The organism is Pseudomonas sp. Fl4BN1, assembly GCF_009908285.1.
Classification (GTDB): domain Bacteria; phylum Pseudomonadota; class Gammaproteobacteria; order Pseudomonadales; family Pseudomonadaceae; genus Aquipseudomonas.
Genome location: NZ_JAAARM010000010.1, coordinates 1 through 224,355, shown reverse-complemented (window position 1 = coordinate 224,355; position 224,355 = coordinate 1). Strand labels below are relative to the sequence as shown.

Below are 224,355 nucleotides of genomic sequence, written 5' to 3'. Positions count from 1 at the left end.
CGCCTGCCTGCCCTTTCGTCCCCCCCTGCACAGGCTCAACACATTCGCCCCAATAGCCGCGAAAGGTTTCCTATCCTCTTCACAGCTACCTGACCCTGAATTCCAGCTCATCTCGACTGACCCGTACCCCCTGCGTGCCGCTGCAACACGTCCCTGCCTGGTCGGAGAGGCGTGCGGCGCGACCTGTCCGTCTGCTAGACCACTACCCCGATGGCCGGGCTTTGCCCTAATCCGGACCCGTATATCTGCTGAGACAAAGGAGATGTCAATGCACCGCAATAACGATGATTACCTCGACGAAATCTGCTTCTGGCAATGCGCCCACAGCCGTCTTTTGCAGCATACGGCCCTGCTTCGGAAGCAGGCCCTACACGCACCCGGGTTTTCCAGGGAACCACTGGATGAGCTGTTGCGCAGATGTGGTCTGGAGGGGCTGTGTCATTGCCCCGGCGATCCTCGACTAACCAGGCCCCAGTCCACTGGGGATTTGCCACGCCCACCCCTGCGCCCCAAGGACTGAATGATTCCATGGCGCCCCCTGGCTAGGCCGCTCCATGGGCTCTGGCCTCGGTGGGAGTCTGCTGATAACGCGCCTTGAACGCCCGGGCAAAATGCGCCTGACTGACAAAACCATGGCGATAGGCGACCTCGCTGATATCCAACCCCGCCCCCTGGCTGCTGCACAGCAGCTGGCGGGCCTGTTGCAGGCGCCGTTCCAGAATGAAGCGGCTCGGCACCAGGCCCTCCAGGGCAAACAGCCGGGCCAGGTGCCGGGTGGAAATGCCCGTCTGGGCCGCCACCCGCTCGCAACTCAGGGCGGGGTCGGCCAACTGGTCATGGATGCATTGCTTGGCCGCCAGCAGGTAAGACGCACTCAGGGCATTGATCGGCCGTTCACCGACATGCCCGGCAATGATGCTGGCGAGAAGCTCGAAAGCCTGTTCCTGGTAGGCATCGGCCTCTTCACAGAAGGGGTGCAGGAAAAACGCCCGGGTACGCTCCCCCAAGGTGCGCAACAACAGACGCTGGACCCCGCTTTCGGCGCTGACCCGCAATGGCCGGTCAAAACGCTTCAGGCAACGTTCGGCGAACTGCTCCTGGGGAATATCGAAGATGAACTGGCGCATCGCCCCGGAAAAGCCGAACAGGTAGGGCTTGTCGGTGCGATAGACCACCAGCTCCCCCGGCTCCAGCACCTGGCAGGCGCCGTCCTGATAGAAGAACGAACCGCTGCCGGTAACCAGGGACACGAAGATCGACTCCTTGGGCACACCGCGGATCATCGAACTGTCGCGCTCCACCACATGCTCATTGCCGACGATGCGGGCCAGGCGCATGGCGCTCAATTGCAGGTTGTCCTGGCTGGCGGCGAACCCATCCTCGGCGTAGGAGTTGCATTTAAGCCCCACCAGGGTGCTGGCGTTGTAGTCCTCCCAAAACGTCAGCCGTTGATCCAGGTCGATGGCCTGGGTGCTGGCGTGCCGGGTTTCGAGCAAGGCGCATGGAGACATTGTTGTTCTTCTCATGGGCGGCTGGATGTTCCCCGGACGGCAAGGCAGTGTCCGGGCACCTGGGGCCGCATGCTCTGCGGCCTGCGGCCATTCATTAACATCTGAAGTATATAGCCTGTCAACTTCAAACGCAGTGGGACCCGGTCGCCTGAACGTCCTCACGACATCGCTATTTAAAGTAGGAAAAACGCCGTCCGAAACGGACAACAAACCGGTCCGATTCGATCAAACCGGCGCCGGCCTGCGCGCCTAGAGTCGTCTCAGTTATCGCCGTAGCTCCCCCTAATAAGAACCATTGAGGTCGACCATGCCTGAAGCAGCCACCCGTGAATTCTGGAAAGACCTGCAGCCTATCGCCAATTGTTTCAAGCCCGACGCCAAGCCGGAGGTCTACCTGCCCAACGCCGCCAGCGACGACCTGAGTCTGTACGTGCCCTTCACCGAAACCGTGTCCTCGCGACCGCTGTGGATCTCCCCCAGTGAAAACCGCTGGTGCGACATTCTGATGGCCAGCAGTGCCGGGCTGGTCAACCGCCACTATCACCCCCACGAAGTCTTTGCCTACACCCTGTCCGGCAAGTGGGGCTACCTGGAACACGAATGGACCGCCAGCGCAGGCGACTTCGTCTACGAGACCCCGGGCGAGGGTCACACCCTGGTGGCCTACGAACATGAACAGCCGATGCGTGTGTTCTTCATCGTCAAGGGCCCGCTGATCTGGCTCGACGAACAGGGCGAGCCCGACGGCTACTTCGATGTGCACTCCTACATCGCGATGTGCCGCGAGCACTACGAAAAGATCGGCCTGGGCGCGGCCCACATCGACACCCTGTTTCGCTGATCGCGATTTCTGACGCCTCCTCGGAGAACCACCATGGCTTATAAAAACAACAAGGCCGGTTACGAGAACACCTTGCTGGGGGTGCTGTTCCTGACCTTCGGCTTCGTCTTTTTCGATCGTCTGGCGCTGTCCTTCCTGTTCCCCTTCATGGCGGACGAACTGCAACTGAGCAACAGCCACCTGGGCATGCTGTCCTCGGTACTGGCCCTGGCCTGGGCGGTGTCGGGGGCTCTGGTGGGCGCCTGGTCGGACCGCCGTGGCATACGCAAGCCGCTGCTGATCATCGCGGTGATCCTGTTTTCCCTGTGCTCGGCGCTGTCCGGGCTGGTCACCGGGTTCCTCAGCCTGCTGCTGTTTCGCGGGATCATGGGGCTGGCCGAAGGGCCGATCCTGCCATTGTCGCAATCCTTGATGGTGGAGGCCTCGTCGCCCCATCGCCGAGGCTTGAACATGGGCCTGCTGCAAGGTTCGGCAGCCGGCTTGCTGGGGGCAGTGATCGGCCCGCCGGTGCTGGTCGCCCTGGCCGAGGCTTATGGCTGGCGCCATGCGTTCATCATCTCGCTGGTCCCCGGATTGCTGATTGCCCTGCTGATCTGGCGCTACGTGCTCCCGGACCGTCCACGGGGCGAGCCACGAGCGGATGCCGCAACGAACCACGGCGGCGGGCATCGGCTGGCCCTGCTCAAGAGCCGCAATATCGTGCTCTGCACCCTGATCAGCTGTTTCTTCCTGACCTGGTTCATCGTGCTGATCTCCTTTACCCCGACCTTCCTGATCAAGGTCCGCGACTACAGCCCGGCCAGCATGGGCATGGTCATGAGCTGCCTGGGCGGCGCCTGGGTGTTGTGGGGCTTTGGCGTTCCGGCGATTTCCGATCGCATTGGCCGCCGCCCGACCCTGGTGCTGTTCTCGCTGATCGCCGCCTGCTGCCCCATGGCCCTGCTCTTCGCGCCATCGCCAATGATCCTTGGCGTGCTGATGCTGCTGACCTATACCGGCCTGGGCTGTTTCACCCTGTTCATGGCAACCATTCCGGCGGAGACCGTACCCCGGGAAGTCATGGCCACGGCCCTCGGGATGATCATGGGCATCGGTGAGCTGGTGGGCGGTTTCGTCGCCCCGACCATTGCCGGCTTCGCCGCCGACCGCTTCGGCCTGTCCATCGTCATGTGGATGTCCTGCGGCGGCGCCCTGCTGGCCGCAGTGCTGGCGCTGTTCCTCAAGGAAACCGCACCGGCGGTGCTGGCCCGTCAACAGCGCCGGCAAGCCGACGCCACCACTGCCGCTGCTACTCCAACCCTGCAAGGAAACCAGCCATGAAAGCACTGCGTTGGCACGCCGCCCGGGACCTGCGCCTGAGCCAGGTGCAACTGCGCCAGCCCGGTGCTGGGGAAGTCCTGCTGCAAGTCGCCTACTGCGGCATCTGCGGCAGCGACCTGCATGAATACGCCGATGGTCCCCATTCGATTCCCCAGGAAGTGGCCCATCCACTGTCCGGCTGCCGGGCCCCCTTGACCCTTGGCCATGAGTTCTGCGGTGAAGTGGTGGGCCTGGGCCCGGGCGTCGACCCTCGCTTGCTGGGCCAGCGGGTAGCAGTGGAGCCGGAGTACCGCTGCGGTGATTGCCAGTACTGCCGCATAGGCCAGTACAACCTGTGCCAATCCATGGGTTTCATCGGCCTGATGGGCGATGGCGGTTTCGCCGAACAGGCCCTGGTGCCCGCCTACATGCTGCACCTGCTGCCGGAAAACGTGAGCTTCAAGCAGGCGGCCGTGCTCGAACCTGCGGCCGTGGCCTTTCACGCCTTGAACCAGAGCAGCCTGATGGCCGGTGACAGCTGTGCGGTGTTTGGCCTGGGTCCGATCGGCCTGCTGCTGATCCTGCTGGCGCGGCTGCGCGGTGTGGAGCGGATCTATGCCGTGGACCTGGACCCCGAGCGCCGGCGCCTGGCCCTGGAATTCGGTGCTTCGGCGGCCCTTGACGGCCGTGACCCAAGTCTGCAGGAGCAGCTAAGGCAATTGAGCGACGGCGGTATCGACAGTGCCTTTGAAGCCGCCGGTACCCAGCAGACCCTGACTCATGCCCTGCACTGCCTGCGCAAGGGTGGCGAAGCGGTCATGGTCGGCCTGATGGGCGAGGTGCAATTCGACGCCTTCCACTTGGTGAACAACGAACTGCGCCTGCTCAGCAGCGTCGGTTATCGCCATGTCTATCCCGAACTGATCGAACTGCTGGCCAGCGGGCGCCTGGACCTGTCCCGGGCAGTCACCCGCTGCCTGGCCCTGGAGCAGGCGGTGCAACTGGGCTTTGAATCGCTGCTGCAAGACAAAAGCCAGATCAAGGTTCTGGTCAACCCGACACCGACCCTGGCCGAGGCCTGAACCCGCAATTCCAACACTCAAGACAAAAACAACAATAAACGAGTACCCGACATGAATGCTTCCTATGCGCTGTGCCCGCTGCTGGCAGCCCTGCTGCTGCCCCTTGAATGCCTCGCCGATGCTCCGGCTGCGCCGCGTAGCGGCCCGCTGTCCGGCCTGGGCGACTACCTGGCCGACCAGGGCATCACGCCCCATGTGCAGTTTCTCAGCCTGGCAATGAAGAACCTCGACACCGGCCCTAGGCCCCACAGTTTCGGCAACAGCGGCGACCTGTTCGTCGGTGCCGACGTCAACCTTGAGACCTTTGCCGGTCTCGAGGGCGCAGCCTTTCACTTCGAGCAGACGCTGTTCATCCTCGACCACGAGACCGGCGTGCCCACCTCGCGCAACTGGCAAGGTGCCGCCGGCAGCTACTTTGCCGGGGCACCGATCCACAATGACCTCACCAGCAACCAGCTGAGCCTCTTGACCTACCAGCAGACCTGGCTCGACGGCCGTATGGACCTGAGCCTGGGCCGCACCAACGCCCGGCGCTATTTCTACATCTACAACTGCGAAAGCACGGTCACCTGCAACGACCCGATCATCGACTCTTCAACTGGGGTCCTGCCGCCGCCCTACGGCAGTTGGGGCGGCTACCTGAAATACCAGATGACGCCCGAGTGGTATGTGCATGGCGGCGCCTTCGAGTCCAACCCCGTGGACTACCTGAAACAGCGCAAGGGCCTGGATTTCAGCACCGACGACGCCAGCGGCACCAGCCTGCTGCTGGGTATCGGCAGCCAGAACCGCAATGCCTACAGCTCCCATTACGAGCTCAACGGCTACTACAACACTTCCAAGCAGGTTGATCCGCTGACCGGGGCCATGGATTTCGGCAGCGCTGGTGCGTTCTTCAAGTTCCAGCAATCGCTGTGGCGCGCCGACGCCGGCCAGGGCACCGCGCCCCAGGCCCTGCTGCTGTTCGGCTCACTGTCGGCGGCGGCCGATGACAAGCAACCCTTCAGCCGTTTCGTCGAAGCCGGCCTGACCTACCTGGCGCCCTTCGACCGGCCCCAGGACAAGCTCAACCTCAAGGCCAGCTACCTGCGCCTCAACGACCATCAGTTGCGCTTCCAGCAACAGGCGCGGATCGCCAACCGCGGCGACTCGCGCCTGGGCGAACCCAATGTCTACGCACTGGAAGCCAACGCCCATATCGCCCTGACCCGGCAACTGGCCCTGGAGCCCAGCGTCCAGTACCTGATCAACCCGGACAACTTCTACAACCCCGAAGCCCGCGAGCTGAGCGGCAACGGCTTTGTCGTCGGCCTGCAAGTGACCCTCGACGTCGGCTCGCTGCTGGGGCTCTGAGATGGACTTCTGTGACTGCCCAAGAGGTATCCCCCATGAGTGAAAGCACCACGCACACCTTCGACTACATCGTGGTCGGCGCCGGCTCCGCCGGTTGCGTGCTGGCCAACCGCCTGTCCGCCGACCCCAAGGTCCAGGTGTGCCTGATCGAGGCCGGGCCCAGCGACCGCACGTTGCTGCCCGCGGCCTATGTGCGCACCCCGGCGGGGATCATCCGCCTGATCGCCAACCCGCGCTGGAACTGGATGCACCAGTTCAGCCCCCAGGCCAGCAGCGGCGACGTGCCGATCCCCTGCCCCCGAGGCCGGGTCTGGGGTGGCTCCAGCGCGATCAACGGGATGATCTATATCCGCGGCCATCGCCTGGATTTCGACCGCTGGGTCGCCGCCGGCAACCAGGGCTGGAGCCATGACGAACTGCTGCCCTACTTCAAGCGCTCGGAGCATTTCGAACCGGGCGCCTCGCCCTGGCACGGCCAGCACGGCGAGCTCAACGTCGCCGAACAGCGCAGCCCAAGCCCGGTCAATTCGGTGTTCTACCAGGCCGCCACCGAGCTGGGCTGGAACTACAACCCGGACTTCAACAGCGCGGAACAGGAAGGCTTCGGGCCGTTCCATGTCACCCAGATCAACGGCGAACGCTGCAGCGCCGCCCGGGCCTTCCTGCACCCGATCCTGCATCGGCAGAACCTGACGGTACTGAGCAGCACCCTGACCCACCGGGTATTGCTGCAAGGCACCCGCGCCAGCGGCGTGGAAATCAGCCAGGACGGCCGGGTGTGGCAATTGCAGGCGCGCCGGGAGGTGATCCTCAGCGCCGGGGCGATCAACTCTCCGCAACTGCTGTTGCTGTCCGGCATCGGCCCGGCCGAGGAGCTGGAGCGCCACGGGATCGTTTCCCGCCATCCGCTGCCGGGGGTCGGGCTCAACCTGCAGGATCACCAGGACATCGTGCTGATGTACCGCAGCGACCCCGAGCTGGGCTACGGCATTTCCGCCAAGGGCCTGCTGCCCCTGGCCCGCTCGCCCTGGCAGTACCTGACCCGGCGCCAGGGCCCGCTGACCTCCAACACCGTCGAGTCCGGGGCCTTCCTGCGCCTGACACCCGAGGACCCGGTGCCGGAACTGGGGCTGATCGTCGCCCCGGCCCTAAAGAACCAGCCCCAGCGCCTGATCCCCGTGGGCCACGGCATCAGCCTGCATGTGGCGGTGATGCACCCGCAGAGCCGTGGTCGGGTGCGCCTGAACTCCGCCGACCCGCACGACAAGCCGCTGATCGACGCCAACTTCCTCAGCCACCCGGAAGACCTGCGCAAGCTGGTGGCCGGGTTGCGTCTGGTGCGCCAGCTGGCGGCGACTCGAGCCTTCTCCCAGCGCTTGCGCGGCGAGCTGGTGCCCGGGCCGCAGGTGCAGAGCCAGGAACAGATCGAGCAATGGATCCGCCAGCACCTGGGCACGGTGTTTCACCCGGTGGGCAGTTGCAAGATGGGCCACGACGAACTGGCGGTGGTAGACGACCAACTTCGGGTCCACGGCCTCCAGGGCCTGCGGGTGGCGGATGCCTCGATCATGCCGAGCCTGATCACCGGCAACACCAACGCGGCGGCGATCATGATCGGGGAAAAGGCTGCGGACCTGCTACTGGGAGCAGCCCAGGCGCAACCCTGCACTGCGCCCCGCAACGAGGCTTGCGTCTGATGCCTGGGCTCAGGGGCGCTTCGGCGCCTCGGCGCTCCAGAGCACTGGCCAGTCTTCGTAGCCCAAGCCGCTGCAACTGGGCATGCGCCGGTAGTCGGTGAGCTGGAACGCCTGGCCGTCGAAGTGCCAGCTGGCCATTTCACCACAGTCGCCAACCCCGCGGCCCAGCAGGAAACTGCTGAGTACGCCGGTCTCGGGGTAATAGTTGATGCCGCCGGCATTATCGACGCTTCCGGCCGGCAATGCCTGCAGCTGCAGGCTTTGCACCCCATAGGGCGCAGTGCGCGAGCGGCTGCTGATATCGAACAGGCAGATGTAGGCACCGCAGTCGGAGAACTCGAACACCAGCACCTGCTGCGCAGTCAGGGGATAGACCTCGATCCTCGGCGGCATGACGTAGTCGTCGTCTTCTTCGGACTTTGGCGGCGGCAAGGTTTTTTGCACCGCCGCCAGTAGCCCGGCGCGCTCCCGGGCGCTGAGGGGCTTCACCCCCGGATAGGGGCGCAACGCCTGGGCCGGCTGGACCCTGGGCACCGCGCTGTTCGGTTGCTCGCCGGGCGCCGCCAGGGCGCTGACCGTGCCCTGGCGCTGCTGCGCCTGGTCCACCCCTTGCAGCAACTCCGGCAGCCCCTTGAGCAGCACCTGGGCCGGTTCCTCGCCGGGCAACTCCAGCACCTGCCCGGCCCGCAGGCGCGCCAGCCATTGTCGGACCAGGGGCTGATCATCAACCCGGTAGTACTGTTGTTCACGGGTGCTGTCGGGGGCTTCCACTTCCTGGACCAGGGCCGCCAGCAAGCCCGGCTCCAGCGGCTGGCCATCCAGGCGCAGCGCGCCGAGTTCGAATGGCGCGCCCTGGTGCTCCAGTTGCAGTTGCACCCGGCCCTCGGGACCGGCCTGGCTGCGGATTTTCAAGGTCAGGTGGTTGACCTGCGCGGCAAAGGCAATGTTCGGCGCGTAGAGCAGTTGGCAGTCGCGGCGGTTGTCGCACGCGCTGATCCAGCCCTCCTGCTGCAACCACAGCGGCGTCTGTTCCGGCAGCTCCCGGGCCTGGCACGGCAAGGCACCCAGCACCAGCAGGGACAACACAACAGTACGCAGCATGAAGACGCTCCTTGTCGGGCAAAGGCGCGGATTCTGCCACGCCCGCCAGACGGCGAATACAGCCAGCGCCAACTGCCTGTGCAAGGCCCCGTGGTATCAGCCCTGCCCGGGCTCTCAGGCGCCCGGCGCAGCTGCAGAAGGTGCAATCACCTGCCCCTGGCGCAAGCGGTACTCGCCCGGCGCGGTCTTGGCGTAACGCTGGAAAAACCGGCTGAAATAGGCCGGGTCCTTGAAGCCCAGCTGGTAACAGATCTCGTTGATCGAACTGCCGGTGAACAGCAGCAGGCGCTTGGATTCCTGCATCAGCCGTTCGTACACCAGGCGTTTGGATGGCAAGTCGGCAATGCGCCGGCAGACATCGTTGAGCCGCGCCTCGGTAACCCCGAGCGTGCTGGCGTAGCGACTCAGGGGCCAATGCTCCAGGTAGCGGACCTCGATCAGCTCGTTGAAGCGATGGAAGATCTGCAGGTCTTCATGGCGCGCCGGACGCGCCTTCAGGGAGTTGGCCGAGAGCCGCAGCAGGCTGATCATCAGCAGCCGGGTCAGGGCTTCGAGCGCCGATTCGCGGCCGGCCCCCTGCCCCGCGATCTCCTGCTGCAGTTCATCGAACAGGTACTCCAGGCGCCGCACTTCGCTGGCGAACTCCGCTCCCAGGCGCGCCAGGGCCACGCACACCGGCGGCACCTGGGGCATCGGGGCCAGTGCCGGATCGGCGCCGATCAACTCCCACACCAGCTGCTGGCGCACGGTGAGCACATGGCCTTCGCTGTCGGCCTCGGTGACGAAGGCGTGGGGAATGGTCGGCGGGGTCAGGAAGAACATCGGCCCCGACTCCAGGTACTGCTGGTCGTCGAGGTAGACCCGCACCGCGCCGCTCTGCACGTAGTGCACCTGGAAGAAACGGTCGTGGCGATGCACCGGCATATTGCGGCCGAAGAAGTCGGCCAGGTTGCTGAGCTTGTCGTAGTGCACCTGGGCATCGGCGTAACGCTGGTCGTAGACCTGGCCGATGTTGATGTTGGGGATAGGTTGGCGTGGGTTCATGGCGCCCTTCTGTTTTTATTTTGATCCACGCGGACCCTGCGCATCCTGCGTGATTCGCGGCTTGCCCGCCAGTCCGGGATGGGAGCTGCAAGCGCGTCGCTTGACGATCGTTAACATATTAAATATAACGTTAACACATTAACGAAACCGACCCGCCAGCGGCAAGCCGCTACGGGAACGGACACCAGGAGAGCCCGATGAGCCGTGCACTGAACGATCACGCCGGCGGCACCTTGTTCGGCGTTGCGCTGAACTACCAGGGGTTGCTGCAGAGCCATCTGCAGAGCTTCACCCAGCCGCCCTACCAGAAGCCGCCGGTGAAGCCGGTGCTGTTCATCAAGACCCCCAACACCCGCAACAGCCATGAGGCGCCGGTGGTGTTTCCCCAGGGTGTGGAACGCCTGCAGCCGGGCCCGGCCCTGGGCGTGGTGATCGGCAAGCGCGCCAGCCGGGTGCGCCTGGAGGATGCCCTGGAGCATGTCGCCGGCTACACCATCGTCAACGAATTCAGCCTGCCGGAAGACAGCTACTACCGCCCCGCGGTCAAGGCCAAGTGCCGGGACGGCTTCTGCGCCCTGGGCCCGGAACTGGTGCCGGCCGCCGAGGTCAGCGACCCCCACAACCTCAGCCTGGAACTGTTCGTCAACGGCGAGCGGGTACAGCACAACAGCACCGCCAACCTGGTGCGCAGCATTCCCCAGCTGATTGCCGAGATCAGCGAGTTCATGACCCTGCACCCCGGTGACGTGCTGATCACCGGCACCCCGGAAGGTCGGGTCGATGTCCGCCCGGGCGATCGGGTCGAAGTGCAGATCAGCGGCCTGGGCCGCCTCGCCAACACCATCGTGGCCGAATAAGGAGCCGACATGAAACATGCACGCATCCGTTATCAGGGTCAGGTCCACCAGGCCCTGGTCACCGGCCCCAACACCCTGCAACTGGAAGACGGCCGGGTTCTTGCCGAAGACCAGGTGCAGTGGCTGCCGCCGGCCACCGGGACCATGTTCGCCCTGGGCCTGAACTACGCCGACCACGCCGCCGAACTGGCCTTCACGCCGCCCACCGAGCCCCTGGTGTTCATCAAGTCGCCGGGCACCTACACCGGCCACAACCAGGTGACCTGGCGTCCGGACAACGTCGCCTACATGCACTACGAGTGCGAGCTGGTGGCGGTGATCGGCAAGACCGCGCGCAACGTCAAGCGCGAGGACGCCCTGGACTACCTGGCCGGCTACACCCTGTGCAACGACTACGCGATCCGCGACTACCTGGAGAACTACTACCGGCCCAACCTGCGGGTGAAGAACCGCGACGCCACCACCCCGGTGGGCCCGTGGATCATCGACGCGGCCCTGGTACCCGAACCCAACAACCTGACCCTGCGCACCTGGGTCAACGGCGAGCTGCGCCAGCAAGGCAGCACCGCCGACATGATCTTCGACATCCCCTACCTGATCGAATACCTGTCCGGCTTCATGACCCTGCAACCGGGCGACATGATCGCCACCGGCACCCCCGAAGGCCTGTCCGACGTGGTGCCCGGCGATGAGGTGGTGGTGGAAATCGAAGGCATCGGCCGGCTGGTCAACCGCATCGTCAGCGAAAGCGAATTCTTCACCCATCACGCCCCCACCGCGGTGGCCAAGGAGCACGCATAAATGATCAAGCACTGGATCAACGGTCGCGAAGTCGAAAGCCGCGAAGTGTTCACCAACTACAACCCCGCCACGGGCGAAGCCATCGGTGAAGTGGCCAGCGGCGGCGCCGAGGAAATCGCCCAGGCGGTAGCGGCGGCCAAAGAAGCCTTTCCGAAATGGGCCAACACCCCGGCCAAGGAACGCGCGCGGCTGATGCGTCGCCTGGGGGCATTGATCGAAGAGAACGTACCGCACCTGGCGGAGCTGGAAACCCTGGACACCGGCCTGCCGATCCACCAGACCAAGAACGTGTTGATCCCCCGCGCCTCGCATAACTTCGACTTTTTCGCCGAAGTCTGCACCCGCATGGATGGCCACAGCTATCCGGTGGACGACCAGATGCTCAACTACACCCTGTACCAGCCGGTGGGGGTCTGCGCCCTGGTGTCGCCATGGAACGTGCCGTTCATGACCGCCACCTGGAAGACCGCTCCCTGCCTGGCCCTGGGCAACACCGCGGTGCTGAAGATGAGCGAGCTGTCGCCACTGACCGCCAATGAGCTGGGCAGGCTGGCGGTGGAAGCCGGGATTCCCGCCGGGGTGCTGAACATCGTCCAGGGCTACGGCGCCACTGCCGGCGACGCCCTGGTACGCCACCCGGACGTGCGGGCAATCTCCTTCACCGGCGGCACCGCCACCGGCAAGAAGATCATGCAGACCGCCGGCCTGAAGAAGTACTCCATGGAACTGGGCGGCAAGTCGCCGGTGCTGATCTTCGAGGACGCCGACCTCGAACGCGCCCTGGACGCCGCGCTGTTCACCATCTTCTCGCTGAACGGCGAACGCTGCACCGCCGGCAGCCGGATCTTCATCCAGGAAAGCGTCTACCCGCAATTCGTCAAGGAATTCGCCGCCCGGGCCAAGCGGCTGATCGTCGGTGACCCGCAGGACCCCAAGACCCAGGTTGGCTCGATGATCACCCAGGCCCACTACGACAAGGTCACGGGTTATATCCGCATTGGCATCGAGGAAGGCGCGACCTTGCTCGCCGGTGGCCTGGAGCGCCCGGCCAACCTGCCGGCGCACCTGGCTCGGGGGCAGTTCATCCAGCCCACGGTATTTGCCGATGTCGACAACAAGATGCGCATTGCCCAGGAAGAGATCTTCGGCCCAGTGGTGTGCCTGATCCCGTTCAAGGACGAGGCCCAAGCCCTGCAACTGGCCAACGACACCGAATACGGCCTGGCGTCCTACATCTGGACCCAGGACATCGGCAAGGCCCATCGCCTGGCCCGGGGCATCGAAGCCGGCATGGTGTTCATCAACAGCCAGAACGTGCGCGACCTGCGTCAGCCGTTCGGTGGGGTCAAGGGCTCCGGCACCGGCCGTGAGGGCGGCGAATACAGCTTCGAGGTGTTTGCCGAGATCAAGAACGTCTGCCTTTCCATGGGCAGCCACCACATCCCGCGCTGGGGCGTATAAGGTTCAGAAGCGTCACGCATCGCGCGAACAATAAGATGTTTCAGGAGAAGCACCATGGGCGAAGTCGTCATGGCCGCCAAGGTCTGTCACGTTCCATCAATGTACCTGTCCGAACTGCCGGGCAAACACCACGGCTGCCGTGAGGCGGCCATTGCCGGGCACAAGGAGATCGCCCGCCGCGCCCGCGAGCTGGGCGCCGACACCGCGGTGGTGTTCGATGTGCACTGGCTGGTCAACAGCGGTTACCACATCAATTGCGGTGAAGTGTTCAACGGCACCTACACCAGCAACGAGCTGCCGCACTTCATCAAGAACATGACCTACGACTACCAGGGCTGCCCGGAGCTGGGCCAACTGATCGCCGCCGAGGCCAACGCCGCCGACGTGCGCACCCTGGCCCACAACATCCCCAGCCTGGAGCTGGAGTACGGCACCCTGGTGCCCATGCGCTACATGCACATGGATGTACCCGCCGCCGAGCACTTCAAGGTGGTGTCCATTGCCGCCTGGTGCGCCTGGCACAAGCTCGAAGACAGCTTCACCTTCGGCGCCGCGGTGCGCCGGGCCATTGAGCAGAGTGATCGCAAGGTCCTAGTGCTGGCTTCCGGCTCCCTGTCCCACCGCTTCTCCGATGACCGCGAAGCCGAGGCCAACATCCACAAGTGGACCCGCGAGTTCGACAAGCAAGTGGATCAGCGGGTGGTGGAGCTGTGGCAGCAGGGTCGCTTCCGCGAGTTCTGCGCGATGCTCCCGGACTACGCCGAGCACTGCTACGGCGAGGGCAAGATGCATGACACGGCCATGCTCCTGGGCCTGCTCGGTGGCCCCGAGTACAACCGCCCGGCCGAGATCGTCACGCCACTGTTCGGCAGCTCCGGCACCGGCCAGATCAACGCGATCTTTGAAGTTTAAAAACCGCGGCCAGCGTTGAGCTAGAGGCTGCAAGACCACATCGACAGCAGCGGCAAGCCGCAAGCCTGCAGCCGTAAGAGAACCTTCTTGCCGCGTGTAGCTTGCCGCATGCTGTTGCCTGTGAAGGAGGCACCGTGCCCCATTTCATTGCTGAATACACCGACAACATCGAACAGGCCGCCAATCTGCCGGGGCTGTTCGAAAAGGTTCATGACTACCTGGGCGCCAGCGGGGTTTTCCCCCTGGGAGGCATTCGCAGCCGCGGGGTGCGCCTGGATACCTGGCGCATGGCCGACGGCAAGCACGACTACGCCTTTGTCCATATGCGCCTGCAAGTAGGCGCCGGACGCGACCTGGCGACCAGGCGACAAGTGGCCGAAGGCTTGTTCGAGATCATCCAGGCGCATTTTGCCGAGCTGCAGGCCCAGCGGCTGCTGGCCCTGTCGTTCGAGATGAGCGAGCTGGATGCCGAGCTGAACTTCAAGCACAACAACGTGCACGAGTTCCTGCGCGGGCAAGCCTGAAGCCTGCGCCGCCCCTTTCGCCGGCAAGCCGGCTCCTACAGCGCCCCCGTAGGAGCTGGCTTGCCAGCGAAGAGGCCCTCAAGCCTTGTGCCAGTCCTGGATCCGCCTTCGCCGGCAAGCCGGCTCCTACAAGAACAATAACGAGACCCTTGTCATGCCCCATGCCACCACCGCCGAGACCTCGCGCGCCGAGGTCAATGACTGTTATCGCAAGATCACCTGGCGGCTGATGCCGTTGCTGTTCGTCTGCTACATCTTCGCCCACCTGGACCGGATCAATATCGGCTTCGCCAAGCTGCAGATGACCCAGGACCTGGGCTTCAGCGACAGTGTCTACGGCCTCGGCGCCGGCCTGTTCTTCGTCGCCTACGCGCTGTTCGGGGTGCCCAGCAACCTGGCCCTGGATCGGGTCGGACCACGGCGCTGGATCGCCTTCCTGATGCTGGTCTGGGGCCTGTTGTCCAGCGCCCTGATGCTGGTGGACAGCGCCTGGAGCTTCTATGTCCTGCGCTTTCTGCTGGGGGTCGCCGAGGCCGGCTTCTTCCCCGGCATCCTGGTGTTGCTCAACCGCTGGTTCCCGGCCAGCCGCCGCGGCCAGGTGACCGCATTGTTCGCCATTGCCGTGCCCATGGCCGGGGTTGTCGGCGGGCCCTTGTCGGGATGGATTCTGGAAGGCTTCCACGATTTCGGCGGCCTGCGCGGCTGGCAGTGGATGTTCCTGATCGAAGGCCTGCCGGTGGTCCTGCTGGGGCTGGTGGTGCTCAAGGCCCTGCCGGAAAGCATCGAGCAGGTGGACTGGCTGACCCCGGCGCAGAAAACCCAGCTGTTGCAGGCGTTGCGCCAGGAAGAGCAGCACAAGTCCATCACCCGTCTCAGCGGCATCCTCAAGGACCGTCACGTCTGGTTGCTGGTGTGCATCTATTTCGCGGTGATGCTGGCGGTCAACACCATCGCCTTCTGGATGCCGACCCTGATCCATCACGCCGGTATCGCCCGAGACAGCAATGTCGGGATGCTCAGCGCCCTGCCCTACCTGGCCGGCTGCCTGTTCATGCTCGGCGTCGGCCGTTCCTCGGACCGCAGGCGTGAACGCCGCTGGCACCTGGGGGTGCCGCTGCTGATGTCCAGCCTCGGCCTGATCCTCACCGGCTTGGCCCCGGAAAACCCCTGGCTGGTGATGTTCGGCCTGCTGGTGGCGGGCATGGGCGCCAGCGCCGCGCTGCCGATGTTCTGGCAACTGCCACCAGCGTTTCTCGCCAGCAGCACCCAGGCCGCCGGCATTGCCATGATCAGTTCCTTCGGCAGCGTCGCGGCGTTCCTTGCACCGTATTTGATCGGCGTGGTGCGCGACGCCACCCAAAGCGCCAGCCTCGCCCTCTACGCCCTCGCCCTGCTGATCGCCGGCGGTGCCTGGCTGGTGCTGCGAGTGCCGGCCCATATCGTCAACCCTCGGGAGAAATAAACATGCTCAGCCCCTCGGATATCCAACAGGCCGCCGCACGGCTCAACGCCGCCGAACAGAGCCGCGAACAGATCGGCCAACTGTCCCTGCAATACCCGAACATCACGATCGAAGACGCCTATGCCATCCAGCGCAGTTGGGTGGAACAGAAGATCCGCGACGGCCGCAAGCTGGTGGGCCACAAGATCGGCCTGACGTCCCGGGCGATGCAGGTGTCGTCGAACATCACCGAACCGGACTTCGGCGCCCTGCTGGACGACATGCTGTTCGATGAAGGCAGTGATATTCCGTTCCAGCGCTTCATCGTGCCGCGGGTCGAGGTGGAGCTGGCGTTCATCCTCGGCAAACCCTTGAAAGGCCCCAACTGCACCCTGTTCGATGTGCTGGACGCCACCGACTGGGTGATCCCGGCGCTGGAGATCATTGATGCGCGGATCCAGCAGGTGGACCCGCAGAGCCAGGTCACGCGCAAGGTCTTCGACACTATTTCCGACAACGCCGCCAACGCCGGCGTGGTCATGGGCGGCCGCGCCGTGCGCCCGGGCGACGTGGACCTGCGCAAAGTACCGGCAGTGCTCTACCGTAATGGAGTGATCGAAGAGTCGGGGGTTTCCGCCGCGGTGCTCAACCACCCGGCCAAGGGTGTCGCCTGGCTGGCCAACAAGCTGGCAGCCTACGACGTCGGCCTGGAGGCCGGACAGATCATTCTCGGAGGCTCCTTTACCCGCCCGGTGGCGGCACGTCCGGGAGATGTCTTCCACGTGGATTACGACCAATTGGGCAGCATCGCCTGCCGTTTTGTCTGAGGAAACCGTCATGGACATGCCGTTAAACCTGTTCAAGCAACGCCTGCAACAGGGCGACCCACAGATCGGCCTGTGGCTCGGCCTGGCGGACGCCTACTGCGCCGAGCTGGCGGCCAACGCCGGTTTCGACTGGCTGCTGCTGGACGGCGAACACGCCCCCAATGACCTGCGCAGCCTGCTGGCCCAGTTGCAGGCCATCGCCCCGTATGCCGCCCAGGGCATTATCCGGCCGCCGATTGGCGACACCGCATTGATCAAGCAACTGCTGGATATCGGCGCCCAGACGCTGCTGATTCCCATGGTCGAAAGCGCCGAACAGGCACGCCAGCTGGTGCGGGCCATGCGCTATCCGCCGCTGGGTATTCGCGGGGTGGGCAGCGCTCTGGCCCGGGCATCACGCTGGAACAGCATTGGCGACTACCTGGATCAGGCGGATCAGCAGATGTGCCTGCTGGTGCAGATCGAGAACCTGGAGGGGCTGTGCAACCTCGACGAGATTCTCACGGTGGACGGTGTCGACGGTGTGTTCATCGGCCCCGCGGACCTGTCGGCGGCCATGGGCCACCGCGGCAACCCCGGGCATCCGCAGGTGATCGCCGCCATCGAGGACGCCATCGTACGGATTCGCCAGGCCGGCAAGGCGGCGGGCATTCTCAGCGCCGATCAGCGCCTGGCGCGGCGCTGCATCGAACTGGGGGCGAATTTCGTCGCAGTGGGTGTGGACACCACGGTGCTGATGAAGGGCCTGCAGAGCCTGGCCGGGCAGTACAAGGGCCTGGATACCCCCACCAGCGAGGGCGGGGTTTACTGACCGGCGGGTTGCCGGCGAAGGCGGCCTTATGGGCGCGGCAAGGCTTGAGGGCCCCTTCGCTGGCAAGCCAGCTCCTACACAAAGGGGGATTGCGCGAGGTTTTTCGTAGGAGCCGGCTTGCCGGCGAAGGCGGTCTTATGGGCGCGGCAAGGCTTGAGGGCCTCTTCGCTGGCAAGCCAGCTCCTACACAAAGGGGGATTGCGCGAGGTTTTTCGTAGGAGCCGGCTTGCCGGCGAAGGCGGCCTTATGGGCGTCGTAAGGCTTGAGGGCCTCTTCGCTGGCAAGCCAGCTCCTACACAAAGGGGGATTGCGCGAGGTTTTTCGTAGGAGCCGGCTTGCCGGCGAAGGCGGTCTTATGGGCGTCGCAAGGCTTGAGGGCCTCTTCGCTGGCAAGCCAGCTCCTACACAAAGGGGGATTGCGCGAGGTTTTTCGTAGGAGCCGGCTTGCCGGCGAAGGCGGTCTTATGGGCGTCGCAAGGCTTGAGGACCTCTTCGCTGGCAAGCCAGCTCCTACAGGGCGCTTATGCGGGGCAGCTGGCCAGGCGCCAGACCCGGGCGATGTCCGCCGCTCGTTCACGCAGCAGGCGCGGCGCTTCGCGGCAAGCCTGCTCCAGGGTCATGGGCCCGGAGGTCAGGGCAAACGCCGCATCCACGCCATGCTGGTACATCTGTTGGTAACCCTCGCCGAGGGTGCCGGCAATGACAATCACCGGAACCCCCTGTTCACGGGCAATCCGCGCCACGCCGAAAGGGGTCTTGCCGCGCAGGGTCTGGGCATCGAAACGCCCCTCGCCGGTTATCAGCAAGTCGGCGCCACGCACTGCCTGTTCCAGGCCCACCAGTTCCGCCACTACCTCCACGCCGGGACGAAATTGCGCGCCGAGAAATGCCTTGGCGGCAAACCCCAGCCCTCCGGCAGCACCGCTGCCGGGCTCATTGCGTACATCCCTGGGCAGCACCTGGGCGCACAGGTCGGCAAAGTGCCCCAGGGCCTGATCCAGTTGTTGCACGTGCTGGGGCGAGGCGCCCTTTTGCGGGCCGAATATGGCTGAGGCGCCGTGATCGCCACACAGGGGATTGTTGACGTCGGCGGCGATCTCAAAACGCACCTGGGCCAGGCGCGGGTCGAGGCTATCCAGCTCAATGCCGGCCAGATTGGCCAGGGCCAGGCCGCCGCGAGGCAATGCTTGGCCCTTGGGGTCCAGCAACTTCAGGCCCAGGGCTTGCAGGGCACCGGCGCCGCCATCGTTGGTAGCACTGCCGCCGATAGCCAGGATGATCCGCTGGGCACCGGCGTCCAGCGCCGCCTGAATCAGCTCCCCGGTGCCAAAGGTACTGCTGTTGCAAGCATCGCGCTGGCCCAGCGGCAGCAACTGCAGGCCGCTGGCTTCGGCCATCTCGATGATCGCCGTATGGCTCTGGGGCAACCAGCCCCAGTGGGCCTCGACCGCGGCCCCCAGCGGCCCCTGGACCCGAGTGCTGCGCAGTTGCCCTTCACAGGCGGCGAGAATCGACGCCACCGTCCCTTCCCCGCCGTCGGCCATCGGGCATTGCTGCACCTGGGCATCGGGCCAGACATCGGCCAGCCCCAGGGCAATCGCCTGGGCAACGTCTGCGGCACTCAGGCTGTCCTTGAAGGAGTCGGGGGCGATGATGATCTTCATGGGCTATCTCCGGTTCTTATGTCGCCATGCTGCCATCTGCCGAGCGCGCTGACGCCTGTCCGCTGCACAAGAGTGAAGGCGCTTTATTGTTCATTGTTACAACGGCGCCTGCCGGTTGAAGACACGAGCCCAGCAGTCGCTGCCGGAGGGTGCGGCCAGTGCCGGCGGCAAGCCGATCAAGACGCGGGGGCGCTGTGGCGTTCGGCGCCGGGAGGCAGCAGCTGTACGCCCAGATAGAGCGCCAGCATGCCGTCCAGGCGCAGAGGGTCGGCGCCGCTGAGTTCGGCGATGCGCTCCATGCGGTAGCGCAGGCTATTGCGATGGATGCCCAAGGCGTCGGCGCAGGCCTGGCTCTGGCCGTCGTGCTCGCACCAGCTGCGCAAGGTCGCCAGCAGTTGGCCGTTGCTGTCCTTGGCCAGGACTTTGCGCAGAGGGCTCAGCAACTCGTCCAGGGCATCGTCGTTGCGGTGACGCCAGAGCATCACCGGCAGGCGATAGCGATTGAGGGTCAGCAGGCGCGAGTCCGGCAGGATGTCGCGACCGTAAGCCAGCAGGTCGCCGACCCGACGGTAGCAACGGCGCAGCCCGGGCAAACCATCGGCCTGCCCGCCCACGGCCACGCGCAGGATGTTCCAGCCCTGGCCGTCGAGTTTTTCCAACAAGCGCGGGTTGTCCAGGCTCAGGCTTGCCGGGCGACACCAGAGCAGCGAGGTCTTGGACGAACTGACACACCAGCTGTCTGGATACCGCGACAGCAGCCAGGCGCTGAGGGCATCGACGCCCTGCCCCGAAGTCGGTTCCACGGCCAGTTCGAACAGATAGGGGGTGCGCGACAGGTGCGGCTTGAGGCCCATCTGCTGGGCTTCATCCACCAGCCGCGGCGAGTCGCCGCTGTCGCTCAGCAACAGCGCCAGCAGGTCATCGCAGCGCTGGCGCCGCCATTGCTGCTCAGCCTGTTGATGACGCTGGCCAACGAGCATTTCCGCGGTCATGCGCACCAGTTCGGCATAGGTGCGCAGCAAGGCCGGATCACCGGTGATGCCCAGCACGCCGATCAAGCGCTGGTCATGCAGCAGTGGCAGGTTGATCCCCGGCTGCACGCCCTTGAGCTGGCGCGCGGTGGGTTCGTCGATCTCCACCACGCGGCCGTTGGCCAGGACCAGTTGTGCGCCTTCGTGCCGGGTGTTGATCCGCTCCGGCTCACCGCTGCCAAGGATCAGGCCCTGGCTGTCCATGACGTTAACGTTGTAGGGCAGGATCGCCATCGTGCGGTCGACGATGTCCTGCGCCAGGTCATGCTCCAGCTCAAACATAGGGGGATGATCCTTTGGCGTTGTTCAGTGGCACAGGGCCCGCCGCCAATCGCTGTGCGCAGGCACAAAGACAGCGGCGCCTCGGTGACCGAGACTCTCAGGGCGGTCAACGTTACCCTTGCACCGCGAAAAATCATAATAAAGAGAGACACACCATGTCACAGAGCGCCGCTGCCCCACTGGCCCAGGCTGACGACAAGAACGCCGTCTACAAGCGCATCACCCTGCGCCTGATCCCCTTCATCTTTGTCTGCTACCTGTTCAACTACCTCGACCGGGTCAACGTCGGCTTTGCCAAGTTGCAGATGCTCGATGCCCTGAAGTTCAGTGAAACGATCTACGGCCTGGGTGCCGGGATCTTCTTTATCGGCTACGTGCTGTGCGGCGTGCCAAGCAACCTGGCACTGAACAAGTTCGGCCCACGACGCTGGATCGCGCTGATGATGATCACCTGGGGCACGTTGTCCACCTGCCTGCTGTTCGTCACCACGCCGACTCAGTTCTACACCCTGCGCCTGTTCACCGGCGCCGCCGAAGCCGGCTTTTTTCCCGGTGTGGTGCTGTACCTCTCGCAGTGGTTCCCGACCTTCCGCCGTGGCCGGATCATGGCCTTGTTCATGTCGGCGATCCCGGTGTCGGGCCTATTGGGCAGCCCGTTCTCTGGCTGGATCCTCAACCATTTCGCCGCGGGGCAAGGCGGTCTGGCCGGCTGGCAGTGGATGTTCCTGCTGCAAGGCATTCCTACCGTGATCCTCGGCGCATTGGCGTTCTTCTTGCTCAGCGACAGCTTTGCCCATGCCAAGTGACTGACTCCCGGTGAGCGTGCAGTGCTGGAGGCCGACCAGGCCACGGACGCGGCCAACCAGCCGAAAACTGCCAGCGATTCCCTGGCGGCGGTGTTCAAGAACCCAGCGATCTGGGCGTTCGGCCTGGTGTACTTTTGCATCCAGAGCGGGGTCTACGCGATCAACTTCTGGCTGCCGTCGATCATCAAGAACCTGGGCTTCAGCGACAACCTGGTCATCGGCTGGCTGAGCGCGATTCCCTACTTGCTGGCCGCGGTGTTCATGCTGCTGGTGGGGCGCTCGGCGGACCTGCGCAAAGAGCGGCGCTGGCACCTGGTGGTCCCCATGTTGATGGGCGCCGTGGGCCTGCTGATCGCAGTGAACTTCGCTGCCCACCCGGCCATTGCCATCCTCGGCCTGACCATCGCCACCATGGGCGCCCTCACCGGCCTGCCGATGTTCTGGCCGGTGCCTACTGCCCTGCTCAGCGCTGGCGCGGCGGCCGGCGGCCTGGCACTGATCAACTCCATGGGCCAGATGGCCGGGTTCCTCAGCCCCTACATCGTCGGCTGGGTCAAGGACAACACCGGCTCCACCGACGCCGCGCTGTACCTGCTGGCCGCGGTGATTGTCGCGGGCAGCTTGCTGGCCCTGCGCATGACCCGCACCCTGAATCGCTGAGTCCGGCAATAACCAAGCCCGTTCGAGTTGCTGCTCGAACGGGCTTTTTCATGGCCGCGTGCCAGTGACCGGGTTTGCCAGCGCAACGCTGTCGAACCCAGGCCCGTGACAGGCATTGCTCAACCGGGGCGTTCTGGTATTTGATGGTCGACTCAGAGCGCCGGAAACGGCCCCGCACCTCTCTAGCACAAGGATTTCGCCATGAGCTATCGCATCCTCGGCCACTCCGGCCTCAAGGTTTCCAGCCTGACCCTGGGCACCATGATGTTCGGCGAGCAGACCAGCACCGAAGACTCGCTGCGCATCATCGACAAGGCCTGGGACCAGGGGATCAACTTCATCGACACCGCCGACGTCTACACCCAGGGCCGCTCCGAGGAGATCGTCGGCGAGGCCATCGCCCGCCACCGGCAGGAGTGGGTACTGGCCTCCAAGGTCGGCTTTGGTCCCCTGGATGGTTTGCCCAATCGCAGCGGCTTGAGCCGCAAACACATTTTCAACGGCATCGACGCCAGTCTGACCCGGCTTGGCACCGATTACCTGGACATCTACTACCTGCACCGCGAAGACCAGGACACCCCACTGCAGGTGAGCATCTCGGCCATCGGCGACCTGTTGCGCCAGGGCAAGATCCGTTATTGGGGGTTGTCCAACTATCGCGGCTGGCGGATTGCCGAGGCGGTGCGCATTGCCGATCAACTGGGGGTCGACCGCCCGGTGATCAGCCAGCCGCTGTACAACATCGTCAACCGCCAGGCCGAGGGCGAGCAGATCACCGCCGCCAATGCCTATGGCCTGGGCGTGGTGCCCTATAGCCCCCTGGCCCGCGGTGTGCTCAGTGGCAAGTACGCCGCGGATGTGGTCCCGGACAGCAACAGCCGCGCCGGGCGCCAGGACAAGCGCATCCTGGAGACCGAATGGCGGGTCGAATCCTTGCGCATCGCCCAGCAGATCCAGGCCTACACCCAGAGTCGCGGGGTCGGCATCGTCGAGTTCGCCATCGCCTGGGTGCTGAACAACCAGGCGGTGAGCTCGGCCATCGTCGGGCCCCGTACCGAAGCCCAGTGGGACGCCTATACCCGGGCCCTGGAGGTGCAAATCAGCCCCGAGGACGAGGCCTTCATCGACTCCCTGGTAACCCCGGGGCACGCCTCGACCCCGGGTTTCAATGATGTCAGCCACTTCGTCTCGGGGCGTTTTCCGCGCATCGGTTGAAGGCCGCCGGTGGTGGCGCAAAGGCGCTCACCACCGGCCTCTGCGCCGGCAGGACTGCCCCTACGGCCGGCTTAAACGAGAAAATATCCCGCCGGGGGGTCGCAATCAGAGCAAAAAACTCGCGGCAAACCCTCTATATTGCCCCTCGCTTCTCTCCCCCCCTATTTCTATGCATCCCGAGCGTTCGGGTTTTACGAGGACAGTGTGTCTAAAGGTATTGCGTTATCGGTTCTGGCGTCGGTGCTGTTTGCCGTCATGTATTTCTACACTTCGCTGCTGGCGCCCCTGACCGGGGTGGAGATCTTCGGTTGGAGGATGTTGCTGACCCTGCCCTGCATGACCCTGTTCATGCTGTTCAGCGGAGAGTGGTATCGGGTCGGCGAAGTGCTGCGGCGGGTGCGCGTCAAACCGGTACTGTGCCTGGCGCTGCTGCTGTCCTCGGCCCTGGTGGGGGTGCAGCTCTGGCTGTTCATGTGGGCACCGCTGAACGGCCACAGCCTGGATGTGTCCCTGGGTTACTTCCTGCTGCCGCTGACCATGGTCCTGACCGGGCGCGTGGTGTATGGCGAGCGCCTGTCACGCTTGCAGAAAGTCGCTGCGGTGCTGGCCTGCCTCGGGGTGCTCAACGAGTTGTATCAAGTCGGCAGCTTTTCCTGGGCGACCCTGGTGGTGGCCGTGGGTTACCCGTTGTACTTCATCCTGCGCCGGCGCCTGAGGGCCGACCACCTGGGTGGCCTGTGGCTGGACATGGCCCTGCTGATACCCGTGGCGCTGTGGTTTGTGCAAGGCGGTGAACAAGGGTTTGGCGTGGTGGCGGCCCATCCCGGGTTGTACCTGCTGATTCCCCTGCTGGGGGTGATCAGTGCCTCGGCGCTGGTGTGCTACATCATTGCCAGCCGCTCGCTGGCCTTCAGCCTGTTCGGCCTGCTCAGTTATGTCGAGCCGGTACTGCTGTTGCTGGTGGCGCTGTTGCTGGGGGAAAGCATCAAGCCCGGGGAATGGCTGACCTATGTACCGATCTGGCTGGCGGTGCTGGTGCTGGTGCTTGAAGGCGTGCGCCATCTGCTGCGCCAGCAGCGCCGGCGCTGAAAATACCCGGGCGTGCTTCCAGCGGTGAAGCACGTTTTGCCAACCTGTGGCCTAGATCACCGGCCACCGACTGCACCACCGCAAGGGCTCAGGGCTTGATCTGTTTCAGTTCGTTGAGCAATGCGAGCAAGGCTTGCATCTTCTCTTCGCCAAACTGCTGCTGGATCTTCTGGTAGTTGATTTCCATGTCACCGCTCATGGACTCGAAACAGGCCTGACCCTTTTCGGTCAGGGTAATGAACAGGCGGCGCTGGTCCTCCGGGGACTTGCGCCGGCTGACGTACTCGTCTCGCTCAAGCCGGGTCAACACGCCCGTCATGCTCGGCGGTAGGATGCAGGCCATCTTCGCCAGTTGATGGCTCTCCAGTTCGCCGTTCTGGCGCAGGATGCGAATGACCCGCCATTGCTGTTCGGTCAGGTCGTGCTGGTTCAGCGATGGACGAAAAAAGGCCATGGCGGCCTCACGGGCCTGCAGCAAGGTCAAGGTCAGGGAAGGTCTGGGGGTTTTCATCGAGGCGTCGGTCAAGGGCTGGAAAATAAAGGCGAGAACATTAACACATTCACTATCGCCAACCGACAGGCAAAATAAAGCCCGATCAGGTTGCGCCTGATCGGGCCATGCGCTCAAGCGTGCCGGGGGTTACTCGGTGGCGAGTACACCACGACGCACCTGGTCGCGTTCGATCGATTCGAACAGTGCCTTGAAGTTGCCTTCACCGAAACCATCGTCGCCTTTACGCTGGATGAATTCGAAGAACACCGGCCCCATCAGGGTTTCCGAGAAGATCTGCAGCAGCAGGCGCTTGTCGCCGGCTTCCGACGAGCCATCCAGCAGGATGCCCCGGGACCGCAGTTCGTCGACCGGTTCGCCGTGGTTCGGCAGGCGGCCTTCGAGCATTTCGTAGTAGGTCTGGGGCGGTGCGGTCATGAAGCGCATGCCGATCTTCTTCAAGCGATCCCAGGTCTGGACCAGGTCGTCGGTGAGGAACGCCACGTGCTGGATGCCCTCGCCGTTGAACTGCATCAGGAACTCTTCGATCTGCCCGGCGCCCTTGGACGATTCCTCGTTCAGCGGGATGCGGATCATGCCGTCCGGAGCGGTCATGGCCTTGGAGGTCAGGCCGGTGTACTCGCCCTTGATGTCGAAGTAACGGATCTCGCGGAAGTTGAACAGTTTCTCGTAGAAGCCGGCCCAGTAGGCCATGCGCCCGCGATACACGTTGTGGGTCAGGTGGTCGATGATCTTCAGGCCGGCACCCGGAGGGTTGCGGTCCACGCCTTCGAGGTAGACGAAGTCGATGTCATAGATCGAGCTGCCTTCGCCGTAACGGTCGATCAGGTACAGCGGCGCGCCGCCGATGCCCTTGATCGCCGGCAGGTTCAGTTCCATCGGCCCGGTGGCGATATGAATCGGCTGGGCGCCCAGTTCCAGTGCGCGGGCGTAGGCTTGCTGGGCGTTCTTGACCCGGAACGCCATGCCGCATACGGACGGGCCGTGCTCGGCCGCAAAGTACGACGCGACGCTGTGAGGCTCGTTGTTGAGGATCAGGTTGATCTCGCCCTGACGATACAAGTGCACGTCTTTTGAACGATGGGTCGCGACTTTGGTGAAACCCATGATCTCGAAGATCGGTTCGAGGGTATTGGGGGTAGGCGATGCGAATTCGATGAATTCAAAGCCCATCAGGCCCATTGGGTTTTCGAAGATATCTGCCATGGTTGGCGCCTCATCATATTTTTAGAATTAACGGATCGTTAGTTGCTATCAATGCTGAGGAAAGAAGGGGGTGCGCAGGAAATGCCCCGCACGCTGCGGGCGAGGAAATCACCGTAGATCAGTTGAAACCCGAGAATCTTCATTTCGACCCTGTCTTGCTTACAGGCTGGGGGACGAGGCTTCTGCTGCCAGAAGACTTTATTATTGTATGCGTAACCGGATTCTACACAGCGTAAAAGCCTTTGTCCGCATTCTCTATAAAATCGCCTTTTTGCCGCCGCCCGCAAGCGGTTTGTTGCTCTGGTAGATGCCCCACAGGATCAACACCCCGCCCAGGCCCACCACCAGGCTCAACGGCTCCCCCAGCAACAGTGCGCCAAGGATCACCGCCGTCAGCGGATTGAGGGCGATGAACACTCCGGAACGGGTGGCGCCGATTCGCCGCAGACCGTCGTAGTACCAGATATAGGCCAGCGCCGAGCCCATCAGGCCCAGGTACAGCAGGCTCAGGCATTGGCCCAGGTTCAACCGGGCCAGCGCTTGCAGGTCGAACTCCCCCCGCGCCAGGGTCGCCGCGCACAGCATCAGGGTGCCCAGGAGGATCGAGTAAGTCACGGTCTGCAAGGGACCGAGGCTCTGATTGAGGCTTCTGGAAAACAGCGAATACACGCCCCAGCCCAGGACACAGCCGAGAATCAGCAGGTCACCGCGCCAGCCACCCGCCTGGTGGATCAGCGCCGCGGGATCACGACTGCAGATCACCAACGCAGAACCGCTCAGGCACAGCACGATGCCCAGCAGTTGGCGCCGGCTCAGGGGTTCCTTGAACAGCGCCCAGGACGCCAGGGCGATCACCACCGGATTCAACGCCACGATCAGTGACGCCCGTGAGGCGTTGATCTGTTGCAGGCCGAGGAAGAAACACAGGTTGTAGAAGAAGATCCCGAAGAACCCCAGCAGCGCCAGTTGGCCGAACTGCTTGAGGCTCGGACGAACCAGGGGAATCCGCGCCAGTGCCATGCAGCCGAGCAAGGCCAGGCTGGCGAGGAGAAAGCGCAGGCTGGCGGCCAATAGCGGTGAGAGTTCGCCGGCAAGGTAGCGTCCGGCAACGAAGGTGCCGCCCCAGATCATGCTGACTGCCGCCAGTTTGCCGTAGACCGCCAGGTCACTGTGCCGGGCCACCAAGGGGCCACGGATATTGATTTCACTCATGGTCATCACGCTCTGAGGCATTGGGTTTGTGCTGTGACGCTATTCTTTGTCTAATGCAAACTCATCGTAAAATGAGCTTTTACTCATGACCCTGACCCAATTAGAGATTTTTTCCCGAGTCGCCGAACTCCAGGGCTTCACCAGTGCGGCAACGCGCCTGGGGATCACTCAGTCAGCCGTCTCCCACGCCATCAAGTCCCTGGAGCAGGAGTTGGGGGTCGAGCTGTTTTTGCGCCATCAGGCTCCGATCGAACTCACGGATATCGGCCGGCAGCTGTTGTTGCGAGCCCGCGCCATGCTCGGCCTGGCGGCGACCCTGGAACAGGAAGCTGCGGATGCCCGGGGCATGAAGCGCGGCACCTTGCGCATCGGCTCGTTCGGGCCCACCGCCTCCATGCGCCTGTTGCCGCGAATCCTTGAGCAGTACCGTGGAGAGTTCCCCGGGATCGAGGTGCACATTGATGAGGGGCCGGATCGCCAGGTCCTGCAATGGCTTGAGGAACGGCGTATCGATCTGGGCTTCGTGGTGCTGCCCGAAGAGCGCTTCGATACCTTCGCGTTACTGCAAGACCAGTTGCTGGCGTTGATTCCCGCCAACCATGCCCTGGCCCGAGAGAAACACTTGAGTCTTGAGCAGCTGTGCCAAGACCCTTTCGTGCTCACCGAGGCCGGCTCGTCGGAGCTGGTCTCAAAGCTGTTCATCGGGGCCGGCTTGAGTCCCAACATTCGCTACCGCTGCTCACAACTGCTCAGCACCCTGGAAACCGTGGCCCGGGGCGACGCCCTGAGCATCGTTGCCGAGCTGTCGTTGCCCAAGGTCATGGACCCTCGTTATGTGAGCAAGGCGTTGTCGCCGGCGGTGCAGCGCCAGATAGGCATTGCCGTGCTGGACCAGCGCCAGTCATCGCCGGCGACCCTGGCCTTTATCCAGCACGCGCAACGTCTGTATCGTCTCGCAAAGCCGACTATCCTGCGATGATCGAGACAACGCCAGGAGGCGGCCGCTGCCACGGCGGCGACCAAACGTTGTCACGCCCCTCCCCCGTCACAGGTTCGTTCCATGCCCCTGACCGCCAAAGGTCCACTGAAGCGCTCTACCCGCACATTCTGGACACTCCTGGCGATACTGCTCCCCATCGGGCTGGGCAGCGTCATCCTCTACACCCAGGCAGAACGGGCGCTGACGCGCAGTAGCCTGGAAACCGCCGAGGAGGCGATTCGCCAGTTCGACCTGATGCTGGACAACACCGACATCGCCGCCAGGGCGCTGCTGCCCCAGGTGGGCCAGGACTGCGATGAGGTGCGACAACTGGCCCTACGCGATCAGGTTACCCGCCGGCCATTCGTGCGCTCGACCAATCTGGTGTGGCGTGACAGCAACTATTGCAGTTCATTGTTAGGTCGCTCCGCGTTCCCGCTCAATCCCGAGGACTATGTTGACGGCCGCCTCTGGCTGATGAACGGCAACCCGGTCACCCCAGACACTGCCTTGCTGGTCTACCGCTGGAGTGAAGGCGAGCGCGCAGCCCTGGCGACCATCGACGGCTATCACTTGACCAACGCCTTGCGCCTGATCAGCCGCTTCGCTCATTTGCAACTGCAGGTGGGCGAGCATTGGCTGTCCCGTGACGGCAAGGTCCGCGATGGCGCGCCTCCCCTGGCAGCGCTAGCCAGCCAGCACCTGAGTTCATCGCGCTATCCCTACAGCGTCAGTGCCGGGTTTCCCGATGGCGACGTCTGGAAATACATGAAAAGCCAGTACCCGGCACTGTTCAGCCTGCTGGTATTTCTAGGCGCCGGCGCTGGCGTTCTCGCCCACTGGCTGCAGAAACGCTCCGCCTCACCCAGCCATGAACTGCGCCGGGCGCTGGAAGCCCGGGAGTTCATTCCATATTTTCAGCCGGTGGTGCGCGGCGATACCCTGCAATGGGCTGGCATTGAAGTACTGATGCGCTGGCAACACCCGAAAGAGGGCCTGGTACGTCCGGACCTGTTCATCCCATTCGCCGAACACTCGGGGCTGATCGTGCCAATGACCCGCTCACTGATGCAGCAAACCATGCAAGCGCTGGCCCCTCACGCCAAGGACTTCATCGACGGCTTCCATATCGGCATCAATATCACCGCCAGCCACTGCCATGACCTGCAGTTGCTGGAAGATTGCCAAGAGTTTCTCGCAGCCTTCCCGCCCGGCAAGGTGATCCTGGTGCTGGAGCTGACCGAGCGCGAACTGATCGAACCCACGGCAATCACCCAGCAGCTGTTTGCCGCCCTGCACGAGATGGGGGTGATGGTCGCCCTGGATGACTTTGGCACTGGGCACTCCAGCCTGGGTTACCTGCGCAAGTTCAATGTCGACTACTTGAAGATCGATCAGAGCTTCGTTGCCATGATCGGTGCCGACGCACTGTCCCTGCATATACTCGACAGCATTATCGAACTCTCGGCCAAACTCGATCTGGGCATAGTCGCCGAAGGTATTGAAACTCCCGAACAGCGGGATTACCTGGCTGCCCAAGGTGTTGACTTCCTCCAGGGTTATTTATTTGGACGGCCTATGCCCAGCGTGGAATTTGTTGCGGCTCTAGCGCGCCATTAAATAGCCATACCAGAACAAAAAGTGCTCGAGACACAACTCGAGACATGCATCCATGTGCATCAAATGGCAAATACTGGCTCAAACAAGAACAACCTGATTTACTCTTGGCGCATTAACTACTACAATTTTTCATGCCTGTACAAGATTCACAGGTAGGCCACTTAATCGAACCTTAACCGGCTCATGGCTTATAGCTTTGTTTGTGGTTTGCATCAGCCAAAATAGACTATTGGAGTGAAGATATTGTCCAGACTTGCTGAATTTCGTGCTGCAGAGAAAGCACTTCAAGAACAGCTCGCACAGCTTGAATCCCTGAAGAACGACGCCGGACTCAAGAAAGAAATCGAGTTCGAAGAAAAACTTCAGGCCCTGATGAAGTCCTATGACAAAAGCCTGCGTGACATCATTGCAATCCTTGATCCAAACCTGGGTAAAACCGGCCTGCCACAGGCCAACGCACCTAAACAGCGCCGCGCGCGCGTGGTCAAGGTCTATCAGAACCCGCACACCGGTGAACTGATTGAAACCAAAGGCGGTAATCACCGCGGCCTGAAAGCCTGGAAAGAACAGTACGGCGCCGCCACTGTGGATTCCTGGCTGCGCGCTTGAACAAAGCCGCAACCGAAAAAGGCCCTGCATATGCAGGGCCTTTTACATTGATAAGAATATTCTTATTACGACTTGAATCTAAGGCAAGATTCGGTGCAAATCGCATGCTTCCTCTACCGTAGCGCTGTTGAAACAACGCCTCATGCCCCGACTTCAATAACCTCAGCCCTCTCGGCTGACTTCGAACCTAATGCCTTTTCGATAACGAACCGCAAATACGCGGAAAGCAAACCCACCACGTCAGAATTTTCCTCAAAGTTTAAGGCTATTTCGTACAGCGAGTACTTGATCCTTGCTGTCCGCATAAGCGGCCGCCTGACCTGCGTATGAAAGTACATAAGCCTTATCCCCATCCAGAGCTGCTACCAATGTTTGCGACAGCACATGTCGCCCATTCTGGGTAATGGTGCAAGTGGTCTCCAGAGCTTCGAGACGACTCAGTTGTGCAGCATGAATCTTGTTACAAACACTCTGATAGCCACCTTGGGCAAAGTCTTTCTGCACTGACTTGCGCATCTCCAGCAACACTCCCTGAAGATTGACCACATGTCCGCTATCGACCTGGGTCATGGTCAATTCCATGACCATCTGCGGATTGCCCGCAGCGTCATTCTTTACCGCGCGCTGCCGGGAAACCTTGGCGGCCTGATCTGCCTCCTGGGGCGGCACCGGTTCCACTGTCCAGCCCTCGGGCCAGGTCACTTGCGGATCGGCCTGCACAACACCAGCCAAGGCCATCAGGATCAGGGCCGCGACCCCGGTTTTAAACGACTTGATCATACTGCTGCACACTAAAGGAACGGGTCTTGAAGTCTGAGCCCCGCGCCAGGAATGGGCAATAGATCAGGAGCTTTGGGTTTGGCGCCATCCGGCCCACTTGCGTATCATTGGCCAATTCCAAGGATGTCCGAACCATTGCCGACCAAGGGCCCGCTCGTGCTTGCGAGCGGCCCTGGCGGCACTTTTTTCTGGAGGGGCCATGAGCCTTAACGAACTCAACACTTTCCCTGGCGTGACCGCCCAACCGGACGCCGCCACTGCCCGCTTCGTGTTCAACCACACCATGTTGCGCGTCAAGGACATCACTCGCTCCCTGGATTTCTATACCCGGGTACTGGGGTTTTCCCTGGTGGAAAAACGCGACTTTGCCGAAGCCGAATTCAGCCTGTACTTCCTGGCCCTAGTGGATAAGTCGCAGATCCCGGCAGATGCAGCAGCACGTACCGAATGGATGAAATCGATCCCCGGCATTCTCGAACTGACCCATAACCACGGCACCGAGAACGACCCGGACTTCGCCTACCACAACGGCAACAGCGACCCGCGTGGCTTCGGTCACATCTGCATCTCGGTTCCGGATATCGTTGCTGCCTGCGAACGCTTCGAAGCCTTGGGCTGCGACTTCCAGAAGCGCCTGAACGATGGTCGCATGAAGAGCCTGGCCTTCATCAAGGACCCGGATGGCTACTGGGTTGAAATCATCCAGCCGACTGCGCTGTAACAACCGGCTTGCTGTAGGGACCGCCCCTATAAGAGCGGCAATAAAAAACCCCATGAGCCAAGCTCATGGGGTTTTGTTTTTCCGCCAGGCAAATTACGCCGGGGCGGAGGTGCGGATCAAGTGATCAAAGGCGCTGAGAGAAGCCTTGGCGCCCTCGCCTACCGCAATCACGATCTGCTTGTATGGCACGGTGGTGACATCACCGGCGGCGAACACGCCCGGCAGCGAAGTCTCACCACGGGCATCGACAATGATCTCGCCGCGAGGCGACAGCTCGACCGAACCTTTGAGCCAGTCGGTGTTGGGCAACAGCCCGATCTGCACGAAGATGCCTTCGAGGTCGACCGTATGGAACTCACCTGAATCACGGTCCTTGTAGACCAGGCCAGTGACCTTCTGCCCATCGCCTTTCACTTCGCTGGTCAAGGCACTGGTAATCACCTTGACGTTGGGCAGGCTGTGCAACTTGCGTTGCAGTACAGCGTCGGCGCGCAGCTTGCTGTCGAACTCCAGCAAGGTCACATGGCTGACGATACCCGCCAGATCGATGGCCGCTTCGACGCCGGAGTTGCCGCCGCCAATCACTGCCACCCGCTTGCCCTTGAACAGCGGACCATCACAGTGCGGACAGAAGCACACACCCTTGGCCTTGTATTCCTGCTCACCCGGCACGCCCATCTCACGCCAGCGGGCACCGGTGGCCAGAATCACCGACCGGGCCTTGAGGCTGGCGCCGCTTTCGAAGCGGATCTCGTGCAGCCCGCCGACTTCCTTCGCCGGTATCAGCGCGCTGGCGCGCTGCAGGTTCATGATATCGACGTCGTACTGCTTGACATGGGCTTCCAGCGCCGCAGCCAGTTTCGGCCCCTCGGTCTCTTGCACCGAAACGAAGTTCTCGATGGCCATGGTGTCCAGCACCTGGCCGCCGAAGCGCTCGGCAGCAACACCGGTGCGAATGCCCTTGCGCGCAGCATAGATGGCCGCCGAAGCGCCGGCAGGGCCACCGCCGACCACCAACACGTCAAAAGCCTGTTTGGCATTGAGCTTCTGCGCCTGCTTCTCTATCGCACCGGTATCGAGCTTGGCCAGGATTTCTTCCAGGCCCATGCGCCCCTGACCGAAGTTCATGCCGTTGAGGTAGACGCTGGGCACAGCCATGACCTTGCGCTCGTCGACCTCGGCCTGGAACAACGCGCCGTCGATGGCCACGTGGCGGATATTCGGGTTGAGCACCGCCATCAGGTTCAGCGCCTGGACCACGTCCGGGCAGTTCTGGCAGGACAGCGAGAAGTAGGTTTCGAAGTTGAACTCGCCCTTGAGCGAGCGGATCTGCTCGATCACTTCAGCGCTGGCCTTGGATGGATGACCGCCGACTTGCAGCAGGGCCAGCACCAAGGAGGTAAATTCGTGGCCCATGGGGATACCAGCGAAACGCAGGCTGATATCACTGCCCGGGCGATTCAACGAGAACGAAGGCTTGCGCGCATCGGTGCCGTTGTCGAGCAAGGTAATCTGTGTGGAAAGGCTGACGATATCTTTGAGTAACGCGAGCATTTCCTGGGATTTCGCACCGTCGTCGAGAGAGGCGACGATCTCGATCGGCTGGGTGACCCGTTCCAGGTATGACTTCAACTGAGCTTTAAGATTGGCGTCCAACATACGGGCGATCTCCTGTTTTGATTCGGTAGAAAAAACAACGCCCGAGCGAATCTCGCCCGGGCGTTATTTGAGGGCGGTGCAGCTGACTTAAGTGCGGATGACCGCCCTTGGATAACTCACGGACTTAGATCTTGCCGACCAGGTCCAGGGACGGAGCCAGGGTGGCCTCGCCTTCTTTCCACTTGGCTGGGCAGACTTCGCCTGGGTGAGCAGCGACGTACTGAGCGGCCTTGATCTTGCGCAGCAGCTCGGAAGCGTCACGGCCTACACCGCCATCGTTGATTTCAACGATCTTGATCTGGCCTTCAGGGTTGATCACAAAGGTGCCACGGTCAGCCAGGCCAGCTTCTTCGATCAGCACGTCGAAGTTGCGGGAGATGGCCAGGGTCGGGTCGCCGATCATGGTGTACTGGATCTTGCCGATGGCTGGCGAAGTGTTGTGCCAGGCCGCGTGAGCAAAGTGGGTGTCGGTGGAAACGCTGTAGATCTCAACGCCCAGTTTCTGGAATTCGGCGTAGTTGTCGGCCAGGTCTTCCAGCTCGGTTGGGCAGACGAAGGTGAAGTCAGCCGGGTAGAAGAACACGACAGACCATTTGCCCTTCAGATCGGCGTCCGACACTTCGACGAATGCGCCGTTTTTGAATGCGGTAGCTTTGAATGGTTTAACTTGGCTGTTGATGATAGGCATCGTTGACTCTCCATCAGTGGTTGAAAATGTTGGGTGAAACTTGATGGGGAGAATCCTAGCCAATGACTCGCCGCTTGGCTCATTGGTAAAGCCGATGCCTTCGATAGGGTTTTGCTATCAGCCCACAGTATTAATAGAAGAAACCTGTATCTACTGCCGAACCGGCTTTTCGTCTATCCGCGCCATGCCCATGAATGGACTGGCTTCGACGTAACGCATTGCGGACTTCAGGTCCTTCCAGCCGACATAGCTCATCAGCGACTTCAAGTCCCAGCCGCTGCGATGAGCCCAGGTGGCAAAGCCACGACGCAGCGAGTGGCTGGTGTAGTGCTCGGCGGCGATCCCGGCGCGCTCCAGGGCCTGGCGCAGCAGCGGAATCACACTGTTGGCATGCAGCCCCTGCTCACTCAAGTGCCCCCAGCGGTCGATACCGCGAAACACCGGCCCACGGACCAGCGCCGCACTGTTGATCCACTCGATATAGGCCTGCACCGGACACAGGCGCTGCAAGGCCGGGGTGTGAAAGGTCCGACCAAGGTTTTCGCGATCACTCTTGCTGCGCGGTAAATAGAGGCTAATGCCGGAACCGGCGTTGGCCTGCACGTGTTCGATCTGCAGGCGGCACAGCTCATCACTGCGAAACCCGCGCCAGAATCCCAGCAGGATCAGCGCCCGGTCACGCCGGGCCCGCAGCCAGTCAGCCTGACGACCCTCGTCGCTGGCAGTCGCGGCCTCCCCATCGAGCCAGGCAATCACCTGCTCCAGGTGCTGCAGTTGCAACGGTTCGGCCTGCTTCTCCTGAACCGGGTGCACCGCACGAATACCCTTGAACACCTGCCGCACCACCGGGGCCTTGGTCGGATCGGCAAAGCCCTGGCTGTTGTGCCACTGGGCCAGGGCCGAGAGGCGCAACTTCAAGGTGTTGATCGACAACGTCCCGGCATAGGTTGCGAGATAGCGCGCCACGCTTTCCGCCGTCGCCGGCAGGAACCCGCCCCAATGCACCTCGAAATGCTCGATTGCCGCCCGATAGCTGCGACGGGTGTTGTCGCGGGTGGCGGCTTGCAGATAACGATCCAGCTCACTCATGGAGACTCGACTCAGGCAGGTACAGGGCGGGAATGGGCGAAAGTAGCCATTGAAGGCTATGACACGGGGTAATACCAGTATATCCCAGGTTATATTCTTGCTATCGAAAGCTCGAACCCTCCTGTACAATTATCAGTAATTACATACCACGTAACACAGTACTAAATCGTCGGAGGATGCATGGCTCGTGGAGGCATAAACAAGGCAGTAGTAAAGAAGGCGCGCCAAGCGATTCTTGCCCGCGGCGAACACCCCAGCATCGATGCCGTACGCATAGAAATGGGCAATACCGGCTCGAAAACCACCATCCACCGCTACCTGAAAGAACTCGACGACGGCACCTCCCGCCGCGACGCAGGGCCGGTAGCGCTGGACGAAGAATTGGGCGAGCTGGTGGGACGACTGGCCCAACGCCTGCAGGAGCAAGCCCAGGAGCCTCTGGAACAGGCCCTCGCCCACTTCGAAGAGCAGAAGCAGGCCCTGGAACAAGTGCTGAATGAAGCTCGGCGCAACGAAGATCAGCTGCAACGGCAACTGCAGATCCAGGCCAGCGCCCTGGCGGGTGAAAGCACGGCACTGCAAAACACCCGCTCCATGCTGCAGAGCGAGCAGACCCGCAACGCCGAAATCAACCAGGCACTCAAGGACTGCCACCTGCGCCTGGAAGACAAGGAGCAGCAGATCCGCTCCCTGGAGGAAAAGCACCTGCACGCCCGGGACGCCCTGGAACATTACCGCGCCGCCAGCAAGGAACAGCGCGAACAGGAACAGCGCCGTCACGAAGGGCAATTGCAGCAGGCGCAGATGGAGTTACGTCAGGCCCAGCAGAGCGCGCTGCTGCGCCAGGATGAAATCACCCAACTGCATCGCGACAACGAACGCCTGCTCAGCGAACAACGGGCCACCCATAAAGAGCTGAAACAAACCCAGGATGGTGCGAGCAAAAGCGCCGCCCAGCAGGCACGACTCAGCGAGCAGCTGGCTCGCCAGGACAGCGAGAACACCCTACTCCAGGAACGCTTGCGCGTAGCTTCAGAAGAGATTCAGACACTCAAGCAAAAGGCCGATCAACAGACCCGACTGAGCAAGGAGCTGGAGTTGCGCGCCACCAAGGCCGAGACCGGCCTTGAGGCGCTGCGCCTGGCCGCCATAAGCAACGCCCAGCCAGACGCAACAGCGGACTCGTGATCAGCCCGCGACAGGGGTGCGCATGGTGACGAACTCTTCGGCGGCCGTCGGATGCACACCGATGGTTTCGTCGAAGTCGCGCTTGGTCGCCCCTGCCTTCAGGGCAATCGCCAGGCCCTGAACGATTTCCCCGGCGTCCGGGCCGACCATATGGCAGCCCAGCACCTTGTCGCTGTCGGCATCCACCACCAGCTTCATCAGGGTACGCTCCTGGCAATCGGTCAGGGTCAGCTTCATCGGCCGGAAACGGCTTTCGAAAATCTGTACCCTGTGCCCCGCCTCACGCGCCTGTTCCTCGGTAAGGCCAACAGTGCCAATGTTCGGCAAACTGAAGACCGCCGTCGGGATCATCTGGTAATCCACTGGACGATACTGCTCGGGCTTGAACAGGCGTCGAGCAACCGCCATGCCTTCAGCCAGGGCTACAGGCGTCAGTTGCACGCGACCGATCACATCGCCAATCGCCAGGATCGACGGTTCGCTGCTCTGGTACTGGTCGTCCACCTCGACAAAACCACGCTTGTCGAGCTTGACCCCGGTGTTCTCCAGCCCCAGGTTGTCGAGCATCGGCCGGCGGCCGGTGGCGTAGAACACGCAATCCGCCAACAGCTTGCGGCCATCCTTGAGGGTGACTTCAAGGCTGCCATCAGCCTGCTTGTCGATGCGCTCGATATCAGCATTGAATTGCAGCCCCAGGCCACGCTTGGTCAGTTCTTCCTGCAAGTGCTTGCGTACCGCACTATCAAAGCCTCGCAGAAACAGATCACCGCGATACAGCAGCTGCGTCTTCGCACCCAGACCATGGAAAATCCCGGCAAACTCCACCGCGATATAACCACCACCCACCACCAGAACACGCCCAGGCAACTCTTTGAGGAAGAACGCCTCGTTGGAACTGATGGCATGCTCGCTCCCCGGAATATCCGGGATCTGCGGCCAGCCGCCGGTAGCAATCAGAATGTGCTTGGCGGTGTAACGCTGGCCATTGACCTCCACCTGATGCGGATCGATCAACCTGGCATGCCCCTCATGCAAGGTCACGCCGCTGTTGACCAGCAGATTGCGGTAGATGCCGTTGAGGCGATTGATTTCGCGATCCTTGTTGCCAATCAGGGTTGCCCAGTCAAAGTTCGCCTCACCCAGCGACCAGCCAAAACCCGAGGCCTGTTCGAAGTCCTCGGCAAAGTGGGCACCGTACACCAAGAGTTTTTTTGGCACGCAACCAACGTTGACACAGGTACCACCCAGATAGCGGCTTTCGGCAACCGCGACTTTCGCCCCGAAGCCTGCGGCGAATCGCGCGCAACGCACACCACCGGAACCGGCGCCAATTACATAAAGATCAAAATCGTAGGCCATTTCACTCTCCCAGGCAGGCTGACAAGCATAACCGCAGATGGCGATCGGGTCAGCGCAGAGGATGGACATAAGGGCGACAAATGAAAAAGCCACCCGAAGGTGGCTTTTCCCGACAAACCCGTGCAGCGACTATCAGTAAGCCTTGCCGGTCTTGTAGAAGTGCTCGAAACAGAAGTTGGTCGCTTCGATGTAGCCTTCGGCGCCACCGCAGTCGAAACGCTGACCCTTGAACTTGTAGGCAATCACGCAACCGTCCTGCGCCTGCTTCATCAGGGCGTCGGTAATCTGGATTTCACCACCCTTGCCTGGCTCGGTCTGCTCGATCAGGCTGAAGATGTCCGGCGTCAGAATGTAACGACCAATGATCGCCAGGTTCGACGGTGCATCTTCCGGCTTTGGCTTCTCGACCATGTTACGCACACGGTAAAGATCGTCGCCAATCAAGTCACCAGCGATCACGCCGTACTTGTTGGTTTCCTGCGGATCAACTTCCTGGATCGCAACGATGGTGCAGCGGTACTGCTTGTACAGCTTGACCATCTGGGTCAGGACGCCGTCGCCCTCCAGGTTCACACACAGGTCGTCAGCCAGGACTACCGCGAACGGTTCGTCACCGATCAGCGGACGACCGGTCAGGATCGCGTGACCCAGGCCTTTCATCTCGGTCTGACGGGTGTAGGAAAACGAGCACTCGTCCAACAGCTTGCGGATACCGACCAGGTATTTTTCCTTGTCGGTGCCCTTGATCTGGTTTTCCAGCTCGTAACTGATGTCGAAGTGGTCTTCGAGGGCGCGTTTGCCACGCCCGGTCACGATGGAGATTTCAGTCAATCCAGCGTCCAGCGCTTCTTCAACGCCGTACTGGATCAGTGGCTTGTTCACCACCGGCAGCATTTCTTTAGGCATGGCTTTAGTCGCTGGCAGGAAGCGAGTACCGTAACCGGCTGCTGGGAACAAGCATTTCTTGATCATATGAGTCCTTAAAAAGGCTGTGCGTACAAGTTTCGGCGCAGTCTAATCAGGCGGCGTGCACCTTACAATGCCCCCCGCTAGCTAACCGCTGCCATCATAGAGAAATAAAGCTCAAGATAGTTCCGCAGCATCCACCAGATAGCCTGCGGCGTAAACCTTCAAAACGCCGCAGCCCCCTTAAACCAGCGCCTGTACGCGCGCGCCAATGGCTCAAGGGCGCGCCTCGAAGAGGCTTGCAAAGTAGCCTTTCAAGTAGTTTTTCAGGCTATATCCCTGTTGCCACTGATGGCACTCCCCAGGGCACAAGGTGCGGCCAGAATGCCACCGACAAAGTGCCGCGCCGCCCGGGTCACGGCACTTTTCAGCAGTCACCGCTGACTAAGGTGATGCACTGTACCGAAATGGCCACTGGCTATAGCATCGCCAACTAGATGACAGACCCCAATGCTTCCTCCTCCAAGATGATGAAATCCCCCATGAACAGACTTCTCACTGTCACTGCGGTACTGGCCCTGAGCGGATGCGCTACCGCGTCCAATACCTACCTGGCCAACGGCGAGCCGGGCCTGAGCATCGATTGCTCCGGAGAAGCCGGCTCCTGGGCCAGTTGCTACGAAAAAGCCGAGGCATCCTGCGCCGGTACCGGCTATCGGATCGTCAGCACCCAAGGCACGCCCTCCCCCAAGGAGAGCGACAAAACCCTGGGAGTCGACGTTGGCAACTATAAAAGTCGTAGCGTGGTGGTGGTCTGCAAGTAGAGGGCGAACACCCGCTACATGTGAATTTCGGCGAACTTGATCCCCAGGCCACGAATGGTTTCGATCAGGTCGTCAAGACGGGAAAAGGATTCCACCTCGTCGCTCTCATCCACCAAGAAGTAGCTGCGCCCAGCGCTTTTCTTGAAGAACACGATCCATTCCCCCGAATTGGCCGGGTTCTGAATCACATGGGTGGCAGAGATCGAGCCCTCTGCATGCTTTTCCCTGACGTGTTCCCGCTTCATGCTTTCTCCAAAAAAGACGACGCCGCCAAAGCGCAAGCCTGGGCGGCATCGTTGACGATAGGCGACAGTTTATCGGATGCCCTGGCCTATCAGCACGCCTTCTACCGTCTGACCGTATAAATTCACCCCATCATTGGCGTGAAACTTGACGCGGGTCTTCTCGATCGAGCCTTCCACCAGGCGCGGATCCTGAGGTCGCTCATGGCTGTTGACGAAGGCCGCCACGTCCCATGCCTGCTGATCACTCAAGCTGCCCCCTTTGCCCAACGGCATGTTGTGCTTGATAAAGGACGCGGCGGTGTTGATCCGATGCATTCCCGCCCCCCAGTTGTAGGAATCCTTGCCCCAGAGTGGCGGCATCACGTAATCCGCTCCCACCTTCTGCCCCTGGCCTTGCTCGCCATGACAAACCGCGCACTGCGCCTGATACACCGCGCCACCCTGTTTCAGGTCGTAGCCCTTGGCAGGCTGCGCCACATCGGGATAACCGCGCCCAGGCAACTCCACGCCCAGCGGCGCCTTGCTCGCCAGCCAATAGGCATACACCGACAACGCAGTAATTTCCGGGCTGTCTGCCGCCGGCGGCTTACCGCCGTTCATGCTGAACTGGAAGCAGCCCTGCAGGCGCTCGGCAAAGGTGTTCACCCTGTCGTTTTTCTTGCGATATGCGGGGTACATCGGGTAGGCGCCCCAGAGCGGCGCGGAGTTGGCCAAACGCCCCTGATCAAGGTGGCAGTTACTGCAGTTGAGCCCGTTGCCCACGTACTGTGGCGCTCGGCGCTTGGTGTCGACAAACAACGCATGCCCCTCACGTACCAACTTGCCATAGGCGTTGTCCGGCAACTCGCTCTCGGCCGGCGGCTTGAAGTAGTCGGCATGCGCGGGAGCATTTGGCGCCGGAATCTGCGACTGATCTTCCATGACGATGGTGGCTGCCTGCACCTGAACCGCGAGCAACGCCATCAGCGCCCCTGCAATCAATGGTTTCATGGTCGCGCCTCCGGTTGATTCAAGCTCGCGAAGTAATCCGCCACTGCGGCAACTTCTTCGGCACTCAGGGATTTGGCGATATGCCCCATCAGGTCATTGGGGTCATTGTGCCGGCTGCCCTCGCGCCAGGCGTTCAACTGCGCCACCAGGTAAGTGGCAGGCTGGCCGGCCAGCGGCGGAAAGGCCTCGCCAACACCCACGCCGCCAGGGCCGTGGCAACTGACGCACTCGGGAATCTGCCGCTCCCAGGCACCGCGCAATGCCAAACGTTCACCGACGCCGGTGGCCGCCTGGCTGCGGCTGACCGTTGCGGTTTTCGGCCCGGGCATGGCTGCCAGGGCAGTGGTCACCGCAGTGATTTCGTCTTCACTCAAGGCTTTGGCCAGAGGTTGCATGACCGGGCTGGTGCGGGCACCGCTGCGAAAGTCGTGCAACTGCTTGCCGAGGTAGGCCGCCGGCAGCCCGGCAAGACGCGGAAAACCGGCGGGCGCCAGGCCCATGCCATCCGCACCATGGCAGGCCAGGCAGGCCGTCGCACCCGGCTGGGCGCCGCCCTGGGTGAAGATTTTCTGCCCGTCCACGGCATGGGCAGTTTGCACAAACAGCAGCATCAGGCCACTCAATAGCATTCGATCCAGTGGGATCATATGAACTCCATTATTCTAGTTATATGCTTAGACCTAGTTGATATAAGCACACAAATAGTAGGTCAATTGATCCACGGCGACAACGCGAAATTGGCGCTTTTACATTGAATGAAAGCCGTTGAATGCAATGTTTCTCCAGGGCAGCAAAAAGCCTGCTGACACACCCCCCATTCAAGATCGGTACGTCAGCAGGCTCGGGGCAGTGCTGTTGCTTCAGGACTCAACCAGAGATGCACGCCTCTGCGGCCTTGCGCACATCCTGAGGACGCAAAGGGTTGTTGGACATCTGCTCATGCAACTTGATGCTGCTGCCACTAGAGCGCCCTTCAATATAGAAGACCGCCGCCGGAGCTGGTGACAGGCTCTGCGGAACAATCACTCGATAGCCATCTTTATGCGGCTCGACTTGCAATGCGCCACGGCTGTCGGCGAGCTTCCCGGTCAAGCAGGTGACGTATTCCTGAGGCTTTTTGCCAGAAATGACACTCAGCGTCGGCGGCGTCTGGTCGATGTCCGAGACAGTCGCACAGCCACTGATTGCCAAGGCCAGAATCCATACCCACCGTTTCATATGAAATCTCCAATAAAGTCCTTCCGACAGCAAAGGCGCTGTTTTTCTCCGGAGGCCCGGCTTTATCGCCGATAAAAATCCAAATAACTGTTTTAAATTGTCAAAGCCCGACACCGGGTTCGAATAATAACCCTTTGGGCCTGATAAACTCCGCCATCGCCCACGCAAACGTTTTTTGCTTTTGTAGATATAGCCCTTCTGGAGGCGCCCATGAAATTCATCCACCAGCGCGAGCACCTGAACGAAGACGATATCGTCGTCATCGAATGCTCCCAGGTCTGCAACATTCGTCTGATGAACGATGCCAACTTCCGCAGCTTCAAGAACGGCGGCCGCCATACCTATCACGGCGGGGCTTTCGACCAGTTCCCGGCGAAGATCACGGCACCGAGCACCGGTTTCTGGAATATCACCATCGACACCGTCAACCGTCGTCCCATCAGCGTGACTCGCAAGCCGAACCTGACGCACTCGATCCGCATCATCCGGCGCTCCAGCTCGAAACTGCGCTAAGCCCCAGCCTCTTCGCGACAACAGGTATTCCCGTGCCCCACACCACCAAATACGTCATCAAATACAAACTCAACGGTGAGCGCCGCTTCGAATTCGCCCAACTCGAAACCGGCACCCAGGAAGAAGCCCTGGCCGCCCTCGAAGCGCTGCATGGCCAATCCGGCGATGTCATCAGCGACGTCAGCGTCAGCAAGGCCCTGTAAAGCGTCCGCCACTCGGGGCAGATTCAAGCGCAAGCAACGGAGTGTTCACCAGACACCTGGCACCTAGACTGGCCAGGATTGCTTCTTGTCCAGGACACCCGTGCCATGCCCGCACTCTCGCTACATGATCGCCTGCAACAGCTGGATTGGGGAGGCATCGAGCAGGCCCTCGACCAGGACGGCTGCGCCCGTCTCGAAGGCCTGCTGAGCGTGGATGAATGCCAGTCCATGAGCCAGCTGTATCAGCACCCCGAGCTGTTCCGTTCGAAAGTGATCATGGCCCGCCATGGTTTCGGTCGCGGCGAATATCAGTACTTTCGCTACCCGCTGCCGGACCTGGTGGCCGAGTTGCGCCAGTTGCTCTATCGGCGCCTGGTAAACCAGGCCAACCGCTGGAACCAGGCGATGCACATCGATATACGCTACCCGGCGCAACATCCGGCGTTCCTCCAGCGCTGCCATGCCGCCGGACAGCAACGCCCCACGCCACTGTTGCTGCAATACGGCGCCGAGGATTACAACTGCCTGCATCAGGACCTGTACGGCGAGCATGTGTTTCCCTTGCAGGCGGCCTTCTTGTTGTCGCAACCTGGGACGGATTTCACCGGCGGCGAACTGGTGCTCACCGAGCAACGCCCACGCATGCAATCACGGCCTCAGGTCATTGGTCTGAAGCAGGGTGATGGGCTGATATTCGCCGTGCATCATCGACCGGTCAGCGGTTCCCGCGGCCCCTATCGAGTGACCCTGCGCCATGGTGTCAGCCGCATACTCAGTGGCCGGCGCCACACCCTTGGAGTGATTTTTCACGATGCGTTGTAGCGATACCGAGCCTTCCAGCCTCGGACTGTTCAGCGAAAGCGACCTACAGCAGCCAGCACGCAGCGACGCGCTGGGGCCTCAGGCCTGGGTGCTGCGCGGGTTTGCCCTGCCCTGGATCGAGCGCCTGCTGCCAAGACTCGACGAGGTACTGGCGGCAGCGCCGTTTCGCCATATGGTGACGCCGGGCGGCTTCAGCATGTCGGTGGGGCTGAGCAGTTGCGGACAATGGGGCTGGACCACCGACCGCAGTGGTTATCGCTACAGCCGGATCGACCCACAGAGCCTGCGGCCCTGGCCGGCGATGCCCGAAGTGTTTCGGCAACTGGCCGAGGCCGCAGCGGATGCCGCAGGCTTCAGCCGGTTCACCCCCGACTCCTGCCTGATCAATTGCTACCGACCCGGCGCGAAGATGTCCCTGCACCAGGACAAGAACGAGCACGACTTCAACGCCCCCATCGTGTCCTTGTCCCTGGGCCTGCCGGCGATCTTTCTGTTCGGCGGCCAGCAGCGCAGCGACCAGAGCCAGCGCGTGCCGCTGCTGCACGGTGATGTGGTGGTCTGGGGTGGCGTGGATCGCCTGCGTTATCACGGGGTGCTGCCGCTCAAGGACGGCAATCATCCCCAACTGGGCCAGCAGCGGATCAACCTGACATTTCGCCTGGCTGGCTGAAACCTAGAGTTCAACCGCAAGGCCCGGAGTGCGAATCAGCCACCGCCAGCCTAAGCTGGCCACCCTTGCTTGCCGAGTAACAATCATGAATGCCCCGTCGCGCAAACACCGCATCGAACAGGATCCCCGCTGGCAAGCCGTGCTCAAGCGCGACGCCAGCGCCGACGGGACTTTTGTCTACGGCGTCAGGACCACCGGCGTGTACTGTCGCCCCAGCAGTCTGTCGCGCCTGCCGAAGGCACAAAACGTCGAGTTCTTCGACAATGCCGAACAGGCCGAGGCGGCAGGCTATCGCCCGAGCAAGCGCCAGGCCAGCGATCAGACCCAGGTCGCGGCACAACATGCGGCGCTAGTAGCAGCCGCTTGCCGACAGATCGAGAACGCCGAGACGCCCCCCAGCCTCGAGCAACTGGCGCAGCACGCCGGCATCAGCAGCTATCACTTCCACCGAGTGTTCAAGGCCGCCACCGGCCTGACTCCCCGGGGTTACGCCAACGCTCAGCGCTCACGCAAGGTCCGTTCGCACCTGGAGCGCGGCCACTCGGTAACCGACGCTTTGTACGATGCGGGTTTCAACTCCAACAGCCGCTTCTACGAATCGGCGGACCAGGTGCTGGGCATGAAGCCCAGCGACTACCGCGCCGGAGGTCATAACACCGACATCCGCTTTGCCGTGGGCCAGTGTTCATTGGGAGCGATCCTGGTGGCCCAGAGCGACCGAGGGGTCTGCGCCATCCTTCTGGGAGACGATCCAAACCAGCTGGTGGAACAACTGCAGGACAAATTCTCCCGGGGCAACCTGATCGGTGCCGATGCTGACTTCGAACGCTTGATCGCCCAGGTGGTGGGTTTTATCGAGGCCCCGGCGATTGGCCTGGACCTGCCCCTGGACCTGCGTGGCACGGCATTCCAGGAACGGGTATGGCAGGCCCTGAGGAGCATTCCCGCCGGCAGCACCGCCAGCTACGCCGAGATCGCCCAGCGCATCGGCGCGCCCAAGGCCATGCGTGCCGTAGCCCAGGCCTGTGCCGCCAACAGCCTGGCAGTGGCAATTCCCTGCCACCGCGTGGTACGCAGCGACGGTAACCTTTCGGGCTACCGCTGGGGTGTGGAACGCAAACGTCAGTTGCTGGAACGGGAAAGCGCGTCCGAGGGCTGAACGCCAATGTAGATCGCCACCGAATCGGCGCTGGTATAGACCTCGAAATCAGTGGCGAAGGCCCGGCGAACCTGCGGGTTGTCCTGGAAATAGGCCCAGATCAGGCCCCAGGTCTGGATCACGCAATCGGGCATTGCGCCCTTGGCGCTGAACATCAGGTAGTCGCCGCCCTGGATGTCGACATTCGGATAATCGGCGCAGGAACCCTCTACAGCCGCACCAGCGGTTACATCGAAGTACCCGGAGGCGTCGGATTCGTAATTCGAGTAGACGCCATAGACGAAGGAGTCCGCCTGCCTGGGCGCGATCTTGTCGTACAGGTCCTCGATATAGAAACGCTGCCACATCGGCCCGATCTTCGCGCTGTCCGCCTGTTGCTCTGCCGCATTGCGGGTACGCACTTGCAATCCTGCAACGCTGAAAGGCAGCACTTCGCGCAGTTTTACATCCATGGTCAGCCTTCCTTATGCAGCAATGAGTGAGAATATCCGCCGCAGTCTAGCGCTACACGGGGGCTGCCGACAGCTACCCTGCAACCCTTTCCGTCAATGGCAAACCGCCGTTCTTTTTAGCCTGGCCGGGCAAAGTCAGCTGGCCTTGAGCCGCCCTCTCCTGATAAAACCCTGCGCTGCACCGTCTCATTCTGCCGTCGGAGGGTAATTTCAAATGAGCCAATGGACTGATAGCCGCCTTCTCGATCTGCTGGGCATCGAACTGCCGATCATTCAAGCACCGATGGCCGGGGCCACCGGCTCCGCCATGGTGATCGGCGCCTCCCAAGCCGGCGCCCTGGGCTCCCTGCCCTGCGCCATGCTCAGCCCCGAGCAGATTCGCCAGGAAGTGCAGGCCATCCGTTCGGCCACCCACAACCCGCTGAACCTGAACTTCTTCTGTCACCAGCCGCAGCCCGTCGATAGCGAGCTGGAAACCCGCTGGAAGAACGCCCTGGAACCCTATTACCGCGAACTGGGAGCCGACTTCGACGCGCCGACCCCGGTCAGCGCCCGTGCGCCCTTCGATGAAAGCAGCTGTCTGTTGGTGGAGGAGCTGCGGCCCGAGGTGGTGAGCTTTCACTTCGGCCTGCCGGAACCGACGTTACTGGCCCGGGTCAAGGCCACCGGGGCCAAGATTCTGTCCTCGGCCAGCACCGTTGATGAAGCCCTGTGGCTGCAAGAGCGTGGTTGCGACGCGATCATCGCCATGGGCTACGAAGCCGGCGGCCACCGGGCGATCTTCCTCAGCGATGACCTCAACAGCCAGGTCGGCACCCTGGCCCTGGTGCCGCAGGTCGTCGATGCGGTGAACGTGCCGGTCATCGCCGCCGGCGGTATCGGCGATGCCCGGGGCATTGTCGCAGCGCTGGCCCTGGGCGCATCGGCAGCCCAACTGGGTACTGCCTACCTGTTCACTCCGGAAGCCAAAATCAGTGCCGCCCATCACCGGGCCCTGCGCAACGCCAAGGAAAGCGAGACCGCGCTGACCAACCTGTTCACCGGACGCCCGGCCCGGGGCATCATCAACCGGGTGATGCGCGAAATCGGCCCCATCAGCCCACTGGCTCCGGCCTTCCCCCGGGCCGGCGGCGCGCTGATGCCGCTGCGGGCCAAGGATGAGGCAGACTTTGCCAATCTGTGGTCCGGGCAAGCATTGCGCCTGGGGGTCGAACTGCCGAGCTACGAGCTGACCCTGCGCTTGGCCGAACAGGCCCTGGCACAACTGCGCAGACGCTGATTCAAGGTGGCCGCGAAGGCGCTCGCGGCCACCTGCAACGAAGGCCGGCAACAGAGTTCCGTTCATCGGCAATTCGCTATATATTCCGATATACAGCGATTCCCCCTCGCCTTGGTGCAGCCTCCTTCCAATAACTCACTGCCCAACGCTTCCTTTCCCCCATGGAGCTGTTTGATGAACCTTCGCGCCTCAGGTTTTGCCCCGACTTGCCTCGCTACCCTGCTTGCCCTATTCGCCTTCGGCTCGGCCCAGGCCGATGAAGTCCAAGTGGCGGTAGCCGCCAACTTCACGGCACCGATCCAGGCAATCGCCGCCGACTTCGAAAAAGACACCGGGCACAAGCTGGTGGCGGCCTACGGCGCTACCGGGCAGTTCTACACCCAGATCAAGAATGGCGCGCCGTTCGAAGTCTTCCTCTCCGCCGACGACAGCACCCCGCAAAAACTCGAAAGCGAAGGTGACATCGTCAAGGGCTCGCGCTTCACCTACGCCATCGGCACCCTGGCCCTGTGGTCGGCCAAGGACGGTTACGTCGACAGCCAAGGCCAGGTGCTCAAGGACAACCAGTACCAGCACCTGTCCATCGCCAACCCGAAAGCCGCGCCTTATGGCCTGGCCGCCACCCAGGTCCTGGCCAAGCTGGGCCTGACCGATAAGGTCAAGGACAAGATCGTTGAAGGCCAGAACATCACCCAGGCCTATCAGTTCGTCTCCACCGGCAACGCCGAACTGGGCTTTGTCGCCCTGTCGCAAATCTACAAGGACGGCAAAGTCAGCGGCGGCTCGGCCTGGATCGTCCCTGCCCAGATGCATGACCCGATCAAGCAGGACGCCGTGATCCTCAACAAGGGCAAGGACAATCCGGCCGCCAAGGCACTGGTTGACTACCTCAAGGGGCCAAAAGCCGCCGCGATCATCAAATCCTACGGCTACCAACTGTAAATGAGCCTGTCGAGTGCCGATTTTTCCGCCATCTGGCTGACCCTGAAACTGGCGTCCCTGACGACGTTGATCCTGCTGGTCATCGGCACTCCGATTGCCTTGTGGCTGTCGCGCACCCGCTCCTGGCTGCGCGGCCCGATCGGCGCCGTGGTGGCCTTGCCCTTGGTACTGCCACCCACGGTGATCGGTTTCTACTTGCTGCTGGCCCTCGGGCCCAACGGTTTCTTTGGCCAGCTCACCCAGTCCCTGGGGCTGGGCACCCTGACCTTCAGCTTCAGCGGCCTGGTGCTGGGTTCAGTGATCTACTCCATGCCGTTTGTGGTGCAACCGCTGCAGAACGCCTTTTCCGCCATTGGCAGCCGCCCGCTGGAAGTGGCCGCCACCTTGCGTGCCAATCCCTGGGACACCTTCTTCACGGTGATCCTGCCCCTGGCACGGCCGGGCTTCATCACCGCTTCGATCCTCGGTTTCGCCCACACCGTCGGCGAGTTCGGCGTGGTACTGATGATCGGCGGCAACATCCCCAACAAGACCCGGGTGGTCTCAGTGCAGATCTACGACCACGTCGAGGCCATGGAATACGCCCAGGCCCATTGGCTGGCCGGAGCCATGCTGGTGTTCTCGTTCCTGGTGCTGCTGGCGCTGTACTCCAGCCGCAAGACCAAAGCCGGCTGGAGCTGAATCGATGAGTATTCACGTCAAACTGCAGCTGGGCTACCACGACTTCGCCCTGGACCTCGATCTGCAACTGCCGGGGCGCGGCGTCACTGCGCTGTATGGCCACTCGGGCTCGGGCAAGACCACCTGCCTGCGCTGCATCGCCGGCCTGGAAAAAGCCGGACGCGGGCGGATCCAGGTCAACGACGAAGTCTGGCAAGACAGCCAGCGCAAGCTCTTCGTCCCGCCTCACAAGCGCTCCCTGGGTTATGTCTTCCAGGAAGCCAGCCTGTTTACGCATTTGTCCGTACAGGCCAACCTGGAATTCGGCCTGCGCCGCATCCCCAGGGCACGACGTCGGGTGGACATGGCCCAAGCCACCGAGCTGCTGGGAATCGGCCACTTGCTGCAACGCCATCCGCAACACCTTTCGGGCGGTGAACGCCAGCGCATCGGCATCGCCCGAGCCCTGCTCACCAGTCCGCGATTGCTGCTGATGGATGAGCCCCTGGCAGCCCTGGACTCAAAACGCAAAAGTGAAATCCTGCCCTATCTGGAACGCCTGCACGACGAACTGGACATCCCGGTGTTGTACGTCAGTCATTCCCAGGATGAGGTGGCGCGCCTGGCCGACCACATCGTCCTGCTCAGCGACGGCCGGGCGCTGGCCAGCGGCCCCATCGGCGAAACCCTGGCACGCCTGGACCTGCCTCTGGCCCTGGGTGATGACGCCGGCGTGGTGGTCGAGGGGCAGGTCAGCCACTACGACGAGGCCTACCAATTGCTGGCCCTGCAACTGCCTGGCAGCGAGCTGAACATACGCGTGGCCCATGGGCCCGTGGCGCTAGGCAAGTCCCTGCGCTTCAAGGTCCAGGCCCGGGACGTCAGCCTGAGCCTGCAAGCCAGTGAACACAGCAGCATCCTCAACCGCCTGCCAGTGACGGTCAGCGACGAGATCCCGGCGGACAACGCTGCCCATGTGCTGGTACGCCTGGACGCCGCCGGCACGCCATTGCTGGCGCGTATCACCCGCTACTCCCGGGACCAGCTCAAGCTGCATCCCGGCCAACGGCTCTGGGCCCAGATCAAGGCGGTGGCGGTCCTCGCGTAAACACATCGCCCCTTGTCAGGTACCGCATCCCGGCGTTAGGCTACGCGCCTTCTTTCCCGTCCCAGGATGATTGCCGACGTGAACAACTAAGCCTTCCAAAATGTATCCGCGACGAGCCCTGCAAGCGCTCGTTGGCCTGTCCCCACATTTTCCGGAGGTGCTGATGACTCACGTCACACGGCTGCCTGCGCTGGTTTCCCTGAACCAGCTGACTTACCAATTCGCCGATGGCGAAATCCTGATCAACACCCTGAACCTGAGTTTCGACCGCCAGCCCACGGCCATCGTCGGGCGTAACGGCATGGGCAAATCCCTGCTGTTGCGGCTGATTGCCGGCGAACTGCAACCTTCTTCCGGCAGCATCAACCGCAACGCGCGCCTGGCCTATGTGCCCCAGGACTCGTCGACGCATTCCGAGCAGAGTGTCGCCGAGCTCGCGGGCGTTGCCGCGACCTTGTGTGCCCTGGAACGCCTGGCCGCCGGCACGGCCAGCCTGGAGGATCTGCAGCAAGTGAATGAGCGCTGGGATCTGGCCGAACGCCTGCGCCAGTCACTGGATGCCGCCGGCCTGGAACAGCTGGAGCCGGACGATCCCGTCGCGCCCCTGAGCGGTGGGCAACGGGCCCGGGTGATACTGATCGGCGCCCTGCTCAGTGACGCCGACCTGTTATTGCTCGACGAACCCAGCAACCATCTGGATCGCGCCGGACGCCGCTGGCTGATGGAGCAATTGCGCCACTGGCACCGCGGCCTGATTCTGGTCAGCCATGACCGGCAGTTGCTGATGCAGGTGCAACGGATTGTCGAGCTTGGCCCTTTGGGTGCCCAGGTCTATGGCGGCAACTACACCCTGTTCCAGGCCCAGCGCCAGGCCCACAACGAAGCGGCGCAGGCCGCTCTGGAGCACGCCCGTAACCAGCGCAGTCGCGAACATCGGCGCCTGCAACAGGAGCACGACACCATCCAGCGCCACGCCGCCGCTTCGCGCAAATCGGCCAAGACCGCCAATGTCTCCGGTTTTGAGCGAGCCAAGCTACTGGGCGCTGCCAGGAACATCATGGGCCAGGTGCGCCACAGCCATCAGCTGCACAAGAGCGCACTCGACGACCAGGTACGCAACGCCTACGCTCGAGTCACCCCTGAGCAAGCGACCTTGCTCACCCTGCCTGCGACCACCCTGCACCCGGGCCAACCGGTGTTCAACCTGCTACAGGCGCAACTGCCCTGGCTGGACAGTCGGTCGCCGGCGTCCTACCTGACCTGCACCGTCACCGGCCCGGTACGCATTGCCTTGGTCGGTCCCAACGGCTGTGGCAAATCCACCTTGCTGAAGATGCTCGCCGGCCAGCTACAACCTCTGAGCGGAGCATCTCGGGTAATGGTGGCTTGCGCTTACCTGGATCAGCACCTGGTGCAACTGGACCCTGAACGTTCGTTGTTGGATCAACTGGGCACCACCGACACGCTGGAGGAAGGCGCTTTGCGCACCCGCCTGGCGCGCCTGCAGCTGGATGCACAGCGAGTGCAGCAACCCTGTGCGCTGTTGAGCGGCGGAGAACGCTTGAAAGCGGCCCTGGCGCTGGCGTTGTGGGGAGGCAATCCGGCTCGCTTGCTGCTGCTCGATGAGCCCACCAACCATCTGGATCTGGAGTCGGTGCAGGCCTTCGAACAGGCCCTGCGCGGCTTTCCCGGGGCGTTGCTGGTGGCATCCCACGACCAGGACTTTCTCCAGGCCCTGGAGCCGACCCACAGGCTGGAATGGTCGGCGCAGGGCTGGCACTTCGAGGAGTATCGACAATGAAACAAGGCCTTACAGCAAAGGCCTTCCCGAGCGACGAATGCATGCTAGATTTTCGCCCTCTTATCAATAGACAGGGAAGATCAACCCATGCGATTCGGCTATACCATCATCTATGTTCCCGAGGTCGAGAGCTCCTTGCGGTTCTTTGAGCAGGCCTTCGGTTTCAAGCGACGTTTTCTTCACGAGTCCGGCAGCTATGGCGAGCTGGAAACCGGCAGCACCACCCTGGCCTTCGCCGACCACGCCCTGGCGCAAATGAACTTCAAGACAGGGCACGTCGCCGCCCACTCCTCGCCGCAACCCTTGGGCATGGAGCTGGGACTGGTCACCGAAGACGTTCACGCCGCCCATGCCCGGGCGCTGCAACAGGGCGCCCGTGAGCTCGCCGCCCCCAACAGCAAACCCTGGGGGCAGACGGTGTCCTATGTACGTTGCCCGGACGGCACCCTGGTGGAACTGTGCACCCCGATGGGGAGCTGAACAGCAGTAGCGGGTTGAAGACTACTTGAGCTTGACTGCGGTACCGGTGACAAACACCACCACCATGCCGCCGCGCCCTGAAGGCATGCTGATCTCGAAGTCCAGGCCAACCACCGCATCGGCGTTGCACTGACGGGCGCGCGCCTTGATTTCATCGGTGGCCTGGATCCGGGCCTCCTTCAAGGCGCGCTCCAGGGTCTGGGAGCGACCACCGAAGAAATCGCGCATACCGGCGAACAGGTCGCGGACCACGTTGATCCCCTGCACAGACTCGGCGCTGACGATATCCAGGTAGGCAGCAATTTCCCGGCCTTCAATGTGGGCGGTGGTGGTGACAATCATGAATGTTTCCCTTGAATGGACAGACCGCCCCCACTTGCGGGGGCGAAAAAGCAGGCAATGGTAACAGAGCCGCCGCGATGCTCAGCCATCGCGACTGCCAGCACTCGTCACAAACGACAAGCCCCGCTCGGGAGCGGGGCTGTCGGTCAGGGCTTCAGGGGACGTTCTTCGTCGAGTTCCGACAGGCTCTTGCCATCGTCCGGATGTTTCCAGGTTTGCGGTGGCGGCTCCTCGTGCTCAACCTCGCACTGCGCCGTTTCATCGCTGCGTTCATGCTCATAAGGGCGTTGCTGTTGTGTTGCCATGCCCACCTCTCTTCCTGAAGGGATTTTGACTTGCCATTTCAGGTTAGAACAGATCCGACCCGGCTCGGGGTTTATCGACAAAACTCTGTCCAGGGGCTCTCACGGGCAACCTTTTGCCTGAGCCAACCCGCTGCCGGATAGCCTGAACAAAGCGGTATTGAATCGCGCCGAGGCACCTGGGTCGAAGATGAAAGTTCTTTCATCCAGGCGCCGATTCCAGCTGTGTATAGTCACTTTGCTCATTCAAGCAACTACGTTCGCCCGCTCTCTCCCGCGGGCTTTTTTTTGCCTGAAAGAAAGCGCGATGCGGGAGAGTTACTGAGGATCGATCTCTTTGCAGTCCTTGAGCAGCGTTTGTTCCTCGGCAGTGTGATCAGCCTCCATGAACGACAGCACGGCCATCTTGCCCTTGGTGTGCCAGCGAAAGCTGTGTTGCTCATCCTCTGCCACATACAGGGCGCCTGAAGCCGAACGGGCAATGTGCATGGGGATCAGCTGATCCTTGTAGTACAGCGTGGCGAACGAGGAGCCGTTGTCGATATTCAGGTAGGCCGCATCGATACGCACCTTGCCCTCGCACTGATAGCGCGCCACCTGGCTTTGATACGCCGGCTCTGCCACCGCGGCCTGGGTCGCAGCCCCAGCGAGAATCGGCAAGGTCAAGGCCAGAGCCGCGGCGCAGAGCGTTGCAAGACGAGTTTTCACAGTATTTCCTCAAGTCCGTAAATGATGCCCATGGGACTTTCAAGGCTATTTTTAGTTCAGGCATCGGCACCTGCATCTTGAGCATTGAGCACCTCGTGCCACGCCTTCCGGTCAGTACCCATGGCAGGCCCGGCACAGGGCCCTCACCCTGCCGGCCCTGGGAATAACCTCCAACTGACAGCGCCCACCAAGAACCAAGAACATCCAGGCGTCCATCTCAAGCGTGTTTCACTACAAGGATGACCGTCATGACTGTAGACATCAGCGCACTCGATATCGCCACCCCACTGCCCACTTCAACCACCAACCCGGTGGCCCTGGAATTGAACGGCAACGCGGCCCTGGTTCAGTGCCCAAGCGTGATCACCCGCCTGTCAGATGGCTCGATACAACTTTGCGCTCCCACCCGGGGAGCCTCGAGCAAGAGCACCCAGCGAACCCGCTGCGAATGGAAGGAGTCCGGATACTGGTCGCTGGGTAGCGCCTCGGATCATTGGAACCAGCAACAGATGAGCCTGACCAAGGTCAACTCCGCGAAAAAAGTGGTGATTGCACAAATGCATGTGCGCAATGACGTGAACCCGGCCGTCAAGGTGTTCTGGGACAAGGCTTCGTTGACCTTCGCCTTGCGCAAGAGCTTCAACGGGGCCGACCCGACCCCAGTCCTGCTGCTCAGTGGCGTAGCTCTCGGAGCCTTGTTCCTAGTGAGTATCCACAGCACCTCCAGTGGGCTCATCAGCGTCAGTGCCAGTTGCAACGGCAAGTCGGCAAGCTCTCCGCCACAGGCGCTGGATGCGTCCTGGAGCGGCCAGGTCTTCGACTTCCATGGCGGGATCTACAACCAGATCGACTTCAACACCAACACCCCGGCGGACGACGGCTCGATCTGCATCATCAGCCAGCTGTCGGTCACCCATCGCTGATCCACTGCTCGGCTCAACACCGCGATTGAGCCGGGCACCGCACAACGCGCTGAGCATTTGCGCACCTGAATACTGATGCCACACCCAAGGGATTTGCATTTGATTGTGGCTCCGACTTCCAGGCCGACCGGGGCTTTGTAAACCACTCCGTTGACAGCCACGCGGTTGCGCACGGTATTCGACTGAGTGGTACGGAGGGCAATACCCCCCCGTCCAGAGGCACGCATCTGGCCCACCAGCGGCCGGCGAACCAGAGCCCGGGGGTCCCAACATCCGGGACATTGGAGGTCGAGGCAATTGAGCGAGCCGGGGTGATGAGACACAATTTTACTGGCGATCAAAACATCCACGGCTCAACGCTGGCCCGAAGCCGACACAAGCAGATTGATTGGTTATCATCAGTCTCTGCCAACGTCGCCCAGACGGCACCATGCCGCCGGCCCGACCACACCTCCTACTGCGGATTTCAGCCGATGCCCAGCCCCTTGTCTTCACCCGGTTACCTGCGCTTGCTGGCTCTGCAGCAACGCATTCATGAGTTCACCAGAACTCAGGCAGGCGACAGGGGTGACAATCTCGACAACCCGACAGGGCCGCTGTGGATCAGTGACTACAACTACCTGGCCCTAGCCCCCATGCGCGACGGACTGCATGTGGAGTTTCACGGCGAACTATGGGATGAACCCTTTGCCTGGACCCTGGATTGCCTGGCGGAACAGGACGTGGCGAGTATCATCAGTTCCCTGGCTTTCTGCGGGCCGGATGAAGGTGCAAACGGCACCCGCGAATGGGAGTTCACTCCACTGCTGGACAGCCGCGTGACCTTCCCCAGGCTCAGGTCACTGTCGATTCGCCCGACCGAACCGCAGGACCACAATGTCTCGTTGATCCAAAAGGCCGGCAGCATCATGGAGGAGGCAGGAGAGATCGCTCGATTCGTGGCAAAGGCGCCTCACTTGGGCGAACTGACCCTGCCCAATGCTCCCGACTCAAGCTTCTTCCAGGTCGATCTGCCGCACCTTGCATTACTGCGTGTTGCAGGCGGCTCCGATACCCAAGGCTTCATCGATAACCTGGCCGTTTCGGACAATCTTCCAGGGCTGATCAGCCTGGATTTCACCGAGTCGAGCGAACTGCAGCAGACCTGGTCGAACAACCGCGAAACACAGGCCGTCACCCCCTTCGCGGCCTATGAAAAACTGTTCTCCAGCCCGGCCTGCGAGCTACTGCGGGTGCTGCGCTTGCGCAATACCTGCCTGAGCCTGGAACAGCTTGAAGCACTACAAGCCATTCGACCCGGGCTGCAGTTCATGGTCATTCAGGCCACTACCGGCGGATACGTACAACACTTCTCCCGGCAGATCTTCCCCTGGCGGCATCTGGTGCAGCCCGACCCGGGGCTACGCTGATCCTGCGCCCGGCAACAAAATCGATAGCATGCTCCAGGCACGACTCACTCCCGACCATCAAGCATCAGAACCTGACCTTAGGCATCCCTCTTTCTCTCTGGCTCATCCTGCGCTGGGCTGACCGCGCTGGCCGCCAACTGGCGCGGCCGCTCGGCCTCCAGATGGTTGCTGATCAGTTGCTCCTTGCCATTCATCAGCCTGCTGGCGGCCCTGCTCATGCGCCCACTGCCAAAGACCGGGGTAGATGCCCAGGCCCATGAAGACCTGCGCCCCTGTCCCGCGCGCAACAAAACCATTGCCGGGCCTATCACCCTCAAAGACCACAGTGGCTGGATCCTGCGCTTTCCCTACGCGAGTCAGGAAGGGGGTGGACTGGCCTGGCGCTCGATCAAGAGGTGACAGAGCGCCTTCAAACCCTCAACAGACTTTTCACGAATTGCTCACAAAGCAGAGCGCATATTGCCCAACGAAATGGATCGCTGCGTTCGCAACGCGGTCTGTGTTTAGCGACTCCAGCAACCTCTCCCCCCTCTCCTCGCTCATCTGAATCTCCCCGCCAGATCGCCTCGAAAAACTCAAAACCTTAATGCAAGTCATTGTTATATATGTGTTTTTTATAAAAACAGGCTAACTTTCCTCAAGCGCCAGCCGATGACCCTCTGAAGCAACCAGGGATAAATCGGAATGAGAAATAACCAGCCAGTTACCCAACGCGAGATCTCACTGGCACCTCAACAACAACTGATCTCGACCACCGATGCTCGTGGCGTCATCACCTACTGCAATGACGCCTTCGTCGAGATCAGTGGTTTTGATAGAGCCGATCTGATTGGCGCAGCGCAAAACATCGTCCGTCATCCCGATGTCCCCCCGGCCGTTTTTGCCCACATGTGGAGCGCACTCAAGCAAGGCCGACCATGGATGGGCATCGTCAAGAACCGCAGCAAAAATGGCGATCACTATTGGGTCAATGCCTACGTCACGCCAATATTCGATGGCCGCCAAGTGACGGGCTTTGAGTCGGTCAGGGTCAAACCGACAGCGAATCAGATACGCCGCGCGCAGTCCCTCTACAAGCGCATCAGCCAGGGCCAACCGGCCATTCCCCGCCGCGATAGCTGGCAGCCTGTGCTGCAAGACTGCCTGCCGTACCTGGCCATGGGCCTGGCAGGTACCCTGAGCAACGTGTTCTTTAGCACTCCAGTAGCAATGGCTGTAGCCGCAGGTGTATCTGTGCCGGTCGGCCTGCTCTCCTCGCGCTGGCACCAGCGCGGCACCCGACGCTTGTTGCAGAGCGCCGAGCCCTCAACCTCCGACGCCTTGATCGCACAGATGTACAGCGATCAGCGCGGGACCCAGGCCCGCCTGGACACCGCCTTCATCAGCCAGGCCGCGCGCCTGAAGACCTGCCTCACACGCCTGCAAGACACCGCCGAACAACTCAGCGCACTGGCCGGTCAATCCGACCTGTTGGCCACTGACAGCTCAAACAGCATTGATCGCCAGCGAGTCGAAACGGAACAGGTCTCGGCCGCAGTCAACCAGATGGCGGCAACCACGCAGGAGGTCGCCAGCCACGTCCAGCGCACCGCCGATGCCACCCAACAAGCCAACTTGCTGACCGGTCGCGGCCGCGATGTCGCCAGAGACACCCGCGAAGCCATCGAGCGTCTTTCCACCGTTGTCGGTGAGACAGGCCTGTCGGTGGCACAACTGGCCAGGGACAGTGATGAAATCGGAACCGTCGTTGATGTGATCCAAGGCATCGCCGATCAGACCAACCTGCTGGCACTCAATGCCGCCATTGAGGCCGCGCGCGCTGGTGACACGGGTCGGGGCTTCGCCGTGGTGGCCGATGAGGTTCGTCAATTGGCACAGCGCACTTCACAATCCACCACCCAGATCCATGACCTGATCACCAAGCTCCAGGCATCATCTGGCAACGCGGTGCAGACCATGGAGAGCGGCCAGCGCCAGGCCGAAGAAGGAGTGGCCTGGGTGCTTGAGGCAGACAAGGCCCTGATCGGCATCAGTGAAGCCGTGGCCCATATCACCGACATGACCACCCAGATAGCCGCTGCTACTGAAGAGCAAACCGCGGTGGCTGAGGAAATCAGTCGCAACATCACCACCATCGCGCAACTGGCCGATCAAACCTCGGAACAGGCGCACCAATCGACAGACCTGAGCAAAGAGCTGAGCAGAACCGCAGCGACCCAGTACTCGCTGGTCGAGCGGTTCAATCGATAATCAGTAGCGGTGGTTCACCAGAGCGCCCGGCCCGGTCAGTTGGATGGCGTCAGGGGCCGGCGGTAGCTTTCGAATTGCCGCATCTAGCTATTGGGTGATATGGATCAGGGAGGGAGCGTTTCCTTAGGGCGACTCGGTCTTGAGGATACTTGCCAGCAGTGCCCGCAAGGCCCGTTGCTGGGAGATAGAGAAAACCAGGGCCGTGACGATCACGCTCAGCCAGATCAAAAAGATCTTGAACGGATCGAACTCAAGCATCACCAGTGCCCAGGTCACCAGACCACCCCCCATCACCCCAACCACCCACCACGCGATAAGTATGGGCTGCACCACCCTGTGGCTCTCTCGATAGAGGAACAACCGGGCAGCACACATCAGCACAAAAACCACGCCCGTCCAGCCGAAAGCCGCCATCAACGGCAACGATGAACCCTGGCGCTGATACAGCAACGCCAGCCATTCGTGGAATGGGCCCAATGCAGCCATCTGCTGGAACGTCTCGCGGCTGGGCAACTGCCACTGCGCCCATTGCGCCGGATCAATAACCAGCAGCGCCAAGCTGAACAACCCTACCAAGGCGCTACCCCAACCGAGGGCACGCCACGCCGGGACGGCAATACGATGGTTGTTTACATTGCGCAGCCGTTCTACACCAAACACCGCACCGGCGTGCTCACCCCGGGCAATCACGGGTTTGCCGTTACGCCGCATCACTGTCCCGATCACCACCACCTCCAGGCCTTCGCTGAGCAGGAGTTCACCTTGCTGTTGGCCAGGACCTGCGGTGTAGCGGTAGTCGCCCAATTGCGGTACCTGGCCTGAGAACAGCTCAATACCTTCGGCGAGGATATCCACCGTGCCGTGAGCATCCTTCAGGGCAAAGTCACTGCATTGTGCGTCGGTAAACACCGTCCGCCATGCGTCCTTGTCCGCTCTATCACGGTAGCTCTCCTGGATCTGCAGCGAGTATCCCGCACAGGGCAAGCCATCCACCGGGGATAACCGCGGTTCCTTGAGCACCACAACGCCGCAGACTTTTACCAGGCCTTGGGCCAACGAATACGAAGGACTTAGGGGCAGGCGCTGATCCGCACGATAGAACCCTCTGTTCATGATGACGACATCCCTGGCTAGTTTTCCGCTGGCTCGCAGTCTAGCGCGATCCGTATTGCTGTACTCCAGAGGCGAAAAGGCCTCGACAAATACCGAGGTTCTGAACAGCTGCGCACGCCTCGGTTGCGTGGGCATCTCGGTCCAGGGAAATACCGGACCTCAAGCGTGTAAAATCGAAGGCGACTGCATTTATGCGCAAATGATCTCCGTTTGCGGTGTAGCGCCAACGTGGCTAGCTGAAGGTGTTGGCGACATGCTCAAAGGCAACCAAACCAGGTGTTAAACTTTCCTCCATTGAGACATGGAGCGAAATCACCCCATTCGATGACGGACGTTGCAGGAAGAGGTAGGCAATCAATCACAATGACCGGCTCCGTATGAAACAGGCTTACCGGCTACCCAACGGGATTCGCCTGCGCAGCTTTAACCGGGACCAATCCCCTTTCGGGTGAGTCTTCAAGCCCTGCAGAAGTGCTATTAAATGACCAAGAAACAGTCGGCGGATGCCAAGGCAGCGAGTGCTGCTGATATCGAGCGATCCATCCAGACCTTGAATAAGATGGCAGAACGTCTTTGGGGGGATGGTCGAGAAGCTGAGGCGCAAGCTCTCCTCAATGCCTTGGATGCCTTGAACCGGGCGCTTGATCGGATCAGGATTGGAGAGAGTCGCAGGATTACGACTCTCCACTAATGCAAGAGCCCGGCCCAGCGCCGGGCTTCTTGTTTCTGGCAAATACCCAGCCTGTTATCGTCGCCCTCCTCAACTGGCCTGCAAGGAAGCGGTGATCAATGGGCTCATGGAAAATTTTCTCGAGCGCCATCCTGGCGTCGCTGAGGGGAACACAAACCCCTTCGATAATGCATTGTTCATCACTACAGTTGGACCGAGCTTTCTCGCCGCAGGAACCTCAGTGCTGACAACAGAAGCCCCCATGCTTTTCAAACTCGCCAAGGCCAACGCACTCGCGTTTATCGGCTCGGATGGAGGGACCCGCGGCGCACAGTTTGAGCAGGCAGTTCGTCACTATCATGCGACCTACATCTCACCTCTGGTGACTGACGAACAATTGGCCCTGACAATCGCCAACGGCTTCTGAAGACCACACACTCGCCTCTTCCGCGCCACAACTGGTGGCTGTACAGCTGCGTTGAGAGGTAGCGCATATCAAGGTGTTACGATTACCGGCCGCCACCACCAGGATCTATTTACAGTGAGCCCGATCATCTGCGCCAATGAGTTCGACATCTGTATCTCAATGCCCGACTTCGTCACGTGGATAGAAGACGAGCACATCCCTAACGCAGATCTAGCAGCAGCTTTGAAAGCTATGGGAATCATGCTCAACATTACTGAGCTGTACGACGCCTACTTTGACGACACCCCCGTTGGCGCCGGCGACGTCCACATCTATCCATCCACTGAGAATGAAAGCTTCCTGGTTATCGATCTGTATCGAGACCCAACCGATCAACTGGACATCGTTACCGCCTCACTGAAAATTGAGCCCGCGGTACTCCATTTGACCCTGCCGCATCTGAGAGCATTTTTTGATGGTGCCGAGTGCCAGGTTGCGCTCAGGCAATCTAGTCATTCGCAGCAGTTGCGTTCTTTGATCGATGACAGCAGATACCCTGCACTAGTCGATGAAAGCGGGTATCAACAGCAGCTGATTGCCCATATTTGAAGCCCTTTCCCAAGCACTCTACACCGCCCTGAAGTCGGTCCCCTGCGAGTGGTTGATCGCCCAGGGCTGGGAGGAAGGAATGCTGGTGGCGGGCCATCCTATTTAGAGACCTGCTCCGTTTTGGCTACATCGACTATCGTTGGTAATCACCTCAAGAGCACGGGCTCTGGTGTTCGGATTACCATTGGCAGAGTGATAACTCCCCGGCTAAGTCGCAGCCAAGTCGGAGACTCCATAGTTCAGGTTGTCGACGATTCGAATCAACTGGCCAAACTCATTCTCGACCTCGCGATGAATGCCGCCTGGCGCGCACAACTGTCGATCTTGAATCTGGCCCTGACCCGGTTTAGCACAGGCAAAAAAAACCCGCTCGTGGCGGGCTTTTCACAAATGGAAATCCAGGTGCAATCCTTTAAGTTTTTATCCGTGTATCCCACATGCGTGGAGACACTGGGCTCATAGGCCGATACCCGTGGCAATTTAGTTAAGCGTCTAGATTGGCGACGCTTATTGCATCAAGGAAAATGCGGATATTTTCCTGGACCGCTCTATTTATGGACTCTTTGAGTCTCGTAACACCATAAAATGCGTACGTGCCAGATACAGTCCCAATATTTGAGACCTCCCTTTCATAAATGACCTTTCCTGTTTTCCTGTTTACGACTTGGTAGATGGCACTCGCTTTAGTGGTCATAGAAGCGCCGCCCCCGGGGATGTCCAATTCTGTGATTTTCACAAAAACGTTCACCTTCCGCGCTGAATCATCATCGAAGACTGCGATCCGGTTGACACCTTCTTTCAAGGAACTCTCCCACAGCCCAGGAACACCTTCTCCATTTGAAGGTATTTCTCCGCGAGTTTCGGAAGGTCCAGCAAACGAGACGGATATGGACTTTAAGTCTGCATCAATCTTTCTGGTGGAAGGTTCGAGCCCCTGAACGGAAAAATTCAACGGCGGGGGCGATGCGCACCCGGCCAAAAAAGCTATTGCCAATGCCCCTACAATAATTTTCATGCTGATCCCTCATCGTGATTTGGCGAGACTCTATCATCGGCTGATGGGATGCACCAAAAGCCGCGTGACCGGAAATCCCGGGGCCTCTCTCGACGGACTTCTAGGCCAGCCATTCGACCTAATTCTGCCGACAATCAACGGCCGGAAACTCGAAGGCAACTGCGACCGTTGCGTCCTAAAGGATGCCAAGCAGGTCTATTCGACTTCACGGACGATGGCGCCAGATTCCGCAGCGCCCGCCCCAGCTATCAGCAGATAGCTCGATTACTCCGCCCCCTAATTCGATATATTTGCCGATCACGACGAGGCTATTGCCTACTTTTGTGATGACTGAACCAATGCATGGGCTTTAAATTTTCGATGCACTAGTTTTTTCGGACGTTTTTTGAAGCAGTGCCTACTCACTGCGGAGTATCACACCGAGCACTTTAACTCGGTTGGCCGGATATACACCGTGAACACCGTGTTGGACTTCGCGTCCTGATATGAATGTTCCTGATAGATCTTGTGCTTACGCATATTACTGATCAATTCAGGATCACGGCAGGCCAAGGCTTCCAGTTTTTGCTGAAGCTCCTGTTGGCCGTGGGCCTTTTGCGCCGAGTCCAGGCTGTCAGTATCAAAGCTGACTCGGTAGCGATAGAACAGCGTGTCGCCGTACAAAAGCCGAATGCTTTCTAGAGTGGTGGCTGAGTCTACCTGCTTGGGAAGAGTGGTTCGGGTCAGAGTGTCAAAATAGGCGGTAAGTTGAGTAAGGTACTCCGCCTCTTTTTTCTGCGAGTTGAACGAGACAATACGGCCGATGATCACAATGACCACCACCACGCCTATCGACCAATAAAAATTTCGGGGGCTTTTCTTTTTCTTCGGGGCGAGTTTCATCAACATTGGATGGTTGGCTCCATTAACCAGGGGAATCAGAACTTAGCAGTACAATTGGCTCGACAGTGCGGCGCAGATGCTCATGTTTCATGATACCCGCAGGCCGCCTGACCCGCCCTCAACTTATTGTGTTGAACCCTACCGACTTCAGCCAATCACACTACCCTGGCGATACGAAGCCACGAGTATCACCTACGAAAGCATGTAGTGATGGCTGGTTCTACCTGTCGATCAATGACACAGATGACGGCCCTGCCTGCTGGTGGGTACGCCGCGAGGTGCAGCCATGATCCTCCGCCACGCTCTACCTCGCATGGAATATCTACAAGGGGCCAAGGCCATGAAGATGCTCGCCCAGCAATGTCAGCCTCGCCATCCGTGGACCGGTAAAGAGCGTTCACTGCTGAGCGAACGCAAAAATCATCCCATAGCGATGTACTGGAATCTTTGAGACCAATAAGAAAGTAGAGTCCGCCCGCGACTCCTTGCCAGGCGCGAACCGAACCAACTATGAAACAGTCCCACGGAGCAACGCCGGCGGTCAGTGCAGTTCACTATCACTAGAGTATAGGGAGCTAGCTTTGACTGCATGTGTAGGCTGCAGCCGCTAACTGTCTCTCATATCCTATCTGCTGCCAGCGCTGGGCCAGCAGCACCTTCACCTCTAGGCTATCTGTATTCTTCAGCCCGGCAGTGGCCCAGGCGGACACAGCCACATCTGGCCTGTCAGTACCAGATCACCCAGCTTTCGGCCCTGCTCTCCTGCCAGGGCTTCCAGATTGTCCCGGCCGACCTTGGCCGTGGCCAGGTTTCCCTGGGCAGTGTCGACCTTGCCATATCGTTGCGAGGGTTGTAGTCGATGTTGTATCTAGATCAAGGCCATTTTTTTCGCGCTTCCTTGACTTGATCCTCCTAACTCCTGATCTACACTCCCCCGGACCGGCAGTAGGCTCGTATCGGTGTTTTCCCAAGCACCCGGTTTCACAATGATAGGAGTAGGGATGCTCGGAAAACTTTTCAGGAAATGGATTCCGGAAACCATTGAATAAACGGGGCGAACTCCGAAAAGCCAGACGAGTAGGAATTTAAATATGGAGATTTAATTCATGACAGCTCAAGAGCATTTCGTTGGTGGATGGACCCCTTACCACCCACTGACTTCCGAAGACAAGAAGGTATTCGAGGAAGCGATAGCTGGAGTCATTGGTGTGAAATACACCCCTAAAGAAGTTTCGAGCCAAGTCGTAAATGGCACCAACTATCGTTATCAAACAGAAGCAACGCTACCGGGCTCGCCAGGATCCTGGAAAGCCATCGTAGAAATCTACGCACCGACTAAAGGCAAGCCGCACGTCACGCAGATTATCCGAGTTTAAACACCTGAAGCACTTCGGGTCCGCACCAGTTGCGAGACCCGAAGACCAGCCACCAAGTCCTCCCCCCTTGTCGCATCCAGTCTGAAGGGCGGCGCCTGACTGGAAACACCTCATGAGCCACAACTGCGCATACATCCGGCAGCACTATCAGGTGCCCGCCGAAGTAGGTCGCCACGTCATCGCCTACGCTAAGCCTGGCGTAATCCTGGTAGATCGCGGCCATTACATCGGCGTGGTACTGGACGAAGACTCGAAGAAGCGGATCAGCAACTACCACCCGACGCACGAAATGCAGTACGGCGAGCTGGCCGAGACTCGCCGCTGAAACAATGGCAGGTCATGACCGCCAATTACTACGACTGGTTCGACGTGACGCACGATATCGGAGACGCCAGACACCACGTTGAGAATGTATGGGTCGCAACCAGAAGCCAGGCGAAGTACCAGGCCTTTAAACGCCCGGAAGAGTATTTCGACAGCGCCAAGGCCATGCTTCTTTGAAGTTCGCCGAACCTGACCTGCCCTCACCCATTGCGCTGAAGGCTGATCACTAACGACCACAGCCATCAAGCGCCGCAGGCGACGAAAGAAATCAGCTGAGAAGCGATCTCAGATGCTTAAGCTCCTTCATTGCTTCCGCCTTATGAGTTGTCCCTGGTCCGTTGCTTCCCATGATGGAGCTTTCTGCTTTTTCAAAAATCGAGTCAGGCTCTATTCCATGCCGCTTTTTCCCTTCTCTTAGCAGCGCTACGACCAAGTGTTCTAGTGCGTCGATTTTCGCATTAACTGTCATTAGTTTCTCCTTGGATCCGGCTCTATACCTGACCTTAAGCATTAGCCCACAAACCCATATCACGCCACCCAGGCGAGGCCAGAGGCTGCACGGAGATAAACCATGAGCACCTTTGCAGTGTTTGGTATGACCCTCGATGTCGCCAAGACCGAGGCTCGCAAGAAAACGGCCAGCACCCGGAAGATCCCAGAAAAGCCCCTGGCGGAATCGAGCCAATCCCAGAGGCTGAATGACTGGAGCTGCTCGCAAAGCGCACCGGGAAGATCATGGGGCGGACGATTCGCCAGCTCTCGCCCATGTTCGACGCCCCGCAGTACGCCGAGCAGTTCATTGAGCTGGCCCGCAAGACCCTAAGGTTCCGCAACATGCACATCGGGGCGAAGTCAGTGATGGTCGACGCCAAAGGCGAGCCGATCATGAAACCGAAGACGAAGGCACCGAAGGTTGGGTTCTCGGAGTGGACTCCAGTGAAGGTTGAGCGAGTCGCATGACCGATATCGTCATAGCGATATCGCCTGACCCACCCTCACCTATTGCACTTACAACGCCATAACCCAGAATTTGAATCTGTCGTTTCGATCATCCGTATACACCCATGATGTTTGGCACACAGTGCATCGATAGTGCGTGATGATTATCTTCGGGTGTCCGCTGAAATTGACGGTTGAGCTATCGAGCTCAGTCAAATGCCAATGCGGATATGGGTAGCCCTCTGCGCCTGGCCCCTTGAGCGCCTCGCATTCATCGCAAGCCATATCACTCTCCCTATCGGAGCATGAAGTACGGCAAGAATCTGGGCCCGGCTATTGATGCCTGCATCGACGAGACGGCGCGCCTCAACCCTTAGATCCTTGCGTCCAGCCAATGATCATAAAAACGCACCCGGGTATCCAAAACCCAGCATTTGCAGTGCCAATGCCTACAGCAAGTAGCGTCATCCCCACTACAAACAATGGCTGCTTGAATGCGTTTTCCATAACACAAACCTTCTTTAAGAATTAATCCCATTTAATCATAACAGTCAGCCGCTATAGCAACCTGCACTTAGACCAGAAAGGGGTGTAGCTCCAACCGGCATTACGCTTCGGTGTCGGCTCGATTAATTACAGCCTCAACCCGATAACCGTCAGGATCGATCAAGAATGCTGCGTAATAATGCTCACCATAATGCGAGCGCAATCCCGGGGCTCCGTTGTCAGTACCTCCAGCGCTAAGAGCTCTTAGATGGAACGAGTCGACAGCACCTCTTGATAGAGCAGAGAACGCCAAATGGAAACCAGGACCTGGAGCCACCGCATTCGGACAGAGCTTTAAGCAAAGCTTATCTTTCCCGTCCTCGACACCATACCCTATAGCGGTTTCATCCTCGAAGACCCTACGGAACCCAAGTGCCTCCAAAGCTGCATCGTAAAACCGCCCGGATTTATCTAGATCTTTCACGCCAATTGAAAGGTGGTGGAGCATTGATGCGAACCTCTTGCGAGCAACAAGACTGTATATAAACACAGCAAATCACAACCTGCATTACTCGCGTAGCAATACTTGACCCCTCCCCCTTCAAGTCAGCCGCTACAGCGGCCAAGGATGCGTTCGCCCATGAAACCACATGCGCTGACACATGAAATGCTGCTCAAGAGAGTCAAATATCAAGGCCGCGTATCAGGAACGCCAGACGAGGATGGCTACACGTCCCAGCCCCCACCTGCTCCGGAATTAAAGGCAACAACGAGACGGGCCGGGACACCTTTGTCGAGGACGAACTGCTCCAGCGCGTGCATGACAAGGCCGACGCCGGGCTACGCGATGCGGTGGATTTGGCCTATTTGACAGGCCAGCGAGTGACAGACACTCAGCTCATGGATGAGCGAGACGTGCGTGATGGTCAGATCTGGGTGCTGCTGGGAAAAACGAAGGCCAAGCGGCGTATCGAGTTAACCGGTGAACTGAAGGTTTTGATTGATCGAATCAAGGCCCGGAAGTCCGGACACAAAGTCCGCTCGACGCGGCTGATCGCGGCAGAAGATGACACTCCGATGACGGAGGCGATGTTACGCAGAAGGTTTGATATGGCCAGAGAAGCTGCAGGAGTTGAAAAAATTGACTTCCAGATGCGTGATATGCGCGCCAAGGCTGAATCGAGTGGAGATATCATGCAAGCCAAAGATCAACTTGGGCAGGGCTTTCACCGCCTCGGCTGGCGTCCTCACTGCCATCCGGAAGGACCGCCCAAACTGTCGGAGTTGGCTATAGAGCAGGATCGTAGTCATGGGCTGATAATTGATGGCAAGTGCCGCCATTTTCTTTTCTCCGGGTAATAAAAGGCCCGCCGAAGCGAGCCCTGAACAATTTAATGTGCCGCTAAAGGCAGCCCTGTAACGCGGTCAGTCGTTAGCTGGCAATCCAGTTGCCAACCACTACGTAATACTTTGCCTCAGAGCCTGAGCTCTTTGGCTGGATATCAACGAAGTACTGAGAACCCTCAGTGAACACTGTGTATCCGGCGTCGCGTCCCGACTGAAGCGTCGCACCCGGCGTACCGCCGAAGATTGGTTGGTTTTGCCATTCGTATTGAACGCATTTAGCCAGCACGGCATCGGACTTTTTCGAGGTCAGCACCTTATAGGGCCCTTCCTTGCGAGCTTCGTTCATCGTCGGGGCCATGCACCCCGCCAGCAACGCCAAAGCCACCGCCCCTATCAAAACTCGCATAAATTCCGCTCCTTGTGAGATCGGCAGACGATAGCACCCAGGGGGCGGAAACGAAAAAGCCCAGCTCAGGGCTAGGTTTTGTGTTGCAAGAAATCTGATGTTAAATGGATACCTGCCCCTCCCCCGTAGACGCAAAGGACTTGCTGTCATGCCCCCACTGAGCCGAATAGCTCTTGCCCTCACCTTTCTGCTGACATCAACTGCCGGCGCTGCCAATGACGAAATCTCCCAGGAATGGGCACGTCTGATAAAAGCAGATTTCCAAGACGGCTGTGTGAGTCGATTGGACGAGTACCTATCCACCTTTGGAAGCAACGGCGTTCGCCTCGGCACATGGCTTGTGCAGACCTGTGAAGGCAACTTTGAGTATTTCGCGAATTATTATCCGCCAGGCGTTAAGCCTGAGAAGAAGCGGATCGACGTAAGCAGGACGCAGAAACTTCGTCCACTCACGCCGGCGCAGCTGAGGAAAATGTACTCGTTGAAAGGATGACGCAACAGGAAGGAAGAATGCCCAGCTGGATGCTGGTCTCTTTCTGGCGGCCGCGACAGGCAAAGAACGACTGATAGCCCCCAACTCTCTCCTGTCGCTGCCTGCTCATACAAAAAAGCCCAGCCCAGCGCGGGGCTGGGCTTCGAGCATGGCATCCTAATTGAAGTAGCCGGTTCTGCGCAGTTGATGACTGTAGAACCAGATGCCAATCAACAGGGCTGCTTTCAGAGCGGCCGGCAGTACGTACCAGGCAGCCTGCACATACATGCTTGCTGGGACCCATAAAATTTCCGGCATCATGCTCGGGATCAGCACGGGCCGACGCCATATCGGCAAGGCTCACCGCCTGACCATCAACTTGCGGGTAGTCCACCAGCAACCCGTGACGCCCCACCTCAAGCAGATGCCCAATCACTGACTGGGACTGCTGGTAAATGCTCACGCCCTGACCATCGACATCCTTGGCCACATAGTCGAGCGCACCCGGGACCGTCAGCGTCGGCCAGGTACGGAATACAGCGCCCACCAGGCTGTGCTTGGTCCGGCCGGTGGCGTTGTAGAACACCGCTCGCTTCTTGTAGGCGTCATAGCGCTCCTTGTTGTCCCGACTGGTGTCTGCCGCGTTTGGTCGCGGCAGATACCGATCGCCAGCTTCCTTGATGGTTTCCGAGCCCTTGCAGACGTCGCGCACCAAGCGCCAGCGGTTTCTCGCCGTGTCGTACTCGGGGCGAGTGAAAGTGACGTCGCTCATCAGCGTGCAAATCCCATTTTGATTTTGGTGGCCGGCTTCCTGGCGCTCTTCGCCACAGCGAAGTACCGGAATCCGTCGGAGCCGTGAGAGGTCCAGTTATGGAGCGGCTTGTCTTTCCAGCAGCCGCGCTTGTCGTCCCACTCCTTTCGGTAGTTTTCGAGACAGCCGATCCCTTCTTCACACTTGGCCTCGTCGAATACGCATCTCGGCAGGATCTCGCGAACCTGTTCAATGCCGTCGTTGATGCCAAGCTTTGGGACAACCTCGAAGGTCATGCTGTATTTCTCGCCGTCGATCTCGTAGCCCTCACGTGCCAGCTCTCGCCGGGTCTTGGCATCACTGCCGAACTCGCGGTTATCGATGTCGTGCGGGCCCCAGTGCTCCGAGTAGGTGTAGCCCTTATCCTTGAGCAGCCGTCGACTCGATGGTGACAAAGCACTCAGCGGCCACGGCCTCGAAAGCACCGGTGACGATCTCCCGCGCCTTGTGTGGGAACTTGGCGCAGATCTTCCCGAACTCGGACACATGCAGGTAGCGCAGCGTGCCGCCCCGGAAAGAGGTCGAGACATACAGCGACCCGCCCTTGCTGAACACCAGCTCGCCCGCGGCATCGTTGCGCGCCGGGTTAGCAGCGCGGACCTCTTTCGGCAGGTTGTCGTAGGCGTACTTCACCTTTTCCCGGAACAGGCGCTTGGCGTCGTTCAGGGTGTGGGCGATTAAGGCGCACTTGGCGGCCTCAAACAGCGCGGCATCCAGCTGGACGATACATACCAGCGTGGTGAAGCCCAACTGCCGGGCCTTGAGGATGATGTTCCGGGTGTGCATCCCCTGGAAGTAATCGACCTGCTCCTGCGTCATGCGGAAGCGGACCTTCTTGCCCTGCTTGTCCGTGATGAAGTAGAGGTTGTTCAGCCGCCAGAACCGACCCCGGAGCAATTTCAGGTGCTCGGGCTTCATGGGTCAGGCTTCCTTCGATAGTTCATCCATCAGCCTGGACAGTTCGTCCGCTTCGTCAGTCTTCTCCTTCTCGTCCAGGCCAAATGCCTGACGCTCGAGCACCTGGAGATTCTTCATAGCCGAGGACAGCTGGAAAAGAGTCTTGGCGTTGCTGGGCAGGGCCACGGCTGCAAACATCGAGCTACGACGAAAGCCACTCTCATCACCGGCAGTCTCTTCAGCGATGGCGTCCTCGATCTCCTCGCGGCGCTTGATCGTGGTGAGCAGGTCATCCATCAGAAGGTTCGCAATATTCGTGGCCTTGCGAATATCACGGCGGTGGCTGCGAACCACTTGCGCGCCTTCCTCCGCAGCCTCCTCGATGATTTCGGCGTCAAGTTCGCGGTTCGCGCCTTGGTCGTTGCGAACCTCTCCGCGAACCAACTTGCTGCGAACCTCTTTCCGCATCTGCTCAGAAAGGTCTCTCGCCCATCCCAGGGCCTTGGCCTTCTTCCTGATCGCGGTGTCGCTCACGCCTTGGCGCTCAGCGATGGTTCTGATGGAAAGCGCGCCGGCCCGGTAGGCTCGTTCGATCGCCTCCCAGTCGGGTTGCTTGGTTGTCATAAATTGTCTCAGGTAAGCCTAAAGGCGGGATTGAAATAGTGGCGCGTTGCCGGTATTTAGGTGCTTCCATTAACACAAGGAAGATCCTAATGACTCAAGTTGGCAATCCGGCACGCCTTATCGCGCATATCGAAATCTCCTATCCGAACGCTGAGAAAACATTCCCGGACACGATTGGGACCGCCAAATTCACATTCCCTGATAGGTTGATTTGCAACGTGTTCGCAAACGGGACGGTCAATTTCCAAGGCAGGAACAGCCCTGTCAAGGCCGAGATTGAAGCTCAGATCGAAATCATCAATCGCGCCTAATGTCGCGACAGGTTTTCGAAGTGTGCCGCACTCACCTGCGGCACACCTAGGCCTCCAAAGCTTCCAGCAGCCCGAAGTGTATCTACGAACTCCATTGGCGCTCATACGCCGCGACGTGCTCAGGAAAGATTTCGTCATAGTTGGGGTACTCGATTCCTAGAACGCTCAGCTCTATTGCGTCTTCCCCGCAATCAAACGAGTAGTCAGCTATGAAAGCGCCAGAAGCGCGAATTTCCTCGCCCCCAACAATCCGCACCGTAAAAACGCAATCGCCAGCATTACCAATTGCCGCGCCACGATTTAGTGCATTCAGAAACGTGGCGCGGGCTACTTGCTCCGGCGCTCAATACCACCCGGCGCCTTGTCACAGCGCAGGCAGTGCTCGCAGTTCAGAACCCGGCACAGCCAGACCTTCACCCGCCGCCAGTACGTGACCATGAAGACGTGCCGAACGCCGGCCAGGGCCAGGGAGGCGTACAAGGTCGCCTCTGCCACCGACTGGGACATGATCAGCCTGTCGTTGCGCACCAGTAGCGCGTAGCCGCTCAGCGCGATAGTCGCGTAGATCAACTTCCCCAACACCCCGTCGCGGACCTTCCCGCTCAAACAGCACCAGGTCGCCCATAGCGCGATCAAACCAGCAGACCACGTTGCAACGTGTTCCAGGATCATGTGCCACCTCCCCCGAACTTCGAACGAATGAACGCCCAAAGGTCAGCAGCTTTGATTGCCCGGGTAATGGCGGCGATCAACGAGCCGCCGAAGGTGCCGAGCAGAAAACCGATACCGGCAACGCTACGGGGCTCGACCACTCCCAGGTAAGCGCTTACCAGTCCGGTCAGGTAATGGGCGCATACAGCACCCGAGAAAATAAAGACGGCATACAGCACACACACTGACGCTCATAAACACCTCCATGTGAATGACGTCTCAACTATAGCTGAACACCTACCGCTCTCCACCGCCAGAGCCTGACCTGGATAGGACTCCCCATGCCCACAGAAACCCAACACCTGGAGCAGCGAGTAGCTGCCCTTCAGTTAGACCTGAACAAAAAGGACGAGCAGATCGACGCTCTCGCGTTCACAGACAACGACCGAGAGCTTTCGCGTAGGGATTGGTTCGAAGCCGCACAGGCAGCAGAGAAGCGGATCGAGGTGCTGCTTGAAGGCTTGACCTCAGCCAATGCGGACAAAGAAGCGTACGCACAGAACGCTACTGCACCCAGGTGGCCCCATGAAGGCGCTTTCCATTCGCCAGCCCTGGGCGTGGCTGATCATCCACGGCGGCAAGGACGTCGAGAACCGCAGCTGGCACACCAAGTACCGCGGACGGTTCCTGGTGCACGCGTCTAAGGGTATGACCCGCGGCGAGTACGACGAGGCGCTGGAGCTCGTGCAAGATATCGGTTCAATGGAGTTGTACCGCCGCTTCCCTTCATTCGAGGCGCTCCAGCGCGGCGGCATCACCGGCCCCGCTCGATGCGATCGAGCCTCAGCATGTCGTTCAGTATCTACGGCATCGAGGCAAAACCGCTCCGGTCAGGGCAAATCGCGAAAAAGCGCTCCTTAGTGCAATCTGGAACTTCTCAAGAAGTAGCGGCTTCACCGCGCTTGCCAATCCATGCGCAGGCGTCAAAGGTCACAAGGAAGCTGGAAGAGATCAGTACATCGAGGACGAAGTACTTGCGGCGGTTTATGAGCATGCAGTGCAGCCGCTGAAGGATGCTCTAGACCTCTTCTATTTGACTGGTCAACGGATCGCGGACACGTTGAAGATGGACGAGCGCGATATCCGGGATAACCGCCTGGCTGTTCACCAGGGCAAGACTGGCGCAAAAAGGAGGATCGAGATCACCGGTGAGTTGAAGGTGGTGATTGACCGAATACTGGCCAGGAAGGCCGGGATGGCCATTCGCACTAGCAGGCTGATTGTGATGGACAATGGCCAACCAATGACAGCCAGTATGCTGCGGGGAAGGTTTGATGCGGCGCGCGAGGCGGCAGGAGTTGAAAAAGCTGATTTTCAGATGCGAGATTTGCGAGCGAAGGCCGGCACCGACAAAGCGGAATCCAGTGGCGACATATTGCAAGCAAGAGATCAGCTTGGGCACACCACGGTGGTGATGACAGAGAACTACATCCGCAAACGGATAGGCAAAAAGGTCACGCCTACAAAGTGAATTGCGGAGCAGTATTTGAAATTGCGGAGCAGTTCAGGATAAGGCTCACTCAAAAAAACCGTGCAAGCCCTTGAAATAGATGGTGCCCGAAGCCGGAATCGAACCGGCACGCCCTTACGAGCGGGGGATTTTAAGTCCCATGCGTCTACCAGTTTCGCCATTCGGGCGGTAGCGCGATAACGCGACACTGGAACAATCCATCGGCATTCAGCCGTCCAGTGCTTGAAACAGGGTGTGGAATATATACATCCAACCCTTATGAAGCAAGGTCGAGTCCGGCAAAAATGCCTTCTTCCTCACTCAGGACCGAACGTAAAAAACATTGTAAATCATGGATCTACAATATCTGGATACTTCTCAGCGGTGTGAACTGCTCACCCTCGTAGCCACTGGGCAAGACGGCAAGCCTAACATGGTGATAATTAGCCAACCAACTGATTTTTAAAGACTTATCGTTTTGAGTCAACCTCGAATGAGGTTGACGCAATCACGTTCCATAAAACCTTCGATCTTGAGGGGCGGCCCATGAAGCTCAGGCTTCAGCGACAAAGCCCAGCGAAAGCTTGAGCGTCTCATCTTGAGGTTGGGCCTGTGCGGCGTCCAGATGGGCGGAGAAGTCCTTCTCTACTTCAGCTTCAACCTCGGCACCTTTGACTTGAGCAACCGTACGGTTTTGCTCCAGTACCTTTGATAGTTGGGCATAGGTGTAATTAGGGGGTGGCGTGCTTCCCAGGTACATGGGGATCCTCCTTGATTTCGAGTCGACTGCTAACACAGGTCGAGGCGTAAATAGCTAATTCAGGCATTAAAACCGATGGTGACACAGCCAGGGGATAGTACAGGCAGCGCCAGAATAACGCACAGCAACAGAAAAAGAGTTCGCCCAGCACACATGACCTCGCCATCCATGAACCGGTAAAGAGTCATGGATACCGGGCGAACAGCCCAACGCTATGCGCTCGGGATGACATGTTCAACTGTCAGCAATGATCGGATGACCACTCAACCGGCATAGTTGGTAAAACCACCGGCGAAGGCCCTGCGTCCGGCCCGAAGCTCGGTACGCAACTCGCCAATCAGATTGGAGATGTCCCGCACGCTGGTGAGATGGGCGGTCGATACGCCTGTCAGCAACAAATCGACTCGACCCGATTCGGCGTCGTAGATCTTGATGGTCAATGAACCATTGGGATTCGTGTTGCAAGTACAGGAAAGAGGGAGAAAGCCGGATTCCAGTATGTGGCATAGCTCGCGGGTGGAGAGCATGGCTTTCTCGCTTGTGAGGGATTTTGTGGATTTTTCCCTTTAAGAATAGGCCAGCTCTGTTCGCTGCGCGTCGAAAAAACTCAGGGGACTGTTAACTGCTCCACAGTTCTGCAGCGGAATCGGGACAGTAACTGGGTAGTACCTGCAGACAGAGCCAATCAACTCTTCTGCTGTTCATGCTGCTATGCTTTTTTCGGCGATCTGTGTAAGTTTCAAGCAATGAACCTGCCCTCGAAATCTCACTGCCCATCGATTATTAGCCACCTCATCGACCGGGTGGGATAGCGGCTGTTCAACCAGTCAGCACCCGCCTCAGAGGCGGAGATTCATGACCGCTCTTCTGAGGCCTCAAACCAAGGAGATGCAGCATGAACCCACCATCCGCCGCTGTTTTACACCTGCTGTGCGGCAAGATCGCCTCGGGCAAATCCACACTCGCCAAACAACTGTCACAGACTCCCGGCAGCGTATTGATCTGCGAGGATCAATGGTTGGCGCAGCTGTATCCAGACACCATCCATTCGATTGCGGACTACCTGCTGTATGCCCAGCGGCTTGGAAGTGTGTTGGAGCCTTTGGTGGTGGACACATTGCGCGCAGGAACCAGTGTCGTTCTGGACTTCCCAGCCAACACCCTCGCCCAGCGGGCATGGCTACGATCCTTGGCCGACCGGGCCGGGGTGCAACATCAGTTGCACCTGCTGAATGTCGATGAGGACACTTGCCGCAAGCGACTACACGAGCGCAATCGTCAGGGAGACCATCCCTTTTCCACCAGCGAAGAACAATTCGAACTGATCTGCCGCTACTTCGTACCCCCACAGGCAAGTGAAGAACTGCAAATCGTTGACGGTTGAAACGCGCTACCCGGTGAGCTTCGGGCAGCAGTGGCAGTGCTCTGCACTGCACTGCTGTCACACAGCAAAGATGGAAAAACCTATCAGCAAGAGACTCGAATCGTTCAATCAGCGAGAAAAACCAAACCTTCTGACATAGCTGTCTTCTAGATGGCGGCACTCGCCAACCGGGCCGTTAGGATCGCTCGCCGAGAGATGCGATGGCATGTTCTGCTGCCGGCAGCGCAGGATCTCATCCAATGCCTCGGCTCTTTCCCTATCGGTTTCAGCGTTGAACCGGACAATGTAGATCCCGAGAACCACTGCAATACCCACGATTGAGAGGACCAGCGTCCTGAATCCGCTCTCACTGTCATCCCTTTCGCCATCATGTTGGCTCATCAGCATCCCGCCGTGAATACACAAACTGCTGTCGCATCAAAGGTGCGTACTGTAACAGTTCTGTGGGTGCACACTGGAGCTCCCACTGAGCACCTTGCACGCGCAACAGGCGTATGCGGCAGGCCAGGTATTCGCGAGTGCTGTCAGAGCAGGAAAGTCATTCAAAGAGGGGCTACCTGGACAAATTCCAGGCAAAAAAAAGCCCAAGCAGCTGATGGATACTTGGGGCTAAAAATGCATAAACCGTGGTGGGTGAACGCAGGGGCATAGTAACGGAACAGTACATTCTGTAACAAGATATTTTGAGGAAAAAAGTGCAAATAAAATCACCTAAGTCATTAATTATCCACACTTTTTTTGAGGTATTGGCTTTTTCTAGGCAGCGTCTTCCAGCCTCAGTATCTGGATTCGCAACACAGTGCCTTGCTGCACCAAGCAACCTTTTGCGCCTTAAACGAAAGCGCACTGAAAATTCACACAATCGCAACAGACAGATACTGGGACTCACCTTAAATTGCCGGCACTTGCCTGAATGGAATGAGCTGGTATGAATGACTTTCTCGATACCCTGCCCTTGCTGCTCTGCGTGACCACCTTTGCCTGGTGCTGCTGGGGGTAAGGGCTCAAGCCTGCCTTCGAAGGTAAAGCTCCCTACGATCCCGACATATCTCTTCTTCCCTCCATCCTGCTAGATCGATCTCACGCTGGCTCGACGAGCCTGTTGCCACTCCAGAGCGCTTGCCCGATATCCCGCGCACGGCTCAGATGAGACGCCGCCTCCCCTGCCTCCGAGTCGCACAGCAGTTGCGAAGTCACGACACGAGCTCCGCAGTAATCGAAGATCCCATGATCGATCTGGGCCCTCATGGCTGCAAGATAACCGTGCCGCTCATAGGTACTGGCATCAGCCCCGGCAACACCCACGAGATGCACCTGAAGCCGTCCGAGCTTCTTCTCAAGCTTGGCGTCCGCTTGGAAATCAAAGGCCCAGCCATTGGAGAACACCCGGTCAATCCAGCCCTTGAGCAATGCCGGCATGGACCACCAGTACACCGGGTAGACCAGGACCAGGGTATCGGCACGATCAATTCGTGCCTGTTCCGCCACCACATCGGCAGGAGGCTGCGCCTGGGTGCGATGGACCACGATATCGGCGGCACCAAAACAAGGATCGAATCCTTCCGCCCAGAGATCGGCGATCTCGGAAGTGTTTCGAGGGTCGGCCACCTGCAGCCCCTCGGCAATCTGCCGCGCAAGTTGCTGAGTGAGGGACTGGGAATCGTGATGGGCGACAACAATAAGTGCATGCACGGCGAATACTCCTGCGAGCGGATTGCGCTGAATGATTGGGGACTTATATACTTTTAGTAAATTACGACCCATAAGTTACTTTTGGTACATAGCCATGTCAAGCAGCGAGAAAACCGCTTCTCATCCGGCACAACGACGCCGAATGTCCCGGGAACAGCGCCTGCAACAGCTGATGACTGTTGCCTGGCAGATTGTCCGTGAGCGCGGCACCGAGGCGCTGACCCTGGGCAACCTTGCCGAGCAGGCAGGCGTCACCAAGCCTGTTGTCTACGACCATTTCGCTACCCGAGCAGTACTCTTGGCGGCGCTGTATCAGGACTTCGATCAGCGCCAGACCGCCCGGATGGATCAGGCCCTGCAAAATAGCGAGCCGACCCTGGCCTCTCGCGCCACCGTGATCGCCAGCGCCTATGTCGACTGCGTGCTGCTCCAGGGGCGCGAAATACCCGGGGTCATCGCCGCCCTGGCAAGCTCGCCGGAGCTTGAGGCCATCAAGGGTGAGTATCAGAAGATCTTCCTGAAAAAATGCCGCGACACCCTGGAGCCTTTCGCTGCCGACCAGGTCATTGCAACCGCAGGACTGCGGGCGATGCTCGGTGCCGCCGAGGCTGTTTCCCATGCCGCAGCCCTGGAAGAAATCACTCCCGCCCAAGCCCAGGACGAACTGCGCGCAACCATCATGGCAATGGTCGAGAGGGCACGAGCAAATGCGTCCGCAGCCATCCCTATCGCCAACGATTCCCTCCCCGCCAATGGATCTTGAAGGACGCCCCCTGAAGCGCTCCGGCAAGGACGCTGACCCGGCCCTGGAAACCACTCTGTGAATCATGCACGCAAGACTCTGCATGGCGCCCTCCAGGCCTGGAGCGCGTAAGCTGCAGGCATTACATCTGTACAACGACCGAGATCATCATGTCGCTCCATCCGCATCAGCCAGAAGTTCCCGCTGCAGACACAGCTTCGCCGCCCTTGGTTGAACACGGTGAAACGCAATCGCTCAACCCGGGCTCCGACGCCCTCCAAGTGCTCTCGGTCTTTGACTTCGACGGCACCCTCACCCGACACGACAGCTTCGTGCCCTTTCTGCGGTTTGCATTTGGTCAGCGCGAGTTCAATCGGCGAATGCTCAGGTTGGCCTTGCCGAGCCTGGGGTTTCTGGCGCGCCGGGTTGACCGTGACCAGCTCAAGGCGCAGTTGATCGCGACCTTTCTCAAAGGCGTGGAGGTGACGTGGATCCAGCAGCAAGCGCAAGCGTTCTGTCAACAGTCCTGGACCCGGCTGATGCGTCCGAGCGGCCTGCAGGCAGTGGCCAGCGAGATCCAGTCCGGGGCCTTGGTGACCCTGTGCTCGGCCTCTCCTGCATTGGTCCTGCAGCCCTTCGCCACGCGTCTCGGCGTCAGACTGATCGGCACTGAGCTGGAAGTGATCGACGGTGTCCTGAGCGGGCGAATCCTCGGCCACAACTGTCGGTGTGAAAACAAGGTGCTGCGCCTGGAAAGCGTCTATGGCCCGCTGAGCCAATATCGCCTGCGCGCCTGGGGCGACACCCGGGGGGACCGAGAGTTGCTGGCCGCGGCACAAGATCCCCACTGGCGGCACTTTCACCCTGCCTGGCGCCGCAGCAAACCCTCCGGGCCTCGTCCTTAATCGGCAACGCCCGCCAGCCGTTCGCGCATGCTGGCGCTGGCGGCTGGCCCCGCCTGCACCGTGCACTCCTCCAACGGCACAAGCTGGCCATCGACGACAGCCACCATTACCGTCTGCACCGGCTGCCCGGTCGCGCGCTGGACAATCTGCACACTCTCGCCCTCAGGCGCGAAGTGGCGATTGCCCCAGGCCACGAAAGCCATGAGCACGACACGGAAATCCTCGCCCTTGGCAGTGGGCACATATTCATAGCGCAAAGGTCGCTGGCTGTAGGCCTGGCGTTCCAGCAACTCCGCCTCCACAAGGGAGTTCAGGCGCCGCGTCAACATATTCGGGGCGATCTCCAGGCTGCGGGAAAACTCATCGAAGCGCCTTAAGCCATGCAACGCATCGCGCATGATCAAAATACTCCACCACTCGCCCACTCGCTCCAGACCGCGAGCGATTGGACATTCGGCGTCAATCAGACTTTTTCGTTGCATGGCTGGCTCCCGCGCGGCACCTCAAATATTTATGGATTCGGATGTTACTTTCATGATGATAGTATCGTCCACGTTTCGTTGTGTTGTTCCCCACCCAAACAAGCTGAAGGAGCAGGACCTGCATGAGCAAACGCATCGTAGTCACCGGCATGGGCGCAATTACTCCACTGGGTTGTGGGGTCGAGCAGATATGGCAGCGCCTGCTGGCGGGACAGTCCGGCATCCGCCAGTTGCCGGAGGAGCTCATCGGCGAGCTGTCGACCACCATCGGCGGCCAGGTGCCTGACCTGGCCCAGGACCCGCAGGCCGGCTTCGATCCGGATCAACTGCTGGCGCCCAAGGAACAACGCAAGATGGACCGCTTCATCCTCTTCGCCCTGGCAGCGGCGGAAGAGGCCCTGGCCCAGGCCCAGTGGAAGCCGGATACCACCGAAGCCCAGGAGCGCACAGCCACCATCATTGCCACCGGCGTGGGAGGATTTCCGGCCATCGCCGAGGCCGTGCGAACCACCGACAGCAAGGGGCCACGACGCCTGTCGCCGTTCACCATTCCATCCTTCCTGAGCAACCTGGCCGCAGGTCACGTGTCGATTCGCCACGGCCTCAAGGGACCACTGGGAACACCGGTCACCGCTTGCGCCGCCGGGGTTCAAGCCATTGGTGATGCGGCACGGATGATTCGCGCGGGTGAAATCGACATCGCCGTCTGTGGCGGTGCAGAGGCGACGATTCACCGCGTCAGCCTGGGCGGCTTTGCCGCAGCAAGAGCCTTGTCCAGCGAGTACAACGACTCCCCGGAACGCGCCTCACGCCCCTTCGACCAGGCTCGGGATGGTTTTGTCATGGGTGAAGGTGCCGGCCTGCTGGTTATCGAGTACCTGGAACACGCCCTGGCCCGTGGCGCACAGCCCATCGCTGAACTGGTGGGTTATGGCACCAGCGCCGACGCCTATCACATGACTGCCGGCCCGGAAGACGGCGACGGCGCCCGCCGCGCCATGCAGCAAGCCTTGCGCCAGGCGGGTATCGAGGCCTCCCAGGTCCAGCACCTGAATGCCCACGCCACGTCCACTCCGGTGGGCGACAAAGGTGAGCTGGCGGCCATCAAGACCGTATTCGGCACCACTAGCGACCTGGCCATCAGCGCCACCAAGTCCGCCACCGGTCACCTGCTGGGAGCTGCGGGGGGGATCGAAGCGATCTTTACCATCCTCGCCCTACGCGACCAGATCGCTCCCGCCACGCTCAACCTGGAGAACCCGGATGCGGCCGCCGAGGGCCTGGATCTGGTTCGCGGCCAGGCACGTAAAGTGGCCATGCAATACGCACTGTCCAATGGCTTCGGGTTTGGTGGGGTCAACGCCAGCGTGCTGTTCAAACGCTGGGAATAAGCCGGCGGATTTTCGCCGTCGAACTCGGTTGAGGCTCCAGCCCAGACAAGCTGCAGTCTCAACCGGGCTCAATCGAAGCTCCCGGGTACCGCCGACTACGCGGGCTGATCCGACAGCATCCTCACAGTTTGCAGCTGTACTGGTACTCAAAGGGAAACATCAACGTGTCCACCGCGGCAGAGAATGGTGCATCCAGCGCCAGCAGCGGCCACAGCACCCCGTTGTTGTTTTCCGCCAGTGCCCAGTCCATTCGGACGCCAATGTAGGGACAGGTTTCGGGAGTCGTTCGTACAATCAGAGCCATGCAGCCACTCACACAAAACAGCGGCACCAGCAACAACAGGTTAAGCAACACGCAACATCCTTGTTACTTTCATTGGTGAGCGCCATAGGCACCGCGACACAACAGCAATCACTGGCACCAATCAACACTCAGCCATCAAGCCTTGTAATCGCAGTGAATCTGCAGGCTTTCCGTGTGATTGCGATGAATCTCGAAACCGCATTGCCTCAGCGTTTCCTTGACCTCATCCACGACAGCCGAATACCGAGCTTTTAACCGTTCTTGACAAACAAGCGAGGTAAATACGCCCAGGGGCAGAAAACGCAATCTCTTGCCATTGAGAACAATCGACACGTCGACATGAGAGCCGTCCACATCATGGCCATTGGAGCCGAAGATATCCTCCAGCTCGTGTTTGCGCTGCGGATAACACAGGCAGAACAACTTGATACCCAACCACCGTGACAAGCTTCTGAAAAAACCCAGGTAACTGCTTCTGTTCTCATAACCCCGAGTCACCAGCAGTTGCACCGAACGTGGCAATCGTGACTGGACCTCGACCAGTTGAAGAAATACTTCCCTCTCCATCAGCACCTTTGAAGAGGGCCAACGCGGCCCCACTCTCAGGCCCTGGTTGTCGCCCTTCGTCAGTCTCATCATGCAAATCGGCCTTGGTTATCTTCGCGGGTCAAAATGGTACACAGACTGAAGGCACTGCTGCTGAAAATTTCAGCCTGGAGCGCTTTCCAGGTGTGTGAGTGCAATTCCCGGATTGATCACTACTCTGCATTGAGGTCCCCCCCATTCCATTGATCTTTTTTCGATGACAGCGAGTAGGCAGTTTGGTTATCCTGATAATGGCTCATAGCCATTATTTATGTGAACAGTGACCACAGAGGCTGTATGTACGACTTAACGAACCTGCTCATTGCAGATAGCGGTTTTGGAATCAACGTCCTGCAAGTCACAGCCGAGCTGGTGGCGGGGGCGCTGAACGAGCTTCTGGCGAGCTCGGCAGATGGCGCCGACATCAGCCAAAAGCTGGATTACTCCATTTTGACGATCTACCAGGACAAGCTCGAAGCCGCCATCCGCGACATGAGCCTTCCACCACTGCCGGTACTTTCTCCAGCCAATGCCCTGTGCTGACTCAGTGACACTTTCGCCTATCGATCACCTCGCCCTGAAACTCGGTCCTGCACTCACTCCTTTCTAGACCCGACACCACCTGACTCGCGCTGCCTGTTGGGCGCAGCTTCTGTTCATCTGTCTTTTGCCGCGATCAACTATCCGTCGTGCTACGGGGCGCTCAACATGATGGATTACGTGGTGGAAGATTCGGGCCTCACCGGGCATGCAAGCAGCGCGCTTCATCAGAAGCAGCGCTTCTTGCTCAAACTATGCCCAGTAAAAACACCAGTCTCGTCATCAAAACCACAAAGCTTTCACCTTTATCTGACAAAGGCGCTACAACTGCGCGCCTACTCTAGTCCCCGTTATGGGTTGATCTAGGGAGGCAGATGAAACAGTCCTGAAAACAGGGACTCAGCGGGTAACGTTAACGTAATCGCAAAGACTAAGACGCATTGGTGCAACCTACTCAGTCAGGAGTTATCTATGTCCATCGGAGCAGTATCAGCTTCAAACCCTGTGACTATTAACGGACAAGGCTCTGCCCAGAACCCGCCCACGACGAAAGCCACTCAGGCCACGTCCACGGCCACCAGCAATGTTGAAGCAGCGCTGAAAGAGGCCACCGAGACGGCGGCGCAAACCGCTCAAGAGGCGGGACATGGCGATCGCCAGGCTCAACGCTTGATACAAAAGCACCACCACCAGACTGCAAGCACCGCAGCACCGGCTTCTGGAGTGGTAAATGGCAGCGGGCAAATAACCGGCGAGATCATAAACACTAAAGCTTAACCCCTTGATGTCATGCCAAAGGCTGGCGAGCCCTGCTCACGCAGGACTTTCCAGTTGCATTCAATGCACTGCCGCAGTACCGATTTTGCAACTCTACCTCCAGCGCTTCTCCCCTTCCCCTCCTATACTGTTGGTCGCTTCGAATTGCACTCAGCCGGCGAATTGACCGTCCCCCTGCAACATAAAGAACAGGCCGAATAGACGGTATTCCAAGACTCTCCCGTGGTTTTAGCTCCACCCGAGCGTGAGTGATGTGCCAAGCCGCGAGCAGAAATCATTGCAAATTCTGCCAGATCAATAGTGTCAGTTATCTCCACCTCGACTAGCCTGAGTCATCATCGCGGTCTATGGTGATTCAGAAATGCGTGCCGTAAACGGCAAGAGTAAAAGCAAGAGCCTGGATGCCCTTTGGGTTATTGGCGGGGCCCTCCAGGATACTGCCGGTGCCTCCTCTTACTATTGCCGATGTAACAAGCGTCATGGTCATGCTGTGAACATGGCTCGACAAAATCATCCTGCCACCTCTAGTAGTCCACGTTTGCGCTCGATCCGCTGTCCGCGCTCAGCCAAGAGCACCAACAACTCATAGCCATAGGAAAGGGCGTGATGCTACTAAAAAAAGCCTCCATTTTTTCCACCGAGTGGGCCGAGGCCAAGCTCAAGGTGGGCCATGTCATCCTGTTCGTGGCGGTGGTATGTATTTCATTAATTGCAATAAGCACCTGGGGAATTTTCAACTCCCTGGAGTACCACCTTCACGACAAAGAAACGGAGATGTCAAATCTCTCCAAGACTTTATCATCTAACATCGAGGCCACTTTAACCCAGGCTGACACAGTACTTTTAGTGATCAAGGAACGCCTGGAAGCCGAAGGCGGTAGTACGGAAGATTTGAAGAAACTGGAAGAATTGCTAAAAATACAACAACAACGCCTGCCTCAAATACATGGCTTTTTTATCTATGATGAGCAAGGTCGCTGGTTGCTCAACTCAAATGGAGTCATTCCAGCCGGAGCAAACAATTCAGATCGTGATTATTTTATTTACCACCGCGATCATTCCGACTCAGGACCTTATCTAGGCCCATCAATACGGAGCCGCTCAACAAACGAGTGGATCATGACGATATCCCGTCGAATCAATCACCCTGACGGGAGCTTTGCCGGGGTAACGATAGCTACAATTTACCTTAAGTATTTCCTCAGCCTGTATGACGGTGTAGACATGGGGGAAAATGGTCTGATCAATCTGGCGAGTACAAGCGGCCATATTGTAGTGCGTAAACCCTTCCGCGACTCAGATGTCGGCACCGACATATCAAAAGGTCAAGTATTCGCTTTACTGAAACCTGATGTAAGTTCAGGCACTGCAACCATAAGGTCTTATATCGATAACGTAGAGCGGGTCATTGGTTTTCGACGCATTAGTGGATACCCACTGGTCATTATCGCCGCCTTTGATAGGAACGAGATCCTCGCCGACTGGCGCAAAGAGTCTTTTGCCAGCCTGATCATGTCCTCCATACTGCTGATAATACTTAGCATAATAGGCTATCGACTGATCAGGCTGATGAGTCAGCAAATTCAGGCACAAAGAGAACTACAGGCGCAACAGAACAACTATATCGAAGTCAATAAATCCCTTGGCTTGATGGCTCTCGAAGACGCATTGACACAACTCGCCAATCGCCGTCATTTTGATTTTTTTCTAGATACAGAAGTTACTCGAACAAAACGCAAGCTAGACGGTACCGCGTTAATAATGATCGATGTCGACCTGTTCAAAAACTACAATGATCATTACGGGCATGTACAGGGTGACGAGTGCCTGAAAACGGTGGGCGCCATTATCAAGAAAAATGCCAACCGAATCGGTGATCTCGCCGCCCGGTACGGTGGCGAGGAGTTCGCCATCGTTCTTACCGACACAGATTACGTTGGAGCTTTCTTGCTAGCCGAAAGAATCCGTCTTGATTTGGAAAACAGCAAGATACCGCACAGCGAATCGCCACTTGGCGTGGTCACTATCAGCATTGGTATTAGCACACTTTCCGGAGCTGAATTTGAAACGCCCGCAGACCTGATAAACACAGCCGATAAAGCCTTGTACGTAGCCAAGTCCAGCGGAAGAAACAGGACCGTTATTTCAAGCTGACATCCAGTGCGCCTTACCTACTTGCCAGCGCTGATGAACGGCCTTCATTCAAATAAAAGCAGCAGATACCAAACAACAAAACCACCTAATACGATGCTATGAACAATCAATAGGTCGCGTATCCCTGTTGGCCGCCCTGAGACGATCCAGTAGGTAATGACCAGTGGATAGCACAGCAGGCATGTAAGCCCCAAGGCCATGATTGCCAGCATCATTCTGATACCAGAAACGAAGCCTGGAGGACTGGCCAGGCAACCAATGAAAGCGATACTGCCCAACGCAACGATAATGATCAGGAACGCAACGATAACGCGCTGCACGACAAACTGATTTTCCATAATTCTTTACTTGCAATCCTTTAGAAAATGACTGGCTTGAGGCCTTGGTAGCTGATTGAGCACACTTTAAATGCAGATCGAAACAGCTGCAAACAAGCAATGCATCTTCACACTGACGACAGCAGAGCCTGAAGAAGTTTACGGTGCCGGGGGCAGTCCACCCCCCCAAATCTTCCGACGCGCCCTAAGCACACGCCGATTGTACTCAGGTATTAACGCAAAAAAGCCCTACAGCCCCGAATAACAAGGGCTGTAGGGCATTCCGAAAAATCCAGACAGATCCTCGCATGGCATCAAATGGCATTGTTTGGCATATGGACTGCCTCATTTTTTCCCCACGACCTCGCCTCCCTAGCCAATAACCAGTTCGCCAAATGCAACCAGGATAGCGAGAATAGGGATTCGAACCCCTTCCTGAATCTGCACAGGCCGCTTTAGGCCGATTGCTGCTGCACGATAAGAGTAAAAGATGGAGCTGTATGATGATTGATAGCCTGGAGATTCAAGAGTTCGATTACCTTGAAAAGGCGTTACTTGAAGCGAGCGTGACTTTCGGTGAAATGACACGTCACTACGCTCGCTATTTGCTCAGTCTGATTGACCACGGTGTACTTGCTAGCGTTTCTGAGCCGAAGTTGAAAGTGCTGATTCCATATATCGAAGAAAGCATCCTGCGAGAACGTATAGAAAACGATGGAGATCTCCGGAGAAAGCTTGCGCTAGAGCTCTGGGAGGTAGAGAAACAGCACCGTAAATCAGATGAAAATTTTGCGAATCTCATACGCTGTGTACTTTTTTGTTTTGAAACAGAAGAGCGCTGGATAGATGAGGGGACGGGCGATGCAACACCTATCTATCTTTACTTTCTGATTCTAAAAAAAATACTACCTGACATAAGACGAGGTTTTATTAAAAGCTTTCAAGATTTTATTGCCGCCCACAGAAGAATGGGGGCCGCTAAGTTTTGATAGGTTTGGTGTAACGTCATCAGGTCGCCGTTGATGTCGTTGAGGACTTCAACTGGCGCAGACTGGGACCGCAGGAAGTTCAACTTGGCACTGTCGGCGAAGACTTCAACGTAGCACTCACAGGAAGGGAAGCTAGGAATAAGGCGCTCGGCCAGGCGGCACTTGCCATCCATCCAGGGAATGATAGGTGGGAGACCCTAAGAGCACGGCCTTTGCTGTCAGTAGAAACGGCGGCCGGGCTCGCCGCGCTTTGCGCACAGAGCAGGTGCCTTGGCTGGACTTACAGGAGCATTTCGCGGGGAAAGCGGCCGAGGCGGAACGCCTGGAAGAACCAACCTGGGCCCACTTGGAGCGCGGTGAAAGCGCCATACAGATCAAGTGGAGGCACTATGACCGACAATCACATCCTCGTAGGCGCACAGCGCCAAGCAGAACTGGAGGCAGCGAAGGCTGCCTTTTTCATGTCCGGCTTCACGTTCAAGAGCAAGCACGCTAACCAGGACCGGGATATGAAGCTGATCGAGCGACAATTAGTGGTTAGATGGACGTGCTTCGTTCATTTGTCCAGATTCAGTAGTTCGTGCATCCGTTCGCCTATTATTCCTCGCAACCACGCAGCATGAAACTCCATTTCTTCCAGAGAAGTACCCTCAGCCAATCGATACACGAACTCCTTGTCCCTCGGCCCCTGGCACACGACGCTAAAATGGCCATCGCGGTCATACGAAGCGAGCACGTAAGGGCTGATACAAATGATGTCGCTAAATGGCACATGCACCTCTTTGGGTTTACGGGCGCGACGGGTGACAGTGAGGGTAAGCAGTTGCTGATTTTCGTCAAACGTGAAGGCCAGCACTCTAGGCGCAGAGAAAATCCACGCAAAGACCAGCCCCTTGAGCACAACAAAACCAAGCAGGAACAGGATGAGCAACGACGTTGTGAAACTCGACCCATCGCTGCGCGGCACACCTTGCATCGCTTCGAGCCCGATAAGGAGAAATATCATCAACCCTAAGGCCGGTAAGAATATAAGCAACGTAAAGCAGAAACCCAAAATGGCCGCCCCAGTGCTGCCAAGGGTCAGTAAGTCCGGGTCGCGATGCCAAATAGGTGGGTGAGCGGCAGGGTTTTCAATGCTTGGTGCGGCTAGAGGCGTTGCGACGCGAAGAGGTGGACTTTGACGATTCATCTAGCAGGCTCCAGGGGTGCTGCGTAGACAGTACCACTACTGCCAGACAGTCTGGCCCAGGGGCATCGGGCTTTTTCCAGGCCTTTTCCAGTACCCACCGGCAAACGCCAGGCAATCTGGACGCTAACGAATAGACGCACACAGCGGTATCGAAGAGGTAGATCGCCCGACCATCTGGTGACTGATCGCACAGGCCCACTCGCTGGCTGCCGAGAAGTCCGCTTGTTTCCTCCAGATTCCGCGCCACGTAATCGACATAACTCAAAACGTAGCGCGCAAATTGCGGCAAGCGGGATTCACCGAATCACTCCAAATGAACGCCGAACACGACGGCGAAGAATAACCCGCCCTACTCGCAGCACCCGGAGCATTCACGAAGCTGAGTAAACCCTTTTGCCCAGGCTCAGACCTTTGTGGACTGAGTGAAAGCCCAGCCAAATGCGGCAGCTGCGATAGTGGGCCGAATCAGGTCTGTTGCTGGCGCCATACCGGTAAATATTTGCAGGCTGGCAAATACGAAGACGACAACTGCAGCAAGGATGCCCAGTACCGAAATCCAGCGAAAATATCGAGGAAACATCAAATCACTCCTTTGAGAAGGGCGCGATCATAATTGCAATAAGCCATCACATCAACGCTCGCTGCATCCGGATACAGAGGGCGGCGCCTATCCGATTAATGCTACGAACTCAGCAAAACTGCTGGCCGCCGTAAGCACGCTCCCACTTGGATCCACCTCGTCGAAGGTAACTATCGGCCATGGGCTAGCCCCTCGCAGATCGAACGCAAACAACTGCCCACCACCATCGCCGCCAAAAACAAACAAGCCAGATGCAATCTCTGCAAACAGGTCTATCTGTGAGGCGTCCGAGGCTGTTTCAGCTGGGTCGAGGCAGAAGTTGAAGAGTGGGTCGGGAAGTGGTCCCTCGCCGCCATTGCTGTATTCGAGCAATTGGTAGTACTCGGAAGGGAGATCTCGAGGCGCTGCAGAACGAAGAGCGTCCAAAGCTTCGACAGAGGCTCCCTCATTACCGATCCAATTAGAGTTGAGTTTCACAGATAGGCCTCCTTGATCCGGTCCATGCCAGTCGCCGGTAATACCCCAACCCAAACCAAATTGCCAAAGAGAACGAGGTTCTTAGGCTTTCTCGTCAGGAATCCATAGCGAACATGCTGAGGCGGCCTGGGCGATCAGCCAATCATGATCTCGCTTGGAAAACGGTCGCGGCATTTCAACTGAGACTCTGCTCGCTATGCTGTAAGCACCGCGGACTTCGTTTTCCGTGGGGGTCGCCTCCCCCATTTTGGTATTTTTTTTGAGCCCAGTGATGGATCCATGGAGAGCAAGCTCTTGCTGGAACCCATCCGCACTGCTCTCCAGGACAGTGACCGCGATAAATGCCGCATTCGAGCAGCGATCCATCTTTTCCCATTGCTTCATCTGATCTTCAGTTGCGAAAGCCGTTGCTGACACCGCAAGAGCCAAGCAGCCAACTAAAAAACGCATTGCTTGCATCCCTTCAAGATTGAGCCCGCTGCAATACCGCAACCCAAACCAAATTGCCACCACCGGCCACCGAGGGCAGTGCCTGGCTGGAGATAATCATGAGCCACAACCGCGCATACGTTCGGCAGCACTACCAGGTGCTCGCCGAGATCGGTCAGCATGCGCTACGCCAGGAACAACGGCAGGTGGCGGCATGAGGCGCATCTACCTCAGTCAGTGGCGATCCTTGCTGGTGGTAGAACGCCAGGCCCACTCTGTCTCGTCCAAGCAACTACAACGCTCAAGACTGGAGTAGCGCCCTCAGTTGCAAAGGAACCTCAATAACTTCTCTGGTAACCGGTGAGATGCAAACGTGTGTAAGGCTAGAAGTAAATGCCATAACATCTGGCGTTAGATTGCCCTCGACTAGAAATGTGAACGAGTGAAGCCCGACACTGGAAACACTTACCTTAATAGAAAGTTCGTCATCCCAAGTAACCGGATGAAGAAACTCTAGCGTGAAGGCCCTTGCTGGAGGCAGTAAATTAAAACCTAACAGGGTTCTTAATCCGGGACCGGACAACCAAACTGTAAGCGCATCATGAACGGCCTCAACAACAAAGTATGAAAACCTAGGTGTATAAACAACCCCCTCCGGATCACAGTCGCCGAACAATACCTTTCTCTTGATAATCACTGAGTTCGGCACAAGATCAATCCTTAATATTGAGTGACGGAGCTATAACAACCAAGTCGCAGCTGCTGCTTGCCCAAGGATACGATACTTTCCTCTCATCTCCACTGCATACACCAGGTGCTTGGCCAGCGACCTACTGCTGGTATCTCGCCGCGACAACAACGACATGTGGGGAATGGCTGAGCGCCTGGAATGGATCGCCGACTGCATCAGCGACGGCTACAAGAAGTGAAGAGTCCGCCCGGCCCGGGGAGCAGTCACCTTCTTCCCTGATGGCAAGGACGTAGACCGGGCGAACGCAGAAACAGTGCCACGGCGCAACACCGGCGGCGATCAGCACCATCTGAAACGCCCCACTCAACAATCGGAGCCTGCCGGCGATGGTGGGAGGAAGACACTCACGGGGGTTTGACCGACAGAGAGAACCCCTGCCAGGGCGTTCGCAAGAACAAGGAAACGCCGCACGACTATTCCGCAAACGACGTGGTGTGGAAGGCTGTCTACCAGAAAGGGGAGATCGAATTGCAGGAGGCGATGGACCTTGCCTACCTGACGGACCAGCGCCCAGCCGATGTCCGGCTAATCCGCGTTGATGATGTGGAGGGAGTGTATCTGCGCGTTGGCCAAGGCAAGACGTCCAAAAAGATCCGGATCCTTATGGAGGTCGATGCTCAGAAAAACAGCCTGAGCCTGCTCATCGAGAGAATCGTTGCCAGACCGAAAAAAATCAACTCTGGCTATTTGATCGTGAACAAGTCAGGAAAGAAGGTCTCCGAGCGCATGCTGTGCCAGAGATGGGACGACGCCAGGTCAAAAGCCGTGGCGGAGGCCATCGAGCGATGGCGACCAGGGCTTGGCCCAGAAAATTGCAGGTTTTCAGTTCCGGGATATCCGACCGAAGGCAGCATCTGAAATTCTCGATTTGGACGATGCAAGCCGGCTTCTCGGACACTCAAAACAGGAGATTACGAAGAAGATTTATGTTCGCGTCGGCGCCATCGCGAACCCGACGAAATAGGAAAGTTTTGCTACGCGAGCCTTAAAGTTTTGGTACGCCGGTACTTTCACGCAGGCAATAAAAAACTCGTAGACGTTAATCTACGGGGTTTTCAATAGTGGAGGCCGAGGTTGGAATCGAACCGGCGTATGCGGATTTTCAATCCAGATAAAATTTCATGAACTTCAGTTAGTTAGTGACAAATCCGTTCCGCAAGTGGCACAGCATAGAAAAGCTGTAGCCCACGACCTACGCGAGTTATGAATTTAATTGCAGAACTGATTTTGCTGACGTCTTTAGCAGATCAGTACCCTGTGATCACCACCATCTACAGACTTCTACCCCCTCCCACAACACTTAGTGCACACTTCAAACAATGCAGTATGCGGATCAATTCACTCCACACCACTCACAAATAAATTACCATAGCCTGAATCAACATACGTACCGCTCTGATTTTCGTAAACCGCTACCTTGCCTTGCTCAGCCAGAGAATATTCTCCAACTACATTCAACGATGGACGGCTAGCAAAAAGTATAATGGTCAAATGGCGATGATTGACGTTATCAAATAATTCAACAGCCAAGTCGCGAAGCATACTATTTTTATTATAAAAAACCTCATCCATCTCGCTACCTAGCAGCCCATCAAGCTGGATAGCCAAGCAACCAGGGCGCCCCCCTGACATCTGCTCTCGTATTGCGTACTTTGCGTCTTTTAGAATAGCTCTTTTCAGCCTAGTAGCCCGCGCATTTACTGCGCTGAACGCCATCCAACCCGCCCCCTCAGTCTGCTTCATTACAACGCAGCTAGACTTACCACTAACGCGCTCTAGGAACCTTCCTATTTCATCCGCTGAAAGCGACTGATTCGAGGAGACATCACTAACATCGTACACATCGAATCTAAGGTTGCAGAGCTCCCCTACAAAGGAGTCCCCAGCCCCAACAGCACTGATAATCTGTCGCGCAGCATCATTTAAAAAAGTCTCACTCCTAGATATCTTCCCCTTAAACTCGATCTGCAGAACACAAATGCATCCAGCGTGAAGTGTAGTGGTCAACTAATCCCGGACACTGCGTTAAGTTTTTCCTCGGCCACGGCGGGCGCAAGCCCGCTGTTGAATTGATGTGGCCGTTGCCAGTTGTACCTCTGCATCAAAAAACGACCGATATCCTGCTGTGCCAGCGATGCGCTCATGTAGCCCACGCTCGGTATCCATTCCGTTTTCAGACTGCGAAACAACCGTTCCATCGGTGCGTTGTCGTAGCAGTTTCCACGCCGGCTCATGCTTTGTGTGAAGCGATAACGCCACAGTCGTTGGCGAAAGCTTCGGCTGCCGTATTGGCTTCCTTGGTCGCTGTGAAACAGTACATTCTGGGGGTGGCCACGCTGTTCATACGCCATATCCAAAGCCTTGATCACCAGGTCGGCATCGGGCTTCGATGAAAATGCCCAGCCCACTACGCGGCGGGCGAAAAGATCAATCACAGCCGCCACATAGTGCCAGCGGCCTTGAGCCCAGATATAGGTGATGTCACCGCACCAGACCTTATTCGGCTTCTCTATAGCGAACTCCCGATCCAGCACGTTCGGGATATCTGGCCGCTCCACTGTCGCCTTTTTATAGGCATGTGAGCCGGGCTGCTTGCTGACCAGTTTCATCTCGCTCATCAGCTTGCGTACCTTGAATCGCCCAATTTTTATGCCGTTCTCTCGCATCATGCACATGATGCTTCGGCTGCCCGCCGCGCTGCGGCTTTGGGTGAACAGCTCGTTCACACGGCTGCGCAAGATCAGCCGCTCAACGTTCGGAGATCGACGCTTGCGGCAGTGTGCGTAATAGCAAGATCGGGTGACTTCAAATACCGAGCACAACAGATCAACAGGTTCTTCAGAGCGAAGCTGATCAATTAACGCGAACGCTCGTGTTCCTCGGCCATCAAGAGCGCGGTGGCCTTTTTTAGGATCGATTTTTCCCGTTCCAGCCGATTGATCCGGGCTTCCAGTTCCTGGATTTTTTGCTGCTCGGGTGTCAACGCTTTGCTTTGCGGAGTCACTCCATTGCGCTCTTGCTGAAGCTGGTTAACCCAGCGACGCAGCGCAGACTCGACAACTCCAAGTGAACGACAGGCTTCGATGTAGCTATAGCCTTGATCAAGTACGAGGCCTGCGGCCTCTCGTTTGAATTCAGCGGAAAAGGAACGACGTTGCTTGGTCATCAGACACCTCTATCTGGCGAGCATTCTCGCCTAAATGGGTGTCCGGTTTCATTAGACCACTACAAAGTGGCATTACTTCCTTAAGAACAGGAACAACCTTATCCAGTACTGCAAGCCTTTCCTCGACCGTATTTTCCTCCCCCTTATCGACCGAAAAAGATTTGCATTCTATTTCAAGCTCGGCCATAGAGCTTGGTGCCACCAACATATCATAAACCTTCGACCCTGAACTTTCATTCGTCCAGTTTATGGCGCAACCTTGCCTAAATAGATGAACTGCAACCTGCAACTCGAACAACAAGGCCCGCATATCATGGGACTTATTTAAAGCACCTCGAACCCTGGATAAAAAATTTCGCCCACCCCCTCCCTTATTCAGCTCTACGAGCTGCGCAACAAAAGACATACCAATCAACATTTCGTCACTTGGATTTTCTTGATTTTCCGTTTTAAACCGTTCTTCCCAAGCAGCTATACCAAAAACTACGGGCTGAGCTTTTCTGATCAACGCTGCTCGAAAAGGATTCTTAGCGCTCGCCTTAGGCCATGCATCCACACGCTTCGCCCATGGTCGCTCAGGAAACAACTTGATAAACTGCTGAAATACGTTTTCGAAACTCTCAACTTCTGTTTCAGTAAGCATAAACACCCCTTGCCCCACCTTATTACGCTCAAGATCGGCGATCTAGAGGCGCCGGGCTGGCCAAGCTAGGCTTGACGTTGCCTATTGCAGCCCCATTTCCGCCCTAATTTTCTCCTAAGGCGTCGCCTTTTTTAATCACACACGTAGACATTTCGCTTTCAGGCGTTGGGCCAAGAGTTTTTCGCTTTGGCCTCTTCGGCTTTCTACACCTGACTGTGATGTAGTTCCGTATAGACGCTAGCACTGCACACGCCGATTGTGCTCGGGTATTAACGCAAAAAAGCCCTATAGCTCCGAGGAACAAGGGCTATAGGGCTTTTTTTGACAAAGCTTGATAGATCGTCGCTTGGCATTGTTTGGCGTATGGATTGCCCCATTTTTGCCCCATGCACTCCATGAGAGCCTTTGCTCTGGAGTGCATGAGTCTCGACACATGAGGCTCAGTTTTATCGCCAGTTGCGTAGCCAAGAGCCTGGGATTAACATCAATACCCTTCCAAGGCGTAAGCCCGACAAACCTTATAAGGGTGCGTAAGGGCAGATCTTCATCTACCTCAGGCTGATCGCCTGATAACTTTGAATCCGCCGGGAACTCAACTTCAATTCTGAATATTGGGTACCGGCCAATGTTAAAGCACCTCGCTGCCTGCTTAAGAATCTTATCTATTTCGCCTCAGCTTCGGCTTTTCTTACTCCCCATATCACTTTCCATCCCCGTACTATCTATCGCCCTTCTGATATGGGTTTGCCACATATCTTAGTTAAGATGTTCGCCCCCCTCCTACGCTGGGCAAGAGGTGACCCAACGCGATCTGAATCGCTGCTCTGACCAGAGACCCAAGACATTACATAGCAACAAGGGTAATCACATAGTATCCAATTGAGGCTAATTCAAACGCAGTACAAAACCACGCAAGTGGGTCAGTGCAGCCATTTGAGGATCAAGACCACGAAGAGTAGTTGTCCGCTGGCTGCCATCAGGAAGATAAACGACCAAGTCGTCTCCATGAACAATGTAGTGGCTGGTATACGTCGTACCTTCGTACTCAAAACTAATTTCTTCTTCCATACACAACTCCCGAATTAAAGACCGTTCAAACGTGCGGTCAATAGTTGCCTATCTGCATCATCATCCAGCACATGCATTCTGCGGTGGCAGTTAGGGCAAAGCGCAGCAGTGTTCTCCACCGTATCGGCCCCGCCTTTTACAAGCCACACGATGTGGTGCGTCTCCAGAAAAGGGGACCCGTCCTTCTTTTTGAACGGTGCAACCTCTTGGCACAAGTCACATCGCCCCCTGGACCTGCGCTTAGCATGCTCCGCCACCCAAGCTGAACGTTGATGTTGGGTAACTTTGGCACTACGTTTCCCAACACTGACCCGCCCCTGGCGCCGAGCAAGCGCCTCCACCTCAGCATCACTCAATTTACGCGCTTGCTTCTCCTTCACCTGGTTTAGCTGTTGCAGCGTGGAATCTGGTATGGCCGGCAGAGCACCTGACTTGAGGCGTAGCGGGAATACCCACACAAAGCGCTCTTGCCCCTCAACGTCAGGCTGCCTCTCCTGATACGGCTCATCAGCCAGCGCCACCTCACCGATATAGGTATAGGTTTTAGCAGTGAATACTTCGAACAGATGCACAGATACGCCGTTGGCGCGGGACTCGTTCAGCGTTCTGTTTTGGTTAAACTCCAGAGATTGATCACCCTGCTGCCCCATGCCGGTGTAGTGCAGCACATCATTAACCCAACGATCGTCATAAATGGACGCCACATGGTTCGAAACGATGACGAGGGTGTTAGTACGATTTGAGCGGCGCATCCCACCTTGCGGACTGCATTGAAACAACTGCGTCAGATCGTCGTTATTGAGATTAGAGCCTGGGACTGGAGGAACAAAATTAACCATATGTTCGGATGATCTCTTCAGCAATTGGAACATCAGCAGGAGCAAGGTCGTATTGCAGTAACTCGTGAGGTCGCACCCACTCGATCAGGTCATGTACCTGCAGGACGAATTGGATGGATTGCAAAACGACGCTGACGGCGATCAGTTCGATCGTGCCGCCGGGATAGGTGTAAATCGAAGAAGTGAGAATCTCGCCGGCGACGGACTCAACACCCAGCTCTTCAAGTAGTTCGCGGGTGATGCAGTCCTGCGGTGTTTCGCCGTGCTCAAGTTTACCGCCCGGAAACTCCCACATGCCCGCTAGCTTCTGGCCTGGAGCTCTGCGTGTGATGAGAATTTTCCCGTCGAGATGTACGACTGCGGCAGCTACTGGTGCTTTCATAGCGCGATTCCTTATCGCCAAGTCAGAAAGATCCGTAGGAACGAAGGGAAAACATCTTAGCCGAGAACCATCGCCAGCCCGCACTCTGGGAAGGGAAAATCTCTTCAGTTCAGCGCTAAAAACAGGCTAATTGCGGAAGCGATCCAAAAATTTTCGGAAGTAATTGCCCAAATCCAAGGCAATAAAAAACCCCGTAGACGTTAATCTACGGGGTTTTCAATAGTGGAGGCCGAGGTCGGAATCGAACCGGCGTAGGCGGATTTGCAATCCGCTGCATAACCATTTTGCTACTCGGCCCCAAGTGTCCAGTGCCTGAAATACAACACTGCACACATACAAACTGGGACGGCTAACGAGATCCACTTAATCTCGTAACTCTTTGATTTCTAAAGAGTTTTTCCGTTTCCTCACTGAGGAATGGTCGCAATTATGGACGCGTTTTCCATTCCTGGCAACTCCTATTCGAGTTTTTTTCCAGCGGGCTGTTTCTACAGGTTTCAGGACTGAGCAAATCCACCGATTCATGAGCCTCGAAGCCTGCAACGGGCCGGATGATTACACAAACCGTGGGCGATAGCTCGCCCTCGCCTTCTTCCTCCTTCTAGCCCACCTACCCGTTCGGGTTATGGCACACGCCCGGGCGCTCGCGGACAGTAACAACAACGGCTCGACCCGGGCTCCTTCCATCACGTTCAAGGCGGAATTGAAGTATGCGTACAACTTTCCCTGCGATGTTTGGCGTGGTTCTGGCGGCAACGGCGGCATGGGCCCTGGCCGGGGAGCCCACGGACAAGACTCTGCGTCTGTACAACTGGTCGGACTACATCGGCGAGAACACCCTCGCCGGCTTCGAGAAGGCTACCGGAATCAAGGTGATCTACGACACCTTCGATTCCTACGAAACCGTCCAGGGCAAGCTGCTGCCCGGGCGCTCCGGCTACGACTTGGTAGTGCTCAATGCGGCGCTGGTGCCGCCCTTGATCAAGGCTGGGGTGTTCCAGCCGTTGAACAAGCAGTTGCTGCCCAGTTGGCAGAACCTCGACCCGCAGGTGCTCAAGAGCCTGGAAAGCTACGACCCGGGGGTGCAGTACTCGGCGCCCTATACCTGGGGCAGCAATGGTGTGACCTATAACGTCGACAAGGTCCGCGAGCGCATGCCGGATGCACCCATCGGTTCTCTGGCCATGCTCTTCGACCCCAAGGTGGTGTCGCGCTTCGCCGACTGCGGGGTGACGCTGCAGGATTCGCCCACCGACATTCTGCCGCTGGTGCTGGCCTACCTGGGGCGCAATCCCAACAGCGCCGCGCCCGAGGACTTGAAGGCAGCGCAGGACACCTTGATGGCGGTGCGCCCCTACATCCGCAAGTTCGACTCCACCAGCTACCTCAATGGCCTGGCCAACGGCGACCTGTGCGTCAGCGCCACCTGGTCCGGCGACTACGCCACCGCTCAGGCCCGGGCCAACGAGGCCGGGGCCCCGGTGAAGCTCGACTATTTCATTCCCCGGGAAGGCTCGCTGATCTGGTTCGACGACTTCTATATCCCCGCCGATGCGCCGAACGTGGCCAGCGCCCATGCCTTTATCCAGTACCTGTTGCAACCCCAGGTGATGGCCGAGGTCAGCGACTACATCCGCTACGCCAACGCCAACCTCAAGTCCACGCCGCTGCTGACCGCCGAGGTGCGGGACAACCCGGCGATCTACCCCGATGCCCAGACCCGCGAGCGGCTGTTCACCCAGAAGATCCAGTCTCCCGCCAGCACCCGGCTGATCACCCGTACCTGGAACATGGTGAAGATCGGCAAGTGAGCCGCACCCGCGAATTCCACAGACTTTCCACCCAATGCTTCGACCCGAGGTGAAGCCCATGGCTATCCAATCCAAATCGTTTTTCCAACAGTTCGATGACCCGAAACTGGTGGCCGCCGACCAGGCGCACTACATGCACGGCTTCCATATGTTCGACGAACACCGTGAGCAGGGCTCGCTGAACATTGCCGCCGGTGACGGCGCCTACATCTATGACACCGCCGGCAATCGTTACCTCGACGCAGTCGGTGGCATGTGGTGCACCAATATCGGCCTGGGCCGCGAGGAAATGGCTGAGGCGATTGCCAATCAAGTACGGCAACTGGCCTATTCCAACCCGTTCTGCGACATGGCCAACGTCAGCGCCATCGAACTCTGTGAGAAGCTCGCGAGCCTGGCCCCGGGGGATCTGAATCATGTGTTCCTCACCACCGGCGGCTCCACCGCAGTGGACACCGCCTACCGCCTGGTGCAGTTCTATCAGAACAGTCGCGGCAAGCATGAGAAGAAGCACGTGATCTCGCGGTTCAACGCGTACCACGGCTCGACGTTCCTGACCATGTCCATCGGCAACAAGGCTGCTGACCGGGCGCCCGAATTCGACTTCATGAGCGACCTGTTTCACCACATCTCCTGCCCTAACTACTACCGGGCTCCAGCCGGCATGAGCGAGGCAGAGTTCCTTGAATTCCTCGTGGCCGAGTTCGAGGACAAGATCCTGACCATCGGCGCCGACAAGGTCGCGGCCTTCTTCGCCGAACCGATCATGGGCTCCGGCGGAGTGATCATTCCTCCTGAGGGTTATCACCGGCGCATGTGGGAAATCTGCCAGCGCTACGACCTGCTATACGTCGCCGACGAAGTCGTGACTTCATTCGGCCGCCTGGGGACCTTCTTCGCCTCACAAGAGGTATTCGGCATGCAGCCGGACATCATCACCACCGCCAAGGGCCTGACCTCGGGCTACCTGCCCCTGGGTGCGTGCATTTTCTCCGAGCGTATCTGGCAGGTCATCAGCGAACCGGGCAAAGGCCGGTGCTTCACCCACGGCTTCACCTACAGCGGGCACCCGGTGAGTTGCGTCGCGGCGCTGAAGAACATCGAGATCATCGAGCGGGAAAACCTGCTGGCCCATGTCGAGGACGTAGGGACCTATATGGAGCAACGCCTACAGACCCTGGCCGAGCTGCCCCTGGTAGGCAATGTGCGTTGCAAGCGGCTAATGGCCTGCGTTGAGTTCGTCGCCGACAAACAGAGCAAGGCGCTGCTGCCGGAAGCCCTGAACATTGCCGAACGCATCCATTTGCGAGCACAGGCCAAAGGACTGCTGGTGCGCCCCATCGGCCACCTCAACGTCATGTCGCCGCCGTTGATCATCACCCGCCAACAGATCGACGAGATAGTCGACACCTTGCGTGAATGCATCCTCGAGGCTGCCGCCGAGTTGCGTCGTGACGGCCAGTACCAGGGCAGATGAGCCTGGGCCGGGGCACAGGAAACATCGCTTCGGGGTCTTACCCGGCCTGCGCCCGGCAGTTAAACTGCCGGGCATGAACCCACCGTCGAATCCCCTGGTCGCCCCCCTCACCCTCCAGAGCCTGCAGGCGTGGCATACCGGTCTGTCCAAGGCATTCAATACCGTGGACGACGGCATTTTCCTGCGTCACCTGGCGACAGCGCTGACAGCCCTGACGCCCATCGAGTCGATGATGATCAGCCTGGAACGCAAAGGCTTGCCGCCGCAGTTGCTGTTTGAGCAAGGCATAGTCGGCGAGTACCGCGACGAGATCATCAACCGCTACTTCTCCCGCGGCTACCTCCTCGATCCGTTCTGCCTGGCAGTGGAAAACGGTTTGGCCGAAGGTTTCTATCACCTCTCGGAAATCGCTCCCGACGACTTTTTCAGCAGTGAGTACTACAAGACCTACTACCTCAAGACCGGTGGCGCCGAGGACTGTTACTACATTGTCGACCTCGACCCGCAGAGCAAGATTTCCCTGTGCATGTTCCAGGGCCTGAGCGGCGAATGCTTCGCCTGCGACCCGCTGGCACTGCTGCGCGCCGTGGAGCCACTGGTGCGCGAGCTGATCCGCCGCTTCGGCACCGCCGACGGTTTGCAGCAGTTGTTCCGGCAAGCCACCCAGGGCACGCCGCTGGTCCTGGCGCCAGCCAACCTCAATCAGCAGATCGAAGCCGCCTTCATGAGCTTCGGCACCCCGCTGCTGACGGCCCGCGAGCGCGAAATCGCCCACTTGATCCTGCGTGGCCACTCGGTCAAGTCCACCGCCAAGGTGCTGGAAATCTCTCCGGAAACCGTGCGCATGCACCGCAAGAACCTTTATACCAAGCTGGAGATCAGCTCCCAGGCCGAGCTGTTTGCGCTGTTCATCGACTGGTTGACCCACAGTCGCTCACCAGCGGACGACTGATCCTGGCGACAGCCCGGCGCTCGCCAGGCCGCGCTCACCCGAGCCGTCAGCGTGCAGACCAGGCGTTGAAACGCTCCTCCAATTCATCGCCGTGATCGAGCCAGAAATCGCTGTCCACCTTCAATGCCTGGGCCAGGTTGGCCGGCGCCGTGGGAAAGTTGCCCTGCACCTCTGGCGAGATCAGGGCCAGGGTTTGCAGGCGAGTCGGGCCGTTGTGCATGATCTCGGCAAAATCCTTCTGCTGCTGTGCCTGACTGGCAAAGGCAATGAACTGCAAGGCACGTGCTTGCTGGCGACTGCCCTTGACGATGGCCCAGCTGTCCATGTCGTAGAGACTGCCCTTCCACACCAGGGGAAAGTCGTAGCCCTCCAGGTGCGCGCTGATTGCCCGGGCGGTATACACCGAGGTCATGCTGACGTCGCCGGAGGCCAGCCATTGCAACGGTTGAGCACCGGCCTCCCACCACTGGATCTGCGCCTTGATCTGGTCCAGCTTGGCAAACGCCCGGTCCACCCCGGCAGGGTCGCGCAGCTGCGCATACACCTGATCGGCAGGCACGCCATCGGCCATCAAGGCAATCTCCAGGGTCAGCTTGGCGCCCTTGCGCAAGGCGCGCTTGCCGGGAAAGTCCTTCAGGTTCCACAGGTCGGCCCACTGCTCAGGTGCCCGGGACAAGCGCTTGGGATCGTAGACCAGGGCGGTCGACCAGATGAAGATACCCACACCACAAGGGCTTACCGCGTCTTCGACGAAATCCTCCGGCTCAATGCCCGGTATCCGTGGCAAGCGCTCGAAGAGTCCGCCCTCGCAACCGCGCTGCAGCTCCGCATGATCCACTTCAACCACGTCCCAGGTCACACTCCCGGTGTCGACCATGGCCTTGACCTTGCCCATTTCACCGTTGTATTCACCGGCTCGCAGGGTGCCGCCGTACTGCTGGGTAAAAGGGTCGTAGAAAGCTTGCTGCTGAGCCTGTTTGTTCAGGCCGCCAACCGAGATCACCGTCAGCGCCTCGGCCCGGACTTGAGTGCAGAGCATTGTCAGCAACAGCGTGCCAACCAGGGACTTGAACATGGCCTGTTTTCCTTTTTATTGTGTTCAGCGGCAGGTGGCCGGCTGAAGAGGCTTGACTGACAATCGCTGCTCCGCGCTCATCAGCGTTGAACAGCACAACGATGCTAACCAACCGAACGCGCGGTGAAGTGGAATAAAGTGCGTACCCCGAGGGAAGTTTTTTCCCACGGCTCTGGTGCTCGCCCACAGCCGCAGCAGCCCGTAAGATTCCGCCATTGGCCGCCGTTGCGGCCGGGTTCGCTGCACAGGAGCGCCCCATGAAGGGTTTCAACGACTACCGTCTGCCGTCCCTGGATGCGTTGCTGGCATTCGACACTGCGGCACGCCTGAAGAGTTTCGAGCAGGCGGCGCAAGCCCTGTCACTGACCTGCAGCGCCCTGCGCAAACGGATCACCGGACTGGAGCAGTTGCTCGGGCTGAGCCTGTTCGAGCGCCAGGGCGGCAGCCTGCTCCTCACCGCCCATGGCGCGGCCTATCTGGAACAAGTGACACCGCTGCTGCAACAACTGGTGGCGATCCCCCAGCACCGCCGCACCGTCCAGCGCCAGCAACGCCTGACCCTTTGCAGCCCGCCGACCTTTGCCCGGCAGGTGTTGATACCGCGCCTGTGCGAACACAGCCAGGCGCACCCGGAAATCGACTTGCAGATTCAACTGTCAGCGCCCATGGCCCGCACCGGCAGTGGCCAGTGGGACCTCGAGATCTGCGGCGACAGCCCCGATGCCCCTCCCGCCCAACGCCTGCTGGATGAACGCCTGGTGCCCATGGCCGCGCCCGCCTTGCTGGCCCGCTTCGCCCCACTGCAGTTGCCCCGGGATTTTGCCCGCCTGCCCTTGCTGCGTTCGCCCCTGGAACCCTGGCAGCCGTGGTTGCAAGCGGCCGGGCTGGCCATGCCGGAACCCGACCAGGGACCGGCGCTGCTCGATCTGGGCATGCTGCTCGAGGCCGCCGCCAGCGCTCAGGGCGTAATACTCGCAAGGCCCTCCCTGGCCAGGAACTGGCTGGCGCACGGACAACTGCTGGCCCTGGGTGAGGTACGCAGCATGCCCTCCTTTCACTACACCCTGCATATGCCCAGCCCCTCAGCCGCCGCCCTGGAACTGGCCCGCTGGCTGCACCAGGTCTGTCGCGACGCGGTGCTTCAAGGCAATGCCCACACCTTGCCCTGACAGCACCTGCCCGTGCTAGCCGCCCTCGGTAGGCAGGCTTATCGCCAGCAGCGCTGCGCGTGAGAAAAAAACGCTCACGCCCGTGGAATTGTTTTCCGCAACGCGGTGCTGCCTGAGGATTAATCTGCTGCAGTCCATCAATCAGGAGCGGCCCATGCCCGTCATCACCTGTATCGAAGATCTGCGCCAACTGGCTCGACGCCGAGTACCGCGAATGTTCTACGACTATGTCGACGGCGGCTCCTGGAGCGAAAGCACCTACCACGACAACCAGGCCGATTTCGCCCGGATCAAGCTGCGCCAGCGGGTCGCCCGCAACATCGACAACCGCTCGTTGCAGGTCCGCCGCCTGGGCATCGACATGGCAATGCCCCTGGCCATCGCTCCCACGGGCCTGGCGGGCATGGTCCACGCCGATGGCGAGATCCTCGCGGCCCGTGCCGCGGCGGCGGCAGGTATCCGCTATACCTTGTCCACCGTGAGCATCTGCTCCTTGGAGGATGTTGCCCAAGCCACTGGCGCACCCTTCTGGTTCCAGCTCTATGTCATGCGTGATCGGGATTTTGTCGGCCGCCTGATCGACCGGGCCAAGGCCGCAGGCTGTGACGCCCTGGTGCTGACCCTCGACCTGCAACTGAGCGGGCAACGCCACAAGGACTTGAAGAACGGCCTCAGTACACCGCCGCGACTGACCCCGGCCAACCTGCTGAACCTGCTGAGCAAGCCGCGCTGGATCAGCGGCATGCTCGGCACCCGACGCCACCATTTCGGCAACATCATGGGCCACGTCAAAGGAGTGCACGACCTGCGCCAACTGGCTGAGTGGACCTATGAGCAGTTCGACCCTTGCCTGAGCTGGGACGACATCCAGTGGATCAAGCAACGCTGGGGCGGCACGTTGATCCTCAAGGGCATTCTGGATGTCGAGGATGCCCGCCTGGCGCTGGAAAGTGGCGCTGACGCGCTGATTGTCAGTAACCATGGCGGACGCCAACTCGACGGTGCGCCATCGAGCATCAGCATGCTGCCGGCGATCGTCGATGCCGTCGGTGGCAAAATCGAAGTCTGGCTCGACAGCGGCATCCGCAGCGGCCAGGACGTCATCAAGTCCCTGGCCCTGGGAGCCCAGGGCGCGATGATCGGACGCGCACACCTGTATGGACTCGGCGCCCTGGGTGAAGCGGGGGTTCGCCAGGCCTTGCAGATCATTGCCAAGGAGATGGACCTGACCCTGGCCTTGTGTGGCCATACCGACGTTAGCCAGATCGACCAGCGACTCCTGGTTCCCGGCAGCTATCCACTGCCCTGACTGCCCACCAGGACGGGCAACAGGGCCCGAGGGCCCGGTTGCCGAACGCTCAGCCCGTGCCGGCAACCCCGGCCATGGTCAGCGCGCCGCCCACGCGTTGAAGCGCTGCTCCAGTTCCTCGCCATGGTCGACCCAGAACGCGGCGTCCACAGCCCGGGCGCCCTTCAGGTTGGCGTCGAAGGTGGGCAACTGCTGCTGCACCGCCGCAGGTAACAGCCCCAGTGCCTGACGATGCACCGGGCCGTAGGGAATATTTTCCGAGAACACCTTCTGCGCCTGAGGCTGGCTGGCGAACAGGATGAAGTCCTCGGCCAAAGCCTTGTTCGGCGAGCCCTTGACCACCGCCCAGTACTCCGGATCGTAAAGACTCTGGGGCCAGAGAATACTCAGTTGCATCCCCTCCTTCTGCGCCATGGCAATGCGCCCGTTATAGGCTGCGCTCATCACCACATCCCCGGCTACCAGCCACTGCGGCGGCTGGGCACCGGCCTCCCACCACTGGATGTAGGGCTTGATCTGATCGAGCTTGGCAAACGCCCGGGTCACGCCTTCCGGGGTGTTGAGCACCTGATACAACTGCGCCGCCGGCACACCGTCCGCCAACAGGGCGATTTCCAGGGTGTACTTGGCACTCTTGCGCAAGCCGCGCTTGCCCGGGAAGTCCTTGAGGTTCCAGAAGTCGGCCCATGACTCCGGGGCCTTGGCCAGTTTCTGCGGGGCAAAGGCCATGACCATGGACCAGACATACGTGGCCACGCCGCATTCGCTCAGGGTGCCCGGCACGTACTGCGCGGGATCACCGAAACGGGCCAGGTCCAGGGGTTCGAACAGGCCCTCGTCGCAGCCCCGCAACAGCTCCGGGCTCTCCACTTCGACCACGTCCCAGCTGGTCTTGCCGACATCGACCATGGCCTTGATCTTCGACAGCTCGCCATTGTATTCACCGGCCACCACCCGGGCCGCCCCGCTCTGGTTGAACGGTTGGAAGTAGGCCTTTTCCTGAGCCTGCTTAGTGGCTCCGCCAAAAGAAATGACAGTGAGATTCTGCGGCTGGGCCGAAGCCCCGGCGCACAACAGAACCCACGACAACGCAACGCCGCAACGCAAGGTGTTGGACATGAAACCCATCCTCAAGAAAGTCGGCTCGCCCGCACGAACCGGCACAGCAAGAGCCTGGAAGCGACCGTATCCACGGGCGGTACAGCACCAGGCGCTACGAGTCTTGGTCAGCGATGTGCGGACTTGCGCAGCACAGGCCGCGTAGTCGGATCGTCATCGTTGCGGGCTCTGTGGCCCCGTTCGTTGGGTGTGTTGGCAACCTGTCCGGCGTTACCGGGCGAGGTCATGCTCGAATGGCGGTTCATCGCTTGCTCCCTGTTGTTTTTGTAGGAAGAACAAATCGATCGGCAGTGCATCGCTGGAGCGCTCGGGGCAGTCGAGCAGGCGTATGCAGGGGGTCATTGTTTCCATAACCCGGGGCATTGCGAAACGAGGTTTTTGTGAAGCACAGGCAAGGGAAAAGCTGCTTTGCGGGAAACGCTCATCCCTGCTCGATGAGCAGGCTGGCCCTGTTGCGAGTGCTTCAGGCCGAAAAGACCACACACCCCGAGATCATCCCCAGGCCCAGGAACGCCGAGAGCAGCATATTGCTGGAAACCTCTACCTCCCAGGTCGTGTCGCGCGAAACCCGGATGAAGACGTTAACCACCTCCGCCAGGGAGCGCTAGAATCAGCGCAACCTTTCCCATGCGACTCGACGAGACCCACTCATGAGCTTCGATTTCGACACCCTGCACCCGCGTCATGGCACCGGCAGCACCAAGTGGAGCCGTTACCCCGAAGATGTCCTGCCGATGTGGGTGGCAGACATGGACTTCGCCGTCGCGCCAGAGATTATCCAGGCCTTGCAACAACGCCTGGAGCACCCGTTGCTGGGCTACAGCGTGGCCCGGGATGAACTGCGCGACGCGGTGGTCGCCGACCTCTGGCACAAGTACGCCTGGCGTGTGCAGCCCGATGAGTTGATCTTCCTCCCCGGCGTCGAGCCCGGCTTCAACATGGCCCTGCACGCCTTCGTCCAGCCGCAGCAATCGGTGGTGGTGCAAACCCCCAACTACCGCCCGCTGCGCATGGCCGCGGACAACTGGCAGCTGCGCAAGGTCGAAGTGCCGTTCCAGCTCACCGACCAGGGCACCTACGTCACCCCCATGGACACTCTGCGCCAGGCCCTGCAAGGCGCCGGCGCCATGCTCCTGAGCAACCCGCACAACCCGCTGGGCAAGGTCTTCCCCCAGGAAGAACTGCTGGCGCTGGCCACTGCCTGCCTGGACCAGGGTGCACTGATCATCTCCGACGAAATCCATGCCGAACTGTGTTTCGACGGGCGTCGGCACATTCCCACCGCATCCCTGAGCCCGGAGATTGCCCGGCGCACCATTACCCTGATGTCGGCCAGCAAGGCCTACAACATCGCCGGGATGAAAACCTGTTTTGCAATCATCCAGGACCCGGCCACACGCCAGGCCTTCAACAATGCCCGCGCCGGCATGGTGGACAGCGTCAGCCCGCTGGGCCTGGAGGCGACCCAGGCCGCCCTGGCCCTGGGCGGCCCCTGGCTGCAGGCCCTGCTGGTCTATCTGCAGGACAACCGCGACTACCTGCTGCATGCCGTGCAGACCCGCCTGCCGGGCGTGCGCATGCATCTGCCACAAGCCACCTGCCTGGCCTGGCTCGACTGCAGCGGCCTGGGCCTGGAAGACCCCTATGGGTTCTTCCTTGAGCAGGCCAAGGTCGGCCTCAGCCCCGGGCTGGAGTTCGGCGATGACTGCAAGCAGTTCGTGCGGCTGAACTTCGGCTGCCCACGGGCCTTGCTGGAGGAAGGTATCCAGCGCCTCGAGAACAGCCTGCAGCAACGCTGAAGCGTTCACCTGACACCGCTGGCTGCCTGACCGGTTACGGCCAGGCAGCACGCCTTGCTGATCGCTGTTCCGAGGAGGAGAGCGACCAGTCCCTGCCAGGCCAGCCGAACGCCCACTAGCGCCTTCAGCAAGACCTTTCGAACCAGGCCAACGCCATCAACCTGCCGGAGCTACCACGGCAACGGCAATTCGCCTGCCCGCGCCACCTGCCCTTCCTCCGAGAACCGCGCATCGTCCTTCCCCCAGGCCGCACGGGATACGCTTTTCCAATCGACAAATGGATCCATTGTCAAAGCCAACACACGAACAATCCGATAATCGCACAATTTATTGGCGAATTTGTTGACCTCCCTATCACGCAGATCATTTAATGGATCCATTAAATAAAAACAAAATCTGCCTGGAGAGAGTCCATGTACCCCAAGAATGCCTGGTACGTTGCCTGCACCCCCGATGAGTTGCAGGGCAAGCCCCTTGGTCGCCAGATCTGTGGCGAACCGATGGTGTTCTATCGCGGCCCCGAGGATCGGGTAGTCGCCGTCGAGGACTTCTGTCCTCACCGTGGCGCCCCGCTGTCCCTGGGTTACCTCGAGAACGGCCACCTGGTATGCGGCTATCACGGCCTGGTGATGGGCAGCGACGGCAAGACCGTGGAGATGCCCGGGCAACGGGTCCGCGGTTTCCCCTGCAACAAGACCTTCGCCGTGGTCGAGCGCTATGGCTTCGTCTGGGTCTGGCCCGGCGAGCAGGCCCTGGCCGACCCGGCACTGATCCATCACCTGGAATGGGCGGACAACCCGCAATGGGCCTACGGCGGCGGGCTGTTCCATATCCAGTGCGACTACCGCCTGATGATCGACAACCTGATGGACCTGACTCACGAGACTTACGTCCACGCGTCCAGCATCGGCCAGAAGGAAATCGACGAAGCACCGCCAGTCACCACCGTCGAAGGCGACCAGGTGATCACCGCCCGGCACATGCACAACGTCATGCCGCCGCCGTTCTGGCGCCTGGCACTGCGCGGCAACCACCTGGCCGACGATGTGCCGGTGGACCGCTGGCAGATCTGCCGCTTCAGCCCGCCCAGCCATGTAATGATCGAAGTCGGCGTGGCCCATGCAGGCCAAGGCGGCTACGACGCGGCGCCTGAGGTCAAGGCCTCGAGCATCGTGGTCGACTTCATCACCCCCGAGAGCGACACCTCGATCTGGTACTTCTGGGGCATGGCACGCCACTTCAATCCGCAGGATGCAGCCCTCACCGCGAGCATTCGCGAAGGCCAGGGCAAGATCTTCAGCGAAGACCTGGAGATGCTCGAACGCCAGCAGCAGAACCTGCTGCGCCACCCCCAGCGCAACCTGCTCAAGCTCAATATCGACGCCGGCGGCGTGCAATCACGGCGCATCCTCGAGCGCTTGATCGCCGAGGAATGCCAACCCCCGGAAACGCTGATCGCCCGCGCTCAGTAATCCGCCCCCAGCCTTGCCGATAGAGCGCAGTGAACACTGCGCTGGCGACCTTCCGAGGACCGACGATGATCAACGTGCTGGTGGCTTCGCGCCACAACGAAGCCGAGGATATTTGCAGCTACGAACTGGTAGCGGTGGACGGCCACCCCTTGCCGGCCTTCAGCGCCGGCGCCCATATCGATGTGCATCTGGCAAACGGCCTGGTGCGCCAATATTCGCTGTTCAACCACCCCGAGGAGCGTCATCGCTACCTGATCGGGGTGCTCAAGGATCCCCACTCCCGGGGCGGCTCGCGCAGCCTCCACGAACAGATCGAGGTAGGTGAACAGTTGCGTATCAGCGAGCCGCGCAACCTGTTCCCTCTGGAACCGGGCGCCCGGCGCAGCCTGCTGTTCGCCGGCGGGATCGGCATCACGCCGATCCTCTGCATGGCCGAGCGCCTGGCCCACAGCGGCGCGGATTTCGAGCTGCACTATTGCGCTCGCTCCGCACCGCGCGCGGCCTTTGTCCAGCGCTTGCGCGACTCGGCATTCGCCGACCGGGTATTCCTGCATTTCGACGAGCAGCCCGCCAGCGCCCTCGATGCGGCCCAGGTCCTGGCCGGCCCCCGGGCCGACCAGCACCTTTATGTCTGCGGTCCCGGCGGCTTCATGCAGCACATTCTCGACAGCGCCAGGGAACAGGGCTGGCAGGAAGCCTGCCTACACCGCGAATACTTCAGCGCCGCGCCCAGCGACCACCGCGCCGACGGCAGCTTTGCCATCCAGATTGCCAGCAGCGGCCAGGTGTTGCAGGTCCCGGCGGATCGCAGCGTGGTCCAGGTGCTGCAGGATCAAGGCATCGAGGTGGCGATTTCCTGCGAGCAAGGTATCTGCGGCACCTGCCTGACCCGGGTCCTGGAGGGCGTGCCAGAGCATCGCGACCTGTACCTCACTGAGGATGAGCAGGCCCGCAACGACCAGTTCACCCCCTGCTGCTCGCGGGCGAAAACCCCGCTGCTGGTGCTGGACATCTGAAGCCCTAGGATGCTGGCAGGATCAGTTTCATGCGCTCATCGGCCAGCGCCGAACCGAAGGTCTCGGCGTAACGCAGGGTCGCGTTGGCATGCTCGCGCATCAGCGCTTCGGCCCGCGCGCCCTGGCCATTGACCAGGGCATCGAACACCGAGTGATGCTGCATGTGCGCGTAGTTGAAACGCCGGTACTCGCGGGCCAGGTCCTGGCGATCCACCGCCAGGGCGGTCACCGAGGCAAACGGCAAATGGTCGTTGCGCGCCAGGGCGTCGGCGATGGCCGGGTTGCCGCTGCCCGCGACGATCACCTGGTGAAAACGCATGTTCAGGTCGTGATAGACCTCAAGGTCCTCTTCGCTGACATAACCCTTGTCGAACAAACCGTCACCCTGCACCAGGCAACGCTCAAGGATCGCCCGTGCTTCACTGGACAGCCCGCGTTCGGCGGTCTGGCGCGCTGCCAGGCCTTCCAACACCCCGCGCACTTCCACCGCCCCGGCAATCTCTTCGGCGCTGACCGAACGCACCTGGAAGCCGCGCCCACCAAAGCGCACCAGCAGGCCTTCCTGCTCCAGGGTACGAAAGGCCATGCGCACCGGCATGCGCGAGACCCCGAACAACTCGGCGGTGGGCACTTCCATCAGTCGCTCGCCCGCCGCCAACTCGCCCGAGGCGATCATCTTGCGCAGCGCGACCAGCACCGTTTGACCGGGCTTACTCATCCAGGCAGCTTCCTGAAAACGTGGGCCGCCATAGTACCGCAAGGTCCGGCGCAACTGCAGCGGCGATGCCTCACGCGCTGCAAGGCAATGACCTTCTCCAGCCCTCATGCGCGGACCTGGCGCCGCCCGCAGCACCCGCTGCAGGCCGCCAACCAGGTCAGAACGACAGCGGGTAGCTGACGATCAGCCGCGTCTGGTCAAAGTCACGATTGAAACTGCGTCGGTTGGTGGCGTTGTTCAGCCGCAGGCTGAGGTTTTTCAGGCTGCCACTCTGCAAGGTGTAGCCAATCTCGGTATCGCGTTCCCATTCGGTGCCGCCGTTGCCGACCTTGGTGGTGGCATTGTCCCCGTGGCCATAGCGCACCATGGCCAGCAACCCGGGCACGCCGGCGGCGGCAAAATCGTAGTCGTAACGCAGTTGCCAGGAACGCTCGCCGGCGTTGCTGAAGTTGCCGTTGAACATGTCATTGCCCAGGGTCCGGCCACTGCTGCCATAGACCGACATCCACGGGCTGTCACCGCTGACTTTCTGTAAACCCAGGTACAGGGTGTGGCCGGCCGTGGAGGCGGAAAACAGGCCATAGGCAGTGTGACTGTCGACCCTGCCGATGCGCGCACTGCCATCGTCGCGGTCGATGAAGTAACCAAGGTTGCCCCCCAGCACCCAGTCCCCCACCGGCTGCTTGTGCTGCACGTTGAAGTAGCTCTGGCGGTAGATGTCTTCCAGCTGCGAGTGCCAGGCGCCCACCAGGGTGCGCTGCTGGTTGAAACGGTATTCGGCACCGGCATAGTTGAAACCGTCGGACTTCACCCCCGGTGCAGCCCAGGCCGACAGGTCCTGCATGTCCGATGAGTTGCGCAGGCTCACCGCGCGGTACTGCCCGGCCTGCAGTCCCAGTCCGGCGATCTCTCGCGAGACCAGCATCGTCCCGCGAAAGGTCTGCGGCAGCAGGCGCCCGTCGTCATAGCGCAGCACCGGCACATCCGGCAACAGCTCGCCGACCTTCAGCTCGGTCTGCGACAGGCGCATCTTCAACGCCGCGCCGGCCCGCCCGAAATTGTCCGCCGCGCTGCCATCGTCATGCACCGGCAACAACTCGGAGCCACTGACCCGGCGGCTGCTATCGAGCTTGATGCCGAACATGCCGATGGCATCCAGGCCAAAACCCACGATGCCCGGGGTATAGCCGGAGCTGAACTTGAGGGTGAAGCCCTGGGCCCACTCCGCGACCAGCCCCTTGGGCCCATCGTGGTCGCGAAAATCCCGGTTGAAGTAATAGTTGCGCAGCAGCAGGTCGGTCTTGGCGCCTTCAAGGAAGCCACCCTCGTCCGCCCAGGCCGAGGCACAGCCGACCAATGACAAGGAGGTGCCCAGCAGCGAGTGCGCAAGGAAGGAGTGACGGTTGCTCATTATTATTGTTCTCCGTTTTTTTAGGCGCAGCCGTTCCCCGACAGGCCATTCACGGCGCATCTGGCAACGGTTGCTCGAAAGCCCGGCCAGGGCGGCCGGGCGTGACTCAGGGGGCTACATCAGAAGGGATACTGACGCGGCTGATGTTGCAGGCTGATCCAGTGATCACGGGTGAACTCGTCGATCGCCCAGTCGCCATTGAAGCGTCCAAGGCCGGAGTTCTTCTCACCGCCAAACGGCGCATTGGCCTCATCGTTCACCGGTACGTCGTTGATGTGGGTCATGCCGGCACGCACCTGGCGGGCAAAATTCACCCCGCGCTCCAGGTTGCCGGTGAACACCGCGCTGGACAGGCCGAACTCGCTGTCATTGGCCAGCTCCAGGGCGTGGGCTTCATCCCGTGCGCGAATCAGCCCCACCAGCGGGCCGAAGATTTCGTTGCGCGCCAGGTCCATCTCGGCGCGCACTTCACCGTACACGTGGGGCGCCAGCAGGTTGCCCTGCAGGCCGCCCTCGTACAAAGGTTCCGCGCCTTCGCGGCGCGCCAGGGTAATTTTCTCCTGCAGGCCCTGCAACTGCTTGGCGTTGATCACCGGGCCAATCACCGTCTCGATCGATTGCGGATCACCCACCTTGAGCTGCTTGACCCGGGCCACAAAGCGCTCGGCGAAGGCGTCATAGACCTTGGCGTCGAGGATGATCCGGTTGATCGCCATGCAGATCTGCCCCTGGTGCAGGAACTTGCCGAACACTGCGGCGTTCACCGCCTGTTCGAGGTCGGCGTCATCCAGCACCACGAACGGGCTGTTGCCGCCCAGTTCCAGGGCCACGTGCTTGAGATGCTCGCCACCGCTGGCAATGCGGCCGATGCCACGTCCCACCGGGGTCGAGCCGGTAAAGGTGATCAGCGACGGAATCGGGTGCTCGACAAAGGCATCGCCGATCTCGCTGCCCGCGCCGACCACCACACTGAAGACCCCGGCCGGCAGCCCGGCTTCCTCGAAGATCCGCGCCAGCAGCAAGCCGCCGCAGACCGGCGTATCGCTGGCCGGCTTGACCACCACCGCATTGCCCAGCGCCAGGGCCGGGGCAATGGAACGCTGGGTCAGGTGCAGCGGGAAGTTCCACGGGCTGATCACCCCGACCACCCCCAGGGCACTGCGATAGACCCGGCTCTCCTTGCCCGGCACATCGGATTCGACAATGCGCCCATGAACCCGCGCCGGAAAGGACGCCGACTCCAGGGTGATCGCCCGCGCCGCGCCCCATTCAGCCAGGGCCTTGATCCGCGTACTGCCGGACTCGCGAATGATCCAGTCGACAATTTCATCCCGGCGCCGGTCGAAGATCGCCACCGCGGCATGCAGCACTTGCGCTCGCGCCGACGGCCCCAGGGCCGCCCACTGCGGCTGCACCGCGGCAGCCTGGCGATAGGCTGCGTCAAGGTCGGCGCGGTTGGCCTGGGCCACTTCCAGCAGCAATGCGCCATCGAACGGGTTGCTGACCGCCAGGGTCTTGCCGGCGGCGCCGGCACGCCACTGGCCGGCGATCGGTTGCAGGTGCAGATCGGTGTAGACAGCGTTGCAATCACTCATGACAAAACTCCTCGAAGAACGGGATTCATAAATCGCTAGCGCCGCAGTGCTGGCGAAGGCACCGGCTTGCGCCCTGGGCCTCAATCATCTTCTGACCGGCAAGCCTGAGCTCGGGTTCGACCCGCTCAGGAGCGCGGTGTACGGCACTACTCATCGGCACCTGCGGCGGCACGTGCCTCGATCAGGCGTAACAGCCCGAGCAGGGTTTCGGTATGCGGTACGGCGACACCCACCTCGCGCGCCCTGGCCACGACCTCGCCATTGATCGCACCGATTTCCGTGGGCCGGCCGGCCAATACGTCTTGCAGCATCGACGGTTTGTGCGCCCGATGATGAGCAATCGCATGGGACACACTCCCCAGGCAGCGCGGGGCATCGACCGCAATCCCCTGCGCCTGGGCCACGGCCAGCACCTCCAGGACCACCGCGCGCACCAGCGCCGGGCCTTCCGGCCTGGCGTCCAGTTGCCCCACCGTGCAACCCGTGGCGGCGCACAGGCTGTTCAAGGCCGCGTTGAATGCGACCTTCTCCCAGATGGTGGTCCAGATGTTCGGGTCCAATGCGCACTGCAAGCCCGCGGCATCCAGCACCGCTGCGACTTCGGCGTGGGCCGGACGCTCGACGCCGTCCACGCTGAAAGTGCGCACCACGCCCTCGCCATGGGAGTGCACGTGCCCGGGCCCGGCCATGTCGCCGGGCCAGGTGGTCATGCCGATCATCACCTGCTCCTTGGCGAGATGCCGGCACAGTGCCTCAGCGTTGCCCAGGCCGTTCTGCAAACTCAGCACCAGCGTGTGCTGGCCGATGTGCGTGGCAACGCTGCGCAGCGCCTGCTCGGTGTGTTGGGTCTTGGTGAACACCAGCAACAGGTCAGGCTGGCCGGTAGCCTGCTCCGGGCGGCAAACACTGAGCCCGGGCACTCGCCGGTCGCCGCTGTCGGTCTGCAGGCGCAAACCCTGGCTGCGGATCGCCTCAAGATGGGCCTCGTTGATATCCAGCAACGTGACCTGCTGGCCGCTCTCCGCCAGCCGCCCGCCAAACAGCGAGCCCATGGCGCCCGCCCCTAGAATACTGATGTTCATCGAGCCTCCTGGCTTGTTGCGTGAATGAAGTGAATCATCGCCCTGCCCTCCCAGCCTATGGCCGGATTCATCACAGGCCCGGCAGTCGCCGGGGAATATGTCGGCGCACCACGACCAGCGCAATCAGCGCCAGCAGCATCACCGAGCCCAGCAGTGTCAGGTAACTCTCGGCGCCCCCGCGGGTGATGATCGTGGCACCGGCAAAGGCACTGAGGATCGCCCCCAGGCGACCAAAGGCCAAGGCCGATGCGGTGCCGGTGGCCCGCACTCCAGTGGGATAGATAAACGCGCACAGCGCATACAAGGTTGATTGCACGGCATTGACGAACAACCCATGCACACCGAAACCGAAGATCAGCAGGTTGGTGTTCTGGTTGACGTCCAGCACCTGCATGGCAAAGGCGCTGGCGGCACCGCCGGCACAACAGATCAGCAACGGCCAGAACGAACCCCAGCGGGTCATGGCCACCGCGCAGACCAACGCACCGATCACCCCGCCCAGGTTATAGGCGGTCAGGCCGGAGCCGGCGACGGCCAGTGGCAAACCTTCGGCCTGGAGCATGGTCGGCAGCCAGCTGAAGGCGCTGTAGACGGCCGTCAGGCACATGAAAAACGCCACCCAGACCGCCACCGTGTCACGTCCGTAGCCCTTGGCGAACAGTGCCCGGAAGCCGCCTTGTTGCTCACTCGCCTGCTCCACGGCGTCGGTGTAGCGCGTGCCCTCGGGCATTGGCCGCCCCAGGCGCCCGAGCAGCGCGCTGAGTTCGTTCCAGCGCTGCGGTCGGCGCGCCAGGAAGCGTGGCGATTCCGGCAACGTCGCCAACAGCGCAAAACCCAGCACGATGGGCAGCGCACCGCCCATGAAGAACAGCGTGCGCCAGCCATACAACGGCAACACGTGGGAAGCGAAGAACCCCGCGAGCATTCCCCCCAGGGGCACGCAGACAATGGTCGCCGTGACTGCCAGGGTGCGCCGCCGCGCCGGGGTGAATTCTGCGGTCATGGTGGTGGCGCTGGGCAAGGCGCCGCCGATGCCCAGCCCGGCAATGAAGCGCAACGCCGCCACCGTCAGCGCATCCGGCGCCAGGCCGATGGCGCAGGTCGCGGTGCCGAACACCAATACACTGGCGATGACCGCCATGCGTCGGCCGAAACGGTCAGCGAACAGGCCGGCACAGGCGCTGCCGATGCCCATGCCGATCAGCCCGGCCGCCACTGCCGGGGCAAAGGCCTCGCGGGTGATGCCCCACTCCTTGATCATCAGCGGAATGGCGAAACCGATGAGCTGGCCGTCGAAACCGTCCATCACGATGGACAGCGCCGCCAGCAGTACCACGATCTTCTGCATGGCGGTGTAAGGCCCCTGGTCCAGCAAGCTGCCGATATCGGCACTGGCGGGACCCGAGCGTGATTGAAGCGGGGCAGCATCCAGCACTTCAGTGACGGACGTCGTGTTCATAACCACCTCTTTTTATTGTTGTGGTGTATCCGCAAGCCGCGGTAGGCAACACCGGGCGCGTGGCCCGGCGCTGTTCAAGCACTCAAGGTTCGATGGTCAGGGTCGGCACCTCGATCAGCACCGGGCGCTTGCCCGCCAGGGCCTCGCTCAGGGCTTGGGCAAATTCCTCGCGGGTATTGGCCTGCACCGAGTGCACGCCATAACCACGGCCGATGGCGCAGAAGTCCAGGCCCGGCACATCCAGCCCTGGTGCGTCGCTGACTTGCAGCACATCGGCGAACCAGCGCAGGGCGCCGTAGGTGCCATTTTTCAGAATGATGAACACCACCGGGATCTGGTACTGGGCCGCAGTCCACAGGGCGGTGATGCCGTAGTTGGCCGAGCCGTCGCCGATGATCCCGATCACCTGGCGCTCGGGCCTGGCCAGTTGCACCCCCACCGCTGCGGGCAGGCCAAAACCCAGGCCGCCGGCCGCCGGGAAGAAATAACTGCCGGGCTCGCGCATCTCCACCCGCTGCCAGAAAGCGCCGACGGTGGACGTGGATTCCTTGACGTAGATCGCGTCCTTGGGCGCCAACTCGTCGAGCACATCGAACACGGTTTCCGGGCGCAGCAGGCCGCCCTGCTCCACCACCGGCTCTGCCAATGGCAAGGCCCGGGGCATCGCTCGGTCGCTGTCCGGCAAGGCCCAGACCAGCGCCTGCAAGGTCTCGGCAATGTCTGCCACCAGGGCGTCGCCCATCGGCGCCCGCGCGGCTTCGCCGGGGTCACAGGTGATGTGCAGCAACTCGGTGCCGGCCGGCAGGTAGTCGCCCGGGGCGAACTGGTGATAACGGAACACCGGCGCGCCCACCACCAGGATCAGGTCATGCTCGGCCAGGCAGCGGCTGATGCCGGCGATGGCCGCGGGCAACACCCCGCGAAAGCTCGGATGGCGCGTGGGAAACGGGCAGCGCGAAGCCGACGGCGCGACCCAGGCCGGCATGCGCAATTTCTCCGCCAGTTGCACCGCCAGGTGGTTGCTCTGGCTGCCGTCGACATCCGGCCCCAGCACCAGCACCGGATTGCGCGCCGCCGTCAGGCGCTGCACCAGCGAGCGCAATTGCGCGGCGGCCGGCAGCCCGGCGCTGGCCACCTGACGCCGGGCCAGGTGCTCGACCCCGGCCGGCGCTGCGCGGGCCCAGTCGTCGTAGGGAATCGACAGGTAGACCGGCCCCTTCGGTGCCTGGTTGGCCATGTGGATCGCCTGGCTCAAGGCCCGCGGCACGTCCTCGGCGCAGGCTGGCTCGTGGCTCCACTTGACCAGGGGCTTGGGCAGTTGCGGTGCATCGACGTTGGCCAGCATCGCCTCGACGCCGATCATCGAGCGCACCTGCTGACCAGCGGTGATCACCAGCGGGCTGTGGGAGTACCAGGCATTGGTCAGCGCGCCCATGCCATTGCCGGTACCGGCGGCCGCATGCAAGTTGACGAAGGCCGGCTTGCCGCTGGCCAGGGCGAAGCCATCGGCCATGCCCACGACAGCGCCTTCGTGCAGGCCGAGGATGTATTGGAAGTCCTCGGGAAAGCCCTTGAGGAACGGCAATTCATTGGAACCGGGGTTGCCGAACACGGTGGTCAGACCCTGTTGGCGAAGAATCTCGTAGGACGCGCTATGGACGGTTTTCATAAGGACCTTTGCCGCTGCTTTTTAGAATTTGCAGTACTCTTGCAGTCGCCATCAGATTGATCAAATCGATACTATTTCTATTAAAAATAAAACCTGTCTATATCACTGAGGCCCCATGAGCCACATCGACCTGAACCTGATCCGCACCTTCGTCACCCTCTACGAAGCCCGCAGCGTGACCCTGGCCGCCGAGCGCCTGTTCGTCACCCAGCCCTCGGTCAGCTACGGCCTGGCGCGCCTGCGCGAACTGCTGGACGACGCCCTGTTCAGCCGCACCCGCGACGGCATCCAGCCCACCCGCCTGGCCGATGAGCTGTACCTGACCTTTCGCGAGTCCCTGACGCGCATCGAAAACGCCGTGCACGGCAGTCGCCACTTCGACCCGGCCAGCACCGAGCGGCGCTTTCGCATCGCCCTCTCCGACCTTGGCGAAATGGGCTTTCTGCCGCTGATCCTGGCGCGCCTCAACCGCGAAGCCCCCGAGGCCGAAGTCGAGGTCCTGCCGTTGCAGGTGGACCAGGTCAACGAATGGCTGGCCAGCGGCAAGGTCGACGCAGTGATCTGCCGCAAGAACATCAGCGGCACCCGCAGCCAGGTACTGATCCGCGAGCGCTATGTGTGCCTGCTCAGCGACCGTCATCCGCGTATCGGCCAGCAATTGAGCCTGGAGCAGTTCCTCGCCGAGCGGCATATCACCGTGACCCGCACCAGCGGCCACGGCAGCGTCGAGGACGTGCTGCAGCAGATGAACGTGCAACGCCGGATCAGCCTGCATGTGCCGCACTTCTCGGTGCTGCCCAAGGTCTTGCCCGGCACCGACCTGCTGGCCGTGCTGCCGGCGCAGATCGCCCGGCTGTTCACCCAGGACGGCGGCCTGCAGACGCTGGAACTGCCGTTCGCCGTGGGCGAGTTCGACGTATCCCTGCACTGGCACCCCAACAGCGACAGCTCCGCCGCCTTGCGCTGGTTCTGCCGCACCGTGGCCGAAGCGATCATCGACGGTCAGCCTTGAGCCAGTGCCGGTTGCCCCTGCACCACCCGGGGCCGCAACAGCAACAGGCAGCCGGCAGCAATCACGAACACCACGGCAAACACCCCGTACAGGTGCAGCGGCTGCCAGCCACTGTCCAACAGCACCCCGGCCACGGTCGGCGAGACAATCGCGCCGATACGCCCGATGCCAATGCCCCAGCCGACGCCGGTGGCCCGCACCGAAGCGTCATACACCACCGGTGACAGGGCATAGAGCCCAGCCACGCAACCGTTGGCGAACAGCCCGATCAACAGCCCCAGGCCCAAGGCCGCCGCCATCGACGAGCCGGCACTGGCGAACAGCACCAGCAGCCCGGCAGTGATCAACATGAACAGCGACAGCACCCGGGTCAGCGGCCAGCGTGACGACAGGCCACCGATCAACGCCGCGCCGAAGATCCCGCCGACGCTCAGCAGCACCCCGCCGGTAATCCCCTGCTGCGCCGACAACCCGGCGGCCACTAGCAGCTTGGGAGTCCAACTCATGACGAAGTAGAAACCGAACATCACCAGGAAAAACAGCAACCAGATCAGCAACGTGGTGTGGCGCATGGCGGGGGTCAACAGCTGGCCGAAGCCTTGCGCTGCACCCGGCTCGCGCTGCGTGGCCAGCGGTAGCCGGGTCAGTTCGACAAGCCCCAGGCGCCGGGCCAGGCGGTTGATCCGCAGCAGGGCATCGGCAGGCCGTCGGGCCAGCAGAAAGTCCACCGACTCCGGCAGCCACAGCACCACCACCGGGATCACCAGCAAGGTCACCACACCGCCGAAGACAAACACCGAGCGCCAGCCCCAATGGCTCAACAGCCACACCGCCAGCAAACCGCCGAGGGTCGCGCCCAGGGCATAGCCAGTGGATTGCAGGCTCACCGCCAGGCCGCGCCAGCGGCGGTTGGAATACTCACTGGCAATCACGTTGCTGCTGGCCAGGATGCCGCCGATGCCCAGGCCGGTGAGGCCGCGCAGCAGGGCCAGTTGCAAGGGGCTCTGGCTGGTGGCGGACAGCAGCATGCCGAGGCCCGATAGCAACAGGCAGAACAGGATCAGCGGGCGGCGTCCGAAGCGATCGGCCCAGGGCGCGATGAACAGCGAGCCGGCGGCCATGCCGAACAGCCCGGCGCTGAGCAGCAGGCCGATCTGTGCGCCATTCAAGCCCCACTCTGCCGAGACCGAGGCCGCGGTGAAGGCCATGACCAGCACGTCGAAGCCGTCGATCATGTTGAGGACGATGCAAATGCCCACCGCCAGCCATTGGAAGCGGTTCATTGCACCCTGGTCGACACGCTGTTGCAGAGACTGGCTCATGGGCGATCCTCCCGGCCGGTCACGGACCGGCGCGCAGGATCGAAGACAAAGATGCACACAGGCAGGCGGCGTACAGGCGCCGAGACGCTCCGTAGCCTGGAGAGGCCATTCATGACGAAACCCTTTTTTGTAGTTTTTATGGGGGACGGCCAGGAACACTCCCGCCATCGCCAGGGCGCTAATCAATCAGTTAATGGATCCACAGACAATAGACCGGGCTCGACGCCGGCCGGGCAGGTCGCGTCAAAAAACGCTAAAAATCCTTGTGAATTTAACTATATTGGTTATTTATCAATAAGTTATTCAACAATTAAGAGAGCATTGAATAGTGTTCGATTATCGAGCGATCATCGATCCTGAGGGTTGTGCCGGAGCGTCTCGGCCCCTGGCTACGGAAGACTCAAGGCAATGGATCCACTGAGCCAGGCATTTGCCTGACGATCCGCCTATCCAGGCTCGGGCTGACAACCCTGTCCTGTTCGGCGACCATGGCCGCCCCTGGCTGCAACCTGGCGTTTCACTCCCCCTGAAAGGAATCACCGAACATGAGCACCCGCGCCCTGAGAGGCTGCCTGCTGGCCCTGTGCATGCCGCTACTGCTGAGCGCCTGCGGGCCCAACGTGCGCCTGATGCACCCGGACCCATCGAAGGAATTGCTGATCCGCGCCATGACCGAGCTCAATGGCTTTCACGCTTATGACCGCAATGGCTATGAAGACAACAACCTGCTCAGCGTCAGCGAAGCCAACGCCCTGTTGGACGACAGCAGCCGCATCAACGACAGCACCCCGGACTTCATGTTTGCCCACATCAAGGGCCGGACCCTGAACATCATCGGCTACTCGTCGACCTACCGCCCCTGGGGCCAGAACTACCAGACGCCGATGATCTACACCTATGTCGGCGAGCTGAAACGCGCCCGCTACGCCCTGCCCCACATGGCGCCCACCAGCCAGGAACTGCGGTTCACCTCGACCCCGGTGGAAAAGCTCAAGGTCGCCCTGCTGCCGCTGTCCAGCGGGCGGGTGGTCTACCCCGACTTCAACGGTGAACTGAACATCGGCCTGGACAACGGGCGCTACAGCCGGATCTCGGCCTTTACCCGCAAGCGGGACCTGGTTTTCTAGGCGGTATCAGACAAACGCCAGCGGTGCCCGAGCCCCACGCACCGCGGCCATGCGCGACTCGGCCTGGGGCAGCAGATAGCTGAAAAAGAACTGTGCACTTTGCAGTTTCTGCGCACGCAACGGGTCGCTTTGTGGCAGTACCCGCGACACCCGGGCAGCTCGTGCCCAGGCCAGGGCAAGCAAACTCAGGCCACAGAGATAGAGAAAATCCCCGGCGGCCCGATAAGGGTACTCCGGGTCTTCCTGCGCCAGCTGCCGCACTTCGCCCAGCAACGCCTCAAGGGCGGCGCACAAGCTGTTCAACTGCACCGCGAACAGTTGGCATTCGGGCCATTGCACGCCCTGCTCGGCCTCCTCTCGCAGCTCCTCCAGGAACAGGCCAAAGGCTCGACCTTGATCGCCCAGCACCTTGCGCAGCAGCAGGTCGTTGGCCTGAATCTCGTTGCTGCCTTCGTAGATCATGGCGATGCGGCTGTCGCGCAGGGTCTGCTCGATGGCGAATTCGCGGACGTAGCCGTAGCCACCGAACACCTGCAAGGCATGACTGGCCTGACGAAACCCCTGCTCGGTGAAAAACGCCTTGATCACCGGCGTCAGCCATTCACTCAGTTGCCCGGCACGCTGGCGAGCCGCTTCCTCGCTCGCGTGCTCAGCCTGATCCAGCAGGTGCGCAGCCCAATAGCCGATGGCCCGCATGCCCTCGCTGCATACCCGCAACTCCAGCAGCACACGGCGCATGGCCGGGTGGTAGGTGAGCGGGTCGGCCTCTGCTGCGGCCACCCCTGGCGGGCGTTGCGGGGCGCGCATCTGCTTGCGCTCGCGGGCATAGGCCAGGGCGTTCTGCCAGGCCGCCTCAGTGTGCCCCAGGCCTTGCAGGCCGACATGCAGGCGCGCTGAATTCATCATCACGAACATCGCCGCCAGGCCGCGATTGGCTTCGCCGATCAACCAACCCTTGGCACCCTCGAACACCAGGGAACAGGTGGCGCTGCCATTGATGCCCATCTTGTGTTCGATCGCGTCACAGCGCACACCGTTGGCCTGCCCCGAATCCAGGCGCTTGGGCACCAGGAACAGGGAAATCCCGCGGCTGCCGGAGGGCGCCCCCGGGATTCGCGCCAGCACCAGGTGCAGGATGTTCTCGGTCAGGTCGTGGTCGCCGCCGGAGATGAACAGTTTGCTGCCATGCAGTTGGTAACTGCCGTCCGCCTGCGCCTCGGCGCGACAGCGCAGCAGGCCGACATCACTGCCGGCCTGGGGCTCGGTCAGGCACATGGTGGGCAGGCATTCGCCGCTGATGATCGGTGGCAGGTAGCGTTGCTGAAGCCATTGCGCGGCGTGGGTCTTGAGGCACAGGTAGGCACCATGGGCGATGCCGGTGTACATGGCCCAGCCGTGGTTGCTGGCGTAGAGCATTTCCTGCAAGGCGGCGTCCAGCAGTTGCGGCAAGCCTTGGCCACCCAGGGATTCGGCACAGGCCAGCGCTGGCCAGCCACCTTCGACATACGCCCGGTAGGCTTGCGCAAAGCCCTCCGGGGTGGTCACCCGGCCGTCGGCAAAGCGGCAGCCCTGACGATCGCCGCTGCTGTTCAGCGGCGCCAGCAGCGCACTGCTGAAGCGCCCGGCCTGCTCCAGCACCTGCAATGCCAGGGGCAGATCCAGCTCGGCGAACGCCGGGGCCTGGCGCCAGGCCGCAGGGGCTTGCAACCAGTGTTCAAGGACAAATTGCATATCGCGCAGCGGCGCCTGATAGCTCCACATGGCTCACCTCTTCAAATGAAAATGCAGCAGGTCCGGCCAAGCCGCCGGAACAGGACTTCAACCGCGCCCGTGCGGGTTCTCGATCAACAGCGCCATGCCCTGCCCACCACCGACGCACGCCGCAACAATGCCGTAGCGCAGTTGCTGTTCGCGCAGTTGCCGCGCCAGGGTCAGCACCAGGCGCAGGCCGCTGGCAGCCAGCGGATGGCCAAGGGCGATGGCACCGCCGCGGCGATTGAGGCGCTGGATATCCAGTTCCAGCACCTGGGCCACCGCCAAAACCTGGGCAGCCTGGGCTTCGTTGATTTCCAGCAGGCCGATATCCCGCAGGTCCAGGCCACTGCGTTGCAGCAATAGCTGGATCGCCGGGGCCGGGCCGATGCCCATGTACTCCGGCGCCACACCGACCACCGCACTGGCACACAAATGCGCCAGGACCGGACGCGTTGCCGCCGACGCGCGCCCCACCAGCGCCGCGGCCGCGCCATCGACCACCGCGCAGCTGTTGCCGGCGGTTTGCACGCCATCGGCATGCACCGCACGCAGCCGCGACAAGGCCAGCAAATCGCTGGGACGCGGGTGGCTATCGCGGGAAACGCTGTCCACCCCACGGGGCAATTGCAGGCTGCGCGGCACGTAGCCAGGCAGTTCAAAATCTTGGTTGACCAGCGTCACCAATTCCGCCTGATACCAACCTTCGGCCTGGGCCTGCAACGCCAGCCGATGGCTGTCGAAGGCATAGCGATCCAGCGCCTCGCGGCTCAAGCCATGGCGCCGGGCCAGGTTGTCGGCGGTGGCGATCATGTCGATGCCAGGGGCCGGGTCATACAGGGCCTCCCAGAGAAAGTCCTTGAACTGCACCCCGGCACCGAGACGGAAACCATCGCGGTGGGTGTAGGCGGCAATCGGGTTGCGCGACATGGATTCCGCCGCCACGCACAGCGCCAGTTGCACGCCGTCATCCAACTGCCGGGCGGCTTGGCGCAGCAGCTCGAAACCAGTGGCGCAGATGCGCTGTACCGCCAGTGCCGGCACCGCCTGCGGCACGCCGCTGTACAGCCCGATATGCCGCGGCAACAAGTAGGCATCGAAGCTGGCCTGGGCCATGGAGCCGGCCAGCACGCTGTCGACCTGGCGCGGGTCAATCGCGGCCCGCGCCAGCACTTCGCGCCCGACCTGAATCCCCAGGTCAATCGGTGACACCTGGGCCAGGGCGCCACCAAGATCAACCCAAGGCGTGCGCACCGCCTCGAAGATCGCGACATCGGTAAACGCCGAATACTGTCCCGGGCTGTTCACGGCCGTGGCCCAGCCCGCAGGATCGACGGTTCCAGGCCGCGATACAGCGCTTCGACTTTCGAAGCGCGCCACTGCAACACCGCGCGCTGATTGATCGAACCCTTGTCGGTGATCTCACCCCGGTCGATCGACGCCGGCTCATCCAGCAAGGCGATCCACTCCAGGCGGCTGGCATTACCGCTGGCATCGCGGTTGAGGCGTTGCAGCCAGTCAGCGAACCACTGGCGCACCGGCTTGCTGGCGAGGACTTCAGCGTCACTGGCGCCGCTGTTCAAGGCGGAGAGCCGGCGGCACTCGTAGAGCCGTGGAAACACCAAGGCCCCCAGGCATTCGCGGTCCGGCGCGGCCACCACCAGGTCCTGCACATAGGGCGAGCCCTCCAGCACCGCGCGATTGCGCAGCGGGCCGACACTGACAAACACCCCGGACGACAACTTGAAGTCCTCGGCGATGCGCCCGTCGAACATCAAGCCCAATTGTGGGTCGTCAGGGGCGGCCAGCTTCAAGGCATCACCCGAGCAGTAGAAACCCTGGTCGTCGAAGACCTCGGCGGTCTGCTGCGGCGCGCGCCAGTAGCCGGGCATGATGTGCGGCCCGCGAAAACGCCCTTCGAGCTTGCCGTCCACCGGCACCAGGCGCACTTCGCAGCCCGGCGCCGGCAGGCCGATGTAACCGGCCATGGACAGCGGTCCGGTGGTGAAGGTGCAGGACGGCGACGCCTCGGTCATGCCCAGGCCGGCCATCATGCGGATGCGTTCGCCGCAGTGCTGTTCCGCCACCCGATCGAGGCGGTCCCAGACACTTTGCGACAGGCCGGCAGCGGCAAAGAAGAACAGGCTGATACGGGCAAAAAAGCGCTCGCGCAACTCGGCGTCCTGCTCCAGGGCGCTGACCAGTTCTTCCCAGCCCTTGGGCACGGTCAGGTAGGCGGTGGGCGAGATCTCCTTGAGGTTGCGCAGGGTTTCGGCAAAACCCTGGGCGGTCGGCTTGCCGTCGTCCAGATAAAAGGTGCCGCCGTTGTAGAGCACGATGCCAACGTTGTGGCTGCCACCAAACGTGTGGTTCCACGGCAGCCAGTCCACCAGCACCGGCGGTTCCTCAGCGAACACCGGGAAGGTCTGCAACAGCATCTGCTGGTTGGCGCAGAGCATGCGCTGGGTGGTGATCACCGCCTTGGGCAACTTGGTCGAGCCCGAGGTGAAGAGGAACTTGGCGATGCTGTCCGGCCCGGTGGCGGCGAACGCCGCGTCGGCCTCGGCGCCACCGGGTTGTTGCAGCAGGCTGGCAAAACTGACCTGGGTGCGGCCGGTAACTTGCCCACGCAGGGTAATCAACGGCACGTCCGCTGGCAGCACCGCGTTGATCGCCCGCTCGAAGGCCGCCGCCTCGCTGACATACACCAGCCCCGGCTGCAGCACATCGCAGACATGGCGCAACTTGGCGAAGTCCTGGGACAACAGCGAATAAGCCGGCGACACCGGGCAATAGGGAATGCCGGCGTACATCGCGCCGAGGGCCAGTTGCAGGTGTTCGATGTCATTGCCGGAGAGCAAGGCCAGAGGCCTTTCGGCAGACAGGCCATAACCCAGCAGGCCCTGGGCAATGGCCCGCACGCTGTCGAGCATCTGTGCATAGCTGACCCGGCGCCAGTCGCCGCCGGCCTGGCGCGCGGCAATGAAGGTCTGCTGCGGGCGCACTGCGGCCCAATGCAGCAGGCGGTCCAGCAAGCGCCGGGGCAACTCGCCCAGGGGCTCCAGGGAACGCATGTGCAACACCCCATGCTCTTCGCTGACCGCAACCGGCGAGTGGCCGATGGACACCCGGCGATAAGGCACCGGGCTCACTTGAGGCGGGAATGGCGATCTGAATTCGGAACTCACGTGTCTGCTCTCCATCAAGGCACGCTGGCGCCACGCCGTGCAGAGGCGACAGCGGGCGCAGCGTGGCAGCCGATGCGCTGCCTTATTATTGTTGTGCCTGCCCGCGGCCTCCGGCGGCGAGTCTCACAGAGTCGCTCGCCGAGACTGCAGCGGGCCTCAGATCGGGTAGTGCCGCGGACCGTTTTGCAAGGTCACCCAGCGCAACTGGGTGAAGTGCTCGATCGACGCCTTGCCACCAAAACTGCCATAGCCACTGGACTTGACGCCGCCAAACGGCATTTGCGCCTCGTCGTGCACGGTCGGGCCATTGATGTGGCAGATACCCGACTCGAGCCGTTGCGCCAGGGCCAGGGCGCGCCCGGTGTCGCGGCTGAAAATCGCCGCCGCCAGGCCGAACTCGGAGTCGTTGGCCAGGCGCAGTAACTCTTCATCACCGCTACCGCGCAGCAGCACCGCCACCGGGCCGAAGGATTCCTCACGGTACAGGCGCATGGACTCGGTGACACCGTCGAGCAGGGTCGGCTGCAGGATGCTGCCGTCCAATTGCCCGCCGACCACCAGCCGTGCACCCTGGCCCAGGGCATCGTCGATCAGCGCCCGGATGCGCGTGCCGGCACTGGCATCCACCAGGGAGCCGAGCACCGAATCTTCGGCCGTCGGGTCGCCGGCACGCAGGGTCTCGACCTTGGCCGCCAGCTTGGCAACAAAGGCGTCGGCGACCTTGGCATCGACGATCAAGCGCTCGGTGGACATGCAGATCTGCCCCTGATTGAAGTAAGCGCCAAACGCAGCGGCCTCGACCGCCGCGTCCAGGTCGGCGTCGTCCAGCACCAGCAACGGCGCCTTGCCACCCAGCTCCAGCAGGGCCGGCTTGAGGTGACGCGCCGAGAGCTCGCCAACAATCCGCCCGACATGGGTCGAGCCGGTGAAGTTGACCCGGCGCACCGCCGGGTTGGCGATCAGGCGCTCGACAATGGCCGCGGCATCGGCCGGGGCATTGCTGATGACGTTGACCACGCCATCGCCCAGGCCGGCATCTTGCAGCACCTGGCCGATCAGGCGGTGCACCGCCGGGCTCAGCTCGGAGGCCTTGAGCACCACGGTGTTGCCGCAGGCCAGGGGCATGGCGATGGCACGGGTGGCGAGAATCACCGGGGCGTTCCACGGGGCGATGCCCAGCACCACGCCGCAGGGTTGGCGCAGGGCCATGGCGAAACTGCCGGGGACATCCGAGGGGATGACTTCGCCGTTGATCTGAGTGGTCATCGACGCTGCTTCACGCAGCATGTTGGCCGCTAGGCGCACGTTGAAGCCGTACCAGTTGGCCATCGCCCCGGTCTCGCCGGCGGCGGCGATGAATTCGCCACTGCGCGCCTGCAATTGCTCGGCGGCCTGCAGCAGGCGGCTGCGGCGTTCGTTGGGGGCCAGGGCCGCCCAGGTGGGGAATGCCGCCTGGGCCGCGGCCACGGCGGCATCGGCATCTTCCAGGGTCGCGGCGGCCACGCGCGACACCACCGCGCCGGTCACCGGGTTACGGCGTTCGAAGGTTCGACCGTCGCCGGCGGGGCGCGACTGGCCACCAATCAGCAGGGGCACGTCCAGCATGGTGATTCCTCTTGTTGTCGTTATCGGGAATGCAGCGCAGCGGTGTAACAGTAATGCCATGGCGCAGCGAACAGCGGGATGCGCCCGCTGTTCGCCAGCCGGGCTCAGCGTTTATACGCCTGCAGGCCGGGCTTGATGCTCTTGTCGTCGAGGAACTGTTTCATGCCCTGCTCGCGGCCGCCTTCGGTGTCCAGCAGGCGCGACTGGTCGAGCTTGGCGTACAGGTAGTCTTCGTTCTGCTCCCAGGTCAGCTCGCGGCAACGCTTGAAACCATGCTTGGCGGCACGCAGCACCACCGGGTTTTTCTCCAGCAGGTTGCGCGCCAACTCGACGGTCACTTCACGCAGTTGCGCCAGCGGCACACTCTCGTTGACCAGGCCCATCTCGGCGGCTTTCTGCCCACCGAAAGTCTTGCCGGTCATGATGTAGTACAGCGACTGGCGGTGGCCCACGGTGTCGGCCATGGCCTTGCTCACCAGGTTGCCCGGCGGGATGCCCCAGTTGATTTCCGAGAGGCCGAAGGTCGCTTCGTCGGCGCAGATCGCCAGGTCGCACGCCACCAGCGGGCTGAAGCCGCCACCGAAGCACCAGCCGTTGACCATGGCGATGGTCGGCTTGGCGTACATGCGCAGCAGTTTCCATTGCCATTGCGAGGCTTCGCGGCGGATTTTTTCCTGGAGGATCTCCGGGCCGGCGTCCACTTCGCGAAAGTACTCCTTGAGGTCCATGCCGGCGGTCCAGGCTTCACCGGCACCGGTCAGCACCAGCACGCCGGCGGCCGGGTCCTGCTCCAGGGTTTCCAGCACGTCGATCATTTCCCGGTTCAGGGTCGGGCTCATGGCGTTGCGTTTTTCCGGGCGATTGAGAATGACCCAGGCGATGCCCTCTTCGATTTCGACCTTGACCGTTGTCCAGCGACCTTCGTAATTGCTCATGGCGATGCTCTCTTGTTCTTGGCTTGACGATGGGTAAAAACTAAACCGACAAACTAGTTATGTCAATTAACTATTAATAGAATTAACCAATTTATTTATCATCAAGGACCTCGCCAAAGCCACAGGGTGTGAGACTTCCCGTAGCTATCCCCGCCCAACCTCGGCAAACTAGATAGCCTTATTAACCGCCAGCCCAAGGAATTTCCCTGCAATGGCCAAGCCTTCAAAGAGCGCCGCTGCCCTTGAGTCCGCCGTCGACAGCGGCGAAATCCAGGCGCCGCTGGACTCCGCCCTCGACGAGTTGATCGGCTACGCCATGCGTCGGGCCCAGTTGAAACTGTTCCAGAACCTGATCAGCCGGCTCTCGGCCCATGACCTGCGCCCGGCGCAATTCTCGGCCCTGGCAATCATCGAACAGAACCCCGGGCTGATGCAGGCCGACCTGGCCAGGGCCCTGGCCATCGAGCCGCCGCAAGTGGTGCCCCTGCTGAATAAACTGGAAGAGCGGGCGCTGGCGGTCCGTGTGCGCTGCAAACCGGACAAGCGCTCCTATGGGATATTCCTCAGCAAGACCGGTGAGGCCCTGCTCAAGGAACTCAAGCAAATCGCCGCGCAAAGTGACCTCGACGCCACCTCAGCCCTCGACACCGAGGAGCGCGAACAGCTGCTGCGGCTGCTGAAGAAGGTCTACCAGGCCTGACGCAAGACGCCGGCCGCTCCCAGGGAACGGCCGGCGCCGGTTTCAACGCACTCGCAGGATCACCAGATCGGCACGCTGTAGACCACCAGGAAACGGGTCTGGTTTTCATCGCGAAACGCCGCGCCAGTGGGGAAGTCATTGCGGTAGATCGACTTGCGCGCGATCAGCCCGACATCCTTCAGTGGGCCACTCTGGATCACATAGCCCAACTCCATCTGGAACTCGCGCTCCTTGCGGTCCTGGGCATTGAAGGCCGCCAGTTCGATATGGTCGCCGCGCACATAGCGCAGGCGACTCTTGAGCCCGGGCACCCCGGATGCGGCAAAGTCATAGTCGTAGATGGCTTGCCAGGTGCGCTCCTTGGCGTTGAGAAAGTCCGAACTCATGGTCAGCTCGCTCATGCCCATCAACTCGGTGCCGGAGAGGTAGGGCGTGGCCGTGTCGCCACTGGCGTGCATGTAGCCCAGGCTGACCCGGTGCCCGCCGAACTTGTAGCCAAACAGCGCCGAGAGGTTGCGGTTGTCGACCTTGCCGGCCTTGGCACTGCCGTCTTCACGGCTGAAAAAGCTGCGCAGGTCGCTGCTCAGCACACCGTCGCCCAGGGGCAGGTTGTGCAACAGGGCCAGGGTGTCCTGCTGGTAGAGGTCAGCCACTTGCGCGTGATAGGCCCGCAGGCTGAGGTCCTTGTTGACCTGGTAATCGCCCCCCAGGTACGCCAGGTGCGAAGTGCTGGCAGTGGCATTGAAACGCCGGTTGGGCGAGGCAATGGTCATCGCCTGATAGTCGCTGGAGTCGCGCTTGTTGATGCGGTCGATATAGCCGGTGTTGAGGGTCAGGCCGTCGATGTCCTTGGAGCTCAGGGTGGTGCCGCGAAACGTCTGCGGCAGCAGGCGCGACGGGCTGGCAAAGGCGAACGGCAGGAAGATCGAAACATCGCCGGTCTTCACCGTGGTCTGGGCAAACCGCAGTTTGGCGGTGGGTGCCAGCCGCGAGTATTGATCCGCGGCGCGCTTGTCGCTGGCCGACACCGGCAGCAGCTCGGTGCCGCTGCGGTCCGGCGAGGAGTCGAGCTTGACCCCCAGCAGCCCGCGCACATCCAGGCCAAAGCCGACGGTGCCCGCGGTGAAGCCCGACTCCATGTTCATGATGAAACCCTGGGCCCATTCCCGTGCGGCCGTCTTCGCCCCGTCGTCCTGGTAGTCGCGATTCATGTAGTAGTTGCGCAGGGTCAAGGTGCCGTGGCTGTCGTCGATAAAACCCGCCGCCCAGAGTTGGCCGGGCAACACGCTCAAGCCCAGCAAGGCCAGGGCCAGGCCCGAATGAAGACTGGACGCACAGGAAGCTGACGCAGCCGCAACGGCGTTGGATGGGAGATCTGGCATGTTCGATGTCCATTTTTTGTTGTTGTTTTAGGTGTCGAGCGAGGGCCTTGCAGCCGACGTCGCGGACAGAGAATGGAAACAGCCAAAGCCTTCCGTCAACCGCAAATGTCCGATAATCGAACATTAATAATATTATCTATTTTTTAGTTGTATTTGGATTGATAGGTTAACAACCTGATTAATATAGGTTTATCTGAATTTTTTGGATGAAATTAAGGCGCTATTCATTTTTTAGTTATCTTTGTTATCTTAATTGTCAGCCAGCGGCTCCGGCGCATTCCGTGTCGACGCCTGACTGGCCACCACAACAAAAACAACAATGAGGTTTGCCCATGGACAGTCCATCGCGTCGCTCGACGCTGACCATTGCTTTGTGCTTTATCGTTGCGCTGATCGAGGGGTTCGATCTGCAAGCGGCCGGCACCGCCGCCGCCGGGTTGCGCCAGAGCTTTGCCCTGGACCCGAAGATGATGGGTTGGGTGTTCAGCGCCGGGATCATCGGCCTGCTGCCCGGGGCGTTCTTCGGCGGCTGGGTCGCCGACCGTATCGGGCGCAAGAAAATTCTGCTCGGCGCGGTGCTGCTGTTCGGCCTGTTCTCGCTGTGCACGGCGTATGTCGAGGGCTATTCGAGCCTGCTGCTGGTGCGCTTCATGACCGGCCTCGGCCTTGGCGCGGCGCTGCCCAACCTGATCGCCCTGTGCGCCGAAGCGGTGAGCGAGCGTCGCCGTGGCACGGCCATCAGCATCATGTATTGCGGCGTGCCCCTGGGCGGCGCGCTGGCGGCCGTGGTGGCGATGTTCTCCAGTGAACATTGGCAGACCACCTTCATCATCGGCGGCCTGGCGCCGTTGCTGGTGGTACCGCTGATGGCCTGGTTGCTGCCCGAATCCAGTGCCTTTCGCCAACACACCGCCAGTGCCAGCCACAGCCGAGCTTCCACGGCCCAGGCGCTGTTCGGCGAAGGTCGCGCACGCACCACCCTGGCCTTGTGGCTGAGTTACTTCTTCACCCTGACCGTGATGTACATGCTGCTCAACTGGCTGCCGTCGCTGCTGCTCGAACAAGGCTTCAGCAAACCCCAGGCGGGGCTGGTGCAGATGCTGTTCAACATCGGCGGCGCCCTCGGTTCGTTGCTCGGCGGCCTGCTGCTGGACCGCTGCAACGGGCTCAAGGTGGTGCTGTTTGTGTACGCCGGGTTGCTGGCGGCGCTGGCCGGGGTTGGGTTGTCGGTGGGCATTGTGCCTATGGCCGTGGCCGGGTTTGCTGCGGGGCTGTTCGTGATGGCCGCACAATTGGTGCTCTACGCCCTGGCACCGCCCTCCTACCCGACCGCGGTGCGTGCCACCGGCGTTGGCGCAGCTGTGGCCATCGGCCGCCTGGGCTCGGTTGCCGGCCCCCTGGCCGCCGGGCAGATCCTCGCCGCCGGCGCCGGCACCGCTGGCGTCCTGCTGGCCACCTCCCCTGGCCTGGTCATCGCCGCGCTGTCGATCCTCACCGTCATCGCCCGCGCCGACGCTGCTGCGCAACTCAAACCGGCGCATTGAGCCGGGGCGGCAACGCCGGCTCGCGCGACCTTGCCTGGGGCTGCGGCAACCCCCGGCCCCACCCGGGCGTTGCCGCGGTCAACGCCTCAGAGGCTCAGGCAGATTTTTCCCAGGTGTGCACCCGAGGCTTCATGGGCGAAGGCCTTGGCGATATCCGCCAGGGCGAAAGTGCTGTCGATGATCGGTTTGATACCGGTGGCTTCCAGGCCCCGGACCATCTCGATCTGCTGCTGGCGGCTGCCGACAATCAGACCCTGCAGACGCTGTTGCTTGGCCATCAGCGCTGCCGTCGGCACCGGTCCGGCCCAGCCGGTGAGCACGCCGATCAGGGCGATATGCCCGCCGATGCGGCAGGCATTGATGGACTGCGGCAAGGTGCCTGGGCCACCGACTTCCACCACATGATCGACGCCGCGGCCGCCGGTCAGCTTGAGCACTTCAGCGCCCCACTCCGGGTGGGTGCGGTAATTGATGGTGTGGTCGGCCCCCAGCTCGCGGACCTTGGCCAGTTTGGCGTCCGATGAGGACGTGGCAATCACCGTGGCGCCCATGGCCTTGGCCAGTTGCAGGGCGAACATCGACACCCCACCGGTGCCCAGCACCAGCACGGTTTCCCCGGCCTTGAGCGCGCCGTCCACCACCAGTGCGCGCCAGGCGGTCAGGCCGGCGGTGGTCAGGGTCGCCGCTTCGGCATGGCTGTAGCCCTTGGGCGCGTGGGTGAACCAGTGGCTGGGCTGGATCACCACTTCACAGGCGTAACCGTCGACCCCATCACCTGGGGTGGTGCTGAAATCGGCAATCGCCGGGGCGCCATCGTGCCAATGGGGGAAGAAGCAGGACACCACGGCATCGCCGACCTTGAACTCGCTGACGCCCTCGCCCACCGCTTCCACCACCCCGGCACCGTCGGCCATGGGAATCCGCCCGTCGGCGGTCGGCAGCGCGCCGGTCACCACCGCGTAGTCGTGGAAGTTCAGGGAGCAGGCATGGATGCGCACACGGATCTGCCCGGCGCCGGGCTGGCCAGGGTCCGCCAGCGTCACGGCATTGAGGTTGTCCAGGGATGCCGGAAGGCTGAGCTTGATGGCTTGCATGGGATGCTTCTCCAGGGTTCAAAAATCTTCTTCGGGCCGCCGCCCAGAGCGCCGACCCTACCAGGGGGCTCACCCTAACACCGATGCCGATTCTCTGTTGCCGCCGCCGGGGCGCCAACCCGTGAGTTCAACCAAGCCCCCGGCCAGCCGCCACGATCAAGCTGCGCCGGCCCGCACAAAACACTGTTCGGTCACCGCCACGCCCCACTGCTCGCCCGGTTGCTCCTGCACCCGTTCAAAGCCGTGTTGCTCATACAGCGTGCGCGCCGCATCCAGGCCCTTGAACGTCCACAAGCGGGTGGCCGCAAAACCCCACTGGTCACAGAAGTCCAGGGCCTCGACCAGCAGCCGCCGGCCCAACCCCTGACCGCGCGCCGAATCATCGAGGATGAAGCAACGCAGGATCGCCTCGCCGCCCGCGCCCTCCCCATCAATAGCGATGGAGCCGACAATCCGCTCGCCCCGCAGCGCCACCCAGACCTGGTTGCGCGGGTTGTGCAAACGCCCCATCAGCTCAGCCATGTCCGCGGCCACCAGGCTCTCGAAGGGCTGCCCGAAACCGGCCCGGGCGGCGTAGTAGCTGGCGTGCATCTCGGCAATACGGCCAATCACTCCGGGCCGGTAGCCACAGGCGATGGACCAGCACTCGGGCGGCTCGGGCGGTTCGAGCACCTCGCCCAGGCGCACGGCACGCAGTGCCCGGGCGTAGTCGGCGATGCCCGTCGCGGCACCCCGCTGCTGTTGCCCGCTCAGCTGCGCCAGGGCCGCGGCCACCTGGGCCTGGGCGAAACGGTCGATGCCGCCCAGGGTCTGGGCCCCCTGAGCGGTGAGTTGCAGGCGCTTCGAGCGGGCATCCTGCGCATCGGCCTGTTCGCTGATCTCGCCGGCCTTCAGCAGTTTGCGCACCAGACGGCTGACGCTGGATTTTTCCAGCCCCAGCAGCAGCACCAGATCGCTGGCGGTCAAGGCATTGCCCTGGCCGATCTCCAGCAGCGCATGCACCGCTGAGGGCGGGTAGTCGGTGGCGGCCAGGGTGTTCTGCAGGAAGCCCAGCTCACGGACCATCTGCCGCGAAGCCTGGCGCAACTGTGGAACAAGGCCAACGAATGGGTTCGACATCGGGGTGACCTCGCACAGTGGGTATTTAGTTGTAGCTTACAACCATTTAACCGACAAGCCCGATGCGCTCAGGCCCTGACCTGCGGGAAGTGCAAGCCCTGACCGGCAGCGATAAAAACCCAAGCACCCACTAATGAGAAGCATTACCATAAACGTTTTCTCGCCCACCTCGTCTCCGGAACCCTCATCGATGGTGCCCAACTCTTCGCTACAGCACGCCGTAGGCGAGCTCTACGCCCAGCATCACAACTGGGTGGTGCAACTGCTGCGGCGCAAGCTCGGCAACCAGGACCAGGCCATGGACCTGGCGCAGGACACTTTCCTGCGCATCCTGCGCAGCGAACAATTGCCGCAGCTACGCGAACCCCGGGCCTACCTCAATACCGTGGCCAGCCGCCTGTGCGGACAGTATTTCCGCCGTCAGGCCCTGGAGCGGGCGTACCTGGAATCCCTGGCGCAGTTGGAGCCACAGCACCAACCCTCGCCGGAAACCCGCCTGCTGGTGCTCGAAGCCCTGGACGCCGTGGGCCAGGTACTGGACGGCCTCGGCGCACGGGTGCACGAGGTGTTTTTGCTGTCCCAGCTCGAAGGCCTGACTTACCCGCAGATTGCCGAGCGCCTGCAGCTCTCGGTCAACGTGGTGCAGAAAGCCATGCTCAAGGCCTACCGTCATTGCTACGCGGCGGTGTACCCGGGATGAACGCCTTTCAGCCGGTGGACGATCAGGGCGCCGTGGACCAGCGGGTGCTGGACCAGGCCCTGGAGTGGCTGGTGCTGCTGCAATCGGGCATCAGCAACCCCGAGCAGCAGGCCGCCTGCCTGGCCTGGCGGCGGGCCGACCCGCAGCATGAACTGGCCTGGCAGCGCCTGGCCGGCATCGGCCAGAACCTGCGCGACAGCACCCGCAGCCTGCCCGCGGACCGTGCCCGGCAGCTGCTGCAGGCCCGCAGCCACCCCGGGCGGCGCACCCTGCTCAAGGGCATCGTCGGGCTCGGCGTAGTGGCCGCCAGCAGTTGGAGCGTGCGCGAGCGATGGCTGTTGCCGCAGCTGTTCAGCGACTACCACACCGCCACCGGCGAGCGCCGGCAACTGCAACTGGCCACCGGCGCCAGCCTGCAACTGGACACCCGCACCAGCCTCGACCAGCAGGCCAGCCCCCAGGGCCTGCAACTGCGGCTCAACAGTGGCCGCCTGCTGTTGACCCTGGGCAACGCCGCACCGCTGCGGATCGTCACCGCCGATGCGCGAATACTTCTGGCGCCGCAGTCGCAACTGATCATTAGCGTCGGCTTGCCGGGCAATCACGGCACCCGGGTGCAGGTGCTGGCCGGCAGCGGCTCACTCAGTAGCGCCGAGCGCCCTGCGTTGAGCCCGGGCCAGCAAGTGGACATCCGCCAGCAGCGGATCGGCGCCCTGGCAGCAGTGCCCGCCTCGGCCAGCGCCTGGACCCAGGGCCTGCTGATCGCCGAACGCCAGCCCCTGGGCGAGGTGATCGCCGAGCTCGACCGCTATCGCCCGGGCCTGCTGCGCTGCGCCAGCGAGGTCGCCGGGTGGCGAGTCTCTGGCTCGTTCTCCCTGGACCAGCCGGATGCCAGCCTCGACTTGCTGGCCCGAACCCTGCCGATTCGCGTCCGCCGAGTCATGGGTTACTGGACCTCGGTGGAAGCCGCCTGAGTTTTTCTGGTTTTTTTTCCAGGCCGGCGGCAGTTTTTTCAATCTCGTGCATCAAGACCAGGGAAGAAGCTGAAAAACAGCTCAGCGCCAACCCTTCCCAACCCACGGACTTTCTCTATGCACACTCGCCTCACGCCCCTTGCCGCGGCCCTGCGCTCGCTACTCATCGGCCTGTCGATCGCCAGCGCCAGCCTGCCGCTGCTGGCCGCCGAAGCCGGCGCCGCCGTGACCGACAGCCAGCAACGCGACTACGCCATCGCCCCGGGCAACCTGGACCAGGTGCTGGGGGCCTTCGGCCAGCAATCCGCGACCATGATCGCCGTCGATGCCAGCCTCAGCGCTGGCAAGCGCAGCAACGGCCTGAACGGCCGCTTTGCCATTGGCGAAGGCCTGCACCAGCTGCTGGCGCCCCTGGGCCTGCAAGCGCTGGCCGAGGGCGCGGGGTATCGGGTGGTCCAGGCCAGCGGCAGCGAACGGGTCGAGCTAGGGGCGACCACGGTCAGCGCCAACCAGTTGGGCACCATCACCGAAGGCAGCGGCTCCTACACGCCGGGCACCATCGCCACCGCCACCCGCCTGGTGCTGACACCCCGGGAAACCCCGCAGTCGATCTCGGTGGTGACCCGCCAGGTGATGGACGACTTCGGCCTGAACGCCATCGACGACGTGATGCGCCACACCCCGGGCATCACCGTCTCGACCTATGACTCCGAGCGCACCAACTACTACTCCCGCGGTTTCTCCATCGTCAACTTCCAATACGATGGCATTCCGACTCTGCGCGACACCCAGTACTCGGCAGGCCAGACCCTGACCGACATGGCCATTTATGACCGCGTCGAAGTCCTCAAGGGCGCCACCGGCCTGCTCACCGGCGCCGGTGGCGCTGGCGGCACCATCAACCTGATTCGCAAGAAGCCGACCGCCGATTTCCAGGGCCACATCGAACTGGGTGCCGGGACCTGGGACAACTACCGCACACAGATCGACGTCAGCGGACCCTTGACCGAAACCGGCAACGTGCGCGGCCGGGCAGTGGCGGCCTATCAGGACAAGAAGTCCTTCCTCGATCACTACTCGCGCAAGACCGGCGTGTACTACGGCATCCTCGAAGTCGACCTGGACGAAGACACCCTGCTGACCCTGGGTGCCGACTACCAGGACAGCGACCCGAAAGGCTCCAGCTGGACCGGCTCGCGCACGGTCTACGATGCCGTTGGCAATCGCCTGGACCTGCCGCGCTCGTTCAACAACGGTCCGAAATGGAGCTCATGGGCCCAATACAGCCGCACCGCCTTCGCCACCCTCGAACACAGCTTTGCCAACGGCTGGGTGACCAAGGGCCAGTACAACCATCAGATCAACGGCTACGACTCGCCCCTGGGCTACATTTCCCAGGACAGCGCCACCGAAAGTTCGATCTGGGCGCAGAAGTACACCGGCGAAACCACCGCCGACAGCCTGGATGTCTACGCCTCGGGGCCCTTCGAATGGCTCGGCCGCGAGCACCAACTGGTGGTCGGCCAGTCGCTGTCCATTGCCAAGTGGAAGGGCAAGGATTACGGCAGACCCACCTTTTTCGATAACACCTACGACTTCTACCAATGGCACGGTGAAGCCATCGAACCCCGGTGGAACCAACCCACCAAGATCAATGACCTGACCACACGCCAGACCGGCTCATACGTCACCGGGCGCTTCAGCCTGATGGATGAACTGCACCTGTTGCTCGGCGCCCGGCTCGCCAACTACCAGGTCACCGGTACCCGTGACAGCCAGACAAGCGGCAAGGTGATCCCCTATGCCGGCCTGGTGTACGACCTCAACGACAACTTCTCCACCTATGCCAGCTATACCGAGATCTTCCAGCCCCATACCGAATACGAGGACCGGACCGGCAAGATGCTGGAGCCCAACGAAGGCAAGAACTATGAGCTGGGTCTCAAGGGCGAGTTCTTCGACGGCCGCCTGAATACCAGCCTCGCCTATTTCGAAGTGCATGAAAAAAACCGGCCGCTGGCAGACACCCTGTTCAACTCGATTCCGGGCAACGACCGCGCCTATGTAGGCACCGAAACCAAGACCAAAGGCTATGAGGCAGAGATCTCCGGCGAACTCAGCCCCGGCTGGCAGTTGCAGGCCGGCTACACCCACAAGATCGCCCGCGATGCCGAGAACCAGAAGGTCTCGACCTGGGAGCCGCAAGACCAGGTCAGCTTCTACACCCGCTACAAGCTCAAGGGCGACCTGGACAAACTCACCCTCGGCGGCGGCGCACGCTGGCAGAGCGCTGGCTGGCAGACGCTCTACAACAGCGGCAAGCGGCGTTCCGAAGAGTTCACCCAGGACCCGTACTGGCTGGTGGACCTGATGGCCCGCTACCAGCTCAGCGAACACCTGTCGGCGACCCTCAACGTCAACAACCTGTTCGACAAGGTGTACTACACCAATATCGGCTTCTACACCTCGGCCTACTATGGCGACCCGCGCAACGTCATGGTCACCACCCGCTGGGACTTCTAAAACCCCGACCTCGTCGTGGCCCGCCCCGGCAGCGGCTGGCCACGGTGCTTGCCGCCCTCCCCCGTAGCATTTGCTAACCCTTGCCGCCGACCGTTGCGCCGAAATTCCTGTGGCGGTCGCGGCACATCTGGTAAAACCCGCTCTCGACTGTTGTGTGGTGAAGCCTTCCATGTCCCCAACCCTGTTCCAGCGCCTGCGCCGTCGCTGGTTCCCCTTGCTGTGCATGGCCGCGCTGATCGTCGGTCTGCCGGCTAGCTGCGCGGTGCTCCAGCACCAGGAACGCAAGCTGGTGTTTCGCATCGAGCCCGGCACCGCCGGCTGGTATCGCGGCCTGCCGAGCACGGTGCAGGAGTTGGAACTCAAGCCGAAAAGCTTCAAGGCCGGGCAGAACATCCACGCCTGGTGGTGGCCGGCGCAACGCGCCGATGCCCCGGCGATCCTCTACCTGCACGGGGTGCGCTGGAACCTCACCGGCCAGCTGTTTCGCATCGAGCAACTGCATGCCCTGGGCTATTCGGTGCTGGCCATCGACTACCGCGGTTTTGGCCAGAGCCACGGCGACCTGCCCTCCGAAACCAGCGTCTACGAGGATGCGCGAATTGCCTGGGAGCGGTTCAAGGTGCTGCAACCCGACGCCGGCAAGCGACTGATCTACGGCCACTCGCTGGGCGGCGCGGTGGCCATCGACCTGGCCGCCGAACTGGGTCGCCAGGCCGTCAGCGACCATACGCCGGTCGCCGCCCGCGGGCTGATTGTCGAGTCCACCTTCACCACCCTGGCGGACGCTGCGGCAGCAGTGACCAAGACCTCGCTGCCGGTGCGCTGGGTGATGTCGCAGAAATTCGACTCCATCGACAAGATCCGCGAGATCGGCATGCCATTGCTGGTGGTGCATGGCTTGAAGGACGACTACGTACCGCCACGCCTGAGCAAGGCACTGTTCGCCGCGGCCGAAGAGCCGAAGAAACTGCTGCTGGTGCCTGGTGGCACCCACAACAACAGCATGAGCCTGGCAGGCAAGGGCTATGGCCAGGCGATCAATGCCCTGCTGCGGGCCAAACCCGGCCACAACCTCGCCGGCCCGACACCCAACGCCATCCCCACCAGCTGAAGCGGGCTGGTGTAGGCGCTGGCGTGTGTAGGAGCTGGCTTGCCAGCGAAGAGGCCCGCAAGATCGCCGCATTCCCTCGCCATGAACCGTGCCCACTGGCCGCTGCGCGGTTCGCCGGCAAGCCGGCTCCTACAGGGAGAGGCCGCGTTTCTCGTAGGTGCTGTCCGGTTGCGGGCGCAGGGCTTCGCCGATGGTGCGCAACTTCAGGCAGGTCTCCTGGTACTCGCTCTCGGGGTCCGACTCGCCGACGATGCCGCAGCCGGCGAACAGGTGTGCCTGGTTGCCACGGATCAGTGCCGAGCGCAGGGCCACGGCAAACTCGCCATCGCCCTCGGCGTTCAGCCAGCCCACCGGGGCGGCGTACCAGCCGCGGTCCAGGTGTTCGTGTTCGCGGATATAGCCCATGGCCCTGCCCCGGGGCAGGCCGCCCACCGCCGGGGTCGGGTGCAGGGCGTCCACCACTTGCAGCAGGTCGACCTGGGGCCGCAACCGTCCCAGCACCGGGGTCAGCAGGTGCTGGACATGGGCCAGGCGGTGCAGCTGCGGCTGCGCTGGAATCTCCAGCATCGCGCAATACGGCTGCAACGCCTCGCGCAGGGTCTGCACCACCAGCGCGTGTTCATGGCGGTCCTTGGCACTGTCCAGCAGTGCCTGGCCCAGCTCCGCGTCCTGTTGTTCATACAGGCCACGGGCGCAGGTGCCGGCCAGGGCCACGGTGCTCAGGGTGCCCCGGGCCACCCGCACCAGGCGCTCGGGCGTGGCGCCGAGGAAACAGCTGTCACCGCGACTGAAGGCGAACAGGAACGCCTGGGGATAGGCCGCCCGCAGATGCTCCAGCAAAGGGCCACAGGGAATGCAGCGCGGCGCCTGCAGGCAGACTTCCCGGGCCAGCACCACTTTGCTCAGCTCACCGGCATTGATCTGGCCAATGGCTGCCGCGACCATGGCCTGCCATTGCTCGGCGCTCAGGGGCTGTGTGGCATTGCCAATGCCCGCCACGCTCTCCTGGCGCGGCGCGTGGGCGTAGCGTGTCTGCAGCAAGCTCCACTCGGCTTCAAGGCTGGCGGCGCAGTGGGCGACGTCGGCACCGGGTTCGACCCACACGCTGAACAGCCAATGCTGCTGCTCGCCTTCGCCCAACAGCAGGATGCGCGGCAACACCAGGGAGGTGGCAGCGAAGGATTGCCACTGGGCGCTGCGCGGCCCCTGGGGGTCGAAAGCGAAACCGCCACACAGGTAGGCCGGTCGCGGTCCCACCTGATGGGCCTGCTCCAGCAACTGGCGCCAGGCCTGGGTACTGGCGGCAAAACGTTCGCCGGCCGGCGGGCTGATTTCCTCGGTGCAGCCAAAGCCGGCCAGGCTCATGGCCCCCTGTTCACTGGACCAGAACAGGCTCTGGCCGAACACCTGGCGGTTGGCGCAGAACAGCTGCAGCGGGTCCAGGCGCTCGGCGGCCAGGCTGAATACCACCAGCACCGCGCGGCCATCACCGCGGGCTCGGGCCTCGCCTTCACGCAGGGCCCGGGTCAGCCCGGACAGACAGGACTCATTCATGCTGTGCTCCTTGCTCCAGGCCGTGCCGGGCGCGCCAGTGGCGCACTTGCTGGGCAATGTTCCAGTGGATGATCTGGGCGAACAACGGCACCACGAACAGCGGGTCCAAGCCTGCCTGTTCGGCCCATTGATGGCGCAGGGGAAGCATCGCGCTGACCCGCTCCGGGGCGGCGATGCTTTGCTCTGTGGGTTTGAACTGCGCCGCCGCCTTGACATAGGCCAGGCGCTGGCCAAGGGCCTGGATGATCTGCTCGTCCAGGGTGTCGATACCGCAGCGGATGTCTTGCAGATCGCTGCACTGCTCAGGTGTTTTCATGTCGGTGTCTGCCAAAGTGAAGATTCAGGGAGTCGAGGGCCAGGCCTGCCACGCCTGCTCGCCGTGCCCGGCCAGCAGGCGAGTCAGGTGCCTGAGCAGTTCGGCCTGCTGTTCGCGCAGGTAGAAGTGCCCGCCGGGGAACGTCTGGTAATCGGTCACCTGAGCACTGACCTCGGCCCAGGCATAGGCTTCGTCCGGGTCGACTTCAGGGTCCCGGGCGCCCAGGCACACGCTCAACGGCAGGTCCAGGGCGCGGCTGATATCGCCGTAATAGGACTCGATCAGCCGATAGTCGTTACGCAGCGCCGGCAGGTACAAGTCCCGCAGCGCCGGGTCATCGAGGGGCGACGGCGCACCGTCGGACAGGCGCCGCACCTCCTCCAGCAGCCCGGCATCCGGTCCCTGGTGCAGCTCGCTGTGACGCTGACGATGGGGCGCCGGGTGCGCGGAGACGATCAGCCGCTGGGGCGCCGAGCCCTGCTGCTGCAGACGCGCAGCCACCTCGAAGGCCAGGGCCGCGCCCATGCTGTGGCCAAACAGCACCAGTGGCCGGTCCACCAGGTCCGACAGGGCGCGGGTGATGGTGCCCGCCATCCATTCCAGGCTGCCGGGCCAGGTTTCGTCGAGCCGCTCTTCACGCCCCGGGTACTGCACGCTGACCAACTCGACGTCCGTCGGTAGCAATCCACGCCAGTCATTGAAGAAGCCGGCGCTGCCCCCGGCATGGGGAAAGCACACCAGACGGCAACGCGGCGGCTGTGGCTGCGGATAACGCCGCAACCATGCGCTAGGAGCCTTTCTCACAACACACCCTCCTCTACTTCTACGGTGGCCGGCTCTGAGCAAGGCCAGCTGACCCGAGTGTCCGGCAACCAATGGCGGACCTGTTCCAGGCACGCCGCGGCATCCAGCACCTGGGCGGCGTAATGCAGGCCTGTAGGCAGTTGCGCCCAGTGCAGGGCGCAGAACGCCGCAACGCTGCCGGTCAGGCGCGAGCCATCACTGCCCCGCAGCCAGCCACGGGCCCGCTGCAGGCGTCCGTCGCGCACGCCCTCGACTTCCACCGCCAGCACTTGGTACGGGGTACGCCCGGCCACGTCCAGGGCACTGGCCTGGACCAGCGCGGCGATGTTTTGCGCACTGTGCCGAGTCTTGGGATCCGAACCCTGGATGCGTTGCAGGGCCGCCGCCAGTTGCCCACCTTCGAACAGGTTGAAGCCCTGCCCGCTTGCGACCTGGAGATCACTGAACAGTCGCTGCTGCTCGGTGCTCAGGTAAGGCACGGCCTGCACCGCAACGCCGGGCAGCCAGTCAGGTTGCAGACCGTGCGCGGCACTCGCGGCCAACCGCACCGCACGCCCCGCGGACCAGCCGAACTGGGCCTGGCCAAAGCCGTTGCCCAGGCTCAGCAGGAAGTCCTCGGCCGCGGTCGCCGACAAGCGCCCCAGGCCTCCGGCGTAACAGCGCAGCGCCCGAACCTCCTGGAAGCGGCTCGCCAGCACCTGGGGAAACAGCCCCGAAAGCCCCGGCAGCATGCCCGCCGACAGCAGCACCCGGCGGCCGACCGGCAGCCGACCCTGCAAGCGCTGATGCAACGGGTCGTCGCCGCCCACATCCAGGTAGTCGGCGCCGGCCGCCAACGCGGCCCGGGCCACCCGGTCCAGAATCCGGTAGCTGGGGCCGGCGCAATTGATCACCAACTGGCAACCGGTGCAGAACGCCGTGAGGCTCTGGTCGTCCCACAGATCCACGGCGCGCACTTCGGCCCGGCCCCGCAGTTGCTGTTGATTCAACTGTTCAGCCTGCCGCGCATCGCGGCCACCCAGGCGCAGCTGGCAAGCGTCGGCCAGCAGCAGCGCAACCTGGCGCCCGACACTGCCGTAGGCGCCGACCAAGCCAATTACCCTGCCCCTCATGCCGCCACCTCGATTGGCGCATCGAAGGCCCGGGCCACAGCCTCCACCTGCGGGCTCTGCATGCAGCTGAAGTGATCCCCCGGCACGTCCACCACCCGCAGCTCGCCCAGGCACAGGGCCTGCCAGTAGGCACTCATGTCGCGGTGCATGCCCGGCAACACCTGGACCTCACCGCTCTGCCGGATGAACAGCATGTCGCCCTGGTACGGCGTGGCCTCGTGCAGGGCCACCGCCGCCAGGCTGTGACGCAAGACCCGCAGTTGCTCGCCCAGCCAGTCCAGGTCGCTGAGCTGGGAGCCGGCGTGCCGCATGGCTTGGGCAATCGCCTGCAAACGCTGCTCCGCAGATTTCTCCGCCAGGCGCTGCAGGCAGGCCAGGGCCGCAGCACAGTCGGCTTGCTCGCTCAGGGCCAGCAACGAACCCTGCGGCACCCGGCCCGGGGTCTGTTCCAGGACCCGGGCGATGCAGCGCTCCATGGCCTGTTCATCCGCGGGGTAACCCAACGCCAGAGGATCGGCCTGCATCACCCGGGCGAACACGTACTCGGCCAGCAAGTCGTCCTCGATCATGAATGGCACCCGGTAGCTGCTGATCACGCTCAGTTGCAGCACCTCGATGGCGCGCGCCGCCAGGCAGGCCGCCAGTTCCGTGGCCAGCAGCCCGCCGAGGCAGTAGCCGACGATGCTCACCTGGCGTCGCCCCTCAGCCTGCAAGGTGTCGGCGTAGCGCTCGGCCAACTGGCGAATCGCGGTGGCCGGTTCCAGGGCCAGGTAGGCCGGCACATCGTTGAGCACCAGCCCTTCCAGGGCCGCCTCCTCGCCCAGGGCGGCAAACAGCGCCCGATACGGTGCCAGGGTGCCGCTGCCGTCGTGGACGAAAATCCGCGTCGGCCCCTGGGCCCTGGCGCTGATGCGCACCAGTGGCGAATCGGCTTCCACCCCCTGCCCCCGCAGATACTCGGCCAGGGCGGCCACGGTCGGCTGGTTGATCAACTGCCGCAGCAGGTCGCTCCAGGGCAAGTCCCGAGCCTGGGGCAAGGCTTCGCGCAAGCGGCCCACCACTTGCGCCACCAGCAGGGAGTCGCCGCCCAGCTCGAAGAAACTCTGCTCCCGGCCCACCGCCGGCACCCGCAACAGGCTCTGCCAGACCTGGGCAATGCTGCGCTCCAGATCGTCCAGCGGCGCCGCGCCGCTGTTGACTTGCTGCTCGGGCCCGGCACTGCCGATGCGCGCCAGGGCCTGGCGGTCGACCTTGCCGTTGGCGGTCAGTGGCATCTCGTCGAGGATCTGCCAGTCCGCCGGGATCATGTAGTCCGGCAGGCGCTGGGCCAGGTGCTCGCGCAGGGCCTCTGGCGCCAGGGTCTGGCGTTCGCTCTTGAAACGGGTGATGAACAGGTGCTGGCCGATCTGCGACATCGCATCGTCGGCCTTGGGCAGGCACAACGGTGTCTCGCCCCCGGCCTCCAGCAACAGCTGCTGCCACTGCTCGCGACGGATGAAGGTGGTGTCCAGTTCAGCACGGAAATCCTCGAAGGCGCTGAGGCCTTCCTTGAACTCCATGGAGGCCATGATCTGGTAGGTGTCGCGGGTGGCTTCGATGAAGATCAGCCAGCCTCCCGGGGCGAGCATTTCCCGCAGCCGCGCCAGCACCCGGCTGGCGTGCCGTGAGTTGTGCAGCACGTTGGCGCAGAGGATCACGTCCAGGGAGTTGGCGGCCACGCCCTGGGCCCAGTGGTCCTGGTTGAGGTCGAACAGGCCGTAGCTGACCCAGGGGAAGGCGGCGAAATGCTCCCGGGCCTCGTTGAGGAAAAACTGCGACAGGTCGGTGAACTGGTAATCCACCGCCAGCCCGTCGAGGGCCGGAATCAAGTCGGCGCTGGTACCACCGACCCCGGCGCCGATTTCCAGCAGGCGCAGGCGCTGGCCCGCAGGCCGCTGGCGAATGATCTCCTGCACCGCGGCGCACACCGCCTGGTTCAGGTACTGGCTGATGAGGTTCTTGCGGTACGCACCCTCGGCCGTGTCGGTGCGGCCCTGGGGGAATAGCAGGTGCAACGGGTCGAGTTGGTCGCTCATCAGCGCCGGCAACTGCTCCTGGCTTTCGCGCAGGTAGCGCAGGACCTCGGCGCCCCAGCCGACGCTGGTTTCCAGGCTGTCGATACGCTGCCAGAGCTGGCGGTATTCGTCGCGCTCGACCTGCAGGCCCGAGTAGCTGGCCGTATCCCGGTCATGGTGCACCAGCCCCTCACGGGCCAGGGCCTGCAGCCAGCGGCGGATCAGCCGCTGGTTGCGCGGGGCGACGTCGCAATGACGCCATATCTGTTCCAGGCTGTGCCGCTGCCCCGGCTGTTCGAACAATCCCGGGCGTTGCAGGGCCAGGCCCATGGACAGCAACGCGGCGCGCTCGACGCAGGCCGACATTTCGCTCACCAACGCATCGCTCAAGCCACCGCGCACGGCCTGTGCGGCCGCCTGGGTCAGCGCCTCCAGTTGCGCCGGCCAAGGCATCGGCATCTCCCGCAGGCTGGCCCGCAGACAGGCTTGCAGGCGTCGGTCGAAGGCGCCCTCACCCGCGGCCACCACCACCGCCGACTCCACATGGGGATGGCTGAGCAACGCGCTTTCCACTTCCGCCAGTTCGATCCGGTGGCCACGCACCTTGACCTGGAAATCCTCGCGGCCAAGGAACTCGAGCAAACCGTCTTCCAGGTAGCGGCCCAGGTCGCCGGTGCGGTACAGGCGTTCGCCACTGCGCGGGTGGTCGACAAAACGCTCGGCGGTTTTCTGCGCATCGCCGAGGTAACCCAGAGCCAACCCGTCGCCCGCGATATACAGCTCGCCGGCCACCCCTTGCGGGCGGTCGCGGCCCTGTTCGTCGAGGACCATGAAGCGCTGGTTGGCCAGGGGCGTGCCATAGGGAATGCTGCGCCACTCGGGATTGACCTGCTGGATCGGGTAGTAGATCGACCAGATCGCTGCTTCCGTGGCACCGCCCAGGCTGATCAGGCGCAGGCCCGGCAGGCACTGCGCGGCTTCGGCCGGCAGGTTCAGGGCAATCCAGTCCCCCGACAGCAAGGCCAGGCGCAAGGCCGTCGGGGCCGCCGCGGGCACCGCCTGCAGGTAGTGGGTGAGCATCTGCAACTGCGCCGGCACCGAGTTCCACAGGGTCACGCCATGTTCGCGGGCACATTCGGCCCAATGCGACGGATCGGCACGGCGTTGCGGCTCCGGCAGCACCAGGGCGCCGCCCACCGCCAACAGGCCGAAGATGTCGTACACCGACAGGTCAAAGCCCAGGCTGGCCAGGGCCAGCACCCGGTCATCGGCCTCGATGGCGAAGCGTTGGTTGATGTCAACGAGGGTATTGAGCGCAGCCTGGTGGCTGATCATCACCCCCTTGGGCACCCCGGTGGAGCCCGAGGTGTAGATCACGTAGGCCAGTTGCTGCGGGTCGCTGTTCAGGCTCGGCAACGCCCGTTGCGCCGCCCGCGGGCCCTGGTCCACCGCGATCACCTGGGTCACCCGCGACGGCCAGCCCAGGCTGTCGCTCAACCAGGACTGGCTGAGCACCCGGCCGACCTCGGCGTTGTCGAGGATCAGCGCGCGTCGGGCCTCGGGCTGGTTGGTGTCCAGGGGCAGGTAGGCGGCCCCGGCGCGGAGGATGCCAAGCACCGCGATCACCTGTTCCAGGCCCTTGTCCATGCACACCGCGACCCGCTCGCCGGGTTGGCAACCGGCGTCCAGCAGGGCCTCGGCCACGGCTTCGGCGCGTCCGGCCAGTTCGCCGTAGCTCAACTGCGCGGCGCCCTGGATCAGCGCCACGCGCTGGGGCGCGGCGGCGGCCTGTTGCCAGAAAGGCTGGTGCAACAACCCGCTCGGCAGCGCTTGCGCGGTCTGGTTCACCAGTTCGCGCTGCAGGCGCTGCACCGCCGGCAACTCCAGGCAGTCGTCCAGGGTCCAGGCCGAGGGTTCCCGGGCCAGGCGCTTGAGCAAGCGTTCGAAAGTGTCGAACAGGTCATCGAGCAAGGCCGCGCTGAACACCCCTTCGCGGATGTCCCAGTTGATCGCCAGGCCGTTGTCGCGCTCGCTGACCTGACAGTCGATCAGCACCTGGGGCGTCTGGCTGATGCCGAACACCAGTTCGGCGCCAGGCATGAACGCCCCGCCGCCGCTTTCACCACCGGCCCCGAGGGTGCTGGTGAAGGCGTAGGGCATCAGCGCCGCGTCCTGGCCCTTGCGCCGCGCCAGTTCGCGCAGCACTTCGATGCCCGAGCACAGCCGGTGGTCCATGTCCTGCCACAGCTGTTCCTGCAACTGCTGGCTGCGCTGGCCGAAACTGCCGCCTTGCAGGGTCTGTACTTGCAGCAGCTCCACCGAACTGAAGTCGCCCACCAGGCGATCCACCTGGGGGTGCAACGACAGGCGATTGAGCAAGGTCAGGCTCAGGCAGAAATCCCCGCGCCGGCTCCAGCGCCCCAGGGTTTCGGCGTAGGCCGAGAGGATTGCCGCCGACACCCCGACCCCGGCCGCCGCGGCGTTCAAGCGCAGGGCGTTGCAGTCCCGGGCTTCCAGGCTCATGGCCCGGCGCTGGAAGCGCGGCCCGCTGGGCGCCCCCAGCAGCGGCAGTTCCGGTGCTCCCGGCAGGCCGTCGATCCGCTCCCACCAATACTGCCGATCCCGCTGGTAACGCGGTTGCTCACGCAGGCGGCGCTCCCCCAGCACGTAGTCGCGGAAACTGATCTGCGCCGGCGCCGGCAAGGCTTCGCCGCGATACAGCTGCTGCAACTCGGCCAACAGCATGCGCACGCTCTGGTAGTCGCAGACCAGCAGGTCCACCGACAGGTGCAGGCGCGACTGCTCGCGGCCCTGGCTCACCCGCAATTCGATCAAGGGCCATTGTTGCGGCGTGGCGCGGCGCAGCTCCATGCGCTCGCGCAGGGCCTGCAAGGCGCTGCCGTCATCGTCGCGCAGGTCATGGCACGGGATCGAGTAGTGCGGCACCTGGGGCAGGATGCGCTGGTAGCCCTCCTCCAGCACCACCGCGCGGAGCATTTCGTGGCGCGCGATCAACTGGTTCCAGGCGCGCTCCAGGCGTGCCGGGTCGAGGTCTTGCTGGGCGAATTCCAGGTAGCCGTGGCACGCCACGCCGCCGTAGCTGAAAGCGTTGGTGCGGCCCATCAGGTAGGCCGCCTGGACGTCGGTCAGCGGAAAGGGTTCTTCGCGGGCCGAATGGTCGGCCTCCAGGGTCGGCATCTGCGCCGCCTGCAGGGCCTGCAGCAGCGCGTCCTTGTGTGCGCGCAGTTGCTGCAGGCGCGCCTCGTCCATCACCCCGGCCGGGGCCCGGTAGCGCAGGCGGCCCTGTTCTTCCCAGAGTTCCACGCCCCGTTGTTGCAGGTCCTGTTGCAGTTCTTGCAGCGTCATAACACGCCCTCCACCATTGCGTTCTGATTGACGGGCCGCTGCTCCCGGCGCGAGGCAAGCAACTGCCCCTGCAGGGCCACGGTGGCCGCGTTGAAAAAATCCTTGAGCGACAGCTCCAACTGGAACTGCCGGGCGATGCGTTCGATCAGCCGGGCCGCCAGCAAACTGTTGCCGCCCAGGGCGAAAAAGCCCTGGTGCCGGCCCACCCGTGGCACCTCCAGCAGTTCTTCCCAGAGCGCGGCCACGGCTTCTTCCCAGGGGCCTTGCGGGGGTTGCTGGTTGTCGGGCTGGATGCCCCGGCGCTGCTCCTGCAGCAGCCACGCCAGCGCGGCGCGGTCGACCTTGCCATTGGCGCTCAGGGGCAGTTCCGGCAGGTTCAGCCAGCTGTCCGGCAGCATGTGCTCCGGCAGCCACTGGGCCAGCCACTGGCGCATGGCGCTGGCCTCGGGCAACGTCTCGCAGCCCACCAGCGCCACCGCCAGCTGGCGCTCGGCACCCGGCAGGATCAGGCTCACGGCGCGACTCACCGCCGGGTGGCGTTCCAGGGCCACGTCGATTTCCGCCAGCTCGATGCGAAAGCCGCGGACCTTGACCTGATGGTCCAGGCGTCCGAGAAACTCCAGGGTGCCGTCGGCCCAGTAGCGGCCCTGGTCGCCGGTGCGGTACCAGCGCTGGCCAGCATGTTCGACAAAGCGCTGGGCGCTGAGGGTCGGCAGGCCGCGATAACCGGCGGCCACCCCATCGCCGCCGATCCACAGTTCACCGGGCACCCAGTCCGGGCAGTCGTGGCCCTGGCTGTCCACCACCCGCAAGCACTGATTGTCCAAGGGCCGGCCATAGGGGATAGAACGCCAGTGCGCGGGGACCTCGCCCACCTCCTGCACGTTCGACCAGATGGCCGCCTCGGTGGCGCCGCCCAGGGCCACGAATTGCAGCGGCCGGCCGGCGGCCTGGCGCAAGCGCCGCGGCAGGTCGAGCCCGACCCAGTCGCCGGACACCATCGCCAGGCGCAGCGACCCGAGCCCGCCAGCGTCACGCACCTGCAGGGTGAGCATGTCCAGCAACGCCGGCACCGAGTTCCACAGCGTCACCTGCTGTTCACGGATCAGCCGCAGCCATTCCTGGGGCTCCTTGCGGCGTTCATCGGCGGGCAGCACCAGGGCGCCGCCGACGCTCAGGAGGCCGAACAGGTCATACACCGAGAGGTCGAAATCCAGGGCTGAAACCGCCAGGACCCGGTCCTCGGCACCGACCCGATAACGGCGATTGATCGCCTCGACGGTGTTCATCGCCGCGCCGTGACACAGCTCCACGCCCTTGGGTTCACCGGTGGTGCCAGAGGTGAAGATCACATAGGCCAGGGCGCTCGGCGCCTGCGCCACCGGTTCGACCAGGGCGCTTGCCGTACGGGCATGGGCCAGGGTCACCACCTGCAGTGCGGCGAGCCACACGCCGCCCTCGCGCCGGGGCGCGTCGGTGATCACCAGCCGCGCTCCGGCACGCTGATAGATCTGGTCGCGGCGTGCCGCCGGCTGTTCCACCCCGACCGGTACATAGACCGCACCCGCGGCGAGAATCCCCAGCACCGCGATCACCTGTTCGCGGCCCTTGGGCAAGGTGATCGCCACGGCGTCACCGGGTTGCACGCCCCAGTCCAGCAAGGCCCCTGCCAGTTGCAGGGCCTCTCGGGCCAGCTCGACGTAACTCAGGGTGCCCTGCTCGCAGATCAGCGCTGCCCGTTCGGGCTGCCGCCGGGCCTGGAGGAAAAAGCCCTGGTGCAACAGCTGCGCCGGGCTGGCATGGGCGGTGTGGTTGGCCGCCTGGCGCACCTGCTGCTGACTCTCGGGCAAGGGCAGCGGCGCCGGCTGTTGCCAGTCATTGGCACAGAGCCACAGCAGCAACTGGCGATAGCCATCGAACATCTGCTCCAGCAGGCCTTCGGGGAACAGGGCCGGCACCGCATCCCAGTTCAGCAGCAGGCCATCGGCCAGCGGATAGCTCTGGTGATCCAGCCACACCTGGGGGGTTTGCGACAGGGCCCAGCCGGGTTCCCCCAACTGCTGGCGGCACGTCTCATCGACAAACGCCGGGCCCAGGTTGCAGGCGAACACCACCGGCGCGCCCTGGCCCGCGCCCTGGCGCAACCGTGCGCGTTCGCGCAGTACCTCAACCCCAGGCCAGGCGCTGTGGGCGATGTCGCGGTGCAACTGGGCCTGTAAGGCCAGGGCCTGCTGGCAGAAGTCCGCCGCTTGGCGCTGGTCCACTTCCAGCAGCACCAGGTTGGAAAAATCCGCCAGCAGATGGGGCACGCAAGGGTGCAGCTCCTGGCGATTGAACAGCGGCACATTGAGCAGAAAATGCTGGCTGGCGCTCCAGCGCCCCAGCACCTGGGCATAGGCGCAGGCGAGAACGCTGGCCAGGGTCAGGCCGTGACGTCGGGCCCGCTCCTCTAGGGCCTGCAGTTGGCACAGGTCGAGGCGCATGGCCAGGCGCTGGAAACGCGGGCGACCAAGAGTCTGCGGATCTTGCGCCAGGGGCAGTTGCGGGCCATCCGGCAATGCATCCAGGCGCGCCAGCCAGTAGTCCCGGGCTGCCGCCAGTTGCGGCGCACGCGCGGCCTGCTCCGCCTTCAGGTAATGGGCGAAATCCCAGTCCAGGGCGGGTAACTGCTGCTCCTGGCCGGCATGGATCAGCGCCAGGTCGCGCAGCAGGATGCCGATGCTGAGGACGTCGGCCACCAGCAGGTCGATGTTCAGGTGCAAGCGGCTGCGACCTTCGGGCAAGCGGCTCAGTTGCACATCGAAGACTTCGCCGCGGGTCACGTCCAGGCAACGCTGGGACAGCCGTTCGCGGATCGCGTCCAGGGCCTCGGCGGCGGCCACGCAGGAAGCCTCGCGCAGGTCGTGCACGGTCAGCCCCGGCCAGGGGCTCTGGGGCAGGATGCGCTGGCAGGTGTCGCTGATGAAGCAGGCCCGCAGCATCGGGTGGCGCTGGCACAGGCGCCGCAGCGCCTGCTCCAGGTGCTGGGGTTCGAGGCCGTGGCCGTCCAGTTCCTGGTACAGGTGGCAGCCCACGCCGCCCAGGGACATGGCCGGATCGCGGCCGAACCAGTAGGCCTGTTGCAACGAGGTCAGGCCGAAATCCGTGCTCGGCTCGGCACTGGCCACGGCCTGCAGGCGCGGCGCAGGTGTGCCGCGCCGAGCCTCGATCAGCGCCCACCAGGCCTGCAGGGTCGGCTGCTGGATCAGTTCGGCAAAGCCCAGGGTCACGCCTTCGGCGGCCAGCAGGGCCGGCAGGCGCATGATGCTCACCGAGTCGAGCCCCTGCTCGATCAACGAGGTATCTGGCTCCAGGTCTTCGGCGGCGTAGTGCAACAATCGTGCAATGCCTTCGCAGAGTCCTTGGGGGGAATCACTCAGGCCGGCGTCCGCTGGATGAGCGCGTGCCAGTGCTGGGTTATCAGTCATGGTGGACGTTCCTTTGGGGTACGGAAGGGGGTGGTCGCAAGCGCCAGCGATTGATCGCCTCGCGCTCGTGGAACAGTTCGCGATAACGGCCCGGGGCCGCCATCAATTGGGCATGGTTGCCGCGCTGGGCCAGTTGTCCCTGGTCCAGCAGGAGGATCTGCCCGGCGCTGGGAGCCAGGGTCGGCTTGTGGGTCACCAGCAGCACCGTGTGCTTGCGGGCCAGCGCCAACAGGCTGTGGTTGACCTGCGCTTCGCTGATGGCATCGAGGGCCGCGGTGGGTTCGTCCAGCAGGACCAGCGTCGCGTCCTTGAGCAGCACCCGGGCCAGGGCCAGGCACTGGCGCTCGCCACCGGACAGGCTGACGCCGCCCTCGCCGACCCGGGTCTGCCAGCCCTGGGGCAAACGCTGGGCCAGGCGTTCGAGGCCGGTGGCGCGAGCGGCCGCCATCAGTTGCTCGTCCGTGGCTTCGGGCCGTCCCAGCCGCAGGTTGTCCAGCAGGCTGGCGGCCAGCGGCGGGCAGTCCTGGAACATCAGTGCGATGGACTCATCTCGGCGCTCGGCCGACAGCTGGCGCAGGTCGACGCCGCCCAGCAGAATCGCGCCGCTATCGGGATCGCTGAAGCGCGCCAGCAAGCGCAGCAGGCTCGACTTGCCGGAGCCCGAGGCCCCCACCAGCAGGTTCAGCGAACCCGGTTCCAGGGTGAAACTGATGCCCTGCAAGATCGGCTGGCCCTGGCGGATCAGCCCCAGGTCGCGCACGTCCAGTTGCTGGCCATCGGGCTCCCGGGGCTGGCTCGGTTCCGGCAGCGCCGGCAGTTGCAGCAACTGGCGCAGGCGGTTCAAGCCGTGGCGGGTCTGGCGCAAGGTGGTGCCCAGGTTGACCAGTGCGCCCATGGGTTCCACCAGGCAGGTGGCGAGCACCGCCAGGGCCAGGAACTGCACGGCACCGAGGCTGCCGCCGAGCACCGCATACAGGCCGCACAGAAGCACCGCGGTGTAGCCGGCCTGGAGCACCACCGCCAGCCCCAGGGCCGCCGGAAAGGTCCGCCAGTGGGCCCGACGCTGGGCCAGGCGCTGCTGTTGCAAGGCCTCGGTGAGCAAGCTGAAGCCTTCACCGTTGCGCCCGCTGGCACGCAGCAGCGGCTGCTGGCGCAGGAACTCCAGGACCCGCGCCGCCGCCTCGTTGGCCGCCGCTTCACTCAAGGCCTCGGCCTGGCCACCCCAACGCACGCCCCAGTGATAGAACAACAGCAGCAACGGCACGCTGGCCAGGGCTGCCAGGGCCATCGAACGGTCATAGAAGAACAGCGCCACCAGCAACGCCAGGGGCGTCAGCAAGGCATTGGCCATGGGCTGCAGCAGGTGCGCCGGGGCACTCATGATCTGCAGCACGGTGTGGGTCACCAAACGGTTGAGTTCGGCGCTGCGCCGCTCGACAAACCACTCCAGGGGCAGGCGCACCAACTGCTCGCCGATGCGCAGGTTCAACGACTGCGCGGCTGCCGCACCGGCCCGGTAGCCGGCCAGTTGCGCGTGCCGGCGCAACCACAGGCACAGCACGGCCAGCCCGGCAAAGGCCCCGGCCCAACGCCAGGACGCACTGCCCGAGGCCGCCTCGAACACCTCGGCAAAGGCCATCGGCAGCAGAGCCAGCGCGGCGCCCTGGACCAGCGCGCTGAGGGCCGTGGCCGCCAGGGCCCGGCGCAGCAAACCGGCTTCCCGGGGCTGCAGGCTACGTAACAGAGCGGCAATCATGCTTCGGCCCTCGTCAGCGGCGCAGCGCTGAACTGCTCCGCCGCCCACAACCCGGCATACACCCCCTGTTGTGCCAGCAAGGCCGAATGAGCACCGCACTCCAGCAACTGCCCGCCCTGCAGCACGGCGATCTGGTCGGCATCCTGAATGCTGCTCAAACGGTGGGCGATCACCAGCACCGTGCGCCCCGCCGCCAGGCGCGACAGGGCCTGCTGGATCGCCGCCTCGGAATGAGGGTCGCTGGCGGCGGTGGCTTCGTCGAGCACCAGGATCGGTGCCTGGCTGAGCATCGCCCGGGCAATCCCCAGGCGCTGGACCTCGCCACCGGACAACTGCACGCCAGCCCCCAGCACGCTGTGATAGCCCTCGGGCAAGGCGCTGATGCGCTCATGGATCTGCGCCGCCCGGGCCGCCTCTTCGACCTCGGCCAGGCTGGCTTCAGGCCGCCCCAGGCGCAGGTTGTCGAGGACGCTGGTACGCAGCAGGCGCACCTCCTGGAAGACAAACGCCACCTGGCGATACAGGGTCGCGCTGTCCATGTCGCGCAGGTCGACGCCGCCAATGCGGATCGCCCCGCCGCTGACATCGGCAAAACGTGCCAGCAAGGTCGCCAGGGTCGACTTGCCGGCCCCGGAATCCCCCACCAGGGCGGTCAGGGTGCCGGGCTGCAACTGCAGGTCGATACCCCGCAACACCTGGGTGCCGTCGGGGTAGCTGAAATCCACCGCGTCGAAGGTCACCTGGTGCCCTTCGGGCTGCCGTGCGAAGGCCGGCTGCGCCAGCACCTCAGTGCCCAGCACCTGACTGATTCGCTGCGCCGCCGCACGGCCTTGCACCAGCGCATCGGCACCGTGCCCCAAGGCCGCCACCGGCGCCGCCAGGGCCGGGCCCAACAGGGCGAACGGCAGCAACTGCGCCGGCTGCAGGCCGCCCCAGGCGATCAGCGGCACCCCGGCCACCAGCACCAGGGCCAGCACCAACAGTGGCGACAACAACACCTCGACACTGGCGCCCAGCCCGGCCCAGCGCTCGACCCATCGGGAGAAGAAACGCCCGAAATCCTGCACCGCACTGAAGAAGTCGTTCTGCACCCGCTCCACCCGGCCAAAGGACTTGACCATGGCGATGCTCTGGACAAAGTTCAGGGTTGCCGTGGACAGCCCTGCCAAGGCGCCGCCCAGGCGCTGGCGCTCGGCGCGATAGGCCGCCGTGCGCATGACTCGCAGGCGCCACAGGGCTACCAGCGGCGGCACCAGCACCACCAGGGTCATCGGGCCGCTCACCGTCAGCAGGTAGACCAGGCTGGCCAGGGGCACCACCAGCGCGGCCACCAGGTTGTTGGGCAGGTGAGCCACCCATTGATGCAAGGCGCCGACATCGTCCAGCAACACCCGCTCGGCGGTTTCCCGCTGGCGGCCGAACCAGGCCAGGGGCACCCGCGCCAGGTGTGCGGCGATACGCTGGCGCAGCTGCCGTTGCAGGTCGCTGTCCGCCAGGTGAGTGATCTGCAACGCCGCCGCCAGCCCCAGCAGACGCAGGAGCAAGGCCCCTGCGCCAGCCAGCAGCCAGAACTGCGCGCGGCTTGAATCCAGCGCGCCGTCCAGCAGCAGTGGCGCCAACTCCGCCACGGCAATGAACGGCAGCAGGCCCATCAGGGCCGCCAGGGCCTGGAGCAGCATCGCCGCCAGCAGGCGCCCGCGCACCGGGTACAGGAGGTCGGATAATCCTTGTCGTTCAGCCACGGGCGCCACTTCCCTCCAGAGGTTCGGCCTGAGCACCGAAGTACTGGGCCTGGATCGCCTCACGCAGGTGTTTGCGGCTGACCTTGCCCACCCCGGTCTGGGGAAACGCCGGGATGAATTCAAAACGATCCGGCAGCTTGAATGCTGCCAGCCCCTGGGCGCGCAGGTGGCGCAGCAGCTCCGGAGCCCGAGGCGCGGCGCCACGGGGAATGACGAAGGCGCAAGTGCGCTCGCCGAGGAAGGCATCGGGCATTGCCACCAGAGCAATGTCGGCCACCGCCGGGTGGCTGAGCAGCAGGTTCTCCACCTCTTCGGCGGCGATCTTTTCGCCTCCGCGATTGATCAGGTCCTTGTCCCGCCCCTCGACCATCAGGTAGCCGTCGGCGGTGAGCAGTACCCGGTCGCCGGTGCGGTAGAAACCGTCGGCGGTGAAGGCCTGGGCGTTGTGTTCGGGGTAGCGGTAATAACCGCGAATGGTATAGGGACCACGGGTCAGCAACTGCCCCACCTGCCCCGATGCCACGGGCTGGTCCTGCTCGTCCACCACGAGGATTTCATCGGCCGGCGACAGGGGCCGGCCCTGGGTGTGCAGCACCCGTTGAGGCGGGTCCTCGGGGTCGGTGTAGCAGATCAGCCCTTCGGCCATGCCGAACACCTGTTGCAGCCGGCAGCCCAGCACCGGCTCGATGCGCCGCGCCGCCTCGTAGCTGAGCTTGGCGCCGCCCACTTGCAGCAGTTGCAACTGCGGCAAGCCGCGCCCGCGCGCCTCGGCCGCCTCCATCCAGACCAGGGCCAGAGGGGGCACCAGGGCGGTATGGGTCACTGCCTCACGCTCGATCAACTCGAAGCACACCTCCGGGCTTGGCGAACGGCTCAACACCACCCGCCCGCCCACCGACAAGGCGCCGATAAACCCCGGGCAGCACATGGGGAAGTTGTGGGCCATGGGCAGCACCGCGAGGTACACGCTGGCGCTGGAGAGGCCGCAGCGCTCGACGCTGGCCCGCAGGTTGTAGAGGTATTCGTGGTGCCGACGCGGGATCAGCTTGGGAATCCCGGTGGAACCACCGGACAGCTGGAAACACGCCACCGCATCGGCCCGGGGGGCCGCCAACGGCTGCACGGCAACCTCGTCATAGAGGTCTTCCAGGGCCGTGAACTCCTCGGCCTCACCGGCGACTATCACCCACTGCAGATGCGCCTGGCCGGCCTTGAGCTGGCGCGCCAGTGTGCGGAAATCGAAGCCACCGTCGTGATCGGCACACAGGTAGGCCCGGGCCTGGGCAAACTCGCAGAAACGCCCGATCTCCAGGTGACGATGGGCCGGCAAGGCAAAGATCGGCCGCACCCCGAGGCGATACAGGGCAAAGCAGACTTCGACGAAGGCGGCGCAATTCGGCAGTTGCAGCACCACGTTGTCGCCGGCCCGCAGCCCGAGGCGCTGCAGGCCGGCGGCCAGTTGGTCAACCCGCTGGTCCAACTGGCGATAGCTCAGGTGCAGTTCGCCATCGGTCAGGGCCTCGCGCTCGGCAAAGGCCCGGGCGGCGCCACGCAGCAGGTCGCCAAAAGTCTCGTCGCGCCAGTAACCGGCCTGGCGATAACGCTCGGCAAAGGCTTCAGGCCAAGAGGGGCAATCCTGCAGATCATCGAAAGTGGACATGCTGTCTCCTGAGTTTTTTACGCAAAAAGCGGCCCCGGAGCTGAAACATCAGCCCCCTGGAAATTCTGAAAAACGCCGTCAGGCGTGGCGGGTACGAAGGCGCACCGGCTGGCCGGTGGCGTTACTGCGGGAGGGTTGGTCCATGGAGGGCTGCCACACCTGGAAATGAGAGTGATTATTAATAAGCAATTTCCAGGGCCCGGCAATCGGCAGGACATTCGTTTGCGCGGCTTTTTCTTTTGATTGCGCGGCGCAGGCCCGGCAGGCCGGCTGCAAAATCTAAAGGATAATCATTCTTAATTACATGAAGGCGATTTCCTGCTAGCGTATGCCCTCGTTTTCAGGTTCACAGGGAGTTCGCCATGCTCAGCCCCAACGCTGCGCCGCAGCCTGTCAGAAGGGATTCCACCCTGCACTTCCCCAACCCGCAGAACGCCGGCGCGGCGGCCGTGGTGCCGGAAATCACCTTGTCCACCGGCACCGTGCTGATGGACAGCCAGATGTGGATGCAGGAACCGCTCTGGCAAGGCCTGAAAATCATCCTGGTGCTCAGCGGCCAGCTCAATTGCCGGGTCGAGGGCCAGCGTGAAGTGGAGATTCGCGGGCCAACCCTGTGCGCCGTGGCCAACCAGGGCGAGCACTGCGGCGACCACCTGTTCGCCAGTGGCGTGCCGGTGCGCTACACCACGGTGCAGCTGGACTTCCCCTCGATCCGCAAGGTCGGCCTGGAGCCCGAGCGCCTGCTGGACCAGCGTGGTGGCGGACCGATGCTGTTCTGCCAGCCGGCGAGCAAGCCGCTGCTGGCCCTGGCCCAGCAGATTTTCACCTGCCCGCTGCAAGGCCCCACCCGCTCCTTCTACCTCGGGGGCAAAGCCCTGGAGCTCACCGCCCTGGGGGTCGAGGGGATTCTTGCCCAAGCCGAATCCCGGCCGCTGCAAGAGCCCCCCTACAACTCGGCGGACATCGAGCGCATCCACGCGGCCCGCGACCTGCTGCTCAATTCACTGCAAGCCTCGCCGTCGCTGTCCGAACTGTCGCGCCAGGTCGGCCTCAACCCGCGCAAGCTCACCGCAGGCTTTCGCCAGGTATTCGGCACCAGCGTCTATGCCTACCTGCAGGAACAGCGCCTGGGCGAGGCCTATCGCCTGCTGGCCAGCGGCGAGACCAATGTCTCCAGCGCGGCCTATCGGGTCGGCTACAGCCCGGCGCACTTCTCCACGGCCTTTCGCAAACGCTTCGGGGTCTCGCCCAAGAGCCTGCGCTGAGTCCTGCGCCCACTGAACCGGGCGCCCTTCCCCCGCCGTACCGCAAACGAAAGAAATGGTCGCTGCAGCCAAAGTTTTAGCCCGCAACCCACCCTCTCAAATGAGATAAGTTTGCATTCTCATTTAATCCCCATCATGGAGTGGAAGCATGGGCACCAGCGTTGCGCACCGAAATACCTCAGGTTGGCCAGTCGATTGCGTGGTCCCACGTCCGGCACTGCGCCACAGCCCGCTGGCCGGCCTGATCCACGGCCTGGCCCTGGGCTTGTCGTTGACCCAGGCGGGCGCTGCACTGGCCGCCGGTGCCGGGCACGACCCGGAACAGCCACTGACCCTGGACACCAGCGTGATCAGCACCACGCAGCCGGACTCCGCCACCGGCCAGCAAAGCGGCTACGTGGCCAAGCGCAGCCTCAGCGGGACCAAGACCGATGCCACCCTGAGCGAAATTCCCCAATCGATTTCCGTGGTCACCCGCGACCAGATGGACGCCCAGCAGGTGCAATCGGTCAGCGAGGCCTTGCGCTACACCGCCGGGGTCCAGGCCAACACCACCGCCGCCAGCCAGCGCTTCGATACGATCTCGATTCGCGGTTTCGACGTCACCACCGGCATGCTCCGCGATGGCCTCAAGGGCAACACCGCCCAGGCCTGGCCCAAGGTCGAAGCCTATGGCCTGGAACGCATCGACGTGCTCAAGGGCCCGGCCTCGGTGCTGTTCGGCCAGAACTCCCCCGGCGGCGTGGTCAACCAGATCAGCAAGCGCCCGCTGGACCAGCCCTACCACGAAGTGCAGATCCAGGGCGGCAGCTTCGACCGCGCCCAGGGCCAGTTCGACTTCAGCGGCCCGCTGGACGACCAGGGGCAGTTTCTCTACCGCCTGGTGGGCCTGGAGCGCGACAGCGGCACCCAGTTCGACCACATCAAGGACGACAAGCAATACGTTGCGCCGTCCTTCACCTGGAAACCCAACGACGACACCAGCCTGACCGTCCTGGCCGACTACACCCAGGACTCCTTCGGTGCCCCGCGCGTCTTCCTGCCGGCCCGTGGCACCTTGCTGTCCAACCCCAATGGCAAGGTCAAGCACAATGTCTTCCTCGACGAACCGGGGCTGGACAATGACCGTACCCAGTACTCCCTGGGCTACCTGCTGGAGCATCGCTTCAATGATGTCTGGAGCCTCAACTCCAGCGCCCGCTATGGCCATGTCAACCTGCTGACCAACACCGCCAGCGGCATGTCCCTGGCCCCGGACCTGCGCACCCTGAACCGCGACGCCTATCGCTTTCGCATCGTTGGCGACACCTACTCCCTGGACAACAATGCCCAGGCCCGCTGGAACCTGGGCAGCACGCAGATGGTCTCGCTGATGGGGGTGGACTACCGCCGCACCCGCGAGGACTACTACCTGCGCGGTGGCGCCGCAGAGCCCATCGACATCTACAACCCGGTGCACGGCGGCGTGTTCAATCCCAGCACGCCCTATACCAACACCGTGCAGCGCGCTGACCAGGTCGGGGTCTATGCCCAGCAGCAGTTCACCTTCGACGAACACTGGGTACTCACCGTCGGCGGCCGCCAGGACCGCTCCAGCGCCCGGACCCAGGACCGCATCAACGACAAGGGCAGCAAGCAGGACGACGAAAAATTCACCTACCGCACCGGCCTGGTGTACCTGGCGGACAACGGCCTGGCGCCCTACATCAGCTACTCCACCTCGTTCGATCCGGTGCTGGGCACCAACTTCTACGGCACGCCGTACAAGCCCACCAGCGCCAAGCAGTCGGAGGTGGGGGTCAAGTACCAGCCACCGGGCATCGACAGCTACATCACCCTGTCGCTGTTCGACCTGACCCAGGAAAACGTTCTCACCACCGACCCGGCCCAACGCCTGAACAAGATCCAGACCGGCGCAATCAACGTGCGCGGCATCGAGCTCGAAGGCAAGGCCAGCCTGGCACGGGGCCTGGACCTGCTGGCGGCGCTGACCTACAACGACGCCGAGGTGAGCAAGAGCAACAACCCGTTGGAGAAAGGCAATCGCCCCACCGACACCCCGGAAAAAATGGCCTCGCTGTGGGCCGACTACACCTTGCCCGAAGGCCCCCTGGGCGGTCTCGGCTTTGGCGCCGGGGTGCGCTACATCGGCGCCACCGAAGCCGATGCCGCCAACACCCAGAGCGTGCCCTCCTACACCCTGCTGGACGCGGCGGTGCACTACGACTTCGACAAGCTGATCCCGGCGGCCAAGGGCCTGCGCCTGGCGGTGAACGCCACCAACCTCACCGACAAGCACTATTACGAAGGCTGTTCCCTGACCAGTTGCAGTGCAGGTTATGACCGCAGCGTCATCGCCAGCCTGCGCTACCGCTGGTAGGCCGCCGATGCTGCGCATGCGTGAAGTCTGGCTTCGGGTCCACCGCTGGCTGGCCCTGGGCCTGGGGTTGTTCCTGGCGCTCTTGGGCCTCAGTGGTTCACTGCTGGAGCTCAAGGGGCCGATCCTGCGCTGGGAGGTGGGCGCAGCGATGCTGCAACTGGCCCCCGGCGAACACGGCGCGGCCCTGGAGCAGAGTGCCTGGATCAGCGCCGCCGCCAGTGCCTACCCGCAGTTGCACAAAGTCTTCGGCGCGGCGCCACCACGCCAGGGCTTTCTCGAATCGGACAACGTGATCGTGTTCGGTGCCCTCAAGGACCGCCCCGGCACCGGCATCGCCATGATCGACCCCTACAGCGCCGCGCCCCGGGGCTTCTTCGTCTTCGAAGAGCTGTGGCTGGCCAAGCTGGTGGCGCTGCACCGCAGCCTGCTGCTGCCGCCAGCCTGGGGTTCGAACCTGGTGTTGCTGTGTGGCCTGGTGCTGCTGGGCTCCCTGGGCAGCGGCCTGTACCTGTGGTGGCCGGGCCGGCGCAGCTGGTGGAAGGCCGCCAGCCTGCGCCGCGGCAGCCAGGGCAACCGGCGCCTGCGGGAATGGCACAACGTCGCGGCGGCCTGGCTGTGCCTGCCGTTGCTGCTGATCGCCGGCAGTGGCGTCTGGCTGGCCCGCCCCGAGCTGTTCACCGGGCTCGGCGCCCAGCCAATGGTGCTCAAACCGCTGTTCTCCGCCGCTCACGGCCACTTGCTGCTGGGCACGCCCGGCGCGTGGCTGGCTTTTCTCTGCGGCATTTCGTTACCCCTGCTGTACATCACCGGCCTGCTGTTGTGGTGGCGCAAGCGCGTCACCCGCCGGGCCGTTCAATCGTTCAAGGAAACCGCCCATGACACACCGTGATTTCTTGCGCCGCGCCCAGCGCGGGCTCCTGCTCGGCCTGCTGCCCCTGAGCCTGCTCTGGGCCGCGACGGCCAGCGCCGCGACCCTCACCGACCTGGCCGGACGCCAGGTCCAGGTGCCGGACAAGGTCGAGCACATCCTGCTGGGTGAAGGCCGGATGATCTATTCGCTGTCGCTGCTCGAAGGCAAGAATCCCTTCGCCCGTCTCGCCGGCTGGCAGGGCGACTTTCGCGGCCTCGACGTGCAGGGTTACAGCGCCTTTCACAAGGCCTTCCCCGAAGCGGAACAAGTACCGCTGGTAGGCGGCACGTCCGCCGAGACCTTCAGCGTCGAGAAAGCCCTGGCGGTGCACCCGGACCTGGCGATCATGGCCCTGAGCGGTGGCCATGGCCCGAGTCCGGACAGCGAGGCGGTCAAGCAACTGGAGGCCGCCGGCGTGGCGGTGATCTTCGTCGATTTCAGCGACCACCCCCTGAGCAACACCGTGCCCAGCATGCGCCTGCTGGGCCAGGCCCTGGGCCGTGAACAGCGGGCCGAAGAATTCATCGCCTTCTACCAGCAGTCCCTGGCCCGGGTCACCCAGACATTGGCCAAGGCCGGCAAGGTCCAGCAGCCAACGATCTTCATCGACATGCTCGCCGGGCTGCAGGACTGCTGTGGCTCGCCCGGCACCGGCAACTTTGGCGAGATGATCAAGCTGGCCGGCGGCCACAACATCGCCGACGGGCGCATCCCCGGGCCCATCGGCAGCCTCAACGTCGAGTACATCCTGTCCAGCAACCCGGATGTGTACGTGGCCACCGGAGTCTTCGCTGCCGGCCAGGGCGGCGTGACCCTGGGCTATTCGGCGACCCCGCAACAGGCCCGGGACAGCCTGCGCCAGGCCGCCCAGCGCCCGCCACTGAACGAACTGCGGGCGGTGCGCGAAGGCAATGTGCATGGCCTGTGGCACATCTTCTATGACTCGCCGGAACACCTGATCGCGGTCCAGGCCCTGGCCAAGTGGCTGCACCCGGAGCTGTTCAAGGACCTGGACCCGGACCAGACCCGCCGCGAGCTGTACCAGCGCTTCATGCCGATTCCTGCCAGCGGCGTGTTCGCCACGAGCCTGAAACCATGACCCAGGCGGCCACTGACGTGGAGCGCAGCGTCGCCTCGCAGCACTACCACCGGCGCCATGGACGGCGGGTGCTGCTGTTGTCCGGGCTGGCCCTGGCCCTGCTGTTGTCCCTGGCGCTGGACATCACCACCGGGCCCTCCGGGATGAGCCTGTCGCGCCTGTTGCAGGTGCTCTGGGACCCGGCGTCGATGCCCCGGGTCGAGGCGGTGATCGTGTGGAACGTGCGCCTGCCCTACGCGCTGATGGCGGTGCTGGTGGGCGCCGCCCTGGCCCTGGCCGGGGCCGAGATGCAGACCGTGCTCGACAACCCCCTGGCCAGCCCCTTCACCCTGGGCGTGTCAGCGGCCGCGGCGTTCGGCGCGGCCCTGGCCATCGTCCTCGGCCTGGGCATTCCCGGGGTGCCGGCGCAGTACCTGATCTCGGCCAACGCCTTCCTCTTTGCCCTGGCCTCGGTGGCCCTGCTGTACCTGCTGGCACGCTGGCGCGGCTTCGGCGTCGAGAGCCTGGTGCTGTTCGGCATTGCCCTGGTGTTCGCCTTCAACGCCCTGGTGGCGTTGCTGCAATTTGTCGCCAGCCAGGACAGCCTGCAGCAACTGGTGTTCTGGACCCTGGGCAGCCTGGCCCGGGCCTCCTGGGAAAAACTGGCGATCCTGGCCCTGGCGCTGCTGCTGTGCCTGCCCTTCTCCCTGCGCCAGAGCTGGGCCCTGACCGCCCTGACCCTGGGCGAGGAACGGGCCCGCAGCTTCGGCATCGACGTCGGCCGCTTGCGCTTGCTGTCGCTGCTGCGCATCAGCCTGCTGTCGGCGCTGGCGGTGTCGTTTGTCGGCACCATCGGTTTTATCGGCCTGATCGCCCCGCACATCGCCCGGCTGTTGGTGGGCGAGGATCACCGCCTGTTCCTGCCGGCCAGCGTGCTCAGTGGCGGGCTGATCCTGTCCATGGCTTCCATTGCCAGCAAGGCGCTGATTCCCGGGGTGCTGGTGCCGGTGGGGATCGTCACCGCGCTGGTGGGCATTCCGTTCTTCATGGCCATTGTCCTGCGCAACCGCCGAGGTGCCTTGTGAGCTTTGCAACTTCATCCTCCCCGCAGCTCTCGACTTCGGGACGCGCTGTTTCAGGGCTCAGCACTGCCAACCTGAGCATGCATTACGGCAACCGCCAGGTACTCGACCGAGTCGACTTGCCGCCGCTGAACGCCGGCACCGTGACCGCGCTGATCGGTCCCAATGCCGCGGGCAAGTCGACCCTGCTGCGGGGCATCGCCGGCCTGCACAAGACCTCTGGCCAGGTGCTGCTGGACGGCGTCGAACTCAATCGCCTGCCCCAGGTCGAGCGCGCGCAGCGCATCGTCTACCTGCCGCAGAGCCTGCCGGAGCGCACCCGGCTGTGCGCCTTCGAAGCGGTGCTCAGCGCCGCCATGGCCGGGCATCGCGGCGCCGGGTTTGCCCCCGGGCGCCCGAGCCCGGCGGTCCTCGACAACGTCGAACAGGTGCTCGTCGACCTCGACCTGACATCCCTGGCCGACCGCCCGATCGACGCCCTTTCCGGCGGCCAGCGGCAACTGGTGGGGCTGGCCCAGGCCCTGGTGCGCCAGCCCAAGGTCCTGCTGCTGGACGAACCCACCAGCGCCCTGGACCTGTATCACCAGTGCCAGGTGGTGGAGGCCATTACCCGGGCCACCCGGGAGCGCCAGTTGATCACCCTGGTGGTGGTCCACGACATCAACCTGGCCCTGGGTTTCAGCCAGCAGGTGGTGGTTCTGCACCACGGGCGCCTGGCCGCCGCCGGACCGGCCCTGGAGGTGATCAACGAACATCTGCTGCGCGACGTCTATGGTGTTGACGGCAGCCTGGAACAGGTGCGCGGTCGACCGCTGGTGATGGTCGATGGCCGCCTGCCCCTTCACTCAGCCCTGGGATAAACCATGACCAACGCTCAACAGTTGCCCCTCGATACCCTGGAAACGCCCCAGGCCAGCCCGGCCTTCGACCTGCGTCCACTGCTGGTGGCCAACCTGGCCTGCACCATGGCGATGATGGCCTTTGTCTCGCTGATCGGCCCGATTGCGCGAACTCTCGGCCTGGCCACCTGGCAGGCCGGGATGGCGGTGACCGTCTCCGGGGTGATCTGGATGCTCCTGGCCCGGCCCTGGGGCCGGGCCAGCGACCGCCTTGGCCGGCGGCGGATCCTGCTGCTGGGCACCGGCGGCTTCACCCTGGCGTTTCTCGCCCTCAGTGTGTTCATCGACCTGTCGCTGCAGGCCCTGCCCTCGGCGCTGCTGGCGTTCGCCGGGCTGCTGCTGGGCCGTGGCCTGATCGGGGTGTTCTACGCGGCGATTCCAGTGGGCGGCTACGCCCTGATCGCCGACAACATCGAGCCCGAGCACCGCGCCCGGGCCATGGCCTCACTGGGGGCAGCCAACGCCTGCGCCCTGGTCCTGGGACCGGCAATTGCCGCGCTGCTGGCCCGCCATAGCCTGAGCCTGCCGTTCTATGTGCTGGCGGTATTGCCACTGCTGGGCTTGCTGTACCTGCGGGCCCGGCTGCCGCGCCAGGAGCTGCACCTCAAGCAACCGCCGAAACCGGTGAGCCTGGGCGATCCGCGCCTGCGCCGGCCGTTGGTGGTGGCGTTCGTCTCGATGCTCTGCGTGGCCATGGCGCAGATCACCGTGGGCTTCTTCGCCCTCGACCGCCTGGGCATGGGCCCGGCCGAGGCGGCGCAGACCGCCGGAATCGCCCTGACTTTGGTGGGCGTGGCGCTGATCGCCTCGCAACTGCTGGTACGCAAGCTGGAATGGCCGCCGCTGCGAATGATCCGCTTCGGCGCGCTGGTGGCCGCCGTGGGTTTTGTTGCGAGCATCCTCGCGGCGCATGCCTGGGTGCTGTGGCTGGGCTTCTTCGTGGTGGCAGCCGGCATGGGCTGGATCTTCCCGTCCTTCGCCGCCCTGGCCACCAATTCGGTGGACGCCGCCGAACAAGGCGCGACCGCCGGTTCCATCGGTGCGGCGCAAGGCTTGGGGGTGGTGGTCGGGCCGCTGGCCGGGACCTTGATCTATGCCGTGGAACCGCGCCTGCCCTACTTGCTGGCAGCGGCGGTATTGCTGCTGGTGGCCTGCTGGCCGGAGCGTCGCAAGCCGCTGCTCACTCAGTAGACAGCACAGCACCGGCCCGCGGCCAGGGCTCGCGCCGTTGCCACGCAACGAGCGCCTCAGTCGGTCGCGGGAGCGCGCACCATGCGCCAAATCGACCAGCCATAGAGCAGCAAGGCAACGGTGGCCAGTGCACCACCGGCCACGCCGACATAGGCGAAGCCGATCTGCCCGCCGACCCAACTGCCCAGCAGCGCACCGCCACCGATGCCGATGTTGTAGATCCCGGAGAACATCGCCATCGCCACGTCGGTGGCGTCCGGCGCCAGGGTCAGCACCTTGGACTGCAAGGCCAGGCCGAACCCCATGATCGCCATGCCCCAGACCACACTCAGCAGCACCAGCGACCAGACGTGGCCATTCAACGGCAGCAGCAGACTCAGGCACAGCGCCAGCAACCCCACCGCCGTCAGCAGAAAGCCTTGTGGGCTGTGGCGGTGCACCCAGCTGAACAGCAGCGAACCGATGATCCCGGCGCCACCGAACACCAGCAGGATCAAGGTCACCACGTCGCCGCCAAGGCCGGCGGCGACCTTGATGAAGGGCTCGATGTAGCTGTAGGCAGTGAACTGGGCGGTCACCACCAGCGCCGTCAACAGATAGATCGCCACCAGCGCCGGGCGCTTGAACAGCAACGGCAGGCTGCGCAGGGAACCGGAGTTCTGGCTGGGCAATAACGGCAAGGTGCGGATCAGCCACAGCACCAGCAGCCCGGCCATGCCGGCGATCACACTGAAGGTGGTGCGCCAGCCCAGGGCCTCGCCCAACAGGCGCCCGAGGGGAATCCCCAGCACCATCGCCAGCGAGGTGCCGGTGGCCAGCAGCCCGAGGGCCTGCACCTGTTTGCCCGGCGGCGCCAGGCGCACCGCCAGCGACGCGGTGATGGACCAGAACAGCGCATGGGCCAGGGCCACGCCGATGCGGCTGAGCATCAGCAGGCCGAAGCTGCTGGCCAGGCTGGAAAGGATGTGGCTGACGATGAACAGGCCAAACAGCACCGTGAGCAAGGTGCGCCGCTCGATGTTGCGGGTCAGCAGCATCACCGGCAGCGAGGTCAGGGACACGATCCAGGCGTAGATGGTCAGCATCAGCCCAACCTGCTCGGTGGGCAGGTCGAAGCTGGCGCCGATGGCGCTGAGCAGCCCCACCGGCACGAACTCGGTGGTGTTGAAGACAAAGGCCGCCAGCGCCAATGCGATGACCGGCTGCCAATTGCCTTGAGGTGTCGCCTCGGTATTGCTCATGTGAGGGTCGTCTTACTCTTGCGATGAAGGAACAGGTCCAGGACCCGACAGAAAATGCACAACTTGGGCCAGGACCGCCGACCGCTTGCCAGAACCGGCGGTCGCCTCCAACAGCGGCGTACCACGCACCATCCGCAGCTTGCGCTACAGCGGCTCACGACCCGCGCGCGGACCTCAAGTTTTCCGGGCCGCGGCGTCGAACACACTCATGGCCAATGCCACGCCATTGAGCAGGCGCGCCTGGGTCACTCCGTCCCGGGCCTGAACCGACAGGCCATGAAGCACCGTAGAGTAATAATCGCCCAGGGAAGTTGCATCGGTATCGGGCGCAAGTTCGCCCGCCTGCACCGCGGCTGCCAAGCGCTGGATGATGCTCGCGGTACGCGCACGGCGATGTTCGGCCAGCCACTCACGCACAGTGTCGTTGTCACTGGAACAATTCACCGCGGAAGACACCACCATGCAGCCCCATGGACGATCGGCACGGGTGTAGAGCGTCACCGCGTCCTTGAGCATCCGTTCGATGGCGGTCCGGGCACAGGCCTCGTGCAAGGCCAGGTCGGCGAATCCGCCTTCATCGGCCTCGTAGAGTTCCACGGCCTCGCGAAACAGCGCTTCCTTGGAACCGAAGGCTGCGTAGATCCGCGCCGAGGCAATCCCCAGGGCGGCCACCAGGTCGGCCATGGAGGTGGTTTCAAAACCACGGGCCCAGAACAGCTCAAGTGCCTGGCGCAACGCCTGGTTGCGATCGAATTCGCGGGGTCTTCCAGCCATGGGGGTCAGGGATCTCGTCAGGAAAAAGGAGGCGATCGGTGAAGCTCGCCCTGCCGCTCGGCAAGCTGCACCGCGACGAAATGATATTAGATTTCAGCCGGCCCCGGCCATTTTCCGTGTCCCGGGGCCGTCTACCTCCGGGGTTTTAGTCGATCCCTTGTTGCAGAAATGGCAGCAGGTGCGCGAGAAACTCCTCAGGCGCCTCCTCCATGATGAAGTGACCGCAGTCCGCGACGATGGCACCACGCAAGTCAGTGGCATGGCCTTGCAAGGTCAGCAGCGGGGCATCGTTGGTCGCATGCTCGGCACCGATGGCCAGCACCGGCATCAACAGTGGCCGCAGTGCACGCAACTGGTTCTGGCGCACGGTCTCAGGGATCGCCCGGTAGTAGGCAAACCCCGCGCGCAAGCCGCCCGGCGCAGCATAGGCCTCGATGTAGACCTCGGCGGCCACCGCTTCGCGGCGGTGCGACCAGTGATCGAAGATGTAGTTCAGGTAAGCCTTTTCGCGCCCGGTAATCAGCGCCTCCGGCAGATCGCGCAACTGGTTGAACATGAAGTGCCAGAGAAAGATGTTCTGCTCCGGGGCGACGAAAATTTCCGGGGCCGCCGCCAGCCCCGGGATCACTGCCTCGGTGAGGGCCAGCCGCGTCACCGCTTGCGGGCGGTCACTGGCCAGGGCGTAGGCGATCCACATGCCGACGTCATGGCCAACCACGGCGTACTCGCTGAACCCCAACTGTTCCATCACCTGGTGCAGCACCTCGGCCACCTGGCCGGTGTCATAGCCGTGTTCCGGCCGGTCCGATTGCCCGGTGCCCGGCGGGTCCACGGCGATTGCCTGAAAACCTTGCGCGGCCAGGGCCTGGATCACCTGCCGCCAGGCGTACCAGGTTTGCGGCCAGCCGGGAATCAGGAGCACCGGCCGGCCCGTGCCGGCGCTGACACAGTGGATGCGCTGGCCGTCGATGCGCACATAGCGATGGGTCAGGCCCGTGGCCTCGGCCAGGGTGTTGTCGGTAAAAGCATTCATGGTGTGGTTCTCGAGTGGAGGGTTCAGGCGATGCCGAGCATGGCGTTGATCTGCTGACGGTCGATGGGGGCACCGGCGAAGTCGTCGAAGATCCGTTCGGTGACCTGGATCATGTGGCGGTTGATGAACTCGACGCCTTCGCGGGCGCCGTCTTCCTGGTTCTTCAGGCAGCACTCCCATTCCAGGGTCGCCCAGCCTGGGTAGTCGTACTGCGCCAGCTTGGAAAAGATGGCCTTGAAATCCACCTGGCCATCGCCCAGGGAACGGAAGCGCCCGGCCCGTTCAGTCCAGGCGCTGTAGCCGCCATAGATGCCCTGGCGGCCCGTGGGATTGAACTCGGCATCCTTGACGTGAAACATGCGGATGCGCGGGTGGTAGATGTCCAGGTAGCTGAGGTAGTCCAGTTGCTGCAGCACGAAGTGGCTGGGGTCAAAGAGGATGTTGCAGCGCGGATGATGGTCCACCAGTTCCAGGAAACGCTCGAAGCTGGTGCCGTCGTGCAGGTCTTCGCTGGGATGGATTTCGTAGCACAGGTTCACCCCTTGCTCGTCGCAGGTGTCGAGGATCGGGCGCCAGCGCCGTGCCAGCTCGGCGAACGCGGTCTCGATCAGGCCCTCGGGACGCTGGGGAAAGGGAAACAGGTAAGGCCAGGCCAGGGATCCGGAGAAGGTCCCCATGTCCTCCAGCCCCAGGCGGCGCGAGGCCTTGGCGGCCAGGTGCATCCGTTCCATGGCCCAGGCGGTGCGCGCCTGGGGATTGCCTCGTAGCGCCTCGGGGGCGAAGTTGTCGCACATTGCGTCATAGGCCGGATGCACCGCCACCAACTGGCCGAAGATGTGGCTGGTCAGTTCGCTGATCACCAGACCCTTCTCGGCCAGCAGGCCCTTGAGGTCATCACAGTAGTCCTGGCTCTCGGCCGCCGTGGCGACGTCGAACAGCCGCTCATCCCAGGCGGGAATCTGCAGTGCCTTGAAACCCAGGTCGGCGGCCCACTGGGCAATGGCCGGCAAGCTGTCGAACGGCGCCGTCGCGGCGCTGAATTGTGCGAGGTGCAGGCTGGGGCCCTTGAGGGTTTTCATTGAGTTGCTTCCAATTCTTTGTCGGTCGACAAAGAATAGGGAATCACTGCTATTGCGTCAATCCGTGGTGTGCAGAAAACCAGGATCTGGCGACACTGCTATCACGGCCGGCTGTACACCTCGCGCCCGGCAAAATAAGTCTTCAGCACCTGGGTAGCGGCCAACTGCTCCTGAGGCACCTCAAACACATCGCGGTCCAGCACGATCAGGTCCGCCTGCTTGCCCACAGCCAGGGAACCAATCTGTCGCTCCAGGCCGATGGCTTGCGCGGCATTGCGGGTGTAGGCGTAGAACAGGGTCTCGCGGTCGATGCCTTCGTCCTGGTTCAGTACGCCCTTGGGGCCTTTGCGGCTGATGGCCTGGGCAATCGCTTTCCACGGCTCGGGGGTGCTCACCGGCCAATCGCTGGCCCCGGCAATGGTCGCGCCGTTCTTCAACAGCGAACGCGCCGGATACATGAACTGGAACTGCATGGCGCTGATATAGGGCTTGAGCAGATCGATACTCAATTCGTCGGCCGATGCCCAGTACAGTTGCATCGAGGCAATCACGTTCAGCGGTTTGAAGCGGGCGAACTCCTTGGGGTTGACCATCTGCAGGTGGGTGATGGAATGCGCCACGCCACTCTGGCGGTCGCGGCGCGCCTGCGCGATGCCGTTCAGCGCCTCGCGCACCGCGCGGTCGCCAATGGCGTGCACGTGTACCAGCCAGCCACGGGCATCGGCGGCGCTGACCAGCTCGCCGAAATGCGCCGGGTCGATCAGCAACTCGCCGCCCTTCTGCGAGTTTTTATAAGGTGTCAGCAGCGCGGCGGTCTGCGCTGGAAACTCGGCCACGCCGTCGGCGAAGATCTTGATCCCCGGCAGGCTCAGGTTTTCGACCCCGAGGAACTGCTGGCGCACCTGCTCCAGCACTTCAAGGTCCGCCGGGCGGCTCTTGGGGTTGGCGACCATCAGCGCCGCGACTCGCAGGTCCAGTTCGCCTTGCTCCGCTAGCGCCTTGTACACCGGCAACACGCCGACGGTCTGCGCCGTCGGCTGCATGGCAAACACCGTATCGCTGGGCAAGGCGTTGGCCGCCGGGTCCATCAGCGCGGTGATGCCCAGGCTGTGGTTGAGATCGCGGGCGGCGCGACCGGCGTCCAGCAACTGGGCGAAGGTCGGTGCCGGCAATTGCGCGGTCAGCGCCGACAGCCCGGCATCGGCGACAAAACCGTTGGGCGTGCCGTCGGGGTGATGACCGATCGTAGCCACGGCCTCGCCCTGCAGCGCCTTGACCCGCGCCGCGTCGATGCCTGCACGCTTGAGCATGGCGCGGTTGGCCCAACCGGTGTGGTAGTCCCAGCCGACGAAGAGGATCGCGGTGTCCGCCCATTCGCCCTGATTGAAGCGCTGCTCCAGTTCATCGACCTGGCTCCAGTAGGTCGAGGGAAAACCGCCGACGCTCAAGGCATCGCCGTGGCGCGCCTTACCGTCATCGCGCCAGCCGCGCAGGCGCTGCTCCAGATCGTCCAGGGGCAACTGCTGGCTGTCCAGATCCGCCGCCTTGAGCTTGAGGCCGCCGAAGATCGCATGGCTGTGGCTGTCGATGAATCCCGGCATCAGCACCTTGCCCTGCAAGTCGATGACCCGGGTGCCGGCGACCTGCAGCGCCAGCACCTGGGCATCACTGCCGACCTTGACGATCCGTCCCTGTTCCACCGCCAGCGCCTGCTGCAGCGGCTGGCCCTGTTCGGCGGTGAATACCTTGCCGTTGTGCAGCAGCAAATCCACTGCCGCCTGGCTTTGCATCGATGCCAAAGCCAGCGCCGAGGCCAGCGTGATCGTCAGAGCGTTGTTCATTGTTGTTCGCACCCTTTGGTCGGAATGCGCAAGAGGCTAGCCAATTCACGAGGGCTTAAGAATACTGCTTCGCGCAAGACATCCTTTCCAAAGAGGCAAGACTGAAATGGATCAGCTCGGCGCCATCACCATGTTCGTGACCACCGCGGACCAGGGCAGTTTTACCCGCGCTGCCGCCTGCCTGGGCAAGACCACCTCGGCCCTGACCAAGGCGGTAACCCACCTGGAAAGCCAATTGGGCACCCGCCTGTTTGAACGCTCGACCCGGCGCATCGCCCTGACCGAAGCCGGGCAGATCTATCTGGCCAGTGCCCGCCAGGTGCTGCTCCAGTTGCAACAGGCCCAGGAGGACATCGATCGGTTGCAGCAGGAAATGTGCGGGACCCTGCGCCTGGTAGCACCGCCCTCCTTCGCCCCGGCGTTTCTCAATGCCGTCTGCTATGGCTTTCTCGAGCGGTACCCGCAGATGCGCCTGGAAGTGCAGCTCACCGACGAGTTCGTCGACCTGCTCGGCGGCGGTTATGACCTGGCGGTCCGTGACGGGCCGATAGAGTTGCCGGACCTGATTGCTCGCCCGCTGACGGCCAACCGCATCCTGCTCTGCGCCAGCCCGCGCTACCTGCAGCGCCGGCCGCTGCCAGTGACCCCGGAGACCTTCGCCGAGCATGACTGGCTGATCTTCCGCCACCCGGCGCTGAACCCGCACTTCTGGCGCTTTACCCTGGACGGCGAACGCCAACGCGTGGCGCAACCGGTGCCCCGGCTGGCCAGCGACAATTACGATTTCCTGTTCGGGGCGCTACTGGCGGGCCTGGGCCTGCAGCTGTGCCCGCAATGGAGCGCGGCCCCCTATCTGCGGCGCGGCGAGCTGGTGCAGTTGCTGCCCGAGGCCACCCTCGACCCGGAGCAGTTCGGCCCGCAGATTCATGTGATCTACCCGGCCCATCGCCGCCATACCCGCAAGCACCAGGCGTTCATCGAATGCCTGAACCAGTACCTGGACGCGCAGCAGTTGCACTGAACTCAGCCGGCGGGGGGCAGCACCGGAATCAGCCGCGCCGGCTTCACCGACTTGAAGGAAAAGCTGGAGTAGATCTCCTTCACCGCCGGCAGGGTCTGCAGCACTTCACGAGCAAACTCGCCAAAGGACTCCAGGTCCTTGGCCAATATTTCGAGGAGGAAATCGTAGCGTCCGGAGACGTTGTGGCAGGCGATGATCTGCGGAATCTCCAGCAGCCGCTGCTCGAACGCCCGGGCCGTCTCCTGGGAGTGGGACTCCATCATCACGCTGACAAAAGCAGTCACCCCATACCCCAGGGCCTTGGGCGAAAGGATCGCCTGGTAACCGGTGATCACCGCGCTCTCTTCCAGCAACTTGACCCGGCGCCAGCACGGCGAAGTGGTCAGCGCGACGCTGTCAGCCAGCTCGGCGGTGGTCAGCCGGGCATTGTCTTGCAGGGCGATCAACAGGGCTCTATCGATGCGATCCAGACCAGCGGGCATATTTTGCCTCTTTATCTTGTTTTTATAGGTATTTATTCCAATTTTGATCTGAGAAACCAGGAAAATTGAAATTTATTGCGCCGAATTTGAGCATAGCATTGTAGGAAATCTGGAAGTATTCGCCATGAACAATAAAAACAATGATCTTGGTTTTTCCACCCGCGCCATCCACTTCGGCTACAACCCGCAAGAGCACCAAGGTGCATTGATCCCGCCGATCTACCTGACATCCACCTTCACCTTCGCCACCGCCGAATACGGCGCCAGCTGCTTTGCCGGCGAAGCGCCCGGGTATTTCTACACCCGCATCGGCAACCCGACCCTGGCGTTGCTCGAGGCACGCATGGCGGCCCTGGAAAACGGCGAAGCGGCGGTGGCCTTCGGCTCCGGCATGGGGGCGATCGCCGCGACCTTCTGGACCCTGCTGCGCCCCGGCGACGAGATCATCGTCGGCCGTACCTTGTACGGCTGCACCTTCGCCCTGTTGCACCACGGCCTCGCCGAGTTCGGGGTCAAGGTCAGCCATGTGGACATGACCGACCTGGGCAACCTGCGCGCCGCCATTGGCCCCAGCACACGGATGATCTACTTCGAGTCCCCGGCCAATCCCAACATGCAGTTGGTGGACATTGCCGCCGTGGCCGAAATCGCCCGCCAGCACCCCAATGTGATCCTGGCGGTGGACAACACCTATTGCACCCCCTACCTGCAACGCCCGCTGGAGCTGGGGGCCGACCTGGTGCTGCATTCGGCCACCAAGTACCTCAGTGGCCACGGCGATATCATCGCCGGCATCGTGGTCACCCGCCAGGCGCTGGCCCAGCGGATCCGCCTGCAAGGCTTGAAGGACCTGACCGGTGCCGTGCTGTCGCCCCAGGACGCGTTCCTGCTGATGCGCGGAATCAAGACCCTGGCGCTGCGCATGGATCGCCATTGCAGCAATGCCCTGGTCATCGCCCAGTACCTGCAGGATCACCCGGCCGTGGCCTGGGTGGCCTACCCCGGCCTGCCCTCGTTCGCCCAATACGCGCTGGCCGCGCAGCAGATGAAATCGTCCGGAGGCATGATCGCCTTTGAACTCAAGGGTGGCCTGGCCACCGGCATCCGCTTCATCAATGCCCTGGGCCTGTTCAGCCGGGCTGTCAGCCTGGGGGACGCCGAGTCCCTGGCCCAGCACCCGGCGAGCATGACCCATTCCACCTATACCGCCCAAGAGCGCGCCGAACACGGCATTGCCGAAGGCCTGGTGCGCCTCTCGGTGGGCCTGGAAGACATCACCGATCTGCTGGCCGACATCGCCCAGGCTCTGGCTGCCTGCACCAAACCGGCCGCAACGCTACCCGCCCTTGAGGCCGTGGCCAGAATCGGCAAGGCCCTTCCTTGAGCTGGGTCAGCACCGTCGTGGCCTACCCGGTCTACAACCCCGAGTTGCCGCTGCGGCGCTGCGTGCGACGCCGCCAGCATCTACGCAACACCTGCAACACCCGCAATACCCTTTGAATCGTTACCCACAGGAGTGGAACAACCCATGAGTCGTATCAATAACAAAGCCACCCAACTGCTCAGCGCCATGATCCTTGCCGGCCTGGCTTGCCATTCCCTGGCAGCCGACAGCATCCGGATCGGCATCGCCGGGGCCAAGACCGGCCCGGTGGCGCAATACGGTGACATGCAGTTCAGCGGCGCGCGCATGGCCATCGAGCAGATCAACGCCAAGGGTGGCGTCGACGGCAAGCAACTGGTGGCTGTGGAATACGACGATGCCTGCGACCCCAAGCAGGCGGTAGCCGTGGCCAACAAGGTGGTCAACGACGGCGTCAAGTTCGTGGTCGGGCACCTGTGCTCCAGCTCCACCCAGCCGGCGTCGGACATCTACGAAGACGAAGGCATTGTGATGATCACCCCAGCCGCCACCAGCCCCGAGCTGACCGCCCGGGGCTACAAGATGGTGTTCCGCACCATCGGCCTGGACAACGCCCAAGGCCCGGCGGCGGCGCGCTACATCGTCGGTCTGAAGCCGACCAACGTCGCGGTGCTGCACGACAAGCAGCAATACGGTGAAGGTATCGCCAGCTCAGTCAAGGAGATCCTCGGCAAGGAAGGCATCAAGGTCGCGATGTTCGAAGGGATCAACGTCGGCGAACGCGACTACTCGTCGATCCTGGCCAAGCTCAAGCAGGCCAATGTCGACTTCGTGTACTTCGGCGGCTACCACCCGGAAATGGGCCTGCTGCTGCGCCAGGCCAAGGAAAAGGGCCTGACCGCGCGCTTCATGGGCCCGGAAGGCGTGGGTAATGATTCGATCTCGCAAATCGCCAAGGACGCCTCGGAAGGCATGCTGGTGACCTTGCCGAAATCCTTCGACCAGGACCCGGCCAACAAAGCCCTGGTGGAAGCCTTCGAAGCCAAGAAGGAAAACCCCAGCGGCCCGTTCGTGCTGCCGTCCTACTCGGCAGTGGAAGTGATTGCCGGGGGCATTGCCGCGGCGAAGAGCGAAGACCCGGAGAAAGTTGCCGAGGCGATCCACAAGGGCACCTTCAAGACCCCCACCGGTGATTTGAGCTTCGACGAGAAAGGCGACCTCAAGGACTTCAAGTTCGTGGTCTATGAGTGGCATTACGGCAAGCCGAAGAGCGTGGCTGGAGAAAACGCCGGGCTCTGAGTCATTGCCCAGGGAGCTGCAGCGGCAAGCTGCAACTCCCTCGCCGTGCCTTGTCGGCACGGCACCTGCCCCGCCTTCCACCTCTGCGTCCTACAGCAAAACTTCGTGCCCCCAAGAAATACCCTATCACCTTAGTTGGGAATAACTTATACCCCCGGTAACAACCCGAGGGAATTCAGGTAACACCCATTCGACTGCTCTAAAAACACCCATGAAACTCATACTTTAGAAGCAGTAAAAGGCACTTTTCTGGCAACTCGTTAGTGCCCTAATATTTTTTCACTGGGGCAACTTAAGAGCATCAGGAACTACTTCCTTGCCAGGCCGACGACGGCCACCCAGGCCACTTGTAAAAAACCCCACAAAACTTGTTCCAGATCACCCAGTCGACGTTGTAATACTCCCGACACAAACACCAAGAGCTCTGGCCAGCGGCCGCGAGCGATGTCCGGGCTCGCCAGCGCCCCCCCAAGGGACAGCCAGCTGCACCGGAAAAGCCCGCCGGCATCGACCTTGTACCTAACCAATACAGGCCACAGCGGCCTCTACAGGGCCGCCCCGGGGACCATTCAGCGAGGCAACCGACCAATGTAAAAATATGGTCTAGGCTATGACCATGTTCTGTTGACTTATGAAAAAAAAAGCCGTGCCACCCTCAAGAAAAAGTTCAGGCCCGGCGCTTCACATAGCATTCCAAAACCGTTTACCTAGTCGAGTGTTACCGATAAAGATGGACTTTTTGTTACCGTCAAAGACATTCGAAAGCAATGCGCCCAGGCAACCACCAAGAGGCTTCAGTAGTTGCGAGACTAGTTGTAAAAAATAGTATTTGCGCACTAAATTAAATTTTGTTTATTGTGCGAACAGCGCCGTCCCCAACCAAGGGGAAACAACTTTCTGGCGCCAACTTTTTTCATGGAGGAAAGAACATGGATCCCTTTGTCGGTGAAATTCGCCTGTTCCCTTGGGGCTGGGCTCCGCAAGGCTGGCTGGTTTGCGAGGGCCAGCTTCTACCCTTCCAACAATATGTCGCCCTGGCCTCCCTGCTGGGCACTCGCTTTGGCGGTAATGGCAGCACCACCTTCGGCCTGCCCGACCTGCGCGGACGAGTAGCCCTGGGGGTGAACACGGTGGCCTCCACCAATCCGTTCATCGAAGTACACCCCCTGGCCAGCACCAAGGGCACCGAAACGGTGACGCTGGGCCCCGACGCGCTACCAGCCCATACCCATACCGCCTATGTCGCGGACGCTGCTGGCACCACGGGCCCGTCAGGCGGCATTCCGGCGATCAGTTCGAACTCCGCTGGAGCGGTGTTCAAGCCCACCTATGTGGCCGCCAACACCACGACCCCACCCACCGACCTCGTTGGCCTGAACACCAGCTCGGTGCTGCCCACTCAGGGCCTGCCCATGGAAAACATGCAGCCTTCGATTGTCGGTTGTTTCTGCATTGCCACCAGCGGCGTCTATCCGCCACGCCCGTAGCCACCCCCTACAGACCCTCAAGCAAGGAAACTGATATGTCTGAAGCATTCCTCGGCGAGATCCGTATGTTCGCAGGTGATTATCCGCCGCGAGGCTGGGCCATCTGTGACGGAAGCTTGCTGCAAGTTCAAAGCAACGAGGCCTTGTTCGTCGTGCTAGGCACCACCTACGGTGGCAACGGTGTCACCACTTTCGGCCTGCCGGACTATCGCGGGCGGGTCCCCGTCGGCCAAGGACAAGGCGCCGGGCTCAGGCTCAGGACCCTGGGGGCGACCACGGGCAGCGAAACCGTGACCATGACCGCCGCCAACACCCCTGCGCATAGCCATGTATTCATCGTCAGCAAGAACCCGGCGACCTCGGCCACCCCCAATCCGCCCGCCGCGCCCAAGAGCCAGACCTTCGGTGAGTTCGCCAGTGCCGGCGTGATCAAGGGGCTGTACAGCACCCAGGCAACCAGCCCGGTCAGCCTGAGCCCGCTGTTTCTCTCCGAGGCCCTGGTACCGGCGCAAAAAGCCCCCCTGGCCCATAACAACATGATGGGATCGCTGGCCATCAACTACATCATCTGCCTGTCGGGCGTCTTCCCGACACGGCCTTAGTCTTTCCCCATTACTTCATTCTGGACTGAGCGATCATGGATGCATTCACCGGCGAGATCAGGCTATTCCCCTACAATTACGCACCACAGAACTGGGCCTATTGCGATGGCTCGGTGCTGCTGACGCAACAGTTCCCCGCCCTCTACTCGATCATTGGCAACCTCTATGGCGGCAACCCGGGAAGGGACTTCATGTTGCCCAATCTCAATGGCCGGGTGGCCATGGGCGCCGGGGGCGGCGTGAACCTGACGTACAGGTCGATAGGCGATACGGACGGTGCCGACGCGGTGAAAATGCTGCCGGCCAACTTCTCCGGACACACCCACGCAATGCAGGCCAGGGACGGCACCGACAACACCTCCGCGGTGGACCTGCCCAGCGCTGCGACCTACCTGGCGCAGCCGCGCAACGTGCACCTGTACAGCACCATTGCACCGACTGCCAGCAGCCCGTCGCTGGCCCCCGGCACCCTGACTTCGGCGGGTATCCCCAGCGCAGCGGGCGGCACGATACGCAACACCATGCAGCCGTTCCTGACCCTGGCCTACTGCATCTGCCTCAATGGCGAGTACCCGATGAAATATTGATGACGCACGTCTCCAGCGGTCTTTTATCCATGCTGCCACTGGGCAGCGACCCCGGTCTGCGCCTGCAGACCGGCAATGACCAGGCCCTGCTCGGCGACCTTTACCTGTCGCGGCGCTGGGCCGAAGTCAGTGCCGTGCCCGGCTGGAGCGACGCGCAGCGCCGGGCGTTCCTGCTGTCCCAGGAACAGCTGCAGCGCAGCCATTACCACCAGCATTACCCGGAGGCGGCCTTTCTCATCGTCGACTACGCGGGGACTGCGATTGGCCGTCTGTGCGTGGACCAGGACCCGAGCGCCGTGCGCATCGTCGACATCGCCCTGCTGCCGCAGTGGCAAGGCCGGGGAATTGGCAGCCGCTTGCTGCACGCGGTCCTGCACCTGGCCGACAGCCAGGGCCTGGCCTGCCACCTGAGCGTCGAACACAGCAGCCCGGCCCGGCGCCTGTATGAGCGCCTGGGCTTTCAGGTCTGTGGCGAAGCCGGCCCCTATACCCCGATGCAGCGGCCGGTGGGCCGGTCCCTGCCGCCGCACAAGGAAGCCCTGGAAGCATGAAACCCAAGCACCTGGGCGGCACACCAGCGGACCCCTGACGCTGCGCCACCTCTGAGCCCGAGATGACATTCAAGCGCAGGAGCCACTGGCGTCAGCCTTTTTGGTTCCATCGGTGCGCAGCCCCGCAACGGAGCAGGACACGCTCACAACAGTAGCCGTATGGCAGGAAGCCCCAATGAGAACACCGTTCACCACCTCAGGTCGCTGGCTGGCAAAAAGACTGGTCTCGCTGTTTCTGCTGTTCTGTGCGATGACCCTGGCCAGCCAGGCGATGGCAGCACGCCCGGTGATTGTCTCTCCGGCCACGGGCACCACCCTGACACCGGTGGCGGTGAACCAGTTCATGAGCGTCACCATCACCGCCACAGGGGGCGCGTTGCCTCTGGACGGCTGGTACGAATGTAACATCGACGATCCGAGCTATGACGGCACGCAGATCTGCCTGCCGCCGGGGCTGACCCTCGGTTATTCGCCCCGCAGCGCCACCACGACCCTGTCCGGTTCACCGACCACGGCCGGTACCTACACCTTCGCCGTGTCCCTGAATGACGGCCTGAACCAGGCCGGTATCGCCACTTACACCCTGGTGGTGAGTGCGGGCAGCCCGCCGACCCTGACCTCGGTGGCGCCCAACTCCGGCAGCACCGCCGGCGCCACCTCGGTGGTACTGACCGGGACCAACCTGAACGGCGCCACCGCCGTCACTTTCGGCGGCGTGGCGGCCACCAGCTACAGCATCACCAACGCCACCAGCATCACCGCTACCACCCCGGCCCATGCCGCCGGCCCGGTCAACGTGGTAGTCACCACGCCCAATGGCAGCGTGCCCCTGACCAACGGTTATACCTACACAGTGCCTGCCCCTACCGCCGGCCCGGTCAGTGCCACGGTCGCTGCCAACAGCAGCGCCAACCCCATTACCCTGAGCCTCAGTGGCGGCGCCGCCAGCAGTGTGGCCGTGTCCACTGCGGCCAGCCATGGCACCGCTACCGCCAGTGGCACCAACATCATCTACACACCGACAGCCGGCTATTCGGGCAGCGACACCTTTGCCTATACCGCCACCAATGCCAGTGGCACTTCAAGCCCGGCCACGGTGACCATTACCGTCAGCGCGCCGACGATTAACCTCAGCCCGACCACACTGCCCAGCGGCACTCAAGGCACCACCTATAGCCAGAACCTCAGCACCTCCGGTGGTACCGCGCCCTACAGCTACGCCGTCACTTCCGGCGCCCTGCCGACCGGCATGAGCCTGAATACCAGCGGCCTGATCAGTGGCACGCCGAGCGCCAGTGGCACCTTCAACCTGACCATCACCGCCACCGATGCCAACAGCGCCACCGGCTCACGCGCCTACAGCCTGCTGATCAATGGTCTGCCCCCCGTGGCCGGCGCCGTCAGCACCACGGTTGCCGCCAACAGCAGCGCCAACCCGATTACCCTGAACCTCAGCGGTGGCGCGGCCACCAGTGTGGCCGTGTCCACCGCGGCCGCTCACGGTACGGCCACGGCCAGCGGCACCACCATCAGCTACACCCCAACCGCCGGCTACTCCGGCAGCGATACCTTCGCCTACACCGCGACTAACGCCAACGGCACTTCCGGCCCGGCCACAGTGACCATTACCGTCAGCGCGCCGACGATTAACCTCAGCCCGACCACACTGCCCAGCGGCACTCAAGGCACCGCCTATAGCCAGAACCTCAGCACCTCCGGTGGTACCGCGCCCTACAGCTACGCCGTCACTTCCGGCGCCCTGCCGACCGGCATGAGCCTGAGTGCGAGCGGCCTGATCAGTGGCACGCCGAGCGCCAGTGGCACCTTCAACCTGACCATCACCGCCACCGATGCCAACAGCGCCACCGGCTCACGCGCCTACAGCCTGCTGATCAATGGTCTGCCCCCCGTGGCCAGCGCCGTCAGCACCACGGTTGCCGCCAACAGCAGCACCAACCCGATCACCTTGATCCTCAGCGGTGGCGCCGCCAGCAGCGTCGCCGTGGCCAGTGCGGCCAGTCATGGCAGCGCCACCGCGAGTGGCACCAGCATCACTTACACTCCGACTGTGGGCTTTGCCGGTACAGACAGTTTCACCTACACCGCCACCAACGCCAGCGGCACATCCAGCCCGGCCACGGTGAGCATTACGGTCACGGCGCCCAGCATCAGCGTCACTCCGGGCAGCCTGAGCGGTGGTACTCTCGGCAACGCCTACAGCGCCACCATCAGCGCATCGGGCGGCACCGCGCCCTACAGCTACGCGGTCAGCGCGGGTGCCCTGCCAACCGGCTTGACACTGAGCCCGACCGGGAGCTTGAGCGGTACACCCACCGCCATCGGCTCCTTCGCCTTTACCCTGCGCGCCACCGACGCCAACAACTTCACGGGAACCCAGGCCTACAACCTGACCATCAGCGGCGTGCCGCCGATCGCCAGCGCCGTCAGCACCACAGTTGCCGCCAACAGCGGCGCCAACCCGATTACCCTGAACCTCAGTGGTGGCGCCGCCACCAGCGTCGCCGTGGCCAGCGCCGCCAGTCATGGCAGCGCCACCGCCAGCGGCACCAGCATTAGCTACACCCCGACCGCCGGCTTCTCCGGTTCCGACAGCTTCACCTACACCGCGACCAATATCAGCGGCACGTCCGGCCCGGCCACAGTGAGCATCACCGTCAGCGCTCCGTCTCTGGCAGTGACACCGGCGTCCCTGGGCGCCGGCACGGCGGGCAGCGCCTATAGCGCAACCCTCAGTGTCTCCGGCGGCACGGCACCCTACAGCTACAGCATCAGCAGCGGCAGCTTGCCGGCCGGCCTCAGTCTGAACACCACCAGCGGCCTGATCAGCGGCACGCCAACCACCAGCGGCACCAGCAACCTGACCATCACCGCCACCGATACCAACGGTGCCACCGGTACCAAGGCCTACTCGATCACCATCGCCGCCGTGGCGATCACCGTGCCGGCCTCCAGCCAGATCCTCGCGGCCGGCCAGTCCGCCACCGTCGACCTGACCCAGGGCGCCACCGGCGGCCCGTTCACCCAAGCCACCCTGGCCTCGGTCACTCCGGCCTCGGCCGGCCGGGCGATGATGATCAGCCGCTTCTCGATGCGCTTCATACCCTCGGCCGCCTTCGCCGGCACCGCGATCGTCAGCTTCAGCCTGCAGAACGGCAGCGGCTCCAGCGCCGCGAGCACCGTCAGCTTCATGATCCAGGAGCGCCCGGACCCGACCAAGGACGCCGAAGTCATCGGCCTGCTCAACGCCCAAACCCGCGCGGCCGAGCGCTTTGCCAGCACGCAGATGGACAACTTCAACCGTCGCATGGAGCAGTTGCACCAGATGAAATGCGACCGCACCTCGTTCAACGCCAGCCTGCGCAAGCAAGGGCAAGACGTTCCCCTGGGAGAAATCGCCAAGGCCGTGCAGAACCAGCTCGGGGATTCGGCGCACAAGACCGAGCAGGAACAGCGCGAGGCCGCAGCCGCCGAGCAAGATGAGTGCAAACAGCAGGCCCTGGCCTTCTGGAGCGACGGTTTCGTCAACGTCGGCTCGACCCACGCCCGCGGCGCTCGGGACAACAGCTTCACCACCATGGGCCTGAGCGCCGGTGCCGACTATCGCTTGTCGCCGTCGGTGATAGCCGGGATCGGGATTGGCTACGGCAATGACCGCAGCGACATCGGCAGCAACAAGACCCGCAGCGATGCCGATGCCATTGGTATCGCCACCTACCTGAGCCTGAACCTCGCGCCCCAGGTCTTTATCGACGGCCTGCTGGGCTATAACCGCATCAGTTTCGACTCGCGCCGCTACATCACTGGCAGCACCAACGACTACGCCCGAGGCTCCCGGGATGCCGACCAGTTGTTCGCCTCCCTCACCGCCAGCTACGAATACCGTCAGGGACCACTGTCGCTGACGCCCTACAGCCGCTTGAATGCCAGCAGCACCCGCCTGGACGCCTTCCGTGAGAGCGGCGGCGGCCTCTACGGTTTGTCCTATGACGAGCAAAGCCAGCAGAACTTCACGTCGTACCTGGGCCTGCGCTCGGGCTACGATTTCATGACCCGGGTCGGCAGGATGACACCCAAGGTCGGCCTGGCGTGGGGCCATAACTTCAACACCACCAGCGACTACAAGATGCGCTACACCGACCAGGGCGACGAGGGCCTGCTGTACCGGCTCAAGCCCGACTCCCAGGACAGCGATTTCGCCGACCTGGACCTGGGCCTGGACTTCGACCTCGGACGTGCCTGGCAGTTGGGCGTCTCCTACAAGACAGCCCTTGGCTCCGATGAGCGCAGCGACATGTTCCGCATCGGCTTGAACGGCAAGTTCTAGCTCCTGGGCACAGGCTAACCGCCGCCAACCGGACGCTGCAGCAGGAAAGGATTCCCTGTCAGCCAACAATGCAAGAAAAACACACCCCGCCAGGGCCAGGCCCTCGCGGGGTGTGTTTTTTTCCGTCGCGGTGCCGCGCTCTAGGCCACCGGCAAGCTGCCCGTCGCCAGCTCCTGCGCCGTGCGCTCCACCGCGCGCCGGGTCTTGTCGATCAACTCATCGATATCGCCGCGAGTCGCCACCAGCGCCGGGGCCATGATCATCCGCCCCAGGGTCGAGCGAATGATCACGCCCTCCTCGAAGCCCAGGGTGCGGCAGCGCCAGGCGATGTCATTCTCGTTGGCAAAACGCTTGCGGCTGGCCTTGTCCTCGGCGAATTGCAACGCCGCCACCAGGCCCGCGCCCTGGATCTCGCCGATCAGCGGATGGTTGCCGAACACCTCCCGCAGGCATTGCTGCAGGTAAGGGCCGGTGTCGTTCTTGACCTGGGTCACCACGCCTTCATCGCGCAACGCCTTGAGGTTGGCGATGGCCACTGCGGCGGCCACCGGGTGCCCGGAATAGGTCAGGCCGTGGGCAAACACCCCGCCCTGCTCCACCAACACTTGGGCGATGCGCTTGCTCAGCACCAGGCCACCCATGGGGATGTAGCCTGAGGTCAGGCCCTTGGCGATGGACAGCGTGTCCGGTTCGAAGCCGAAGTGCTGGTGGGCGAACCACTCGCCGGTGCGGCCGAAACCGCCGATCACTTCGTCGGCGCACAGCAGCACATCGTACTGGCGGCAGATGCGCTGGATTTCCGGCCAGTAGCTTTCTGGCGGGAAGATCATTCCGCCTGCGCCCTGGAACGGCTCGGCGATAAACCCGGCGACATTCTCGGCACCCAGTTCGAGGATCTTCTCTTCCAATTGACGGGCGCAGCGCAGGCCGAACTCGGCGGGCGTCAGGTTGCCTTCGTGGCCAAACCAGTAAGGCTCGTCGATGTGCGCCACGTCCGGGATCAGCCCGCCCATCTCGTGCATGAACTTCATCCCGCCCAGGGCCGTGGCCGCCAGGGTCGAGCCGTGATAGCCGTTCCAGCGACCGATCATCACCTTCTTCTGCGGTTGGCCAAGGATCTGCCAGTAGCGGCGCACGCTGCGGATCAGCACCTCGTTGGCCTCGGAGCCGGAGTTGGTGTAGATGGCGTGGCTGTAGTGCCCCGGCAACAGGCTGAACAGCAACTCGGACAGCTCCACCACCGCCGGGTGAGTGGTGTGGAAGAACATGTTGTAGTACGGCAGCTGTTCGAGCTGGGCGCTGGCGGCGGCCGCCAGGTCCTTGCGCCCATAGCCGAGGTTGGTGCACCACAGGCCGGACATGCCGTCCAGGTAGCGCTGGCCGTCGTTGTCCCACAGGTGCAGGCCCTCACCGCGGACGATGACCCGCGGGCCTTCGGCGTTCAGCACCTTCTGGTCGAGAAAGGCGTGAATGTGGTGCTTGGCATCCAGGGCCTGGTAGTCCTGGGTGCTGCGTGGCGCGGCGGTGTTGTCCTGACGATTGGAAGCACTCATGGTCATTCTCCTGCACTGCAAGTGGGTTCAAGGGAAACGGGGCCATTGGTGCTCGCCGTGGCGGGCACCAGTGGTTCGGGGACAAACAGCGGTTTGCGCATCACCAGCTTGATCCAGACCACGGCGATCACCGAGATCACCCCGAGGACTACCCCGGCACTGCCGAAGATCCGCGCGGTCATCTCCGGTGACGGCGAGACGTGATAGATCGCAAACAGCATGCCGACCATGCCCAGCACCTGGGGCCAGGGGTAGAACGGCGAACGGAACGGCCGGGGCGCATCGGGGTAGCGCCGACGCAGGGCGATCACGTCGATGTGCACGATGATGTAGGCCAGCAGCCAGGCCAGGGCCGCAGCCAACAGCAGCAGGCTGATAGAGTCCGGGTCCTGGCCCAGCAGCAGGATCGGCAGGCCGGTCAGGGCCGCGATGAACAGCACCGCCACCCAGGGTGTGCGGGTGCGCGGGCTCAGGCGCTTGAACTGGGGAAAGGCCTGGCCGTTCTGGGCCATGCCATAGAGCATCCGCGGCAGCGCCGCCAGGGACGAGTTGACCGTGCTGCAAGTAGCGGTGATCACCGCCCCCACCAGGAACAGCTTGCCGGCCTCACCGAACACCGAGGTGGCGAAGAGGAAATGCGGCAGCGGGTTGCTCGCCAGTTGCTCCCGGGGAATGCACAACAGCGCACCGAGGCAGTACAGGGTGATCACCAGGAAGATGATGCTCAGGCCAATGATCATCGAGCGCGGGATGTTGCGTTCCGGGTTACGGGTTTCCTCCACCAGCGGGCAGACGAACTCGGCGCCGACAAACCCCCAGATGGCCATCGCCGCCAGGGCCAGCGCACCGACTTGCATGGGGTTCCAGCCCTGATCCAGCGGCAATTGCAGATCCGCCTGGGGGCTGCTGATGGCCCCTAGCCCGAGGGTCAGCAGGATCACCACCATCACCACCGCCAGCACGGTCTGCAGTTTGGCAAAGACGTCGATGCCCAGCAGGTTGAGCGCGGTGAACGTGCCCAGCACGCCATAGGCCACCAACATCGGCGGCAGCACACCGGGGTAGACCTTGCCGATGATCAGATCGAGCAGCAGCAACTCGGCGGACAGGGCGAACATCGCCACCACCATGTAGCCGGAGAAGGTCGCGAGGATCGCCGGAAAATGGCCGATGGCCACTTCGGTGTAACTGCTCAGGCTACCGGCCCGCGGCACCATCAACGCCAGCTCGGAAAACGACAGCGCGTAGGTCAGGGCCATCAGGTAGGCCAGTAGCAGCGGGATGAAGAAGCCCAGCCCGGCCATCCCCGCCCCTTGCAGCATCAGCACCATCACGCCCTGGGAAACCACCAGGCCGACGGCCACCGAGACCAGCGATCCCAGGCCCAGGACTCGGCGCAAGCCGCGGTTCGGTGTGGGGCTTGCGGCCCCGATGGAGACATTTGCAGTCATGGCACACACTCCTGTTCTTATTGTTGTAGGCCTGCCGCTCACTCGGCAGGTACGCCGGCGCCACGTCCCGGACTCGATCCCGGCGCGTGCCGCCGTGGCTGACCCGCAGGCTGACCCGCAGGCCGGCTCGCCAGGCATCCAACAGCGTTCAGCGCAGTTGGAACCAGGTGGTCTTGAGCTGGGTGTATTTATCAAAGGCGTGCAGCGACAGGTCGCGACCAAACCCCGATTGCCGGCCACCACCAAAGGGCACGGTGACATCCAGGGCATCCACGGTGTTCACCGACACCGTGCCAGCGCGCAGTTGCCGGGCGACCCGGTGGGCGCGGTTGAGATCGTCGCTCCACAGCGAAGCGGCCAGGCCATAGACACTGTCGTTGGCCAGGCGGATGGCCTGGTCCTCGTCGTCGAACGGGGTCACCGCCAGCACCGGGCCGAACACCTCTTCGCGCGCGATGCTCATCTGCGGCTGCACGCCGGTGAGGATGGTCGGCTCGATGTAGTTGTCGCTGCCATCGATGCTCAGTTGCCGACCGCCGCAAGCCAGGTGGGCACCCTGCTCCCGGGCGCCATCGATGAAGCCCATGACGCTGGTGGTCTGGCGGCGGTCGACCATGGCCCCGGCACGGCTGGCCGGGTCCAGGGGGTTGCCCGGCATCCAGGCCCGCGCCTTGGCCAGCAGGCGCTCGACAAACTCGTCATGAATGCTGCGCTGCACCAACAAGCGCGAGTTGGCCGAACACACTTCGCCCTGGTTGAAGAAGATGCCGAAGGCGGCCTTCTCGGCGGCCAGGTCCAGGTCCTGGCAGTCGGCGAACACCAGGTTCGGGCTCTTGCCGCCGCATTCGAGCCAGACCTGCTTGAGATTGGATTGCGCCGAGTACTGCATGAAGTACTTGCCGACCTCGGTGGAGCCGGTGAACACCAGGCAATCCACGTCCGGGTGCAGGCCCAGCGCCTTGCCGGCCTCGCTGCCCAGGCCTGGAACCACGTTGAGCACACCTTGCGGCATCCCCGCTTCCAGGGCCAGTTCGGCCAGGCGCAGCGCCGAGAACGGCGACTGCTCGGCCGGCTTGAGCACCACCGAGTTGCCCACCGCCAGGGCCGGTGCCAGCTTCCAGGCGGCCATGTCCAGCGGGAAGTTCCAAGGCACCACCGCGCCGATCACCCCCAAGGCTTCACGACGGATACTGGCGTGGCTGTTGCGCGGTCCCGGGGCCACTTGGTCGTAGAGCTTGTCGATGCTTTCGGCGTACCAGGCGAAGACGTGGGCGGCGCCGGGAACGTCGATATTCCAGGCGTCCATCACTGGCTTGCCCATGTTCAGGGAGTCCAGCAGGGCCAGTTCCTCGCGATGGACGAGCATCAGCTCGGCCAGGCGCAACAGCACCTTCTTGCGCTCCACCGGGGCCATGCGCGCCCAGGGCCCGTGCTCGAAGGCCTGGCGCGCGGCAGCGACGGCCAGGTCGACCTCGACCTCGCCGCAGGCGCTGACTCGAGCCAGCAACTGGTTGTTCGCCGGATTGATGGCGTCGAAGGTGGCACCGCTGAGGGCCGATAGATGACGGCCACCGATCAGCGCCTGGTCAGTGAATGTTTGCCGGGCAGCTCGCTGCTGCCAGTAACTGAGATCGAACACGCTGCACTCCCTCGTCGACCGTTGATACGGCCTGGTTGTTCTCTGGGTCTGGAGGGATGGTGCGTCACTGCGAGCAAGAGGAAAAATACTAAAAATATGCTCGAACCCCATGAAAAAGCTCTGCAACCCATACCGCGGACAAGGCTGTGCAAACGCAGACGCCCCGGGTTGCGCGCAGGCTCAACCAAGGGCAGGCAGGATGCCTTGGCGCTGGCGATCAGGGCGCAGCAGCCCAGGCGCGGCACAGGTCGGTGACCTGCGCCGTGAGACAGGATCAGCCAGCAGCAAACATCAGGCAGGCGCCTGCAGCCACTGCGCCAGGCGCATCAGCATGGCGTCGCAGGCGTCCAGTTGCTCAATGCTGATGAACTCATCCGGCTTGTGCCCCTGCTCCATGCTGCCGGGGCCGCAGACCACCGTGGCAATGCCCGCTTCATGGAACAGGCCGCCCTCGGTGCCGAAGGCCACGGTGCCGAACTCCCGCGAGCCACTGAGCAGTGCCAGCAACTCGGCGGCTTCGCTGTCCGGCGCGGTGGCCAGGCCCGGATAGGCACTCAAGGGCTGCAGGCCGATGCCGGTATCGGCCTGGATCGCCTGCATCTTCGGCAACAACTGTTCCCCGGCGTAGCGCTGCAATTCATCCACCACCGCCTGGGCGTCGTAACCCGGCAAGGTCCGTACCTCGAAATCGAACTCACATTCCGCCGGTACGATGTTCAGCGCCCGACCGCCCTTGATGGTGCCGGTCTGCACCGTGGAGAACGGCGGGTCGAAACGTGGGTCATGCCTCTCCGGTTGCGCCAGCTGGCGGCCAATGTCCCCAAGCTTGCCGATCAGCCGCGCGGCGTACTCGATGGCATTGACCCCATACGGCGCATAGGCCGAATGACAGGCGGCGCCGCGCACCTGGCAACGCATCGCCAGCTTGCCCTTGTGGCCGAGCACCGGGCGCAGCTCGGTGGGCTCGCCGATCAGGCACAGCACCGGCCGATTCGGGCGCTGTTGCAGTTGCTCAAGCATCGGCCGCACGCCCAGGCAGCCGACCTCTTCGTCATAGGAGAACGCCAGGTGGATCGGCAGCCGCAACGAGCATCGAGTAAAGCTCGGCACGGCGGCCAGCACCGAGGCGATAAAACCTTTCATGTCGGCGGTGCCGCGCCCATACAGGCGCCCTTCCCGCTCACTCAGGACAAACGGTTCGACGCTCCAGGCCTGGCCGTCCACCGGTACTACGTCGGTGTGCCCGGACAGCACCACGCCGCCGCGATCCGCGGGGCCAATGCTGGCAAACAGATTGGCCTTGGTCCGCTGCGGGTTGTAGATCAGCTCGCAGGGCACGCCCTGCTCGGCGAGGTAATCGCGGATAAAGCCGATCAGTTCCAGGTTGGAATCGCGGCTGACCGTGGCAAAGCCCACCAGCCGCGCCAGCAGCTCGCGGCTGGAGAGTTCACTCATTGCCCGGCACTCCGTAGCTGGGGGCGGCGGTCGGGTCCAGGGCCCGGGTCAGGTAGTCCTGCATCTGCGGGCGATAGGCCTGCCAGAGACCGGCCAACTGGCCGATAGGGTCCTCATCGACCCAGTCCACCCGCAGGTCGACGATGGGCCAGGTCAGGTCATCCACCACCATCAGCGCCGCCGAATGCACCGGCCCCGCCTCGCCACCGGCGGCCATCGCCGCCTGCATCGCCGCCAGCAAACGCTCGACAAGAATGCCCGGGGTCCGCTCGAAAGCCGCGACCATGGCCTCGATCACCGCGCTGCTCGCCAGCAGATTACCGGCGGCCACGCACTGCTCGCCGGCCACCGCGTTATGGGTGCCCAGGGCTTGCTGGCCACTGAACAACGCCGTGCGCCCCTGGCCGTCGATCACGGTCACCTGGCGGTACTGGCTCCAGCCATTGCTGCCCAGGGCCTTGTCCAGGGCCGCGGCGGGATCGAGCTGGTGATTCTCCAGCAAGTCGAGAATCTGCGGGCCGAGGGCCGGCAGGGTCACGTTCTGGGTCGCTACCGCTCCGACCCCGGCCCGCACCCAGGGGCAACGGGCGCCGACGGCAATGCTCGACGAGCTGATGGCAATGCCCAGCTGGCCGGTTTCGGCACAACGGCCAACGATTGAAAAAGTCATGGCAACTCCTTGGCCCACAAGGGCCGCATGGGCGCACGATTGGGCGCCGGCGCAATCAACAGCAGAGGCTTCATTCAGGAATGACTGCGATCACATCGATCTCCATCAACCACTGTGGCTGGCCAAGGGCCGAGACCACCAGACCGGTGGAAATCGGGAACACGCCCTTCAACCACTTGCCCACTTCCTGGTACACCGGCTCGCGGTAGCGTGGATCGGTGAGGTAGGTGGTGGTCTTGACGATGTGGGACAGGTCGCTGCCGGCTTCTTCCAGCAGTTGCTTGACGTTCTTCATCGCCTGCTCGGCCTGGGCCTGCGGGTCGCCGAGGCCGATCAGCCGGCCGTCGAAATCGGTGCCGACCTGGCCGCGTACATACACCGTATTGCCGGCGCGCACCGCCTGGCACAGGTCGTTGTCCAGGGACTGGTTGGGGTAGGTGTCCTTGGTGTTGAACATGCGGATACGCGTATGAGTAGGCATCAGTGGGCTCCCACGGAACTGAGGTTGAGCACCGGCGCATCAGCCGTGGCCGAAGGCTGCCGGGCGTCGCTGTAGGCTTGGTATTTGCGCTGCGTGGCGATGTGATCGGCGACGTGCTTGGCGTCGTGCCACACCCCCCAGATAAACGACGAGCCGCGGCGCGACAACCAGGGCAGGCCGAGGAAGTAGACCCCCGGCTCGCGGGACACGCCGCGCTGATGCAGGGGCTTGCCTTGTTCGGTGAAGGTATCGACCTGCAGCCAGCTGAAATCCACGGCATAGCCGGTGGCCCAGATGATCGAGGTGACACCGGCCGCCAGCAGGTCCAGCGCGAGGATCGGCTGCGTCACGCAGTCCGGATCGGGCAAGCGCTGGCGGGCCTCGGGCTCCAGCGGCAGGTGGAGACCGTTGCGGGCGATATAGGCGTCGGCAGCATCCAGCAGCGCCAGGTAGTTCTCGTCACCCCGGGCCAGGTTGTCCACCAGGTCCGCACGGAAGGTCACCCGGTCGCCGTCGAAAGCCTGGGTCAGCCCCACCAGGGTAATGCCCTGCTGGGCCAGGGCCCGGAAGTCGATGGTCTGGCCGCCGCGGGCGCCACTGACGGCGATGGTCACGTGCTCGCGGCCCGGCTTGGCGATCTCTGCATCCCACTCGCCGAGGACCCCGAGCCACCAGCAGAAGTCGCGGTTGCGATAGGAACGTGGCGGACGATCATGAGCACCCACGGACAGGTAGACCTGACGGCCTGCGCGCTGCAGTTCGTCGGCGATCTGTACCCCGGACGAGCCTGCGCCGACCACCAGCACCGCGCCCTCGGGCAGTTGCTGCGGGTTGCGGTACTCGGCGGAATGCAACTGATTAAGCGCCGTGCCCTTGGGCGCAATCGGCGGGATCACCGGGCGTTGGAAAGGCCCGGTGGCAGCCACCACACGATTGGCCTGGATCACCCCATCGGAGGTTTCCACGGTGAAGCCTGGACGACCGACATTGCGCTGCACCTTGCGCACTTCGACACCGGTACGAATCGGCGCATTGAACTTGCGTGCATAGGCTTCGAAGTAATCCGCAACCTGATCCTTGGCCGCGAAGGCATCGGGCTCGATCGCAAACTCCAGCCCTGGAAAACGGTCGTGCCAGACGGGCCCGTTGGCCACCAGCGAATCCCAGCGTCCGCTGCGCCAGGCTTCGGCGACCCGGCTGCGCTCAAGCACCAGGTGCGGCACGCCGAGCTTGCTCAGATGCTCGCTCATGGCCACGCCGGCCTGGCCCGCGCCAACCACCAGGGTATCCACTTGTATTTGTTCTACGGTCATGTCGGTGTCCTTCTGCGAGACGATGGGCGCCAGCCAAGGGCTGGGCGCCCTGTTCAGAACCCGGGTGTGAATCGGATAGGGCAGATGGTGCGACAGACGCCGACGAAGGAAAAATACTAAAAATGTGCTCGCTGGATAAGAAAAAGCGAAGCAGCGCGGGAGCACGCAGACCGTGCAATTTCACTACACCGGCGCTGCATCGACAGGACCCAGAACCTGCTCACGCTGCAGCCAGCGACGTTCAGCCATGTGCAACGCCGCCGGAGCAAAGCAGATCGTCAACCGGTGCTCAGGTGCGCGGCCTGCAATCCACGCTCAGTTCCGCTCACTGGCAAAGGTGTAGCGGCTCAGAGCCTCGGCCAGTCGCTGGGTTTCATCCGCGCAGCGATAGCTCGCCACCAAGCCCTGCTTAGGCCTCTGCACCACCTTCACCTCTTGCAGCTCGATGGCCAGCAAGGCCGCCTCCTGGCGTATGACAGCCTCGATTTCAGCCATGACCAGCGCGGGCTTGAAGATCTTGCCCACGCCGGTGATGGGCAACGCATCGGCCAGGATCACTGCCTTGGGCACCGCTGCACGCTCAGTGATATGCCGCGTCGCGTAGTCCAGCAGCTCGGCGCTGCTGATAGCGCTTCCGGCACGCACCTGCACATAGGCCACCGGGACTTCCCCGGCATGCGCGTCGGGTCGGCCCACCGCTGCACACAGCGCGACATCGGGGTGGGTGGCCAGCACTTCCTCGATGTATTTGGGTTCAATGTTGTGGCCACCCCGGATGATCAGCTCCTTCTTGCGCCCGGTGAGCCAGAAGTAACCTTCGGCATCGCAGCGTCCAAGGTCCCCGGTGTTGAACCAGCGCTGTGCGGAGCCACCCTCGGGAGCATCGGTATCGAACCACATGCCCTGGTCATGAGCGCTGTCCAGATAACCGATGAAGACATTGGGACCACTGATACAGATCGCCCCCACCTCATCGACTTGCGCATGGCGCAGCCAGGCGCCTCGCTCATCGAGGATCATCACACGCATGTCCTGCCAGGGTAGGCGCAGGCCGACGGAGCCAATGCGCGACTCGCCGCGCGCCGGATTGATCGACGACGCGCACGAGCCCTCGGTCAAGCCATAGCCTTCAAGAACGCGCTGGCCTGTCTGTTGCTCGAACTTGCGCAGCAAGTCCCTTGGCATCGGCGCTGCGCCACAGATCGCCACCGTCAGCGAGCGAGTGTCATAGCCGGCGCAGGGCACCTGCAGCAGGCCGGCGTAGACCGTGGGTACGGCTGAATAGCTACTGACCTGATGGGTTTCGACGATCTCCCAGAACCGCGACATGAATCCCGGTGTGCGAAACCCCGCCGGCGGCGCCAGCAGCACATGACCGCCCTGGGCAAATACCGCCAGGCCGCAACCGATCAGCGCATTGACGTGAAACAGCGGCAGCGAGGTAAGCACGGTGCGGCCTGGCCGCAGGACCGGCGCGCCGATCACCGTATCCAGCTGCCCGCAGAAGATCACTTCATTGCGCTGGCTGTGGCAGGCAATTTTCGGCAAGCCGGTGGTGCCGCCAGTGCAATAGTAAGCCGCCACGTCATTCAGGCCCGGCGGTGCAAACCGCAGGCGGTCGCCTGGCTCAACGGCCAGTTCGGCGAAGAAATCCATAACCGGCACCCCGGACACTTCGGCAGGCAGCGGCGCACTCTGCGTGTGGCCCGGCAGATGCCGCAGCGGGTCAATCGCCAGCACACCTTGCAGACCGGGCAAACGGGCAATCGCGCCCTCGACCCGCTGCCAGATTTGCGCATCCGGCTCGGGACCGACCGTGACCACCCAGCGGACCTTGGCTGCCGCCAGCAGCTCGGCCATCTGCGCGCCGTCCAGCAAGACGTTGACCGCAAAGGCGATACCCGCGGTCTGCGCGCCCCACATGGCAATATGGGTTTGCGGCAAGTTCGGCAGGATCAACGCGACCACGTCGCCACGCCGCACCCCCAAGCGCTGGAACAGGTTGGCGGCGCGAGTGATGTCCGCCAGCAGTTCGGCGTATGTCCAGCGCACCGGCTGCGCATGATCCTCGACCCGCAGAAAGAAGCTCAGGGCCAGAGCCTGCGGCCATTGGCCGGCGCTGCGTTCGATCAGCGCATAGGTGCTGTTTATGTCGGTAAAGGGTAGAGGGCCCGCCTCGATCTGCAGAATGTCCTTATAGTCGCAAAGCATTTCCAAGACCTCGAATGATGAATTTTCTTGACTTGAGATGCTGGCATGAGGCGAGTTAGGTTACTTGGCATTTGATAACAACCATTTGGCATCCTGGAACAAAATGAACCGCCCTCCCTTGTTTGTCAGGACCCCGGCCCTGACCGGTTTCAGCCAACTGGTCAGCGAGCATGGCGGTGACGCCCAAGCCCTGCTGGCGCGTGTCGGCATGACCCCGGCCCAGCTCGACGACGCCCATTTCAGCCTGCCCCTGGAGAAGGTCGCGCAACTGCTGGAGATCACCTCGCAGACCTTGTCGATGGCGGATTTCGGCGCGCGCCTGGCGAGCCTGCAAGACGTTTCCATCCTCGGGCCGATGGCCTTGATCGTGCTCCACGCCAGCAACCTTGCCGATGCCCTGGAGCGGGTCGCTCGCTACATGCCGTACCACTCGCCCGGGCTGAACATGAGCCTGAGCGTCGAGGGCCAATATGCCGCCTGGCATCTGGAGCATGACCCGAGTGTCAGCAGGCTGGGCGACCGGCAATTGAGCGAATTGGCGCATGGCATAGCACTTGCCTTCCTGCGTCGGGTTACCGGCAGCACCGGCAAGCAATGGCAGATCAACTTCAGGCATGACAGCCCCCTCGACACCAAGGCCTATCGCGCCCTGTTTGGCTGCCGAGTGCGCGTCAACCAGGCTGAAAACGCCCTGTTCTTTCCCGCCGGCTTGCTGAGCACACCACTGGCCAGCGCCAGCCCGGCAATACTTGAGACCAGCGAGCGGATTGTCCGCCGCCTGATCCAGAGCCATCCCCTGGACCTGGGGCGCCAGGTGGAAATACTGGCGGAGCGCCTGTTGGTGACAGGCAACTGCAACCTGCCCGTCCTGGCCGGCCAGCTGGGCATGCCCCGGCATATGCTCCAGCGCCGCCTGCTGGCCCTGGGCTTGCGCGTCGAGGAGATCATCGATGACTTGCGCCGCAAACGCCTTGAGTCGCTACTCCCCCACCCGCAGATTGCCCTGACCGAAGTCGCGTTCCTGCTGGGTTACGGTGACCCCAGCTCGCTGACCCGCGCCTGTTATCGCTGGTTCGGCCAAAGCCCCAGCGCCTGTCGCCAAAAACTCCTGGCGCGCCCCTGGCAAGCCGACTGAGCGAGCCCCGTCACCCACCGCTCAAGCGCCCGGGAATGTCGACAGCCCGGCCTCCCCCGGGGCCTCGCTGACGATCATGTCCATGGCTTGCTGGGCAATCGGCGAAAGCGTGCGTCCGGCATGGGTCACCACCGCATAGCGGATGGTCAGCACATCTGCCGGCCAGGGCGGTTGGATGAACGGTGCCAGGTCCACCAGCAGCTCGTTGTGCAGGTCCTGGTCGAGCCACGAGCGCCAGGTCAGCAGCAATGAATCGCTGCTCAGGGTGGTTTCACGCAACAGGTTCAGATCGTTGGAACTCAGGGTCCAGGGCAGCAATGTGCCGGGCGCCAGATCGAACAAGGCATACAGCGAAGCTTCGTTGGAAACCGACACGCCGCTCCACTGGTAGTCGAGGATCTGTGCACGGGAAATCGGGCCTGCCTGGAGGGCCAGCGGGTGATCGCGGCGACAGAACACCGAGGCCGGCTGAGGGGGCAAATGGGTCACGGAAAAGCGCGGGTCGATTTCCTCGCCCGACTTGAGGCTGGCAACCACGAAATCCAGTTGCTCGGTTTCCAGCAGGTGGCACAGCTGATTCCAGTACCCGACCTGAACATTGAGCACCAGCCTGGGGACCTGTTTGCGCAACCTGATGAGGATATCGACAGTGTTGAGCGTGGCCGCCATCGGGTTGATGCCCAGGCGCAGTTCACCGCCTTCGGCACCGGCAATATCGATGGCTTGCGCCACCAGCTTCCTGGCGCAACCGAGCAACTCATGCGCACGCCCGATCAGTTGCTGCCCGGCAGCGGTCAGCATCACCGTGCGCGTATCACGATCGAAGAGTCGCACCCCCAGGTCGCTTTCCAGTGACTGGATGCTGCGGCTGAACGCCGTCTGCGACAGATTGGCCCGAGCCGCGGCACGAGAAAAATGCAGCTCCTCGCTCAGATAAACCAGATGGCGCACACGCTTCAGATCGATTAAGTCGCTCACTGCATTAATCCAGCCCTATCTTTGCATTGGACACTCTTAACACGCTCCCAGAAGATTCTCCACCACCAGCATCGACCGGCAGACAACACGTACTGCCTCCAATAAAAAAAACGATGGGGAAGTTCTGTGGCGCACCAATTCCTGCTTGATCAATTTCGCTTCCTGAGCCTGCCGACCCTGATTGCACTGAGTATCAGCGCACCGAGCCAGGCGGCTTCCTTCGACATCGGCGAGATCCAGGGGCAATTCGATTCTTCACTGTCCATTGGCTCCAGCTGGGCACTGCGCAATCCGGACCGGGCCTTCATCGGCACGTGGAACGCAGGGCACGCTTCAAGCCAATCCTCCGACGACGGTCGGCTGAACTTTCGCAAAGGCGAAACCTTCTCGAAGATCTTCAAGGGCGTACACGACCTGCAGCTCAGCTACGGCGATAGCGGAGTGTTCCTGAGGGGCAAGTACTGGTACGACTTCGAGCTCAAGGACGAAAGCCGGCGCTATGTGCAGATCAGTGATGAGCATCGCAAGGAGGCGGCCAAGTCCGCGGGCGCGCAACTGCTGGACGCCTTTGTCTATCACAACTATTTCATCGCCGATCAGCCCGGCAATGCGCGCCTGGGCAAACAGGTGGTCAGTTGGGGGGAAAGTACCTTTATCGGCAATGGCATCAACGTGATCAACCCGACGGATGTCGCAGCCTTTCGGCGCCCGGGAGCGGAAATCAAGGAAGGCCTGATCCCGGTCAACATGCTGTTCCTGTCCCAGGGACTGAGCGAGGACCTCTCCGCCGAATTGTTCTATCAACTGGAATGGGACCAGACCGTCGTCGACAACTGCGGGACCTTTTTCGGCTCCGACGTGATGGCCGATGGCTGCAATACCCGCATGGGTTTCTCGCCCCCCTGGGACCCCAATGGCCAATACCACTTCACCCGGGGCGGCGACCGCGATGCACGCAACAGCGGCCAGTTCGGGATGGCCCTGCGCTGGCAGGTCGAGGCGCTGAACAACACCGAATTCGGCCTGTATGCCCTGAACTACCACAGCCGCGCACCTTTCGTCGGCGGTACGGTCGGTAGCGCCCCCTTCGCGGTCAAGCCCGGCACCATGGCGTCGAGCGCCGAGTACTTCATCGAATACCCGGAAGACATCCGCCTCTATGGCCTGAGCTTTGCCACCACCCTGGGCACCACGGCGGTTTCCGGTGAGCTGAGCTACCGCCCGAACATGCCACTGTCACTCAATGGCAGCGACGTGACCATTGCCGCGCTCGCCGGCCCGATGGCGGCCACTCTCGGGGCCCCGATCTTCGCCAGCGGCTTTGCCCAGCCCGTGCCCGGCGAGAGTTTCCACGGGTATGTGCGCAAGCCGGTGACCCAGGCGCAAATGACCCTCACCCATTTCATCGATCAGGTCTGGGCCGCCGAGCGCCTGACCCTGATTACCGAGATTGGCTACAACCATCTGGGGGCTATCGACAGCAACGCCTTGCGCTTCGGCCGGGACAGCATCTTCGGCAACGGCGAACTGCCCGATAACCGCAATTGCGCGCTGATGGCCAACCCGGTCAACCCGCAGAACTGCAACAACAAGGGTTTCTACACCGCCAATTCCTGGGGTTATCGAAGCCGCGCCATCCTCGATTATCAGAACCTGATCGCCGGGATCAACCTCAAGCCCAGCCTGTCCTGGTCGCATGACGTGGAAGGCTACGGCCCCAACTTCAACCAAGGCAGCAAGGCCATCAGCCTGGCCCTGGATGCCGACCTCAGCAATACCTACTCGGCGAGTCTTTCCTACACCGATTTCTTCGATGGTCCCTACAACACTTCGACTGATCGCGACTTCGTCGCCCTCAGCTTCGGCGTGAGCTTTTGAATCCGCAATCAGCAATCGAACAGGACAAGGTGCGATGAAAATTTCGAAGTCGGTGTTTCACGGCAGTGCGTTGTCGCTGCTGCTTTGCACGTCAGCCATGGCCGCGGTGTCGCCCGAAAAGGCGGCAACACTCGATACCACGTTGACCCCGGTGGGCGCGGAGCGCGCCGGCAATGCCGAAGGTACGATCCCGGCCTGGACGGGCGGCCTGGCGAAGAATGCCGGGGCGATCGACAGCGCTGGTTTTCTCGCCGACCCCTATGCCAGCGAACATGCGTTGTTCAGCATTACCCCGCAGAACGTCGAGCAGTACAAAGGCCGCCTGTCCCCGGGCCAGGTCGCGATGTTCAAGCGCTACCCCGATTACCGGATGAACATCTACCCCACTCACCGCAGCGCCAACGTGCCGCCGAGCATCGTCGAGGCGGCCCGCAAGAACGCCCTGAACACCACCCTGGTGGCCGGCGGCAATGGCCTGGAGCACTTCACCAAGGCCTTTCCGTTTCCGATCCCCAAGGACGGACTGGAGGTGATCTGGAACCACATCACCCGTTATCGCGGTGACAGCGTGAAACGCCAGATGGTGCAGATCGTGCCGGATGTCCAGGGCAACGGCACCCCCGTGACCTTTGCCCACCAGTATGTGTTGCGCGAGAGCCTCGCCGACTACGACCCGGCCAAGCCGAGCAACGTGCTGTTCTACAACAAGCAGACCGTGGTGGCGCCAGCGCGCCTGGCCGGCAACGTGGAGCTGGTTCACGAGACCCTCGATCAGGTCAAGGAACCGCGCCAGGCCTGGATCTACAACGCCGGCCAGCGTCGTGTCCGGCGTGCCCCGCAGGTGGCCTACGACGGGCCCGCCGCCAGCACCGACGGCCAGCGCGTGGTGGACAACTACGACATGTTCAACGGCGCCCCGGATCGTTATGACTGGCAACTGCTGGGCAAGCAGGAACTGTACATCCCGTACAACAGTTACAAGCTCGATTCGCCCACGCTCAAGTACGCCGAGATCACCAAGGCCGGGCACATCAACCAGGACCTGGCGCGCTATGAACTGCACCGTGTGTGGCACGTGGTCGCGACCTTGAAACCGGGCCAGCGCCATGTGTATGCCAAGCGTGATTTCTACATCGACGAGGACTCCTGGCAAGCCGCGGTCATCGATCACTACGACGGGCGCAATACCCTGTGGCGCGTGGCCGAAGCCCATCAGCAGTCCTACTACAACAGCCAGGTGCCCTGGTACACCGCCGAGACCCTGAATGACATGGTCAGCGGCCGCTACCTGGTGCTGGGCCTGAAGAACCAAGAGAAGAGCAACTATCAGTTTGGCGTCAAGGCGCTGGAGGCCGAGTTCACGCCCAACGCCTTGCGCCAGAGTGGGGTGCGCTGAACGCCGGTCACAACGGCCCGAACCACAGCGCCTTCGCCGAGGTGGCGCCAGGACCTCGTACTGGCGGCTGGCACAGACCTTGCGCCAATCGCCACTCTTTGGAAAATGCCATGAAAAGTACCCCCGCTCCTTCGCTACCGCTTCAATACGCACCGTCCGAAGCGCCGGTGATACCCCGCGGCAACATGCGCCGGGTGGTCATCGCCTCCTCCCTGGGCAATGCGCTGGAAATGTATGACTTCACCGTCTACAGCTTTTTCGCGGTGATCATCGGCCAGCTGTTTTTTCCCTCCGACTCACCACTGGCATCGTTGATGATGTCGCTGGTGACCTTTGCCCTGGGTTTTGTCGTCCGCCCGCTAGGGGCAGTACTGATTGGCCGGGTGGCCGACCGCTACGGTCGCAAGCAGGCGCTGTCGCTGACCATTGCCTTGATGACCGTGGGCACGGGCATCATTGCCTTTACCCCCACCTACTCCAGCATCGGGATCTTCGCCACCGTCATGCTGGTGCTCGGACGGATGCTGCAGGGCTTTTCCGCAGGCGGTGAAGTCGGCGCCGCGTCGGCCTTCCTGATGGAGTCCGGACGCACTGACAACCGCTGCTTCATGGTTTGCTGGCAAGGCGCGAGCCAGGGCGCCGCCGCCTTGCTCGGGGCGCTCTCCGGGCTGCTGCTGACCAGTGTCCTGTCGGAGCAGGCGCTGCACAGCTGGGGCTGGCGCATTCCGTTCATCATCGGCCTGCTGATCGGCCCAGTAGGCTGGTACATCCGCAAGCACCTGGATGAAACCCACCAGAACCCGGAGAACCCGACGCCGCTTCGCGACCTGCTGCGCAAGCACGCGCGCACGCTGGGCCTGGGCATCTTGCTCATGGCCAGTTCGACGGTCACCTCCTACATGGTGGTGTTCTACATGCCGACCTACCTCACCCGGACCTTGCATTACTCCAGCAGCTTCGCCTTTTCACTGGTGGCCTTCGCTTGCGTCCTGCTGACGGTCGTTCCCCCGCTGGCCTCGCGATTCGCTGACCGCATGCCACGGCGCAAGCCCTTGCTGTACTGGCTGTGTGGCCTGCAGATGATCCTGACCTACCCGGCCTTCATGCTGCTGGGCCTGCAAAGCACCCTGCTGTGCCTGGTGGCGGTGTCGATGCTGATCCTGCCGATGGCCATCAGCGGCGGCGCCGGCCTGGCGCTGCTGATGGAAGCCTTTGCCCGTGACGAGCGAGTCACCGGGCTGTCGATCGTCTACAGCTTCGGGGTCACCCTGTTCGGTGGTTTCTCGCCACTGATCGTGACCTGGCTGATCGCCGTTACCGCAAACCCGCTGGTACCTGCCTGGTATCTGTGCGCCGCCATCGTGCTGAGTGGCGTGGCCCTGCGTTTCTACCCGGAATACCCGGGCCGTCCCTGAATCCGAGCTGCAACTGTACATCCACCTGGAACAAGGAATCCGTTGTGAACATGACCCCTCTGCAAGACCAACTGCAAGCCGGCAACGAGCGCTTTGTGAAGATCCGGCGCACCATCCACGCCCATCCGGAGCTGGGTGAAGACACCCTGGACACCGCAGCCCTGGTCACCGGCCTGCTCGAAGGCTGGGGCTATGAAGTCCACACCGGGGTGGGCGGCAATGGCGTGGTCGGCGTATTGCGTCGCGGCTCGGGCACCAGGACCCTGGGCCTGCGGGCAGACATGGATGCCTTGCCGATCATAGAGCGCAACGGTTTGCCCTGGGCCAGCCAGCGCGCCGGGGTGATGCACGCCTGCGGTCATGACGGCCACACCGCCACCCTGCTGGCAGCGGCCGAACAGTTGGCCCTGCACGGCGAGTTCGACGGCACGCTGAACCTGATTTTCCAACCGGATGAAGAAGGCCTGACCGGCGCCAAGCGAATGATGGCCGACGGACTGTTCCGACGCTTCCCCTGCGATGCGGTGTACGCCTTCCACAACATGCCGGGGTTTCCCGTGGGCTACGCGATCATCAAGAGCGGCGCCGTCATGGCCTCGTCCGAACGGGTCGGCATTACCCTGACCGGCAAAGGCGGGCATGGCGCCATGCCGGAGCGCGCCATCGATCCGATCCCGGCCCTGGCCGGCGTCATCAGCGCCCTGCAGAGCGTGGTCTCGCGCAACATCAGCGTCAACGATGCGGTGGTGATCAGTATCGGCAGGGTGCACGCCGGCACCGCCACCAACATCATTCCCGAATCGGCCATGCTGGAACTCAGCGTGCGCACGGTCGACCCGCTGATCCGACAACAGGTCGAGCAACGGATCCGCACCATCGTCGCAGGCCAGGCCGCTGCATTCGGGGTCACCGCCGAGATCGACTATCAATTGCTGGCACCGGTCCTGGTCAATACCGTCGCCGAGACTCAGCAGATGCTCGACGCCGCGCGCAAGGCCCTGGGCGACGAGAACGTGGTGGAGCAGGTGTCATTCAGGGCCATGGGCAGCGAGGATTTTGCCTGGATGCTGGATGAGGTACCCGGCTGCTATTTCGGACTGGGCAATGGCACGGGGGAGTTCAACGGCTGCTCGGTGCACAACGATCACTACGACTTCAATGATCAACTGATTCCCCTGGGCGCGGCGTGCTGGGTGGAGCTGGCCGAAGCCTACTTGCGCTGAAGCGCGTTGTTGTCAAGGGCGCCCGCCCCGGGCGCCCACACGTGGTTTTGTGCAGGCCCGGCCTGCACCCGCACATCAGGACACTGCCATGCCAAACGCTACCGCCATCGCCGACATGAGCGCCATCGAGCTGCTCACTCATTACCGTGACAAGCGTCTGTCTCCCGTGGAAGTCACCCTGGACGCTCTGGCCCGTATCGAGCGCTTCAACCCGCTGGTCAATGCCTATTGCTACACCGATCCCGAAGGCGCCCTGAGCACCGCACGCGAGTCTGAAAAACGCTGGTTGAAGGGCCAGCCCTGCGGCGCGCTGGACGGCCTGCCCACCTCGATCAAGGAACTGACGCCCACCCGGGGCATGCCCACGCGCAAGGCATCACTGACGATTGGCGCGCAAGGCCCCTGGGACGTCGACGCCCCCGTCACCAGCTTTATGCGAGAAGCCGGTGCCGTGGTGCTGGGCAAGACCACCAGCCCGGAGTTCGGCTGGAAAGGCGTGACCGACAGCCCGCTCTATGGTATCACCCGCAATCCCTGGGACACCCGCATGACCAGCGGCGGCTCCTCCGGCGGCGCGGCGGTGGCCGCAGCGCTCAATCTGGGCGTGCTGCACCAGGGCAGCGATGCCGGTGGTTCGATCCGCATCCCCAGCAGCTTCACCGGCACCTTCGGCTTCAAGCCGACCTTCGGCTACATTGCGCAATACCCGGCCAGCGCGACGACCCTGGTGTCTCACCTGGGGCCCATGACCCGCACCGTGGAAGATGCCGTGCTGTTCCTGCAGACCATCGCCCGCCCCGACCCGCGAGACGCGCTGCAGGGCGCGCCGCGCCATACCCCATGGTTGCCTGAAAGCACAGACCTCAAGGGCCTGCGCATCGCCTTCAGTGCAGACTTCGGCTATGTACAGGTCGATCCGCAAGTCGCCCGCCAGGTGGCACAAGCCGTTGCACGGCTGGAGCAACTGGGAGCGACCGTCGAAGCCATCGACCCGGGATTCGACGACCCGCTGCAACTGTTCAAGACCCTGATCTACGCAGGCGCCCAGGCACTTGCCGGGCAACTGGACGCGGCCCAGAAAGCCTTGCTCGATCCGGGCCTGCTGCGCGTTACCGAGGAATGCCGCCACATCACCCTCGCCGACTTCACCGCGGCCCAGGAAGCGCGGGCGGTCTTGATGGCCCACATGAACATGTTTCACCGCCGCTACGATCTGCTGGTCTGCCCGATGCTGCCGATCACCGCGTTCGAGGCCGGCCACGACACACCGCCCGGCAGCGCAATCGACGACTGGATGAAGTGGTCGCCTTTCAGCTACCCCTTCAACCTGACTCAGCAACCTGCGGCCTCATTGCCCTGCGGATTCTCGAAGGCCGGACTGCCCATCGGCCTGCAGGTGGTAGGCGCGCGATTCGCCGACGATCAGGTACTGCGCGTATGCCGGGCCTACGAGCGCGCATTTGCGACGCCCCATCCGCAGGCCCCCATGACCGGGGCTGCCACAGACCCGCAGCTTTCACCGGTGTAACCCAGCCGCACCGCCTGTATCCGGGCGGTGCGCCCCTCAAACACTGGCCACGCATCGGCCGCGAAAACAAGGAAGCAGACGGTTAGCGGGCGAAAATCCATTTCCGACCTTTCGATCTGCAGGCACTGAAGGCACAATGCGTACCTTTTTGGCTGGCCCTGCCGGAGTCCTGAAATGATCAAAACGCCGTACTACCTCATCGACAAACAGAAGCTGCTGGGCAACATGCAGAAGATTGCCTATGTGCGCGAGCAGTCGGGCGCCAAGGCCCTGCTGGCGCTCAAGTGCTTCGCCACCTGGTCGGTGTTCGACCTGATGCAGCAGTACATGGACGGCACCACCTCGTCGTCGCTGTACGAACTCAAGCTCGGCCGGCAGAAGTTCGCCGGTGAAGCCCATGCCTACAGCGTGGCCTGGGCCGACGATGAAATCGAGGACATGCTCGATAACTGCGACAAGATCATCTTCAACTCCATCAGCCAACTGCAGCGCTTCGCCGATGCCAGCGCCGGCAAGGTCCGCGGCCTGCGGGTCAATCCCCAGGTGAGCAGCTCGGACTACCTGCTGGCCGACCCGGCCCGGCCGTTCAGCCGCCTCGGCGAATGGGACCCGGCCAAGGTCGAAGCGGTCATCGAGCAGATCAGCGGCTTCATGTTCCACAACAACTGCGAGAACGACGACTTCGCTCTGTTCGACCAGATGCTGTCCACCATCGAGGAACGCTTCGGCCACCTGCTGCACCAGGTCGAGTGGGTCAGCCTCGGCGGCGGCATCCACTTCACCGGTGATGACTACGACGTCGACGCGTTCTGCGCGCGCCTCAAGGGCTTCTCCGAGAAGTACGGCGTGCAGGTCTACCTGGAGCCGGGCGAAGCGGCGATCACCCAGAGCGCGTCCCTGGAAGTGACCGTGCTCGACACCCTGTACAACGGCAAGCACCTGGCGGTGGTGGACAGCTCCATCGAAGCGCACATGCTGGATCTGCTGATCTACCGCCTGAACGCCAAGCTGGCCCCGAGCAGCGGCGAGCACAGCTACATGATTTGTGGCAAATCCTGCCTGGCCGGCGACATCTTCGGTGAGTATCAATTCGAACGTCCGCTGGCGATCGGCGATCGACTGTCGTTCGTCGATGCGGCGGGTTACACCATGGTCAAGAAAAACTGGTTCAACGGTCTGAAAATGCCGTCCATCGTTGTGAAACAACTCGATGGTAGTGTCGAAGTGGTTCGCGAGTTTGGTTTCGAAGACTATCTGTCCAGCCTTTCCTGAGCGGGCAGACACGAGGAGAAGTAAATAAATTGAAGAAGAATGTTCTTATCATTGGTGCAGGAGGTGTCGCCAAGGTGGTGGCCCACAAGTGCGCGCAGCACAACGACGAACTCGGTCGTATTGCTATCGCGTCGCGCAACATCTCCAAATGCCAGGCCATCATCGATAGCGTCAAGGCCAAGGGCAGCCTCAAACAGCCCACAGCAATCACCGCGTTCGCCCTCGACGCGCTGGACATCGAAGCGACCAAGACGCTGATCCGCGAGACCCAATCGCAGATCGTCATCAACGTCGGTTCGCCGTTCCTCAACATGTCGGTGCTGCGTGCCTGCATCGATACCGGTGCGGCCTACCTGGACACCGCGATTCACGAAGAGCCGGGCAAGGTCTGCGAGACTCCGCCGTGGTACGGCAACTACGAGTGGAAACACCTCGAGGAGTGCCAGCAGAAGAACGTCACCGCCATTCTCGGCGTGGGCTTCGATCCGGGCGTGGTCAACGCCTATGCGGCCCTGGCCAAGCAAGAACATTTCGACCGCATTGATTCGATCGACATCCTCGATGTCAATGCCGGTTCCCATGGCAAATATTTCTCGACCAATTTCGACCCGGAAATCAACTTCCGCGAATTCACCGGACAGGTGTGGAGCTGGCAGAACAGCCAGTGGACCAGCAACAGCATGTTCGAGGTCAAGCGCACCGACGACCTGCCGGTCGTAGGCTCGCAGAACCTGTACCTGACCGGCCACGATGAAGTGCACTCGCTGTCGAAGCACCTCGACGTGCCCAACGTGCGCTTCTGGATGAGCTTCGGCGAACACTACATCAATGTGTTCAACGTGCTGAGGAACCTGGGCCTGCTTTCCGAGCAGCCGGTGAAGACCGCCGAAGGCCTGGAAGTGGTGCCACTCAAACTGGTCAAGGCCGTGCTGCCTGACCCGGCGTCACTGGCCCCGGGCTACACCGGCAAGACCTGCATCGGTGACCTGGTCAAAGGCACCAAGGATGGCCAGCCGCGCGAAGTCTTCATCTACAACGTGGCCGACCACGAAGAAGCCTACGCCGAAACCGACAGCCAGGGCATTTCCTACACGGCCGGCGTGCCGCCAGTCGCGGCCGCCTTGCTGGTAGCCCGTGGCGAGTGGGACGTGCAGCGCATGGTCAACGTCGAGGAACTGGCGGCCAAGCCGTTCCTCAAGGCACTGGACCTCATGGGCCTGCCAACCCGGATCAAGGACCAACACGGCGACCGTCCGTGGGACGTCGCGCCTTGATCTAGCCGCCACAGCGGGGCGTGCCTGAATCGGCGCGCCCCGCTCCAGGTACCCCCTGCCCGGCTCACTGCAGCCATTTCACAGGGCTCTCGCGCCTTGCAGAACCGCTCTGGCCTCCCCCGCCCCGGGGCAGTCTTTCGTTTGTGCGTCGCTTTTGCATTTCTGTGCGACAGTTGCCACTTCGGGGTCTCCCGCAGTACTCCTTCGTAGTGTTAGCTTGGGAAAGTTTCTGTCTGATTCCTCAGACACTTCCTACCCACTGCCTGCAAAGGAATGCCCTCTACAATGGATTTCTCACTCAAGCAACTGGCTGCGGCCACCCTGGTGCTCGCCAGCCTGTCGTCCTTCACCAGCACCGCCCAGGCCAACATCACCCCGCAACAGAGCGCGGCCATCCTCAAGACCTTCAGTGACGCCTCGGTCAGCGACTTCCGCCAGTTCCTCGGCGACCTGGGCAAAAGCCCACTGGCCAAGACCAACAATCTCGCGCCGACGATCAACGCCTTCCTCGCCGACCAGAGCCTGTCCGCCGAACAGCAGAACGAGATCCATCGCCTGCTGGGCCTGTATACCCGGATCAAGTACGGCAAGGCGGCCACCCAGACCCTGAGCGAAATGGTGGCCATCCCGACCTTCCAGGTGGAGGGTGTGCCCCAGCACGAAAACCCCGAGTTCATCAAGATCGCCGACAAGATCAAGGACCTGGCCCAGGCCTTCGACCTGAAGTTTCGCAACATCGACAACCGCGTCTATGAAATCGCCCTGGACGGCAAAGGCGATGAGCTGGTCGGCATCCATGCCCATGCCGACGTCGTGCCGGTAACCCCGGAGAACTGGGTGCTGAAGGACGGCACCCGCCTCGACCCGTTCAAGGTCACGCTGATCGGCGACCGCATGTATGGCCGCGGCACCGAGGACGACAAGAACGGCATCGTGGTGACCCTGTACGCCATGAAGGTGATCAAGGAAGAGAAGCTGCCCTTGGCACGCAACTTCAAGCTGCTGGTGGACACCACCGAGGAAACCAGCGGCGACGCGATCCCCTACTACTTCGAACACAACCCTACCCCCAACTACAACCTGGCGCTGGATGGCGGCTACCCGGTAGTGATTGCCGAGAAAGGCTACGGCACGGTGATGGCGAGCTTTGCCCGGCGTCCCGCAGAAGGTAAAGGCGCGGAGATCACCGCACTGACCGGCGGCCTGGCCACCAACCAGATTCCGTCGGCCTCGGTGGCCACCCTGGTCACCGACCAGCCCGCCGCACTCGCCGCCAGCCTGCAGAAAGCCGGCAGCGACTATGCCAAGCGCAATGGCGGCAACTTCGAAGTCAGCGCCAAGGTGGTGGGCAAGGAGGTCAAGCTGACCGTCACCGGCGTCTCCGCCCACTCCTCCGAGCCCGAGACTGGGGTCAACCCGGTGGCCCGTGCGCTGGACCTGATCAACAGCCTCGACGGCAAGGTTGCCCTCAAGCACAACGAAATCACCGACGCCGCCCGCTACGCCGCCGACAACTGGGGCCTGGACTACCTGGGTGGCAAATTGGGCATCGGCTTCTCCGACACCTTCATGGGCCCGCTGACCACTTCCCTGACCTATGTCGGCATGGACGACAAAGCGTTCAAACTGGCAGTCAACCTGCGGGTGCCAAAAGGCAAGACCCCGCAAGTGCTCAAGACCGAGATCACCGACAAGCTGGATGCCTGGAGCAAGCAGACCCACGTCGCCGTGAACTTCGACACCTCCATCGCCGAGCCGATGTACCGCAACCCCGAGGGTGAATGGGTCAAGGCGCTGCTGGCCGTGGCCAGCGAAAACCTGGACATGGCGCACAAGTTCGGCACCTCCGCCGGCGCCACCTCGGTGCATCAACTGCCCAATGGCGTGCAGTTCGGCCTGGCTCGGCCTGAGGTCAAGTACACCGGCCACACCGACAGCGAGTTCAAGACCGTCGACCAGTTCCTCCTCGACCTGCAGATCGTCACCGAGATGATGGGCCGTATCGGGCAGTTGCCCAAGCTCTGATTCACGCTCGGACCCGCCGTGCTGGCGGGTCCGCTTCGTTGAGCGAGTTGATCGGTGGCGAGATCGAACAGGCCGTTCGGTTGACGGCACAGAGGTCAGTTCCGGGCGACGAGCAGCCTTGGAATCGGCGGGTTGGAAGCCTATATTCCGGGTCGATAATCCTGACTTAATGCAAGTTCAGCCTGATTACACGAACTGAGCCCTTCGACACGCCATCCACGACTCATGTCACATGCCAAGAGTCACTTTCAACGACTACACTCCAGCCCATGAAACGCATTCTGCGGTTATGCCTGATCTTCATGCTCAGCCTGGCGCTTCCCCTCAGCGGGATGGCGGGCGTGCAAGCACCGACAGAGCCGTGCCCGATGAAAACCCTGGGTATGTCGATGATGGACGGCATGGGCATGGACTGCTGCCATGAGATGAAAAGCCTTGCCGATCACGGCAAGCCTTGTAAGCCGGGCCAGGAATGCAAGACCGGTGGCATGCTTCAGGTCTCCCTCATCAAGCCCCCCATCAGCCTGTTCAGCCCAATCGTGTTGCCGCTACTCAGCGACGCCCTCCCCGTGCAAACCCCGCCAGGGGTGTGGCGACCGCCGCGCGTTTGATTCCTGTACCGCCCTGAACCTCATTCCGCGTCAGCGGGATGGCATGGCTGTGCGCCTGTCTCATGACGCGCGCAGTGGCTCATCACAGGAATCGTAGACATGAACTCCAAGTGCTGTTGCACAGGCTGGTCCCTCGTGGCTGGCTTGGCGGCTAGCGTGCTGGCATTGCCGACACTCGCCGCCGCGCTGACACTCAATGAAGCATTGCGGCTGGCCGAAAACGATGCACCGTCGCTCAGCGCACAAGACGCAAAAATCCAGGCGGCCAGCAGCGCGGCCATTCCCGCCGGGGAACTGCCTGATCCGAAGTTGTTATTGGGCGTCCAGAATTATCCGATTGGCGGACCCGAGCGCTGGAGTGTCAACCAGGATTTCATGACCATGCAGATGGTCGGCGTTCGGCAAGAGATGCCCAACAGTGACAAGCGCAAAGCCCGCGTCGAGGTCGCCGATGCGGCCGTTGATCGAGCGACAGCCGAGCGGCAAGTCGAACGCTTGAAAGTCCGCCAGTCGGCGGCCTTGGCGTGGATCAGCAGCTACTTCGTTGAGCGTAAAGATGCACTGTTCCAGGACTTCTACCAAGAAAACCGTCTACTGAACGATACCGTTCGCGCGCAGATTGCCGGGGGTCGCGCGCAACCTGCCGATGCGGTTGCACCCAGGCAGGAAGCGGCCCGACTAGCGGAGCAGCAGGATGATCTGAGCCGCCAGCGAGCTCAAGCCCGGGCCGCTCTCAAGCGCTGGATTGGTCCGGCCGCCAATGATCGACCTGAAGGCCGACTGCCTGAGTGGCCTGTCGAAGCATCCGGCTACGCACATAAGCTGCAGCATCACCCTGAACTGGCAGCGTTTGCCCCGATGACCCGCGAAGCACAAGCCAAGGTTCGCGAAGCCGAGGCGGAAAAACAGTCTGACTGGAGTTGGGAGCTCGACTATCAGCATCGAGACCGGCAGTTCGGCGATATGGTCAGCGTTCAGCTTTCATGGGATCTACCGCTGTTTCCCGGCTCCCGCCAGAACCCCAGGATTGCCGCCAAGCACGCCGAGCTCAGGCAGATTGAGGCCGAGCGCGAAACCCTGTTACGCGAGCATACCCAGCAACTTGAGGAACAACTGGCGGACAGTGAACGCCTCAAGCGTGCCGTGCGCAGAGGCCAGGAGAGCCTGGTACCGCTGGCCAGGGAAAAGGTCGCACTGAGCATGGCCAGCTACCGTGCCGGCAAAGGCGACTTGATTGCAGTGGTCGCGGCCCGCCGCGAACTCATCGAAACGCGCCTCAAGCTGGTTGACGTCGAAGAACAGCAGGCGCTTAGCAGCGCTCGCCTGTATTACACCTATGGAGAGCCCACTCAATGAGCACAGCAAAATGGCAAAGCGCTGTGCTGTGCATGCTCTCGGCGGCCTTGGGAGTCGCCGGGGGGCTCTGGTGGACAGCGTCGCGAATGGGCGAACAAGCACCGAATCCACTCCCCTCAAACGCTCGCATGCCGTTGTATTGGTATGACCCCATGTACCCGCAGCAAAAATTCGACAAGCCGGGCAAGTCGCCGTTCATGGACATGCAATTGGTTGCGCAGTACGCCGACGCCAAGGCGGACACTGCGGCGCTGCAGATTGATCCGAGCCTGACTCAGAATCTCGGTATGCGCCGCGCGAGTGTCACCCGTGGCGGGTTTTCCTCAAGCCTGGAGGTGGCCGGTGTATTGACCTTCAACGAGCGAGACGTTGCCGTCATTCAGGCCCGCGCTGCAGGTTTTGTTGAGCGGGTCTATGCCCGTGCCCCTGGCGATGTACTCAAGGCCAATGCCGCCTTGGCGGATATTCTGGTACCAGAGTGGGCGGCGGCGCAGGAAGAGTTCCTGGCCCTGAAGCGCCATGGCGATGCTGCTTTGCTGGCGGCGGCACGCCAGCGATTGCAGCTTAGCGGGATGCCTGCAGCACTGATCGCCCAGGTCGAGCGCAGCGGCAGAGTCCAACCGATCCTGACCCTTGCCAGCCCTATCGGGGGAGCGCTTCAGGAGCTGAACGTGCGACAAGGCATGACCGTGGCCCCAGGAGCGACACTGGCCCGCGTCAATGGCTTGAGCAGTGTCTGGCTGGCCGTGGCCGTTGCGCAAGCGCAAGCGGGATCCATCGCCATGGGAGAAACCGCCGAAGCCCATTTCCCGGCGTTTCCAGGAGAATCCATCAAGGGTGTCATCAGTGCGATTCTCCCGGATACCAACCCTGACAGCCGAACACTTCGCGTGCGTATCGAACTGCCCAATCCACAAGGTCGTCTACGGCCGGGAATGACCGCGCAGGTCAGTCTGCATCGTTCAACCGAGCAAAGTGTGTTGTGGGTGCCCAGTGAGGCTGTCATTCGCACGGGCCGGCGGAGCTTGGTGATGCTGGCCGAAGACGCTGGCCGCTATCGCCCGGTAGAGGTGCAGCCAGGGCCCGACAACGACGGCAAGACGGTGATTTTGAAAGGCCTGGAAGAAGGCCAGCAGGTGGTGAGCTCCGGCCAGTTCCTGCTCGACTCGCAGGCAAGTCTCAAAGGCATTGTTGCAAACTCGCTGGAAGTCTTGCCGTCCGTTGCAGCCGCCCCTTCCCTGCATGAGGCGCAGGGTCAGATTGTCGCGATCGACGACAGACAAGTCACTCTCGCCCATGGCCCTTTCAGAACCTTGGGCATGCCTGGCATGACCATGACCTTGCCCCTGGCCAATCCAGCCCTGGCCCAGGATCTCAAGGCGGGCGATAAGGTGCGGATCGCGGTCAGTCAAACCGATGACGGTTTGCGTGTCGAGCGCTTGCAGCGTTCTGGGAGCCAACCATGATTGCCGCCCTTATTCGCTGGTCGGTGGCCAATCGCTTTCTGGTGCTGCTGGCCACGCTGTTCCTCAGCGCCTGGGGCGTCTGGTCGGTGCAGAGCACGCCCATCGATGCACTGCCGGATCTCTCCGATGTGCAGGTGATCATCCGCACTCCCTACGCCGGTCAAGCTCCGCAGATCGTTGAAAACCAGGTGACCTACCCGTTGGCCAGCACCATGCTCTCGGTGCCAGGAGCGAAAACCGTGCGCGGCTATTCGTTTTTCGGCGACAGCTTCGTGTACGTGCTGTTCGAAGACGGTACCGATATGTACTGGGCGCGCTCGCGGGTGCTGGAGTACCTGAGCCAGGTACAAAGTCGTCTTCCAGCCAGTGCCAAACCCGCCTTGGGCCCGGACGCCACCGGCGTTGGCTGGATTTTCCAATACGCCTTGGTGGATCGCAGCGGTGGGCATGACCTGGCGCAACTGCGGGCGCTGCAGGACTGGTTTCTCAAGTTCGAGCTGAAGACCCTGCCGAACGTTGCGGAAGTGGCAACCATAGGCGGCATGGTCAAGCAGTATCAGGTGCAACTCGACCCGCTGAAGTTGGCCAACCTGGGGATCACCCAGTCGGAGGTAAGCAATGCTATCGGCAGGGCCAACCAGGAAACCGGAGGGGCGGTGCTGGAAATGGCCGAGACCGAGTTCATTGTGCGAGCGTCTGGCTACCTGAAGACCCTCAATGACTTTCGAGCGATCCCGCTCAAGCTGGGCAGCGCGGGGGCACCGGTCACCCTGGGTGACGTCGCCACTGTCCAGCTGGGTCCGGAAATGCGCCGTGGCATCAGCGAACTTGATGGTGAAGGTGAGGCCGTCGGCGGTGTGATCGTCCTGCGCAGCGGCAAGAATGCTCGTGAAACCATCGCCGCGGTAAAGGCCAAGCTCGATGAACTGAAAAGCAGCCTGCCGGCGGGCGTGGAAATCGTCACGACCTACGATCGCAGCAAGCTCATTGACCGCGCGGTGGAAAACCTCAGCCACAAGTTGCTTGAAGAGTTCATCGTGGTTGCGTTGGTGTGCGGGATCTTCCTCTGGCACTTGCGCTCGTCGCTGGTGGCGATCATCTCCTTGCCGGTAGGTGTGCTGATCGCCTTCATCGTCATGCGCCAGCAAGGGCTCAACGCCAACATCATGTCCCTGGGTGGCATCGCAATTGCCATCGGGGCCATGGTGGACGCGGCAGTGGTGATGATCGAGAACGCCCACAAGAAGGTCGAGGCCTGGCATCTGGCCCATCCTGGAGCAGTACTGAAGGGTGAGCAGCACTGGCACGTAATGACCGAGGCCGCGACCGAAGTGGGACCTGCACTGTTCTTCTGCCTCTTGATCATCACCTTGTCGTTTATCCCCGTGTTCACTCTGCAAGCCCAGGAAGGACGCCTGTTCGGTCCGTTGGCGTTCACCAAAACCTATGCCATGGCTGCGGCGGCCGGACTGTCGGTGACCCTGGTGCCGGTGCTGATGGGGTATTGGATTCGAGGGCGGATCCCCAATGAACAGCAGAACCCACTCAACCGCTGGTTGATCCGCCTCTACCAGCCGGCCCTGGACGCCGTGCTGCGCCGGCCCGGAGTCACCCTGCTGGTCGCGTTACTTGTCTGCGTCAGTGCGTTGTGGCCGATCTCACGGCTGGGTGGTGAATTTCTGCCGCCACTGGATGAGGGAGACCTGCTCTACATGCCATCCGCCTTGCCGGGATTGTCAGCACAGAAAGCCGCACAACTGCTGCAACAGACCGACAGGATGATCAAGACCGTACCCGAGGTTGAGCACGTCTTCGGTAAAGCCGGTCGCGCAGAGTCCGCGACTGATCCGGCACCGTTGGAGATGTTCGAAACCACCATCCAGTTCAAGCCACATGAACAATGGCGCCCCGGCATGACCCAGGAAAAGCTGGTGCAAGAGCTGGACCGGGTGGTGCGCGTGCCTGGATTGACCAACATCTGGATACCGCCGATTCGTAACCGCATCGACATGCTGGCCACGGGCATAAAGAGCCCCATCGGCGTGAAGGTTGCCGGTACTCAACTCATGGATATAGATACCGTCACCCAGGCCATCGAACGAGCAGCCAAGGACGTGCCTGGGGTCAGTTCGGCTCTGGCCGAGCGACTGACCGGAGGCCGTTACATCGACATAGACATCGACCGCCAGGCCGCCGCCCGCTATGGACTGAACATCGCTGACGTGCAATCCATCGTGGCCGGGGCTATCGGCGGTGAAAACATCGGGGAGACCATTGAAGGGCTTGCGCGCTTCCCGATCAACCTGCGTTACCCTCGTGAGTGGCGTGATTCGCTCACGGCCCTGGAGCAACTACCGATCTATACCCCGCTGGGTAGCCAGATCACCCTGGGCATGGTGGCCAGGATCAAGGTCAGCGACGGAACGCCAATGCTCAAAAGCGAGAATGCGCGACCTTCAGGCTGGGTGTACATCGATGTGCGCGGTCGGGACATTGCCTCTGTGGTCGCCGACCTGCGTCGCGTTGTCAGTGAGCAGGTCACCTTGCAACCCGGCATGAGCCTGAGCTACTCCGGACAGTTCGAGTTTCTCGAACGGGCCAACGCACGCCTGAAACAGGTGGTGCCTGCCACTCTGCTGATTATCTTCGTGCTGCTCTACCTGACCTTCGCGCGCTTCGATGAGGCGTTGTTGATCATGGCCACGCTGCCGTTTGCACTCGCTGGCGGAGCGTGGTTTCTATATCTCCTGGGCTTCAACCTATCCGTCGCCACGGCGGTCGGTTTTATCGCCCTGGCCGGTGTTTCTGCCGAGTTTGGCGTGATCATGCTGCTCTACTTGAAGAACGCCTGGGCCGCACGAGAAGACCTCGGCGACAGCACTGAAAGCGGACTGCTGGCGGCGATTCGTGAAGGGGCGGTACAGCGTGTTCGCCCCAAGGCCATGACTGTGGCGGTGATCCTTGCAGGACTCTTGCCCATCCTGTTGGGCAGCGGTACCGGTAGCGAGGTGATGAGCCGTATCGCGGCCCCCATGGTCGGCGGCATGATCACCGCCCCACTGCTTTCTCTGTTTGTCCTTCCGGCCGCCTATCGCCTGATGCGCCGGCGATCCTTCTGAGCCAACGCCTCGCCCGGCGCCTTGAAACGCCGGGCCGACGTCAGGCTGCGGGCGCTTTGCGCGTCGGGTAACTAACGTCCCGCAGTACCCCAACGTAGCCGTTGTAGAGATTGGCGGCTGGCAGCAACTGCCGGGCCGCCAATTGCTCATGCACGCTGCGCAAGTGGTAGAACGGCATGCGCACATAGAGGTGGTGCTCGATGTGGTAGTGGATGGCGTGCGGGCCGAACACAAAGGTCTGCCAGTTTGCCCGCACAATGCTGCGGGCATTCTGGCTCTGGTCTGCGCTGACAGGCATGCCGGCGTGCTCCATGATTGCCCGCACCCGGCCCAGCAGCGGCAGCAGGGTGATCGCCGGCAGCAGCCACAACCCCAGGTAGAACCAGGGGTGCCCGCTCCAGCTCAGCAGGCCGAACAGCAATCCGTTGCCAGCCACCATCGACAAGACTTCCCCCAGCACCTGGCCACGGGTTTTATCGACCCTGGGCATGATTGCGCGATAGTCGCCCCGGGCGAACCTGAAAGCGCTGATGAAGTAGCCCACGCCACACAAGTCCGCCAGTAGCCGCGTGGCCAGCTTGCCCCGGGGCAGCGGGTAATCCCCCAGGCCAAACACCCCGACCACCGGGTCGTCATGCTCCATGGGGTGGCGATGATGCTTCAGGTGCCCGGCACGGTAGGTTTGCAGCGACAGAAACAGTGGGCCTGCGGCACACCATTGACCGACCAGGTCATTGAGCTTCTGCGAGTGCAGCAGCACGCCATGGGCGCTCTCATGCATGATCACCGCCAGCGCCAACTGGCTGCGGGCAATGATCAGTGCCGCCAACAGGTAGGTCACGGGATGCGGCCAGAGCGCGGCACAGGTGAACGCGGCGGCGATCAAGACCCAGTCGGCCAGCAGCGCCAGCAGGCTGATCCAGGGTTTGAGGGCAAACAGCTCGGCGGCGGGAACAAAGGCATTCAACCCCCGGTTGTCACCGGCGCGAGATCTAGGCTGGGGCACGGGCACTGCTTCCTTGTGTTTGGGTGGCCAGGGCGCAGGCCAGGGCCAGCAGCACGCCGCCTGCGACATCGATCAGCGTGTGTTGCTTGAGGGTCAGGGTCGACAGGCAGATCAGCAAGCCGCCGAGGCCGACCAACCAGCGGTAGCGAACACGCCAGAGTGCCCGACAGGCCAGGCAAGTCACTGCCACATGCAGGCTGGGGCAGCCATTGGACGCCCGGTCCAACTGCCATAGGCGGCTCAGGCGTTGTTGCACAAAGGCGTTGTCGAGCGAGCCGATGTCCGGCCTGGGAATGAATTCGGGAAACAGCCAAAAGCACAGGATCGCCACTGCAAAAGCGATCCCGGTGGCGTTCCTGAAGGCCCTGAAGGCATCGGCGCTGGCGTAGGCCGCCGCCAGCGGCACCAAGGGAAAAAACAGCACATACACCCACCACGACTGGGCAATGAACGGGATCAGCTGATCCAGCGGCGTGACCCAGTTGTAGCGCGGCGTAATCAGGCGTTGCAGGCCAATGAAAATACTCAGGCCCAGCAACAGCCCCAGCAGCGCAACCAGCGCCTGTCGATAATTGGGGCCCGGGGTCAGGTGCTGCAAGGGCTTGCCCATGGCGGCTCGCTTGTCGGGTGGATGAATGTCGGCGCACTCACAGGCTGAGCAAGCGGCTGACCCAGGCGTCGATCCGCGCCTGGGCGCACGCCCTGCCCGGCGCGCCGGTGGGCTCAGGCGCGGCAACTGCGCTCAACTGCATCGCCGCCTGGGCCACCTGACGGCGAAAATCAGCGGCGTCGCCGCGCCAGGTCACCACCCGGTGCAACAGCTGCAACTGGGCGGCGCGCGCGGCATTGCTGGCCTGTTCGGGCTGATCGCTGAGGACCAGGATGATCGGTCGCCGATAGACCTGGGCGATCGACAGTGCAGCCATGCCCGGTGCCGACACCAGCAGTTGCGCCTGCGCCGCGCGACTGGCCCAGAGCGGATCAACCGCAAGCCAGCCACTGCGCCCGGCGTAGCCCTCCCCCACCAAATGCGCGGCCAGGCCGGCATCCGTCAGGCCGGCGCTCAAGGCAGCGGCCAGGCTGGGCTCACTGAAATGCGGGTTGAGGTACACCGCAGCGCCATCGGCGGCTGCCGGCAACGTGGAGGCCAAGGCCACCGGGGTGGGCAGGCGATACAAGGCCGGGGCGTTGGCATCATCGACCTCATAGGCGAAATCATGCTCGATGCAGGCACGCGCCGCGCCTATCTGGCGGCCGACGATCCAGCCGAACAGCCGCCCGAACTGGCGCGGCCACATGCCATCAAAATTGTTCAGCAGCGCGACCTTGAGGCTCGCCCCGTACACATGCACGACCTTGCGCCGCCAACCGGGCAGCATGCCCATGTACAGCAACGCCGGGTGGAAGGAGTCATTGATCACCAGGTCGGCGCTGCGCAGTCGGCGCCCCAGGCGCAGGATGTCCCGCAGCATCCGGCTTGGGCGAAACAGGTAATGCGCGACATTCCGATTGGTGGCCTTGCGCAACATGTTCTGCTCGCTGTCGAACTGCACCGCATAGTGCGGCGAGAGCAACTCGGCCTCAATGCCGAAGGGCTGGAGAAAACGCTGTCCCTGCTCCGAGGTGGTCAGTACCTCGACCTGTGCCCCGGCCTCACGCAGTGCATGCACCAGCAGTTGCGCGCGCATCAAGTGGCCACGCGCATCGGCCGTGGCCAGGTAGAGAATCCGTGAACTCATCGGGCAGTGCCACCCAGGCCGCCAAACACCCAGCCGGCGAGGTACATCGCCAGTGCACCGGTCACGCCAAAACTCGCATCGACGCGGCGAATGTCCTTGAGCAACGGGGCCAGGTGCACCGTTTCATGCGGCGCCACGATGCGCCGCAGGGTGTTCTCGCACAGGCGGACGTGGGCTTTCTCATCGTTCAGCACCCGTGACAACAACGGATACAGCCCATGCCCGGCGCCGATGACCGCACAGTGGCGGCTCAATACCCGCTCGGCCATCTGCTCGGCACACAGCCCCGTCGCGTAGGCCGGCACCAGCAGGCCGTGCTCGAAATGCGCCGCGTAGCGACGTGCCAGGCGTTGCCAACGCAGGATCTTGCGCCGGCTGAGCCAGTCCGGCTGCAGGCGGATTGCGCCATCATCGCCCAGGAGCTGCAAGGCCTCGGCAAACATCGCCACGTGCCGACGCTCATCGGCCAGGTGCTGTTCAACCTGGCGTTCGAGCCAGGACGGCGACTGCGGCAGCAACTGCTCCAGCAACGCGCGCTCGGTGGCGTCTTCGCCCGCCAGGTACATGCGCAATAACAACCGCTCGCCGCGCGGACTGCGGTGCAGGCGCTGCAGCGCGGCGCGCTTGATGCGGTCCACCAGGCGCGCTTGCACGGCACCCAGGCCCTGGGCCTTGGGCATGCTCAGGCAACTGAAATCCACCGCGCTCGCGTGGTGCTCGCTCACACTCATTGCCGCGGCTGCTGGGTAGAGTCGGTCACAACGGAGGCCGGTGCCGCCTGTGAGCTACGGTGCCAGGCCAGGATCAGGCCGATGAAGCTGTCGCGCATGAACGCAGAGCCGGCGGCCGGAGCCGTGGCAAAGGCCTCTTCACGACCGTTGTAACGCAGGTAACCCTTACCGTTGACCGCACCCAACTCCAGGCTGTCGTGCTTGTTCAAACCGCGCTGGCGCACGTCCTGCAGCAGCGGGCTGTGCTCAAGGCCAAACACAAACAGTTGGCGCTGCACCACCCACACCGGGATCTGACTGCTCAGGGCCTGCAGATCGAGGTTCCAGGTGCCCTTGGCCAGCAGTTGATCCAACTCGGTATTGTCCGCTTGTGCCGAGGTGAAGCTGGCGCGCATCAACGCCTTCGACACCCGGCCAACGCCCAGGGCGATGGTGATGTCATCGGCGCTAGGGTTCTGCTCATCGCTGGGGCGGACCACGACGAAATAGCTGGCCACCCGTGCAGCCATGGACGGCTGCGCCAAGACCTTGCGCGCCTGCTCGGCGCTGAACAGCACGCGCTCGCCGTGGCCTTCGCGAACACTGATCTGATAAGGGTCAAGGACAATGTCACTGAACTTGCCACGCACGGGTGCGTGCACATAGGTATCGGACTTCCACTCTTTGCCCGAACGCCGCAGCAGCACCTGCAAGCTCAGAGGCACACGCTGGCCATCGGCGGCGATGCCACTGCCGTGTAGCAGCACGTCGCCGATCACGGTCTTGCTGCCGTGGTTGGCGTCGCTGCCAATCACGATGGCGTGGGCTTGCGGATCGACACTGGCCGAAGCATCCGCCACGTCCAGGGCGATGCGGTTGCAGTTACTGTCGGCACTGCGGGTGAGCGCTTCAGCGCAACCACTGGTCGAGGCGAAGTGATACACCCCGCGGCCGCTGAACTCGGCGGCCGCGGCGCTGGCCTGGCCACTCAGGGCCAGCAACGCCAGGCACGCCATGGAGTAACCGAACGAGGCGAACGAAGATGTTTTCATGGGAACTTCCTGTAGGCACGCAACTGGCGTGCGACGATGCGGCGCGACACGGATCAATCCAGGTTGCGGTGATAGGACAGAGCTTCACTGTGCCGGGCGCTGCTGCGACCGACGGATAGGCCGCAGCCACGAACCACCGCGCCGGCAGTATCGAGCAACGACATGCCGATGACGATGGCCGTCGCCCCAAGGCGCCGCAGTCCGCGCAGCGGCGGCAAGTCTTGATGGTTGAGGGCGCGCAGGCTGTAGCCCAGTCGCCCGACCATCACGCACAACGGCCCGAGTGGCCCGCTGCGCCCGAGCCATTGCAGCCAGCCCGGCATATAGGCGCGAACCAGGTAAGGCGTCAGGTCGACACTGTCGCCGCCGCGGAGCCAGCGCAGCTTGACCACTTCGCCATGGCTGTCGGGCAGGCGATGCTCGGTATGCGCGCCCGGTGCATAGGCAACCGCCACGCCGGCGGCTTGCAGACGCAGGCCCATGACCTGGCAATGGGCGCGGTAAACGCCATCGAGCGGCTCATAGCGGTACTGCTCGAACGTGTCACAGCGAAAAGCCACGTTGTTGGCATAAAAGTTACGCGTGGCGCCGTGGCGCAACGGGCTGGGGAAATACATGAAGTCGATGGCGGTCAGGGCACTGCCGGTGACGCTTGGCGCATAACTGGTACGCCCAGCGACCGCCACCGGGGCATCGGCTTGGGCGAACGGCGCGAGCAATTGCTCCAGCCACTGGGCACAGGGGATGCAATCGGCATCGGCGAAAACCACATACTCGCAGCGCGCCTGGTCGACACAGTCGAAGCCGACATTCTTGGCATCGTAGTAGCCGGTGCGCGCATCGATTTCGACGAAGTCCAGCGCCCGCCCGGCCAACGTACACAGCGCCTGGCGCGCCTGCAGGTCGAGGCCGTCGTGGGTAATGACCCACTGGGCAAAGGCTGGTGCTGGCACACTCTGGCGGGCCAACCGGGCGATCAGCCGTTCGAGGCTGTTCAAAGCCGCCACGGCATCACTGCCGCCGCGCAGATTGTTGGTCTCCAGCACCAGCGCAGTATTGGCGGCAATCCTCTCCAGGCACTTGAGCCTGTCATCGCGGTGCGGCGACAGCGACATCCGGGTTGTCGTTTCTTGGCTATCCATTTCGGCGTATCTCTGAAAAAGGCAGGACTGCTCGCCGGCCTTGCTTGCCGGATTAGACCAGTAACTCGGGGGCGTCACGGGCGCAATCACAGCATTATTCCCGAGATTATTCAAATGCCGACTGCGCTCGCCACCCCATACTCCCGGCCCGGTCCTTACTCATCGACAGTAGGTTTGCCTGGCCAGCAACCTGCATGGTCGGCCAATCCACTCGGGGGCGAGACTGGCAATCCTGAGCATTTATTCGAGCCAGGCACAGCGCCGGATCCTCGACTTGCCGCACACCGCCCTCCTCTATTTCGCAGAACTCCAGGAGGGTGCTGGAGATCGGATGAACATCCGACTCTTCATGCTTCAGTACTCCGCCGGAAAATCACCTGCTGATAGATTGCCTCCCGTAGCACATTGACACCGTGCTGGCGCACCGACTCGAACAAAAACGGATCACCCGGGTTCGCGCAGTGCAAGAGATAGCGAGCAACGGATGACTTGCCGTCAGGCAGCAGATAATCCACTGGCAAGCCGGTCGGATGGGGCTCCCGCTCGGGCCTTAGGGCCAACGAACAAATCGCCTCCTAACGATCAGTAAAAATCACCACAGTCGGTGAACTGAGGCGGAGCAGCCTGAGCCAGAACAGCCAGGTACAGACAGAGCCAGGCAAGCATGGCGCGATGAAACCTGTTCATCAGCCCCCTTGGCCTCGCTCGTCGTTCAGTTGTTGATGGGTGACGCGAAGCATCCTTCACCTGACTAACTTGCCGCGCTGCCTTTGGGACCACTGGCGATCAGGCTGGCGCCACAGGCGGTTTTCATCCCATCAAGCGCCACCGCAATACCGCCTACATCCAACAGGGCACTGCCCTCTGAAATAGCAAACACGCCCTTGCACAAGGGGCACACGACCTTGTGCCCTACTCCCGCCATGGGCTTGCCGTTCAAGTCGGTCTGGTTGAATGCTTCAATGACCGTGCCGCCGTGGCTGGTACTGTCGCCAAGTCGAACGATGTCCATAACCTCTCCTTTGCACACTTACAAATCATCCAGCCAATTCTGTTTCAGTTGCAGCTCAACCTGAAACGCTTCCAGCGTGTGGTCCTCCATGAACGGCATCTGCGATGCGGCAGTAAGCACAGAGCTGGTTTTACTGAGTTGCAACTGCTACTGCCGAGGGTTTACGGCATCAGCGTCACCCGGAAAGGATTATTACCGACAGGCTTTTTACCCGGCGTCGGAGAGGTAACCGCAATGATCGTTGCCTGGTCCTTGCGACGCATGGGCATCACCACGCTGGTGTCGGCGTTCTGGTAACTGGCCATGGTGGCCAAGGCAATGCCGACGAAGGGTGAGGCAGCTCCGGTATCGCCCAAGCGCTGGGTCAGGTCGTAGCTTTCACGGGAGTCCAGCAGGTCCAGGGCGCTATGGGCAATGGTGAGGGCCGGCATCAGTTCGGCCAGTGGCACGCTGTTCAAACCGCCGTCGTAGAACAACCGGGCCGGTGCTGGGGCAATCCCGTCGATGGCTTTTTTCCAACCTGCGGCCAGTTGCGCACTCAGAGCTTCGCGCTTGAGACGCTCGCCGTTGTCCGGGCGTTGCAGGGAAACGGTGACCGGGCGATGGATCTGGGCCAGCACCGGTAAAGCGTCCCATTGTTCGAAGGCGCGTTCGGTCCAGGGCTGGGGGATGAACTCGGAAGGTTGGAACTCCACGGCAGGTTTACGCCAACCCCAGCCGGTGAACTCGGGATCGATCTTGTTCTTGTTGACCTTGGTGAAGGGTGCGTAGTAGCGCAGCCATTCGACGCGCTCGGGGCGGCCGATGACCAGGGCGACCATTGAGTCGGTGAGTTCTCCTGATTTACGTGGTCCAGATCCTGCGCCGAGTGATTTCAAGGAAATATCCTTGCTCAATAATGCCCCAGCCATATTGATCCCTTCATTGGTGTACACCAAAAGTGCAGGGAGATCAGGGTTGCGCTCAAATACTTGAAATAGGGACTCCAATACATCCTCGGGAGTGTCATTACAGACTATTCCGTCTTGCAGATTACGAATCCGGTGCCAATGAAGTCCTGCAGGTGTTCGCATGTTATTGACCATGACAGACAAACTGCGCTGAGTTCTTTCAGGCGAGAAGCGAAGGTTCGGTGTTTTAGGGTTCCAACCTCGAACCACAGTGACGGTAGGAATCGGCCATTTCTCTAGAAAGTCCCTTAGCCCCAGCTCCAATGCATCTGTTTCCCGCTTGTCATAGGCCATGTCCTTGTCATCAGCGGTCTGAGGATACTTCTTCGGGTCCATGGGCAGGATACTTCCGACATGCAGTGACTCCGTTTGCTTCACACTCTGCTCTTGCAAAGCCTGCCAGGTCTGCCCCTGCCGAAATACATCCAGGCTCATGCCGATGCTGAGCACATCCAGGGTTTCCAATCGAGGCGAAGTGGTCGGAGCTCGGTAGCGGGTATCAGCTGACATATCAGAAGTCTTCTTGCCAAGAGCATAAGCAGCTACAGGCGTTGCCTGGCTGGCAAAGCAGCGAATAGGCGTGAGCGGATCTTCTGTGGCCAGAGTCACGCCACTGCTCAACAGCAAACCAGCCATGGACAAACAGGTGAATACCGAACGCATCACCGTTCTGCCTTGAGTGGTGGAGTCGCCGAATCGAATGCTATCCATGGCCATGTCTGTCCGTTTTTCCGTTTGTCCTGGGCGGACGGCATTTGCCGTCCGGGTGTTGGCGTGCTGGGGCCAAGGCTTACAAATCATCCATCCAGTCGCCCTTGGGTTTCAGGCTGGCCACGAACTCTTCGATTGCGTAATCGTCGTTCTCAAATTTCGCCAATGAAGGGGCTGCCGGTTTGCTTGCGGGCGCGGGTTGCTTAGTGTCAGTGCTGGCGGTTTGTGGCATCAGGTTGACGCCGAACCTGTTGTCGAGCGGTTTTTTTCCCGGTGTCGGTGAGGTGACCGCAATGATCGTTGCCTGGTCCTTGCGACGCAGGGGCATCACCACGCTGGTGTCGGCGTTCTGGTAACTGGCCATGGTGGCCAAGGCAATGCCGACGAAGGGCGAGGCTGCGCCGGTATCGCCCAGGCGCTGGGTCAGGTCGTAGCTTTCACGGGAGTCCAGCAGGTCCAGGGCGCTATGGGCAATGGTGAGCGCAGGCATCAGTTCGGCCAGTGGCACGCTGTTCAAACCGCCGTCGTAGAACAACCGGGCCGGTGCTGGGGTAATCCCGTCGATGGCTTTTTTCCAACCTGCGGCCAGTTGCGCACTCAGGGCTTCGCGCTTGAGACGTTCGCCGTTGTCCGGGCGTTGCAGGGAAACGGTGACCGGGCGGTGGATCTGGGCCAGCACCGGTAAAGCGTCCCATTGCTCAAGGGCGCGTTCGGTCCAGGGCTGGGGGATGAACTCTGAAGGTTGGAACTCCACGGCCGGTTTACGCCAACCCCAGCCGGTGAACTCGGGATCGATCTTGTTCTTGTTGATCTTGGTGAAGGGTGCGTAGTAACGCAGCCATTCGACGCGCTCGGGGCGGCCGATGACCAGGGCGACCATCGCATCAGTTAATTTGTCAGGTTGCCGTGGGCCCGAAACAGCCCCAAGTGACTTCAAGGAAACATCTCTGCTCGATAGAGCGCCAGCCATGCTAATGCCCTCATTTACATATACCAACAACGCAGGAAGATCGGGGCTACGCTCGAATATCTGGAACAGCGACTCCATCACCCCCTCGGGAGTGTCGTTGCAGACAATGCCGTCCTGTAAGTTACGAATACGATGCCAATGCAGCCCAGCAGGTGTTCGCATGTTATTGACCATGACAGACAAACTGCGCTGAGTTCTTTCAGGCGAGAAGCGAAGGTTCGGTGTTTTAGGGTTCCAACCTCGAACCACAGTGACGGTAGGAATCGGCCATTTTTCCAGAAAATCCCTTAGCCCCAGCTCCAATGCATCCGTTTCCCGTTTGTCGTAGGCCATATTCTTGTCATCGGCAGTCACCGGGTACTTCTTTGGATCCATGGGCAAGATACTGCCTACGTGCAGTGACTCCGTTTGCTTCGCACTCTGCTCTTGCAAAGCCTGCCAGGTCTGCCCCTGCCGAAATACATCCAGGCTCATGCCGATGCTGAGCACATCCAAAGTTTCCAAGCGAGGCGAAGTAGTGG

General features: G+C 62.3%; 195 protein-coding genes, 2 tRNA genes and 12 pseudogenes. 103 read left to right on the top strand and 106 right to left on the bottom strand.

What is annotated here, in order from left to right:
• Positions 1–542 precede the first annotated feature (542 nt).
• Complete coding sequence (locus tag GV818_RS14250; RefSeq protein WP_161757140.1) at positions 543–1,511, bottom strand: helix-turn-helix domain-containing protein; 969 nt, start codon at positions 1,509–1,511, stop codon at positions 543–545.
• A gap of 307 nt (positions 1,512–1,818) precedes the next feature.
• Here GV818_RS14250 and GV818_RS14245 point away from each other — a divergent pair, with 307 nt between their 5' ends.
• Genes GV818_RS14245 through GV818_RS14225 form a run of 5 tightly spaced genes read left to right on the top strand, consistent with a single transcriptional unit; the run spans position 1,819 to position 7,783 of the window.
• Positions 1,819–2,352, top strand: a complete 534-nt coding sequence (locus tag GV818_RS14245; RefSeq protein WP_161757141.1) for a 2,4'-dihydroxyacetophenone dioxygenase family protein — start codon at positions 1,819–1,821, stop codon at positions 2,350–2,352.
• Positions 2,353–2,385: 33 nt separating this feature from the next.
• Positions 2,386–3,672: an MFS transporter gene (locus GV818_RS14240; protein ID WP_161757142.1), complete on the top strand. Its 1,287-nt coding sequence runs from the start codon at positions 2,386–2,388 to the stop codon at positions 3,670–3,672.
• Positions 3,669–4,733: a 2,3-butanediol dehydrogenase gene (locus GV818_RS14235; protein WP_161776848.1), complete on the top strand. Its 1,065-nt coding sequence runs from the start codon at positions 3,669–3,671 to the stop codon at positions 4,731–4,733. The genes GV818_RS14240 and GV818_RS14235 overlap by 4 nt, the downstream gene beginning before the upstream one ends.
• A 51-nt stretch (positions 4,734–4,784) precedes the next feature.
• On the top strand, positions 4,785–6,086 hold the full coding sequence (locus tag GV818_RS14230; protein WP_161757144.1) for a carbohydrate porin: 1,302 nt from the start codon (positions 4,785–4,787) through the stop codon (positions 6,084–6,086).
• Positions 6,087–6,121: 35 nt separating this feature from the next.
• A complete protein-coding gene (locus GV818_RS14225; protein ID WP_161776847.1) occupies positions 6,122–7,783 on the top strand; it encodes a GMC family oxidoreductase in 1,662 nt (553 codons plus the stop codon).
• Between the two features lie 9 nt (positions 7,784–7,792).
• On the opposite strand, the gene GV818_RS14220 is transcribed toward GV818_RS14225, so the two are convergent.
• Both GV818_RS14220 and hpaA read right to left on the bottom strand, forming a co-directional pair.
• Positions 7,793–8,884 (bottom strand): DUF1176 domain-containing protein, encoded by a 1,092-nt coding sequence (locus GV818_RS14220; protein WP_161776846.1) that lies wholly within the window; start codon positions 8,882–8,884, stop codon positions 7,793–7,795.
• A gap of 114 nt (positions 8,885–8,998) precedes the next feature.
• The gene (gene hpaA, locus GV818_RS14215) at positions 8,999–9,928 is read right to left on the bottom strand and encodes a 4-hydroxyphenylacetate catabolism regulatory protein HpaA (RefSeq protein WP_161776845.1); all 930 of its coding nucleotides are present in this window, start codon (positions 9,926–9,928) and stop codon (positions 8,999–9,001) included.
• Positions 9,929–10,125: 197 nt separating this feature from the next.
• Here hpaA and GV818_RS14210 point away from each other — a divergent pair, with 197 nt between their 5' ends.
• The 8 genes from GV818_RS14210 (at position 10,126) to hpaI (ending at position 17,562) form a co-directional block, all read left to right on the top strand.
• Positions 10,126–10,785 carry a fumarylacetoacetate hydrolase family protein gene (locus tag GV818_RS14210; RefSeq protein WP_161757148.1) on the top strand — a complete coding sequence of 220 codons (660 nt, stop codon included), beginning with the start codon at positions 10,126–10,128 and terminating at the stop codon, positions 10,783–10,785.
• 9 nt (positions 10,786–10,794) lie between these two features.
• Positions 10,795–11,586 (top strand): fumarylacetoacetate hydrolase family protein, encoded by a 792-nt coding sequence (locus tag GV818_RS14205; RefSeq protein WP_161776844.1) that lies wholly within the window; start codon positions 10,795–10,797, stop codon positions 11,584–11,586.
• Entirely contained in the window at positions 11,587–13,047 is a 1,461-nt protein-coding gene (hpaE, locus tag GV818_RS14200) for a 5-carboxymethyl-2-hydroxymuconate semialdehyde dehydrogenase (protein WP_161757150.1), read from the top strand.
• Positions 13,048–13,101: 54 nt separating this feature from the next.
• Positions 13,102–13,959, top strand: coding sequence for a 3,4-dihydroxyphenylacetate 2,3-dioxygenase (hpaD, locus tag GV818_RS14195; RefSeq protein ID WP_161776843.1), 858 nt, complete (start codon positions 13,102–13,104; stop codon positions 13,957–13,959).
• Positions 13,960–14,093: 134 nt separating this feature from the next.
• Positions 14,094–14,483 (top strand): 5-carboxymethyl-2-hydroxymuconate Delta-isomerase, encoded by a 390-nt coding sequence (locus GV818_RS14190; protein ID WP_161757152.1) that lies wholly within the window; start codon positions 14,094–14,096, stop codon positions 14,481–14,483.
• A gap of 154 nt (positions 14,484–14,637) precedes the next feature.
• Positions 14,638–15,945: an MFS transporter gene (locus GV818_RS14185; protein WP_161776842.1), complete on the top strand. Its 1,308-nt coding sequence runs from the start codon at positions 14,638–14,640 to the stop codon at positions 15,943–15,945.
• 2 nt (positions 15,946–15,947) lie between these two features.
• Positions 15,948–16,751 carry a 2-oxo-hept-4-ene-1,7-dioate hydratase gene (hpaH, locus tag GV818_RS14180; RefSeq protein ID WP_161776841.1) on the top strand — a complete coding sequence of 268 codons (804 nt, stop codon included), beginning with the start codon at positions 15,948–15,950 and terminating at the stop codon, positions 16,749–16,751.
• Between the two features lie 10 nt (positions 16,752–16,761).
• Positions 16,762–17,562 carry a 4-hydroxy-2-oxoheptanedioate aldolase gene (gene hpaI, locus GV818_RS14175; RefSeq protein WP_161776840.1) on the top strand — a complete coding sequence of 267 codons (801 nt, stop codon included), beginning with the start codon at positions 16,762–16,764 and terminating at the stop codon, positions 17,560–17,562.
• Positions 17,563–18,083: 521 nt separating this feature from the next.
• Here the strand turns inward: hpaI and GV818_RS14170 are convergent.
• A complete protein-coding gene (locus GV818_RS14170; protein WP_161757156.1) occupies positions 18,084–19,226 on the bottom strand; it encodes a glycerate kinase in 1,143 nt (380 codons plus the stop codon).
• A gap of 176 nt (positions 19,227–19,402) precedes the next feature.
• Positions 19,403–20,539, bottom strand: coding sequence for a sugar diacid recognition domain-containing protein (locus GV818_RS14165; RefSeq protein ID WP_161776839.1), 1,137 nt, complete (start codon positions 20,537–20,539; stop codon positions 19,403–19,405).
• A 155-nt stretch (positions 20,540–20,694) separates the two neighbouring features.
• On the opposite strand from GV818_RS14165, the pseudogene GV818_RS14160 reads away from it, so the two are divergent.
• The 3 genes and pseudogenes from GV818_RS14160 to rarD all read left to right on the top strand — a co-directional run bounded on the left by GV818_RS14160 (position 20,695) and on the right by rarD (position 24,309).
• Positions 20,695–22,005, top strand: a pseudogene (locus GV818_RS14160) (MFS transporter).
• Positions 22,006–22,206: 201 nt separating this feature from the next.
• A complete protein-coding gene (locus tag GV818_RS14155; RefSeq protein WP_161757159.1) occupies positions 22,207–23,220 on the top strand; it encodes an aldo/keto reductase in 1,014 nt (337 codons plus the stop codon).
• A gap of 204 nt (positions 23,221–23,424) precedes the next feature.
• A complete protein-coding gene (gene rarD, locus GV818_RS14150) occupies positions 23,425–24,309 on the top strand; it encodes an EamA family transporter RarD (protein ID WP_161776838.1) in 885 nt (294 codons plus the stop codon).
• Between the two features lie 88 nt (positions 24,310–24,397).
• On the opposite strand, the gene hpaR is transcribed toward rarD, so the two are convergent.
• From hpaR to GV818_RS14135, 3 genes are all read right to left on the bottom strand, one after another.
• Positions 24,398–24,820: a homoprotocatechuate degradation operon regulator HpaR gene (gene hpaR / locus GV818_RS14145; protein WP_161757161.1), complete on the bottom strand. Its 423-nt coding sequence runs from the start codon at positions 24,818–24,820 to the stop codon at positions 24,398–24,400.
• A gap of 129 nt (positions 24,821–24,949) precedes the next feature.
• Complete coding sequence (hppD, locus tag GV818_RS14140) at positions 24,950–26,026, bottom strand: 4-hydroxyphenylpyruvate dioxygenase (RefSeq protein ID WP_161776837.1); 1,077 nt, start codon at positions 26,024–26,026, stop codon at positions 24,950–24,952.
• A gap of 255 nt (positions 26,027–26,281) precedes the next feature.
• Positions 26,282–27,244 carry a DMT family transporter gene (locus tag GV818_RS14135; protein ID WP_372242093.1) on the bottom strand — a complete coding sequence of 321 codons (963 nt, stop codon included), beginning with the start codon at positions 27,242–27,244 and terminating at the stop codon, positions 26,282–26,284.
• Positions 27,245–27,323: 79 nt separating this feature from the next.
• Between GV818_RS14135 and GV818_RS14130 the strand changes: the two genes are divergently transcribed.
• The 3 genes from GV818_RS14130 to GV818_RS14120 all read left to right on the top strand — a co-directional run bounded on the left by GV818_RS14130 (position 27,324) and on the right by GV818_RS14120 (position 30,446).
• Positions 27,324–28,217 (top strand): LysR family transcriptional regulator, encoded by an 894-nt coding sequence (locus tag GV818_RS14130; protein WP_161776835.1) that lies wholly within the window; start codon positions 27,324–27,326, stop codon positions 28,215–28,217.
• An 81-nt stretch (positions 28,218–28,298) separates the two neighbouring features.
• Complete coding sequence (locus tag GV818_RS14125; RefSeq protein WP_161757165.1) at positions 28,299–29,837, top strand: EAL domain-containing protein; 1,539 nt, start codon at positions 28,299–28,301, stop codon at positions 29,835–29,837.
• A gap of 243 nt (positions 29,838–30,080) precedes the next feature.
• The gene (locus GV818_RS14120; protein WP_161757328.1) at positions 30,081–30,446 is read left to right on the top strand and encodes a histone-like nucleoid-structuring protein, MvaT/MvaU family; all 366 of its coding nucleotides are present in this window, start codon (positions 30,081–30,083) and stop codon (positions 30,444–30,446) included.
• 252 nt (positions 30,447–30,698) lie between these two features.
• Here GV818_RS14120 and GV818_RS14115 read toward each other — a convergent pair whose 3' ends face one another.
• A complete protein-coding gene (locus GV818_RS14115) occupies positions 30,699–31,226 on the bottom strand; it encodes a DUF4946 domain-containing protein (protein ID WP_161776834.1) in 528 nt (175 codons plus the stop codon).
• A gap of 199 nt (positions 31,227–31,425) precedes the next feature.
• Here GV818_RS14115 and gloA point away from each other — a divergent pair, with 199 nt between their 5' ends.
• Positions 31,426–31,947, top strand: a complete 522-nt coding sequence (gloA, locus tag GV818_RS14110) for a lactoylglutathione lyase (RefSeq protein WP_161757167.1) — start codon at positions 31,426–31,428, stop codon at positions 31,945–31,947.
• Positions 31,948–32,040: 93 nt separating this feature from the next.
• On the opposite strand, the gene ahpF is transcribed toward gloA, so the two are convergent.
• The 3 genes from ahpF to GV818_RS14095 form a co-directional block, all read right to left on the bottom strand.
• Positions 32,041–33,606, bottom strand: a complete 1,566-nt coding sequence (ahpF, locus tag GV818_RS14105; protein WP_161776833.1) for an alkyl hydroperoxide reductase subunit F — start codon at positions 33,604–33,606, stop codon at positions 32,041–32,043.
• 124 nt (positions 33,607–33,730) lie between these two features.
• On the bottom strand, positions 33,731–34,294 hold the full coding sequence (gene ahpC / locus GV818_RS14100) for an alkyl hydroperoxide reductase subunit C (RefSeq protein WP_011061677.1): 564 nt from the start codon (positions 34,292–34,294) through the stop codon (positions 33,731–33,733).
• A gap of 150 nt (positions 34,295–34,444) precedes the next feature.
• A complete protein-coding gene (locus GV818_RS14095) occupies positions 34,445–35,383 on the bottom strand; it encodes a site-specific integrase (RefSeq protein ID WP_161776832.1) in 939 nt (312 codons plus the stop codon).
• Between the two features lie 180 nt (positions 35,384–35,563).
• On the opposite strand from GV818_RS14095, the gene GV818_RS14090 reads away from it, so the two are divergent.
• Positions 35,564–36,571: a DNA-binding protein gene (locus tag GV818_RS14090; RefSeq protein WP_161776831.1), complete on the top strand. Its 1,008-nt coding sequence runs from the start codon at positions 35,564–35,566 to the stop codon at positions 36,569–36,571.
• Here the strand turns inward: GV818_RS14090 and gorA are convergent, their stop codons facing one another.
• A complete protein-coding gene (gene gorA, locus GV818_RS14085) occupies positions 36,572–37,930 on the bottom strand; it encodes a glutathione-disulfide reductase (RefSeq protein WP_161776830.1) in 1,359 nt (452 codons plus the stop codon).
• Positions 37,931–38,062: 132 nt separating this feature from the next.
• Positions 38,063–38,902: a UTP--glucose-1-phosphate uridylyltransferase GalU gene (gene galU / locus GV818_RS14080; RefSeq protein WP_161757172.1), complete on the bottom strand. Its 840-nt coding sequence runs from the start codon at positions 38,900–38,902 to the stop codon at positions 38,063–38,065.
• Between the two features lie 476 nt (positions 38,903–39,378).
• Here galU and GV818_RS14075 point away from each other — a divergent pair, with 476 nt between their 5' ends.
• Positions 39,379–39,660, top strand: a complete 282-nt coding sequence (locus GV818_RS14075) for a hypothetical protein (protein WP_161757173.1) — start codon at positions 39,379–39,381, stop codon at positions 39,658–39,660.
• A gap of 14 nt (positions 39,661–39,674) precedes the next feature.
• Here GV818_RS14075 and GV818_RS14070 read toward each other — a convergent pair whose 3' ends face one another.
• The 4 genes from GV818_RS14070 to GV818_RS14055 form a co-directional block, all read right to left on the bottom strand.
• Positions 39,675–39,905: a hypothetical protein gene (locus GV818_RS14070; RefSeq protein ID WP_161757174.1), complete on the bottom strand. Its 231-nt coding sequence runs from the start codon at positions 39,903–39,905 to the stop codon at positions 39,675–39,677.
• Positions 39,906–39,974: 69 nt separating this feature from the next.
• Positions 39,975–40,895 carry a c-type cytochrome gene (locus tag GV818_RS14065; RefSeq protein ID WP_161757175.1) on the bottom strand — a complete coding sequence of 307 codons (921 nt, stop codon included), beginning with the start codon at positions 40,893–40,895 and terminating at the stop codon, positions 39,975–39,977.
• On the bottom strand, positions 40,892–41,542 hold the full coding sequence (locus tag GV818_RS14060) for a c-type cytochrome (RefSeq protein ID WP_161776829.1): 651 nt from the start codon (positions 41,540–41,542) through the stop codon (positions 40,892–40,894). The genes GV818_RS14065 and GV818_RS14060 overlap by 4 nt, the downstream gene beginning before the upstream one ends.
• A 220-nt stretch (positions 41,543–41,762) precedes the next feature.
• Positions 41,763–42,113 (bottom strand): hypothetical protein, encoded by a 351-nt coding sequence (locus tag GV818_RS14055; RefSeq protein ID WP_161757329.1) that lies wholly within the window; start codon positions 42,111–42,113, stop codon positions 41,763–41,765.
• A gap of 210 nt (positions 42,114–42,323) precedes the next feature.
• Here GV818_RS14055 and GV818_RS14050 point away from each other — a divergent pair, with 210 nt between their 5' ends.
• The 5 genes from GV818_RS14050 to ada all read left to right on the top strand — a co-directional run bounded on the left by GV818_RS14050 (position 42,324) and on the right by ada (position 45,480).
• Positions 42,324–42,626 (top strand): DUF1883 domain-containing protein, encoded by a 303-nt coding sequence (locus GV818_RS14050; protein ID WP_161757177.1) that lies wholly within the window; start codon positions 42,324–42,326, stop codon positions 42,624–42,626.
• Between the two features lie 32 nt (positions 42,627–42,658).
• On the top strand, positions 42,659–42,829 hold the full coding sequence (locus GV818_RS34125) for a hypothetical protein (protein WP_372242092.1): 171 nt from the start codon (positions 42,659–42,661) through the stop codon (positions 42,827–42,829).
• Positions 42,830–42,934: 105 nt separating this feature from the next.
• Positions 42,935–43,651: a 2OG-Fe(II) oxygenase gene (locus GV818_RS14045; RefSeq protein ID WP_161757178.1), complete on the top strand. Its 717-nt coding sequence runs from the start codon at positions 42,935–42,937 to the stop codon at positions 43,649–43,651.
• Positions 43,641–44,321, top strand: coding sequence for a DNA oxidative demethylase AlkB (alkB, locus tag GV818_RS14040; RefSeq protein ID WP_161757179.1), 681 nt, complete (start codon positions 43,641–43,643; stop codon positions 44,319–44,321). Before GV818_RS14045 ends, alkB begins: the two co-directional genes overlap by 11 nt.
• An 85-nt stretch (positions 44,322–44,406) precedes the next feature.
• Positions 44,407–45,480 carry a bifunctional DNA-binding transcriptional regulator/O6-methylguanine-DNA methyltransferase Ada gene (ada, locus tag GV818_RS14035; RefSeq protein ID WP_161757180.1) on the top strand — a complete coding sequence of 358 codons (1,074 nt, stop codon included), beginning with the start codon at positions 44,407–44,409 and terminating at the stop codon, positions 45,478–45,480.
• Here the strand turns inward: ada and GV818_RS14030 are convergent.
• Positions 45,444–45,932, bottom strand: a complete 489-nt coding sequence (locus GV818_RS14030) for a GyrI-like domain-containing protein (protein ID WP_161776828.1) — start codon at positions 45,930–45,932, stop codon at positions 45,444–45,446. The two genes, ada and GV818_RS14030, sit on opposite strands and share 37 nt — an antisense overlap.
• 214 nt (positions 45,933–46,146) lie before the next feature.
• Here GV818_RS14030 and GV818_RS14025 point away from each other — a divergent pair, with 214 nt between their 5' ends.
• The 6 genes from GV818_RS14025 (at position 46,147) to GV818_RS14000 (ending at position 52,202) form a co-directional block, all read left to right on the top strand.
• The gene (locus GV818_RS14025) at positions 46,147–47,211 is read left to right on the top strand and encodes an NAD(P)H-dependent flavin oxidoreductase (protein WP_161757182.1); all 1,065 of its coding nucleotides are present in this window, start codon (positions 46,147–46,149) and stop codon (positions 47,209–47,211) included.
• 174 nt (positions 47,212–47,385) lie between these two features.
• Positions 47,386–48,153 carry a molybdate ABC transporter substrate-binding protein gene (modA, locus tag GV818_RS14020; protein ID WP_161757183.1) on the top strand — a complete coding sequence of 256 codons (768 nt, stop codon included), beginning with the start codon at positions 47,386–47,388 and terminating at the stop codon, positions 48,151–48,153.
• A complete protein-coding gene (modB, locus tag GV818_RS14015) occupies positions 48,154–48,834 on the top strand; it encodes a molybdate ABC transporter permease subunit (RefSeq protein ID WP_161757184.1) in 681 nt (226 codons plus the stop codon).
• A 4-nt stretch (positions 48,835–48,838) separates the two neighbouring features.
• Complete coding sequence (gene modC, locus GV818_RS14010) at positions 48,839–49,921, top strand: molybdenum ABC transporter ATP-binding protein (protein ID WP_161776827.1); 1,083 nt, start codon at positions 48,839–48,841, stop codon at positions 49,919–49,921.
• Positions 49,922–50,084: 163 nt separating this feature from the next.
• Positions 50,085–51,722: an ATP-binding cassette domain-containing protein gene (locus tag GV818_RS14005; RefSeq protein WP_161776826.1), complete on the top strand. Its 1,638-nt coding sequence runs from the start codon at positions 50,085–50,087 to the stop codon at positions 51,720–51,722.
• Between the two features lie 87 nt (positions 51,723–51,809).
• The gene (locus GV818_RS14000; RefSeq protein WP_161776825.1) at positions 51,810–52,202 is read left to right on the top strand and encodes a VOC family protein; all 393 of its coding nucleotides are present in this window, start codon (positions 51,810–51,812) and stop codon (positions 52,200–52,202) included.
• 21 nt (positions 52,203–52,223) lie between these two features.
• On the opposite strand, the gene GV818_RS13995 is transcribed toward GV818_RS14000, so the two are convergent.
• The 3 genes from GV818_RS13995 to GV818_RS13990 form a co-directional block, all read right to left on the bottom strand.
• Positions 52,224–52,544 carry a YbjQ family protein gene (locus GV818_RS13995; protein ID WP_161757188.1) on the bottom strand — a complete coding sequence of 107 codons (321 nt, stop codon included), beginning with the start codon at positions 52,542–52,544 and terminating at the stop codon, positions 52,224–52,226.
• 146 nt (positions 52,545–52,690) lie between these two features.
• Positions 52,691–52,849: a hypothetical protein gene (locus tag GV818_RS34120; protein WP_178124902.1), complete on the bottom strand. Its 159-nt coding sequence runs from the start codon at positions 52,847–52,849 to the stop codon at positions 52,691–52,693.
• A 315-nt stretch (positions 52,850–53,164) separates the two neighbouring features.
• Complete coding sequence (locus GV818_RS13990; protein WP_161776824.1) at positions 53,165–53,554, bottom strand: MliC family protein; 390 nt, start codon at positions 53,552–53,554, stop codon at positions 53,165–53,167.
• A gap of 248 nt (positions 53,555–53,802) precedes the next feature.
• Here GV818_RS13990 and GV818_RS13985 point away from each other — a divergent pair, with 248 nt between their 5' ends.
• The 4 genes from GV818_RS13985 to GV818_RS13970 all read left to right on the top strand — a co-directional run bounded on the left by GV818_RS13985 (position 53,803) and on the right by GV818_RS13970 (position 58,136).
• Complete coding sequence (locus GV818_RS13985; RefSeq protein WP_161757190.1) at positions 53,803–54,477, top strand: polysaccharide lyase family 7 protein; 675 nt, start codon at positions 53,803–53,805, stop codon at positions 54,475–54,477.
• Positions 54,478–54,950: 473 nt separating this feature from the next.
• Positions 54,951–55,886, top strand: a complete 936-nt coding sequence (locus GV818_RS13980) for a hypothetical protein (RefSeq protein WP_161776823.1) — start codon at positions 54,951–54,953, stop codon at positions 55,884–55,886.
• A 183-nt stretch (positions 55,887–56,069) separates the two neighbouring features.
• Entirely contained in the window at positions 56,070–56,285 is a 216-nt protein-coding gene (locus tag GV818_RS13975; RefSeq protein WP_161776822.1) for a hypothetical protein, read from the top strand.
• A 285-nt stretch (positions 56,286–56,570) separates the two neighbouring features.
• Positions 56,571–58,136 carry a methyl-accepting chemotaxis protein gene (locus GV818_RS13970; protein ID WP_161776821.1) on the top strand — a complete coding sequence of 522 codons (1,566 nt, stop codon included), beginning with the start codon at positions 56,571–56,573 and terminating at the stop codon, positions 58,134–58,136.
• A 123-nt stretch (positions 58,137–58,259) separates the two neighbouring features.
• Here the strand turns inward: GV818_RS13970 and GV818_RS13965 are convergent, their stop codons facing one another.
• Positions 58,260–59,249, bottom strand: a complete 990-nt coding sequence (locus GV818_RS13965) for a hypothetical protein (protein ID WP_161776820.1) — start codon at positions 59,247–59,249, stop codon at positions 58,260–58,262.
• A 350-nt stretch (positions 59,250–59,599) separates the two neighbouring features.
• Here GV818_RS13965 and GV818_RS13960 point away from each other — a divergent pair.
• From GV818_RS13960 to GV818_RS13945, 4 genes and pseudogenes are all read left to right on the top strand, one after another.
• A pseudogene (locus GV818_RS13960) lies at positions 59,600–59,692 on the top strand (XRE family transcriptional regulator); the annotation flags it as partial.
• Positions 59,693–59,730: 38 nt separating this feature from the next.
• The gene (locus tag GV818_RS13955) at positions 59,731–59,940 is read left to right on the top strand and encodes a hypothetical protein (RefSeq protein WP_161776819.1); all 210 of its coding nucleotides are present in this window, start codon (positions 59,731–59,733) and stop codon (positions 59,938–59,940) included.
• Positions 59,941–60,046: 106 nt separating this feature from the next.
• Positions 60,047–60,346: a DUF2388 domain-containing protein gene (locus tag GV818_RS13950; protein ID WP_306108698.1), complete on the top strand. Its 300-nt coding sequence runs from the start codon at positions 60,047–60,049 to the stop codon at positions 60,344–60,346.
• A gap of 114 nt (positions 60,347–60,460) precedes the next feature.
• The gene (locus tag GV818_RS13945) at positions 60,461–60,934 is read left to right on the top strand and encodes a hypothetical protein (protein WP_161776818.1); all 474 of its coding nucleotides are present in this window, start codon (positions 60,461–60,463) and stop codon (positions 60,932–60,934) included.
• Between the two features lie 484 nt (positions 60,935–61,418).
• Here GV818_RS13945 and GV818_RS13940 read toward each other — a convergent pair whose 3' ends face one another.
• Positions 61,419–61,949: a UDP-N-acetylglucosamine acyltransferase gene (locus tag GV818_RS13940; RefSeq protein ID WP_178124901.1), complete on the bottom strand. Its 531-nt coding sequence runs from the start codon at positions 61,947–61,949 to the stop codon at positions 61,419–61,421.
• Positions 61,950–62,055: 106 nt separating this feature from the next.
• Here GV818_RS13940 and GV818_RS35015 point away from each other — a divergent pair.
• Positions 62,056–62,229 (top strand): annotated as a pseudogene (locus GV818_RS35015) (phosphoadenosine phosphosulfate reductase family protein); the annotation flags it as partial.
• Between the two features lie 134 nt (positions 62,230–62,363).
• Here GV818_RS35015 and GV818_RS13935 read toward each other — a convergent pair.
• A complete protein-coding gene (locus tag GV818_RS13935; RefSeq protein WP_161776817.1) occupies positions 62,364–62,837 on the bottom strand; it encodes a hypothetical protein in 474 nt (157 codons plus the stop codon).
• Positions 62,838–63,937: 1,100 nt separating this feature from the next.
• On the opposite strand from GV818_RS13935, the gene GV818_RS13930 reads away from it, so the two are divergent.
• Both GV818_RS13930 and GV818_RS13925 read left to right on the top strand, forming a co-directional pair.
• Positions 63,938–64,207 carry a hypothetical protein gene (locus GV818_RS13930; protein ID WP_161776816.1) on the top strand — a complete coding sequence of 90 codons (270 nt, stop codon included), beginning with the start codon at positions 63,938–63,940 and terminating at the stop codon, positions 64,205–64,207.
• A gap of 112 nt (positions 64,208–64,319) precedes the next feature.
• Positions 64,320–64,724, top strand: a pseudogene (locus tag GV818_RS13925) (hypothetical protein).
• A 75-nt stretch (positions 64,725–64,799) separates the two neighbouring features.
• On the opposite strand, the gene GV818_RS13920 reads toward GV818_RS13925, so the two are convergent.
• A complete protein-coding gene (locus tag GV818_RS13920; protein WP_161757203.1) occupies positions 64,800–65,000 on the bottom strand; it encodes a hypothetical protein in 201 nt (66 codons plus the stop codon).
• 266 nt (positions 65,001–65,266) lie between these two features.
• Here GV818_RS13920 and GV818_RS34470 point away from each other — a divergent pair, with 266 nt between their 5' ends.
• Complete coding sequence (locus tag GV818_RS34470; protein ID WP_161776815.1) at positions 65,267–65,491, top strand: hypothetical protein; 225 nt, start codon at positions 65,267–65,269, stop codon at positions 65,489–65,491.
• Between the two features lie 586 nt (positions 65,492–66,077).
• Here GV818_RS34470 and GV818_RS35010 read toward each other — a convergent pair.
• Positions 66,078–66,464, bottom strand: a complete 387-nt coding sequence (locus GV818_RS35010; protein WP_161776814.1) for a VOC family protein — start codon at positions 66,462–66,464, stop codon at positions 66,078–66,080.
• A 230-nt stretch (positions 66,465–66,694) separates the two neighbouring features.
• Here GV818_RS35010 and GV818_RS35005 point away from each other — a divergent pair.
• Positions 66,695–67,174 (top strand): annotated as a pseudogene (locus GV818_RS35005) (tyrosine-type recombinase/integrase); the annotation flags it as partial.
• Here GV818_RS35005 and GV818_RS34460 read toward each other — a convergent pair.
• Together GV818_RS34460 and GV818_RS13900 are read right to left on the bottom strand one after the other, a co-directional pair.
• Positions 67,175–67,297 (bottom strand): annotated as a pseudogene (locus GV818_RS34460) (tail assembly protein); the annotation flags it as partial. It lies immediately after the preceding pseudogene.
• Positions 67,298–67,388: 91 nt separating this feature from the next.
• Positions 67,389–67,709 (bottom strand): hypothetical protein, encoded by a 321-nt coding sequence (locus tag GV818_RS13900; protein ID WP_161776813.1) that lies wholly within the window; start codon positions 67,707–67,709, stop codon positions 67,389–67,391.
• Positions 67,710–67,857: 148 nt separating this feature from the next.
• Here GV818_RS13900 and GV818_RS13895 point away from each other — a divergent pair, with 148 nt between their 5' ends.
• On the top strand, positions 67,858–68,202 hold the full coding sequence (locus GV818_RS13895; protein ID WP_161776812.1) for a hypothetical protein: 345 nt from the start codon (positions 67,858–67,860) through the stop codon (positions 68,200–68,202).
• Between the two features lie 310 nt (positions 68,203–68,512).
• On the opposite strand, the pseudogene GV818_RS34780 reads toward GV818_RS13895, so the two are convergent.
• From GV818_RS34780 to GV818_RS13880, 3 genes and pseudogenes are all read right to left on the bottom strand, one after another.
• Positions 68,513–68,953: pseudogene (locus GV818_RS34780) on the bottom strand (DUF4055 domain-containing protein); the annotation flags it as partial.
• Positions 68,953–69,910 (bottom strand): annotated as a pseudogene (locus tag GV818_RS13885) (hypothetical protein). The pseudogenes GV818_RS13885 and GV818_RS34780, both read right to left, overlap by 1 nt.
• A 3-nt stretch (positions 69,911–69,913) precedes the next feature.
• Positions 69,914–70,513 (bottom strand): hypothetical protein, encoded by a 600-nt coding sequence (locus GV818_RS13880; protein WP_161776811.1) that lies wholly within the window; start codon positions 70,511–70,513, stop codon positions 69,914–69,916.
• A gap of 89 nt (positions 70,514–70,602) precedes the next feature.
• Here GV818_RS13880 and GV818_RS13875 point away from each other — a divergent pair, with 89 nt between their 5' ends.
• Complete coding sequence (locus GV818_RS13875) at positions 70,603–70,824, top strand: hypothetical protein (protein ID WP_161776810.1); 222 nt, start codon at positions 70,603–70,605, stop codon at positions 70,822–70,824.
• Positions 70,825–71,151: 327 nt separating this feature from the next.
• Here the strand turns inward: GV818_RS13875 and GV818_RS13870 are convergent, their stop codons facing one another.
• Both GV818_RS13870 and GV818_RS13865 read right to left on the bottom strand, forming a co-directional pair.
• Complete coding sequence (locus tag GV818_RS13870; RefSeq protein ID WP_161776809.1) at positions 71,152–71,496, bottom strand: hypothetical protein; 345 nt, start codon at positions 71,494–71,496, stop codon at positions 71,152–71,154.
• A pseudogene (locus tag GV818_RS13865) lies at positions 71,493–71,678 on the bottom strand (MFS transporter); the annotation flags it as partial. The pseudogene GV818_RS13865 and the gene GV818_RS13870, both read right to left, overlap by 4 nt.
• A gap of 382 nt (positions 71,679–72,060) precedes the next feature.
• Between GV818_RS13865 and GV818_RS13860 the strand changes: the two are divergent.
• Positions 72,061–72,396, top strand: coding sequence for an ASCH domain-containing protein (locus GV818_RS13860; protein WP_161776808.1), 336 nt, complete (start codon positions 72,061–72,063; stop codon positions 72,394–72,396).
• A pseudogene (locus GV818_RS13855) lies at positions 72,293–73,006 on the top strand (tyrosine-type recombinase/integrase); the annotation flags it as partial. The gene GV818_RS13860 and the pseudogene GV818_RS13855, both read left to right, overlap by 104 nt.
• 80 nt (positions 73,007–73,086) lie before the next feature.
• Here the strand turns inward: GV818_RS13855 and GV818_RS13850 are convergent.
• The 3 genes from GV818_RS13850 to GV818_RS13840 all read right to left on the bottom strand — a co-directional run bounded on the left by GV818_RS13850 (position 73,087) and on the right by GV818_RS13840 (position 74,272).
• Positions 73,087–73,173, bottom strand: a tRNA-Leu gene (locus tag GV818_RS13850).
• A 365-nt stretch (positions 73,174–73,538) separates the two neighbouring features.
• Entirely contained in the window at positions 73,539–73,745 is a 207-nt protein-coding gene (locus tag GV818_RS13845; protein WP_161776807.1) for a hypothetical protein, read from the bottom strand.
• A gap of 263 nt (positions 73,746–74,008) precedes the next feature.
• Positions 74,009–74,272, bottom strand: coding sequence for a DUF1652 domain-containing protein (locus GV818_RS13840; RefSeq protein WP_161757212.1), 264 nt, complete (start codon positions 74,270–74,272; stop codon positions 74,009–74,011).
• A 368-nt stretch (positions 74,273–74,640) separates the two neighbouring features.
• On the opposite strand from GV818_RS13840, the gene GV818_RS13835 reads away from it, so the two are divergent.
• Complete coding sequence (locus GV818_RS13835; RefSeq protein ID WP_161776806.1) at positions 74,641–75,129, top strand: AAA family ATPase; 489 nt, start codon at positions 74,641–74,643, stop codon at positions 75,127–75,129.
• 108 nt (positions 75,130–75,237) lie between these two features.
• On the opposite strand, the gene GV818_RS13830 is transcribed toward GV818_RS13835, so the two are convergent.
• Both GV818_RS13830 and GV818_RS13825 read right to left on the bottom strand, forming a co-directional pair.
• Positions 75,238–75,510 (bottom strand): hypothetical protein, encoded by a 273-nt coding sequence (locus GV818_RS13830; protein WP_161776805.1) that lies wholly within the window; start codon positions 75,508–75,510, stop codon positions 75,238–75,240.
• A 699-nt stretch (positions 75,511–76,209) separates the two neighbouring features.
• Positions 76,210–76,821 (bottom strand): NAD(P)H-dependent oxidoreductase, encoded by a 612-nt coding sequence (locus GV818_RS13825; RefSeq protein WP_161776804.1) that lies wholly within the window; start codon positions 76,819–76,821, stop codon positions 76,210–76,212.
• A gap of 94 nt (positions 76,822–76,915) precedes the next feature.
• Here GV818_RS13825 and GV818_RS13820 point away from each other — a divergent pair, with 94 nt between their 5' ends.
• On the top strand, positions 76,916–77,584 hold the full coding sequence (locus tag GV818_RS13820) for a TetR/AcrR family transcriptional regulator (RefSeq protein ID WP_161776803.1): 669 nt from the start codon (positions 76,916–76,918) through the stop codon (positions 77,582–77,584).
• Between the two features lie 149 nt (positions 77,585–77,733).
• Positions 77,734–78,468, top strand: a complete 735-nt coding sequence (locus tag GV818_RS13815) for an HAD-IB family hydrolase (RefSeq protein ID WP_161776802.1) — start codon at positions 77,734–77,736, stop codon at positions 78,466–78,468.
• On the opposite strand, the gene GV818_RS13810 is transcribed toward GV818_RS13815, so the two are convergent.
• Positions 78,465–78,950, bottom strand: coding sequence for a winged helix-turn-helix transcriptional regulator (locus tag GV818_RS13810; protein ID WP_161776801.1), 486 nt, complete (start codon positions 78,948–78,950; stop codon positions 78,465–78,467). The two genes, GV818_RS13815 and GV818_RS13810, sit on opposite strands and share 4 nt — an antisense overlap.
• A 122-nt stretch (positions 78,951–79,072) precedes the next feature.
• On the opposite strand from GV818_RS13810, the gene fabF reads away from it, so the two are divergent.
• Positions 79,073–80,341, top strand: coding sequence for a beta-ketoacyl-ACP synthase II (fabF, locus tag GV818_RS13805; protein WP_161776800.1), 1,269 nt, complete (start codon positions 79,073–79,075; stop codon positions 80,339–80,341).
• Positions 80,342–80,462: 121 nt separating this feature from the next.
• Here the strand turns inward: fabF and GV818_RS13800 are convergent, their stop codons facing one another.
• Positions 80,463–80,696, bottom strand: a complete 234-nt coding sequence (locus GV818_RS13800; protein ID WP_161776799.1) for a YceK/YidQ family lipoprotein — start codon at positions 80,694–80,696, stop codon at positions 80,463–80,465.
• A gap of 84 nt (positions 80,697–80,780) precedes the next feature.
• On the bottom strand, positions 80,781–81,284 hold the full coding sequence (locus GV818_RS13795) for a hypothetical protein (RefSeq protein WP_161757221.1): 504 nt from the start codon (positions 81,282–81,284) through the stop codon (positions 80,781–80,783).
• Positions 81,285–81,527: 243 nt separating this feature from the next.
• On the opposite strand from GV818_RS13795, the gene GV818_RS13790 reads away from it, so the two are divergent.
• The 3 genes from GV818_RS13790 (at position 81,528) to GV818_RS13780 (ending at position 84,701) form a co-directional block, all read left to right on the top strand.
• Positions 81,528–81,773, top strand: coding sequence for a hypothetical protein (locus GV818_RS13790; protein ID WP_161757222.1), 246 nt, complete (start codon positions 81,528–81,530; stop codon positions 81,771–81,773).
• 468 nt (positions 81,774–82,241) lie between these two features.
• Positions 82,242–82,547 carry a hypothetical protein gene (locus tag GV818_RS13785; protein ID WP_161757223.1) on the top strand — a complete coding sequence of 102 codons (306 nt, stop codon included), beginning with the start codon at positions 82,242–82,244 and terminating at the stop codon, positions 82,545–82,547.
• A gap of 606 nt (positions 82,548–83,153) precedes the next feature.
• Positions 83,154–84,701, top strand: coding sequence for a sensor domain-containing diguanylate cyclase (locus tag GV818_RS13780; RefSeq protein WP_161776851.1), 1,548 nt, complete (start codon positions 83,154–83,156; stop codon positions 84,699–84,701).
• Between the two features lie 44 nt (positions 84,702–84,745).
• Here the strand turns inward: GV818_RS13780 and GV818_RS13775 are convergent, their stop codons facing one another.
• Positions 84,746–85,039: a hypothetical protein gene (locus tag GV818_RS13775; protein WP_161757224.1), complete on the bottom strand. Its 294-nt coding sequence runs from the start codon at positions 85,037–85,039 to the stop codon at positions 84,746–84,748.
• A gap of 482 nt (positions 85,040–85,521) precedes the next feature.
• Between GV818_RS13775 and GV818_RS13770 the strand changes: the two genes are divergently transcribed.
• On the top strand, positions 85,522–86,007 hold the full coding sequence (locus GV818_RS13770) for a hypothetical protein (protein ID WP_161757225.1): 486 nt from the start codon (positions 85,522–85,524) through the stop codon (positions 86,005–86,007).
• Here GV818_RS13770 and GV818_RS34450 read toward each other — a convergent pair.
• The 6 genes and pseudogenes from GV818_RS34450 to GV818_RS13750 all read right to left on the bottom strand — a co-directional run.
• Positions 86,001–86,180, bottom strand: a pseudogene (locus tag GV818_RS34450) (DNA adenine methylase); the annotation flags it as partial. The gene GV818_RS13770 and the pseudogene GV818_RS34450 sit on opposite strands and share 7 nt — an antisense overlap.
• A 383-nt stretch (positions 86,181–86,563) precedes the next feature.
• The gene (locus tag GV818_RS13765; RefSeq protein WP_178124899.1) at positions 86,564–87,196 is read right to left on the bottom strand and encodes a hypothetical protein; all 633 of its coding nucleotides are present in this window, start codon (positions 87,194–87,196) and stop codon (positions 86,564–86,566) included.
• A gap of 403 nt (positions 87,197–87,599) precedes the next feature.
• Positions 87,600–87,776, bottom strand: a complete 177-nt coding sequence (locus GV818_RS34115) for a hypothetical protein (protein WP_178124898.1) — start codon at positions 87,774–87,776, stop codon at positions 87,600–87,602.
• A gap of 87 nt (positions 87,777–87,863) precedes the next feature.
• Positions 87,864–88,253 (bottom strand): SMI1/KNR4 family protein, encoded by a 390-nt coding sequence (locus tag GV818_RS13760; protein WP_161757226.1) that lies wholly within the window; start codon positions 88,251–88,253, stop codon positions 87,864–87,866.
• 81 nt (positions 88,254–88,334) lie between these two features.
• Positions 88,335–88,703 (bottom strand): hypothetical protein, encoded by a 369-nt coding sequence (locus GV818_RS13755; protein ID WP_161757227.1) that lies wholly within the window; start codon positions 88,701–88,703, stop codon positions 88,335–88,337.
• A gap of 280 nt (positions 88,704–88,983) precedes the next feature.
• Positions 88,984–89,391 (bottom strand): acyl-CoA thioesterase, encoded by a 408-nt coding sequence (locus tag GV818_RS13750; RefSeq protein WP_161757228.1) that lies wholly within the window; start codon positions 89,389–89,391, stop codon positions 88,984–88,986.
• Positions 89,392–89,787: 396 nt separating this feature from the next.
• Between GV818_RS13750 and GV818_RS13745 the strand changes: the two genes are divergently transcribed.
• Complete coding sequence (locus tag GV818_RS13745; RefSeq protein WP_178124897.1) at positions 89,788–90,291, top strand: tyrosine-type recombinase/integrase; 504 nt, start codon at positions 89,788–89,790, stop codon at positions 90,289–90,291.
• Between the two features lie 480 nt (positions 90,292–90,771).
• Here GV818_RS13745 and GV818_RS13740 read toward each other — a convergent pair whose 3' ends face one another.
• The 7 genes from GV818_RS13740 to GV818_RS13710 form a co-directional block, all read right to left on the bottom strand.
• Positions 90,772–91,176, bottom strand: a complete 405-nt coding sequence (locus GV818_RS13740) for a hypothetical protein (protein WP_161776798.1) — start codon at positions 91,174–91,176, stop codon at positions 90,772–90,774.
• Between the two features lie 260 nt (positions 91,177–91,436).
• A protein-coding gene (locus GV818_RS13735) for an IS3 family transposase (protein WP_161776797.1) occupies positions 91,437–92,599 on the bottom strand; the annotation gives its coding sequence in 2 pieces (ribosomal slippage) (positions 91,437–92,344 and positions 92,344–92,599; 1,164 coding nt in all).
• On the bottom strand, positions 92,568–93,242 hold the full coding sequence (locus GV818_RS13730; protein WP_161776796.1) for a hypothetical protein: 675 nt from the start codon (positions 93,240–93,242) through the stop codon (positions 92,568–92,570). Before GV818_RS13730 ends, GV818_RS13735 begins: the two co-directional genes overlap by 32 nt.
• A gap of 885 nt (positions 93,243–94,127) precedes the next feature.
• On the bottom strand, positions 94,128–94,310 hold the full coding sequence (locus tag GV818_RS13725) for a hypothetical protein (protein ID WP_161757231.1): 183 nt from the start codon (positions 94,308–94,310) through the stop codon (positions 94,128–94,130).
• Between the two features lie 14 nt (positions 94,311–94,324).
• Positions 94,325–95,194 (bottom strand): HNH endonuclease, encoded by an 870-nt coding sequence (locus GV818_RS13720; RefSeq protein ID WP_256667523.1) that lies wholly within the window; start codon positions 95,192–95,194, stop codon positions 94,325–94,327.
• Positions 95,142–95,531, bottom strand: a complete 390-nt coding sequence (locus GV818_RS13715; RefSeq protein WP_161757232.1) for a (deoxy)nucleoside triphosphate pyrophosphohydrolase — start codon at positions 95,529–95,531, stop codon at positions 95,142–95,144. The genes GV818_RS13720 and GV818_RS13715 overlap by 53 nt, the downstream gene beginning before the upstream one ends.
• Positions 95,532–95,754: 223 nt before the next feature.
• Positions 95,755–95,828: transfer RNA gene (locus GV818_RS13710), tRNA-Cys, on the bottom strand.
• A gap of 413 nt (positions 95,829–96,241) precedes the next feature.
• Here GV818_RS13710 and GV818_RS13705 point away from each other — a divergent pair.
• From GV818_RS13705 to GV818_RS13695, 3 genes are all read left to right on the top strand, one after another.
• Complete coding sequence (locus tag GV818_RS13705) at positions 96,242–97,342, top strand: polyamine ABC transporter substrate-binding protein (RefSeq protein ID WP_161776795.1); 1,101 nt, start codon at positions 96,242–96,244, stop codon at positions 97,340–97,342.
• A 58-nt stretch (positions 97,343–97,400) separates the two neighbouring features.
• Complete coding sequence (locus tag GV818_RS13700; RefSeq protein ID WP_161776794.1) at positions 97,401–98,819, top strand: aminotransferase; 1,419 nt, start codon at positions 97,401–97,403, stop codon at positions 98,817–98,819.
• Positions 98,820–98,892: 73 nt separating this feature from the next.
• Positions 98,893–99,771, top strand: coding sequence for a response regulator transcription factor (locus tag GV818_RS13695; protein WP_161757235.1), 879 nt, complete (start codon positions 98,893–98,895; stop codon positions 99,769–99,771).
• A gap of 46 nt (positions 99,772–99,817) precedes the next feature.
• On the opposite strand, the gene GV818_RS13690 is transcribed toward GV818_RS13695, so the two are convergent.
• A complete protein-coding gene (locus tag GV818_RS13690) occupies positions 99,818–100,846 on the bottom strand; it encodes an ABC transporter substrate-binding protein (protein WP_161757236.1) in 1,029 nt (342 codons plus the stop codon).
• Between the two features lie 257 nt (positions 100,847–101,103).
• Between GV818_RS13690 and GV818_RS13685 the strand changes: the two genes are divergently transcribed.
• A complete protein-coding gene (locus GV818_RS13685; RefSeq protein ID WP_161757237.1) occupies positions 101,104–102,015 on the top strand; it encodes a LysR substrate-binding domain-containing protein in 912 nt (303 codons plus the stop codon).
• Positions 102,016–102,169: 154 nt separating this feature from the next.
• Positions 102,170–103,324: an alpha-hydroxy acid oxidase gene (locus GV818_RS13680; protein WP_161757238.1), complete on the top strand. Its 1,155-nt coding sequence runs from the start codon at positions 102,170–102,172 to the stop codon at positions 103,322–103,324.
• 78 nt (positions 103,325–103,402) lie between these two features.
• Here the strand turns inward: GV818_RS13680 and GV818_RS13675 are convergent, their stop codons facing one another.
• Positions 103,403–104,443 carry an ABC transporter substrate-binding protein gene (locus GV818_RS13675; protein ID WP_161757239.1) on the bottom strand — a complete coding sequence of 347 codons (1,041 nt, stop codon included), beginning with the start codon at positions 104,441–104,443 and terminating at the stop codon, positions 103,403–103,405.
• A gap of 650 nt (positions 104,444–105,093) precedes the next feature.
• On the opposite strand from GV818_RS13675, the gene GV818_RS13670 reads away from it, so the two are divergent.
• The 3 genes from GV818_RS13670 to GV818_RS13660 all read left to right on the top strand — a co-directional run bounded on the left by GV818_RS13670 (position 105,094) and on the right by GV818_RS13660 (position 108,730).
• Complete coding sequence (locus tag GV818_RS13670; RefSeq protein WP_161757240.1) at positions 105,094–106,242, top strand: MalY/PatB family protein; 1,149 nt, start codon at positions 105,094–105,096, stop codon at positions 106,240–106,242.
• Between the two features lie 413 nt (positions 106,243–106,655).
• Positions 106,656–107,714 carry an aromatic ring-hydroxylating oxygenase subunit alpha gene (locus GV818_RS13665; protein ID WP_161776793.1) on the top strand — a complete coding sequence of 353 codons (1,059 nt, stop codon included), beginning with the start codon at positions 106,656–106,658 and terminating at the stop codon, positions 107,712–107,714.
• Positions 107,715–107,779: 65 nt separating this feature from the next.
• Positions 107,780–108,730, top strand: coding sequence for a PDR/VanB family oxidoreductase (locus tag GV818_RS13660; RefSeq protein WP_161776792.1), 951 nt, complete (start codon positions 107,780–107,782; stop codon positions 108,728–108,730).
• A gap of 4 nt (positions 108,731–108,734) precedes the next feature.
• On the opposite strand, the gene GV818_RS13655 is transcribed toward GV818_RS13660, so the two are convergent.
• From GV818_RS13655 to mdlC, 6 genes are all read right to left on the bottom strand, one after another.
• The gene (locus GV818_RS13655; protein ID WP_161757243.1) at positions 108,735–109,448 is read right to left on the bottom strand and encodes a GntR family transcriptional regulator; all 714 of its coding nucleotides are present in this window, start codon (positions 109,446–109,448) and stop codon (positions 108,735–108,737) included.
• Positions 109,449–109,605: 157 nt separating this feature from the next.
• Positions 109,606–110,859, bottom strand: coding sequence for an OprD family porin (locus GV818_RS13650; RefSeq protein WP_161757244.1), 1,254 nt, complete (start codon positions 110,857–110,859; stop codon positions 109,606–109,608).
• Positions 110,860–110,978: 119 nt separating this feature from the next.
• Positions 110,979–112,454 carry an aldehyde dehydrogenase family protein gene (locus tag GV818_RS13645; protein WP_161776791.1) on the bottom strand — a complete coding sequence of 492 codons (1,476 nt, stop codon included), beginning with the start codon at positions 112,452–112,454 and terminating at the stop codon, positions 110,979–110,981.
• A gap of 146 nt (positions 112,455–112,600) precedes the next feature.
• Positions 112,601–113,536 (bottom strand): ketopantoate reductase family protein, encoded by a 936-nt coding sequence (locus GV818_RS13640; RefSeq protein ID WP_161776790.1) that lies wholly within the window; start codon positions 113,534–113,536, stop codon positions 112,601–112,603.
• 70 nt (positions 113,537–113,606) lie between these two features.
• Positions 113,607–114,995, bottom strand: a complete 1,389-nt coding sequence (locus tag GV818_RS13635; protein ID WP_161776789.1) for an MFS transporter — start codon at positions 114,993–114,995, stop codon at positions 113,607–113,609.
• A gap of 82 nt (positions 114,996–115,077) precedes the next feature.
• Positions 115,078–116,664: a benzoylformate decarboxylase gene (gene mdlC / locus GV818_RS13630; protein ID WP_161757248.1), complete on the bottom strand. Its 1,587-nt coding sequence runs from the start codon at positions 116,662–116,664 to the stop codon at positions 115,078–115,080.
• Positions 116,665–116,779: 115 nt separating this feature from the next.
• Here mdlC and GV818_RS13625 point away from each other — a divergent pair, with 115 nt between their 5' ends.
• Positions 116,780–117,676 carry a LysR family transcriptional regulator gene (locus GV818_RS13625; protein ID WP_161776788.1) on the top strand — a complete coding sequence of 299 codons (897 nt, stop codon included), beginning with the start codon at positions 116,780–116,782 and terminating at the stop codon, positions 117,674–117,676.
• On the opposite strand, the gene GV818_RS13620 is transcribed toward GV818_RS13625, so the two are convergent.
• Entirely contained in the window at positions 117,667–118,998 is a 1,332-nt protein-coding gene (locus GV818_RS13620; protein ID WP_161776787.1) for an MFS transporter, read from the bottom strand. The two genes, GV818_RS13625 and GV818_RS13620, sit on opposite strands and share 10 nt — an antisense overlap.
• 545 nt (positions 118,999–119,543) lie before the next feature.
• On the opposite strand from GV818_RS13620, the gene GV818_RS13615 reads away from it, so the two are divergent.
• Positions 119,544–120,125 (top strand): hypothetical protein, encoded by a 582-nt coding sequence (locus GV818_RS13615; RefSeq protein WP_161757251.1) that lies wholly within the window; start codon positions 119,544–119,546, stop codon positions 120,123–120,125.
• 6 nt (positions 120,126–120,131) lie between these two features.
• On the opposite strand, the gene GV818_RS13610 is transcribed toward GV818_RS13615, so the two are convergent.
• From GV818_RS13610 to GV818_RS13590, 5 genes are all read right to left on the bottom strand, one after another.
• Positions 120,132–121,886 carry an acyl-CoA dehydrogenase gene (locus GV818_RS13610; RefSeq protein WP_161776786.1) on the bottom strand — a complete coding sequence of 585 codons (1,755 nt, stop codon included), beginning with the start codon at positions 121,884–121,886 and terminating at the stop codon, positions 120,132–120,134.
• A 57-nt stretch (positions 121,887–121,943) separates the two neighbouring features.
• Entirely contained in the window at positions 121,944–123,185 is a 1,242-nt protein-coding gene (locus GV818_RS13605) for a thiolase family protein (RefSeq protein WP_161776785.1), read from the bottom strand.
• Positions 123,182–125,065 (bottom strand): feruloyl-CoA synthase, encoded by a 1,884-nt coding sequence (locus GV818_RS13600; protein WP_368668906.1) that lies wholly within the window; start codon positions 125,063–125,065, stop codon positions 123,182–123,184. The genes GV818_RS13605 and GV818_RS13600 overlap by 4 nt, the downstream gene beginning before the upstream one ends.
• A gap of 156 nt (positions 125,066–125,221) precedes the next feature.
• Complete coding sequence (locus tag GV818_RS13595) at positions 125,222–126,670, bottom strand: aldehyde dehydrogenase (RefSeq protein WP_161776784.1); 1,449 nt, start codon at positions 126,668–126,670, stop codon at positions 125,222–125,224.
• Between the two features lie 104 nt (positions 126,671–126,774).
• Complete coding sequence (locus tag GV818_RS13590; protein ID WP_046815496.1) at positions 126,775–127,605, bottom strand: p-hydroxycinnamoyl CoA hydratase/lyase; 831 nt, start codon at positions 127,603–127,605, stop codon at positions 126,775–126,777.
• A gap of 211 nt (positions 127,606–127,816) precedes the next feature.
• Here GV818_RS13590 and GV818_RS13585 point away from each other — a divergent pair, with 211 nt between their 5' ends.
• Positions 127,817–128,305 carry a MarR family winged helix-turn-helix transcriptional regulator gene (locus GV818_RS13585; RefSeq protein ID WP_161757256.1) on the top strand — a complete coding sequence of 163 codons (489 nt, stop codon included), beginning with the start codon at positions 127,817–127,819 and terminating at the stop codon, positions 128,303–128,305.
• Between the two features lie 59 nt (positions 128,306–128,364).
• Here GV818_RS13585 and GV818_RS13580 read toward each other — a convergent pair whose 3' ends face one another.
• Positions 128,365–129,687: an OprD family porin gene (locus tag GV818_RS13580; RefSeq protein ID WP_161776783.1), complete on the bottom strand. Its 1,323-nt coding sequence runs from the start codon at positions 129,685–129,687 to the stop codon at positions 128,365–128,367.
• A gap of 332 nt (positions 129,688–130,019) precedes the next feature.
• Between GV818_RS13580 and mhpT the strand changes: the two genes are divergently transcribed.
• Entirely contained in the window at positions 130,020–131,231 is a 1,212-nt protein-coding gene (gene mhpT, locus GV818_RS13575) for a 3-(3-hydroxy-phenyl)propionate transporter MhpT (protein WP_161757258.1), read from the top strand.
• A gap of 86 nt (positions 131,232–131,317) precedes the next feature.
• Here mhpT and GV818_RS13570 read toward each other — a convergent pair whose 3' ends face one another.
• Together GV818_RS13570 and GV818_RS13565 are read right to left on the bottom strand one after the other, a co-directional pair.
• A complete protein-coding gene (locus GV818_RS13570) occupies positions 131,318–132,325 on the bottom strand; it encodes a zinc-dependent alcohol dehydrogenase family protein (RefSeq protein WP_161776782.1) in 1,008 nt (335 codons plus the stop codon).
• A 156-nt stretch (positions 132,326–132,481) separates the two neighbouring features.
• A complete protein-coding gene (locus GV818_RS13565) occupies positions 132,482–133,444 on the bottom strand; it encodes a bifunctional helix-turn-helix transcriptional regulator/GNAT family N-acetyltransferase (protein ID WP_161776781.1) in 963 nt (320 codons plus the stop codon).
• A gap of 190 nt (positions 133,445–133,634) precedes the next feature.
• Here GV818_RS13565 and GV818_RS13560 point away from each other — a divergent pair, with 190 nt between their 5' ends.
• From GV818_RS13560 to GV818_RS13545, 4 genes are all read left to right on the top strand, one after another.
• A complete protein-coding gene (locus tag GV818_RS13560; protein ID WP_161757261.1) occupies positions 133,635–134,144 on the top strand; it encodes a sigma-70 family RNA polymerase sigma factor in 510 nt (169 codons plus the stop codon).
• Positions 134,141–135,118 carry a DUF4880 domain-containing protein gene (locus GV818_RS13555; RefSeq protein WP_161776780.1) on the top strand — a complete coding sequence of 326 codons (978 nt, stop codon included), beginning with the start codon at positions 134,141–134,143 and terminating at the stop codon, positions 135,116–135,118. Before GV818_RS13560 ends, GV818_RS13555 begins: the two co-directional genes overlap by 4 nt.
• A gap of 117 nt (positions 135,119–135,235) precedes the next feature.
• Positions 135,236–137,641, top strand: coding sequence for a TonB-dependent siderophore receptor (locus GV818_RS13550; RefSeq protein WP_161776779.1), 2,406 nt, complete (start codon positions 135,236–135,238; stop codon positions 137,639–137,641).
• Between the two features lie 169 nt (positions 137,642–137,810).
• Entirely contained in the window at positions 137,811–138,752 is a 942-nt protein-coding gene (locus GV818_RS13545; RefSeq protein WP_161757264.1) for an alpha/beta hydrolase, read from the top strand.
• Positions 138,753–138,881: 129 nt separating this feature from the next.
• Here the strand turns inward: GV818_RS13545 and GV818_RS13540 are convergent, their stop codons facing one another.
• From GV818_RS13540 to GV818_RS13500, 9 genes are read right to left on the bottom strand one after another with little or no spacing between them, the layout of a single operon-like run.
• Positions 138,882–140,306 carry an isochorismate synthase gene (locus tag GV818_RS13540; RefSeq protein WP_161776778.1) on the bottom strand — a complete coding sequence of 475 codons (1,425 nt, stop codon included), beginning with the start codon at positions 140,304–140,306 and terminating at the stop codon, positions 138,882–138,884.
• Positions 140,299–140,622: an isochorismate lyase gene (locus GV818_RS13535; RefSeq protein ID WP_161757266.1), complete on the bottom strand. Its 324-nt coding sequence runs from the start codon at positions 140,620–140,622 to the stop codon at positions 140,299–140,301. The genes GV818_RS13540 and GV818_RS13535 overlap by 8 nt, the downstream gene beginning before the upstream one ends.
• A gap of 24 nt (positions 140,623–140,646) precedes the next feature.
• The gene (locus GV818_RS13530) at positions 140,647–141,426 is read right to left on the bottom strand and encodes a thioesterase II family protein (RefSeq protein WP_161757267.1); all 780 of its coding nucleotides are present in this window, start codon (positions 141,424–141,426) and stop codon (positions 140,647–140,649) included.
• Complete coding sequence (locus GV818_RS13525) at positions 141,423–142,538, bottom strand: saccharopine dehydrogenase NADP-binding domain-containing protein (protein WP_178124895.1); 1,116 nt, start codon at positions 142,536–142,538, stop codon at positions 141,423–141,425. The genes GV818_RS13530 and GV818_RS13525 overlap by 4 nt, the downstream gene beginning before the upstream one ends.
• The gene (locus tag GV818_RS13520; RefSeq protein ID WP_161776777.1) at positions 142,535–147,958 is read right to left on the bottom strand and encodes a non-ribosomal peptide synthetase; all 5,424 of its coding nucleotides are present in this window, start codon (positions 147,956–147,958) and stop codon (positions 142,535–142,537) included. The genes GV818_RS13525 and GV818_RS13520 overlap by 4 nt, the downstream gene beginning before the upstream one ends.
• On the bottom strand, positions 147,955–151,425 hold the full coding sequence (locus tag GV818_RS13515) for a non-ribosomal peptide synthetase (RefSeq protein ID WP_161776776.1): 3,471 nt from the start codon (positions 151,423–151,425) through the stop codon (positions 147,955–147,957). Before GV818_RS13515 ends, GV818_RS13520 begins: the two co-directional genes overlap by 4 nt.
• Positions 151,418–153,181: an ABC transporter ATP-binding protein gene (locus GV818_RS13510; RefSeq protein WP_161757270.1), complete on the bottom strand. Its 1,764-nt coding sequence runs from the start codon at positions 153,179–153,181 to the stop codon at positions 151,418–151,420. The genes GV818_RS13515 and GV818_RS13510 overlap by 8 nt, the downstream gene beginning before the upstream one ends.
• Positions 153,178–154,923, bottom strand: coding sequence for an ABC transporter ATP-binding protein (locus GV818_RS13505; RefSeq protein WP_368668907.1), 1,746 nt, complete (start codon positions 154,921–154,923; stop codon positions 153,178–153,180). The genes GV818_RS13510 and GV818_RS13505 overlap by 4 nt, the downstream gene beginning before the upstream one ends.
• Positions 154,916–156,583, bottom strand: a complete 1,668-nt coding sequence (locus tag GV818_RS13500) for a (2,3-dihydroxybenzoyl)adenylate synthase (protein WP_161776775.1) — start codon at positions 156,581–156,583, stop codon at positions 154,916–154,918. Before GV818_RS13500 ends, GV818_RS13505 begins: the two co-directional genes overlap by 8 nt.
• A 362-nt stretch (positions 156,584–156,945) precedes the next feature.
• On the opposite strand from GV818_RS13500, the gene GV818_RS13495 reads away from it, so the two are divergent.
• The 7 genes from GV818_RS13495 to GV818_RS13465 all read left to right on the top strand — a co-directional run bounded on the left by GV818_RS13495 (position 156,946) and on the right by GV818_RS13465 (position 165,388).
• Positions 156,946–157,848 carry an AraC family transcriptional regulator gene (locus tag GV818_RS13495; protein WP_161757273.1) on the top strand — a complete coding sequence of 301 codons (903 nt, stop codon included), beginning with the start codon at positions 156,946–156,948 and terminating at the stop codon, positions 157,846–157,848.
• 148 nt (positions 157,849–157,996) lie between these two features.
• Positions 157,997–160,228 carry a TonB-dependent siderophore receptor gene (locus tag GV818_RS13490; protein ID WP_161776774.1) on the top strand — a complete coding sequence of 744 codons (2,232 nt, stop codon included), beginning with the start codon at positions 157,997–157,999 and terminating at the stop codon, positions 160,226–160,228.
• A 7-nt stretch (positions 160,229–160,235) separates the two neighbouring features.
• Positions 160,236–161,117, top strand: coding sequence for a PepSY domain-containing protein (locus GV818_RS13485; RefSeq protein WP_161757275.1), 882 nt, complete (start codon positions 160,236–160,238; stop codon positions 161,115–161,117).
• The gene (locus tag GV818_RS13480) at positions 161,104–162,237 is read left to right on the top strand and encodes an ABC transporter substrate-binding protein (RefSeq protein ID WP_161776773.1); all 1,134 of its coding nucleotides are present in this window, start codon (positions 161,104–161,106) and stop codon (positions 162,235–162,237) included. The genes GV818_RS13485 and GV818_RS13480 overlap by 14 nt, the downstream gene beginning before the upstream one ends.
• The gene (locus GV818_RS13475) at positions 162,234–163,301 is read left to right on the top strand and encodes a FecCD family ABC transporter permease (protein WP_161757277.1); all 1,068 of its coding nucleotides are present in this window, start codon (positions 162,234–162,236) and stop codon (positions 163,299–163,301) included. Before GV818_RS13480 ends, GV818_RS13475 begins: the two co-directional genes overlap by 4 nt.
• Positions 163,298–164,158, top strand: coding sequence for an ABC transporter ATP-binding protein (locus tag GV818_RS13470; protein WP_161776772.1), 861 nt, complete (start codon positions 163,298–163,300; stop codon positions 164,156–164,158). The genes GV818_RS13475 and GV818_RS13470 overlap by 4 nt, the downstream gene beginning before the upstream one ends.
• Before the next feature lie 3 nt (positions 164,159–164,161).
• Positions 164,162–165,388: an MFS transporter gene (locus GV818_RS13465; protein ID WP_161757279.1), complete on the top strand. Its 1,227-nt coding sequence runs from the start codon at positions 164,162–164,164 to the stop codon at positions 165,386–165,388.
• Between the two features lie 56 nt (positions 165,389–165,444).
• Here the strand turns inward: GV818_RS13465 and GV818_RS13460 are convergent, their stop codons facing one another.
• The 5 genes from GV818_RS13460 to GV818_RS13440 all read right to left on the bottom strand — a co-directional run bounded on the left by GV818_RS13460 (position 165,445) and on the right by GV818_RS13440 (position 171,356).
• Positions 165,445–166,629 (bottom strand): sugar transporter, encoded by a 1,185-nt coding sequence (locus tag GV818_RS13460; protein ID WP_161776771.1) that lies wholly within the window; start codon positions 166,627–166,629, stop codon positions 165,445–165,447.
• 174 nt (positions 166,630–166,803) lie between these two features.
• A complete protein-coding gene (locus GV818_RS13455; RefSeq protein ID WP_161757281.1) occupies positions 166,804–167,403 on the bottom strand; it encodes a TetR/AcrR family transcriptional regulator in 600 nt (199 codons plus the stop codon).
• Between the two features lie 145 nt (positions 167,404–167,548).
• Complete coding sequence (locus GV818_RS13450) at positions 167,549–168,436, bottom strand: alpha/beta fold hydrolase (protein ID WP_161757282.1); 888 nt, start codon at positions 168,434–168,436, stop codon at positions 167,549–167,551.
• Positions 168,437–168,459: 23 nt separating this feature from the next.
• On the bottom strand, positions 168,460–169,515 hold the full coding sequence (locus tag GV818_RS13445) for a sugar phosphate isomerase/epimerase family protein (RefSeq protein WP_161757283.1): 1,056 nt from the start codon (positions 169,513–169,515) through the stop codon (positions 168,460–168,462).
• Positions 169,516–169,616: 101 nt separating this feature from the next.
• Positions 169,617–171,356, bottom strand: coding sequence for an amidohydrolase (locus GV818_RS13440; RefSeq protein ID WP_161757284.1), 1,740 nt, complete (start codon positions 171,354–171,356; stop codon positions 169,617–169,619).
• 106 nt (positions 171,357–171,462) lie between these two features.
• Between GV818_RS13440 and GV818_RS13435 the strand changes: the two genes are divergently transcribed.
• On the top strand, positions 171,463–172,377 hold the full coding sequence (locus GV818_RS13435) for a LysR family transcriptional regulator (protein ID WP_161757285.1): 915 nt from the start codon (positions 171,463–171,465) through the stop codon (positions 172,375–172,377).
• Positions 172,378–172,379: 2 nt separating this feature from the next.
• Here GV818_RS13435 and GV818_RS13430 read toward each other — a convergent pair whose 3' ends face one another.
• Positions 172,380–172,859: an Lrp/AsnC family transcriptional regulator gene (locus tag GV818_RS13430; RefSeq protein WP_161757286.1), complete on the bottom strand. Its 480-nt coding sequence runs from the start codon at positions 172,857–172,859 to the stop codon at positions 172,380–172,382.
• 124 nt (positions 172,860–172,983) lie between these two features.
• On the opposite strand from GV818_RS13430, the gene GV818_RS13425 reads away from it, so the two are divergent.
• The 7 genes from GV818_RS13425 (at position 172,984) to GV818_RS34775 (ending at position 183,093) form a co-directional block, all read left to right on the top strand.
• On the top strand, positions 172,984–174,243 hold the full coding sequence (locus GV818_RS13425; RefSeq protein WP_161757287.1) for a methionine gamma-lyase: 1,260 nt from the start codon (positions 172,984–172,986) through the stop codon (positions 174,241–174,243).
• Positions 174,244–174,387: 144 nt separating this feature from the next.
• A complete protein-coding gene (locus GV818_RS13420) occupies positions 174,388–175,521 on the top strand; it encodes a branched-chain amino acid ABC transporter substrate-binding protein (RefSeq protein ID WP_161776770.1) in 1,134 nt (377 codons plus the stop codon).
• Between the two features lie 929 nt (positions 175,522–176,450).
• Positions 176,451–177,008: a phage tail protein gene (locus tag GV818_RS13415; RefSeq protein ID WP_161776769.1), complete on the top strand. Its 558-nt coding sequence runs from the start codon at positions 176,451–176,453 to the stop codon at positions 177,006–177,008.
• A 35-nt stretch (positions 177,009–177,043) separates the two neighbouring features.
• Entirely contained in the window at positions 177,044–177,610 is a 567-nt protein-coding gene (locus GV818_RS13410; RefSeq protein WP_161776768.1) for a phage tail protein, read from the top strand.
• 35 nt (positions 177,611–177,645) lie between these two features.
• Entirely contained in the window at positions 177,646–178,197 is a 552-nt protein-coding gene (locus tag GV818_RS13405; RefSeq protein ID WP_161776767.1) for a phage tail protein, read from the top strand.
• Positions 178,197–178,748 (top strand): GNAT family N-acetyltransferase, encoded by a 552-nt coding sequence (locus GV818_RS13400; protein WP_161776766.1) that lies wholly within the window; start codon positions 178,197–178,199, stop codon positions 178,746–178,748. The genes GV818_RS13405 and GV818_RS13400 overlap by 1 nt, the downstream gene beginning before the upstream one ends.
• A 175-nt stretch (positions 178,749–178,923) precedes the next feature.
• Positions 178,924–183,093, top strand: a complete 4,170-nt coding sequence (locus tag GV818_RS34775; RefSeq protein WP_161776765.1) for a putative Ig domain-containing protein — start codon at positions 178,924–178,926, stop codon at positions 183,091–183,093.
• A 140-nt stretch (positions 183,094–183,233) separates the two neighbouring features.
• Here GV818_RS34775 and GV818_RS13390 read toward each other — a convergent pair whose 3' ends face one another.
• The 8 genes from GV818_RS13390 to GV818_RS13355 form a co-directional block, all read right to left on the bottom strand.
• Complete coding sequence (locus GV818_RS13390; RefSeq protein WP_161776764.1) at positions 183,234–184,646, bottom strand: aspartate aminotransferase family protein; 1,413 nt, start codon at positions 184,644–184,646, stop codon at positions 183,234–183,236.
• A gap of 2 nt (positions 184,647–184,648) precedes the next feature.
• On the bottom strand, positions 184,649–186,097 hold the full coding sequence (locus GV818_RS13385) for an APC family permease (RefSeq protein ID WP_161757295.1): 1,449 nt from the start codon (positions 186,095–186,097) through the stop codon (positions 184,649–184,651).
• Between the two features lie 148 nt (positions 186,098–186,245).
• Entirely contained in the window at positions 186,246–187,736 is a 1,491-nt protein-coding gene (locus GV818_RS13380) for an aldehyde dehydrogenase (protein WP_161776763.1), read from the bottom strand.
• Positions 187,737–188,027: 291 nt separating this feature from the next.
• Positions 188,028–189,191, bottom strand: a complete 1,164-nt coding sequence (gene argE / locus GV818_RS13375) for an acetylornithine deacetylase (RefSeq protein ID WP_161776762.1) — start codon at positions 189,189–189,191, stop codon at positions 188,028–188,030.
• A complete protein-coding gene (locus tag GV818_RS13370) occupies positions 189,184–189,861 on the bottom strand; it encodes a DUF1028 domain-containing protein (RefSeq protein WP_161776761.1) in 678 nt (225 codons plus the stop codon). The genes argE and GV818_RS13370 overlap by 8 nt, the downstream gene beginning before the upstream one ends.
• Positions 189,862–189,931: 70 nt before the next feature.
• Positions 189,932–190,342, bottom strand: coding sequence for a RidA family protein (locus GV818_RS13365; protein WP_161757299.1), 411 nt, complete (start codon positions 190,340–190,342; stop codon positions 189,932–189,934).
• Positions 190,342–191,655, bottom strand: coding sequence for a flavin-containing monooxygenase (locus tag GV818_RS13360; RefSeq protein WP_161776760.1), 1,314 nt, complete (start codon positions 191,653–191,655; stop codon positions 190,342–190,344). Before GV818_RS13360 ends, GV818_RS13365 begins: the two co-directional genes overlap by 1 nt.
• 315 nt (positions 191,656–191,970) lie before the next feature.
• Positions 191,971–193,866 carry an acyl-CoA synthetase gene (locus GV818_RS13355; protein WP_161776759.1) on the bottom strand — a complete coding sequence of 632 codons (1,896 nt, stop codon included), beginning with the start codon at positions 193,864–193,866 and terminating at the stop codon, positions 191,971–191,973.
• 103 nt (positions 193,867–193,969) lie between these two features.
• Between GV818_RS13355 and GV818_RS13350 the strand changes: the two genes are divergently transcribed.
• Positions 193,970–195,001 carry an AraC family transcriptional regulator gene (locus GV818_RS13350; protein WP_161776758.1) on the top strand — a complete coding sequence of 344 codons (1,032 nt, stop codon included), beginning with the start codon at positions 193,970–193,972 and terminating at the stop codon, positions 194,999–195,001.
• Positions 195,002–195,022: 21 nt separating this feature from the next.
• Here the strand turns inward: GV818_RS13350 and GV818_RS13345 are convergent, their stop codons facing one another.
• On the bottom strand, positions 195,023–195,979 hold the full coding sequence (locus GV818_RS13345; RefSeq protein WP_161757303.1) for a LysR family transcriptional regulator: 957 nt from the start codon (positions 195,977–195,979) through the stop codon (positions 195,023–195,025).
• Positions 195,980–196,105: 126 nt separating this feature from the next.
• Between GV818_RS13345 and GV818_RS13340 the strand changes: the two genes are divergently transcribed.
• The 12 genes from GV818_RS13340 to GV818_RS13285 all read left to right on the top strand — a co-directional run bounded on the left by GV818_RS13340 (position 196,106) and on the right by GV818_RS13285 (position 214,542).
• Positions 196,106–197,857: a DUF1302 domain-containing protein gene (locus GV818_RS13340; protein ID WP_161776757.1), complete on the top strand. Its 1,752-nt coding sequence runs from the start codon at positions 196,106–196,108 to the stop codon at positions 197,855–197,857.
• A 34-nt stretch (positions 197,858–197,891) separates the two neighbouring features.
• The gene (locus tag GV818_RS13335) at positions 197,892–199,253 is read left to right on the top strand and encodes a DUF1329 domain-containing protein (RefSeq protein WP_161776756.1); all 1,362 of its coding nucleotides are present in this window, start codon (positions 197,892–197,894) and stop codon (positions 199,251–199,253) included.
• Between the two features lie 110 nt (positions 199,254–199,363).
• On the top strand, positions 199,364–200,668 hold the full coding sequence (locus GV818_RS13330) for an MFS transporter (protein ID WP_178124894.1): 1,305 nt from the start codon (positions 199,364–199,366) through the stop codon (positions 200,666–200,668).
• Positions 200,669–200,718: 50 nt separating this feature from the next.
• Complete coding sequence (locus tag GV818_RS13325; protein WP_161757307.1) at positions 200,719–201,891, top strand: amidohydrolase; 1,173 nt, start codon at positions 200,719–200,721, stop codon at positions 201,889–201,891.
• An 88-nt stretch (positions 201,892–201,979) separates the two neighbouring features.
• The gene (locus GV818_RS13320) at positions 201,980–203,419 is read left to right on the top strand and encodes an amidase (RefSeq protein ID WP_161776754.1); all 1,440 of its coding nucleotides are present in this window, start codon (positions 201,980–201,982) and stop codon (positions 203,417–203,419) included.
• 174 nt (positions 203,420–203,593) lie between these two features.
• The gene (gene nspC / locus GV818_RS13315) at positions 203,594–204,691 is read left to right on the top strand and encodes a carboxynorspermidine decarboxylase (RefSeq protein ID WP_161757309.1); all 1,098 of its coding nucleotides are present in this window, start codon (positions 203,594–203,596) and stop codon (positions 204,689–204,691) included.
• Between the two features lie 29 nt (positions 204,692–204,720).
• Complete coding sequence (locus GV818_RS13310) at positions 204,721–205,965, top strand: saccharopine dehydrogenase family protein (protein ID WP_161776753.1); 1,245 nt, start codon at positions 204,721–204,723, stop codon at positions 205,963–205,965.
• Positions 205,966–206,250: 285 nt separating this feature from the next.
• Positions 206,251–207,990 (top strand): dipeptidase, encoded by a 1,740-nt coding sequence (locus GV818_RS13305; protein ID WP_161757311.1) that lies wholly within the window; start codon positions 206,251–206,253, stop codon positions 207,988–207,990.
• 269 nt (positions 207,991–208,259) lie between these two features.
• Positions 208,260–208,601, top strand: coding sequence for a hypothetical protein (locus GV818_RS13300; RefSeq protein ID WP_161757312.1), 342 nt, complete (start codon positions 208,260–208,262; stop codon positions 208,599–208,601).
• A gap of 99 nt (positions 208,602–208,700) precedes the next feature.
• Positions 208,701–209,957 (top strand): TolC family protein, encoded by a 1,257-nt coding sequence (locus tag GV818_RS13295; protein WP_161776752.1) that lies wholly within the window; start codon positions 208,701–208,703, stop codon positions 209,955–209,957.
• A complete protein-coding gene (locus GV818_RS13290) occupies positions 209,954–211,423 on the top strand; it encodes an efflux RND transporter periplasmic adaptor subunit (RefSeq protein ID WP_161776751.1) in 1,470 nt (489 codons plus the stop codon). The genes GV818_RS13295 and GV818_RS13290 overlap by 4 nt, the downstream gene beginning before the upstream one ends.
• The gene (locus tag GV818_RS13285; RefSeq protein WP_161776750.1) at positions 211,420–214,542 is read left to right on the top strand and encodes an efflux RND transporter permease subunit; all 3,123 of its coding nucleotides are present in this window, start codon (positions 211,420–211,422) and stop codon (positions 214,540–214,542) included. The genes GV818_RS13290 and GV818_RS13285 overlap by 4 nt, the downstream gene beginning before the upstream one ends.
• Before the next feature lie 40 nt (positions 214,543–214,582).
• On the opposite strand, the gene GV818_RS13280 is transcribed toward GV818_RS13285, so the two are convergent.
• The 9 genes and pseudogenes from GV818_RS13280 to GV818_RS13240 all read right to left on the bottom strand — a co-directional run.
• The gene (locus GV818_RS13280) at positions 214,583–215,548 is read right to left on the bottom strand and encodes a fatty acid desaturase family protein (protein WP_161776749.1); all 966 of its coding nucleotides are present in this window, start codon (positions 215,546–215,548) and stop codon (positions 214,583–214,585) included.
• A complete protein-coding gene (locus GV818_RS13275; RefSeq protein WP_161757317.1) occupies positions 215,535–216,158 on the bottom strand; it encodes a phosphatase PAP2 family protein in 624 nt (207 codons plus the stop codon). Before GV818_RS13275 ends, GV818_RS13280 begins: the two co-directional genes overlap by 14 nt.
• A gap of 37 nt (positions 216,159–216,195) precedes the next feature.
• On the bottom strand, positions 216,196–217,287 hold the full coding sequence (locus tag GV818_RS13270; RefSeq protein WP_161757318.1) for a glycosyltransferase family 1 protein: 1,092 nt from the start codon (positions 217,285–217,287) through the stop codon (positions 216,196–216,198).
• Positions 217,284–218,018 (bottom strand): diiron oxygenase, encoded by a 735-nt coding sequence (locus tag GV818_RS13265; RefSeq protein WP_161757319.1) that lies wholly within the window; start codon positions 218,016–218,018, stop codon positions 217,284–217,286. Before GV818_RS13265 ends, GV818_RS13270 begins: the two co-directional genes overlap by 4 nt.
• On the bottom strand, positions 218,015–219,049 hold the full coding sequence (locus tag GV818_RS13260; RefSeq protein ID WP_161757320.1) for a hypothetical protein: 1,035 nt from the start codon (positions 219,047–219,049) through the stop codon (positions 218,015–218,017). The genes GV818_RS13265 and GV818_RS13260 overlap by 4 nt, the downstream gene beginning before the upstream one ends.
• A gap of 53 nt (positions 219,050–219,102) precedes the next feature.
• Entirely contained in the window at positions 219,103–220,164 is a 1,062-nt protein-coding gene (locus tag GV818_RS13255; RefSeq protein ID WP_161757321.1) for a glycosyltransferase, read from the bottom strand.
• Between the two features lie 778 nt (positions 220,165–220,942).
• Positions 220,943–221,203: a PAAR domain-containing protein gene (locus GV818_RS13250; protein WP_161757322.1), complete on the bottom strand. Its 261-nt coding sequence runs from the start codon at positions 221,201–221,203 to the stop codon at positions 220,943–220,945.
• Positions 221,204–221,221: 18 nt separating this feature from the next.
• Positions 221,222–222,816: pseudogene (locus tag GV818_RS13245) on the bottom strand (type VI lipase adapter Tla3 domain-containing protein).
• 127 nt (positions 222,817–222,943) lie between these two features.
• On the bottom strand, positions 222,944–224,355 hold a 1,412-nt coding region (locus GV818_RS13240), incomplete at its 5' end, for a type VI lipase adapter Tla3 domain-containing protein (RefSeq protein ID WP_161776748.1).

Bases quoted from the DNA above. Each gene is read 5' to 3' on its own strand.
- GV818_RS13295 (WP_161776752.1), top strand. From the start codon at position 208,701: ATGAACTCCAAGTGCTGTTGCACAGGCTGGTCCCTCGTGGCTGGCTTG.
- GV818_RS13810 (WP_161776801.1), bottom strand. From the start codon at position 78,950: ATGCAACGAAAAAGTCTGATTGACGCCGAATGTCCAATCGCTCGCGGT.
- GV818_RS13260 (WP_161757320.1), bottom strand. From the start codon at position 219,049: ATGAAAACATCTTCGTTCGCCTCGTTCGGTTACTCCATGGCGTGCCTG.
- GV818_RS13385 (WP_161757295.1), bottom strand. From the start codon at position 186,097: ATGACTGCAAATGTCTCCATCGGGGCCGCAAGCCCCACACCGAACCGC.
- mdlC (WP_161757248.1), bottom strand. From the start codon at position 116,664: ATGAAAACCGTCCATAGCGCGTCCTACGAGATTCTTCGCCAACAGGGT.
- GV818_RS13305 (WP_161757311.1), top strand. From the start codon at position 206,251: ATGGATTTCTCACTCAAGCAACTGGCTGCGGCCACCCTGGTGCTCGCC.
- GV818_RS13970 (WP_161776821.1), top strand. From the start codon at position 56,571: ATGAGAAATAACCAGCCAGTTACCCAACGCGAGATCTCACTGGCACCT.
- GV818_RS34120 (WP_178124902.1), bottom strand. From the start codon at position 52,849: ATGGCAACACAACAGCAACGCCCTTATGAGCATGAACGCAGCGATGAA.
- GV818_RS13275 (WP_161757317.1), bottom strand. From the start codon at position 216,158: ATGGGCAAGCCCTTGCAGCACCTGACCCCGGGCCCCAATTATCGACAG.
- GV818_RS13675 (WP_161757239.1), bottom strand. From the start codon at position 104,443: ATGTCCAACACCTTGCGTTGCGGCGTTGCGTTGTCGTGGGTTCTGTTG.
- GV818_RS13290 (WP_161776751.1), top strand. From the start codon at position 209,954: ATGAGCACAGCAAAATGGCAAAGCGCTGTGCTGTGCATGCTCTCGGCG.
- GV818_RS13325 (WP_161757307.1), top strand. From the start codon at position 200,719: ATGACCCCTCTGCAAGACCAACTGCAAGCCGGCAACGAGCGCTTTGTG.
- GV818_RS13365 (WP_161757299.1), bottom strand. From the start codon at position 190,342: ATGCCTACTCATACGCGTATCCGCATGTTCAACACCAAGGACACCTAC.
- GV818_RS13660 (WP_161776792.1), top strand. From the start codon at position 107,780: ATGATCAACGTGCTGGTGGCTTCGCGCCACAACGAAGCCGAGGATATT.
- GV818_RS34775 (WP_161776765.1), top strand. From the start codon at position 178,924: ATGAGAACACCGTTCACCACCTCAGGTCGCTGGCTGGCAAAAAGACTG.
- GV818_RS13820 (WP_161776803.1), top strand. From the start codon at position 76,916: ATGTCAAGCAGCGAGAAAACCGCTTCTCATCCGGCACAACGACGCCGA.
- GV818_RS13460 (WP_161776771.1), bottom strand. From the start codon at position 166,629: ATGAGCAATACCGAGGCGACACCTCAAGGCAATTGGCAGCCGGTCATC.
- ada (WP_161757180.1), top strand. From the start codon at position 44,407: ATGAATGCCCCGTCGCGCAAACACCGCATCGAACAGGATCCCCGCTGG.
- GV818_RS13950 (WP_306108698.1), top strand. From the start codon at position 60,047: ATGGAAAATTTTCTCGAGCGCCATCCTGGCGTCGCTGAGGGGAACACA.
- GV818_RS14050 (WP_161757177.1), top strand. From the start codon at position 42,324: ATGAAATTCATCCACCAGCGCGAGCACCTGAACGAAGACGATATCGTC.
- GV818_RS13590 (WP_046815496.1), bottom strand. From the start codon at position 127,605: ATGAGCAATTACGAAGGTCGCTGGACAACGGTCAAGGTCGAAATCGAA.
- GV818_RS13700 (WP_161776794.1), top strand. From the start codon at position 97,401: ATGGCTATCCAATCCAAATCGTTTTTCCAACAGTTCGATGACCCGAAA.
- GV818_RS35010 (WP_161776814.1), bottom strand. From the start codon at position 66,464: ATGCTCCACCACCTTTCAATTGGCGTGAAAGATCTAGATAAATCCGGG.
- GV818_RS13480 (WP_161776773.1), top strand. From the start codon at position 161,104: ATGACACACCGTGATTTCTTGCGCCGCGCCCAGCGCGGGCTCCTGCTC.
- GV818_RS14070 (WP_161757174.1), bottom strand. From the start codon at position 39,905: ATGAAGCGGGAACACGTCAGGGAAAAGCATGCAGAGGGCTCGATCTCT.
- argE (WP_161776762.1), bottom strand. From the start codon at position 189,191: ATGAGTGAACTCTCCAGCCGCGAGCTGCTGGCGCGGCTGGTGGGCTTT.
- GV818_RS14225 (WP_161776847.1), top strand. From the start codon at position 6,122: ATGAGTGAAAGCACCACGCACACCTTCGACTACATCGTGGTCGGCGCC.
- GV818_RS13900 (WP_161776813.1), bottom strand. From the start codon at position 67,709: ATGCGAGTTTTGATAGGGGCGGTGGCTTTGGCGTTGCTGGCGGGGTGC.
- GV818_RS14115 (WP_161776834.1), bottom strand. From the start codon at position 31,226: ATGATCAAGTCGTTTAAAACCGGGGTCGCGGCCCTGATCCTGATGGCC.
- GV818_RS14025 (WP_161757182.1), top strand. From the start codon at position 46,147: ATGAGCCAATGGACTGATAGCCGCCTTCTCGATCTGCTGGGCATCGAA.
- GV818_RS13705 (WP_161776795.1), top strand. From the start codon at position 96,242: ATGCGTACAACTTTCCCTGCGATGTTTGGCGTGGTTCTGGCGGCAACG.
- GV818_RS13510 (WP_161757270.1), bottom strand. From the start codon at position 153,181: ATGATTGCCGCTCTGTTACGTAGCCTGCAGCCCCGGGAAGCCGGTTTG.
- GV818_RS13455 (WP_161757281.1), bottom strand. From the start codon at position 167,403: ATGGCTGGAAGACCCCGCGAATTCGATCGCAACCAGGCGTTGCGCCAG.
- fabF (WP_161776800.1), top strand. From the start codon at position 79,073: ATGAGCAAACGCATCGTAGTCACCGGCATGGGCGCAATTACTCCACTG.
- GV818_RS13655 (WP_161757243.1), bottom strand. From the start codon at position 109,448: ATGAGTAAGCCCGGTCAAACGGTGCTGGTCGCGCTGCGCAAGATGATC.
- GV818_RS13955 (WP_161776819.1), top strand. From the start codon at position 59,731: ATGACCAAGAAACAGTCGGCGGATGCCAAGGCAGCGAGTGCTGCTGAT.
- GV818_RS14130 (WP_161776835.1), top strand. From the start codon at position 27,324: ATGACCCTGACCCAATTAGAGATTTTTTCCCGAGTCGCCGAACTCCAG.
- GV818_RS13390 (WP_161776764.1), bottom strand. From the start codon at position 184,646: ATGAGTGCTTCCAATCGTCAGGACAACACCGCCGCGCCACGCAGCACC.
- GV818_RS13355 (WP_161776759.1), bottom strand. From the start codon at position 193,866: ATGCTTTGCGACTATAAGGACATTCTGCAGATCGAGGCGGGCCCTCTA.
- GV818_RS13815 (WP_161776802.1), top strand. From the start codon at position 77,734: ATGTCGCTCCATCCGCATCAGCCAGAAGTTCCCGCTGCAGACACAGCT.
- GV818_RS13920 (WP_161757203.1), bottom strand. From the start codon at position 65,000: ATGACAGTTAATGCGAAAATCGACGCACTAGAACACTTGGTCGTAGCG.
- GV818_RS13930 (WP_161776816.1), top strand. From the start codon at position 63,938: ATGACAGCTCAAGAGCATTTCGTTGGTGGATGGACCCCTTACCACCCA.
- GV818_RS13665 (WP_161776793.1), top strand. From the start codon at position 106,656: ATGTACCCCAAGAATGCCTGGTACGTTGCCTGCACCCCCGATGAGTTG.
- GV818_RS13880 (WP_161776811.1), bottom strand. From the start codon at position 70,513: ATGACAACCAAGCAACCCGACTGGGAGGCGATCGAACGAGCCTACCGG.
- GV818_RS13770 (WP_161757225.1), top strand. From the start codon at position 85,522: ATGATTGATAGCCTGGAGATTCAAGAGTTCGATTACCTTGAAAAGGCG.
- GV818_RS13755 (WP_161757227.1), bottom strand. From the start codon at position 88,703: ATGCGTTTTTTAGTTGGCTGCTTGGCTCTTGCGGTGTCAGCAACGGCT.
- GV818_RS13450 (WP_161757282.1), bottom strand. From the start codon at position 168,436: ATGAATGCTTTTACCGACAACACCCTGGCCGAGGCCACGGGCCTGACC.
- GV818_RS13685 (WP_161757237.1), top strand. From the start codon at position 101,104: ATGAAGGGTTTCAACGACTACCGTCTGCCGTCCCTGGATGCGTTGCTG.
- GV818_RS13635 (WP_161776789.1), bottom strand. From the start codon at position 114,995: ATGAACACGACGTCCGTCACTGAAGTGCTGGATGCTGCCCCGCTTCAA.
- GV818_RS14065 (WP_161757175.1), bottom strand. From the start codon at position 40,895: ATGAAACCATTGATTGCAGGGGCGCTGATGGCGTTGCTCGCGGTTCAG.
- hpaR (WP_161757161.1), bottom strand. From the start codon at position 24,820: ATGAAAACCCCCAGACCTTCCCTGACCTTGACCTTGCTGCAGGCCCGT.
- GV818_RS14000 (WP_161776825.1), top strand. From the start codon at position 51,810: ATGCGATTCGGCTATACCATCATCTATGTTCCCGAGGTCGAGAGCTCC.
- GV818_RS13895 (WP_161776812.1), top strand. From the start codon at position 67,858: ATGCCCCCACTGAGCCGAATAGCTCTTGCCCTCACCTTTCTGCTGACA.
- GV818_RS13250 (WP_161757322.1), bottom strand. From the start codon at position 221,203: ATGGACATCGTTCGACTTGGCGACAGTACCAGCCACGGCGGCACGGTC.
- GV818_RS13785 (WP_161757223.1), top strand. From the start codon at position 82,242: ATGTCCATCGGAGCAGTATCAGCTTCAAACCCTGTGACTATTAACGGA.
- GV818_RS13680 (WP_161757238.1), top strand. From the start codon at position 102,170: ATGCCCGTCATCACCTGTATCGAAGATCTGCGCCAACTGGCTCGACGC.
- GV818_RS13445 (WP_161757283.1), bottom strand. From the start codon at position 169,515: ATGAAAACCCTCAAGGGCCCCAGCCTGCACCTCGCACAATTCAGCGCC.
- GV818_RS13565 (WP_161776781.1), bottom strand. From the start codon at position 133,444: ATGTCGAACCCATTCGTTGGCCTTGTTCCACAGTTGCGCCAGGCTTCG.
- GV818_RS13875 (WP_161776810.1), top strand. From the start codon at position 70,603: ATGACTCAAGTTGGCAATCCGGCACGCCTTATCGCGCATATCGAAATC.
- alkB (WP_161757179.1), top strand. From the start codon at position 43,641: ATGCGTTGTAGCGATACCGAGCCTTCCAGCCTCGGACTGTTCAGCGAA.
- GV818_RS13670 (WP_161757240.1), top strand. From the start codon at position 105,094: ATGAGCTTCGATTTCGACACCCTGCACCCGCGTCATGGCACCGGCAGC.
- GV818_RS14030 (WP_161776828.1), bottom strand. From the start codon at position 45,932: ATGGATGTAAAACTGCGCGAAGTGCTGCCTTTCAGCGTTGCAGGATTG.
- GV818_RS13650 (WP_161757244.1), bottom strand. From the start codon at position 110,859: ATGAGCAACCGTCACTCCTTCCTTGCGCACTCGCTGCTGGGCACCTCC.
- GV818_RS14250 (WP_161757140.1), bottom strand. From the start codon at position 1,511: ATGTCTCCATGCGCCTTGCTCGAAACCCGGCACGCCAGCACCCAGGCC.
- GV818_RS14210 (WP_161757148.1), top strand. From the start codon at position 10,126: ATGAGCCGTGCACTGAACGATCACGCCGGCGGCACCTTGTTCGGCGTT.
- GV818_RS14005 (WP_161776826.1), top strand. From the start codon at position 50,085: ATGACTCACGTCACACGGCTGCCTGCGCTGGTTTCCCTGAACCAGCTG.
- gorA (WP_161776830.1), bottom strand. From the start codon at position 37,930: ATGGCCTACGATTTTGATCTTTATGTAATTGGCGCCGGTTCCGGTGGT.
- GV818_RS14240 (WP_161757142.1), top strand. From the start codon at position 2,386: ATGGCTTATAAAAACAACAAGGCCGGTTACGAGAACACCTTGCTGGGG.
- modB (WP_161757184.1), top strand. From the start codon at position 48,154: ATGAGCCTGTCGAGTGCCGATTTTTCCGCCATCTGGCTGACCCTGAAA.
- GV818_RS14135 (WP_372242093.1), bottom strand. From the start codon at position 27,244: ATGACCATGAGTGAAATCAATATCCGTGGCCCCTTGGTGGCCCGGCAC.
- GV818_RS14165 (WP_161776839.1), bottom strand. From the start codon at position 20,539: ATGTTTGAGCTGGAGCATGACCTGGCGCAGGACATCGTCGACCGCACG.
- GV818_RS13425 (WP_161757287.1), top strand. From the start codon at position 172,984: ATGAACAATAAAAACAATGATCTTGGTTTTTCCACCCGCGCCATCCAC.
- GV818_RS13335 (WP_161776756.1), top strand. From the start codon at position 197,892: ATGAAAATTTCGAAGTCGGTGTTTCACGGCAGTGCGTTGTCGCTGCTG.
- hpaI (WP_161776840.1), top strand. From the start codon at position 16,762: ATGGACATGCCGTTAAACCTGTTCAAGCAACGCCTGCAACAGGGCGAC.
- GV818_RS13690 (WP_161757236.1), bottom strand. From the start codon at position 100,846: ATGTTCAAGTCCCTGGTTGGCACGCTGTTGCTGACAATGCTCTGCACT.
- GV818_RS13330 (WP_178124894.1), top strand. From the start codon at position 199,364: ATGAAAAGTACCCCCGCTCCTTCGCTACCGCTTCAATACGCACCGTCC.
- GV818_RS14230 (WP_161757144.1), top strand. From the start codon at position 4,785: ATGAATGCTTCCTATGCGCTGTGCCCGCTGCTGGCAGCCCTGCTGCTG.
- GV818_RS13520 (WP_161776777.1), bottom strand. From the start codon at position 147,958: ATGACGCTGCAAGAACTGCAACAGGACCTGCAACAACGGGGCGTGGAA.
- hpaE (WP_161757150.1), top strand. From the start codon at position 11,587: ATGATCAAGCACTGGATCAACGGTCGCGAAGTCGAAAGCCGCGAAGTG.
- GV818_RS13995 (WP_161757188.1), bottom strand. From the start codon at position 52,544: ATGATTGTCACCACCACCGCCCACATTGAAGGCCGGGAAATTGCTGCC.
- GV818_RS14075 (WP_161757173.1), top strand. From the start codon at position 39,379: ATGAACAGACTTCTCACTGTCACTGCGGTACTGGCCCTGAGCGGATGC.
- GV818_RS13255 (WP_161757321.1), bottom strand. From the start codon at position 220,164: ATGTCGCTGTCGCCGCACCGCGATGACAGGCTCAAGTGCCTGGAGAGG.
- GV818_RS14245 (WP_161757141.1), top strand. From the start codon at position 1,819: ATGCCTGAAGCAGCCACCCGTGAATTCTGGAAAGACCTGCAGCCTATC.
- GV818_RS13300 (WP_161757312.1), top strand. From the start codon at position 208,260: ATGAAACGCATTCTGCGGTTATGCCTGATCTTCATGCTCAGCCTGGCG.
- GV818_RS13545 (WP_161757264.1), top strand. From the start codon at position 137,811: ATGTCCCCAACCCTGTTCCAGCGCCTGCGCCGTCGCTGGTTCCCCTTG.
- GV818_RS13410 (WP_161776768.1), top strand. From the start codon at position 177,044: ATGTCTGAAGCATTCCTCGGCGAGATCCGTATGTTCGCAGGTGATTAT.
- GV818_RS13940 (WP_178124901.1), bottom strand. From the start codon at position 61,949: ATGAAAATTATTGTAGGGGCATTGGCAATAGCTTTTTTGGCCGGGTGC.
- hpaD (WP_161776843.1), top strand. From the start codon at position 13,102: ATGGGCGAAGTCGTCATGGCCGCCAAGGTCTGTCACGTTCCATCAATG.
- GV818_RS14235 (WP_161776848.1), top strand. From the start codon at position 3,669: ATGAAAGCACTGCGTTGGCACGCCGCCCGGGACCTGCGCCTGAGCCAG.
- GV818_RS13620 (WP_161776787.1), bottom strand. From the start codon at position 118,998: ATGAGCCAGTCTCTGCAACAGCGTGTCGACCAGGGTGCAATGAACCGC.
- GV818_RS13440 (WP_161757284.1), bottom strand. From the start codon at position 171,356: ATGAACAACGCTCTGACGATCACGCTGGCCTCGGCGCTGGCTTTGGCA.
- GV818_RS13500 (WP_161776775.1), bottom strand. From the start codon at position 156,583: ATGTCCACTTTCGATGATCTGCAGGATTGCCCCTCTTGGCCTGAAGCC.
- GV818_RS34115 (WP_178124898.1), bottom strand. From the start codon at position 87,776: ATGTTTCCTCGATATTTTCGCTGGATTTCGGTACTGGGCATCCTTGCT.
- GV818_RS13430 (WP_161757286.1), bottom strand. From the start codon at position 172,859: ATGCCCGCTGGTCTGGATCGCATCGATAGAGCCCTGTTGATCGCCCTG.
- GV818_RS13775 (WP_161757224.1), bottom strand. From the start codon at position 85,039: ATGGAAAATCAGTTTGTCGTGCAGCGCGTTATCGTTGCGTTCCTGATC.
- gloA (WP_161757167.1), top strand. From the start codon at position 31,426: ATGAGCCTTAACGAACTCAACACTTTCCCTGGCGTGACCGCCCAACCG.
- GV818_RS13420 (WP_161776770.1), top strand. From the start codon at position 174,388: ATGAGTCGTATCAATAACAAAGCCACCCAACTGCTCAGCGCCATGATC.
- GV818_RS13350 (WP_161776758.1), top strand. From the start codon at position 193,970: ATGAACCGCCCTCCCTTGTTTGTCAGGACCCCGGCCCTGACCGGTTTC.
- GV818_RS13610 (WP_161776786.1), bottom strand. From the start codon at position 121,886: ATGTGGAGCTATCAGGCGCCGCTGCGCGATATGCAATTTGTCCTTGAA.
- hppD (WP_161776837.1), bottom strand. From the start codon at position 26,026: ATGGCAGATATCTTCGAAAACCCAATGGGCCTGATGGGCTTTGAATTC.
- GV818_RS13860 (WP_161776808.1), top strand. From the start codon at position 72,061: ATGAAGGCGCTTTCCATTCGCCAGCCCTGGGCGTGGCTGATCATCCAC.
- modA (WP_161757183.1), top strand. From the start codon at position 47,386: ATGAACCTTCGCGCCTCAGGTTTTGCCCCGACTTGCCTCGCTACCCTG.
- GV818_RS13515 (WP_161776776.1), bottom strand. From the start codon at position 151,425: ATGACTGATAACCCAGCACTGGCACGCGCTCATCCAGCGGACGCCGGC.
- GV818_RS13490 (WP_161776774.1), top strand. From the start codon at position 157,997: ATGGGCACCAGCGTTGCGCACCGAAATACCTCAGGTTGGCCAGTCGAT.
- GV818_RS13935 (WP_161776817.1), bottom strand. From the start codon at position 62,837: ATGTTGATGAAACTCGCCCCGAAGAAAAAGAAAAGCCCCCGAAATTTT.
- ahpC (WP_011061677.1), bottom strand. From the start codon at position 34,294: ATGCCTATCATCAACAGCCAAGTTAAACCATTCAAAGCTACCGCATTC.
- ahpF (WP_161776833.1), bottom strand. From the start codon at position 33,606: ATGTTGGACGCCAATCTTAAAGCTCAGTTGAAGTCATACCTGGAACGG.
- GV818_RS13270 (WP_161757318.1), bottom strand. From the start codon at position 217,287: ATGAGTTCACGGATTCTCTACCTGGCCACGGCCGATGCGCGTGGCCAC.
- GV818_RS13555 (WP_161776780.1), top strand. From the start codon at position 134,141: ATGAACGCCTTTCAGCCGGTGGACGATCAGGGCGCCGTGGACCAGCGG.
- GV818_RS13965 (WP_161776820.1), bottom strand. From the start codon at position 59,249: ATGAACAGAGGGTTCTATCGTGCGGATCAGCGCCTGCCCCTAAGTCCT.
- GV818_RS13475 (WP_161757277.1), top strand. From the start codon at position 162,234: ATGACCCAGGCGGCCACTGACGTGGAGCGCAGCGTCGCCTCGCAGCAC.
- GV818_RS14125 (WP_161757165.1), top strand. From the start codon at position 28,299: ATGCCCCTGACCGCCAAAGGTCCACTGAAGCGCTCTACCCGCACATTC.
- hpaA (WP_161776845.1), bottom strand. From the start codon at position 9,928: ATGAACCCACGCCAACCTATCCCCAACATCAACATCGGCCAGGTCTAC.
- GV818_RS13320 (WP_161776754.1), top strand. From the start codon at position 201,980: ATGCCAAACGCTACCGCCATCGCCGACATGAGCGCCATCGAGCTGCTC.
- GV818_RS13360 (WP_161776760.1), bottom strand. From the start codon at position 191,655: ATGACCGTAGAACAAATACAAGTGGATACCCTGGTGGTTGGCGCGGGC.
- GV818_RS13980 (WP_161776823.1), top strand. From the start codon at position 54,951: ATGCCCAGCCCCTTGTCTTCACCCGGTTACCTGCGCTTGCTGGCTCTG.
- GV818_RS13715 (WP_161757232.1), bottom strand. From the start codon at position 95,531: ATGAAAGCACCAGTAGCTGCCGCAGTCGTACATCTCGACGGGAAAATT.
- GV818_RS13265 (WP_161757319.1), bottom strand. From the start codon at position 218,018: ATGAGTGTGAGCGAGCACCACGCGAGCGCGGTGGATTTCAGTTGCCTG.
- GV818_RS13405 (WP_161776767.1), top strand. From the start codon at position 177,646: ATGGATGCATTCACCGGCGAGATCAGGCTATTCCCCTACAATTACGCA.
- GV818_RS13625 (WP_161776788.1), top strand. From the start codon at position 116,780: ATGAGCCACATCGACCTGAACCTGATCCGCACCTTCGTCACCCTCTAC.
- galU (WP_161757172.1), bottom strand. From the start codon at position 38,902: ATGATCAAGAAATGCTTGTTCCCAGCAGCCGGTTACGGTACTCGCTTC.
- GV818_RS13535 (WP_161757266.1), bottom strand. From the start codon at position 140,622: ATGAAAACACCTGAGCAGTGCAGCGATCTGCAAGACATCCGCTGCGGT.
- GV818_RS13485 (WP_161757275.1), top strand. From the start codon at position 160,236: ATGCTGCGCATGCGTGAAGTCTGGCTTCGGGTCCACCGCTGGCTGGCC.
- GV818_RS13835 (WP_161776806.1), top strand. From the start codon at position 74,641: ATGAACCCACCATCCGCCGCTGTTTTACACCTGCTGTGCGGCAAGATC.
- GV818_RS13370 (WP_161776761.1), bottom strand. From the start codon at position 189,861: ATGACTTTTTCAATCGTTGGCCGTTGTGCCGAAACCGGCCAGCTGGGC.
- GV818_RS13840 (WP_161757212.1), bottom strand. From the start codon at position 74,272: ATGCTCTCCACCCGCGAGCTATGCCACATACTGGAATCCGGCTTTCTC.
- hpaH (WP_161776841.1), top strand. From the start codon at position 15,948: ATGCTCAGCCCCTCGGATATCCAACAGGCCGCCGCACGGCTCAACGCC.
- GV818_RS13580 (WP_161776783.1), bottom strand. From the start codon at position 129,687: ATGCCAGATCTCCCATCCAACGCCGTTGCGGCTGCGTCAGCTTCCTGT.
- GV818_RS34470 (WP_161776815.1), top strand. From the start codon at position 65,267: ATGGGGCGGACGATTCGCCAGCTCTCGCCCATGTTCGACGCCCCGCAG.
- GV818_RS14055 (WP_161757329.1), bottom strand. From the start codon at position 42,113: ATGAAACGGTGGGTATGGATTCTGGCCTTGGCAATCAGTGGCTGTGCG.
- GV818_RS13595 (WP_161776784.1), bottom strand. From the start codon at position 126,670: ATGCTGGACGTGCCCCTGCTGATTGGTGGCCAGTCGCGCCCCGCCGGC.
- GV818_RS13845 (WP_161776807.1), bottom strand. From the start codon at position 73,745: ATGTACCTGGGAAGCACGCCACCCCCTAATTACACCTATGCCCAACTA.
- GV818_RS13550 (WP_161776779.1), top strand. From the start codon at position 135,236: ATGCACACTCGCCTCACGCCCCTTGCCGCGGCCCTGCGCTCGCTACTC.
- GV818_RS13695 (WP_161757235.1), top strand. From the start codon at position 98,893: ATGAACCCACCGTCGAATCCCCTGGTCGCCCCCCTCACCCTCCAGAGC.
- GV818_RS13435 (WP_161757285.1), top strand. From the start codon at position 171,463: ATGGATCAGCTCGGCGCCATCACCATGTTCGTGACCACCGCGGACCAG.
- nspC (WP_161757309.1), top strand. From the start codon at position 203,594: ATGATCAAAACGCCGTACTACCTCATCGACAAACAGAAGCTGCTGGGC.
- GV818_RS13415 (WP_161776769.1), top strand. From the start codon at position 176,451: ATGGATCCCTTTGTCGGTGAAATTCGCCTGTTCCCTTGGGGCTGGGCT.
- GV818_RS13640 (WP_161776790.1), bottom strand. From the start codon at position 113,536: ATGAACATCAGTATTCTAGGGGCGGGCGCCATGGGCTCGCTGTTTGGC.
- GV818_RS14205 (WP_161776844.1), top strand. From the start codon at position 10,795: ATGAAACATGCACGCATCCGTTATCAGGGTCAGGTCCACCAGGCCCTG.
- GV818_RS14090 (WP_161776831.1), top strand. From the start codon at position 35,564: ATGGCTCGTGGAGGCATAAACAAGGCAGTAGTAAAGAAGGCGCGCCAA.
- GV818_RS14045 (WP_161757178.1), top strand. From the start codon at position 42,935: ATGCCCGCACTCTCGCTACATGATCGCCTGCAACAGCTGGATTGGGGA.
- GV818_RS13765 (WP_178124899.1), bottom strand. From the start codon at position 87,196: ATGAATCGTCAAAGTCCACCTCTTCGCGTCGCAACGCCTCTAGCCGCA.
- GV818_RS13465 (WP_161757279.1), top strand. From the start codon at position 164,162: ATGACCAACGCTCAACAGTTGCCCCTCGATACCCTGGAAACGCCCCAG.
- GV818_RS13645 (WP_161776791.1), bottom strand. From the start codon at position 112,454: ATGAGTGATTGCAACGCTGTCTACACCGATCTGCACCTGCAACCGATC.
- GV818_RS13525 (WP_178124895.1), bottom strand. From the start codon at position 142,538: ATGAGGGGCAGGGTAATTGGCTTGGTCGGCGCCTACGGCAGTGTCGGG.
- GV818_RS13725 (WP_161757231.1), bottom strand. From the start codon at position 94,310: ATGGAAGAAGAAATTAGTTTTGAGTACGAAGGTACGACGTATACCAGC.
- GV818_RS13615 (WP_161757251.1), top strand. From the start codon at position 119,544: ATGAGCACCCGCGCCCTGAGAGGCTGCCTGCTGGCCCTGTGCATGCCG.
- GV818_RS14155 (WP_161757159.1), top strand. From the start codon at position 22,207: ATGAGCTATCGCATCCTCGGCCACTCCGGCCTCAAGGTTTCCAGCCTG.
- GV818_RS14220 (WP_161776846.1), bottom strand. From the start codon at position 8,884: ATGCTGCGTACTGTTGTGTTGTCCCTGCTGGTGCTGGGTGCCTTGCCG.
- GV818_RS14060 (WP_161776829.1), bottom strand. From the start codon at position 41,542: ATGATCCCACTGGATCGAATGCTATTGAGTGGCCTGATGCTGCTGTTT.
- GV818_RS13400 (WP_161776766.1), top strand. From the start codon at position 178,197: ATGACGCACGTCTCCAGCGGTCTTTTATCCATGCTGCCACTGGGCAGC.
- GV818_RS13830 (WP_161776805.1), bottom strand. From the start codon at position 75,510: ATGAGCCAACATGATGGCGAAAGGGATGACAGTGAGAGCGGATTCAGG.
- GV818_RS13740 (WP_161776798.1), bottom strand. From the start codon at position 91,176: ATGAAGCAGACTGAGGGGGCGGGTTGGATGGCGTTCAGCGCAGTAAAT.
- modC (WP_161776827.1), top strand. From the start codon at position 48,839: ATGAGTATTCACGTCAAACTGCAGCTGGGCTACCACGACTTCGCCCTG.
- GV818_RS13795 (WP_161757221.1), bottom strand. From the start codon at position 81,284: ATGATGAGACTGACGAAGGGCGACAACCAGGGCCTGAGAGTGGGGCCG.
- GV818_RS13540 (WP_161776778.1), bottom strand. From the start codon at position 140,306: ATGAATGAGTCCTGTCTGTCCGGGCTGACCCGGGCCCTGCGTGAAGGC.
- GV818_RS13790 (WP_161757222.1), top strand. From the start codon at position 81,528: ATGTACGACTTAACGAACCTGCTCATTGCAGATAGCGGTTTTGGAATC.
- GV818_RS14095 (WP_161776832.1), bottom strand. From the start codon at position 35,383: ATGAGTGAGCTGGATCGTTATCTGCAAGCCGCCACCCGCGACAACACC.
- GV818_RS13570 (WP_161776782.1), bottom strand. From the start codon at position 132,325: ATGCAAGCCATCAAGCTCAGCCTTCCGGCATCCCTGGACAACCTCAAT.
- GV818_RS13730 (WP_161776796.1), bottom strand. From the start codon at position 93,242: ATGCTTACTGAAACAGAAGTTGAGAGTTTCGAAAACGTATTTCAGCAG.
- GV818_RS13870 (WP_161776809.1), bottom strand. From the start codon at position 71,496: ATGATCCTGGAACACGTTGCAACGTGGTCTGCTGGTTTGATCGCGCTA.
- GV818_RS14170 (WP_161757156.1), bottom strand. From the start codon at position 19,226: ATGAAGATCATCATCGCCCCCGACTCCTTCAAGGACAGCCTGAGTGCC.
- GV818_RS13985 (WP_161757190.1), top strand. From the start codon at position 53,803: ATGACTGTAGACATCAGCGCACTCGATATCGCCACCCCACTGCCCACT.
- GV818_RS13585 (WP_161757256.1), top strand. From the start codon at position 127,817: ATGGCCAAGCCTTCAAAGAGCGCCGCTGCCCTTGAGTCCGCCGTCGAC.
- GV818_RS13780 (WP_161776851.1), top strand. From the start codon at position 83,154: ATGCTACTAAAAAAAGCCTCCATTTTTTCCACCGAGTGGGCCGAGGCC.
- GV818_RS13495 (WP_161757273.1), top strand. From the start codon at position 156,946: ATGCTCAGCCCCAACGCTGCGCCGCAGCCTGTCAGAAGGGATTCCACC.
- GV818_RS13285 (WP_161776750.1), top strand. From the start codon at position 211,420: ATGATTGCCGCCCTTATTCGCTGGTCGGTGGCCAATCGCTTTCTGGTG.
- GV818_RS13560 (WP_161757261.1), top strand. From the start codon at position 133,635: ATGGTGCCCAACTCTTCGCTACAGCACGCCGTAGGCGAGCTCTACGCC.
- GV818_RS14185 (WP_161776842.1), top strand. From the start codon at position 14,638: ATGCCCCATGCCACCACCGCCGAGACCTCGCGCGCCGAGGTCAATGAC.
- mhpT (WP_161757258.1), top strand. From the start codon at position 130,020: ATGGACAGTCCATCGCGTCGCTCGACGCTGACCATTGCTTTGTGCTTT.